At 50.3% G+C, this 230,686-nt stretch carries 217 protein-coding genes, 1 tRNA gene and 1 pseudogene (2 of these 219 cut by a window edge); 37 read left to right on the top strand and 182 right to left on the bottom strand.

Annotated features, from left to right (window positions below):
* Nucleotides 1-908 carry the 5' portion of a spore germination protein gene (locus HQN87_RS13200; RefSeq protein ID WP_173133532.1) on the bottom strand. 601 nt of this gene lie to the left of the window's left edge, so the window shows 908 of its 1,509 coding nt (coding positions 1-908); the start codon lies at nt 906-908; its stop codon lies off the left edge, out of view.
* A gap of 179 nt (nt 909-1,087) precedes the next feature.
* Between HQN87_RS13200 and HQN87_RS13195 the strand changes: the two genes are divergently transcribed.
* On the top strand, nt 1,088-2,188 hold the full coding sequence (locus HQN87_RS13195) for a GerAB/ArcD/ProY family transporter (RefSeq protein WP_173133529.1): 1,101 nt from the start codon (nt 1,088-1,090) through the stop codon (nt 2,186-2,188).
* 9 nt (nt 2,189-2,197) lie between these two features.
* Here the strand turns inward: HQN87_RS13195 and HQN87_RS13190 are convergent, their stop codons facing one another.
* The gene (locus HQN87_RS13190) at nt 2,198-3,805 is read right to left on the bottom strand and encodes a glycoside hydrolase family 43 protein (RefSeq protein WP_173133525.1); all 1,608 of its coding nucleotides are present in this window, start codon (nt 3,803-3,805) and stop codon (nt 2,198-2,200) included.
* Nucleotides 3,806-3,967: 162 nt separating this feature from the next.
* On the opposite strand from HQN87_RS13190, the gene HQN87_RS13185 reads away from it, so the two are divergent.
* Both HQN87_RS13185 and HQN87_RS13180 read left to right on the top strand, forming a co-directional pair.
* Nucleotides 3,968-4,828: an AraC family transcriptional regulator gene (locus HQN87_RS13185; RefSeq protein ID WP_173133522.1), complete on the top strand. Its 861-nt coding sequence runs from the start codon at nt 3,968-3,970 to the stop codon at nt 4,826-4,828.
* A 102-nt stretch (nt 4,829-4,930) separates the two neighbouring features.
* The gene (locus HQN87_RS13180; RefSeq protein WP_173133519.1) at nt 4,931-6,037 is read left to right on the top strand and encodes a glycoside hydrolase family 88 protein; all 1,107 of its coding nucleotides are present in this window, start codon (nt 4,931-4,933) and stop codon (nt 6,035-6,037) included.
* A 284-nt stretch (nt 6,038-6,321) separates the two neighbouring features.
* Here the strand turns inward: HQN87_RS13180 and HQN87_RS13175 are convergent, their stop codons facing one another.
* Nucleotides 6,322-8,439: a glycoside hydrolase family 52 protein gene (locus HQN87_RS13175; RefSeq protein WP_173133516.1), complete on the bottom strand. Its 2,118-nt coding sequence runs from the start codon at nt 8,437-8,439 to the stop codon at nt 6,322-6,324.
* 176 nt (nt 8,440-8,615) lie between these two features.
* On the opposite strand from HQN87_RS13175, the gene HQN87_RS13170 reads away from it, so the two are divergent.
* Complete coding sequence (locus HQN87_RS13170) at nt 8,616-9,563, top strand: AraC family transcriptional regulator (RefSeq protein ID WP_173133513.1); 948 nt, start codon at nt 8,616-8,618, stop codon at nt 9,561-9,563.
* 65 nt (nt 9,564-9,628) lie between these two features.
* Here the strand turns inward: HQN87_RS13170 and HQN87_RS13165 are convergent, their stop codons facing one another.
* The 6 genes from HQN87_RS13165 to HQN87_RS13140 all read right to left on the bottom strand — a co-directional run bounded on the left by HQN87_RS13165 (nt 9,629) and on the right by HQN87_RS13140 (nt 17,859).
* Nucleotides 9,629-10,459 (bottom strand): carbohydrate ABC transporter permease, encoded by an 831-nt coding sequence (locus tag HQN87_RS13165; protein ID WP_425355134.1) that lies wholly within the window; start codon nt 10,457-10,459, stop codon nt 9,629-9,631.
* Nucleotides 10,460-10,466: 7 nt separating this feature from the next.
* A complete protein-coding gene (locus tag HQN87_RS13160) occupies nt 10,467-11,405 on the bottom strand; it encodes a carbohydrate ABC transporter permease (RefSeq protein ID WP_173133506.1) in 939 nt (312 codons plus the stop codon).
* 84 nt (nt 11,406-11,489) lie between these two features.
* Complete coding sequence (locus HQN87_RS13155) at nt 11,490-12,842, bottom strand: ABC transporter substrate-binding protein (protein ID WP_173133715.1); 1,353 nt, start codon at nt 12,840-12,842, stop codon at nt 11,490-11,492.
* Nucleotides 12,843-13,100: 258 nt separating this feature from the next.
* Complete coding sequence (locus HQN87_RS13150) at nt 13,101-14,447, bottom strand: ABC transporter substrate-binding protein (RefSeq protein ID WP_173133504.1); 1,347 nt, start codon at nt 14,445-14,447, stop codon at nt 13,101-13,103.
* Between the two features lie 20 nt (nt 14,448-14,467).
* Nucleotides 14,468-16,237: a cache domain-containing sensor histidine kinase gene (locus HQN87_RS13145; protein WP_173133501.1), complete on the bottom strand. Its 1,770-nt coding sequence runs from the start codon at nt 16,235-16,237 to the stop codon at nt 14,468-14,470.
* A 23-nt stretch (nt 16,238-16,260) separates the two neighbouring features.
* Nucleotides 16,261-17,859, bottom strand: a complete 1,599-nt coding sequence (locus tag HQN87_RS13140; RefSeq protein ID WP_173133498.1) for a response regulator — start codon at nt 17,857-17,859, stop codon at nt 16,261-16,263.
* A 233-nt stretch (nt 17,860-18,092) separates the two neighbouring features.
* On the opposite strand from HQN87_RS13140, the gene HQN87_RS13135 reads away from it, so the two are divergent.
* A complete protein-coding gene (locus HQN87_RS13135; RefSeq protein ID WP_173133495.1) occupies nt 18,093-18,845 on the top strand; it encodes a YdcF family protein in 753 nt (250 codons plus the stop codon).
* 394 nt (nt 18,846-19,239) lie between these two features.
* Nucleotides 19,240-20,046 carry a phosphotransferase gene (locus HQN87_RS13130; protein ID WP_173133492.1) on the top strand — a complete coding sequence of 269 codons (807 nt, stop codon included), beginning with the start codon at nt 19,240-19,242 and terminating at the stop codon, nt 20,044-20,046.
* A gap of 64 nt (nt 20,047-20,110) precedes the next feature.
* Here HQN87_RS13130 and ybaK read toward each other — a convergent pair whose 3' ends face one another.
* The 4 genes from ybaK to HQN87_RS13110 all read right to left on the bottom strand — a co-directional run bounded on the left by ybaK (nt 20,111) and on the right by HQN87_RS13110 (nt 24,287).
* The gene (gene ybaK / locus HQN87_RS13125) at nt 20,111-20,590 is read right to left on the bottom strand and encodes a Cys-tRNA(Pro) deacylase (protein ID WP_173133488.1); all 480 of its coding nucleotides are present in this window, start codon (nt 20,588-20,590) and stop codon (nt 20,111-20,113) included.
* A 72-nt stretch (nt 20,591-20,662) separates the two neighbouring features.
* The gene (locus tag HQN87_RS13120) at nt 20,663-20,935 is read right to left on the bottom strand and encodes a YolD-like family protein (protein WP_216857271.1); all 273 of its coding nucleotides are present in this window, start codon (nt 20,933-20,935) and stop codon (nt 20,663-20,665) included.
* Nucleotides 20,936-20,984: 49 nt separating this feature from the next.
* A complete protein-coding gene (gene aspA, locus HQN87_RS13115; protein WP_173133469.1) occupies nt 20,985-22,406 on the bottom strand; it encodes an aspartate ammonia-lyase in 1,422 nt (473 codons plus the stop codon).
* Nucleotides 22,407-22,607: 201 nt separating this feature from the next.
* Nucleotides 22,608-24,287 carry a hypothetical protein gene (locus HQN87_RS13110; RefSeq protein WP_173133466.1) on the bottom strand — a complete coding sequence of 560 codons (1,680 nt, stop codon included), beginning with the start codon at nt 24,285-24,287 and terminating at the stop codon, nt 22,608-22,610.
* Between the two features lie 225 nt (nt 24,288-24,512).
* Between HQN87_RS13110 and kduI the strand changes: the two genes are divergently transcribed.
* Genes kduI through kduD form a run of 3 tightly spaced genes read left to right on the top strand, consistent with a single transcriptional unit; the run spans nt 24,513 to nt 26,924 of the window.
* Nucleotides 24,513-25,346, top strand: coding sequence for a 5-dehydro-4-deoxy-D-glucuronate isomerase (gene kduI / locus HQN87_RS13105; RefSeq protein WP_173133463.1), 834 nt, complete (start codon nt 24,513-24,515; stop codon nt 25,344-25,346).
* A 34-nt stretch (nt 25,347-25,380) separates the two neighbouring features.
* On the top strand, nt 25,381-26,136 hold the full coding sequence (locus HQN87_RS13100; RefSeq protein WP_173133460.1) for a DeoR/GlpR family DNA-binding transcription regulator: 756 nt from the start codon (nt 25,381-25,383) through the stop codon (nt 26,134-26,136).
* Nucleotides 26,137-26,168: 32 nt separating this feature from the next.
* Nucleotides 26,169-26,924 (top strand): 2-dehydro-3-deoxy-D-gluconate 5-dehydrogenase KduD, encoded by a 756-nt coding sequence (kduD, locus tag HQN87_RS13095; protein WP_173133457.1) that lies wholly within the window; start codon nt 26,169-26,171, stop codon nt 26,922-26,924.
* A gap of 159 nt (nt 26,925-27,083) precedes the next feature.
* Here kduD and HQN87_RS13090 read toward each other — a convergent pair whose 3' ends face one another.
* Nucleotides 27,084-27,614, bottom strand: a complete 531-nt coding sequence (locus HQN87_RS13090) for a DMP19 family protein (protein ID WP_173133454.1) — start codon at nt 27,612-27,614, stop codon at nt 27,084-27,086.
* 333 nt (nt 27,615-27,947) lie between these two features.
* Here HQN87_RS13090 and HQN87_RS13085 point away from each other — a divergent pair, with 333 nt between their 5' ends.
* Nucleotides 27,948-28,571: an NUDIX hydrolase gene (locus tag HQN87_RS13085; RefSeq protein ID WP_173133451.1), complete on the top strand. Its 624-nt coding sequence runs from the start codon at nt 27,948-27,950 to the stop codon at nt 28,569-28,571.
* 978 nt (nt 28,572-29,549) lie between these two features.
* Here HQN87_RS13085 and HQN87_RS13080 read toward each other — a convergent pair.
* Nucleotides 29,550-31,628, bottom strand: a complete 2,079-nt coding sequence (locus tag HQN87_RS13080) for a beta-galactosidase (RefSeq protein WP_173133448.1) — start codon at nt 31,626-31,628, stop codon at nt 29,550-29,552.
* Between the two features lie 207 nt (nt 31,629-31,835).
* On the opposite strand from HQN87_RS13080, the gene HQN87_RS13075 reads away from it, so the two are divergent.
* On the top strand, nt 31,836-32,681 hold the full coding sequence (locus HQN87_RS13075; protein WP_254075475.1) for an AraC family transcriptional regulator: 846 nt from the start codon (nt 31,836-31,838) through the stop codon (nt 32,679-32,681).
* Nucleotides 32,682-33,397: 716 nt separating this feature from the next.
* Here the strand turns inward: HQN87_RS13075 and HQN87_RS13070 are convergent.
* Together HQN87_RS13070 and HQN87_RS13065 are read right to left on the bottom strand one after the other, a co-directional pair.
* Nucleotides 33,398-35,137: an ABC transporter ATP-binding protein gene (locus HQN87_RS13070; RefSeq protein ID WP_173133443.1), complete on the bottom strand. Its 1,740-nt coding sequence runs from the start codon at nt 35,135-35,137 to the stop codon at nt 33,398-33,400.
* Nucleotides 35,134-36,873 carry an ABC transporter ATP-binding protein gene (locus HQN87_RS13065; RefSeq protein ID WP_173133440.1) on the bottom strand — a complete coding sequence of 580 codons (1,740 nt, stop codon included), beginning with the start codon at nt 36,871-36,873 and terminating at the stop codon, nt 35,134-35,136. The genes HQN87_RS13070 and HQN87_RS13065 overlap by 4 nt, the downstream gene beginning before the upstream one ends.
* 161 nt (nt 36,874-37,034) lie before the next feature.
* Here HQN87_RS13065 and HQN87_RS13060 point away from each other — a divergent pair, with 161 nt between their 5' ends.
* Nucleotides 37,035-37,904 (top strand): LysR family transcriptional regulator, encoded by an 870-nt coding sequence (locus HQN87_RS13060; protein WP_173133437.1) that lies wholly within the window; start codon nt 37,035-37,037, stop codon nt 37,902-37,904.
* A gap of 165 nt (nt 37,905-38,069) precedes the next feature.
* On the opposite strand, the gene htpG is transcribed toward HQN87_RS13060, so the two are convergent.
* The 3 genes from htpG to HQN87_RS13045 form a co-directional block, all read right to left on the bottom strand.
* Nucleotides 38,070-39,953 carry a molecular chaperone HtpG gene (gene htpG, locus HQN87_RS13055; RefSeq protein WP_173133434.1) on the bottom strand — a complete coding sequence of 628 codons (1,884 nt, stop codon included), beginning with the start codon at nt 39,951-39,953 and terminating at the stop codon, nt 38,070-38,072.
* A 179-nt stretch (nt 39,954-40,132) separates the two neighbouring features.
* The gene (locus HQN87_RS13050; RefSeq protein WP_173133431.1) at nt 40,133-40,840 is read right to left on the bottom strand and encodes an MBL fold metallo-hydrolase; all 708 of its coding nucleotides are present in this window, start codon (nt 40,838-40,840) and stop codon (nt 40,133-40,135) included.
* Nucleotides 40,827-41,735 (bottom strand): LysR family transcriptional regulator, encoded by a 909-nt coding sequence (locus HQN87_RS13045; protein ID WP_173133428.1) that lies wholly within the window; start codon nt 41,733-41,735, stop codon nt 40,827-40,829. Before HQN87_RS13045 ends, HQN87_RS13050 begins: the two co-directional genes overlap by 14 nt.
* A gap of 119 nt (nt 41,736-41,854) precedes the next feature.
* Between HQN87_RS13045 and dapA (HQN87_RS13040) the strand changes: the two genes are divergently transcribed.
* A complete protein-coding gene (gene dapA / locus HQN87_RS13040) occupies nt 41,855-42,730 on the top strand; it encodes a 4-hydroxy-tetrahydrodipicolinate synthase (RefSeq protein WP_173133425.1) in 876 nt (291 codons plus the stop codon).
* A gap of 679 nt (nt 42,731-43,409) precedes the next feature.
* On the opposite strand, the gene HQN87_RS13035 is transcribed toward dapA (HQN87_RS13040), so the two are convergent.
* From HQN87_RS13035 to sleB, 19 genes are all read right to left on the bottom strand, one after another.
* Nucleotides 43,410-45,020, bottom strand: coding sequence for a DEAD/DEAH box helicase (locus HQN87_RS13035; protein ID WP_173133422.1), 1,611 nt, complete (start codon nt 45,018-45,020; stop codon nt 43,410-43,412).
* Between the two features lie 220 nt (nt 45,021-45,240).
* Nucleotides 45,241-45,813, bottom strand: coding sequence for a phosphate propanoyltransferase (gene pduL / locus HQN87_RS13030; protein WP_173133419.1), 573 nt, complete (start codon nt 45,811-45,813; stop codon nt 45,241-45,243).
* A gap of 116 nt (nt 45,814-45,929) precedes the next feature.
* Entirely contained in the window at nt 45,930-46,910 is a 981-nt protein-coding gene (locus HQN87_RS13025; RefSeq protein WP_173133415.1) for a dipeptidase, read from the bottom strand.
* 155 nt (nt 46,911-47,065) lie between these two features.
* Complete coding sequence (locus HQN87_RS13020; protein WP_019910496.1) at nt 47,066-47,326, bottom strand: stage V sporulation protein S; 261 nt, start codon at nt 47,324-47,326, stop codon at nt 47,066-47,068.
* A 203-nt stretch (nt 47,327-47,529) separates the two neighbouring features.
* The gene (locus HQN87_RS13015; RefSeq protein ID WP_173133712.1) at nt 47,530-48,324 is read right to left on the bottom strand and encodes a TIGR00282 family metallophosphoesterase; all 795 of its coding nucleotides are present in this window, start codon (nt 48,322-48,324) and stop codon (nt 47,530-47,532) included.
* A gap of 213 nt (nt 48,325-48,537) precedes the next feature.
* The gene (gene rny / locus HQN87_RS13010) at nt 48,538-50,079 is read right to left on the bottom strand and encodes a ribonuclease Y (RefSeq protein ID WP_173133412.1); all 1,542 of its coding nucleotides are present in this window, start codon (nt 50,077-50,079) and stop codon (nt 48,538-48,540) included.
* A gap of 309 nt (nt 50,080-50,388) precedes the next feature.
* Nucleotides 50,389-51,123: a regulatory protein RecX gene (locus HQN87_RS13005; RefSeq protein WP_173133409.1), complete on the bottom strand. Its 735-nt coding sequence runs from the start codon at nt 51,121-51,123 to the stop codon at nt 50,389-50,391.
* Nucleotides 51,124-51,243: 120 nt separating this feature from the next.
* Nucleotides 51,244-52,308, bottom strand: coding sequence for a recombinase RecA (gene recA, locus HQN87_RS13000; RefSeq protein WP_173133406.1), 1,065 nt, complete (start codon nt 52,306-52,308; stop codon nt 51,244-51,246).
* Between the two features lie 229 nt (nt 52,309-52,537).
* On the bottom strand, nt 52,538-53,827 hold the full coding sequence (locus tag HQN87_RS12995) for a competence/damage-inducible protein A (RefSeq protein WP_173133403.1): 1,290 nt from the start codon (nt 53,825-53,827) through the stop codon (nt 52,538-52,540).
* 59 nt (nt 53,828-53,886) lie between these two features.
* On the bottom strand, nt 53,887-54,474 hold the full coding sequence (gene pgsA, locus HQN87_RS12990; RefSeq protein ID WP_173133400.1) for a CDP-diacylglycerol--glycerol-3-phosphate 3-phosphatidyltransferase: 588 nt from the start codon (nt 54,472-54,474) through the stop codon (nt 53,887-53,889).
* A gap of 149 nt (nt 54,475-54,623) precedes the next feature.
* On the bottom strand, nt 54,624-55,115 hold the full coding sequence (locus HQN87_RS12985) for a YajQ family cyclic di-GMP-binding protein (protein WP_036724757.1): 492 nt from the start codon (nt 55,113-55,115) through the stop codon (nt 54,624-54,626).
* 192 nt (nt 55,116-55,307) lie between these two features.
* Nucleotides 55,308-55,469, bottom strand: coding sequence for a hypothetical protein (locus tag HQN87_RS12980; RefSeq protein WP_173133397.1), 162 nt, complete (start codon nt 55,467-55,469; stop codon nt 55,308-55,310).
* Nucleotides 55,470-55,552: 83 nt separating this feature from the next.
* Nucleotides 55,553-56,521 (bottom strand): RodZ domain-containing protein, encoded by a 969-nt coding sequence (locus HQN87_RS12975; protein ID WP_173133394.1) that lies wholly within the window; start codon nt 56,519-56,521, stop codon nt 55,553-55,555.
* A gap of 86 nt (nt 56,522-56,607) precedes the next feature.
* A complete protein-coding gene (locus HQN87_RS12970; protein WP_173133391.1) occupies nt 56,608-57,375 on the bottom strand; it encodes a DUF3388 domain-containing protein in 768 nt (255 codons plus the stop codon).
* 148 nt (nt 57,376-57,523) lie between these two features.
* Nucleotides 57,524-57,784 (bottom strand): DUF3243 domain-containing protein, encoded by a 261-nt coding sequence (locus HQN87_RS12965; RefSeq protein WP_036692667.1) that lies wholly within the window; start codon nt 57,782-57,784, stop codon nt 57,524-57,526.
* A gap of 126 nt (nt 57,785-57,910) precedes the next feature.
* Nucleotides 57,911-58,678, bottom strand: coding sequence for an elongation factor P 5-aminopentanone reductase (ymfI, locus tag HQN87_RS12960; RefSeq protein WP_173133388.1), 768 nt, complete (start codon nt 58,676-58,678; stop codon nt 57,911-57,913).
* Entirely contained in the window at nt 58,678-59,958 is a 1,281-nt protein-coding gene (gene yfmH, locus HQN87_RS12955; protein ID WP_173133385.1) for an EF-P 5-aminopentanol modification-associated protein YfmH, read from the bottom strand. The genes ymfI and yfmH overlap by 1 nt, the downstream gene beginning before the upstream one ends.
* A 2-nt stretch (nt 59,959-59,960) precedes the next feature.
* Complete coding sequence (yfmF, locus tag HQN87_RS12950; RefSeq protein WP_173133382.1) at nt 59,961-61,241, bottom strand: EF-P 5-aminopentanol modification-associated protein YfmF; 1,281 nt, start codon at nt 61,239-61,241, stop codon at nt 59,961-59,963.
* Between the two features lie 138 nt (nt 61,242-61,379).
* Complete coding sequence (gene sleB / locus HQN87_RS12945) at nt 61,380-62,228, bottom strand: spore cortex-lytic enzyme (protein WP_173133379.1); 849 nt, start codon at nt 62,226-62,228, stop codon at nt 61,380-61,382.
* A 172-nt stretch (nt 62,229-62,400) separates the two neighbouring features.
* On the opposite strand from sleB, the gene HQN87_RS12940 reads away from it, so the two are divergent.
* Nucleotides 62,401-64,377: an AraC family transcriptional regulator gene (locus HQN87_RS12940; protein WP_254075473.1), complete on the top strand. Its 1,977-nt coding sequence runs from the start codon at nt 62,401-62,403 to the stop codon at nt 64,375-64,377.
* 61 nt (nt 64,378-64,438) lie between these two features.
* On the opposite strand, the gene HQN87_RS12935 is transcribed toward HQN87_RS12940, so the two are convergent.
* The 79 genes from HQN87_RS12935 to HQN87_RS12545 all read right to left on the bottom strand — a co-directional run bounded on the left by HQN87_RS12935 (nt 64,439) and on the right by HQN87_RS12545 (nt 145,609).
* Nucleotides 64,439-67,111 carry an FtsK/SpoIIIE family DNA translocase gene (locus HQN87_RS12935; RefSeq protein WP_173133376.1) on the bottom strand — a complete coding sequence of 891 codons (2,673 nt, stop codon included), beginning with the start codon at nt 67,109-67,111 and terminating at the stop codon, nt 64,439-64,441.
* A 97-nt stretch (nt 67,112-67,208) separates the two neighbouring features.
* Complete coding sequence (locus tag HQN87_RS12930; protein WP_173133362.1) at nt 67,209-67,424, bottom strand: YlzJ-like family protein; 216 nt, start codon at nt 67,422-67,424, stop codon at nt 67,209-67,211.
* Entirely contained in the window at nt 67,421-68,215 is a 795-nt protein-coding gene (locus HQN87_RS12925) for a ClpP family protease (RefSeq protein WP_281424902.1), read from the bottom strand. The genes HQN87_RS12930 and HQN87_RS12925 overlap by 4 nt, the downstream gene beginning before the upstream one ends.
* A 149-nt stretch (nt 68,216-68,364) precedes the next feature.
* Nucleotides 68,365-69,384, bottom strand: a complete 1,020-nt coding sequence (locus tag HQN87_RS12920) for an anti sigma factor C-terminal domain-containing protein (protein ID WP_173133359.1) — start codon at nt 69,382-69,384, stop codon at nt 68,365-68,367.
* Nucleotides 69,381-69,881: an RNA polymerase sigma factor gene (locus HQN87_RS12915; RefSeq protein ID WP_173133358.1), complete on the bottom strand. Its 501-nt coding sequence runs from the start codon at nt 69,879-69,881 to the stop codon at nt 69,381-69,383. Before HQN87_RS12915 ends, HQN87_RS12920 begins: the two co-directional genes overlap by 4 nt.
* Before the next feature lie 156 nt (nt 69,882-70,037).
* Entirely contained in the window at nt 70,038-71,717 is a 1,680-nt protein-coding gene (locus tag HQN87_RS12910) for a ribonuclease J (protein ID WP_173133356.1), read from the bottom strand.
* A 572-nt stretch (nt 71,718-72,289) separates the two neighbouring features.
* Nucleotides 72,290-73,165 (bottom strand): 4-hydroxy-tetrahydrodipicolinate synthase, encoded by an 876-nt coding sequence (gene dapA / locus HQN87_RS12905; protein ID WP_173133354.1) that lies wholly within the window; start codon nt 73,163-73,165, stop codon nt 72,290-72,292.
* A gap of 16 nt (nt 73,166-73,181) precedes the next feature.
* Nucleotides 73,182-74,402 (bottom strand): aspartate kinase, encoded by a 1,221-nt coding sequence (gene dapG, locus HQN87_RS12900; protein WP_173133352.1) that lies wholly within the window; start codon nt 74,400-74,402, stop codon nt 73,182-73,184.
* A 180-nt stretch (nt 74,403-74,582) separates the two neighbouring features.
* Complete coding sequence (locus HQN87_RS12895; protein WP_173133350.1) at nt 74,583-75,179, bottom strand: dipicolinate synthase subunit B; 597 nt, start codon at nt 75,177-75,179, stop codon at nt 74,583-74,585.
* On the bottom strand, nt 75,180-76,076 hold the full coding sequence (gene dpsA / locus HQN87_RS12890) for a dipicolinate synthase subunit DpsA (RefSeq protein ID WP_173133348.1): 897 nt from the start codon (nt 76,074-76,076) through the stop codon (nt 75,180-75,182). It abuts the gene before it with no gap.
* Nucleotides 76,077-76,295: 219 nt separating this feature from the next.
* Nucleotides 76,296-76,742, bottom strand: a complete 447-nt coding sequence (gene dut, locus HQN87_RS12885) for a dUTP diphosphatase (protein ID WP_173133345.1) — start codon at nt 76,740-76,742, stop codon at nt 76,296-76,298.
* Complete coding sequence (locus HQN87_RS12880) at nt 76,720-77,985, bottom strand: M16 family metallopeptidase (RefSeq protein WP_173133342.1); 1,266 nt, start codon at nt 77,983-77,985, stop codon at nt 76,720-76,722. Before HQN87_RS12880 ends, dut begins: the two co-directional genes overlap by 23 nt.
* Nucleotides 77,986-78,063: 78 nt before the next feature.
* Nucleotides 78,064-79,050 carry a polysaccharide deacetylase family protein gene (locus HQN87_RS12875; protein WP_173133339.1) on the bottom strand — a complete coding sequence of 329 codons (987 nt, stop codon included), beginning with the start codon at nt 79,048-79,050 and terminating at the stop codon, nt 78,064-78,066.
* A gap of 243 nt (nt 79,051-79,293) precedes the next feature.
* Entirely contained in the window at nt 79,294-81,396 is a 2,103-nt protein-coding gene (gene pnp / locus HQN87_RS12870; protein ID WP_173133336.1) for a polyribonucleotide nucleotidyltransferase, read from the bottom strand.
* 223 nt (nt 81,397-81,619) lie between these two features.
* Complete coding sequence (gene rpsO / locus HQN87_RS12865; protein ID WP_019910460.1) at nt 81,620-81,889, bottom strand: 30S ribosomal protein S15; 270 nt, start codon at nt 81,887-81,889, stop codon at nt 81,620-81,622.
* Between the two features lie 150 nt (nt 81,890-82,039).
* Nucleotides 82,040-82,987 (bottom strand): bifunctional riboflavin kinase/FAD synthetase, encoded by a 948-nt coding sequence (locus HQN87_RS12860; RefSeq protein WP_173133333.1) that lies wholly within the window; start codon nt 82,985-82,987, stop codon nt 82,040-82,042.
* Between the two features lie 36 nt (nt 82,988-83,023).
* Nucleotides 83,024-83,938 (bottom strand): tRNA pseudouridine(55) synthase TruB, encoded by a 915-nt coding sequence (gene truB, locus HQN87_RS12855; protein ID WP_173133330.1) that lies wholly within the window; start codon nt 83,936-83,938, stop codon nt 83,024-83,026.
* Entirely contained in the window at nt 83,935-84,912 is a 978-nt protein-coding gene (locus tag HQN87_RS12850; protein ID WP_173133327.1) for a DHH family phosphoesterase, read from the bottom strand. Before HQN87_RS12850 ends, truB begins: the two co-directional genes overlap by 4 nt.
* A gap of 26 nt (nt 84,913-84,938) precedes the next feature.
* Nucleotides 84,939-85,286, bottom strand: coding sequence for a 30S ribosome-binding factor RbfA (gene rbfA / locus HQN87_RS12845; protein ID WP_173133324.1), 348 nt, complete (start codon nt 85,284-85,286; stop codon nt 84,939-84,941).
* An 18-nt stretch (nt 85,287-85,304) separates the two neighbouring features.
* Nucleotides 85,305-87,977 (bottom strand): translation initiation factor IF-2, encoded by a 2,673-nt coding sequence (gene infB / locus HQN87_RS12840; RefSeq protein WP_173133291.1) that lies wholly within the window; start codon nt 87,975-87,977, stop codon nt 85,305-85,307.
* Complete coding sequence (locus tag HQN87_RS12835; protein WP_036724725.1) at nt 87,970-88,293, bottom strand: YlxQ family RNA-binding protein; 324 nt, start codon at nt 88,291-88,293, stop codon at nt 87,970-87,972. Before HQN87_RS12835 ends, infB begins: the two co-directional genes overlap by 8 nt.
* Complete coding sequence (gene rnpM, locus HQN87_RS12830; protein WP_036692616.1) at nt 88,286-88,594, bottom strand: RNase P modulator RnpM; 309 nt, start codon at nt 88,592-88,594, stop codon at nt 88,286-88,288. The genes HQN87_RS12835 and rnpM overlap by 8 nt, the downstream gene beginning before the upstream one ends.
* Before the next feature lie 29 nt (nt 88,595-88,623).
* Nucleotides 88,624-89,721 (bottom strand): transcription termination factor NusA, encoded by a 1,098-nt coding sequence (gene nusA / locus HQN87_RS12825; RefSeq protein WP_173133288.1) that lies wholly within the window; start codon nt 89,719-89,721, stop codon nt 88,624-88,626.
* Nucleotides 89,722-89,747: 26 nt separating this feature from the next.
* On the bottom strand, nt 89,748-90,215 hold the full coding sequence (rimP, locus tag HQN87_RS12820) for a ribosome maturation factor RimP (protein WP_173133286.1): 468 nt from the start codon (nt 90,213-90,215) through the stop codon (nt 89,748-89,750).
* A gap of 171 nt (nt 90,216-90,386) precedes the next feature.
* Nucleotides 90,387-94,718 (bottom strand): PolC-type DNA polymerase III, encoded by a 4,332-nt coding sequence (locus tag HQN87_RS12815; protein ID WP_173133283.1) that lies wholly within the window; start codon nt 94,716-94,718, stop codon nt 90,387-90,389.
* A gap of 133 nt (nt 94,719-94,851) precedes the next feature.
* On the bottom strand, nt 94,852-96,300 hold the full coding sequence (proS, locus tag HQN87_RS12810; RefSeq protein WP_173133280.1) for a proline--tRNA ligase: 1,449 nt from the start codon (nt 96,298-96,300) through the stop codon (nt 94,852-94,854).
* 65 nt (nt 96,301-96,365) lie between these two features.
* Nucleotides 96,366-97,640: an RIP metalloprotease RseP gene (gene rseP / locus HQN87_RS12805; RefSeq protein WP_173133276.1), complete on the bottom strand. Its 1,275-nt coding sequence runs from the start codon at nt 97,638-97,640 to the stop codon at nt 96,366-96,368.
* Nucleotides 97,641-97,786: 146 nt separating this feature from the next.
* On the bottom strand, nt 97,787-98,926 hold the full coding sequence (locus HQN87_RS12800; RefSeq protein WP_173133273.1) for a 1-deoxy-D-xylulose-5-phosphate reductoisomerase: 1,140 nt from the start codon (nt 98,924-98,926) through the stop codon (nt 97,787-97,789).
* Nucleotides 98,927-98,949: 23 nt separating this feature from the next.
* A complete protein-coding gene (locus HQN87_RS12795) occupies nt 98,950-99,753 on the bottom strand; it encodes a phosphatidate cytidylyltransferase (RefSeq protein ID WP_173133270.1) in 804 nt (267 codons plus the stop codon).
* Between the two features lie 20 nt (nt 99,754-99,773).
* A complete protein-coding gene (uppS, locus tag HQN87_RS12790; RefSeq protein ID WP_173133267.1) occupies nt 99,774-100,541 on the bottom strand; it encodes an undecaprenyl pyrophosphate synthase in 768 nt (255 codons plus the stop codon).
* Nucleotides 100,542-100,619: 78 nt separating this feature from the next.
* Nucleotides 100,620-101,174, bottom strand: coding sequence for a ribosome recycling factor (frr, locus tag HQN87_RS12785; RefSeq protein WP_173133264.1), 555 nt, complete (start codon nt 101,172-101,174; stop codon nt 100,620-100,622).
* Nucleotides 101,174-101,902, bottom strand: coding sequence for a UMP kinase (pyrH, locus tag HQN87_RS12780; protein ID WP_173133261.1), 729 nt, complete (start codon nt 101,900-101,902; stop codon nt 101,174-101,176). The genes frr and pyrH overlap by 1 nt, the downstream gene beginning before the upstream one ends.
* A gap of 103 nt (nt 101,903-102,005) precedes the next feature.
* Complete coding sequence (tsf, locus tag HQN87_RS12775) at nt 102,006-102,656, bottom strand: translation elongation factor Ts (protein ID WP_173133258.1); 651 nt, start codon at nt 102,654-102,656, stop codon at nt 102,006-102,008.
* A gap of 147 nt (nt 102,657-102,803) precedes the next feature.
* Nucleotides 102,804-103,505 (bottom strand): 30S ribosomal protein S2, encoded by a 702-nt coding sequence (gene rpsB, locus HQN87_RS12770; protein WP_173133254.1) that lies wholly within the window; start codon nt 103,503-103,505, stop codon nt 102,804-102,806.
* Between the two features lie 199 nt (nt 103,506-103,704).
* On the bottom strand, nt 103,705-104,331 hold the full coding sequence (locus tag HQN87_RS12765; RefSeq protein WP_173133251.1) for a hypothetical protein: 627 nt from the start codon (nt 104,329-104,331) through the stop codon (nt 103,705-103,707).
* Nucleotides 104,328-104,882, bottom strand: coding sequence for a hypothetical protein (locus tag HQN87_RS12760; protein WP_173133248.1), 555 nt, complete (start codon nt 104,880-104,882; stop codon nt 104,328-104,330). Before HQN87_RS12760 ends, HQN87_RS12765 begins: the two co-directional genes overlap by 4 nt.
* Before the next feature lie 52 nt (nt 104,883-104,934).
* A complete protein-coding gene (locus tag HQN87_RS12755; RefSeq protein ID WP_173133245.1) occupies nt 104,935-105,243 on the bottom strand; it encodes a hypothetical protein in 309 nt (102 codons plus the stop codon).
* Nucleotides 105,244-105,312: 69 nt separating this feature from the next.
* Nucleotides 105,313-106,716, bottom strand: coding sequence for a flagellar assembly protein A (locus tag HQN87_RS12750; protein WP_173133242.1), 1,404 nt, complete (start codon nt 106,714-106,716; stop codon nt 105,313-105,315).
* Nucleotides 106,717-106,746: 30 nt separating this feature from the next.
* Nucleotides 106,747-107,535 (bottom strand): FliA/WhiG family RNA polymerase sigma factor, encoded by a 789-nt coding sequence (locus tag HQN87_RS12745; protein ID WP_173133240.1) that lies wholly within the window; start codon nt 107,533-107,535, stop codon nt 106,747-106,749.
* Between the two features lie 76 nt (nt 107,536-107,611).
* The gene (locus tag HQN87_RS12740) at nt 107,612-108,028 is read right to left on the bottom strand and encodes a hypothetical protein (protein ID WP_173133238.1); all 417 of its coding nucleotides are present in this window, start codon (nt 108,026-108,028) and stop codon (nt 107,612-107,614) included.
* Between the two features lie 2 nt (nt 108,029-108,030).
* Complete coding sequence (locus HQN87_RS12735) at nt 108,031-108,528, bottom strand: chemotaxis protein CheD (protein ID WP_173133236.1); 498 nt, start codon at nt 108,526-108,528, stop codon at nt 108,031-108,033.
* Nucleotides 108,521-109,147, bottom strand: coding sequence for a chemotaxis protein CheC (locus HQN87_RS12730; protein WP_173133234.1), 627 nt, complete (start codon nt 109,145-109,147; stop codon nt 108,521-108,523). Before HQN87_RS12730 ends, HQN87_RS12735 begins: the two co-directional genes overlap by 8 nt.
* 3 nt (nt 109,148-109,150) lie before the next feature.
* The gene (locus HQN87_RS12725; RefSeq protein WP_173133232.1) at nt 109,151-109,612 is read right to left on the bottom strand and encodes a chemotaxis protein CheW; all 462 of its coding nucleotides are present in this window, start codon (nt 109,610-109,612) and stop codon (nt 109,151-109,153) included.
* A 27-nt stretch (nt 109,613-109,639) separates the two neighbouring features.
* Nucleotides 109,640-111,727, bottom strand: a complete 2,088-nt coding sequence (locus tag HQN87_RS12720; protein ID WP_173133229.1) for a chemotaxis protein CheA — start codon at nt 111,725-111,727, stop codon at nt 109,640-109,642.
* Between the two features lie 34 nt (nt 111,728-111,761).
* The gene (locus tag HQN87_RS12715) at nt 111,762-113,159 is read right to left on the bottom strand and encodes a protein-glutamate methylesterase/protein-glutamine glutaminase (RefSeq protein WP_173133226.1); all 1,398 of its coding nucleotides are present in this window, start codon (nt 113,157-113,159) and stop codon (nt 111,762-111,764) included.
* Between the two features lie 35 nt (nt 113,160-113,194).
* Entirely contained in the window at nt 113,195-114,076 is an 882-nt protein-coding gene (locus tag HQN87_RS12710) for a MinD/ParA family protein (RefSeq protein WP_173133222.1), read from the bottom strand.
* The gene (flhF, locus tag HQN87_RS12705; RefSeq protein WP_173133219.1) at nt 114,073-115,491 is read right to left on the bottom strand and encodes a flagellar biosynthesis GTPase FlhF; all 1,419 of its coding nucleotides are present in this window, start codon (nt 115,489-115,491) and stop codon (nt 114,073-114,075) included. Before flhF ends, HQN87_RS12710 begins: the two co-directional genes overlap by 4 nt.
* Nucleotides 115,488-117,521 (bottom strand): flagellar biosynthesis protein FlhA, encoded by a 2,034-nt coding sequence (gene flhA / locus HQN87_RS12700; RefSeq protein WP_173133216.1) that lies wholly within the window; start codon nt 117,519-117,521, stop codon nt 115,488-115,490. The genes flhF and flhA overlap by 4 nt, the downstream gene beginning before the upstream one ends.
* 20 nt (nt 117,522-117,541) lie before the next feature.
* Complete coding sequence (gene flhB, locus HQN87_RS12695) at nt 117,542-118,636, bottom strand: flagellar biosynthesis protein FlhB (protein ID WP_173133213.1); 1,095 nt, start codon at nt 118,634-118,636, stop codon at nt 117,542-117,544.
* Nucleotides 118,637-118,658: 22 nt separating this feature from the next.
* Nucleotides 118,659-119,450, bottom strand: a complete 792-nt coding sequence (fliR, locus tag HQN87_RS12690) for a flagellar biosynthetic protein FliR (protein ID WP_173133210.1) — start codon at nt 119,448-119,450, stop codon at nt 118,659-118,661.
* 4 nt (nt 119,451-119,454) lie between these two features.
* Complete coding sequence (gene fliQ / locus HQN87_RS12685) at nt 119,455-119,724, bottom strand: flagellar biosynthesis protein FliQ (RefSeq protein ID WP_173133207.1); 270 nt, start codon at nt 119,722-119,724, stop codon at nt 119,455-119,457.
* A gap of 22 nt (nt 119,725-119,746) precedes the next feature.
* Entirely contained in the window at nt 119,747-120,511 is a 765-nt protein-coding gene (gene fliP, locus HQN87_RS12680; protein WP_173133204.1) for a flagellar type III secretion system pore protein FliP, read from the bottom strand.
* A complete protein-coding gene (locus HQN87_RS12675) occupies nt 120,508-120,984 on the bottom strand; it encodes a flagellar biosynthetic protein FliO (RefSeq protein WP_246552765.1) in 477 nt (158 codons plus the stop codon). Before HQN87_RS12675 ends, fliP begins: the two co-directional genes overlap by 4 nt.
* Nucleotides 120,985-121,047: 63 nt before the next feature.
* On the bottom strand, nt 121,048-121,413 hold the full coding sequence (locus tag HQN87_RS12670) for a response regulator (RefSeq protein ID WP_036692515.1): 366 nt from the start codon (nt 121,411-121,413) through the stop codon (nt 121,048-121,050).
* A 26-nt stretch (nt 121,414-121,439) separates the two neighbouring features.
* Entirely contained in the window at nt 121,440-122,762 is a 1,323-nt protein-coding gene (gene fliY / locus HQN87_RS12665) for a flagellar motor switch phosphatase FliY (protein WP_173133199.1), read from the bottom strand.
* Nucleotides 122,752-123,750, bottom strand: a complete 999-nt coding sequence (fliM, locus tag HQN87_RS12660) for a flagellar motor switch protein FliM (RefSeq protein ID WP_173133196.1) — start codon at nt 123,748-123,750, stop codon at nt 122,752-122,754. The genes fliY and fliM overlap by 11 nt, the downstream gene beginning before the upstream one ends.
* 43 nt (nt 123,751-123,793) lie before the next feature.
* Complete coding sequence (locus HQN87_RS12655) at nt 123,794-124,261, bottom strand: flagellar basal body-associated FliL family protein (protein ID WP_173133193.1); 468 nt, start codon at nt 124,259-124,261, stop codon at nt 123,794-123,796.
* Nucleotides 124,258-124,482 (bottom strand): flagellar FlbD family protein, encoded by a 225-nt coding sequence (locus HQN87_RS12650; protein WP_173133190.1) that lies wholly within the window; start codon nt 124,480-124,482, stop codon nt 124,258-124,260. Before HQN87_RS12650 ends, HQN87_RS12655 begins: the two co-directional genes overlap by 4 nt.
* Nucleotides 124,483-124,598: 116 nt before the next feature.
* A complete protein-coding gene (flgG, locus tag HQN87_RS12645; protein WP_173133185.1) occupies nt 124,599-125,417 on the bottom strand; it encodes a flagellar basal body rod protein FlgG in 819 nt (272 codons plus the stop codon).
* Between the two features lie 123 nt (nt 125,418-125,540).
* Entirely contained in the window at nt 125,541-125,924 is a 384-nt protein-coding gene (locus tag HQN87_RS12640; protein WP_173133182.1) for a TIGR02530 family flagellar biosynthesis protein, read from the bottom strand.
* Nucleotides 125,921-126,421 carry a flagellar hook capping FlgD N-terminal domain-containing protein gene (locus tag HQN87_RS12635; RefSeq protein ID WP_173133179.1) on the bottom strand — a complete coding sequence of 167 codons (501 nt, stop codon included), beginning with the start codon at nt 126,419-126,421 and terminating at the stop codon, nt 125,921-125,923. The genes HQN87_RS12640 and HQN87_RS12635 overlap by 4 nt, the downstream gene beginning before the upstream one ends.
* A gap of 27 nt (nt 126,422-126,448) precedes the next feature.
* Entirely contained in the window at nt 126,449-127,924 is a 1,476-nt protein-coding gene (locus HQN87_RS12630; protein WP_173133176.1) for a flagellar hook-length control protein FliK, read from the bottom strand.
* 22 nt (nt 127,925-127,946) lie between these two features.
* Nucleotides 127,947-128,894 carry a MotE family protein gene (locus HQN87_RS12625; RefSeq protein WP_367272713.1) on the bottom strand — a complete coding sequence of 316 codons (948 nt, stop codon included), beginning with the start codon at nt 128,892-128,894 and terminating at the stop codon, nt 127,947-127,949.
* Between the two features lie 18 nt (nt 128,895-128,912).
* The gene (fliJ, locus tag HQN87_RS12620; protein ID WP_173133173.1) at nt 128,913-129,356 is read right to left on the bottom strand and encodes a flagellar export protein FliJ; all 444 of its coding nucleotides are present in this window, start codon (nt 129,354-129,356) and stop codon (nt 128,913-128,915) included.
* 6 nt (nt 129,357-129,362) lie between these two features.
* Nucleotides 129,363-130,676: a flagellar protein export ATPase FliI gene (gene fliI / locus HQN87_RS12615; RefSeq protein ID WP_173133697.1), complete on the bottom strand. Its 1,314-nt coding sequence runs from the start codon at nt 130,674-130,676 to the stop codon at nt 129,363-129,365.
* Nucleotides 130,669-131,517 (bottom strand): FliH/SctL family protein, encoded by an 849-nt coding sequence (locus HQN87_RS12610; RefSeq protein ID WP_173133700.1) that lies wholly within the window; start codon nt 131,515-131,517, stop codon nt 130,669-130,671. Before HQN87_RS12610 ends, fliI begins: the two co-directional genes overlap by 8 nt.
* Nucleotides 131,510-132,526, bottom strand: coding sequence for a flagellar motor switch protein FliG (fliG, locus tag HQN87_RS12605; protein WP_173133170.1), 1,017 nt, complete (start codon nt 132,524-132,526; stop codon nt 131,510-131,512). Before fliG ends, HQN87_RS12610 begins: the two co-directional genes overlap by 8 nt.
* 4 nt (nt 132,527-132,530) lie before the next feature.
* Nucleotides 132,531-134,120, bottom strand: a complete 1,590-nt coding sequence (gene fliF, locus HQN87_RS12600) for a flagellar basal-body MS-ring/collar protein FliF (protein ID WP_173133167.1) — start codon at nt 134,118-134,120, stop codon at nt 132,531-132,533.
* Between the two features lie 34 nt (nt 134,121-134,154).
* On the bottom strand, nt 134,155-134,463 hold the full coding sequence (gene fliE, locus HQN87_RS12595; RefSeq protein ID WP_173133164.1) for a flagellar hook-basal body complex protein FliE: 309 nt from the start codon (nt 134,461-134,463) through the stop codon (nt 134,155-134,157).
* A 29-nt stretch (nt 134,464-134,492) separates the two neighbouring features.
* Nucleotides 134,493-134,939 carry a flagellar basal body rod protein FlgC gene (gene flgC, locus HQN87_RS12590; RefSeq protein WP_173133161.1) on the bottom strand — a complete coding sequence of 149 codons (447 nt, stop codon included), beginning with the start codon at nt 134,937-134,939 and terminating at the stop codon, nt 134,493-134,495.
* A 6-nt stretch (nt 134,940-134,945) separates the two neighbouring features.
* A complete protein-coding gene (gene flgB / locus HQN87_RS12585) occupies nt 134,946-135,353 on the bottom strand; it encodes a flagellar basal body rod protein FlgB (protein WP_173133158.1) in 408 nt (135 codons plus the stop codon).
* A gap of 377 nt (nt 135,354-135,730) precedes the next feature.
* On the bottom strand, nt 135,731-137,131 hold the full coding sequence (gene hslU / locus HQN87_RS12580; RefSeq protein WP_173133155.1) for an ATP-dependent protease ATPase subunit HslU: 1,401 nt from the start codon (nt 137,129-137,131) through the stop codon (nt 135,731-135,733).
* A gap of 33 nt (nt 137,132-137,164) precedes the next feature.
* Nucleotides 137,165-137,707 (bottom strand): ATP-dependent protease subunit HslV, encoded by a 543-nt coding sequence (gene hslV, locus HQN87_RS12575; RefSeq protein ID WP_173133152.1) that lies wholly within the window; start codon nt 137,705-137,707, stop codon nt 137,165-137,167.
* Nucleotides 137,708-137,747: 40 nt separating this feature from the next.
* Nucleotides 137,748-139,127 (bottom strand): FADH(2)-oxidizing methylenetetrahydrofolate--tRNA-(uracil(54)-C(5))-methyltransferase TrmFO, encoded by a 1,380-nt coding sequence (gene trmFO, locus HQN87_RS12570; RefSeq protein ID WP_173133149.1) that lies wholly within the window; start codon nt 139,125-139,127, stop codon nt 137,748-137,750.
* A 23-nt stretch (nt 139,128-139,150) separates the two neighbouring features.
* The gene (gene topA, locus HQN87_RS12565) at nt 139,151-141,247 is read right to left on the bottom strand and encodes a type I DNA topoisomerase (protein WP_173133146.1); all 2,097 of its coding nucleotides are present in this window, start codon (nt 141,245-141,247) and stop codon (nt 139,151-139,153) included.
* 100 nt (nt 141,248-141,347) lie between these two features.
* Nucleotides 141,348-142,466 carry a DNA-processing protein DprA gene (gene dprA, locus HQN87_RS12560; RefSeq protein WP_173133143.1) on the bottom strand — a complete coding sequence of 373 codons (1,119 nt, stop codon included), beginning with the start codon at nt 142,464-142,466 and terminating at the stop codon, nt 141,348-141,350.
* A gap of 194 nt (nt 142,467-142,660) precedes the next feature.
* The gene (gene sucD, locus HQN87_RS12555) at nt 142,661-143,590 is read right to left on the bottom strand and encodes a succinate--CoA ligase subunit alpha (RefSeq protein ID WP_173133140.1); all 930 of its coding nucleotides are present in this window, start codon (nt 143,588-143,590) and stop codon (nt 142,661-142,663) included.
* A 35-nt stretch (nt 143,591-143,625) separates the two neighbouring features.
* Nucleotides 143,626-144,783 carry an ADP-forming succinate--CoA ligase subunit beta gene (gene sucC, locus HQN87_RS12550; protein ID WP_173133137.1) on the bottom strand — a complete coding sequence of 386 codons (1,158 nt, stop codon included), beginning with the start codon at nt 144,781-144,783 and terminating at the stop codon, nt 143,626-143,628.
* 358 nt (nt 144,784-145,141) lie between these two features.
* Nucleotides 145,142-145,609, bottom strand: a complete 468-nt coding sequence (locus HQN87_RS12545; RefSeq protein ID WP_173133134.1) for a MarR family winged helix-turn-helix transcriptional regulator — start codon at nt 145,607-145,609, stop codon at nt 145,142-145,144.
* Nucleotides 145,610-145,756: 147 nt separating this feature from the next.
* On the opposite strand from HQN87_RS12545, the gene HQN87_RS12540 reads away from it, so the two are divergent.
* Nucleotides 145,757-146,185, top strand: a complete 429-nt coding sequence (locus tag HQN87_RS12540; protein ID WP_173133131.1) for an organic hydroperoxide resistance protein — start codon at nt 145,757-145,759, stop codon at nt 146,183-146,185.
* 90 nt (nt 146,186-146,275) lie between these two features.
* Here HQN87_RS12540 and HQN87_RS12535 read toward each other — a convergent pair whose 3' ends face one another.
* The 11 genes from HQN87_RS12535 to HQN87_RS12485 all read right to left on the bottom strand — a co-directional run bounded on the left by HQN87_RS12535 (nt 146,276) and on the right by HQN87_RS12485 (nt 155,953).
* Nucleotides 146,276-147,964 carry a YifB family Mg chelatase-like AAA ATPase gene (locus tag HQN87_RS12535; protein ID WP_173133128.1) on the bottom strand — a complete coding sequence of 563 codons (1,689 nt, stop codon included), beginning with the start codon at nt 147,962-147,964 and terminating at the stop codon, nt 146,276-146,278.
* 212 nt (nt 147,965-148,176) lie between these two features.
* Nucleotides 148,177-148,713 carry a phosphoesterase gene (locus tag HQN87_RS12530; protein ID WP_254075472.1) on the bottom strand — a complete coding sequence of 179 codons (537 nt, stop codon included), beginning with the start codon at nt 148,711-148,713 and terminating at the stop codon, nt 148,177-148,179.
* A gap of 7 nt (nt 148,714-148,720) precedes the next feature.
* The gene (locus tag HQN87_RS12525; RefSeq protein ID WP_173133125.1) at nt 148,721-149,002 is read right to left on the bottom strand and encodes a hypothetical protein; all 282 of its coding nucleotides are present in this window, start codon (nt 149,000-149,002) and stop codon (nt 148,721-148,723) included.
* Between the two features lie 308 nt (nt 149,003-149,310).
* On the bottom strand, nt 149,311-149,697 hold the full coding sequence (locus tag HQN87_RS12520; RefSeq protein ID WP_173133122.1) for a YraN family protein: 387 nt from the start codon (nt 149,695-149,697) through the stop codon (nt 149,311-149,313).
* Entirely contained in the window at nt 149,694-149,996 is a 303-nt protein-coding gene (locus HQN87_RS12515) for an EscU/YscU/HrcU family type III secretion system export apparatus switch protein (RefSeq protein WP_173133119.1), read from the bottom strand. Before HQN87_RS12515 ends, HQN87_RS12520 begins: the two co-directional genes overlap by 4 nt.
* Nucleotides 149,993-152,305 (bottom strand): TP0910 N-terminal domain-containing protein, encoded by a 2,313-nt coding sequence (locus HQN87_RS12510; protein WP_173133116.1) that lies wholly within the window; start codon nt 152,303-152,305, stop codon nt 149,993-149,995. The genes HQN87_RS12515 and HQN87_RS12510 overlap by 4 nt, the downstream gene beginning before the upstream one ends.
* A gap of 72 nt (nt 152,306-152,377) precedes the next feature.
* Nucleotides 152,378-152,995, bottom strand: a complete 618-nt coding sequence (gene rnhB, locus HQN87_RS12505) for a ribonuclease HII (RefSeq protein WP_173133691.1) — start codon at nt 152,993-152,995, stop codon at nt 152,378-152,380.
* 451 nt (nt 152,996-153,446) lie between these two features.
* Nucleotides 153,447-154,307 carry a ribosome biogenesis GTPase YlqF gene (gene ylqF, locus HQN87_RS12500; RefSeq protein WP_173133113.1) on the bottom strand — a complete coding sequence of 287 codons (861 nt, stop codon included), beginning with the start codon at nt 154,305-154,307 and terminating at the stop codon, nt 153,447-153,449.
* A 29-nt stretch (nt 154,308-154,336) separates the two neighbouring features.
* Entirely contained in the window at nt 154,337-154,957 is a 621-nt protein-coding gene (gene lepB, locus HQN87_RS12495; RefSeq protein ID WP_173133110.1) for a signal peptidase I, read from the bottom strand.
* Nucleotides 154,958-155,164: 207 nt separating this feature from the next.
* The gene (gene rplS / locus HQN87_RS12490) at nt 155,165-155,509 is read right to left on the bottom strand and encodes a 50S ribosomal protein L19 (protein ID WP_173133107.1); all 345 of its coding nucleotides are present in this window, start codon (nt 155,507-155,509) and stop codon (nt 155,165-155,167) included.
* Nucleotides 155,510-155,659: 150 nt separating this feature from the next.
* Nucleotides 155,660-155,953: a hypothetical protein gene (locus HQN87_RS12485; RefSeq protein ID WP_173133104.1), complete on the bottom strand. Its 294-nt coding sequence runs from the start codon at nt 155,951-155,953 to the stop codon at nt 155,660-155,662.
* Between the two features lie 273 nt (nt 155,954-156,226).
* On the opposite strand from HQN87_RS12485, the gene HQN87_RS12480 reads away from it, so the two are divergent.
* Nucleotides 156,227-157,180, top strand: coding sequence for a hypothetical protein (locus HQN87_RS12480; protein WP_173133101.1), 954 nt, complete (start codon nt 156,227-156,229; stop codon nt 157,178-157,180).
* Between the two features lie 76 nt (nt 157,181-157,256).
* On the opposite strand, the gene HQN87_RS12475 is transcribed toward HQN87_RS12480, so the two are convergent.
* Entirely contained in the window at nt 157,257-157,514 is a 258-nt protein-coding gene (locus HQN87_RS12475; protein WP_173133098.1) for an LSm family protein, read from the bottom strand.
* A gap of 229 nt (nt 157,515-157,743) precedes the next feature.
* Here HQN87_RS12475 and HQN87_RS12470 point away from each other — a divergent pair, with 229 nt between their 5' ends.
* Together HQN87_RS12470 and HQN87_RS32990 are read left to right on the top strand one after the other, a co-directional pair.
* Nucleotides 157,744-157,938, top strand: coding sequence for a hypothetical protein (locus HQN87_RS12470; RefSeq protein ID WP_173133094.1), 195 nt, complete (start codon nt 157,744-157,746; stop codon nt 157,936-157,938).
* Nucleotides 157,939-158,191: 253 nt separating this feature from the next.
* On the top strand, nt 158,192-158,275 hold the full coding sequence (locus tag HQN87_RS32990; protein WP_353953970.1) for a putative holin-like toxin: 84 nt from the start codon (nt 158,192-158,194) through the stop codon (nt 158,273-158,275).
* A 172-nt stretch (nt 158,276-158,447) separates the two neighbouring features.
* Here the strand turns inward: HQN87_RS32990 and HQN87_RS12465 are convergent.
* The 9 genes from HQN87_RS12465 to HQN87_RS12425 all read right to left on the bottom strand — a co-directional run bounded on the left by HQN87_RS12465 (nt 158,448) and on the right by HQN87_RS12425 (nt 165,855).
* Nucleotides 158,448-158,521, bottom strand: a tRNA-Pro gene (locus tag HQN87_RS12465).
* A 900-nt stretch (nt 158,522-159,421) separates the two neighbouring features.
* Nucleotides 159,422-160,210 carry a tRNA (guanosine(37)-N1)-methyltransferase TrmD gene (trmD, locus tag HQN87_RS12460; protein ID WP_173133688.1) on the bottom strand — a complete coding sequence of 263 codons (789 nt, stop codon included), beginning with the start codon at nt 160,208-160,210 and terminating at the stop codon, nt 159,422-159,424.
* Entirely contained in the window at nt 160,210-160,734 is a 525-nt protein-coding gene (gene rimM / locus HQN87_RS12455; RefSeq protein WP_173133091.1) for a ribosome maturation factor RimM, read from the bottom strand. The genes trmD and rimM overlap by 1 nt, the downstream gene beginning before the upstream one ends.
* A gap of 84 nt (nt 160,735-160,818) precedes the next feature.
* Nucleotides 160,819-161,049, bottom strand: a complete 231-nt coding sequence (locus HQN87_RS12450) for a KH domain-containing protein (RefSeq protein WP_020432321.1) — start codon at nt 161,047-161,049, stop codon at nt 160,819-160,821.
* Between the two features lie 22 nt (nt 161,050-161,071).
* Nucleotides 161,072-161,344, bottom strand: a complete 273-nt coding sequence (rpsP, locus tag HQN87_RS12445) for a 30S ribosomal protein S16 (RefSeq protein WP_173133088.1) — start codon at nt 161,342-161,344, stop codon at nt 161,072-161,074.
* A gap of 364 nt (nt 161,345-161,708) precedes the next feature.
* Nucleotides 161,709-163,100: a signal recognition particle protein gene (gene ffh / locus HQN87_RS12440; RefSeq protein ID WP_173133085.1), complete on the bottom strand. Its 1,392-nt coding sequence runs from the start codon at nt 163,098-163,100 to the stop codon at nt 161,709-161,711.
* Between the two features lie 21 nt (nt 163,101-163,121).
* Complete coding sequence (locus HQN87_RS12435) at nt 163,122-163,475, bottom strand: putative DNA-binding protein (RefSeq protein ID WP_173133082.1); 354 nt, start codon at nt 163,473-163,475, stop codon at nt 163,122-163,124.
* Between the two features lie 148 nt (nt 163,476-163,623).
* A complete protein-coding gene (gene trhA, locus HQN87_RS12430; RefSeq protein WP_173133079.1) occupies nt 163,624-164,271 on the bottom strand; it encodes a PAQR family membrane homeostasis protein TrhA in 648 nt (215 codons plus the stop codon).
* A gap of 66 nt (nt 164,272-164,337) precedes the next feature.
* On the bottom strand, nt 164,338-165,855 hold the full coding sequence (locus HQN87_RS12425; protein WP_173133061.1) for a carboxypeptidase M32: 1,518 nt from the start codon (nt 165,853-165,855) through the stop codon (nt 164,338-164,340).
* A gap of 232 nt (nt 165,856-166,087) precedes the next feature.
* Here HQN87_RS12425 and HQN87_RS12420 point away from each other — a divergent pair, with 232 nt between their 5' ends.
* The 3 genes from HQN87_RS12420 (at nt 166,088) to HQN87_RS12410 (ending at nt 167,571) form a co-directional block, all read left to right on the top strand.
* The gene (locus tag HQN87_RS12420) at nt 166,088-166,666 is read left to right on the top strand and encodes a beta-class carbonic anhydrase (RefSeq protein WP_173133058.1); all 579 of its coding nucleotides are present in this window, start codon (nt 166,088-166,090) and stop codon (nt 166,664-166,666) included.
* A 180-nt stretch (nt 166,667-166,846) separates the two neighbouring features.
* A complete protein-coding gene (locus tag HQN87_RS12415) occupies nt 166,847-167,281 on the top strand; it encodes a hypothetical protein (protein ID WP_367272712.1) in 435 nt (144 codons plus the stop codon).
* A complete protein-coding gene (locus HQN87_RS12410; RefSeq protein ID WP_173133055.1) occupies nt 167,281-167,571 on the top strand; it encodes a YxcD family protein in 291 nt (96 codons plus the stop codon). The genes HQN87_RS12415 and HQN87_RS12410 overlap by 1 nt, the downstream gene beginning before the upstream one ends.
* Nucleotides 167,572-167,730: 159 nt before the next feature.
* Here HQN87_RS12410 and HQN87_RS12405 read toward each other — a convergent pair whose 3' ends face one another.
* Entirely contained in the window at nt 167,731-168,111 is a 381-nt protein-coding gene (locus tag HQN87_RS12405; RefSeq protein WP_173133052.1) for an LSm family protein, read from the bottom strand.
* Nucleotides 168,112-168,317: 206 nt separating this feature from the next.
* Entirely contained in the window at nt 168,318-169,157 is an 840-nt protein-coding gene (locus HQN87_RS12400) for a DegV family protein (protein WP_173133049.1), read from the bottom strand.
* A 150-nt stretch (nt 169,158-169,307) separates the two neighbouring features.
* Between HQN87_RS12400 and HQN87_RS12395 the strand changes: the two genes are divergently transcribed.
* Nucleotides 169,308-169,532, top strand: a complete 225-nt coding sequence (locus HQN87_RS12395; RefSeq protein WP_173133046.1) for a hypothetical protein — start codon at nt 169,308-169,310, stop codon at nt 169,530-169,532.
* Between the two features lie 137 nt (nt 169,533-169,669).
* Here the strand turns inward: HQN87_RS12395 and HQN87_RS12390 are convergent, their stop codons facing one another.
* Both HQN87_RS12390 and HQN87_RS12385 read right to left on the bottom strand, forming a co-directional pair.
* Complete coding sequence (locus HQN87_RS12390; protein ID WP_173133042.1) at nt 169,670-170,539, bottom strand: phosphotransferase family protein; 870 nt, start codon at nt 170,537-170,539, stop codon at nt 169,670-169,672.
* A 160-nt stretch (nt 170,540-170,699) separates the two neighbouring features.
* Complete coding sequence (locus tag HQN87_RS12385) at nt 170,700-171,386, bottom strand: metal-dependent hydrolase (RefSeq protein WP_173133039.1); 687 nt, start codon at nt 171,384-171,386, stop codon at nt 170,700-170,702.
* A 226-nt stretch (nt 171,387-171,612) separates the two neighbouring features.
* On the opposite strand from HQN87_RS12385, the gene HQN87_RS12380 reads away from it, so the two are divergent.
* A complete protein-coding gene (locus tag HQN87_RS12380; RefSeq protein WP_173133036.1) occupies nt 171,613-172,380 on the top strand; it encodes a PaaX family transcriptional regulator C-terminal domain-containing protein in 768 nt (255 codons plus the stop codon).
* 57 nt (nt 172,381-172,437) lie between these two features.
* Here the strand turns inward: HQN87_RS12380 and HQN87_RS12375 are convergent, their stop codons facing one another.
* The 5 genes and pseudogenes from HQN87_RS12375 to HQN87_RS12355 all read right to left on the bottom strand — a co-directional run bounded on the left by HQN87_RS12375 (nt 172,438) and on the right by HQN87_RS12355 (nt 178,417).
* On the bottom strand, nt 172,438-174,543 hold the full coding sequence (locus HQN87_RS12375; protein WP_436836466.1) for a thioredoxin domain-containing protein: 2,106 nt from the start codon (nt 174,541-174,543) through the stop codon (nt 172,438-172,440).
* 187 nt (nt 174,544-174,730) lie between these two features.
* Nucleotides 174,731-175,180, bottom strand: a complete 450-nt coding sequence (locus HQN87_RS12370; protein WP_173133030.1) for a DUF1569 domain-containing protein — start codon at nt 175,178-175,180, stop codon at nt 174,731-174,733.
* Nucleotides 175,181-175,349: 169 nt separating this feature from the next.
* A pseudogene (locus HQN87_RS12365) lies at nt 175,350-175,528 on the bottom strand (DUF255 domain-containing protein); the annotation flags it as partial.
* Nucleotides 175,529-175,667: 139 nt separating this feature from the next.
* Nucleotides 175,668-176,477, bottom strand: coding sequence for a hypothetical protein (locus HQN87_RS12360; RefSeq protein ID WP_173133027.1), 810 nt, complete (start codon nt 176,475-176,477; stop codon nt 175,668-175,670).
* Nucleotides 176,478-176,635: 158 nt separating this feature from the next.
* Nucleotides 176,636-178,417, bottom strand: coding sequence for an ATP-dependent nuclease (locus tag HQN87_RS12355; RefSeq protein WP_173133024.1), 1,782 nt, complete (start codon nt 178,415-178,417; stop codon nt 176,636-176,638).
* A 591-nt stretch (nt 178,418-179,008) separates the two neighbouring features.
* Here HQN87_RS12355 and HQN87_RS32985 point away from each other — a divergent pair.
* Together HQN87_RS32985 and HQN87_RS12345 are read left to right on the top strand one after the other, a co-directional pair.
* Entirely contained in the window at nt 179,009-179,275 is a 267-nt protein-coding gene (locus HQN87_RS32985) for a transposase (RefSeq protein WP_173133682.1), read from the top strand.
* A gap of 59 nt (nt 179,276-179,334) precedes the next feature.
* The gene (locus tag HQN87_RS12345) at nt 179,335-179,574 is read left to right on the top strand and encodes a hypothetical protein (RefSeq protein WP_173133021.1); all 240 of its coding nucleotides are present in this window, start codon (nt 179,335-179,337) and stop codon (nt 179,572-179,574) included.
* Between the two features lie 29 nt (nt 179,575-179,603).
* On the opposite strand, the gene HQN87_RS12340 is transcribed toward HQN87_RS12345, so the two are convergent.
* Both HQN87_RS12340 and HQN87_RS12335 read right to left on the bottom strand, forming a co-directional pair.
* Nucleotides 179,604-179,804, bottom strand: a complete 201-nt coding sequence (locus tag HQN87_RS12340) for a hypothetical protein (RefSeq protein ID WP_173133019.1) — start codon at nt 179,802-179,804, stop codon at nt 179,604-179,606.
* A 22-nt stretch (nt 179,805-179,826) separates the two neighbouring features.
* A complete protein-coding gene (locus tag HQN87_RS12335; protein WP_216857267.1) occupies nt 179,827-180,159 on the bottom strand; it encodes a DUF6809 family protein in 333 nt (110 codons plus the stop codon).
* Nucleotides 180,160-180,264: 105 nt separating this feature from the next.
* On the opposite strand from HQN87_RS12335, the gene HQN87_RS12330 reads away from it, so the two are divergent.
* Nucleotides 180,265-180,483, top strand: a complete 219-nt coding sequence (locus HQN87_RS12330) for a helix-turn-helix domain-containing protein (protein WP_173133017.1) — start codon at nt 180,265-180,267, stop codon at nt 180,481-180,483.
* 165 nt (nt 180,484-180,648) lie between these two features.
* On the opposite strand, the gene HQN87_RS12325 is transcribed toward HQN87_RS12330, so the two are convergent.
* Nucleotides 180,649-181,737 carry a DUF1648 domain-containing protein gene (locus tag HQN87_RS12325; RefSeq protein ID WP_173133015.1) on the bottom strand — a complete coding sequence of 363 codons (1,089 nt, stop codon included), beginning with the start codon at nt 181,735-181,737 and terminating at the stop codon, nt 180,649-180,651.
* Nucleotides 181,738-181,882: 145 nt separating this feature from the next.
* Here HQN87_RS12325 and HQN87_RS12320 point away from each other — a divergent pair, with 145 nt between their 5' ends.
* Nucleotides 181,883-182,929, top strand: coding sequence for a leucine-rich repeat domain-containing protein (locus HQN87_RS12320; RefSeq protein WP_254075471.1), 1,047 nt, complete (start codon nt 181,883-181,885; stop codon nt 182,927-182,929).
* Here the strand turns inward: HQN87_RS12320 and HQN87_RS12315 are convergent.
* The 4 genes from HQN87_RS12315 to HQN87_RS12300 form a co-directional block, all read right to left on the bottom strand.
* Nucleotides 182,921-183,445: a putative immunity protein gene (locus HQN87_RS12315; RefSeq protein ID WP_211720084.1), complete on the bottom strand. Its 525-nt coding sequence runs from the start codon at nt 183,443-183,445 to the stop codon at nt 182,921-182,923. The genes HQN87_RS12320 and HQN87_RS12315 overlap by 9 nt on opposite strands.
* A gap of 111 nt (nt 183,446-183,556) precedes the next feature.
* The gene (locus HQN87_RS12310) at nt 183,557-183,859 is read right to left on the bottom strand and encodes a hypothetical protein (RefSeq protein WP_246552774.1); all 303 of its coding nucleotides are present in this window, start codon (nt 183,857-183,859) and stop codon (nt 183,557-183,559) included.
* A 92-nt stretch (nt 183,860-183,951) separates the two neighbouring features.
* Complete coding sequence (locus HQN87_RS12305) at nt 183,952-184,878, bottom strand: YxiH-YxzG fusion protein (protein ID WP_173133011.1); 927 nt, start codon at nt 184,876-184,878, stop codon at nt 183,952-183,954.
* 177 nt (nt 184,879-185,055) lie between these two features.
* Nucleotides 185,056-185,349, bottom strand: coding sequence for a DUF6809 family protein (locus HQN87_RS12300; RefSeq protein ID WP_216857266.1), 294 nt, complete (start codon nt 185,347-185,349; stop codon nt 185,056-185,058).
* 112 nt (nt 185,350-185,461) lie between these two features.
* Here HQN87_RS12300 and HQN87_RS12295 point away from each other — a divergent pair, with 112 nt between their 5' ends.
* Entirely contained in the window at nt 185,462-185,686 is a 225-nt protein-coding gene (locus tag HQN87_RS12295) for a helix-turn-helix domain-containing protein (protein ID WP_173133009.1), read from the top strand.
* A gap of 370 nt (nt 185,687-186,056) precedes the next feature.
* Here HQN87_RS12295 and HQN87_RS12290 read toward each other — a convergent pair whose 3' ends face one another.
* Together HQN87_RS12290 and HQN87_RS12285 are read right to left on the bottom strand one after the other, a co-directional pair.
* Nucleotides 186,057-186,443, bottom strand: coding sequence for a hypothetical protein (locus tag HQN87_RS12290; RefSeq protein WP_211720085.1), 387 nt, complete (start codon nt 186,441-186,443; stop codon nt 186,057-186,059).
* A 27-nt stretch (nt 186,444-186,470) separates the two neighbouring features.
* A complete protein-coding gene (locus HQN87_RS12285) occupies nt 186,471-187,865 on the bottom strand; it encodes an ADP-ribosylglycohydrolase family protein (RefSeq protein WP_173133007.1) in 1,395 nt (464 codons plus the stop codon).
* A 124-nt stretch (nt 187,866-187,989) separates the two neighbouring features.
* Between HQN87_RS12285 and HQN87_RS12280 the strand changes: the two genes are divergently transcribed.
* Nucleotides 187,990-188,889, top strand: a complete 900-nt coding sequence (locus HQN87_RS12280; RefSeq protein WP_173133005.1) for a S1 family peptidase — start codon at nt 187,990-187,992, stop codon at nt 188,887-188,889.
* Between the two features lie 73 nt (nt 188,890-188,962).
* On the opposite strand, the gene HQN87_RS12275 is transcribed toward HQN87_RS12280, so the two are convergent.
* Together HQN87_RS12275 and HQN87_RS12270 are read right to left on the bottom strand one after the other, a co-directional pair.
* Nucleotides 188,963-189,628: a hypothetical protein gene (locus HQN87_RS12275; RefSeq protein ID WP_216857265.1), complete on the bottom strand. Its 666-nt coding sequence runs from the start codon at nt 189,626-189,628 to the stop codon at nt 188,963-188,965.
* 166 nt (nt 189,629-189,794) lie between these two features.
* Nucleotides 189,795-191,012, bottom strand: a complete 1,218-nt coding sequence (locus HQN87_RS12270; RefSeq protein ID WP_173133001.1) for a glycoside hydrolase family 5 protein — start codon at nt 191,010-191,012, stop codon at nt 189,795-189,797.
* 290 nt (nt 191,013-191,302) lie between these two features.
* On the opposite strand from HQN87_RS12270, the gene HQN87_RS12265 reads away from it, so the two are divergent.
* Complete coding sequence (locus HQN87_RS12265) at nt 191,303-191,635, top strand: ArsR/SmtB family transcription factor (protein WP_173132999.1); 333 nt, start codon at nt 191,303-191,305, stop codon at nt 191,633-191,635.
* Here HQN87_RS12265 and HQN87_RS12260 read toward each other — a convergent pair.
* From HQN87_RS12260 to HQN87_RS12215, 10 genes are all read right to left on the bottom strand, one after another.
* Complete coding sequence (locus tag HQN87_RS12260; protein ID WP_173132997.1) at nt 191,622-192,101, bottom strand: hypothetical protein; 480 nt, start codon at nt 192,099-192,101, stop codon at nt 191,622-191,624. The genes HQN87_RS12265 and HQN87_RS12260 overlap by 14 nt on opposite strands.
* Before the next feature lie 32 nt (nt 192,102-192,133).
* On the bottom strand, nt 192,134-192,679 hold the full coding sequence (locus HQN87_RS12255) for a CPBP family intramembrane glutamic endopeptidase (protein WP_254075470.1): 546 nt from the start codon (nt 192,677-192,679) through the stop codon (nt 192,134-192,136).
* Between the two features lie 237 nt (nt 192,680-192,916).
* On the bottom strand, nt 192,917-194,593 hold the full coding sequence (locus tag HQN87_RS12250) for an AMP-binding protein (protein ID WP_173132992.1): 1,677 nt from the start codon (nt 194,591-194,593) through the stop codon (nt 192,917-192,919).
* On the bottom strand, nt 194,590-195,369 hold the full coding sequence (locus HQN87_RS12245) for a thioesterase II family protein (protein ID WP_216857264.1): 780 nt from the start codon (nt 195,367-195,369) through the stop codon (nt 194,590-194,592). Before HQN87_RS12245 ends, HQN87_RS12250 begins: the two co-directional genes overlap by 4 nt.
* Nucleotides 195,347-196,636, bottom strand: a complete 1,290-nt coding sequence (locus HQN87_RS12240) for a condensation domain-containing protein (protein ID WP_173132988.1) — start codon at nt 196,634-196,636, stop codon at nt 195,347-195,349. Before HQN87_RS12240 ends, HQN87_RS12245 begins: the two co-directional genes overlap by 23 nt.
* Entirely contained in the window at nt 196,627-198,798 is a 2,172-nt protein-coding gene (locus HQN87_RS12235; RefSeq protein WP_173132986.1) for a beta-ketoacyl synthase N-terminal-like domain-containing protein, read from the bottom strand. The genes HQN87_RS12240 and HQN87_RS12235 overlap by 10 nt, the downstream gene beginning before the upstream one ends.
* The gene (locus HQN87_RS12230; RefSeq protein WP_173132984.1) at nt 198,795-199,760 is read right to left on the bottom strand and encodes an ACP S-malonyltransferase; all 966 of its coding nucleotides are present in this window, start codon (nt 199,758-199,760) and stop codon (nt 198,795-198,797) included. The genes HQN87_RS12235 and HQN87_RS12230 overlap by 4 nt, the downstream gene beginning before the upstream one ends.
* 15 nt (nt 199,761-199,775) lie before the next feature.
* Complete coding sequence (locus HQN87_RS12225) at nt 199,776-203,684, bottom strand: non-ribosomal peptide synthetase (protein ID WP_173132982.1); 3,909 nt, start codon at nt 203,682-203,684, stop codon at nt 199,776-199,778.
* 26 nt (nt 203,685-203,710) lie between these two features.
* Complete coding sequence (locus tag HQN87_RS12220) at nt 203,711-204,730, bottom strand: SagB/ThcOx family dehydrogenase (protein ID WP_173132980.1); 1,020 nt, start codon at nt 204,728-204,730, stop codon at nt 203,711-203,713.
* 114 nt (nt 204,731-204,844) lie between these two features.
* A complete protein-coding gene (locus HQN87_RS12215; protein ID WP_173132977.1) occupies nt 204,845-207,070 on the bottom strand; it encodes an MFS transporter in 2,226 nt (741 codons plus the stop codon).
* 196 nt (nt 207,071-207,266) lie between these two features.
* Here HQN87_RS12215 and HQN87_RS12210 point away from each other — a divergent pair, with 196 nt between their 5' ends.
* Nucleotides 207,267-207,887: a TetR/AcrR family transcriptional regulator gene (locus HQN87_RS12210; protein ID WP_173132974.1), complete on the top strand. Its 621-nt coding sequence runs from the start codon at nt 207,267-207,269 to the stop codon at nt 207,885-207,887.
* Between the two features lie 84 nt (nt 207,888-207,971).
* Here HQN87_RS12210 and HQN87_RS12205 read toward each other — a convergent pair whose 3' ends face one another.
* The 4 genes from HQN87_RS12205 to HQN87_RS12190 all read right to left on the bottom strand — a co-directional run bounded on the left by HQN87_RS12205 (nt 207,972) and on the right by HQN87_RS12190 (nt 216,423).
* On the bottom strand, nt 207,972-211,538 hold the full coding sequence (locus HQN87_RS12205) for a non-ribosomal peptide synthetase (RefSeq protein WP_173132971.1): 3,567 nt from the start codon (nt 211,536-211,538) through the stop codon (nt 207,972-207,974).
* Nucleotides 211,539-211,740: 202 nt separating this feature from the next.
* The gene (locus HQN87_RS12200) at nt 211,741-214,041 is read right to left on the bottom strand and encodes a glycosyl hydrolase (protein WP_173132968.1); all 2,301 of its coding nucleotides are present in this window, start codon (nt 214,039-214,041) and stop codon (nt 211,741-211,743) included.
* 465 nt (nt 214,042-214,506) lie between these two features.
* Nucleotides 214,507-215,085, bottom strand: coding sequence for a hypothetical protein (locus HQN87_RS12195; protein WP_254075469.1), 579 nt, complete (start codon nt 215,083-215,085; stop codon nt 214,507-214,509).
* A 162-nt stretch (nt 215,086-215,247) separates the two neighbouring features.
* Complete coding sequence (locus tag HQN87_RS12190; protein ID WP_173132965.1) at nt 215,248-216,423, bottom strand: MFS transporter; 1,176 nt, start codon at nt 216,421-216,423, stop codon at nt 215,248-215,250.
* A 130-nt stretch (nt 216,424-216,553) separates the two neighbouring features.
* On the opposite strand from HQN87_RS12190, the gene HQN87_RS12185 reads away from it, so the two are divergent.
* On the top strand, nt 216,554-217,465 hold the full coding sequence (locus HQN87_RS12185; protein ID WP_173132962.1) for a LysR family transcriptional regulator: 912 nt from the start codon (nt 216,554-216,556) through the stop codon (nt 217,463-217,465).
* 37 nt (nt 217,466-217,502) lie between these two features.
* The gene (locus HQN87_RS12180) at nt 217,503-218,330 is read left to right on the top strand and encodes an Rpn family recombination-promoting nuclease/putative transposase (RefSeq protein ID WP_173132959.1); all 828 of its coding nucleotides are present in this window, start codon (nt 217,503-217,505) and stop codon (nt 218,328-218,330) included.
* 72 nt (nt 218,331-218,402) lie between these two features.
* Here the strand turns inward: HQN87_RS12180 and HQN87_RS12175 are convergent, their stop codons facing one another.
* The 5 genes from HQN87_RS12175 to HQN87_RS12155 form a co-directional block, all read right to left on the bottom strand.
* A complete protein-coding gene (locus HQN87_RS12175; RefSeq protein ID WP_173132956.1) occupies nt 218,403-219,254 on the bottom strand; it encodes a MurR/RpiR family transcriptional regulator in 852 nt (283 codons plus the stop codon).
* A 61-nt stretch (nt 219,255-219,315) separates the two neighbouring features.
* Nucleotides 219,316-220,368 (bottom strand): DUF871 domain-containing protein, encoded by a 1,053-nt coding sequence (locus tag HQN87_RS32980; protein ID WP_173132953.1) that lies wholly within the window; start codon nt 220,366-220,368, stop codon nt 219,316-219,318.
* Between the two features lie 28 nt (nt 220,369-220,396).
* Entirely contained in the window at nt 220,397-221,815 is a 1,419-nt protein-coding gene (locus HQN87_RS12165) for a PTS transporter subunit EIIC (protein ID WP_173132950.1), read from the bottom strand.
* 27 nt (nt 221,816-221,842) lie between these two features.
* A complete protein-coding gene (murQ, locus tag HQN87_RS12160) occupies nt 221,843-222,730 on the bottom strand; it encodes an N-acetylmuramic acid 6-phosphate etherase (protein WP_173132947.1) in 888 nt (295 codons plus the stop codon).
* A 385-nt stretch (nt 222,731-223,115) separates the two neighbouring features.
* Entirely contained in the window at nt 223,116-223,637 is a 522-nt protein-coding gene (locus HQN87_RS12155; RefSeq protein ID WP_173132944.1) for a copper amine oxidase N-terminal domain-containing protein, read from the bottom strand.
* A 145-nt stretch (nt 223,638-223,782) separates the two neighbouring features.
* Here HQN87_RS12155 and HQN87_RS12150 point away from each other — a divergent pair, with 145 nt between their 5' ends.
* Complete coding sequence (locus HQN87_RS12150; protein WP_173132941.1) at nt 223,783-224,754, top strand: helix-turn-helix transcriptional regulator; 972 nt, start codon at nt 223,783-223,785, stop codon at nt 224,752-224,754.
* Between the two features lie 93 nt (nt 224,755-224,847).
* A complete protein-coding gene (locus HQN87_RS12145; protein ID WP_173132938.1) occupies nt 224,848-225,366 on the top strand; it encodes a DinB family protein in 519 nt (172 codons plus the stop codon).
* Nucleotides 225,367-225,392: 26 nt separating this feature from the next.
* Here HQN87_RS12145 and HQN87_RS12140 read toward each other — a convergent pair whose 3' ends face one another.
* The gene (locus HQN87_RS12140; RefSeq protein WP_173132935.1) at nt 225,393-226,496 is read right to left on the bottom strand and encodes a Gfo/Idh/MocA family protein; all 1,104 of its coding nucleotides are present in this window, start codon (nt 226,494-226,496) and stop codon (nt 225,393-225,395) included.
* Nucleotides 226,497-226,621: 125 nt separating this feature from the next.
* Here HQN87_RS12140 and HQN87_RS12135 point away from each other — a divergent pair, with 125 nt between their 5' ends.
* A complete protein-coding gene (locus tag HQN87_RS12135) occupies nt 226,622-226,972 on the top strand; it encodes a winged helix-turn-helix transcriptional regulator (protein ID WP_173132932.1) in 351 nt (116 codons plus the stop codon).
* Here HQN87_RS12135 and HQN87_RS12130 read toward each other — a convergent pair.
* Together HQN87_RS12130 and HQN87_RS12125 are read right to left on the bottom strand one after the other, a co-directional pair.
* The gene (locus HQN87_RS12130; RefSeq protein WP_173132929.1) at nt 226,969-227,301 is read right to left on the bottom strand and encodes a hypothetical protein; all 333 of its coding nucleotides are present in this window, start codon (nt 227,299-227,301) and stop codon (nt 226,969-226,971) included. The genes HQN87_RS12135 and HQN87_RS12130 overlap by 4 nt on opposite strands.
* 238 nt (nt 227,302-227,539) lie before the next feature.
* On the bottom strand, nt 227,540-228,454 hold the full coding sequence (locus tag HQN87_RS12125) for a hypothetical protein (protein WP_173132926.1): 915 nt from the start codon (nt 228,452-228,454) through the stop codon (nt 227,540-227,542).
* A gap of 506 nt (nt 228,455-228,960) precedes the next feature.
* Here HQN87_RS12125 and HQN87_RS12120 point away from each other — a divergent pair.
* Entirely contained in the window at nt 228,961-229,473 is a 513-nt protein-coding gene (locus tag HQN87_RS12120; protein ID WP_173132923.1) for a GNAT family N-acetyltransferase, read from the top strand.
* 13 nt (nt 229,474-229,486) lie between these two features.
* On the opposite strand, the gene HQN87_RS12115 is transcribed toward HQN87_RS12120, so the two are convergent.
* Nucleotides 229,487-230,686, bottom strand: partial view of a PucR family transcriptional regulator gene (locus HQN87_RS12115; RefSeq protein WP_173132921.1) — the 3' portion only. Its footprint extends 315 nt past the window's final position; 1,200 of the gene's 1,515 nt are visible here — the last part of the coding sequence; its start codon lies beyond the right edge, outside the window; the stop codon is at nt 229,487-229,489.

Genomic DNA, 230,686 nt, shown 5'->3' with positions numbered 1-230,686 from the left:
ATAAAAAAAGCCAGAAACCGGATGAACCGCAGCAGGGTAGAGATATCCGCCCGCTGGTAATAATCCTCCGCCGACTGAAAGAAGGAGACAAATACAGTTGGGGCCAGCAGCACAAAGGGGGTGCCATCGACTAAGATAGCCACCTTCCCTTCCAAAATCCCCGCCGCGATGGTATCCGGCCGGTCACTGTTATAGATCGTGGGAAAGGGTGTCGCCACCTTATCCTGAATAAATTCCTCGATATAGCCGCTCTCCAGAATGCTGTCCGTATCAATGCTGTTCAGGCGCCGCTTCACCTCCTGCACCAGCTCTTTATTCGCAATGTGGCTGAGATACATAATCGAGACACTGGTCTGGGTGACGCGGCCGATCTGCATCGTTTCCAGCCACAATTGACTGTCTTTGATTTTGCGCCGGATTAACGCAGTGTTGGTCCGCAGATTCTCGCTGAACCCCTCCATCGGTCCGCGGACCACCGACTGCGAGCTGGGCTCGCTTACCCCGCGGTCCTCCCAGCCGGGAAGACCGATCCGCAGCGCTGAGTCCGTCCCTTCCACCATCAGCATCACGTTGCCGGATAACAGGTCGTGTACGAACTGGGCGTAATCCTGAACCACGGTAAGATCGCCGGCCATCAGCACACGGCTGGTCAAGATTTCTATTTTCTTATCCGGGTCCTGTTCTTCCAGAAGAGCCGAGGTCCGTCCCTCCTGAAGCGAATACAGAATCGAATTATGCAGCAGCTGATTATCTATCAGGCCATCAATATAAAAAATAGCCAGCTCCGTATGCTCTCCCAGCTTCAGCTGTTTTCTCACCAGGTCAGTACTCTCGCCCAGCAGCTTGTACAGCTGTTCATGATTGACCTCCAGCCGGCTGGATAACTTCCCCTCCACCGTACTCTTCATCCGGGCCACCTCTCCTTCCCGTGAACATTCTATTCCGGTTAGTTTGGTAGCATTGCTTGATAATTATTCCTCAAATTCAGACCCGTACTGGATTCACATAATTATGGAAGGGGATGCCATACTAAGAGGAGTTTCGGTTTTCATAGGTCCTGGAGGTCACATGTAAAGGGGGGATAGAGATGAGTATTGAAAAAGAGCGGATCAGCACAGCACAGTTGGTAATCCTCGGTCTTTTCACTTTTATCGGGGATATGGCCCTGGTCTATCCTGCAGCCATGACTTCTGAAGCCCATCAGGATGCCTGGATCGCCGCCTTGTTCAGCATTCCGCCGGGGATTGCACTAGTCTTCCTGTTTGTTGTAGTAGCGAATATCAGTCCGGACCAAAATATTATTGAGATCAGCCGGCAGGTGCTGGGGAAATGGCTAGGCAGCGCGGTAGGCGGGTACTATCTGTTCTTCTTCATCATCGCGGCCTCTACGTATGTCCGGGAGATTGAGGATTTCATGTGTACCCAGATCTACGAGGGAACTCCCGGCGGAGTGATCCGGTTCATGAGCATTGTTCTGCTGGTGTACGGTCTGCGTCTGGGGCTTGAGACGGTCGGCCGGGCAGCGCAGGTGTTTTTTCCGTTGTTTGCTCTATTCTTGGTGGCCCTGATGGTGCTCTTATTTCCGCAGGTCCGGCTGGACCGTGTCTATCCCATGATGACTACACCCTTGCCGGATATGCTGCATACGATCATGATCGGCGTATTTTATCCCTTCGGAGAGATCTGCGTATTCTTCATGATCTATCCTTACACCCGCAAGAACAGTAAGATTAACCGTGATATCTTCATTGCGCTCTGCCTGGGTTCAGCAGGTTTGAACCTGATCCTCTTTCTCTCGCTGACCGTGCTCGGCGTCTATTTCTCCGAGCATAATTTCTATGCCGCCTATATCCTGGCCCAAAAAATCAATATCGCCAACTTTCTGCAGCGGCTCGAAGCACTTATGGCTACCGCCTGGATTATCACGACCTATTTCAAAACAGCACTCTACTTCTATGCCTTCGTACTCGGAACCGCGCAAATCTTCAAGCTGAAAAGCCACCGCCCTCTAATCTTCCCTGTCGCGTTCCTGATCTACGGACTGTCTCAGCTCATCTCCAAGGACATCATCTTCTATGTCAAAGAAATCCCCCCGTTCTGGGTGGACTGGAATCTAAGTCTGTCGCTCGGACTTCCCCTGCTTATTCTCATAGTATACAAAGTGAGGCAGCGGGCCGCTGCCTCCTAAGCTGTAGAGCTACACGCTGTGCCCGCCTGATAAGTCCACGCCTGTATATTCGAAGTAGTCAAAATACGCCGCCTTCGCCTGCTGGTCCAGGTCCTGTGCGCAGATCCCGGCATAAGATCCGGTGAAGCCCAGCTTGCCGCCATGCTCATCCGAGAGGGTGCCGAAATCAAGCGGCGTGCACATCGCTGTCCAGACCTCCCCGTCCCGCGAAGCGTAGAACATAATCTCTCTGCCGTTAATCTCTGCCTTCAAATAGTAACGCTCCCAGTCCTTCACCGATATCTGCATGGAGGAAATTTCCCCATATTTGCCGGCCTGACACATTACGACTCCCAGAGCCACCCCTCTGAGCTCATCCGCTGTTACGCGAAGATAATAGTAATCCTTGTCATCATAGTAGAGCACCAGCCCGGCCATCTGCAGGAAGCTGTCCGGCTTGAATTCCAGGCAGGTAGTCACGGTGCAGGAGAAATGCTGAATCGGCCTCCCGATCAGACTCTGGTCAAACAGCGATGCCAGGGATTCCCGGCCGCGGAGCCGTAAGAAGCCGGGACGCTCCTGCAAGCTCACCCATGATTCATCGAACGGTACGCGCAGACTCTGGTAAGGATAACCCAGCACACTGCCGTCAAAATCATCCCGCTCCGGCAAGGCATCGAACGGGTGCGGGGAAAGCTCCGGTGCTTCGCTCCGCAGGGCCGGCAGCTTCCCGCCGTGCGCCAGGCGCAGCCAGCCGTCCTCCGTCCATACGCAGCGCTGGATAGCCGTCTCCCGGCCCAGCGGATTGAGCTTGCCCGTTCCCGGAATCGGGCGGGTACACAGATGAGCCATGTACCATTCCCCGGACTGTGTCTCCACCAGTGAGCCGTGCCCTGCCTGCTGGAAAGCATAGGCCAGATCATGAGCCGTCGTCATAATAGGGTAATCCGGATCGGTCTCATAAGGTCCCGTCAGGCTGCGGCTGCGGGCCATCGTGACCATATGATTCACTCCGGTACCCCCTTCGGCAACCAGCAGATAGTAGTAATCCCCGCGCTTGTACAATTGCGGTCCTTCCGTTACTCCTGCAGGAGTCCCCTGGTATATTTCATGAATAGGACCGGTCAGCCTGCCGCTCTCAGGGTCATACTCCTGCATGACGATGCCGGAGAAATTGCTGTGATTCTGCCGGAAGTCCCAGCGCATATTCAGCAGCCATTTGCGTCCGTCTCTGTCATGAAACAGGAACGGATCGAACCCGCTGCCGTTCAGCCTTACCGGCGGGCTCCAGGGTCCTTCAAGACTGGCAGCCGTAATCAGATAGTTATGCAGATCCTTATAGACACTTGAGCGGGACTTCACATCCGTATACAGCAGGTAATACAAGCCGTTGTCATAGGATAGTGCCGGCGCCCAGATGGAGCCGGAGCTTCCGTTGCCGCGCAGGTCGACCTGTGAGGTCTCGGTCAGCGCACGGGTAAGCGTATGCCAGTGTACCAGATCACGGGAATGATGAATCTCCACACCGGGGAACCATTCGAAGGTGGAGGTTGCGATATAATAATCATCCCCTACCCTAAGGAAAGACGGATCGGGATGAAAACCGGTCAGCACCGGATTAACAATGATTGGAGCCATAAATGTTACCCCCTGATTAATGTAAGTTACAGAATGAATTGTATCTCTTGGATTCTATTGAAGAATCCCCGTTTTTATTGTAGCCGCTGAGAGAGCAGAAAGTTATAATGGGTTATAATAAAATGTTTGTATTTTGTCTTGTTGGAGGCGTTAGAGAGTGTTATGAAACAGCTATTCGAACCTGTTCTGTTTGCGAACCGGCAGTCTCTCATCTGGGACTACCGCATCTATACGGATGACCATTACAAAGGATATTACCACTGGCATCAGTGCTGTGAAATCATGCTCGTACACGGCGGGCAGGGCAGCATTGTTGTGAATCAGCAGATGTATGATATCCGGCCGGGCATGCTTTTCTTTTTCCAGCCGTATCAGCTGCACCGGATCTATTCAGAAGTGTCACCAGCCCGCCCATTCGTACGCACGATCTTCTATCTCGATCCCCATATTGCCGAGAATCTGCTGCAGGGCTTCAGCAAGCGTAAGGCATTATTCTCTGCTCTCTGGCAGGGGGACAACCCGTATTGCGGCTTTGATCTCGGGGACCGCTTCGAGACTATGGAATGGGTCTACGAGAACTACAACCAGTGCCGGAACCAATCCTTAGAGGAGGATACTGAGGATATCACGATGTTGCTCCTGCAGTTGCTCAGCTGCCTGGGAACAGGCGGGCAGTCGCTGATCCATACAGGGGAACGGAGGAATCTCCGGTATTCGGAGCAGATCATGAACTGGATAGAGGCGCATTATCAGGAAGAGGTGAATCTGGATCAGCTTGCGGAGGAGACTCATCTCTCGAAATCCTATGTCTCGCGGATCTTTCATCAGGAAACGGGCGGCCGTCTGGTCGACTATCTCACCGCCCGGCGGCTCAAGCAGGCCTGCCGGCTGCTCGGAACTACCGATATGGCTGTGGAGCAGATCGGCATCGCCGTCGGCTTCCCGAACGCCTCCTATTTCAATCAGCTGTTCAAGCGGGTCCTCGGGACCACTCCGCTGAAGTACCGGAAAGGGAACATGTAGTCATATGACAATATAACAATATTTCTTCATATCAAAGTGCAACTTTCTATAAGCATAGGACGCTATACTGAGGCCATATTCTAATTAATGGAGGCATCAGTGATGAGCACAGCATATTGGCAGGAAGTGTTGAACCGGCTGGATACGAAGGTTACGCGGATGATCGAGCAGATCGGGGGGAAATGTCCGCATTTTGCCGGAGAAGATGGTAAGTTCGATGATATCGCCTCCGACTGGTGGACAACCGGCTTCTGGCCGGGGATGCTCTGGATTATGCATGATATGACCGGTAAGGACCACTATAAGGATGCGGCCTGGCCCTGGGATGAGACGCTGGAACAATGGTTCGTTAAGCCGACCGTTGAGCTGCATCATGATGTTGGTTTCCAGTTCCTGGCCACAGCCGTAATCAAGAACGTTCTGACCGGGGATGAGGATGGCCTGCGCCGGGGCCTAGAGGCCGCAAACTTCCTGGCCGCACGCTACAATCCGGTTGGCAGGTTCATCCGCGCCTGGAATGAGGACAAACACGGCTGGGTGATTATCGACTGCATGCTGAACATCTCCCTGCTGTTCTGGGCAAGCAAGGTGACTGGCGATCCGCGCTATAGACATATTGCGGTCAGCCATGCGGAGACTGCGATGCAGTATGGGGTGCGTGAGGACGGATCGACCAAGCATATCCTCTCCTTCGATGCCGAGACTGGCGCATATATCGAGAACTTCGGCGGTCAGGGCTATTCCGCTGAATCCTGCTGGAGCCGGGGGGCTGCCTGGGGACTGTATGGCTTCATTAACACTTACCGTCACACCGGGGATGAACGTTTCCTGAATACTTCGAAGCGGATTGCCCATTACTTCATCTCTGCTCTTCCGGAGGATCATGTGCCTTACTGGGACTTCCGGCTGGCAGACGACAAGCGGATGTTCAAAGACAGCTCCGCTGCAGCAATCGCGGCATCCGGCTTACTGGAGCTGGCTGACATCGTGCCGCTTGGCGAGAAAAGCCTCTACGCCAATGCCGCAGAGCGGATTCTGCGTTCACTGACCGAGAACTATGCCACCTGGGACCAGCCGGAGCATGAAGCGATTCTGCTCCATGGTGCAGGCAGCGGCGACTCCTTCGTTGATGTATCGCTGATCTACGGTGACTATTACTATGTCGAGGCTGTCGCCAAGCTGAACGGCTGGAAGCATCGCATTTTCTAGTCTGGGTATGGCATAACATAAACAGCGGGTCTTCGTATCCTTGGGGACTCGCGCATCATACAAACAGCGAATCCCCCATGGGAGATTCGCTGTTTGTTTTTTAAAGTTATGCTTCATGAAAGCTCACCCTATAATCCTGCGTATCCACATCTGAGCTTCAAAATCCTGCAAAGAATGCAACACTTATAATGTTAACACATTCCCTCACTTATGCAGCGTTCGAATGCTTATCCCTAGTTACGCAGCGTTCGATTCTTCCCTTCGCTTAAACGGCCTACGAATCCTTACCCCCGCTGCTCCTCCAGCCACAAGACCGCCGTCACTCCGCGCGGATAATATTTGCTGCCGGTGATCTCACCCGAGATAATCTGGTCGCTCCAGCTCCAGACCGAGAGCTGCGGATGCGTAAGCCAGCTTACATGTGCCGAATCGGCTGCATGGCCTTTGTCCCCCCACTCCAGACCCAGAATTTGTCTGGCGATGAACTGGCACAGATAAATCTTGCTCAGCCAGCTGTTGTTGCTGGTGGAGGAGATTTTCCAGCCGCCGTCTTCGAACAGGCACACCCCTTCCACAAGCACGGCCTGCAGATGCGCGTCTAGCGCCGCAATGTATTCGCCGAACCGCCCGCCGCGCTCCAGAGCTTCCTTGCAGCCGGTGAAGTAAGGGAACACGAGGCCTTCAATCGCCGGAATAATCTTCGAGTCATTGCCTTCTCCGATTACAGCCGGGATATAGCCGCCCTCGGTAACACTGCCCACAATGGTTGCTGCGCAGAGCTCTGCCTGTCTGCCGGCAGTCTGTGACAGCTCCGTATTACCGTTATCGCGGAAGATCTTCTCCATCGCCAAATACGCTGCCCAGCATTTACCTGCCAGGTAGATATTGTTGCGTGCCTGGCCCAGTGACACATCCAGGCTGTCGTACGTAGTAATCTCCGCACCGCCCATTGTCCGCGAGCTGTCGAGAGCCATCACACCGTTACGTTTCGCCGGGTCCGGATGATCCCGGTTCAGCATACTCTGCAGGCAGCTCTCCAGTACTGTAAGGTTGCGTTCCATCCAGCTGAGATCACCCGTATGCTCCAGATAGACCCCCGCAGTAAGAATCCAGTTCACCAGCTGCTCATGGGTCATATGCGAGAAGCAGCCGTCAATGCCGTACAGCTCATAGGAGGAGTACCCTGGACGTGAGACAGCATTAGCCACCCCCATATCATGAGTGAAGCTGAGCCCGCCCGGATATTCGGTCGTATCTCCCGGGAAACGGACCGTATCCACATAGCTGTACCGGTCCACGAACATATCCAGCTCATTGCGAACGGTCCACGGATTCATCTTCAGCTCATAGAATAACTGGTCCACCGTAAGATCGAAGGTGTTCATCATCCGGTATTCGCCTTCGTTCACGACCCAGAACGGCCGGGCTTTGTACTCCAGCAGCTCGGTTGAGCCATAATAACTGCGGATGGCATGAGCCAGCATGAAGGTCTGATCTTCGCTGAGCCCTGTTCCTTCCAGCATGGAATTAGCCTGTATTGCCTGCTGCTTCAGCTGATCGAAACGGGACAGCGCATATTCCGCTACCGCCTCTACATTGCTGTAATAACGGTTATAGTAATAACTGGCATCCATCCCCGAGGTCACATAGCCGGACCGGTGGAAGCAGACTGCGAAGCGGTAGACCTTCCGTTCACCCGCAGGCACATCCATGATAAGTGCACCCACTTGACCCAGCCCGAAGGTCCAGTTCTCCTCCAGCTCCGCAGTGAGTATATCCTCCATGGTGAAGTGCATGGCGGACTTGACGCTTCCCTGTTCAGCGGCGATCGCCAGGAACCGGCCCTGGCCGACACCGGTCAGCTCTGCCTGGCTGCTCTCGAAGCGTCTCAAAGCGTTATACGGATCGTTCCCCTGGAAGCCGAAGAAGGCGCGGCGGACCGAATCGCCTGAAGTATTATCGACTTCAAGCTCGACCAGTACCGCAGGCAGCAGCACTTCCTTGAGCTCCGCTTCTGTTGCCGTCTCCGGGTCGGGAACCGGCCGGACCGGGGAGAGAATGCGGAAGGTCAGATCCCCCGCCTGCCAGCTGTCCGTACCCAGCCGGAAATCACGGGTGATCTCTTCGTCCGCATAATGATACAGAACCTGCGGCTTATCCGGGTTCGGATCAGGATTCTCGATGTCATAGCGCTTACTCTCATCGTCACTGCCCTGCTCATGGAAAGGCAAGGTATCGAAGCCGCGGCCATCCTTGCGTTCCAGGCCAATATATACATTCTGTCTCGGCGGCTTACCCGCTTCCAGGTCAAAACCGCCGGACGATCCCTTAAACCCCAGAGTAAAGCTGGAAAAAGAACCAATCGGTGAATGATGGGCATTAAAAAACTGATTTGTCGGCATAACGTAAATGCACTCCCTCCAGGCTGTGTCCCGGCAGTTCCGGGATCATAGCTCTATGTTAGCTCCGGCCCGGCTTATGCAACAGGCGTAAAGCCGCCAATTATTTGGACAAATCAATCGGACGCGGCGGCCTATGTTATAATAGAGCCAACTTTTAGTGAAAAAGAGGCCTGAGTATGAACGCATTAGATCCCGGAACACAGCATTCCATGGACGGCCGTATGTCCCCGGATATACAGGCCGCCTTCCATATATTCGCTGCCCACTGGCGCAAGGTGAACAAGGAGTGGCAATATCCGGTGCACACCCATCCGATGTTCGAGATCAATATCGTCCTGCAGGGTTCGCAGCAAATGACCGTAGGCGGGCAGTCTTACATCCAGCACAGCGGCGACATTCTGTTCATCCGCCCAAGTGTCCTGCATTCCAGCCTGGGTACGGTTTCAGAGGATGAAATGACCTATTATTGCCTGCATTTCGACATTGATGATCTGGTCCTGCGCCGCTCCCTGATGACAATGGACACCGTCAGCCTAAGCGGCGACACTCCGGAGCTGCAGGCGATCCGTTCTTCGCTCGATGCAATTATCAGCTCGACGATCCTCCCGGATGCCAGCGATACGCAGCGGAGCCGGCTGGTGACGCTCAATGCTTCGCTGCAGCTGTTCACCGCACTCAGCAGCTTGGTGCTGGCTGCATTGCCCTCTCCTGCCCGGAGCACCCTGCCGGGTGTTACGGAGAAAACCTTGGCCCTGGCGAATGCCATTGAAGGGCTGCTGCAGGAATCCGTATTCACCGCTGCGGCAACCGGCAGCCGGGCCGGAAGCATCGAAGACATCGCCGCAAAGCTCGGCTACAGTCCGAGTCACTGTAACCGCGCCTTCCGGCAAATCTACGGACTGCCGCCGAGGCAGTATCTCTCTGACCTGATTATCCGCCACGCTAAGCTGCTACTGCTGGATAACAGCCTGTCAGTGGAGAGTATCGCCTACAGGCTCGGCTACCGTGATGTCTCCCATTTCAGCAAGCAGTTCAAGCGCTGGACCGGCCTGCCTCCCATGGGCTACCGCCAGCTTACGGAGGAACCGGGGAAGACAGACGGCAATCGTATCAGCGAGAAATAAAAACTCCGCAAGCCATTATATATTGGCCCGCGGAGTTTTTATTGCCCCCAGATGACACACACCCCTTATCCCTTGGTGGCCCCTGACGCAATTCCCTTAACGAAATACTTCTGCAGGAAGATAAATACGATCAGCACAGGCACCACCGACATGGCGGTTCCGGCAAAAATCATATCCCAGCGCGAGGAGAATTCCCCGATATACCGGTAGATTTCAACAACCATCGTCTTGGCCTGGCCGGAAGGCAGCACCAGCATCGGCATCAGGAAGTCATTCCAGATCCCCAGACCGTTCAGTACCACCATACTTGCCGTAACCGGTCCGAGCAGCGGGAAGACGATTCTCCAGAAAATCCCGTAGCGGGAGCATCCGTCAATCTCTGCCGCCTCTTCAATCTCCCGTGGAATCCCTTTGACGAAGCTGGTATAGAGCAGGCATCCGAAGCCTACGGCACCGGCGACATAGATCATGATCGGTCCCGCCAGACTGCCGTACAGGCCGAGTATTCTCAGCTCTTTGAACAGCGGAATCATATACGCCTGGAACGGAATCATCATGCCGGCCAGGAAATAGATGAAGACCAGCCGCGTCCAGCGGGCATTTCTGCGCTCAATCGCATAACCTGCCATCGGAATAATCAGCACCTGGGCGACAATCGCCACAACGGTCAGAATCAGGCTGTTGAGGATCGCGCGCGGAAACTCCGTCTCCGTGAGCAGATACTTGAAGCTGTCTAAATATAGTGTCTTCGGAAGAGCAACCGCATCGCGCATAATCTCGGCATTGCTTTTGAACGCGGACATCAGGTTAAAGAAAATCGGGAAGAAAAAGATAACCGCTACCAGGAGCGTAATGACAAACAGGACAATTTCAGTGATTCTCCGCTTGGTCTGCATCGTCATCTTAGAGCTGCACCTCCCGTTTCTGCAGGAATTTAACCTGGATGACCGTAATGATCAGAATAATCAGGAACAGGACCATGGCCAGCGCCGTGCCGAACCCTTGTCTGAGCTCCCCGAAGCCTACTTTGTAGATAATATAAGTTAATGTCTCCGTCTCAAAGCCCGGGCCGCCGTCGGTCATTACGGCAATCTGGTCAAATATCTTCAGCGCACTGATCATAGAGAGCACCATGCACACCGTCATCGAACCCGCAAGCAGCGGGAACGTAATATGCCGGAATTGCTGCCAGCCCCCTGCGCCGTCAATGCTGGCCGCTTCATTAAGCTCCTGCGGAATGCCCTGCAGTCCGGCCAGATAGATGATCATATAATAACCCGCGCCTTTCCAGACCGTTGACAGAATAATCGACAGCATAGCGTATTTCGGATTGCCCAGCCAGTCCACGATATAGTCGCCTAAACCGACGGAGGTCAGGATCTGGTTAAACACGCCGAAGTTGTAATTCAGAATCATTGCCCAGACAAAGCCCATGACAATCCCGCTGAGCAGGGTCGGGAAATAGAAGATACTTCTGAATAAATTGCGGAACCAGCGTACCTTGTCGACCATTAAGGCCATCGCGATTGCGGCAATGTTCTCAAGCAGTACTAGCGTAATTGTCATAACCAAAGTATTCTTCAGGGCGTTCTGCACCCTCGGACTCTGGAAGATCTCGACGAAATTGGCGAATCCGATATAACGGATATCGCTGCTGATCCCGTCCCATGAGGTGAAGCTTAAGTAGACGCTGCCTGCTGTAGGGACAATGACAAACAGTGTGTATAACAGGAATGACGGCAGGATGAACAACAACGCGTAGGACTGCCATTTTTTCTTTCTCTTGCCTGGCTTCTCTGCGGCTATCAATGACTTGTCTGTATTCACGACGGATGTAGCCATGATTCCTCTCCCCTCCCTGTGACGCGCTTGTCTAGATAAGGGAACCGCCTGCCGGAGCAGAGATTCCCTTCCTGCGCTTTGTATTTACAGTGAATTGGCTTTGACCTGATTGTCATATTCGGCATCGGCCTTCTTCATATATTCGGTTACGTCGGCATCGTTCACCACCATATCCTGAAGCAGCTTATAGTACCAGTTGCGGAATTGCGGAGGAATCAGATTATCGCCCCACCAGTTGTTGATGGCCAGAGACTTGGTGACACCTGTATCGGCAATAAGATCCAGTGCAACCTGCATTTGCTCGCTGGTCTCATAGGTAACTTTCTCTTTGGTGGAAGGAATGGCATTGATCGAAGCCAGATAGACCGAGTATTGCTCCGGTGCAAAGAAGAAGCGGATGAAGTCCTTGATCGCTGCCGTCTTATCGGCATCCTTAGCGGCATCCGCAGATAACGACCAGCCGGCCGGTGACGGCAGACCGATGACATTCACTTTACCTTCGCGGTCCGGGATCGCGTAGAAGCCAAATTCGAAGCCCGGATCAGCTTCAGCAATCTGGGTAAACATCCAGGTGCCGGAATACAGCTGTGCGGCTTTGCCGGATACCAGAATCGATGCGGTCTGATTATCTGCGGTGCTCAGCCAGCCTTTGTCCACATAGTTCTTGAACAGCTCTTTGAAATCTGTCATGCCCTGGACTACATCAGGATCTGCGAAGCTGACGGTCTTGGCCGTACGCTTGGAGTTCCAGTCCGGGTCTTTGCTGTAGACATCGTCAATCAGGAATTTATTGACCCAGAAGCCCATATGGAAGATATCCTTACCGCCTACTACCAGCGGGGAGATACCTGTAGCTTTCAATTTTTCCTGGATGGCAATGAACTCGTCATAGGTTTTGGGTAGCTCGGTGATCCCGGCGTCAGCATAAGCTTTTTTGCTGTAAATGATCCCTTGCGGTGCGTTGACCTGCATGGGAGCGTTCCATACTTTGCCGTCCACCTGCGGTGGCGATTCGAACAGATCCAGCAGATCGGCCGGAAGCTCGACAATTTTGCCGGCATCTGCGAATACCTGGGTGTCGCGCATTTCCACCAGATCCGGGAATTCTCCAACCGCATCCTTCGTCTTCAGCCAGTCCAGATAAGCCGCCGATGAGGTCTCGCTCAAGTCTTTAATGGTGACGTTAGGATTCGCTTCCATGAATTTCTTAACGGTATCGGCAATGGCTTTCTTGGTCGCCGGGTCACCTGACGCATAGCCGATAGTGAAGCTGACGTCCTTCTTCGCAGCATCAGTAGCTGGGGCATTCCCTGCCGGAGCTTCAGTCGCGGCTGTATTGCCGCCGCTGGCCGTGTTATTGTTATTTCCGCCGCATGCGGTGAGTACAGTGGTTGCTGCGAGCAGCATGACGGATAATTTCGTAATGGTGTTCTTCATATCCTGAGTAACCTCCCCTTGGGTATACAGCCCGGAAACTGCCGGCCCGATGTGCGCATCATCGCCCGTAAGCGTTTCCTTATGCTCCAAGAATAGCATTCCGCCCTCAGGGTTAGAATGAACTAATTTAAGAGGGATGTGCGGTAAATTTAAGAAGATGCACGTAATCCCCCGCCAAGGAGCACGTTTGCTTCGACGCTGACTCAAAAAAAACGAAGGTCCCGGAGACCTCCGTTCTTGCGCAGCTATCGTGTAATGTCACCGCCAGTATTCCTGTACCTGCCTGTCGTATTCATTATCGGCCCGCTTCATATATTCCAGTACATCCCCGTCCTTAACCACCATTTCCTGCAGCAGCTTATAGAACCAGTTACGGAACTGCGGCGGAATCAGGTTCTCGCCCCACCAGTTGTTGATCATCAGGGATTTGGTAACGGCCGGATCGGCCATCAGATCAAGCACCACCTGCATCTGTTCACCGGCTTCCCGCCTGAATTCCTGCCTGGTCGAAGGAACCGAATCGATCCGGCTCAGGAATGCGGCATAAGGCTCCGGTGAGAAAAAGAACCGGATGAAGTCTTCGATCGCCTGCTTTTTGAGCGGCTCCTTAACAGCCTGGGCAGACAGCGACCAGCCGGAGGGAGACTGCAGGCCGACCACATTCAGCTTCCCTTGACGGTCCGGCACAGCATAGAAGCCGAATTCGAAGCTGGGATCGGCTTCCTGGATCTGAGAGAACATCCAGGAGCCGGAGAACAGCTGGGCTGCCTTGCCCGAGACCAGAAGGGACGCCGTCTGGTTATCCCCTGTGCCCAGCCAGCCTGTATCCACATCATTCCTGAACAGCTGTTTGAAATCAGTCATGGCCTGGACTACATTGTCATCGGTGAAGCTAACCTCACCGGCCGTCCGCTTCGCGTTCCAGCCGGGATCGGCGGCATACACCTCATCAATCAGAAATTTATTAACCCAGAACCCCATATGAAAAATATCCTTCCCGCCAACAACGAGCGGGGTGATTCCGCTTGCCCGCAGTCTGTTCTGGATCTCCAGAAACTCCTCGTAGGTTGCCGGAAGCGTCTTAATGCCTGCCTCGGCATAAGCCTTCTTACTATAAATAATACCCTGCGGGGCAGAGACAAACAGCGGGGCATTCCATACCTTGCCGCCGATCCGCGGCGGCTGATCGAACAATTCCGCCAGCTCATCGGGGAGCGGAATGATTCTTTCCGCATCGGCGAAGGCCTCGGTATCCCTCATCTCTACCAGATCGGGGAACTCGCCCACGGCATCCTTAATCTTCAGCCAATCCAAATAAGCTGAGGAGCTTGTCTCACTGACATCCTGGACGATTATATCCGGATTGGCCTGCATGAAGGCCTTAATAGTATCCTCGATAGCCTGCTTTGTCGCCGGATCACCGGAGGCATACCCTATAGTAAAGCTTATTTTACCGCTCCCGGATGCTGTATCCGGGCGGCTCGCCTGATCCGCAGCATGGCTCTCTCCGATTTCCGTTGATCCGGCTTTACCTCCACAGCCGGACAGGATCAGCGCGGCGGCAAGCGGCACTAATGTTATTGTGATACCTGATCTTCTCCGCATTTGTACCCCCTGTGACCTTCTCATTCTTCGATAACCGGGAATGTCAGCGTAATGGAGGTCCCGATATGCTCTCTGCTGTTCACAGACAGGCCATACCCCTCCCCGAAGCTGGAGCGGATGCGCTCATGCACATTTTTCATGCCGACATTCTTGCTTGGTGCCTCCGGGTCTTCCAGAATCTTGTTCATGCGGGACAACGTCTCCCTGCTCATCCCCACTCCATCGTCATATATCGTAATCGCCAGCACCTGCTCTCTCCGTTCGACTGTAATGCCGACGGTTCCCTTTCCCTGCCCCCGCAGCCCATGCTGAACCGCATTCTCCACCATCGGCTGTAGAGACAGCTTCAGGATGGGCCAGTCCAGATTAACATCTTGGGCAATATCCAGATCCAGCTCGAAGCGGTTCTCATACCGCACAGAAATGATATAGAAGTAATTCTGCAGATGGGCGAGCTCGCTGGCAAGGCTTACACGGTCTTCCCCGTAATCAATGACATACTTCAGCTCATTGGATAACGCCAGAATCATATCCGCCACCTCGCCCGCTTCCTTATCCACCGCGTTCATCCGGATCACCTCAAGGGTGTTGTACAGGTAGTGGGGACGGATCTGGCTCTTCAGTGCGTTCAGCTCGGTCTGCTTCTGCTTGATCTGGGCCACGTAGGCCTCATCAATGTAGATCTGCAGCCGTTCTACCATCCGGTTGAACCCGTGGGCCAGCCTGCCCATCTCATCATTGCTGTTCACCGAGAGCTGGATATCCAGCTTGCCCGACTCCACCACGGCCATCTGCCGGATCAGCTCCCGGATGGGAGCGGCGAGACGTCTGGAGAACCAGGCCCCCATTACAATCATCACAAAGGCACAGATGCCGATAGCGATATATACCGTTGCCCGCGCCGACAGCAGCTGTTCGAACAGGTTGCCGCGGTGGATTTTGGCGATAACCTGGCCATTCAAAAAAGGGATCGGCTCACTGAGCACAATCTTCTCATGGTTCGTTGGATCAGCAGCTCCAGCCCCCGCCGCCCCGGCAGGCTGGTTGCTGAAATACGTCCGCCCCTCTCCGTCGAGCAGGTACAGCTCATCCTTCTCCCCGAGACTCAGCTCGCGGAAGAACTGCTGGAATAACGAGGTGTCGATATCGAGGAACAGCGTTCCGACTACCTTGGGCTCTTTGGTCACACGGCCGGAGGTATCAATCAGGCTGCGCCCGATCGTGAACACCCGGCGGTCCGAGCCATAGAAATAACTGTCCTGATGGGAAGGGAAGATAGCCACCTTCGCAGGATCACCCGCCATGGCGGACAGCCACTCCGCACTCGGAACCGTCTCCATATTCAGCGACCGGTTGCCGCGCTCCTGAACATACGTCTTACCGTCAGACTGGCGGATAAACTGGACACTGGAAATATAAGAATCACTGAACAGAACGGTCTTCAGGAAGGATTCTATCGGAATGGTGTTGATTCTCTCCAGCTCATTCACATTCTGTGTCTGATTCTGCGAATAGCTCTCAATGAACCCTTCATAACGGCCGGTATACATTAATTTGGATACTTCATTATACTGATTGAATGCCGAATTCAGATTATAGCTCATATAGAGTACCATTTGCTGCAGATTGCTGGTGGTATACCGCTCCACATAACCGGAGAAGGTCTGTACGGAGAAGAAGCTCAGCGCAAAGAGCGGAATCAGCCCGACCAGCAGGAAGGATGCAGAAAACTTTACGAAAATACTCTTCGGTCCCCGTCCCCAGACCGGTACGGGCCATCGTCTTTTCACTCTATGATCCCCCTCCCATCTGCTTAGTTCCTGACCGATTGCTTGTATTCCTGCGGCAGCTTGCCGAATTGCTTCTTGAACATGTCGCTGAAATGCCGTGCATTGTTGTAGCCGACCCGGTCGGCAATCTCGTAGACCATCAGATCACTCTGCAGCAGCAGCCGCTGCGCATGACCCATCCGCACTTCAGTAACATAATTCTTGAAGTTCTGGCCGGTATGCTTCTTGAAGAAGCTGCTGAAATAATAGGGATTCATATACACCATGGCGGCTATGGACTCCAGCGTAATATTCTCGGCATAATGCTCCTCCACATAGGTTTTTACCTGCGCAAGCTGCGGCATCTCCTTGCCGGAGATCCGGCAGCCCAGCTGCTCGGACATTTTGGACAGAACCGCTTCGAATTCCTGCTGCAGTACGCCGAAGGTCGGAGCATCCGCCAGCTTTTCCAGCAGCGGCTTCTCTCCCTGATTCAACAGCCCCGCATCTGCACCGAAGTCAGCCATATCCTGTTCGAGCTGGATCACGGCATTGTACACATAGGACACCGCCTGGTTCCGGCTATCTCCAGAGAGCAGACGCACGGTCTCCATCAGCTCACAGGTTAACACCATTAGCCGCTCCTTGTCGAGTGATTTGAGCGCTTCCGGTAGACTGCTCTGAATGGCAGCAAGTGCAGATACAGGTACAGCAGCCTCCATTGGTTCGGCGGGATAGGGAATCACCCGGTTCAATCCGGCAAAATATCTGAATCTTAGCGCTTTCAATGCAGACTGGTAGGAATCCGCCGCCTCTTCAATACCGCTGACCGGGCGGCCGATGCCTATTGAGACCTGCAGCTTCAGAAAGCTGTTGATTTTGTGATGCAGATCCTCCATTACTTGCTGCGGTTCATTCAGATGCTCATGCTGGAGCAGCACCCCGAAACGTTCTCCTTTGCGGAACACATACCCGTTGCCCCTGCTGTCCACCGTCTCCTTGATGATGTTCAGCAAAGCGAACTCCACCAGCTTGCGTTCCCGTTCCTCCCAGCGTGAAGGCTGGCCGCCGTATTCATCCGTCTCGATGACACATACGCTGGCATAGCGGGTAATCGCCGTGTTGCCCATCCGGGCAAGCGTAGCTGCCGCAGCCTTATTGCCGTCGGTCAGCTGCTCCAGCTGCTCCTCCACCGTAACAGACAGGTTCTTCCGCTCATAGGATTTGAGCATTTCCTTGTTGCGCTCTTCCTCGGATTCCTGGCGGATCACCGTAGCTGCGCGGATCACTACCTGCTCCAGCTGTCCCGTATTCACCGGCTTGACCAGATAATCCAGCGCCCCGTATTGTACCGCTTGCCGGGCATAACTGAATTCCTGATAGGCGCTGATAAAGACCACCTTGATCGGACGCCCGGAATGATGAATTTCACGGATAATATCAATACCGGAATACCCCGGCATGCTGATGTCACTGATAATCAGATCGGGATGGCAGCTCTCGATCATCGCCTTCAGCTCTATCCCGTCACATGCTTCCCCTACTATATTAAGCCCGAGGCTCTCCCAGGCTATGAGCTTCTTCAGCCCGCGCAGAATAACCGGCTCGTCATCCGCAAGCAGCACCCGTATCGTTCTGTTCATTGCTGCACCTCCGCATGGTTGTCATATATATTATTACAGGATAGCAGCTGTTTCAGTCTGTAATTCATCGCTCAAGAGATTCATCCAATTATACTGTATCATGATACCCCCGGCAGCCGGATGAAGATTTTTAAGAGGAAAGCGCAGTTTTTTAAGACAATTATGAAGCTGGGAACTCCCGCCGGACTCGTGGTACAATATCTGATATTATCCTCGGAAAAGTTGGTGAACGCTTGATCTATCTCATTAAATTCGTATACAGCTTCGTTCTGCCTCCCGGAATCTTCGTCCTGCTGCTGCTGGGAATGGTGGTCTGGCTGTGGAGAAGCAGCCGCCGTCCCGCGCTCGTGCTGCTGGGGGTTACTCTCCTGCTCTACCTGTCGATGACCTCTCTGGTCAGCGACACTCTGATCGGCAGCCTGGAGCGCAAGTACGCACAGCCTACCGCTGTGGAGGGGGATGTTATTGTCATCCTGGGCGGCGGGGCCACCTCCGGCACTCCGGATCTGGACGGACAAGGCAATATGTCCGGTCCGGCAGCGAACCGGCTGCTGGCTGCCGTCCGGCTGTACCGGCAGACGGGGCTGCCGGTTATTTTCTCCGGCGGACAGGTATTCGCCGACAGCGGGAACGAGGCGGATATCGCCCGGCGGCAGCTTATTGGCCTTGGCATCCCGGCAGAAGATATTCTGCCGGAGAACCGCTCGCTCAACACGGAGCAGAATGCGGTCAACACCGCTAAGCTCATGCAGGAGCATGGCTTCAGCCGTCCTGTGCTGGTCACCTCCGGCTTCCATATGCCGCGCAGCATGGTGCAGTTCAAGCACGCCGGGCTAACCCCGCAGCCATTCCCCGTGGATTACCAGGCCAGCCGCCCCATGTCCATCTACTTCAACAAGTTCACTCCGTCCGCCGGGGCCGTCTCCACTACCGGGCTGGCGCTGAAGGAGTATCTGGGGTTAATAGCCGCGAAGCTGCTGCCATAGCAGATTACCGGCAAATTTGCCAGTAGATCGTCAGATTTAAAAATAGTAAAACCACGTTGGGCTATAACTTACTTAGGGTTAGCCGTGAACCGGTGATAGGAGTTGCGATAGCCTTAATTGCAGTTTGTACAACTAAACCATCTGATGTAGAAGCAATTACCCGTTTAGTTGTATATCGTACACTTAAAGAGCTAGGTGCGCCTGATTCTGGCCTCTTTGGGCAGATTTAGTTGTACAGACTACAGTTATACTAGAAAAGTCTGCCTCTTGGCGGTTTTTAAGTGTACGTTCTACAACTATCCCAGTATCTTCACATGGAACTGAATACATCAATGGCTACATTGGATCATGAGTTCAGTACTATAACTCTGAAGAAAGTGAGGGACCCCTAACTGTGAAACCAGAAGATGAAGAAATCCTAACCGGCGGGAATGTGAATAGTATTATCCGCAAGGCAGACACCGTGCGCCGCCCTACAGGGTACTGGAGTTCTGCAATTCATGAATTGCTGCAACATTTGGAGCAACGGAATTTCGGGGGAGCGCCGCGGTTTCTCGGAATTGATGACTCCGGGCGCGAGATACTGACCTATATCGGCGGAGAGGTTCCGGGCAACGATTATCCTGAACTTCAGCCCTATATGTGGTCCGATGAGACATTGTCAGGTGTAGCACGTTTGTTACGCCGCTATCATGATGCCACTGAGGGATTTATGCCAAGTACACATGCAAAGTGGCAGCTCACCTATACCGGTACCGGAGCATATGAAGTCATCTGTCATAATGACGCTGCCTTGTACAATGTGGTTTTTCTGAATAACGCTCCAGTGGCGCTGATTGATTTCGACATGGCCGGACCCGGACCGCGAATGTGGGACATTGCCTACTCCCTATACACTTCAGTTCCACTCGCCAGCTTCGCACCTGATTATGCTTCAGAGTCTACGGCCCCCTACCGGTCAGAATGCCATGCGGCAGACCGCCGCCGGAGGATTCATTTGTTTTTTGAAGCTTATGGTATGCCTGCTCCGGGCGATCTGCACAGCTGGGTAACCGAGCGTTTGACAGCCATGTGCGTTACGCTGAAGAAGGGTGCCAAGGAAGGCAAACCTGCTTTTATAACAATGGTTAACGAAGGCCACCTGGCACACTATGAGCGTGAACTCCAATTTATAGCTGCCCACCACAGAGAATGGACTTAGCCTGGTGCTATCATAACGACAAAAAGCCGGAACCCTACACACCAGGTCCCGGCTTTTTGCTCGATTACTGCTCTTTGATGAGGTCCGTAAACACAGCAGACACCACGCCTGCCAGCAGCTTAGGCTCAAGCTCCATTTGTACGCCGATCCGGCCTGCGCTGACAGCAATGGTCTGTAATTCCTCCGCGCTGCTGTGAATGAACGTAGGATACAGCTTTTTCATGCCAACGGGCGAACAGCCCCCGCGCACATAACCTGTCCACTTCAGCAGCTCCTTCAACGGGAGCATCTCGATCTTCTTCGCTCCGGCGGCTTTGGCTGCCTTCTTCAGATCAAGCTCTTCCGCCACCGGAATGACAAAGACATAGGGCTGCGGCCCGCTATGCGAGACCAGCGTCTTAAAAACAACCTCAGCCGGAAGGCCGACTCTCTCAGCAACAGCACTTCCGTGAATCTGACCGTCCTCATGATCATAGGTATGAATGACATATCCGGCCTTAAGGGCATCAAGCATGCGCATGGCATTGGTCTTGTTCACTTGCATATCCTGCTACCTCCAAGCAAATCTCCGGCGCACCGAAGCTCTTCACTCCCCGGCATGACCTGCCGTCAGCGGCTAGTCGCGGGGATAATTCACCTGCATAATATCCATGAATGGAACCTTCACAATCTCTTCGTTCGTTCTGAGGTGTACCTTGCCGGTCCGTGAGTCCATCTCTACAATCACTCCGCGTACCTCTTCTTCCTTCCCCCAGACCGTCAGCAGAATCTCGGAATCCTCCTGTTTCGCCTCCACCAGCTGATTGCCCAGCTCTTCAAGCACGAATTCGTCGCGGGTTGGACGTTTTGCCACTTTTGCCTTCGCCACACTTTGCCTCCAGTAAGCCATTACAAATTTATGATACTTCCGGGTGTAAATGCTCCCGTATATTATACCATTAGTTGTTCAAAAGCGCTGCCCCCGCTATGCCGGGATGGGTCATTTCATACGGGTCCAGGATCAGATTCAGCTCTTCCTCGCTGAGGACATTGTACTTCAGGCACAACGCCCGCACGGATTCACCGGTCAGAATCGCTTCTCTGGCAATCCGCGACACCACCTCATATCCCAGATGCGGGTTCACGGCGGTAATAATGCCGACACTCTGCTCCACCTCACGCTGCAGCTTCTCCTGATTGGCCACGATGCCGGCCAGACAATAATCCGTGAAGACCTTGAAGGAATTATTCATGATGCTGATCGACTGGATCAGGTTGAACACCAGCACCGGCTCCATTACATTCAGCTCCAATTGACCGGCCTGGGAAGCCAGGCAGATCGTATGGTCATTGCCGATGACCTGAAAAGCGACCTGATTGATCACCTCAGCCATAACCGGATTCACCTTGCCGGGCATGATGGAAGAACCGGGCTGGCGGGCCGGAAGCGTAATCTCATTGAAGCCGGAGCGCGGGCCGGAGGCCATCAGCCGCAGATCGTTGGCGATTTTGGACATATTCATCATGCAGACCTTCAGCGCTGCCGACACCTCGGTGTAGGCATCCGTATTCTGCGTTGCGTCCACCAGATGCTCAGCACTCACCAGCGGCAGTCCGCTAATCTCGGCAAGCACCTCCACCACCCGCTCGATATAACGCGGATCAGCATTCAGTCCGGTACCGACCGCTGTCGCCCCCATGTTCACCTGATAGAGATGATACCGGGTATGCTCGATCCGCTGAATATCACGCTCCAGCACGCGGCTGTACGCCTCGAATTCCTGGCCCAGACGGATCGGCACCGCATCCTGAAGATGGGTCCGGCCCATTTTGATCACAGGATCGAATTCAGCGGCTTTCTGCAAAAACATACCGTGCATATTCCGCATAGTCACCAGCAGCTGCTCCAGCAGAGAGAGCGTGGCGATATGGATCGCCGTCGGAAAAGCATCGTTCGTCGACTGCGCCATATTGACATGCGTGTTCGGACTGAGCTGCAGATAATCACCTTTGTCGCGGCCCAGCAGCTCCAGCGCGCGGTTCGCAATCACTTCGTTGGCATTCATATTCAGCGAAGTGCCTGCGCCGCCTTGAATCGGGTCCACGATGAACTGGTCGTTCCACTGTCCGGAAATCACCTCATCCGCCGCCGTCACAATTACGTCACCCAGACCTTTGTAGAGCCGTCCGATTTCCATATTGGCGAGCGCTGCTGATTTTTTGACGATGCCCATGGCCTTGATCAGCTCATCATGCACCCGGTAGCCGGTAATCGGGAAATTCTCTACCGCGCGAAGCGTTTGTATCCCGTAATAGGCGTGTTTCTCCACCTGTTTGCTGCCCAAAAAATCCTTTTCCAGACGATATTCCATCTCCGTCATTACTGCTCCCCCCATGTCTTTAGCAGATTGCCTGCTGCATAGTAGTCCTTCTATTCTTACCTCGCAGCCATAAAGATATGAACTTTGTCGCTGCACAATGCGCCGTAAGGCTCCAGCCTCTGTGGATAGCGCAAAGAACCCGGCAGCATCACTTAACCCCCGGGCTCTTTACATTGTAGCTTAAATTTGAGATTGTTCCAATCAGATGTTGAACGTATAATGCCCGAACGATACCGTTGCGCCATTTATCAGTGCCTGAGCCGGCGTACTTCCATCGGTGCTGAGCTGTAAAAGCGTACTGCCGGTCCATGAGGTATACTCTGCAGACAGCACTTCTCCCGCTGCAAAAACAGGTGCCCGATGGACCGCAGCCGCAGCAAATTCCTCTAATCCGCTTATTCCCAGCCCGGCGGCCTGGTCCAGACTGAGCGCCTCAACAACGACTCCGCCAGGCATGTCTGCGCTGGTCACTTCCAGGTAAGTCTGCCGTTCCAGCAGCTTATATTCATGCGATAAATAGACGGCAAAATATACATTACCTGCATAACCGAACAGTGCCCGGGGCTGTCTGATCCATTCGCCTAAGGGCAGCACGCCTACAACCGCTGTATCCTCTCCCTCTGGAACCGGGAACAGCGACATGATGGTGTTCTTATGATACAGCACTTCCATATAGGGACTCTGGTGCCGGGGATCGCCGGGCTGATATCCTTGCCCCGGATGGAAGAAGTATAGCCGGTTCACGCCTTCCGCTGCGCCGACCGGCAGCGAGAATGCCCAGCGCAGCTGCTCATTGTCAAATTCCTCTACCCGCTCCCACATTCCGCCTGCCGCGTAATCCCGGGTGATATAAGCATAAGAATGAAGCGTGGGCTGCACTTCCTGATTTCCGGCAACCGCTTTTTCGGTTTGCTTGAACACCTCTACGGCGCTCTTGCGGTTCAGCGCGGCAGACAAGGCCTGCTCCGGTGCCTCGTAGAAGAGGAAGCCGGCATATTCGGTACGCGGCATCTCGCCGCCGGGCAGCTCGAAATCCCCGAACTGTACATAATCATGCAGCACGTTGCCATCTGCCGGAACATCATGCGGCCACCCCCGGGAATGGGCACCTGCCCAGGCGCCCTTCAGGTACCACTGGCTCCGTTCGGTCCAGAGGAAGTCCAGCATTTCCCCAAGTGTAGCCTTCAGGCTGCTGTCCTCTTCAAGCTCCCAGGCGCAGGTGAACGCCTGCACCCAGTGCCAGAACCACGGCAGGCTGCCGTATTCCGGCATTCCCTTCGCACGGATATGCGCCAGTGTCATCTCCAGGCTGTGCCGGCCGTCTTCCCGCAGCTCATGATCCTCAAACAGCTTGCCGAAGATTAGCTTGGCTGCCGTATATTTCGCTTCATGATGGCCGAAGGTCAGCACCGGCTTGCGGAAGAAGCCGCTGCGGTAGATATGCCCGATGGCCGTATGGAACGCCACACGCAGTCCTGCACTGAACTGTGCGGAATATTGCTTGCAGAACCAGACCATCAGACTGCCCATGATCTCAACCGGCAGCTCATGCGGTGCAGCTTCCCGGGGAACCGGGCTCAGACCCAGCGGCCAGTGTCCATACAGCTTCGTCCCCGGCTGGCGGTTCTGCAGCAGAACCGTCTCCAGCAATACAGCCTCCGCCTTGCGCTTGGCATCCTCCCGGCCGAACGGCAGCTCCATAGTATGATCCGCCGCAGCGGCAAATAAATAAGAAGCATAATAGAAGTTGTTCCGCACATCATCCTGGAACCAGAGTCCGCTATCCAGCAGCGGACGGCGCTGCGCCTCCACAGCGATTGAATACACAATCTGCCGCTGGCGTATTGTAGAAGAAGTCTCATTCTGAAGCCTGTCTGCCATGTCTCTCACCCTCCGTAGTGATATATCTATATGCTGAATCCCCAGCACATCCCTTGCTTTCCAGCTCTATTCTGCACGCTTTCTGTTCATATGGCAATCTCTCTGGCCTATAAATAAACTAAAATAAACGTACTAAAAAAGATTATCCCTTGCTAAATGAACGTAAATGGATTAAATTGTACCTATACGAACGAAAATATGTTTTCTAAGGAGACTGAATATTCGATGGAAAGACGTTTTGCATCACATCCGAATGAAGTTAAGCAGTTTGACACTGAGCGCCTGCGCAAGGAGTTCCACATTCCGGTTATTTTTGCTCCAGATGAGCTGAAGCTTGTGCTCACCCATGAAGACCGCATGATCGTCGGCGGTGCGAATCCGGTGAACGGGGATGTGGTCCTGACTACAGACCTCAAAGAGCTTGGAGTAACTTATTTCCTGGAACGCCGCGAGCTGGGTATCATCAATGTCGGCGGCAAGGGTTCGGTTGTTGTTGACGGGACTGAATATGAAGTTGATTTCAAGGAATGCCTGTATGTGGGCCAAGGTGCACAGGATGTTATTTTCAAAAGCGCGGACAGCGCCAAACCGGCGAAGTTCTACCTGAATTCCGCTCCGGCGCATCAATCCTACCCGACTACGAAGACCACGCTGGCTGAATCCGAATCCGGTGCCATGGGCGGCCTTGAGAATTCCAATGAGCGTACGATTCACCGCTTCATCCACACGAACGGAGTGCAGAGCGCGCAGCTAGTGATGGGAATGACCCAGCTTAAGCCGGGCAGCATGTGGAATACGATGCCATCCCATACTCACCCGCGCCGGATGGAAGCCTACTTCTATTTCGATCTGCCGGATGACTCGATTGTGTTCCATCTGATGGGCGAACCTACAGAAACCCGCCACATCGTTATGCATAATGAACAGGCAGTGATCTCCCCAAGCTGGTCTATTCACAGTGGTGTGGGCACTCATAACTATACTTTCATCTGGAGCATGGCCGGTGATAATAAGCGTTACGATGATATGAACCCCGTAGGTATGAAGGAATTACAATAGTATCAAATCAACTACGGAAAGATGAGGCAGGCGGATGAACCCGATACGGCGGCACGAGATGATTATGGAAGTTATGCTGAACCAGAAGGATGTAACAGTGAACGAACTGAGCGACAAGCTCCAGGTCACCGGCAAAACGATCCGCGAGGACTTAAGCAAGCTGGAGGAGCAAGGGCTGATCATGCGTGTACACGGCGGTGCTGTGCTGGCACAGAGCGATCAGTTCGGAATTCTGCCAATGCGTAACCCGCTGGATAAATATTCCGAGGAGAAAACGGAGATTGCACTCCGCGCGCTGGCACATATCGCTCCGGATGACATCATTGCACTGGACGGCGGCAGCACCACGCTTGAGATTGCCCGGCGGCTGGACAATATGCCCCTTACGGTGATTACCAATGATGTATATATCATCAGCGAGCTGGTTCCCAAAGACAACATACGTCTGGTCGTTCCCGGCGGTTACCGTGTCCGCAATATGCTGGCCGGTCCCGAAGCTGTCTCCTATGTGCAGAAGCTTAATATTCAAAAAGCTTTTCTCTCGGCCACAGCCGTTCATATCGAGCATGGACTCTCCATCTATACCGGAGATTTAATTGATTTCAAACAGGCGCTGGTATCCACCGCCCGTCAGGTGTTCGCCGCCTGCGATCATCACAAATTCGGACAGACTGCACTCCGTACCTTCGCTTCCCTGCAGGAAGTGGACGTGCTGCTGACGGACAGCGGGCTTGCCCGGGAGACCGCAGAGCTGTTCCGCCAGGCCGGCGTCACCATCGAGTGCGGCTAATTACAAAGCAGCTCAAAGGAGAGAATAATTATATGTCATCTTTATTCAGCTTGGCAGGTAAAACAGCAATCGTAACAGGTGCGGCCCAGGGTCTTGGACAAGGCATTGCCATCGCCTTTGCAGAGGCTGGCGCTGATGTCGTTTGCGTCTCGCTTAATGCAAGTGATGAGACCGTAGCAGCCGCTGAAGCTTTTGGCGTCAAAGCGCTTAGCATCGCCACTGACCTGAGCGAACATTCCGGGCTTCAGGCCATGTTCGATGAAGCCGTTGCCTTCACTGGCAAAGTAGATATTCTGGTGAACTGCGCGGGCATGATCCGCCGGACTCCAGCCAAGGACCACAGCGAAAAAGACTGGTTCGACGTCATCAATCTCAACCAGAATACCGTATTCCTGCTGTCCCAGATCGCAGGCCGCCACTTCCTCGCAAGAGGCAACGGCAAAATCATCAACATCTGCTCCATGCTCTCTTACCAGGGCGGCATCAACGTACCAGGCTACACTGCAAGTAAACATGCCGTAGCCGGTCTGACCAAAGCCTTCGCGAATGAATGGGCAGGTTCCGGCCTGAACATCAATGCTATTGCCCCGGGATACATGGCTACGGAGAATACCGCGCCGATCCGTGCCGATCAGAGCCGTTCCGACTCCATCCTTGACCGTATACCAGCCGGACGCTGGGGAACTGCCGAAGATGTGAAGGGCCCTGCTGTGTTCCTGGCCTCTGCTGCTTCCGACTATCTGAACGGCCATATTCTGAACGTGGACGGCGGCTGGTTGGCCAGATAACCAATAATTCGGCTTGTTCCACCTAAAGTGGTAGTAAGCGCCATATATATAAACCGGGCGCATACAGATATAAGTTCACATCCTTAGGTGCGGCTGTTCAGAGCAGCCGCCAGACACAGCAACCCCCGGATGCTTCGGCATCCGGGGGTTGCTGTATGCTCAGGCCTGACCGTCACTGAACACGATGAATTCATTGGGATTCGAACGGATGTACCCGGCTATGATCTGAAGACTATGCGTAGTAAGCTCCTTATACTGTGAATAGAGCCTGTTAACCGCCTCAAGCAGCTCTGCATCCTTTTCCAAATCTGTTATCGCTGCCTCGCCCCAGTCCGCGCCTGTCCGCTGATTCCTCGCCTCAAAGAGCTCTTTCGACTCCTCAAGCAGATTAACCAGCTTATCATCTCCAAAAAACTGTAGTCCCTCCAGCACACTGCTCCAATACCCCGGCTGATCCAGCAGATAGCAGATCCAGGCGTAGTATTCTTCTGCCGACTTGGAACTGTGGCCATATAGAATCCGGAACATGCAGAGAGCCCTTTGCCCTCTCCCCAGCTGTGCGATGGCTTCATTCTTCACCGCCGGTGATTTCGCGCGGATCTTCATGAACGTTGGTTCCATGCAGGCCCAGCCCAGCCTTTCATCAACTAGCGAATTGAATATTTCACGTTCCATTGTTACAGGTATCATTAATTCCTCTCCTTGTCCGACAACCGGAGTCGGCTGATTCTCGCTCAACCTCCCCGTACTCCCATACGGTGAACCGGCTGATCCTCAGCGCATTTTCTAGCAGCTCAAAAGCCGTAAAGGCCGGCAGAGCAAAGATAATTCCGGTCAATTTAGCATAAGCAAATATTTCTTCGTTTGCCTCTCCCGGAGCCAGAATACCGGTCTGCTATCCGATCTGCCTTCCTTCTGGATATTACTGTAATTCATTGTTTATGGTAAACTTTTTAAAATATAACGTCAATCTCTATAGTATGCCGTAGTTAAACAATCCAACGGGAACAAAGGAGCTTCTATATGATTGAAGAAATAGTAACTACTTTTGATGAGCAAGGCAATATCACGGGGACTGCATCACGCGATGAGGTGCACCGCCGCGGCCTCTGGCACGAGACCTTTCACTGCTGGTTTGTCGGCAGGCAGCAGGGGGAGCTGAGCATTTATCTGCAGCTGCGAAGCCAGCAGAAAAGAGATTACGCCGGCCTGCTTGACATTACGGCTGCCGGGCATCTGATGGCTCATGAGACTGTGGAGGACGGGGTCCGTGAGGTGCAGGAGGAGCTGGGAATACCGCTTGCTTTTGCCGAATTGAAGCCGCTTGGGATCATCCCCTACCAGATGGACAGCGCCGGATTTATCGACCGGGAAAGGGCACATGTATTTGTCTATGAGAACAGGTACGGCTTCAGCGATTTCATACTGCAACAGGAAGAGGTAGCCGGGATCGTGCAGGCCCGCTTCGCTGACTTCCGCAGCTTCATTACCGGAGCCAGCCGCAGCCTTCATGTGAACGGCTTCCGGGTCACCGGGAGCGGCGAACAGGTCGAGCTAGACGAGCAAGTCGACTTCTCACAGCTCGTACCGCATGAGCGGGATTACTTCGTGCGGGTAATTGAGGGCATTGAAGCTATTTATGGCTGAATTCGGCCGGAACCTGTAGCTTTTAAGGCGACCTCACCATTCTCCATTCGCCTACTTCTGACGGCATCCAGCTTAATGAGGTGCACTTCTGCTCTTCATTGGCTCATTTAGCTCGCGTCTGGCGTAATGAGGTGCACTTTTGCTCTTCTTTGGCTCATTTAGCTCGCGTCCGGCGTAATGAGGTGCACTTTTGCTCTTCTTTGGCTCATTTGGCTCGCGTCCGGCGTGATGAGGTGCACTTCTGCTCCTCATTGGCTCATTTGGCTTGGGTCCAGTGTAATGAGGTGCACTTTTGCTCTTTTTTGGCTCATTTGGCTCGCGTCCGGCGTAATGAGGTGCACTTCTGCTCTTCATTTGCACCTTCAGTCCCCATCCAGTGAACATTTACGGGTCACTACTGAAACAGAAGGATTTGTCCCTTTCATTTCTTCGTGCCGCCTACTTCTGGCGGAATCAGAGGGATTTTTCCCTTTCATTTCCCCATACCGCCCACTTCTGGCGGAATCAGAGGGATTTGTCCCTTTCATTTTCTTGTGCCGCCTACTTCTGGCGGAACCAGAGGGATTTATCCCTTTCATTTTCCCGTGCCGCCCACTTCTGGCGGAACCAGAGGGATTTATCCCTTTCATTTTCCCGTGCCGCCCACTTCCGGCGGAATCAGAGGGATTTATCCCTTTCATTTCCTCGTGCAGCCTACTTCTGGCGGAACCAGTGGGATTTTTCCCTTTCATTTCCTCGTACCGCCTACTTCCGGCGGAATCAGAGGGGTTCATCCCTTTCATTTCTTCGTGCCGCCCACCTTCGGCGGAATCAGAGGGATTTATCCCTTTCATTTCCCCGTCATTTTCCCATGCCGCTCACTTCCGGCGGAACCAGTGGGATTCTTGCGATATCATAATTCGCTGTACAATGCGAAAAAGGCAGAATCCCACTCAGCGGGTTCTGCCTTTTCAACTTACTATTTACTTCAAGTCCAATTTAGACCTTCGCGCTCGCGCGCTTCAGGATAGCAAGTCCGTTCACTGCCAGCTTCAGCTCAGCTGGAGCCGCAGCGCCGGATTCCACATCCGTATAGGCCTGTCCATCCAGCGTTACGACTTGCTCGTTGCCGCTGAAATTCTGCACGAATACATAATCATGCTCGCCGTCACTGCGCAGCTGAGCCGTTACTCCTGTAGGAAGCTCAGTGTTCAATGTGCGGCTGATCCGCTCTTTTCCGGTAATCGCAGCGTACAGATCCACATAGAACTGCGGGTCCTTCACACGTGTCGCCAGATGATAGGCTTTGCCTGCTCCCAGCTTGTTCACTGTCAATGCCGGACGGCCGGCGTAGAAGTCACTGCGGTAATGCCCAAGCGCTTCAGCGCCTTCCAGATGGATCAGCTCGGCGATCTCATGCGCATCGTATTCACCGGCCAGCTTCAAGTTGTTGCCAGGGTCCATTACAAGGCCATTCAGATCACGGCTGTGCAGCCCCTCTGTCTCTTCGGCCCAAATACCCAGTGTTCTGCGCAGCGGTCCAGGGAAGCCGCCCAGGTGACACAGATCGGTCTCGCCCACGACTCCCGACCAATACGTAGCGAGGAAGGTGCCGCCCTGCTCCACGTATTTCTCGATCCGCTTCCCGTTCTCTTCGCTGATCAGGTACAGCATTGGAGCAATCACCAGCTTGTAGCCGGACAGATCATCGCCTGAACCCACCACATCTACCGGAATCCCCAGCTCCCACAGTCCCCGGTAATGCTGAAGCACGGTTTCTTCATATTTGAGGCCCGAGTTGCGGATGCCCTGCGCATCCTTGACCGCCCAGCGGTTGTCCCAGTCGAACAGGATCGCCGTCTCGGCAGGTGTCGTTGTGCCCACTACATCCTCCAGCCCGGCCAGTGTGCGGCCAACCTCCGCCACATCTCTGAATACACGGGTCTCCGAATGTCCGCTGTGGTCGACTACGGCGCCGTGGAATTTCTCGCTGGAACCGCGGCTTTTACGCCACTGGAAGTACTGCACAGAGTCAGATCCATGTGCTACTGCCTGAAGCGAAGACAGCTTGTGCATCCCCGGGCGCTTCAGCTTGCTGACAATCTGCCAGTTCGTGAGAGACGGTGTGCTTTCCATCAGCAGGAACGGTTTGTTTTTGAAGCTGCGGTACATATCGTGGTGCATCGCTGTCCATGCGGCCAGACGGGAATCATCATCGTCCTCGGTGTAACCCCAGTCCGGGTAAGCATCCCAGGAGACTACATCCAGAATCTTGGCCATATTGCGGTAGTCCACACCGTCGATCATATGCATGTTGGTCGTCACCGGCAGTTCAGGATTGAAGCTGCGCACGGCGTCGATCTCATGCTGGCAGAAGTTGATGGTCTGATCACTTACGAACCGGCGCCAGTCCAGATTGAGACCATGAACCTGTGTCTCTCCGTGCGGAGCAGGGGATTCAATCTGTTCCCACGAGGTATACGTATGGCTCCAGAAGGTGGCCCACCAGGCGTGGTTCAGCTCATCCAGACTTCCCTTATACTTCACCTTGAGCCAATCTCTGAAAGCATTCTGACAGTAATCACAGTGGCATTCGCCGCCGAATTCATTGGAAATGTGCCAGCCGATAACCGCCGGGTGATGCGCATAACGCTCAGCCAGCTTGGAGTTGATCAGCGCTGTTTTGTCACGGTAGACCGGAGAAGTGAAGCAGTGATTATGACGGACGCCGTGCAGATTGCGCACCCGGTTCCGTTCAACCCGCAGCACTTCAGGGTACTTCTCGGACATCCATGCCGGACGTGATCCGCTTGGCGTAGCCAGGAAAGCGTAAATTCCGTTGTCGGCAAAACGGGCCAGCAGCTGGTCCATCCATTCAAAGGTAAATACCCCTTCTTCAGGCTCCAGCGAAACCCAGGAGAAGATCCCCACTGACATTACATTGCAGCCTGCCAGCTTCATCAGGCGGATATCCTCCTGCAGCACCTCAGGATATTTCAACCATTGCTCGGGATTATAGTCGGCACCGTGAAGCATCACAGGAGCCTTGCTGCTGATTGCAGGAACTTTGCTGCTCATCTAATTACATCCTCTCGTCTGTACGTTATGTTAGAATGGGACTTTTAACGGATACAATTTCTCCGCTTGCTCTGTCCCTTGGACTTACAACCGTTTATACTATTTATAATATAGGATAATCTGAGATCAATGGTAGGATAATAATAGCGTTTGCATAGCACAAAATGAATATGAGGTGTTCACATGCTCCCCTTCTCCCTAATAGAAATGCCGCGCAACCTGAGCGCTTACCCCCTATATCCTTATTCCGTCGGCCGTCATATCCAGTATCACCACGTGCGGCCTGCCGGATTCCCGGTGCATCAGATATTTCTGATCCGCAGCGGAAGCGGACGGTTCCGTGACCTGGAGGACGGCACCGAGACGGTATTGCAGCCGGGCATGGCTTATACCTTTCCGCCTGACCGCGGACATGAATATCATCCGTTGTCCCATGAGCCGTGGCATGTAGGGTTCATCGGATTCCATGGCAGCCAGGCCGCCGGTGTCCTGGAAGGACTCGGCCTGCTGCCCTCCGCCCTGTTCCATCCTGAACGGTTCGAGGAGTGCTGGGATATGCTCGGCGGGATCTGGCATTCGGTGAACGGCAGCAGCACAGGACGCCAGGAGGATCAATCGGTGCAGCAGGATCTGTCGGTCACTCTATACCGGCTGCTTCTGATGCTGCGCAGAAGTGAGACCTCCGCTGGTGCGGCAACCCGGCTGGAGAACCAAAATGTACGCAACGATGCGCTGAATAAAGCGGTCAGCCTGATCAACGAGCATTTCACCGAGCCGCTGCTGATCACCAATCTTGCCGCTGCTGTGGGCTATTCCGTCCAGCATTTCCAGCGCCTGTTCCTGCAGGAATACGGGATGACTCCCCATAAGTATCTGCAGAATCTGCGGCTCCAGCGTGCCATGCAGATGCTGACCGAGGACCCCGAGCGTCCTGTGCAGGATATCGCCCTGAACCTCGGAATGGAGACCAATTACTTCATCCGGGTCTTCCGGAAGGCTCACGGGGTAACACCCGGAGTGATGAGAAGCCGGCTGCACAGGAGCACAGAATGACAGTCCGGAAGCCATCATAGCTCTGCAAGCCATTTATATCCCCCCTGTGCCGCTATCCTTTCCCGCTGCCTAACCAAACTAGCAGGAGGCTTCGCACGCATTTCGCGACGGCTCCCCTGTCCGTTCAATATTGTTGTTCTAATTGCAACCTTGACCCCTGAATATCAGGGTGTTCAAGAGGATTGTTGCCCGAAATGCAGGAATATTACTTCATCCGGGTCTTCCGGAAGGCTCACGGGGTAACACCCGGAGTGATGAGAAGCCGGCTGCACAGGAGCACAGAATGACAGTCCGGAAGCCATCATAGCTCTGCAAGCCATTTATATCCCCCCTGTGCCGCTATCCTTTCCCGCTGCCTAACCAAACTAGCAGGAGGCTTCGCACGCATTTCGCGACGGCTCCCCTGTCCGTTCAATATTGTTGTTCTAATTGCAACCTTGACCCCTGAATATCAGGGTGTTCAAGAGGATTGTTGCCCGAAATGCAGGAATTGTACTGCTCAGCCGCCTGAAGGCCGGGATATTCTGCTTTTCGTGCAACATTTTCTATTTGGTTCGAACGAGTGAGGAGATGTTGCCATATAGGCAGGAATCCCACAAAGTCACCGCTAATTCTTATGCAAAACTCCTAAGCACTGCTGGTATGGCGCAAAAAAACAGCTGAGGCAGACTTCCCAAGAAGTCCTGACCGCAGCTGTTTTTCTGCATTCCCCCTGCCTATACCGCCGCAAACTGGCTATTATACAGCCGGGCGTAGTAGCCTCCGCTCTCCAGCAGCCCGTCATGTGTTCCGCTCTCCACGATATCTCCATCCTTCATGAACAGAATGAGGTCCGCCTCACGGATCGTTGACAGCCGGTGGGCAATGACGAAGCTGGTCCGCCCGGTGATCATCGCCAGAAAAGACTTCTGTATCCGCGCTTCAGTCAGCGTATCAATACTGCTGGTGGCCTCATCCAGAATGAGCATCGGCGGATCGACCAGCATGACGCGGGCAATGGTGAGCAGCTGCTTTTGCCCTTGGGAGAGATTGTCTCCCGAGGTGCTGATTCTGGTGTTATACCCCTCGGGCAGCCGTTTGATGAAGCTGTGCGCATTCGCAGCCTTGGCCGCAGCAATAACCTCAGCTTCTGTTGCATCCGGCTTACCGTAGGCAATATTCTCACGGATGGTGGCTCCGTACAGCCAGGTTTCCTGCAGCACCATCCCGAAATTACGCCGCAGACTGTCCCGGGTGATGGAAGTGATATCTACTCCGTCAATCCGGATCGTTCCGCTATCTACCTCATAGAAGCGCATCAGAAGGTTAACCAGCGTGGTCTTGCCCGCCCCGGTCTGGCCGACGATCGCCACGCGTGTACCCGGCTTCACCTCCAGGCTGAAATTCTTGATCAGCGGGCGCTCCGGTGTATAGGCGAAGCTTACCTTGTCGAAGGTGATTGTTCCCCGGCTGTTCTCCATCACATAGGCATCCGGCTGGTCCGGGGCCTCCTGCGGGAGATCCAGAATACTGAAGATACGCTGCGCTGAAGCTGTTGCGGACTGCAGCTGCGTGATCACCCCGGTGATCTCATTGAACGGCTTCGCGAACAGACTGGAATAGATCAGGAAGCTGGACAGATCCCCTACAGAGAACAGGTCTCCGATAACAAGCACACTCCCGATCATCGCAATCAGTGAGAAGGTGATATTGTTAACAAGGCGGGTCGTCGGGTTAGAGAGCGAGCCATAGAACTGTGATTTCGTCCCTGTCTCGTACAGCTCATTATTGCGCTCTGCAAAACCCGCAAAGGAGCGCTCCTCGTAATGATAGGCCTGCACCACCTTCTGCCCGCCGATAATTTCCTCCACATAACCGTTCAGGCCGCCGAGAATTTTGGCCTGCTCCCGGAAGAGCTGCTGGGAGCGCATCGTAATGAAGCGGGCGACGAAAAAGGTCGCCGGTGCAGAGAGCAGCACCACCAGCGTCATTACCGGACTGATATAGAGCATCAGGCCGATGGCTCCGGCAATAGTGACGATCCCGGTCAGCAGCGTGGAAAAGCCCTGCAGCAGCCCGTCAGAGACGGCATCCATGTCGTTCACGAACCGGCTGATGCTATCGCCCTGAGGATGATTGTCATGGAATTTCAGCGGCAGCGCGTCCAGCTTGTCGAACAGCTCCCGGCGCAGATCATATACCGTCCGGAAAGCCAGTTTGTTCGTGTAGTAAGTGAGCAGCCAGCCGAAGAAGCTGCCTATCAGATAGACCGCACCCAGGATCAGCAGCAGACGCAGAATCTCCGGGAAGTTCACCTGATCAGGCCCGATCATATGGTCAATCGCGCGGCCTATTAACAGCGGTCCGATCAGGCTGGCAACCACACTCAGAATGGCGCAGATGATCGCTCCGAAGGTTATTTTTCTATATTGGCGGGTATAGTCAAACAGGCGTTTCCAGGTCATAGTAGTGTTCATTGTACAGCCTCCTCACTTGAGAGCTGGGACATGCAGATTTCCTGATAGACCCCGCAGCTCTCCAGCAATTCCCTATGACTGCCGATTCCGGCAATCCGCCCTTCATCAAATACAATAATCTGATCCGCCTGCTTGACCGTGCTCACCCGCTGGGACACAAGCAGAACGGTCATCTCCCCGCTGTTCTCGTTCAGCGCACGGCGCAGGGCTGCATCCGTGGCGAAATCCAGGGCACTTGAGGAATCATCCAGAATCAGGATCGGCGGACGGCCTACCACGGCGCGGGCAATGGTCAGCCGCTGCTTTTGTCCACCGGACAGATTATGTCCTCCTCGGGCGACAAGCGTATCCAGCCCCTCCGGCAATCTGGTGATGAACTCTTCAGCCTGGGCCACCGCCGCTGCGCTCATCATCTCGTCCCGGGTAGCGGATGCTTTCCCCCAGCGGATATTATCGGCAATCGTGCCGGTGAACAGCACTGCCTTCTGCGGTACAATGCCGATTCTGCTGCGCAGCTGCTCCAGCCGGTAATCCCGTACATTTACACCTTCGACCCTGATTTCCCCTTCCACGGCATCATAGAAGCGCGGAATCAGATTCACGAAGGTCGTCTTACCTGAGCCGGTGCTGCCGATCAACCCAACCGTCTGCCCCCGCTGGATATCCACGGAGATGTTCTCCAGTGCCCGTTCACCGGTGGTGTTATAACCGAAAGAGACATTACGGAAGGAAATGACCGGTGCCGCGTCATCCCGCTTAACAGCAGGTGCATCAGCAGGCACTTCAGCAACCGATGCTGTCATGGCCAGCACCTCATTGATGCGGTTCGCAGACGACGAGGCTTTGGTGAACAGGATCACCAGATTGGACACCACTATCAGTGCCAGCAGGATCTGGGTAACATAGTTAATGAATGCAATAATCTCACCCTGCGATAGTCCCCCGGCTTCAATATGAATGCCGCCCACCCATAGAATAGCAATGATCGCCGTATTTACTACCAGTGTAGTCATCGGTCCCAGCCAGGCGGATATCCGCCCGACTCGAATGGCTGTCTGCGTCAGATCCTCAGAGGCTTCATTGAAGCGCTGCTTCTCGCGGCGGCTCTCGGCGAAGGCCCGGATGACCCGGATTCCCGACAGATTCTCGCTGAGCACCAGTGCCAGCCGGTCCAGCTTCCCCTGATATTTGCGGTACATCGGGGAGCTGCGCGTAATGATGAAGTACAGAATGACTCCGAATACCGGAGTAGCTGCAATCAGGATAAGCGACAGCCGGAAATCGAGAATCATCGCCATAATGATGGCACCGATGCAGATGAACGGCGCACGGATCACCAGCCGGATCAGCATGGCTACTGCCACCTGCAATTGGTTAACATCATTTGTAATCCGGTTAATCAGCGAAGGGGTACCGATAATATCCAGCTCGGCATACGACAGTGAAGAGATATGCTTGAACATTGTATTGCGCAGTGAAGTCCCGAAGCCCTGCGAGGCCCGCGCCGCATAATATTGGCATACCATTGAGCAGCCGAAGCCCAGGATAGCCATCAGCACCATCAGCGACCCCATCCGGTAGACATAAGCGCTGTCCTGCTTGCCAATTCCGTTATTGATAATCAAGGCCACAATCGTGGGCAGCAGCAGTTCGAGAATGGCCTCCAGCAGCTTGAAGATCGGTCCGATTGTCACTTCTTTTTTGTACGGTTTCAAGAAAACAGCTATTTTGTGCACAATAATCCTCACCTAACTTAGCGTAGTATGTAATCCCGCTTGAAAATAACACAAGACCCGTTATGATTATGTCATACCTGCTTACATATTAATAATATTGGTTTCGTATCTATCCCATACGTATAACCTATGTCACAACTCTAAGAACCGGAGGCTGCAAAATGGATATCCGCCAATTGAAATATTTCCTGGCGATTGCCGAGGAAGGACAAATTACATCCGCCGCCAGGAAGCTGCAAATGGCCCAGCCTCCCCTCAGCCAGCAGCTTAAGCTGCTGGAGGAAGAGTTGGGAGTCAAGCTGGTGGAGCGCGGGCCGCGCAGCATACAGCTGACGGATGCCGGAATTATTCTGCGTAACCGGGCCCAGCAGATTCTGGAATTAACAGACTCCACCGCCAGGGAGATCAGTGATTATGCCAAAGGGCTTAAGGGGAGCCTGACCATCGGCACAGTCTCGTCCTCGGGCGCCACCCTGCTGCATGACCCGCTCACGGAGTTCCACAAGAGCTATTCGGGTGTGACCTTTGAGATCCATGAAGGCAATACGTTTATGATTATTGATCTGCTGAACAAAGGTATTGTCGAGATCGGCATTATCCGCACCCCGTTCAACTCCAGCAATCTGGAGTGCCTGTATTTCCATTCAGAGCCGATGATCGCGGTGATGACCGCTGATTATGACTGGGCCCGGGGCCAGAGTGCTGCCCAGCTTGGCGAGCTGCAGGACAAACCGCTGATTTTCTACCGCCGCTTCGAGCAGCTTATCCGTGAGACCTGTCTGGAGCACGGGTTTGAGCCACAGATCTTCTGTATGAATGATGATGCGCGGACCACGCTGCTCTGGGCTAATGCGGGACTCGGGATCGGCATTGTACCCAAGTCGGCGTTTGAGCTGGCCAATCACAGCAACCTGATCTATAAAGAGATCCTGTGCGAGACCCTGCGCACCCGCGTGGCAGCCGTATGGATGAAGGATAAATATCTGTCCTCTATGGCTACCAAGTTCATCGAGACCTTCAAGTCACTGTAATGGCCTGCTTATCTTCTGGAGGATGTCCAATTTCGACTCCCTTCATCCTGAGGATGAACGGCCCGCAGCTTGGCTTCATCCGCACGCCAAAACCCCCGCACCGGTCAAGCGCCAGCGCGGGGGTTCTTCTGAATTACGGGTCTTAAGGCCGGCGGTAGCGCTGGTTTAGACCATGATTTTGCAAATATCGTTCGTGAACTGCACCGGATCATTAACCTGCAATCCTTCGATCAGGAGCGCCTGGTTGTATAGGAGGTTCGTGTACAGGCCCAGCTTCTCCTTGTCGCCTTCGGCAGCAGCCTTAAGCGATTTGAAGACATCATGATGAATGTTGATTTCCAGCACCTTGTCCGCTTGCACATCCTGGCCGCCGTTCGGCATAGCCTTGAGGATTTTCTCCATTTCGATCGTCAGTTCGCCTTCGGTGGACAGGCAAACCGGATGGGATTTCAGCCGCTTGGACGCTTTGACTGCCTTCACTTTGCCGGACAGGATGCCCTGCATCGCTTCGAACAATCCCTTGTTCTCATTCTCTTCTGCTTCGGACGGCTTATCCTCGGCACTCTCTTCGATGCCCAAGTCACCGCTGGATACGTTCTTGAATTCCTTCTCTTTGTAGGACATGATCATCTTGATCGCGAATTCGTCAATATCGTCGGTGAAGTAGAGGATTTCGTACCCCTTGTCGAGCACCATTTCCGTCTGTGGCAGCTTCTCGATGCGTTCTACCGATTCACCGGACGCATAGTAGATATACTTCTGGTCTTCCGGCATTCTCTCCACATATTCAGCCAGCGTAACCAGCTTCTTCTCCTTGGAGGAGTGGAACATCAGGAGGTCCTGGAGCGTCTCCTTTTCCATTCCATAGTCGTTATAGACCCCAAACTTCAGCTGTCTGCCAAAAGAGGTATAGAACTTCTCATATTGCTCACGCTCATCCTTCAGCAGGCTCAGGAGCTGGCTCTTAATCTTGCTCTTGATGTTCTTCGCAATCAGCGTCAGCTGGCGGTCATGCTGCAGCATCTCACGGGAGATGTTCAGCGACAGATCCTCGGAATCCACCATCCCTTTGACGAAGCTGAAGTAATCCGGCAGCAGATCTCCGCATTTGTTCATAATCAGCACACCGTTGGAGTAGAGTTCAAGACCCTTTTCATATTCCTTGGTGTAGTAGTCGAACGGAGTATTCTCCGGAATGAACAGGATGGCGTTGTAGACCACCGCGCCGTCGGCACTGATGTGGATATGCTTCAGCGGCTTGTCGAAGCCGTAGCGCTTCTCGGCATAGAAGTTGTTGTAATCTTCTTCCGTCAGCTCGTTTTTGTTCTTGCGCCAGATTGGCACCATGCTGTTCACGGTCTGCTCTTCAATGACATCGACGAATTCATTCTCGGCGTCCTCTTTCGGCTGTCTGCCGGTAATGTCCATCTTGATCGGGAAACGGATGAAGTCCGAATACTTCTTGATGATCGACTTCAGACGGTACTCTTCCAGGAACTCATCGTAGTTATCGTCTTCCGTATTCTCTTTGATCTTCAGCGTAATTTCGGTTCCGACCGCATCCTTCACGCAAGGCTCAATCGTGTAACCGTCCGCGCCCTGGGATTCCCATTTGAACGCCTGGTCGCTGCCCAGCGCCTTACTGATTACGGTAACGTCGTCAGCCACCATGAATGCGGAATAGAACCCTACCCCGAATTGTCCGATGATGTTGTGTCCGTCCTTGGCTTCATTATCCTTCTTAAAAGCAAACGACCCGCTGTTCGCAATAATCCCCAGATTGTTCTCCAGCTCTTCCTGCGTCATCCCGATTCCGGTATCGGAAATGGTTAAGGTGCGGCTTGCCTTATCTGCGGTTACTTTAATGTAATAATCCTCTTTATTGAACACCAGGCCTTCATCGGCCAATGCCTTGTAATAGATTTTATCAATGGCATCGCTTGCATTGGAGATCAGTTCCCGCAGAAAAATCTCACGCTGCGTGTAGATGGAGTTAATCATCATTTCCAGCAGTCTTTTGGATTCAGCTTTAAACTCTTTTTTAGCCATGAATAAATAAATCTCCTTTCAAAAATAACCTTCGGATTGCGGATCAGGGTTTAGCACTCCACTCGACCGAGTGCTAACACTACCTTTTATATAACATATACTCGTTTTTGATGTCAATATCTTGCTGCATATAACAGGCCACAAAAAAAGAAACTTAAGGAAAACAGACCAACTACAGCTTACTTCTGCTGCGCACGGAGGCCGATCTCTAGTTTGCCGCCATGGTAGCAGTAATAGGACTGGGCTTGCAGTGCTTTTAACCGGTTCAGCGACTGCTCTGCACTCGCAAGGTCTATACAATATTGCGGGTTCGCTACAACCAACTCATTCTGCTCTTTTACCGCCGCATCCCCTGTGATGACACTGCCCAGCTCTGGAAAATACAGCGAAATATGACCTGACGTATGTCCCGGGGTGGCGAGAATCTGGCACTTGGAGTTCAGAATCCACTCGCCATCCCGGACAGTTACGTCCACCGGCACATGCTGCAGCTTCTTCAAAAGATCTACGAACGTTTCCCCGGACGGCTGCTCTTCTTCAGACATGTGTTCGAGGAGCGCTTCGGCTTGAACCAGCCGCTCGGATTTGGCCATACCAGAGATAGTGGGCGCCTCGGCTTCACTTGCAATGATCACAACCGAAGGATATTTAGCCCGGAAGTCAGCCAAAGCACCGATATGGTCATCGTCATAATGAGTGATGATAATCGTCTTCAGGTTCGCGGGATCATGACCCTGCTTCAGAATTTCCTTCTCTATTAAAGGCATGAACAGGGGGTAACCGGCATCGACCAGGGTCAGCTCCTTCCCGGATACAATGAGACTCGGATAAATAGAATAGGAATGTCCTTCATACTCGAACTCAATGGGCAGTTCAATGATGTTCATGTGTTATTCCTCCCTTCGCCTTGGCATCCGCCAGCAGCATTTGGATCAAGGACTCCAGCGGCAGGGACTTCCACTTCTTGGGGTGAAGCAGAAGCTGCAGATCGAAATGAATCTCCGGATGGGTAAAAGACAGCTCCGACAGGTTCCCCCGCTCGATCTCCTCTTCAGCCACAATTCTCGGCAGCAGCGCTATGCCCAGGCCGTTACGCACACAACGCTTGATCGCCTCCAGGTTCGACAGCTCAAAACCAATCCGGAACACAATCCCGTGGTCCCGGAGCAGGTTCTCGAACAGGCTGCGGTAGATGCAGCTCTCCTCGGAGACAATCAGCTCACAGTTGTTAAGATCCTGCAGCGTCACCCGTTCCAGCTGTGCCAGCGGAGACTGGGTAGGCGCTACCAGAACAAGCGGCTCATCGCGGATGATCATTCTCGTCAGCAGATTATCCGCCATGCTGCGGTCCAGCATGAGGCCGATATCCACTTCCCCGTCCCTGATCTTGGAGACCAGATTGGCCTCCTGCTCTGTCTGCAGATGAATGTTCAGACCGGGGAACATTGTCCGCAGCTGCTGCAGGAACGGCGGCAGATAAAAGGCAGCAAGTGAATCAATCGTCCCAATCGTCAATGTGCCGCCGATCTGCTGGGCTATCGTTTCTTTCGAGCGGTCGTACAGATCAAGAATCTCCACGAACAGCTTCAATAGCTCCTCCCCCGGCGGGGTGAGGCGCAAGGCCCGGCCATGCCGTTCAATGAGCGGTACTCCGTATTCCTTCTCAATCTTCTGAATCTGCATCGTTACACTGGACTGTGCATAGCCCAGCTCTTCAGCCGCACGGGTGAAGCTCTGCCGCTTCGCAACTTCGCGGAAGGTCCGCATATAAGTTAAGTCCATGATCTCACCCTAACATCAATATTATTGATAACCTACATCATTTATTATAGCTAACAACGATGCAATAATCCATGGTACAGTAGAACAAACGGATTTTACAATTTTGGAGGACGATATTCATGTTAACAGAAGAACAGATTTATGGAATTTATGTTCCCGTGGTCACCCCGTTCCAAGCGGCTGGCGAGATTGATCTGGAGTCCTACCAGCGTTATGTGAACAACATCATCAAGAACAATATTCATGGTCTGGTCGTTAATGGAACCACTGGAGAATCGCCGACAGTCAACATACAGGAATTACAGACACTCGTGGATGCCTCACGGGAGCTCTTGAAGTCCAGCCCCATCCCGCTGGTGGTGGGTACAGGCACGAACGATACCGCCTCTACCGTCATCCGCACGGAGCTGGCTGCGAACTCAGGTGCCGATGCCGCACTGGTGGTTGTTCCTTATTATAGCCGTCCGTCACAGGAAGGCATCATCGCTCATTTCCGCAAGGCAGCCGAAGTTGGCCTGCCGATTATTGCTTATGATATTCCCGGCCGCGCCGGTGTCGGCATGTCCGTAGATACTGCGCGCACGATCCTGGAGATGAATAATGTCGTGGGGTTAAAAGACTGCTCCGGCTCTCCCCTGCTGGTCTCCGAGCTCTCCCGCAGCGGCTGCAAGCCCGTGCTCTGCGGCGACGATCTGCATTTCTTCGATATGCTGGGCCACGGAGCCGCCGGAGGGATGCTGGCCTCGGCCAACGTACATACCGCCCGCTTCCTCAGCATCTACGAGCAGTATAGAGCCGGCCAGGTAGAGGCCGCCCAGGCCGCCTACAATCAGCTGGTACCGCTGATGGAGCTGCTGTTCAAGGAATCCAACCCGGCGCCGATCAAATGGCTGCTCAGCGCGCGCGGAGAGATCGCCTCGGACACGCTCCGCCTGCCGATGACCTCAATCAGCTCTACGCTGCGCGAAGAGCTGGGCGCCTACCTCGCCGGGTAACTTTTGGCGCAGGCCCCGTCCCGCCTTATAGTACAACAAGAATAACCGCCGTTTGCAGTCAGTGACTGGCAAGCGGCGGTTTTTTGTTATTAGTATTGGAACGCGTGAGAATCCGCTGCCGCAATACCTGGTGCGCTAATAACCGGTACACTTGCTCGAAACCTACGCCTATAACTCCCCGAGGTAGACTCCTCTGCCTGTTTCGGGGTAGCGACCCCGGGCGGATTCAGAGGGACTTATCCCTTTCATTTCCTCCTATCGCCTACTTCTGGCTGATTCAAAGGGATTTATCCCTTTCATTTCCTCCCATCGCCCACTTCTGGCGGATTCAGAGGGATTTATCCCTCTCCTTTCCTCCTATCGCCTACTTCTGGCTGATTCAAAGGGATTTATCCCTTTCATTTCCTCCCATCGCCCACTTCTGGCGGATTCAGAGGGACTTATCCCTCTCTTTTCCTCCCATCGCCCACTTCTGGCGGATTCAGAGGGATTTATCCCTTTCATTTCCTCCTATCTCCCACTTCTGGCGGATTCAGAGGGACTTATCCCTTTCATTTCCTCCCATCGCCTACTTCTGGCGGATTCAGAGGGATTTATCCCCAACCAACTTAAATAAAACAGCCTCCCCGAAGGAAGGCTGCCTTTCAATTCAAATAGGATATGCTAGGCCCCGCAGCGCTTATTGCGATCTGCTTGCATTAGCCGCGGGACGGCTGCCAGAGCGTCCGCTTTGGCTTCCGCCCGGTCTGCTGCCGGACTGGCTGGACCGGCCGTATTGGCCGCCAGACGGTTTATTACCTGCTCCGCCACCTGGACGGGCTGCAGATCGTTCGCCTGGACGGCTGCCGGAGCCTGCTCCGTTGCCGGAGCCGCCAGCAGGACGGCTGCTGCCAGTTCCGCCGCCTGCATAGCTGCTGCCCGAGGCACTCTTGGCTCTGCCGCCTGCGTCACTACCGCCTGATGCACTTTTCACTCCGCCACCTGTATAGGTGCTACCCGAGGTGCTTCTAGCTCCGCCGCTTGTATAACCGCCGCCCTGCTTGCCTTGCGCGAACCATTCCGACTTCGGCTTACGGGCCGGATTGGTTTTAGCTTTTTGCGACGGCTTCACTGGTGCTTTGCCCGGACGGTCTGCAAGCAATGCCAGATTGCTCTTGGACATCGGATAAGCATGGTCCTTCACTTCCGGAATCGTCTTGCCGATCAGCTTCTGAATATCCTTCAGGTACGGGATTTCCTCCGCTTCGCACAGTGAGATGGCGATTCCGCTCATTCCCGCACGGCCGGTCCGGCCAATACGGTGAACATAAGTTTCGGGAATATTCGGCAGGTTGAAGTTGATGACATGGGACAGTTCATCAATATCAATTCCGCGGGCCGCGATGTCTGTAGCTACCAGCACCCGTGTCGCACCGCTCTTGAAGTTTCTTAATGCGTTCTGGCGGTCATTCTGCGATTTGTTGCCGTGAATGGCCTGTGCAGTAATATTAATTCTGGTCAAATCCCGGGTTACCCGGTCAGCGCCGCGTTTGGTGCGTGTGAACACCAGTGCTGATACAATCGAAGGGTCCTGCAGCAGACGGTTCAGCTGATTCTGCTTGTTCCCGTTCTCCAGCAGGTAGATCGACTGCTCGATTCTGTCCACAGTAGAAGATACCGGGGTAATTTCAATTTTCACCGGATTCACCAGCAGAGTCTTCACCAGCTGAGAAATTTCGGTCGGCATGGTAGCCGAGAAGAACAAAGTCTGCTTCTTGTCAGGCATCTTGGCAATAATCCGCTTCACATCATGAATGAAGCCCATGTCCAGCATACGGTCTGCTTCATCCAGAACAAGAATCTGCACATGCTGCAGATCTACGCGTTTTTGGCTCATCAGGTCGATCAGTCTGCCCGGTGTGGCAATCAGAATATCAGCACCGATGGCAAGCGCCCGTTCCTGGGCCTTCTGCGATACCCCACCGACAATCGCTGTCGAACGGATCGTTGTGAACTTGCTGTAGGCTTGAATGTTCTCGGATATTTGCAGAGCAAGCTCCCGCGTCGGTGTCAGAATCAGGGAACGGATACGCTTCGTTCCGCCAGTTCTGGCCTGCTGGCTGAGCAGTTGAATAATCGGCAATGAGAAGGCCGCGGTTTTTCCGGTACCGGTCTGTGCACAGCCCAGGATATCTCTGCCAGCCAAGGCCGCAGGAATGGACTCTTCTTGAATTGGGGTTGGGGATGTATAGTTTTCCAGGCTCAGTGCCTTAAGAATCGGCGGAATCAAATTCAAATCGTTAAATGTCATTTTATCTCCTTAATTTTGAATACATATATTATCGGACCATTAATCCCTTGTATATCTCTTTTGCGGCGTCTCCACATAGCGCTCAGCAAAGTCATAACACATAATGATAACACAGAAAAGCGAATATGAAAACTTCCATTTCATTATTTTCAGAAAATTTATTTCACAACAAAAAAAGCAGAGGATTTCTCCCCTGCCTTATGCCAAATATTATAAGAACCTAATCAACGATTTCAGCAGTATCGCCATTATTGGCACCAGCAGCATTCGCTTCATCGGTGTCGATATGCATATCAAGCTTGAAGTTGTCGGATACGCGTGCAATCACGTTCTCCAGTACCAGGCCGCGTTCGCCGCCAAGGCGTACTTTGAGGAGCTGCTTATCAGCAATGCCCCAAGCTTCTGCTTCGGAAGTGTGCATGTGAATATGGCGTGCTGCCACAATCACACCTGTCTCCAGTTCAACTTCACCGGCAGGTCCTTTAATCGTAATGCCTGGTGTTCCTTCGATATTACCGGATTCACGTACAGGTGCTTTCACGCCGAGGCTGAATGCGTCTGTGCGGGATACTTCCAGCTGCGAGGCCGGACGGGCAGGTCCGAGGATTCTCACTTTGTCGAACTTCCCTTTAGTACCGATTACAGCTACTTGTTCGTTGGCTGCGAATTGTCCGGGTTGGGATAGCGGTTTGAACTCAGTCAGTTGATAACCTGCGCCAAACAATGCTTCTACATGCTCCTGCGTAAGGTGAATATGCCGGGCCGACACACCTACGGATACAGTCTTGCTCATTCTTAAGTCACTCCTTGTATTTTCTCTAGTATCTGTACAAGCCACTGAACATTATACATCTTATTACCCGAAAATAAAAAGATCCGCCTCACAATCAGCGGATTTTTTTCGACATTTTACGATTCTGTGAATGGAAGCAGAGGATTCATTCCTGCCGAAGAAGGCAGTTGCTCCCGCAAGAATCCCCAGGCATTCCGGTACAGCCAGCCCCGTACCTCATCCTCCGGATAGTACTTCAGCAGAAGATCGGCAAACTCCACATATTTTCCCGGATGCTCCAGTCCTCCGACCCAGGCTTCAATTCCGTCAAAATCCGAGCCGAACATCAGCTGTCCGCTTCCCCCCAGCCCGCAGACATGCTCAATATGCCTCCGCATATCCTCACGGCCTGCCTCTCCTCCCTCCCGCACAAACCAGGGAACAAAGGTAAGCCCGATCCGTCCATCCCTTGCAATCAGCGCCTTAATCTGGTCATCACTCAAATTGCGGGGATGAGCACAGATAGCGGCGCTATTGGAGTGTGAAGCAATGAACGGGCGTACGCTCCGCTCCATCAGCTCCCAGAACCCTGCCGGGGCCAAATGCGACACATCGAGCAGCATGCCGCTCCCGTTGCACCATTCAATCAGCTTCCGCCCTTGCTCTGTGAAACCGCCGTTGCGCCGCTCCAGCACACCGTCCGCTGCCCAGTTCGCATAGTTCCAGGTAACGCCCAGACAACGCACGCCGAGCTCGAAGCATAACTGGGCATAGAACAGATTGCCCTCCAGACCGTCCACGCCTTCCAGAGAGAGCATTCCAAAGGCCGGGGCAGTTAAGCCACCCTCCACGGTCTCTTCCTTCCAGCGCAGCCACTGCAGGCCTCCCGTGCCGACAACCTTCTGGCGGAAGCATTCAATTTGACCCAGGACATCCTCGAATTTCGCCCTTCCGCGCACCGCAGACAAATATATCGCAAAAACCTGCAGTTCGACATTCCCCTCCGCCAGTCGCTCTGAGGTCACATCCAGGCGGGGATCATTCCTGAAATCCATCCCGGGATTCGCCTGCAGCTTGCTCAGGGCATCGCAATGAAAATCCGCCACTTTCAGCTTCATCTTCCCCATAGTAGACCAGCTCTCCTTCTTCTGACTCTCCGATTTTAACGGATCAACCGTCTATTTCATATGTATGCCGCAGGCTGAAGCATCAGTCAGGACAGCAAAAAGCCTGTTTACCAAGTAAACAGGCTCAATCTAAATGATTCATTTCATTATCTAGGCTCAACAATAAGTTTGATCGCTGTCCGGTCTTCCCCATCAATCACTATATCCGTAAAAGCCGGAATACAGATCAAGTCGACTCCGCTAGGTGCGACAAATCCCCGGGCGATGGCAACGGCTTTGACGGCCTGGTTCAGTGCTCCTGCTCCAATAGCTTGTAGCTCGGCCGATCCACGTTCGCGAAGAACACCTGCTAATGCGCCAGCAACGGAATTTGGATTGGATTTAGCTGATACTTTTAATACATCCATAGTAAGTACCTCCCCTGGGAAAATGATGGTGTTCTTCTTCCACTACAGTAGATGTTATTCGCGGGAGAAGAATTAATTCCTTCTTTTTACGGACCTTTCCGGAGAAAATAGTTCAAAAGATACTCTTTTTCGATATGATAAATATCACACTTTACCCAAAACAAACGAGTTTTACCGAATTACCTATTTGTTCGTAAACCCTTCTAGCTCATCACCCATTCATCTTCACGCAGCCGGATCTTCTCCAGTCGTGTCGCTTTACCCGTAGCTTCATCAAGTTCTGCGAATATACCATGCAGCTGCCATTTGCCTTCGTCGACTACAAAACGGGAGGGAAGCTGTGTTGTAAATTTATAGATGATCGCATCCTTTTCCATACCCAGAATTCCTTCTCTTGAACCAACCATACCAGCATCTGTAAGATACGCCGTACCTCCAGGCAGAATCACATCGTCATTGCTCTGCACATGAGTGTGCGTGCCGACAACGATCGAAGCCAGACCATCCATGAAATAGCCCATCGCTATTTTCTCGGAGGTCGCTTCCGCATGGAAATCCACCAGAATGCATTTATGCTCTCTGCGCAGCTCTTCCACAATCTCCTCGCCAATCCGGAACGGATCATCAATCGCCGGAAGGAAGGTACGCCCCTGGAGATTCACAATCGCCAGCTGTTTGCCGTTCCCCTTAACGACGGTATACCCTCTGCCCGGTGTCCCCGGCGGGAAGTTAGCCGGACGGATAATCCGCGGCTCATCGTCGATAAATTCAAAGATATCCTTATTGTCCCACGTGTGGTTGCCCATTGTAATTCCATGGATACCCCAGTTGAAAAACTCATTGGCTATCGCGGCGGTGATTCCTCTGCCGGCTGCTGCATTCTCACCATTGGCAATAATGATATGCGGCTGATATTTGCTTTTCAGGGAAGGCAGCATTTCACGCAGCGCTTTTCTGCCTGTATTGCCTACAATGTCTCCGATAAATAAAACTTTAATGATTCTCTCCTCCTACAAAGTATTGATTTTCTCCATACAAAAATCGCTGCATAAGTATAATTTCACCTATTCCGCTCTATTCCAAACTCCATTACGCCAGCGGTACTGCGCAGCAAGGTGTACCGCTCAGCAGGACTGGAGTATAGCAGGTAATAAGCAACTGCTCACATGCAGGCAAGAAAAAAGGCCCCGCACGGGGGCCGATTTCCTTGCTTATTTTGCGTATTCTACAGCGCGTGTCTCGCGGATTACGGTAACCTTGATATGACCCGGATAATCCAGCTCACTCTCAATCATCTTCGTAATGTCACGGGCCAGACGGAAAGCTTCCGCATCATCAATCTTCTCAGGCTGTACCATTACGCGAACCTCGCGGCCCGCCTGAATAGCGTAAGATTTCTCGACGCCCTCGAAGGACTCCGAAATTTCCTCCAGCTTCTCCAGACGTTTGATGTACGTTTCCAGGGTTTCACGGCGTGCACCGGGACGGGCAGCCGACAATGCATCAGCAGCTCCAACCAGCATGGCAATAACCGAGGTAGCCTCGCAATCTCCATGGTGGGAAGCGATACTGTTGATAACCACCGGATGTTCCTTGTACTTCTTCGCCAGTTCGACGCCGATTTCCACATGCGAACCTTCCACTTCATGATCAAGCGCTTTGCCGATATCATGCAGCAGTCCGGCACGTTTTGCAAGCACGATGTCTTCCCCAAGCTCACCGGCCATAAGTCCAGTCAAATAAGCAACCTCCATGGAGTGCTTAAGTACGTTTTGACCGTAGCTCGTACGGAATTTCAGGCGGCCCAGAATTTTGATCAGATCCGGATGTAGACCGTGAACGCCAACCTCGAAGGTAGCTTGTTCACCGTATTCACGAATCCGCTCATCCACTTCTTTACGGGATTTCTCCACCATTTCTTCAATCCGTGCAGGATGGATACGTCCATCTGCCACCAGCTTCTCAAGTGCCGTACGGGCCACTTCGCGGCGGATCGGATCAAATCCTGACAGAATAACCGCTTCCGGCGTATCATCAATAATAAGATCAATCCCCGTAAGAGTCTCCAGGGCACGGATGTTACGGCCTTCACGACCAATAATCCGGCCTTTCATCTCTTCATTCGGCAATGTCACAACAGATACCGTAGTTTCTGCCACATGATCGGCTGCACAGCGCTGGATGGCCAAGGTAATAATCTCACGGGCTTTCTTGTCCGCTTCCTCTTTGGCCTGCTGTTCAATTTCCTTGATCATCTGAGCAGTTTCATGGCGAACTTCCTGTTCTACATTACTAAGAATGATACTTCTGGCATCATCGATGCTTAGATTGGAGATACGCTCCAGTTCAGTAACCTGATTCTTGTAAATGACATCAATTTGCTGTTGGGTTTCATCAATTCGTTTCTCTTTGTTAGCTACTTGTTCTTCTTTTCGTTCAAGCGATTCCATTTTTTTATCCAGCGATTCTTCCTTTTGCAGCAAACGTCTCTCTTGCCGTTGGATTTCATTCCGACGTTCACGAGTTTCTTTCTCAGCTTCGGTACGGATTCTATGAACTTCGTCCTTAGCTTCCAATACCGTTTCCTTCTTCAGCGCCTCCGCCTCTTTCTTCGCGTTCTCCACGATGACTACGGCTTCTTTCTCTGCGCTGGAAATTTTAGCTTCTGCAAGGGATTTACGAATAAAATAACCGAATCCAAAGAATGATGCAGCTACAACGAGAACGATAATGACCCAGATCCATGATTCCATCTGTTCACCTCCTCGTTTACATCCTCCAAGGTTCTTCCCTTGGGTATGTGTGCAGTTGTTAAACTATCCGTTCATCACCATACAAAAAACCGGTAATACACCGATTGCCATACTGCACATGCTGCACATGCACACTGCCCGCCTTATCCGGCGATTACATTTCATATGAGTTGTACGCGAACCGGAACATAAGAGTCTGCTTTTTGGGAAGGAAAAAGGATTCTTAGTTTATGCCGATTCATGTTATATTTTATTATTTATAAAAAGACCTTGTCAAGAGAGTCGATAACCGCATTAAAGTCAAGAGAATCAATCCGGGAAGTAAATCTCCTCTTCTTCCCCCTCAGAATCCTCCTCTTCCCGGAGAATTCCCAGCACCTGACGCACCATTTCACCTGTAAATCCCCGCCGCATCAGAAAGGCTCCTGTCTTCCGGCGTTTGTCATTTACCTCTCCCCGGATCGTATTCCATTTCTTCCTTCCGGTCAGCAGTGCGCTCTCCAGCTCCTGCTCGGGGGTAATCTGATCCAGCGCCTCAGTAATCAGCGATTTATCAATGCCTTTCTCCCGCAGCTCCTGCCTGATCCACATCTTGCCCTTACGCTGGCTGGTGATCCGCTGCTCCGCCCACTGCTTGGCGTACAGGGGATCATCAAGCAGACGTTCCTGCTCCAGCCGGAGCAGAACTTCAGCAATAACAGTCTCCCCTATTTCCTTCTCCCTTAAACGGCGGGCCATCTCCTGTGCGGTCCGGGGTTTGCGCTCCAGATATCTCAGCCCCTCCACATAGGCCCGCTGGCGTTCATCTGCTGCAACGATATCCTCCAGATCAGCTTTTACAAAAGTGCTTCCGGTAATCATCCGGTATTTAATCATGACATCTTCATGAACAGTCATGTTGTATGCTCCGAAATGAATCAGATAACGGTAATTCGACTTCTTCAAACGTTCTACACGAGTAATTACCAGTTCCTCATCGGCCGGAAAATCTGCCAGCACCTGCTCATCCTGCTCTTCCGGTTCAGAATCCAATTGTATTACCATCCTGTATTTCACCTCATCAGCTATGGAAATAATGATTAATTTACGAAAAGGCACCCTGTCAATCCTCACAGGGCGCCTACCGATCTTGTCTTCATTATTTAATTATTATTATGAATTAGATTACTCAATCTCAAGCAACAGCTTCTCTTCTTCCTCTTGCTCTGCAACCACATCAGCTTCGGATGGCGCAGCTACCAGAGTGGATAAGTTGCTTGCTTCACGGATCTTGTTCTCGATCAGCAGGGCAATATCCTGATGTTCCTTAAGGAATTGCTTGGAATTCTCCCGGCCTTGGCCCAGGCGTTCGCCTTCATAAGAATACCAGGCACCGCTCTTGTTGACGATATCCATTTCAGTACCGATATCCACAAGGCTTCCTTCTCTGGAGATTCCTTCGCCGTACATGATATCCACATCGGCTTGCTTGAACGGAGGCGCAACCTTGTTCTTCACGACTTTGATCTTTGTGCGGTTACCCACCACATCGTTACCCATCTTGATACTCTCTACCCGGCGTACATCCAAACGGACAGAAGAGTAGAATTTCAGAGCGCGTCCACCCGGAGTAGTCTCAGGGTTACCGAACATCACACCGATTTTCTCACGAAGCTGGTTAATGAAGATTGCAATCGTATTGGATTTGTTGATGGCACCTGACAGCTTACGCAAGGCCTGGGACATCAGACGGGCCTGCAAACCTACGTGAGAGTCACCCATATCGCCTTCGATTTCTGCCTTCGGTACCAGAGCTGCTACAGAGTCAACTACAATGATGTCTACGGCTCCGCTGCGTACAAGGGCTTCAGCAATTTCCAAGGCCTGCTCACCTGTATCTGGCTGGGACAACAGCAGTTCATCAATGTTCACGCCAAGCGCATTCGCATACTTGGGATCAAGCGCATGCTCCGCATCAATGAAGGCAGCTTGTCCGCCTTGCTTCTGTACTTCTGCGATCGCATGAAGGGCTACCGTCGTCTTACCGGAAGATTCCGGTCCATATACTTCAATGATACGTCCTTTGGGAAGTCCGCCTATACCTAGTGCAATATCAAGTGCCAAAGATCCGCTAGGTACAACTTCCACTTTCATGTGCGTGGATTCTCCCAGTTTCATGATCGAACCTTTACCGAATTGTTTTTCTATTTGACGAAGCGCCATATCAAGCGCTGCACGACGATCTGACAATCAGATCACTTCCTTCACTGTTTATAGTATTATAATAACGTGTTTTGGAGGTCTTGCCAAGCTTTTTTTAGAACATACATTCGTTTTTTTTACTCCCAGGGATAATACTCCCTTTTATTGTAAGGCAAACGGACCCTTTCATGGATTTACATATACAACAAAGAACCGCAGCAAGATTGCTCTAGCCACGGTTCTTCCGCATACCTAAATTATATACCGCCCAGGGCAGTTATTGCAAGGCCGAGCCTTCCAGCGGAGTGGCTACCTTGCGTTCTTCCAGCCGGCGCCAGAGGCGGTACAGCAGGGCCTTGACTGTGCGCAGGCGGATGTTCTCACGGGTTCCCTTGAGATTCAGCTCATATACTTCTGTCTTACACCCGCGCTCGGCCAGTCCTACGAACACAAGCCCCACCGGCTTGCGCTCGGAATATCCCGGTCCGGCTACACCGGTAACAGATAAACCGAAGTCCGTATCGGCAATCATGCGCACCTGGTCCGCCAGCACTTCGGCAACCTCGCGGCTTACCGCTCCGGGAGCATCCGGGCCTTCAAGCATTGCGGAAGGCACATTCAGCAGTTTTTTCTTGATATCATTGGAATAACACACGATCCCCCCGGCGAACATGGATGCGCTGCCCGGGATATTCGTAATGCTCTCCATGAGAAGACCGCCCGTGCAGCTCTCGGCAGCGCTTAGAGTCAGGCCCGCATCCGCCATCCAGTCCACAATCAGCTGCTCCAGCGGCACATCAATGTTGGCATACAGATGCTCCGGCAGAATCTCAGCAATCTGCTTCTCGAGCACATCAAGCTTAAGCATAGCCTCACGCTCGGACGGCGCCTTGGTGGAGATACGTACGGTCACTTCGCCTTCCTTGGCATACGGTGCTATCGTAGGATCGCTCTGGCTGCGGATCAGATCAATCAGCTTGTCCTCCAGGAGCGATTCACCAATCCCCGCAAACTTAAGCATCTTCGAGTAGAGCGGCATTTCGTTCGTCAATGCATGCTGCTGCAGCCAAGGCTTCGCCTTATCCGTGAACATCGGCTTCATCTCCCGGGGCGGACCCGGCAGCACGATATAATACTTGTCCTGTTCCGCAAAAGCAATCCCTACCGCCAGGCCGATATCGTTGGACAACGGGGTTGTCCCTTCAATGACCAGCGCCTGCTTACGGTTATTCTCAGTCATTACGATCTTGCGGTCATCGAAGAAGCGCTGCACATGATCCATAGCAAGCTGGTCAATGTGAAGCGTACGGCCAAGCGCCGCAGCCAGCGCATCTTTGGTCAGATCATCCTCTGTCGGGCCGATCCCGCCGGTAAACAATATAACGTCGGCGCGGCTCTGCGCAATCCGGATCGCTTCCTGCAGACGGCTTTTATTGTCCCCGACGACCGTCTGAAAGTATACGTCAATTCCTAACGCAGCCAGCTCTATCGAAAGAAACTGCGCATTGCTGTTCACGATTTGTCCAAGTAGAAGTTCTGTTCCAACGGCAATAATTTCTGCTTTCATAGCTGACGTTCTCCTCCTGATTGTAGAATTAGAGCAAGATTCAAGCTGCGCTGCGCGCCTCAGGCTTTATCAAATTCAAGCAGATCCTTGTTCTTCACGAAATAATCAACACCTGAATATATGGTGATAAGGGCTGCTGCCCAGATCGCAATATCATCCACAGGAATGCTGACGAACTGGAACGGGAAGTTGTTAAGGAGCAGGAGCGAAATAGCGACGATCTGAATGACTGTCTTTATCTTGCCCCATTTGCTTGCAGCCACAACCTTCCCTTCAAGCAGCGCCACCTGGCGCAGGCCGGTCACGGCGAACTCGCGGCTGATGATGACAATAGCAATCCATGAATCGCAGCGGCCCAGCTCCACAAGCGAGATCAGCACTGCCGAGACCAGCAATTTGTCCGCCAGCGGATCAAGCAGCTTACCCAGATTGGTGACCATGTTATACTTTCTGGCTATGTAACCGTCAATTCCATCTGTACTGGCTGCAAGCAGAAAGATAACTGCCGCGACCAAATGATTAATGGAAAGCTGAAAGGAGCCCCAATGTATCGGTTCCGGATAGAAGCTGAAGTCCACCAGCAGAAAAAACATCATGATTGGGATAAGGCAAATACGTGCTAATGTGATACGGTTGGGTAAATTCACTGAAGTTTCCTCCCCTAGTCTAGACGAATCCGATATTCCAGCATTTTCTTCAAAACTGCTTAGCTAGTATATTATAGCCCTAAATAAGTGTCAAAAAAACATAAAGCACCCCGCAAGTAAGTTACGTATACACTGCGGGGTACATAGTCTTACTTTAAATTGTTAAACTGCAAATCCAGCGGCAAATCAGCTTTGCGCAAGAGCTGGATAATTTGCTGGAGATCATCACGGCTTTTGCCGGTAACACGGATCTGATCGCCCTGGATCGTGCTCTTGACCTTCAGCTTGGAGTCGCGGATCAGGATGTTGATCTTCTTCGCATTCTCCTGGTCAATCCCTTGCCGCAGACCCAGCCGCTGGCGTACAGTACCGAGTGAAGCGGGCTCAACTTTGCCGAAATCCATATTCTTCAGCGTAATTCCCCGCTTAACCATCTTTGTCTGGAGAATATCAATCACGGCATTCAGCTTGTATTCATCCTCTGAGGCGATTACAAGCGCATCCTTCTCCAGCTTCAGGCTGCTTTTGCTGTTCTTGAAATCAAACCGGTTGTCAATTTCCTTCTCGGTCTGATGAACCGCATTGGTCAATTCCTGCATATCCATCTTGGATACAATGTCAAATGAACTTTCGGAACTCATGATTCCACATCCTTTACTACAATTAGTCTGTTCCTATTATATGAGATAGGGGCTCTTAAGTCTAATAATGGAAAAGAGCCCCCGGATACACAAGTAGAAACGGATGCCATCCTTTTGAAGGACGCACCCGTTTCAGCGAGAAAGATTACACGCCTCCCGGAATTACCGCCGGGAGACGCTCACATCTGAATATTATCTGCTGCGTGCAGGAGCCCGGAACATATCCAGAATTCCCAGCAGAACATGTGCCAGTCCAAAGCCCAGAATACCATATCCCCAGGCGCTCGGTGTCAAATAATACCCCAAGAGACTGACAATAATGCCAAGCCCTGTAACAATCCAGCTGACGGTCATGAGAGAATACACCTCACTTTGGCGTTAGAACTGTTAAACACTTCTAGGTTCTCCAATCCGCCAAAGACTATACATCGGATTTACTATTCTGCTGAAGTACTTCCGTCCGTGGCACCGTTCGCAGCACCATCCCCGCTGCTATCCAGTTCAAGAAGCAGACGTGATGAGGTTTTGCCGTCGGTAACGGCCTGTCCGTTCACTGTAATCGTTGTAGCCGGTGAATAACCGGATTTGATATACATGCCTTGATTGCCCAGTGTAAAACTCAAATTATCCCCGGCCTTAGTGTTCCCGAAGCTGAGCTTCTCCCCCTTGGAGTTCTCGCCCTGGTAGACTTCAAGCCAGCTGACTCCGGTTGAGGCAATCTCAACCTTAACCTCGGTTCCGGCAGGTGCCGAGACCTTATAGATAGTCGTTTTGCCCGATTTACGGTCCTGGGTAACGGTGACGGACCCCGGGGAAGACGACGGTGACGGCGATGGCTCTGGAGAAGCCGTAGGTGCCACAGTTGCCGATGCTTCCGGATTGGCAGTGGCTGCCGCATCAGCTGTTGGTGTTGGCACTGCCCCGCCGCCCCCAGCAGCGGTGGCCGAAGGCTTCACTTTGGCCGGATCTTGTGTTGCGGTAGTCATACTTCCTGAATCCGCTTGTTCCGGCTCTGAATCATTCAGCGTTGAAGATGCATACAGATAGATGACCACCAGGATAAGAACCGGGAAGGTCCACATGAGCAAGGTTGGCAGCCACTTGGCATTGCGTTCCGTTTCGGGCTTGCGGCTCCGCTTCTGGATTACGGTCTCCATAGTAGTATCGACAGGAGCTGCCGGGACATTGCCGTGCTCCTCCATTAATTCATCCGGGTTAACCCCGACCGCCTCTGCATAGGTTTTGATAAAGGCCCGGACATAAAAGCTGCCCGGAAGCACTTTATAATCACCTGCTTCGATGGCTTCCAAATATTTTTTGCGGATCTTTGTTACTTCCTGGACATCATCAAGACTCATCCCTTTTTGCAGACGAGCTTCCTTCAAATGCCGGCCCAGTTCCGACATACCATCACCTCCTAAAAGTTATGTTAGCGCTGCTTCTCTGAATGAGCTTCGTACAAAACTCGCTCCGGAAGCATACGCCCATTATGTTAAAGATCTTCACTGTAGCTTGTCGTAAACGACTCGTACAATATCTCTTCGTTCGGTGTATTGCGCAGCTCAATAATGATATCAAAGTCATCGAAGGTGTACTCCGACTCCCGCACGAAAATATCAGGATGCTCAATCACCTTGGTGCTCGGCATAGCCATGACATTCTGCAGCAGGTTATAGTGCTTCTCATTGGAGCGGATGGTGCTGACAATGCCGTCAATGATAAATACATTATGCGGGTTCAGCTCATCTTCAGCCAGCTGGCTGCGGACCGTCTGCCGCAGAAGCGTAGAGGAAACAAACGTCCAGCGCTTCATGGCACAGACGCTTCCGGCAATAATAGATTCCGTCTTCCCTACCCGGGGCATACCACGTAGTCCTATAACCTGATTGCCCTCCCTTTTAAACAGCTCGCCCAGGAAATCCACCAGCAGTCCGAGCTCATCCCGGGTGAAGCGGAAGGTCTTGCGGTCATCTGAATCACGGTCAATATATCGTCCATGCCGGACGGCAAGCCTATCCACAAGCCGTGGAGTACGCAGTGCCGTAACCGTTATATTATCAACTTTTTTGAGCATTTCGCCCATCAGCATGATCTTCTCATCATCGCTTGTTTCCAGCAGCATTCCGCGTGTCTTGCCTTCTACGCCATTAATCGTCAGAATGTTGACTTCCAGCATCCCCAGCATAGAAGCGATGTCGCCTAACAGACCGGGTCTGTTCTTATGTATCTTGTACTCCATATACCACTGTTTATATTCCACTTTTGCGCACCTCATAGATTCCTTTTCCCTAATATGCCGTCTCCGGCACCCGGGTCATGTTAATGATATATAAAAAAATTTTGAAAGGCAAGGACACGATTGTAATAATTGCAGAAAAGCTCCCGCAAGGGGAGCTTCATCCGCGTACCTATGCGTTTTTCTTCGCCAGTTTGACCATGAGTCCGGCAATGGTATGCTTCTCATCATCGGTTCCGACATCCCACAGCTCTTTGATGGCCCGGTTGGAGTAGTTGCCCGGATCGACCTTCTTGTCGAGGAATTCCCCGATTTCAAAAGCCAGCTTGGTGATGGTCTCGTCGCTCATCCCCATTTTTTCGGCCTGAATGACCCGGTCTCCCAGAAAGCTTTTCCAGGTATCAAAGTTCTTCACTACGGAATCTGTTGACATCTTAAATCCTCCTCAGGTTTGTAATGATATTGAGATTTAAAAGCAACAGTTATAATATGTCTCAAGCCGGAATTTCTTATGCTGGAGCATTTCTCCAGAACCTCATGGTTGGCATTGATAAGTGAGTTAAGTGATCCAGCCGCCGTTCGGACTGATGATCTGACCGGTGATATAACCCGATTCAGGCAGAGCCAGAAAATAAACAAGTGATGAAATGTCCTCAGGAGAAGCCAGTCTCCCCGCAGGAATCTCATCCTCCAGCATCTTCACCTCATCCGCCTGCAGATTAGCCAGCATAGCCGTCTGGACCGCTCCGGGCGCCACAGCGTTCACCGTAACCTTGGAGGGTGCCAGTTCCTTGGCAAGCGCCTTGGTAAAAGCATTCACCCCGCCCTTACTCGCCGAATACGCCACTTCACAGGAAGCGCCGGAGATCCCCCACACCGAAGACACGTTAATAATCCGCCCGTAACGCTGCGTAACCATATAAGGCATGAAGATCTGGCTGCACATAAAGGTGCCCTTCAGGTTCACCGCCATAATATCGTCCCACTCTTCTTCGGTCAGATCGGCTAACATCCCATAGTGTGCTTTCCCCGCATTGTTGACCAGAATATCCGGCATCATGCCGCTCGCGGCAAGCCTCTCGGCCATACGTACAAGCTGGCTGCGGTCTTTCATGTCCGCAGCCACTGTCATAACCTTCGCACCCAGCGCCATACAGCGCCGCGCCACATCATTTGCCGCTTCATGCGAGTTCATATAATGAATCACGATGTTCATTCCCACCGAAGCAAAACGCTCGGCGATCGCTCCGCCGATTCCCCCGCTGCCCCCGGTAATGAGCACTGTCATTTCGCCAATCGGTTTGCTGTCCTCTCCCGGTAATGACATTAAGGACTCACCACAAGCGACACAGCCAGCTGCTCCCAATCGACATGGTCATGGAGCCGGGCATTCACTTCATCCAGAGTGATCGATTCATACAGGGGAAGCACTTCAAACAGATCTCCTCCGCGGAACTGGTAACGCGTGAACTCATGGGCAATGCTCTCCGGCGAATTCAGCATCCGCAGGAAGCCGCCGATTTTCTTTTTGCGGGCACGCTCGAAATCCTTGGCGGCGAAGCCCTTCTCCAGAATAAGTCCGACTTCTTCCTTGATCCGCTCCAGCAGCAGACCCGGATCTTTGGTGTCACCGCCGATCGCCGAGAACGCATACTGCGGGGAGCTGTTGAATTCATGACCGAAGCTGTCTGAGATCAATTCCTCATCATAGAGCTTCTGATACAGCGCTGTACTGCTGCCGAAGAGCAGATCCAGCATCAGCTTGGTTGTCAGGTCACGGCGCACTGCCGCTTCACCGGTAAGCCCATCCACCTTCTCCTTGAACCCGAACATCATTTTGGGAATCGAGACCGCCAGCCTGCTCTCCACATGCTTCGAGGCCACCTCTTCCGGCTCCGGATCGAAGATGCGGGTAATTTCGCCCTGCTTCTCATAGCTCTTGCCCTTCTGATTATTGCGGATCAGTTCAAATACCTTCTCAGGATCAACGCCGCCGACAATGAACAGCAGCATATTGCTGGGATGGTAGAAGGAATTGTAGCAGGTATACAGCGTTTCTTTGGTAATAGTTGAGATTGACTCGATGGTTCCGGCAATATCAATGTGCACCGGATGGGTGGCGTACATGGCTTCAATCAGACCGAAATATACGCGCCAGTCGGGATTGTCGGCATACATATTGATTTCCTGGCCTATGATTCCCTTTTCCTTCTCCACATTCTCATCCGTGAAGTAAGGACGCTGTACAAAATCGACAAGGGTGCTGAGATTCTGCTCAATGTTCTCCGTCGCAGAGAACAGGTATACCGTCTGGTCAAAGCTGGTGAAGGCGTTCGCGGACGCACCATTGGAAGCAAAGGTGGCAAAAATATCACCTTCCGGCTCCTCAAACATTTTATGCTCCAGGAAGTGGGCAATTCCGTCAGGTACTGTGGTCTCTTCACCGCCCGCAACCTTAAAGTGATTGTCTACCGAACCGTATTGTGTCGCAAAGGTGGCATAGGTTTTGAGAAAAGCCGGCTTCGGCAGCACATACACCTGCAGACCGTTATCCATAACCTCGTGATAGAGTGTTTCTTGAAGTCTTTCGTAATGGAGCTTCTCCACCCTTATTCCTCCTTCCCTGTCAGGAAATAAATCGTATCCAGCTCGAAAGTATCCGCTGCTGCCTTCACTTCTGCCGCTCCAAGGCTATCCACCTGGTCCATCAGCTCTTGTGCAGTACGGTCTTTGCCGGACAGCTGGCGGTTGAAGTCGAAGGAGATCATCTCGAACGCGGAATCCTGAATTTCGGACAAAAGGTTGCGGATCATCGCTTTGGTCTGGCTAAGCTCAAGCTCACTGATATTGCCGGCCTTCAGCTCATCCAGCTGCTTGCGGATAATATCAACGGCTTTGCCGTAATTCTGGCTCTCGATCCCCGATTGAATCGTTCCGATGCCCTTATGGCCGTCATAACGGGAAGAGGCATAATAGGCCAGGCTCTCTTTCTCACGCACGTTAACGAACAGCTTGGAATGCGGGTAACCGCCGAGAATGCCGTTGTACATCAGCGCAGCAGCGTAACTGTCATCCTTGTAAGTGATTGAAGTCCGCAGCCCCATATTCAGCTTGCCTTGATTAACATCAAGCCTCTCTTCTACCGTCCGTACTTCCGTAACCGTTACCGGAGTGAAATTGGAGACATAAGGTACAGATTCGGAATGCCGGGCACGGCCGAAGTGGGCCACAACCAGCTTCTCAACTTCCTCGGGAGTAGTATCACCAACCACATACAGATCAAGTGTAGCTCCGTTCAACCAGGAGTTGTAGCTCTGATACAGCGATTCAGGTGTGATGCCATCGAGATCGGCCCGCTGGCCGAGGGGATGCAGACGGTACGGCTCCTTGCGGCACATTTCCTCAATGCAGCGTTCGGCTGCGTAACGGATTTTGTCATTTACAATGGATTCCAGCTTCTTGCGGATGGTCTCGCGTTCAGTGGCTACATAAGAAGCCCGGAAGCTTCCATCCTCAAGCAGAGGACGGGTTAACACCTCTCCCAGAAAAGCAAAGGATTCCCCAAGCAGACTCTCCTTGCTCTGCACAAAGGAATCATTGATCGTATCCATCCGGAACTGGACAATCTGATAATCTCCGCGTTTGTAAATATCGAAGCCGAACCCTGCACCATACAACTCCTCCAGACGCTCGCGAAACTCAGTGGTCTCCGGGTATGAAGCAGTACCCCGGCGGAGTACAAAAGGAACCAGCGCTGTAGATGTAACTGTACTCTCCTCAAGCGGAACGCCGGCATAAAGTGAAATGGCGAACGTCTTGAACGCCTTCGTAGGCAGAACGTGTATACGGATGCCTGCGGCGCTGCCATGTTGAAATCCATTATTTGTCAAGTCCAAAACTCCTTTACGGCGTGGATAGAAGCGTTATAACAAGTTTATGAAGTATTATCCATTCTAAACCATTCCAAAGTAAGGAAGCAACCGGAGGACAGCGTACCGGTTGCTCTCAGGAATATTTTATACAGGCTGCTACATGCAGAAAATATGCTCGCCGATGGTCTTCACCTGCGGACGGGACCAGATCCACTTGGAGGTCGCGGTCTTGGGATTGAAGTAATAGATACAGCCGCCCGACGGGTCCCAGCCGCTTAGTGCCTGCTGCACGGCTTTGCGTGCCTGTTCATTAGGCTCCAGATAGATCTGCCCGTCGGCTACAGCCGTGAACGCTCCAGGCTGGAATATGACCCCCGAAGGCGTGTTCGGGAAGCTGGGCGACTTCACGCGGTTGAGAATGACTGCGGCTACTGCCACCTGTCCTTCAAAGGGCTCACCGCGTGCTTCGCCATAAACAGCGTTGGCCATAATCTTCAGATCATTCTCGGACAGGCCCATCGAGTTGCCGGAAGACAGCTCGGCAGTATTGGATTTGGCCGTGTTCTTGGGTGCGGCTTTCTTTTGGGCGGTAGACGTCCCAGGCGCTGTCGGCTTCCAGGCAGTCGTTGCATTGTATAGCTTAAGCTTCGTCTTGGCTCCGACAACCCCGTCGGATTTGAGGCCGAATTTCCACTGGAACCAGGTAACGGCACTTTTGGTTTTGGTTCCGAACTTGCTGTCAATCTTACCGTTGAAGTAGCCAAGATGCTTCAATCTTCCCTGCAGCTCATACACATCCTGTCCGCTGGAGCCAAGCTTAAGCGGGGTTGTGCCAAATGCGGGCAGTGCTTCTTCCCCTCCATCAACGGTACCGGTTGCTGCCTGAGGTGCGGCATACGGCTTGGCATAAACCAGGTCATGATCTTCAAAGATTACACCGGCAAACGGTGCAGCTGCGAGTGCCAGGGTAAATGCGGCAATCATCCACTGTTTCTGTTTTGTCATGAGGTTCGCTCTACCTTTCTCTTGTAAGTTCTGCATGAATGGCTAAAGTTATTATGACGACTGGCAGGACTTCCTATACATTAACGCAAAGCGGCGGAGCGTAAATTCATTGCAACTGAGAACGATTATCAACTATAATCGGGATATGAAACAACAGGAGTTGAGAAGAATCATGAATTTGAAGGACCATATCGTCCTGTGGAACCATGCACTAATAGAAGTGATTGATGTCCGTAAGGCCTCGTTCGCTGCTGGACAGCCTCCGCTGCAATACCGCCTTCCGGCTAATACATATATGTACATTGTGCGCGGTAGTGCAAGTGTGCTTATAGAGGATATACCTTATGAAATCAGCGGTTTCAGCGTTATTCATGGGGGTAAAGGTACAATGGTCCAAGTGCTGAAGACACAGGATGTTCTGGATTATTACTTAATTTTGTACCGGTCTACGCTAACCCTTCCCGCACGGCAGCATGTAGCAGCACTTATGGAAGGCAATGGGCTAGTGGCAGAGCCATCTCTGTTCATTCCTGCTCATCCGCTGCCGCTGTACGAGATTCTAAACCGGATGTACGGCGAATGGGTAACCGGCGGCTTCCTGGAGCATCTCCATGCCAAGACCCTGTTCTATCAATGGGTCCATGAGCTGCTTCATCAGATGCAGGGGCAGGAGCTGCAGCCACTCAGAGCGGATGTACTGGACCAGGCTGTACGCTACATGCATGATTCTTACAGCCAACCGTTAACACTCGATACACTCGCAGGCACTCTGGGCACCAGTCCAAGGACCTTGTCAAGGTTATTCCGGATGCGGCTTCAGACCAGCCCTGCCCAATATCTGGTTCAGATCCGCATGGACAAGGCCCGGGAGCTGCTGCTCGGCACAGAGGCCACACTGCATGATATTGCTGTTGCTGTGGGCTACCCGGATGCATATTCTTTCGGCAAAATGTTCAAGAAGCACTACGGAACCTCTCCGGTGAGGTATAAGAATTCTTTGCATTCTGCTTCCCCATGGCCGGATATGCCATCTGCCCTGTCCGTATATGACATTGCCCGTGAAGACACTCTTCGTTATATTGATGATGATAATCATTATCAATTTCATCTAAAAGGAGCGTCATCCATGTTCAGAACGGCTAAACCATCCCTAATGTTCACCTTGTTGTTATGCTTCACCATAGTGTTAAGTGCATGTTCCTCAGGGAATGCCACTACGACCACAGCGGGCAGCGGCAGCAACACGCCTACCTCTTCGCCTGCTGCGACGGCAACTGCTACAACGTCCCCTGATAACACGGCTGCCGGGGCACAGACCCGGACAATCTCTACGGTAAAAGGAGATGTCGTGGTGCCTGCCGATCCTCAGCGTGTCGTGGTGCTGTATCTGCTGGGCGATGTGCTGGCTCTGGGCATTAAGCCCGTAGGTGTCTCTAGTGTAAATGAAGGTGCTGCCTTCGAGAACGAATTGAAAGATGTACAGAAGTTAGGAAGTTGGTTCGAGGCCAGCCCGGAAGCTGTCTTATCGCTTGATCCAGATCTGATTATCGTTCCTTCTGAGGAAACCTATGCAGCACTGCATGACATCGCACCGACAGTGCTGGTCCCTTATGAGAAGATGACGACCGATGAGCGGGTAGGTTTCATTGGACATATTTTCGGCAAGGAAGAACAGGCTACCACCCTGTTGAACAGCTTCAAGGCCAAAGTAGAGGACAGTAAGCAGAAGCTGCAGGAAGCGGGAATCCTCGGTTCCACGGTCTCCATCATGGAAGGCGGCTCAGACCGCAGCATGGTAGTGGTCATGAGCAAACAGTACGGCCGGGGTTCACAGGTCATTTATGAATATCTTGGAATGAAAGCACCTGAGATCCTTCAGCAAAAAATTGATTCCAAGAGCGATATGGGCGGTGATTCCGTATCCTTCGAAGTGCTGGCCGACTACAGCGGGGATTATATCTTCCGCTCCTCCTATGAGGGTATGGCTGATCTGACCAAGGACCCGTTATGGAACAGCATCCCCGCAGTCAAAGAAGGCCGCTTGATGAATATTGACTTCGGATTATCCTATTACAGCGATATTTACTCCCTGAACGCACAGCTTGATTTCATTGTGGACGCCCTGCTTGCCGCCCCACGGGTGAAGTAGTACAGTTCATGGTTGTACAAAAAAAGAGATGACCCGTAACTTGGGTCATCTCTTTTGCAGTTTAGGAGCTCAGTCTGCTGTGCTGGTACTGCTCTAGCGACATCAGCACCTCACGCGGCTTGCTGCCCTCGTAAGGGCCGATAACACCTCTGGCCTCCATAGAGTCGATTAGGCGCGCAGCGCGCGTGTAGCCCACCCGCATACGCCGCTGAAGCAGCGATACCGAGGCTTGCTTGGCTTCGAGTACAATCTGAACCGCTTGTTCATACAGCTCATCCTGCGGCTCCTGATCTTCCGTTAAGGTATCGTCTACCTCAGGGACAAGGGATTCATCGTAATTCGCTTCCCCCTGGCTGCTGACATACTGAACAATGGTCTCCACTTCCTGATCGCTCATGAATGCGCCCTGGACACGGATCGGCTTGGAAGCACCCATCGGCAGGAACAGCATATCCCCGCGTCCGAGCAGCTTCTCAGCCCCCGGCATATCCAGAATGGTCCGGGAATCGACATTCGACGAGACGCCAAAGGCAATACGTGAAGGAATATTCGCCTTGATGAGTCCGGTAATAACATCCACAGAAGGACGCTGTGTGGCGATAATCAGGTGGATTCCTGCCGCCCGCGCCATCTGGGCCAGCCGGCAGATCGCATCCTCCACATCATTCGCAGCGACCATCATCAGATCGGCAAGCTCGTCCACAATGACAACAATATAGGGCAGCACTGCCGCCGGGTTGTCTTTCATTAAGGTGTTATAGCCTTCCATATTACGTGTGCCTGATTTGGAGAATAGCTCATAGCGTTTCTCCATCTCTACCACAATTTTCTTCAGGGCAAGACTGGCACGCTTGGGGTCCGTAACTACCGGAGCCAGCAGATGCGGAATGCCGTTATATACATTCAGTTCGACCATCTTAGGGTCAACCATGAGGAATTTCACTTCATTCGGCTTAGCCTTATACAGGATACTTGTAATAATCCCGTTGATGCAGACCGACTTACCGGAACCGGTAGCTCCCGCTACCAGCAAATGGGGCATCTTGGCCAGATTGCCGATAATCGTCTGCCCGGAGATATCCCGTCCGAAGGCAATGGACAGCCGTGACTCCGCATCCTGAAAAATCTGTGTCTCCATCACTTCACGCATGGTGACGACCGAGACCTCCGCATTCGGCACTTCAATGCCGATCGCAGATTTGCCGGGAATCGGCGCTTCCATGCGGATATCCTTGGCTGCCAGTGCAAGCGCAATGTCATCGGTAAGATTGACAATCCGGCTGACCTTCACGCCGATATCCGGCTGAATCTCATAACGGGTCACTGCCGGTCCGCGGACCACTTCCAGCACCTTAGCCCGTACTCCGAAGCTCTCCAGTGTGGCCTCCAGCTTGCGGGCCGTCTGCATGTAGTCGTTCTGATCCCCCGCCTTGGCCCCGTTATTGGGCTTGGCAAGCAAACGGAAGGACGGCAGCTTGTACGGCTTGGGAGGCGGCGGCGGGGGAACTATCGGTGCCAGCTCGCTATGCTCTGCCGTCTCCAGTAGTCCGTCCAGCTCTAGAGGAAGTGCTTCTTCACCGGAATCCCCCAAGGATGCCGGGTCTCCTGCCGGAGTCCGCTGCTCCGCTGCTCCGGGCCCTGTCACAGCGCCGCCGCGCGCAGCCGGTGAGAACTCGCTCCATTCTTCCCTGTCCTCGGCATTCAGCCCTTCAGCCCGGATATGCTCGAAGAAATCACGAATAATCGGAGTAACAGGCTCCAGCTCGTCGTCCGGGAAGTCCTCCTCGCCATCATCCTCAAGAGGAATGCCTCTGCCTGCGGCGAGTCCAGAGATGACCGGGCCGTTCCGCGGATCTGTAATGATGATATCCGGCAGTGCCTCCTCCGGATCTTCCATGTCTGCAGGCTGTTCATTGCGCGCAGATCCGCCGAACCAGCCGGCCACTCTGTCCAGCAGCTTCGACTGTCCGCGTCTGGGCAACTGCTGGTCAGAGCCGTCATCGTCTTCATAATAGTCCTCATCATCTGCCGGCTCCGGGGCTGTGACTCTGCTGGATCGGGCAGGTCTGCTGTTCACCACCGGAACGGCTGCGGGGCGGTTCGCTGATCTGAGCTTAATTCCCTCAATCAGCTTGACCGTTCTAACCCGGAGCAGAGTAAACAGCTCCACATAAGACAGGTTGGTGATCAGCATGAAACTGATTGCCAGCAGCACAATCATCAGCAGCTTGGCCCCCAGATTGCCGAACAGCCACAGCAGCGCAGCATATTCAAGGGCTCCGATGTAACCTCCGCTGATGTCCTTGCCCAGCATGTACACACTGCTGTCGCCAGCGCCCGGTGAGAGGGCGCCGGATAGATCATTATGTATTTGTGACAGTACGTTGCCCGGATGCAGCATACCAAGCGGGCCGAGCTTTTGCTGCATCGCCGAAATGGTACTCATCAGGCACATGGACAGCAGCAGGAGCAGGCCCCCGGTATAGCGGCTGTTCCAGCCAGAAGGCCATTTCCGGTGAATCATCACCATCAGCCCGTAAAAAGTTCCCGCCAGCGGCAGCACAAAATAGAATCTGCCGAGTAAGTATCCCGCCATGCTTGACAGTGAGCGTCCAACAGCCGCTTCGCCCGACAAGGCAATGACCGAAATCGTAATAAGCAGAATTCCGTAGATTTCATATTTTAAAACACTGCCCAGCAGCGCTTTTTTCTTCTTCTTTCTCCGTTTAGCCACGCCAGCCACCCCCGAGACAACATTATACCATATAATGGCGTGGCGTACCTATGTTCTCTTTTGTCAGAATATGCATCTTTAGGCTGCTTGTTCGTACTTATTTGTCTAACTGTAGGATGGCACCGGGGGAGAAAGAAGCATCGAGATATTTATCCAGCGGACACTGCAGCAGCCGGACCACCCTCGCCTGACCTCCATCCAGCAGCTCGACCTGCATCAGAACACCTTGAATAGTCATCTCCTGCACGGACTGGGCATAATTGAACGCCCCCTCGAAGACTTGCTCCATCGGCAGAATCGTATAAAAGGTCATTGGGTCAGCCCTCCTTGCGGAAGAGTATCGTTCATCAGCGGGGGCGCAGCGGCAATCATCCGGTTCAGATGGGCCAGCGCGGCCCCAATACCGCCCACCTCATCCATAAGACCAAATCTGACGGCATCCTGTCCGCCTACAGCGGTGCCGATATCCCGGTTGAGTTCTCCGGTTTTGAACATCAGATCCTTGAATTGGGATTCTGTAATGCGGGAATGTGAGGTTACAAATTTAACCATCCGCTCCTGCATCCGCTCCATATACTCGAAGGTCTGCGGCACTCCGATAACCAGGCCGTTCATCCGGATGGGATGAATGGTCATGGTCGCACTTTCGGCAATAATCGAATACGTGGAGGATACCGCGATCGGTACGCCAATGCTGTGACCTCCGCCGATTACCACCGTTACCGTCGGCTTGGACAAGGAAGCGATCATCTCGGCAATAGCCAGTCCCGCCTCTACATCTCCTCCAACCGTATTCAGGATTATCAGCAGCCCTTTGATCGTCTTATTCTGTTCGGCTGCAACAAGCTGGGGAATGATATGTTCATATTTCGTTGTTTTGTTATGGGGCGGCAATACGAAATGCCCTTCAATCTGCCCGATAATCGTCATACAAAAAATATCCGGCTCTCCTGCCGGAACTGCCGTTTGCCCAAGCTCCTTCAGCACCCCCACCGGTCCAGGTATCATTGCCGGAGCCGGCTCATTCACAACTGGTTTAACCTCGCCGGGCAAAGTCTCTTCGTTGCTCTCTCCGCCGGCATTATTTGCTTCTGTAAATTCCATCGTGCGCAGCTCTCCCCTTCTGACTGCAGTACTCCTGTGCGGCAGCCATTCTGATTTCTGTTAGTATGACATTCCGGGGGACTCCCTTATGCACTATATAGCTGCAGATATATTAAAAAGCGGCCGCTTCATAAACGGCCGCCCTGTATTTAATACTTATCCACCACCGCACCCAGCGCTGCTCCGCGCACGTAGCTCTGGCCCTTAAGACTCTTTAATTCTTCGGCGGTGCCGGTCACGACCACGCCCAGAATACGGATATCACCGGCCTCCGGTGCAGCCTTGTCTTTTTTCAAATAATTGAAGATCCGCTGATATTCACTGTGATAATTGTCTTTCTTGTCCACTCCAGCCTGCACTGTGCCGATGAAATCCTCGGGCTTCGCCTGATCCCAATCCGGCCGGTTCCCGAAGCCGTAGACTCCGAATCCTGGACCCATCGGCGTGGGGTAATTCAGTTTATTCGCGTCATTCTCGTTCGGATAGGGCTTGAAGTTGAATCCTTCCCGGTCATCATACGTGTCCACCCAGTACCAGACCTGGTTTATGCCTGTGGGCAGCAGGCTTTTCGCCTCTTCAAATGAATAGTCCTTATCGAAGGATACGGACAGCTCCACCCGCTTGTCTCCGTTCATCCGGTCCAGCTCGGGAAGATCATTGATGATCTTTCCGTTGTAATCGACTCCCGGGATATAGAAGGCCATCTCTCGTTGTCCATTGTCTGAATTATAATTCCGGTAGTACTCGTACCCCTCCTGCTTCATACGCGGATCTTCAACAGTCAGGTTTGACTCGCCGCCGTACGCACCCGTTGTGAAGGGGAACCACCAGGGATTGTAATTGAGCCATCTGGTTTTCCAGGGGATAGGTACGTCATCGACAATCTTGTAGGTATTCATTTCCAGGACGCCTGACAAAAAGCCGCGGTTATCCTTGTAGCCGGAATCGAATTCATTGGGGCTGCTGATCATTCTGTATTTCTGTTCGCTATAGTGGGCATTCATGGACAGATGACCTACAAGCTGTGCTGCTCCATAGAAGACGATCAACAGCGTAAGCAAACTGACTCCGAGTGAAATCAAGATGCTGCGGATCATACTCTTCCGTTTGGTTTTCTTCAGGGTCTGCATAATATTCTGGTCTTCTGCTTCATCCCATGGGGCTGTCATTCGCCCTCACCTCCATATAATTGTTGAAATTGCTGTCTGGCCCGGTAGAGCGTAGCCTTCACGGTTGCTTCTGAAATGCCAAGCAGGGAGGAAATTTCCTTGTAGGAAAGGTCCATTTCATATTTCATCAAAATCAGCTGCTTGTTGACCGGATTCAAGCGGGCCAGCACGCCCTCAATCTCCTCTTTCCGCTCCCTGCGCAGCAGAACCGCCTCCGGCAGCTCCTGCTCCTGGGCCGGATGTTCTTCCACCTCTTCACCGCTATACAGATACCTCTTCTGTTTGCGGCAATAGTCAAAATACCGGTTGATCGCAACCTTATATAACCAGGCGCTGAATTTGTGCTCATCAATTGACTCCAGATACAGCAGCGCCTTATACACGGTGTCCTGCACAATATCTTCAGCATCCGAGGCTTCGGCACCGAGCCGGATCAAATAACGGCGAATCTCCGCCAGTTTGGGTTGGAGCACCCTCTCCATGTCTTTAGGCTCCATTCTGCACCTCCTTGCCTGTATAACGGTCAGCTTGCCCAAATGTTATTCCCGGCAGATAAAAAAAACACAAAAAGCCCCTCCTCCCCAGGAAACCGTCCAATATTTCCGGGAAGAAGGGGCTATTGCCCTGCATATATTCTTAAGAAAAGCTCTTAATTACACTTCCATGATGATCGGAAGGATCATCGGTCTGCGGCGGGTCTGCTCATAAAGGAACCGGCCGAGCGAGTCTTTGACACTGGTCTTCAGGGAAGCCCATTCATTGACTTTCTCACTCATCAGACGCTGCAGCGTTCCGGAGACAATCCGGTTCGCTTCGTCTAAAAGACCTTCTGATTCCCGTACGTATACGAATCCGCGTGAGATAATGTCCGGACCGGAGACAATGGCTCCGTTCTGCTTGCTGAGGGTTACCACAACTACCAGAATACCGTCCTGGGACAACAGCTTACGGTCACGCAAGACAATATTGCCGACATCGCCGACACCAAGTCCGTCAATCAGCACGTTGCCTGCAGTAACCTTACCGGCTCTGCGTGCTGCACCTCCGGAAATTTCAATCACTTCACCAAGCTCGGTGATGAAGATGTTGCCCGGTTCTACGCCGACGGATTCAGCCAGAAGCGCATGTTTGCGCTGCATGCGGAATTCACCGTGAATAGGCATGAAATACTTCGGCTTCATCAGGTTGAGCATCAGCTTCAGCTCTTCCTGGCTGCCGTGACCGGATACGTGAACGCCGGAGTTGGAGCCGCTGTAGATCACGTTGGCACCCAGACGGAACAATTCATCAATGGTACGGCCTACATATTTCTCATTACCCGGTACCGGTGTAGCCGCAATAATAACGGTATCCCCCGGCAGGATATCCACCTTGCGGTGGCTGGAACGCGCCATACGGGTCAGTGCCGACATTGGCTCGCCTTGGCTGCCTGTGCACAGTACAACTACACGGTTGCCGGCCATTCTGTTCATCTCTTCAGGCTCAATCAGCATACCGTCAGGAATGTGCAGATACCCGAGCTCGGAAGCAATAGATACTACGTTAACCATGCTTCGGCCAATGACTGTAATCTTACGGCCCGTGGCTTCAGAAGCATTCACTACCTGCTGGATACGGTGCACGTTGGAAGCAAAGGTTGCTACAACTACACGCTGTTCAGCTTTGCGGAAAATATCCTCCAGCACGATGCCGACATTCTTCTCAGAAGGCGTGAAGCCAGGCTTCTCGGCATTGGTGCTGTCTGACAGCAAGGCCAGAACACCCTTCGATCCAATCTCTGCCATACGGTGCAGATTGGCAAATTGGCCGTTGACTGGCGTGTGGTCAAATTTGAAGTCACCTGTGTGGACTACATTACCTTCCGGTGTCTCGACGCATACTCCAACAGAATCCGGAATACTATGATTGGTTCTGAAGAAGGTTGCCTTAAGGGAAGTACCCAGCTCCACTTCCGAATTCTCGTCAATCAGAATCCGCTTGGTTTCGCCAAGCAGGTTAGCTTCCTTGAGCTTGTTCTCGACAAGGCCCAGGGTAAGTCTTGTTCCGTATACCGGAACATTCAGGTTCTTAAGCACATAAGACAATCCGCCAATGTGATCCTCATGTCCGTGGGTAAGGACAATCCCTCTTACCTTGTCACGGTTCTCAGTGAGGTAGGAGATATCCGGTATTACAATATCAATACCAAGCATATCTTCTTCCGGGAATTTCAGACCGGCATCAATGACTACAATGTCGTTGCCGTACTGAACTACGTACATGTTCTTCCCAATTTCGCCGACTCCGCCCAGTGCGAATATCGTCAGTTTATCGTTGTTGTTTTTTTTGGACAAATGAATCTAACCCTCCTATGATGTTGGACGTCATACTTTTTATTTGTTAACAATGAGCTTCAATATTTCAGCGGCGCTGTAATATACATCAAAATGCTGTTAACTCCTTATTTCGACAAGGAATTTCCGATAAGCCTGTATAATTGCGCAAGTCTAAACTCCCGAATCGGGCAGTAAATATCGTCTTGAAGCGGGCAAACGCCGTCAAAATTCCACCACCGCGCCCCTCGCGCGTAAATCCGGCATATTTAGCACAGACTTATTCAAGGACCTATCCTGTCTCACAATGCAAATTCACATTGCCGGAAGATTACCGCATATTTTATTTTAACCGCACCAAGTCACTTAAGTTCATTATACATGATTTTTTTGGCAAAAGACAAGTCACCTTGTGCCTGGTCCTATTCTTTCCTTAACAAACAGCCATTATTTGAGGAAAAGACAAGCAAAAAAGCGCTTTAGAGCTTGCTTTTTTTACATAGTCTTTATACGGAGCAGACAAATAAAAAAACCGGCGCTCCAAAGAGCGGCCGGTTAACGGTATGAATCTGCTTATGAATATAATACGATTCCTATTTAAGCAAAGCGGCGATAAAGGCCGCCTCTTCTTCCGTCGGGGGAACCAGCGGCAGGCGGACCGAGCCTACATCGACCCCGCGCAGACCCAGCGCATACTTGACGGCTGAAGGATTAGGCAGCGGCTGGGGACATTCGAATAGTCCCTTGAAGACTGGAAACAGCTTCCGGTGTAGCTCACCTGCACGGCTGACATTACCGGATGTGAAGGCTTCAACCATCTCCAGCATCTCTGCTCCGACGACATGGCTCGCCACACTGATAATTCCGTGACCGCCTACGGCAAGCGTGGCGAGACCGGCAGAATCATCCCCGGAGTAGACATGGAAGTCATCCGGGCAGGCAGAGGCAATCCAGGTAATCTGATCGACTGACGCGCATTCCTTCGTAGCCACAATATTCGGAATCTCCGCCAGCCGCAGTGTCGTAGCTACACTCATACTCACCGTAGTCCGGCCGGGTACATTGTACAGGATGCAAGGCAGCGAAGTCGCAGCAGCGATCGCAGAGAAATGCTGGTAGAGCCCTTCCTGATTGGGTTTATTATAATAAGGGACGACCAGAAGGACACCGTCTACGCCGATTTTCTCAGCTTCCTTAGTGAGTTCAATAGAATGTCTGGTGCTGTTGCTGCCGGTACCGGCAATGATTTTACAGCGACCGCCCGCTTGCTTTTTGACAAAAGAAAACAGCTGCAGCTTCTCCTCATCACTTAAGGTCGGCGATTCGCCGGTTGTTCCGCAGACTACCAGTGCAGCGGACTTTTGCTCTTCGATCAGATAGTCAACCAGCCTTGAAGTTGCTTCCCAGTTGATTTCTCCCTCCCCGTCGAACGGGGTTACCATTGCGGTTATTAGTCTTCCGAAATCCACTTTGAATTCCTCCTTGTCAGCGGTGCAATTCAAATTTGGTATGCAGCGCGCGAACCGACTGCACCATATCTTCCTTCTTCACCAAAACCCAGATCGTTGTATTGGAATCTGCCGATTGCAGAATTTGGATATTTTGCGAGCTGAGCGCCTCAACAATCCGCGCCATGATTCCCGGAACACCGTTGATGCCTCCGCCGATTACCGAGACCTTGGCACAGCCGGACAAGCTCTTGGGACGCAGCCCCAGCTCCTGCAGCACAGCGATCGCCTGCTCTGACTTATCATCATTCACCGTATACAGCGCTTCACTTGGAGTTACGTTGATGAAGTCAACACTGATCTCGTTGTCGGCCATGCTCTTGAAGATCTGCAGCTGCACGCCCGTTCCGTTGCCCTCCGGGCATTCCACGGAGATCTGCGTGATATTGCTGACATAGGCGATACCCGTGACAAACCGGTCCACCACTCCATGCGAAACGTCGCTGAAGCCTTCCGGATGGGTCACCAGCGTCCCCTCCGCTTCCGAGAAGGTCGAGCGTACACGTACCGGAATCTGCGCCTGCATGGCAATCTCTACAGCCCGGGGATGAATAACCTTCGCCCCCTGATAAGCCATGTTGCAAATTTCCGTATAGCTGACATAAGTAAGCTGCTTCGCATCTTCGACAATCCGCGGATCAGCAGTGAGGATTCCGTCCACATCTGTATAGATATCAACCATATCCGCACGCAGCGCAGCTCCGAGAGCTGTTGCCGAGGTATCGCTGCCCCCGCGGCCGAGGGTGGTGAAGTCACCTGCTTCAGTCTGACCCTGGAAGCCGGTGACTATAACTACTTTATGCTCACGCAATTCGCGTAGAATACGTTCCGTCCGCACATCCAGAATTCTCGCATTGCCATAGCTGTTATCTGTCAGAAATCCGGCTTGCGCCCCTGTCAGCACCGTCGAACGAATACCTTCCTGCTCCAGCAGTCCGCACAGATTGGCCGCCGAGATAATCTCCCCGCAGCACATCAGCATATCCCGCTCCCGGTCCGGCAGGGAGTTCCCGCTCTGAACTGCCAGATCCAGCAGTGTATCCGTCGCGTACGGTTCCCCTTTGCGGCCCATGGCCGAGACTACTACCACCAGGCTGAATCCGCTGGCCAGCTCACGCTTGACATGACGGATTACGTGTTCTCTGGCCAACGGTGTGGAGAGTGAGGTTCCGCCGAATTTTTGCACTAAAATACCCATGTATAATTCCTCCATTACTTCTCTCAGCAAACCTACAGAACCCTACGTGAAATAAATCACCCCATGAAGCAGATGTGTTCGTAGTTGCGATACTTAAATGTAACTCCAGCATAAAATTGTACGTGCCGCCCCCGGGATGAGGACGGCAGAAATGAGGCATATCCGTTATGATTCCGTGATCTATGCTGAAGGAAACCGTCCGACCAGCATGGGCTGGAGCTGATGGCCCTGCAGGGCGGCGTAGCAGGCCTCGGGAATGAGATCCATACGCGCCACCAGCGAATTCGGCTTACCCTCGGGATTATCCTGCCCGAAGGGGACGAAATAGATATGTTTGGCTACCAGAAGCTTCGCAATATTCGCGGCATTGAGCCCCAGACCATCATTCGTCGAGATCGCCAGCACCAGCGGACGCTGGTTGCGCATCTGCGATTTGGCAGCCATCAGCACCGGACTGTCCGTCATGGCGTTCGCTAATTTGCTCGTTGTGTTCCCTGTGCAGGGAGCGATCGTCAGCACATCCAGGAGCTTGGAAGGACCCAGCGGCTCCGCTTCAACAATTGTAGAAATGATATCATTCCCTGTTATATCTTTCAACTGTTTTAACCAATTTTCCGAGGTTCCAAAGCGGGTGTCCGTATTCAGCACCGAAGCAGAAATAATCGGCACCACATTCGCGCCGCCGTCCATGAACCGCTGAATCTGCGGCATCACCTCCGCGAAGGTACAGTGTGAGCCGGTAATTGCATAACCTACTGTTTTTCCGTGCCAATCCATTCATTCATCCCCCCTGATTAAAGTCTCGTCCGATATCGACTGTACCAGTGCACCTGCCATAATAATTCCGGCGCTCTTGGGGGCAACAATGCCGGGAAGTCCCGGTGCCAGCATGGCCTTGATCCCGCGCTTCTCGGCATAACGGAAATCACATCCGCCCGGCGCGGAAGCCAAATCAATGATCACGCAATGCTTTTGAAGCCGTGAAAGAACCTGTGCGTTGATAATCATGCTTGGTATGGTATTGAAGATCAGATCCGCTTCAGGCGCATGCAGCAGCAAATCCTCCGTCATAAAAGGCTTCCAGCCCATTTCCGCTGCCCTTGCATAATGCTCCTGCTTTCTGACGCCTACCTTTACCGTTGCTCCCATTCCCTGGAGGGTCCTGGCCATCGTGAAGCCGGTCCTGCCCATCCCCAGCACCATCGAGGTGGAGCCGTGTATTGTAAAATCCGTGTTCTGGATAGCCATAACCAGCGCTCCCTCCGCCGTCGGAATGGAGTTGTAAATGGCTACATCGTCTCTGTTCAGCAGTTCCACCAGCTTCAGCGAATGTCCGGCACAAAGGCCGCGCAAATAGGTTTTGGCCATGCCGGTATACACAGTCGCATGAGCCGGCAAGGCAGTGATATGTTCCTCCCGCAATTGCAGGCGTTCCGAAGAGAACAGCGCATTAATGTAACCCTCATCATCGCAGCCGACCGCCGGCAGCACCAGCACATCTGCACGGCCGAGCAGTTCTGCCGACAGTGGTTCCAGGTTTACCCCCGGGCTTGGGGCATCCCATTTATCGAACCCGGCAGCGCTTACCGCCCCATCCATTTCCACACATTTCCGAATCACTTCAAGCTGTCTCGCGTCCCCGCCCAGGAACACGATCCTGATGCCAGTAAGCATAGGGATGACGCTCCTTTCCACATACACATTCGACTATAGAGCATCATATGCCGGATTCAGCCAATGGGTGAAGAGCGGAGAAGAATTCCTGCCGCACGGATATAAATCACTGAGTTTGCCCTGAAATCAAGGCAAATAACGCATAAAAGCTTGCGGACACGCACCCGAAGGTGCTGATTCCGCAAGCTTTTATATGATCGCTATAGAATTAAGCCCTGCTTACTTACCGGTATGACCGAAACCGCCGGCACCGCGCTCCGTTTCAGAGAGCACAGCGACCTCCTCCAGCGTTACAGACGGCACAACCTGGAATACCATCTGGGCAATCCGCTCATTGCGGGCAATCGCAAACGGTTCCTGTCCCAGGTTAATCAGCAGCACCTTAATCTCACCCCGGTAATCCGCATCAATGGTCCCCGGTGTGTTCAGGCATGTGATGCCGTGCTTCAGCGCCAGCCCGCTGCGCGGGCGGATCTGGGCCTCCAGCCCGTCCGGCATCGCCAGTGATATTCCTGTGGGGATCAGCTTCCGCTCGCCCGGAGCAAGCACCACAGCCTCTCCTACAGCGGCATACAGATCATATCCCGAGGCCTGCTCGGACATTTTACGGGGCAGCAGTACATCCTCATTGCCCGGCAGCTTGTTAATTTGCACGTAATGCGACAAGATCATCTCTCCTAACATTGGCTATCGCTTTATCTGTTGTGCCTACCATCGCCAGAGACAACGGCTGCGCAAACATAAAGTCCAGCAGCGTGTCCACATCCTCCATGGTCACGCCCTCAATTTTGGCTATCATCTCATCCAGCGTATCCTGCCTTCCGAGCATCAGTTCATTTTTGCCCATCCGGTTCATCCGGCTGCCTGTGCTCTCCAGACTGAGAATCAGGCTGCCTTTGAGCTGCTCCTTGCCTTTACGCAGTTCATCTTCGCTAAGGCCGTTAACAGCAAGATCATGCAGCATCTCTTTGATCAGCTCTGTAACTTCCTTGGTCTGCTTCGGCGCTGTACCGGCATACACCGTGAACAAACCGCTATCCGCCTGGGCGCTATGGTAGGAGAATACGGAATACGCCAACCCGCGTTTCTCGCGGATCTCCTGGAACAGCCGTGAACTCATGCCGCCGCCGAACGCATTATTTAGTAGCGCCATAGGATACTGCAGCGGACCGCCGCTTTGGACCCCCGGCAAGGAGATGCAGATATGATTCTGCTCTGTTTTCTTCTTGTGGAAGACCAGCTCCCCCTGATAATCCGGTTCGGTCAGCGAAGGCGATTCCCCGTGATTCTTAAAGGAACCGAAATGCTGCTCGAGCAGTTGGATCAGCCCGTCATTGATATTACCGGCTACGCTGATTACTGTGTTCTCAATGGTGTACTGCTCCTTCATATACGCACGCAGGTCGTCAGGCGTCATCTCCAGCAGACGTTCCTTGAGTCCCAGAATGGTGTAGGCCAGCGGGTGTTCGCCGTAAGCGGCGGCACACATCAGCTCATGGACCAGATCATCCGGCGTATCCTCGCACATGGCGATTTCCTCTAAAATGACATTTTTCTCCTTGGCCAGCTCTTCGGCATCCATCCGTGAACGGAAGAACATATCCGCCAGCACATCCACGGCAATCGGCAGATGCTCATCCAGCACTTTGGCATAGAAACATGTATATTCCTTCGAGGTAAACGCATTGACGTTGCCGCCAATCGCATCAAACTGTTCGGCAATATCCTTCGCACTGTACCGGTCAGTCCCCTTGAAGAGCATATGCTCAATGAAATGGGAAATCCCGTTGTTCAGCGGATTCTCATTGCGGGAGCCCGTCTTGACCCAGATTCCGAAAGATACGGACCGGCCGGTCGGGATCTTCTCGGTAACCACGCGGAGTCCGTTCGATAATAATATTTTGTCCAATGTAAAATCCTCCTGGTACAGCCCTGTATCTGTCTGTATTTATTATTCGCGCCTCTTATCCTATCAGAAATAGTCCGTTCACTCAACTTCGGGAGCAGCGATACGCTCCGGGGAGAGCGTCTGACTGACAGTTCCGAGCTGCAGCCCCTTGGCTCTGATGCCCCGGATCATCCCTCTCAGCGCTTTGGAGGAGGACGCAGTAGGATGCATTAGCACCAAGGTACCCGGCTCCGCTTTGCTGCTGATCTTGGCAATAATGGATTCCGGGGACGGATGCCGCCAATCCACCGTATCCAGTGTCCAGAGCACCGTCTTCAGTCCCAGCGAAGCGGCAATCTCCACCGTCTGCTGATTAAAGTCCCCTGATGGCGGAGCGAACCAGATATTCGTCACTCCCAGGCTCTCTTTCAGCAGCTTCTGCGTCTTCTCGATTTCGGCAGTGGCACGCGCGCGGCTGAGTGCACTCATCTTAGGATGGGTATACGCATGATTCTCCACCTCATGCCCGCGCTTCAGCATTTCGGCGGCAAGCTCCTTGTTATGGCTGAGCCAGCTTCCGTCCAGAAAAAAAGTCACCTTGACCTTCTCCGCATCGAGAATATCCAGCATGGGCCCGATATACTCATTCCCCCAAGCCACATTAATCATCAGCGACACCATGGGCTTCGCCGGATTCCCTCGGTAGATCGGCTGTGCTCCCAGATCATTCAGCGATATCTTAGGCTTGATCTGACGGTACATCAGCTTGAGGTTCTCTGTGGGCCCCCGCAAAAGCGCGTTCCGGTAGGTGGCCTCCACATCCACTTCAAGACCGTTATAGCCGGGTATGGCTTTCCATACCCGGTCCACCACAGCATCTACCGGCGCTGCATTCAGCTCCTTGGCCCGGCGGGTAATCTGCGCACGCAGTTCATCTTCACTCTGCGCTGTAGCATAACTCATCACGGCAACATCCGCCGGCGGCTTAAGCCCGGCAATCATCTCTTTCACGGGTCCGTTCGTACTGCCAATTCCGATAACTACTGCGATGCAAGCCAGCACTAACGCCGCCTTGTCCGTCTTCATAACGTCTTACCTCCCCGGCAGAAACGGTCTGATCCGTCCCGCACAAGGGTTAAAGAGTGCCGGGACGCTTTGTCCCAGCCTATGCATGAATCAAGCAAATTATGCATAATGCATCAATGGCTGCTTAGCTCCATGGGCTGAATCCATCACTCCCGGTTGCCAAAAAAAAGAGCCAGAACGGTACTGCTTCTGTCTCTTCTTCATACATTCAGTTGAATACCGGTGAAGCTGTGAAAGTATTGCTTACGCCTTCGCTCCGCTTTCCGAAGTCAGAACCGCTTTGCGCGACAGGTTGACGCGGCCCTGCTGGTCGATCTCCGTTACCTTGACGGTAATGGTATCACCGATAGCCACGACATCCTCCACCTTAGCCACACGATCGGTGGACAGCTGGGAGATATGCACAAGGCCGTCTTTACCAGGAATCAGTTCAACAAACGCGCCGAACTTCTCAATACGTCTAACCGTACCCACATATATTTCGCCGACCTGCACTTCACGCACAATGCCTTCGATAATGCCGCGGGCCTTCTGAATCATCTCTTCGTTGGAGGAACCGATAAATACGCGTCCATCTTGTTCGATGTCGATCTTTACGCCGGTTTCTTCAATGATTTTGTTGATGATCTTACCGCCTGCACCGATAACATCACGGATTTTGTCCGGATTGATGTTAATGATGATGATTTTTGGAGCATATTTGGACAGGCTTGGTCTTGGTGCAGCAATGGCTTCATTCATTTTGCCCAGGATGAACATACGTCCTTCTTTGGCCTGCTGAAGTGCCTCATGCAGAATCTTGCGGTCGATGCCGTCGATCTTGATATCCATCTGAATCGCCGTAACGCCTTCTGCTGTGCCCGCTACCTTGAAGTCCATATCACCGAGGTGATCTTCCATGCCTTGAATATCGGTCAGGATGGAGACATGCTCTCCGTCTTTGATCAGACCCATCGCTACACCGGCAACAGGCGCCTTAATAGGTACCCCTGCATCCATCATGGCCAGGATACTGGCACAGATGCTAGCCTGGGAAGTGGAACCATTGGATTCAATGGCTTCGGATACCAGACGGATAGTGTACGGGAATTCAGTTTCGCTTGGAATGACCTTGGACAATGCGCGTTCTCCCAGTGCTCCGTGGCCGATCTCGCGGCGTCCCGGTGCTCTCAGCGGACGGGCTTCCCCTACGCTGAACGGAGGGAAGTTGTAGTGATGCATGAAGCGTTTGGTTTCTGCCGGATCAATGCCGTCCAGAATCTGCACATCTCCAAGTGCGCCCAGTGTACATACGCTTAGAATCTGTGTCTGACCGCGTGTGAACAGACCGGAACCGTGTGTGCGCGGCAGCAGCGCTGTATCGCATTCAATCGGACGGATCTCATCCAGCTTACGGCCGTCAGGACGAACCTTGTCATGGGTGATCAGACGTCTAACTTCATCCTTCACGATATCATGCAGGACTTCCTTAACATCCTTAAGCAGTTCTGGTGACTCTATGTATTTCTCCGCGAAATACTCCACCGTTTCGTTGTTGATCAGATCGATAGCATCCTGACGGGCATGCTTCTCGGCAATTCTGACCGCTTCGACCAGACGGCTCTCTGCAAAAGCACGAACCTCTGTATTTACATCAGCATTCACTGCATGAAGCTTCACGGCCATTTTTTCTTTGCCGGCAACAGCTACGAGCTGCTCAATCACAGCTACAATCTTGCGGACTTCGTCATGACCGAACATGATCGCTTCCAGCATAACATCTTCGGTTACTTCATTGGCTTCCGCTTCTACCATCATGATGGCATCCTTAGTACCGGCTACAACCACATAGATATCGCTTACTGCCTGCTGGGCCACATCCGGATTGATCACGAATTCACCGTTAACCCGGCCTACTGCAACGCCGCCGATTGGACCGTTGAACGGCACATCAGAAATACTCAGCGCAGCGGAAGTACCGATCATAGCGGCGATATCAGGCGCACAGTCCTGATCCACACTCATGACCAGATTCAATACCTGAACGTCATTGCGGAACCCCTCAGGGAACAACGGACGAATCGGACGGTCGGTCAGACGGCTGGACAGAATTGCTTTTTCGCTCGGACGTCCTTCACGTTTGATGAATCCGCCGGGGATTTTGCCTACTGCATATAATCTTTCTTCATAGTTCACCGTAAGAGGGAAGAAATCCAGATCTTTAGGTTCACTGGATGCTGTAACCGTACACAATACTGAAGTATCCCCGTAACGCACCATAACGGCTGCATTCGCTTGTTTGGCCAGACGGCCTGTTTCCAGCACAAGGCGTCTTCCGCCCAGCTGCATTTCCACACGTTGTTCCATAAAACCCCTCCTTGAATGGTAATAATACGTTCTGTATGTTCTACAAGCAAAAACGGCTTGTCCTCCGCAGAGGTGATATAGCCGTTTTTGCGAATACTATGGACTTGTCAACTGTAAAAGTTTACCCTAAATTTTCAAAAAGCAACCCGGCTGTCCCGCTGTCGCTCGTAAGAAGGACATACGGTATACAACCAGGCTGCTTTAGGGTTCAGCTTATGGAAAATTAACGACGCAATCCCAGTTTTTCGATCAGGGCGCTGTAACGTCTGATGTCTTTGTTCTTCAAATACGCCAGCAGTTTACGACGTTGTCCAACCATCTTCAGCAGTCCGCGGCGGGAATGATGATCCTTCTTGTGCGTACGCAAGTGGTCAGTCAAATTAACGATGTTCTCCGTAAGGATAGCAACTTGCACCTCAGGGGATCCAGTATCGGATTCGTGAGTTTTGTGCTCGTCGATCAATTGGTGTTTACGTTCTTGAGTCAATGCCATCCTGTTCACCTCCTTCATTATAATCGCCAGTAGCCTCGTCACCGTCGGTGAGAACAAGCAACCAAGCTAAGGTTCTGATGCTGTCAATCCAGCAACGTTAATCAGTATAGCACCTTCAATGGCAAAAGTAAACGGCATGTCCGGGAAAGATTAGGAGTGATATCCCAGAAGACCTTTGGCTGTCTCGGCATCTGCACCGATCTGGGCAATCAAGGCACCAATAGACCCGAACTTGCGCTCAGCGCGGATGTAGGACACCAGTTCTACCTTAAGCTCATGCCCATAGATATCCGCGGCAAAATCAAACAGATGGACTTCAAAGCTGGGCTTGGTTACCCCTTCATGAAACGTAGGCTTCACACCGACATTCATAACCCCGTACAGCACTTCGTCCCTGTAAAAGACCTTCACTGCGTATACGCCTGTGGCCGGAATGACATAGCGGTCTTCGAGCTGCAGGTTCGCCGTCGGAAAGCCGATGGTCCGGCCCCGCTTCTCTCCATGACCCACGATTCCGCGCAGGTGATAACAACGTCCAAACCAGGCATTGGCCTTATCCAGTTCCCCGCTCAGGAGGCTCTTGCGGATGCCGGAGCTGCTGACCTTCTCTCCTTCGAGCAGGAACGGGGAGACCGTCTCCACCTTCATAGCGCCCTGTCCCAGCTCCCGGAGCGTGTTCACATCCCCTTCGCCCTTGTAGCCGAAGCGGAAGTCGAACCCGACAACAGCAGTTACAATCTGCAGCGGCAGCAGCATTACAGAGACAAAGTCCGCCGGGCTCACCCGGGAGAGTTCTTCATTAAAGTCAATTATATATAAAAGCTCGACACCCATCGCGGCAAGCAGTTCCTGCTTATCCCTTGACGGTGTCAAATATCCCTCGTAGTCCCCTTTCCCCATAACATCCTTGGGATGGGGGTAGAAAGTCATCACCGCTGCGGGTACACCTGCCTGGCGGGCAAGAGCTACAGCAGATGTGATGACACTGGCATGTCCGAGGTGCAGTCCATCGAACTGTCCCAGGGCAACTACTTGAGGCTGCGCAACCTGCGCTGCCGTCTCCGGCAGCATCGGATAGCTTAAAGTTAAGGTTCTCACGCTGTTTCTCACCTACATTCGCAAATAAATTAAAGTTCAGGCCTGGGCAAACACCTTGACAGGCGCGATTGCCCCTGTAGCTTCCAGAGCGTAGATACCCAGGAACTCTCCTTGGAGATCATAGAGCCGGAAGTCTCCGCTCTTCTTCACTTCAGGTGCCACAAAACGGATCGACAGACGCTGCCCTTGCAGAGCGGCCTTCTTCTTCTCCTCGGCAACGGTATGCCTGGGCAAATGTGAAATGGCTTCGTCGGCGGCAATCAAATGCTCTTCCAGCGTACCGGCTTCCTTATGTTCAGCAATTTGCTCCAGGGTCAGACAATGAGTGGCCGGGATTCCGGCCGACATGGTCCGCTCCAGCTTCACCATCACGCCGGGAACTCCAAGTTTGCGTCCGATATCCACGCAGAGCGTGCGGATATAAGTACCTTTGGAGCAGAGTACCCGGTATGTGATATCCGGATAATTGCCATTCCAGACCATAGTCTGCATGTCGATCTCATAAATCTCCACTTCACGGCTCTTGCGTTCCACGGTCTTGCCTTCTCGGGCCAGCTCGTATAGACGTTTGCCGTCCACCTTCACTGCGGAATACATCGGAGGAACCTGAGAGATCACACCCTGGAAGGATTCCAGAACTGCCAGTACTTCGGCCTCTGTAACCTGAACCTCCTCGACGGATTCCGTGATCGTTCCGGTCAAATCCTCGGTATCGCTAGCCAGCCCCAGCCGCAGTGTGGCAACATATTCCTTGGGCAGCTCCTGGATGTACTCCACTACCCGAGTAGCCCGGCCCAGACAGAGCGGAAGCACTCCGGTCACCTGTGGATCAAGTGTCCCGGTATGTCCAATCCGCTTCATACCCAGAATCCGCCGCGCTTTGGCCACTACATCATGTGAAGTGAACCCTGCCGGCTTATATACGGCCAGAACTCCTGTAAGTTCACTCATAAATGACGTTTGACCTCCTCAAGCACCTGTGCAACAGCTTCTTCCAGGCTTCCGTTAATCCGGGCACCCGCTGCACGGGTATGACCTCCGCCGCCGAAGGCTTGCGCCAGCGCCGCTACGTCAACTTTACCTGCTGAACGCAGGCTGGCCTTCACCGCATGCTCATCTATAACCTTGAACAGAATGCCTACCTCTACCCCCCGGATATTACGGGGATAATTGACGATCCCTTCAAGATCCTCATTGGCTGCTCCAGAGTCCAGCATATCCTGAGGCGTCACATACACCCAGGCAATATCCCCTTCAGGACTGAGCTGAAGCGTACCAAGTGCCCGGTTCAGCACCTTCACCTGGGGAAGGGTCATCTCTTCAAGCAGGGTCTCTGCCAGATCAGGCCCATTCACACCAAGTGCCAGCAGCTCGGATACCGCTGCCATCACTTTCGGGGAAGTGTTGCTGTAACGGAAACCGCCGGTATCCGTTAACAGCCCGGTATAAATGGCAGTAGCAATATCATTATCCCACTCCACATCAAAGGTCTTCAGCAGATCGAACAGAATCTCCGCTGTCGCTGCTGCATCCGGCTTGATCAGGTTCACCGCGCCGTAACCGTTATTGGTGGGATGATGGTCTATGTTCAAGATCAGTGCATCACTTGTGAAATGCTGCTGCGTTAGCCCCACACGCTGGAAATCCGCGCAGTCCACACAAATTACATGGCTGTACTGGCGGGGCAATTCACCTGCAGACAGATTCACAATTTGATCGGCATGCCATAAATATTCCATCCTCTGCGGAATTTGACCCTCATTCAGCATCAAATATTTCTTGCCCAGACATGAGAGAAGCCAGCCCACCGCAAGGGTGGAGCTGACTGCATCTCCGTCCGGCTGAACATGCGACACTACAAGATAATCGTCGTGTTCCAGCAGAAACTTACGCGTCTGCTGGAGACTTTGTTCATAGCTCTGCATTCGCCGTCTCCTTTATGTTCCGTAGCCTATTCGTTTTTGCCGATTTCGCCGAGCAGCTTCTCAATATGACTTCCGTAAGCAACGGATTCATCAATCTTGAAGATCAGCTCAGGCGTATGGCGCAGGCGGATCGCTTTGCCAAGCTCCGAGCGGAGAAAGCCATTGGCTTTCTCTATCGCTTTGAGCGAGTCAGACTTCTGCTCCTCGTCCCCGAATACACTCAGGTATACCTTGGCCTGTGACAAATCATTCGTCACATCTACGCCAGTTACAGTTACGAACCCGACACGCGGGTCCTTCAGTCCGCTTTGGATGAGCTGGCTCAGTTCTTTCTTAATCTGTTCGCCAACCCGTCCGGCTCTGATTTTAGACATTTAATTTCACCTCTTCGCTTAGCGCTCTACCGTCTCCATGATGAATGCTTCGATAATGTCGCCTTCAACGACATCATTATAGCGTTCCAAAGTTATGCCACATTCATAACCCTGTGCCACTTCTTTAGCATCATCTTTGAAACGTTTCAAGGTGTCGATTTTGCCTGTGAAGACAACAATCCCGCTGCGGATCAGGCGCATTTCAGCATTACGGGCAATTTTGCCGGAAGTTACCATACAACCTGCAATGGTGCCCACTTTGCTGATTTTGAATACATTACGAACTTCGGCATGGCCGATAACGTTCTCTTTATAGATCGGATCAAGCATGCCCTTCATGGCACTTTCAATCTCTTCAATTACATTGTAGATGATGTTGTGCAGACGTACATCCACCTTCTCTTGCTCAGCCGCCGCCTTCGTCTGGGTATCCGGACGAACGTTGAAGCCGATCACGATAGCATTGGATGCTGCAGCCAAGGTAATGTCGGATTCCGTAATCGCCCCGGCACCGCTGTGAAGAATCTTCACGCGTACGCCTTCGACTTCGATCTTGGCCAGGGAGCCTTTCAGCGCCTCTACCGAACCTTGAACGTCAGCCTTGATAATCACGTTGAGATCCTTGATCTCGCCGTCTTTGATGTGCTTGAACAGATCATCCAGCGTAACGCGGGTGTTCGTGTTCAGCTCGGACTGGCGCTGTGTTATAGAACGTCTGTCAGCGATGGACCGTGCTTTGCGCTCATCTTCAAAGGCCATGAACGGATCGCCCGCCTGCGGCACTTCGGTCAAACCGGTAATTTCCACTGGAGTGGAAGGTCCGGCTTCCTTGATTTTGCGTCCCTTGTCATTAACCATGGCACGTACGCGGCCGAAGCAGTTACCCGCTACAAATGCGTCTCCGACCTTCAGCGTACCGTTCTGCACGAGGATACGGGCAACCGGTCCACGGTTCTTGTCAAGCTCAGCTTCTATAACAGTACCGCGTGCCCGTTTGTCCGGGTTCGCCTTGTACTCATTCACTTCAGCAACGAGCAGAATCATTTCCAGCAGCTCTTCCAGATTAATGCGCTGTTTGGCTGACAGGTTGACGAAGATCGTATCGCCGCCCCACTCTTCCGGAACCAGCTCATAGCTTGTAAGCTCCTGCTTCACCTTGTCAGGATCTGCGCCCGGCTTGTCGATCTTGTTAACCGCAACAATGATCGGAAGTCCGGCTGCCTTGGCATGGTTGATCGCTTCTACCGTCTGAGGCATAACGCCGTCATCGGCAGCAACGACGATAATCGTCATATCTGTTACCTGGGCGCCGCGGGCACGCATAGCGGTGAACGCTTCATGGCCCGGTGTATCCAGGAACGTAATTTTCTTGTGGTTGATTTCGACTTGGTACGCACCGATGTGCTGCGTAATTCCGCCGGCTTCGCCGCCGCTCACATTCGTTGAACGGATGGCATCGAGCAAGGTTGTTTTACCATGGTCAACGTGCCCCATGATCGTAACAACCGGTGGACGGGTCATCAATTCCTCTTCAGAATCGTTTTCTTCCACCGTCTCGAAGCTGTCTTCATCTACCGGAATCTTCACTTCTACTTCAACACCGAACTCACCGGCCAGCAGCAGGATGGTGTCGATGTCAAGCTCCTGATTGATGGTCGCCATAACTCCCATCGAGATCAGCTTCTTGATCACTTCGGAAGCATCCTTGTGAAGCAGCTTCGCTGTCTCACCGACAGTCATGCTGCCACGGACGATGATCTTCTTAGGTGTGTTGTCAATCTTCTCCCGGTACACGGTCGGCTGGTTTCTGCGGTTATTCTTGCCTCCACGGCCGCGGTAGTTACCGCCCTTGCCGTCATCAAAACGCTTCTGGCCGCCGCCACTGCCCGGTCTGCCGCCAGTGGTATTCTTCTTCGGGCCTCTGTCGTCGCCGCGGGAGAATCCTCCGCCTGCATTGCCTTGACCCTGCGGACGGTCACCCGTACGCGGTGCGCCGCCTTGTCCTTGCGGACGGCTGCTGCTAGGAGTGCTGCTCTGCGGACGGCTGCCGCCTGTGGAGCTGCCTTGTGGACGGCTGCCGCCTGTGGAGCTGCCCTGCGGACGGCTGCCGCCTGTGGAGCTGCCTTGTGGACGGCTGCCACCTGTGGAGCTGCCTTGTGGACGGCTGCCGCCTGTGGAGTTGCCTTGCGGACGGCTGCCGCCTGTGGAGCTGCCTTGTGGACGGCTGCCGCCAGTGGAGCTGCCCTGCGGACGGCTACTGCTAGTGGAGCTGCCCTGCGGGCGTGAATTCTGAGTGGTGCCTGATGTTTGTGCTCTGCGGGAATCTTGTCCGCTTTGGGGCCTTGGGGACGTCGTCGATTGGTTGTTGTTTTGGTTACTGTTCATACCTACCTGCTTTTCCGAATGAATTTTGTTGGTGTTCTGAGCACTCTGGGATTCGGCACTTACCGCACCGGCAGTAACTGCCGGACGGCTGCTGGAGCCGGTGTCCCGTTTGGCTGCAGCGTTTGACTTGATATCCTTGAAGAATTGTTCAACTTTGTGCACAGAGCCATTCTCCATGACACTCATATGATTATTCACAGGGACATTCAAACGCTTCAGAATCGTAATAATTTCTTTACTGCTCATGTTCAGCGACTTCGCATATTCATATACGCGCAGTTTTTCCTTATTGTCTTCTTTAGTCAATAACTCCACCTCCGACAGTATCTCCCAGCGTTCTGGAGATCATTTCCGCGAATCCTTTATCCGTAACGGCCAGCACCACGCGCTGGTCTTTACCAATACTTGCACCGAGTTCATCCCGGTGAAATGCGATTACTAGTGGAATATCGTAGGTCCCGCATTTATCACGGAACTTCTTTTGGGTATTATCTGAAGCGTCACCTGCCAGGACGACCAGCTTCGCCTCTGAAGACCGCACTGCCTTAAGCACGGCCTCATCGCCGGTGACAATCTTGCCTGCTCTCATCGCAAGCCCTAAATAAGAAAGTGTCTTACTCATTGTCCTCACTATCCTTCGCTGCCAAAAACTGCTCCTCCACGGATGCAAAATCCCGGGCAAGCTGGGCATAGATTTCAGGACTCACCTGACATTTCAATGCGCGGTCAAGTGCTTTGGTCTTTTGTGCTAACTTAAAGTATTCCAGTTTGCCGCAGATATAAGCGCCACGGCCCGACTTCTTGCCTGTCAGGTCGATCAGCACCTCGCCTTCAGGCGTTCTCACCACGCGAATCAGCTCTTTCTTGGGCATCATCTCTTGGCTGGCAACGCATTTACGCAGCGGCACCTTTCTTTGCTTCATAAGTAGCGCCTCCCGTCAGTCAGCATTCATTAATCGATGGAGACGGAATCCTGATGCATTTCATCATTGGACGTTCTGGGTCTGCCGTATTCCTGCTCCGCCTGAGTCTCGCTCTTGATATCGATCTTCCAGCCGGTCAGCTTGGCGGCAAGACGGGCGTTCTGTCCCTTGATGCCGATCGCGAGCGACAGCTGATAATCAGGAACGATCACGCGGGCCATTTTCTCCGCTTCAAAGACTTGAACCTCAAGTACCTTGGACGGGCTGAGCGCGTTAGCCACATACTCCTGGACCAGCTCGGAATATCTTACGATATCAATCTTCTCGCCGCGAAGCTCGGTTACGATGGTCTGTACTCGTGTGCCTCTTGGGCCTACGCATGAGCCCACCGGGTCCACTTCGGGATTACGCGAGAATACGGCGATCTTGGAACGGAAGCCGGCTTCGCGGGCAACGGAACGAATCTCCACTACCCCGTCAAAAATCTCCGGAACTTCCAGCTCGAACAGACGCTTCAAGAGACCCGGATGACTGCGGGACAGCATAATCTGCGGCCCTTTAGTCGTATTCTCCACCTTGGTGATATAAGCCTTGATACGCTCGCTCTGCTTGAACTTCTCTCCAGGCATAAGCTCGCTTAGCGGAAGAACCGCCTCGATCTTGCCAAGATCCACATAGATGTTACGCATATCCTGGCGCTGTACAAGGCCGGTAACAATATCATCTTCCTTGTCGATAAAAGCGTTGTAGATCAGGCCGCGTTCCGCTTCGCGGATACGCTGGGTGACCACCTGCTTCGCAGTCTGGGCGGCAATACGGCCGAAATCACGCGGCGTGACCTCTTGCTCGGCGATATCCTCCAGCTGGAAATGCGGGTTGATCTCCCGGGCAGCCAGGAGTGAGATCTCTGTCCGTGCGTCCAGTACCTCCTCCACAATCAGCTTGCGGGCAAATACCTTGATCACGCCTGTGTTGCGGTTCATGTCCACACGCACATTCTGCGCCGCATTGAAATTGCGTTTATAGCTGGAGATCAGCGCCGCTTCGATGGCTTCGAACAGCACATCCTTGCTGATGCCTTTCTCCCTTTCCAGTTCATTCATAGCTTCAATAAACTCCATACTCATGAAATTCCGGTCCCCCTTTCAAGACGTTAAAAAATAATGGCCAATCTCGCACTGGCGACCTTGGCGTACGGTACAGCATGTTGTTTTTTGCCCGCGGAGATGAGCAGTTCCTCGTTCTCGAACGAGAGCAAACGACCTTCGAATTCTTTGAGTCCTTGAATCGGTTCATATACGGTTACATATACGTCCTTGCCTACCGCCTTGGCCACATCCGCAGCTTTCTTGAGCGGACGCTCCGCTCCCGGCGAGGAGACTTCAAGGAAATAAGCTTCGGCGAACGGATCGTTCTCATCCAGCTTCTGGCTGATATATTCGCTGATGGTTCCGCAGTCATCAATATCAATGCCGCCCTCTTTATCTACGAATACGCGCAGAAACCAGTTGGAGCCTTCCTTCACGTATTCAACGTCCACCAGTTCGAAACCATTGTCCTCCAGATAGGACCCGAGCAGCTGCTCTACCGTTTGTTTAATTTTGGATTTAGGTGTGCTCAAAAGAAGATTACCTCCACGAACTTGTCTTTTGCTATATACCAAAGATAAAGAGTGGGTTTCCCCACTCTTTACACAACGGACTTATCTCATTATTACCAAAAAAATTATACCATAGTGAGCCTGCACTGACAAGTACCAGCCCTTGACTCCCTTATTTCGGAGGGTGTCAGGTTAGAACAATGAAAGCTGATTGCTCTCCGGAAGTCCGCGGAAACAGCCCATTCCGTTAAGCAGCTCAATCACCGTTTTACTGGCCTTGGATTTCTGCTGGAAATCCTCAATGGAGAGGAATTCCCCCGCGTCCTTGGCAGCGGCGATATGAATGGCGGCATTGTCCCCGATTCCGGCGAGTGAGGAGAACGGCGGAATCAGGCTGGTGCCGTCCACCGTAAATTTGGTGGCATCCGAACGGTACAAATCAATGTTCTTGAAGGTGAAGCCGCGTGCTGTCATCTCCAGGGCCATCTCCAGTACCGGAAGCATCGCTTTTTCCTTCGGCAAGGCCTGGAAGCCCTTTTGCTCGATCTCTACGATCTGGCGTGCGATGGCTTCATAGCCCTTGCAGCACAGCTCGATATCGAAATCTGCGGCACGGACCGAGAAATAAGTCGCATAATATTCTATCGGATGATACAGCTTGAAGAAGGCTGTGCGCACCGCTGAAATGACATAGGCTGCGGCATGGGCCTTCGGGAACATGTACTGGATTTTGAGACAGGAATCAATATACCACTGCGGCACCTTGCAGTTCTTCATCTCTTCAATCCATTCCGGCGGCAGCCCCTTCCCTTTACGCACACTTTCCGTAATTTTGAAGGCCAGACTGGCATCCATCCCCGCCTTATAGATCAGGTAGAGCATGATATCATCACGACAGCCGATCACCGTCTTGATGTTGCAGGTATTGTTCTTGATCAGCTCCTGGGCGTTCCCCAGCCACACGCCAGTACCGTGGGAGAGGCCGGAAATCTGCAGCAGGTCGGCGAAGCTGGAAGGCTTCGCTTCCACAAGCATCTGGCGCACAAACTTCGTTCCCATTTCCGGCACTCCATAAGTTGCTACGGGTGTACGGATCTGATCCGGCCTTACCCCAAGCGCATCCGTAGAGTTGAACATGCTCATCACTTTGGGATCATTCATCGGAATGGTCGTCGGGTCCACACCGGTCAGATCCTGCAGCATCCGCATCATGGTCGGATCATCGTGCCCGAGAATATCAAGCTTAAGCAGGTTGGCATCGAAGGCGTGATAGTCAAAATGGGTCGTTTTCCATTCCGCTGTAACATCATCCGCCGGGAACTGCACCGGAGTAATATCTTCAATCTCCATATAATCGGGCAAGACGACGATACCGCCGGGATGCTGGCCGGTACTGCGCTTCACGCCGGTGCATCCGGCAGCCAGACGCCCAACCTCGGCTCCACGCCAGCGCTTCTGGTGATGCTCCTCATATTTCTTCGTGAACCCAAAGGCGGTCTTCTCCGCTACCGTACCGATCGTTCCGGCACGGAATACGTTGTCCGGCCCGAACATGGTTTTGGTAAAGTTGTGGGCGTTCGGCTGATACTCCCCGGAGAAGTTAAGATCGATATCGGGAACCTTGTCCCCTTTGAAGCCCAGGAAGGTCTCAAACGGAATATCCTGGCCTTCTCCCTTAAGCCGTCCGCCGCAGTCCGGGCAGTCCTTATCCGGCAGGTCGAAGCCGCTCGGCACACTGCCGTCGAGGAACCATTCACTGTGCCGGCATTCCGAATTGGTACAAATATAGTGAGCTGGAAGCGGATTAACCTCCGAGATCCCGAGGAACGTAGCAACCACCGACGAGCCTACCGATCCACGCGAGCCTACCAGATACCCGTCCTGGTTCGACTTTTTAACAAGCCGTTCCGAGATCAGATAGTTGGCAGAGAACCCGTATTTAATAATCGGGGCCAGCTCCTTCTCCAGACGGGCAACCACAACCTCCGGCAATTCCTCACCATAGATTGATTTGGCTGTATCATAGCAGGTATTGCGGATCTCATCATCCGCCCCTTCAATAATCGGGGTGAACAGGTCGCTGGGAAACAGATCATATTCCTCGAATCGTTCTGCCAGCTCCACGGTATTCGTTACAACGACCTCCATGGCCTTCTCCGCACCCAGGAATTCGAATTCGGCCAGCATCTCATCGGTCGTACGGAAGTGGGCATCCGGCTTATTCTGGTCCTTCAGCGGGCTGAAGCCGGTAATTCCGTGAATCGTAATATCGCGGAACAGCTTGTCGCGCGGCTCCAGATAATGCACATTGCCGGTAGCTATAACCGGTTTGTTCATCTGTTCGCCGATTTCACAAATCTTGCGGACCACACCGCGCAGATCTTCGGGGCTGGCTACGAATCCTTTGTCCACCAGGTGCATGTACATAGTCAACGGCTGGATTTCCAATACATCATAGAACTGGGCAACCTCAATCGCCTCTTCCACGGTTTTGTTCAGCACAGCTTCAAAGAACTCGCCGCGCTCACAGCCGGAAATCACGATCAGGCCGTCCCGGTGCTCTTCAAGCTTCGATTTGGGGATGCAGGGCACCCGCTTGTAGTACTCCGTATGGGATAATGAGATCAGCTTGTAGAGATTTTTTTTGCCGACCGGGTTCAGCGCATAGATGCCGCAGTGAAACGGCCGCACATTCGACAGGTCATTGCCTACATAGTCATTCAGCCGGTCAAGACGGGTCATGCCCTTCATCTTCTCCGCATCTGCCAACAATCCGTTCAGAATCCCGCCCAGCGCAATCGTATCATCAATCGCCCGGTGATGGCTCTCCAGCAGCACCTTATATTTGTCAGCCAGCGTATTGAGCCGGTGGTTCTTCATGGTCGGGAAGAGCAGGCGCGCCAGCTCCAGCGTATCCAGTGACGGATTCGGCAGCTCCGGCTGGCCCAGCTTCTTCAGGGAAGCCTGAATGAAGCCCATATCGAACCGTGCATTGTGCGCTACCAGAATGCTGTCACCCACGAACTCTACAAACCCCTTCAGCACAGGCTCAAGATCCGGCGCATCCTTGACCATTTCATCCGTAATATTGGTCAGCTGCTGGATGTGATATGGAATTTTCTCATGCGGATTCACGAAGGTCGAGTAGCGGTCCAGCTCTTTGCCTTCGCACATTTTGATCGCTGCAAGCTCGGTGATGTTATTGCGTGTGATCGACAGCCCCGTGGTCTCGATGTCAAAGACAACATAGGTAGCTGTCTTAAGATCCAGCGGCTGCGCATTCTCCACGATGTTAACCGCGTCATTTACAACGTTGGCCTCCACACCGTAGAGCATTTTGAGCTTATGCTTATGGGCGGCATGGTTCGCATCCGGGTAGCTCTGCACATTCCCGTGATCGGTCACGGCAAGCGCCGGATGGCCCCATTTCGCTGCGGTTTTGACATAGGTATCTATAGGCGTTACCGCATCCATCGTACTCATTGTTGTATGGAGGTGGAATTCCACCCGCTTCTGCTTCGCATTGTCCTTACGGGCAGGCGGTGCAGACACTTCGGTCAGATCGGAAGGAATCATGACCAGCTCAGGAATCTGCATGAACCGGTCGTATTCCACTTTACCGCGGGCCCGCACCCATTTGCCGTTAGCCAGCTGGCCCATAATTTTCAAATCTTCCTTGGTCTTAGCGAACATCTTCAGCTGCAGTGAATCCGTAAAGTCGGTAATGCAGAAGGTGAACAGCGTATTTCCGTTGCGCAGCTCCTTGCTGTCCAGCCCGAAGATGGTCCCTTGGATCGTGATCTTCTTCTCCTCATCCTGAATCTCCAGAATAGGTACAGCCTGTTCCTTAATGTCATTCCCGATCTGAAGCTTAATCACCTCATTCGGATCCCCCGCCTCTTCAGGCTCGTCCGGCTCGCTGGCCATCATCATCATTTCTACCAGCTCACGCTGCTCCTGCTGAAGCTTCTGCTGGAATTCCTCATAGGCGTCTGCCTTGCTCTTGCTCTCATCCTCGGTAAGCTGCAGCTTCACCTTCAGGGTGAGACCGAAATATTTATCATAATATTTAATAATGGCGGCTTCGATCCCTTTTTTGCGGGCCAGCTCGAGCGACATTGAATCGTTCAGGCTAAGGATAAGCGTACCTTCCTGCAGATCCTGACTGGAGCGCGTCAGCCACCCGTTAACCGATGGAATCTCACGCTGGACCCACTCCAGGAACATTCCCCAGTACTCCTGTACAATATCTGCTCTGTTGATGGTGTCACCATATAGGAATAAGAAGCTGACCTTGGCGATATGCTGCAGCTTCTCACGCATTCTAAGCACGAAGGCCCGGTAGGTCTGGGCCGGAATCAGGCTGTCTTTCGCAATCACAATATGCCAGTCACGGTTGCCGCGGCTGATCTCCACACGTTCAATCTGTCCGTCCAAAAAATAGGGATCGATCATGGCAGGCGGAATCTCCCCCTGCTTCATCAACAGCTCAAACCTCTTTCTTCTCTCCATGTTCTGCTCCATGCTCTCCCCACCTAACTCAGCAATAATTGGGTTATATCTTTAGAAAAAGCCTCCGGCTCAAAAAGCATTGGGTACTTGCGGCCCGCCGACTCCTCTCGCCAGAAGCTATGTTTAAGAATTATTAGGCTGCTGATTAATACGCTTTGGCAAAAACAACCGTATGGCGGGCCGGCTTACCACAGCAGATACAGGTTTCTTTCGTTTCGGAAGGGTTGAACGGAATGTTGCGGCTGCCTGCGCCGGTTTCTTCCTTAACCTTGGTCTCACATTCCTCAGAGCCGCACCAGCCAGCTAGCGCAAAGCCGCGTTTCTCCTCCATGGAATCTTTCATCTGCTCCAAGGTATCTACCGAATAGAAATGATCCTCACGGAACTTCAGCGCCCGCTCGAACATCTCCTGATGTACCTGCTCCAGCATAGCTTGCACTTCTTCAACCAGGTTCTCCTGCTGGATCACCTTCTTCTCTCCGCTGATCCGGGAGACCAGCACACAGACTCCGTTCTCCATATCCCGTGGTCCAAGCTCCAGACGGACAGGAACACCACGCATCTCATATTCATTGAACTTCCAGCCCGGGGTTACATCCGCACGGTCATCTACACGGACGCGGATTCCGGCATTCTTAAGTTCGCTGAACAGTTCATCGGTGCGTCCGATAACCGCTTCGCGGGTCTTAGGCGGTCCGATGGGAATCATAATGACCTGAGTAGGCGCTACCTTCGGCGGCAGAGCCAGTCCGCGGTCATCACCATGCACCATGATCAGTGATCCGATCAGGCGTGTTGTAGAGCCCCATGAGGTCGTGTGCGCATATTCGAGCACATTATCACGGCTTAAGTATTGGATGTCAAAAGCAACGGCGAACTTGGTGCCCAGATAATGCGAGGTAGCGGCCTGCACAGCCCGTCCATCCTTCATCATCGCTTCAATGGAATACGTATCCACCGCCCCGGCGAACCGCTCAGATGGCGTCTTCTGTCCGGTTACTACCGGAATCGCCAGATAGGTCTCTACGAAATCACGGTAGTTGTCGAGCATCTTCATTGTTTCTTCGCGTGCTTCCGCCTCATTCTCATGCGCGGTATGGCCTTCCTGCCAGAGGAATTCCGTAGTGCGGATGAACGGTAACGTACGCTTCTCCCAGCGGACAACGTTAGCCCATTGGTTGATCAGCACCGGAAGATCGCGGTAAGACTGAATCCATTTGGAATACATATGCCCGAACATGGTCTCGGAAGTAGGACGGATCGCCAGACGTTCCTCCAGCACATCGCCTCCGGCCTCGGTCACCCAAGGCAGCTCCGGGTTGAAGCCCTCCACATGCTCTTTCTCTTTCTGGAAAAAGCTCTCGGGAATGAACAGCGGGAAGTAGGCATTGCGGTGACCGGTTGCCTTCAGACGGCGGTTCATTTCCTCCTGGATATGCTCCCAGATCTCGTAGCCGTCCGGTTTGAACACGATACAGCCGCGGACCGGCGAATAGTCCATCAGGTCCGCTTTTTTGATTACATCAATATACCAGCGTGAGAAATCCTCGCCCTGCGGCGTGATCTCCGTAACGAATTGCTTGTCTTTGGCCATGTAAAGAAATCCTCCTATATTCGCCCCGCACATCCATCACGGGATAAACAATGATATGACATCAATCAGCCGCTTATGAGGCGTAAAATATCATTATAAGTAACAGCAATCATCACCAGGAACAGCAGGGCAAATCCTACAAAATGGACCATGCCTTCCCTGCTCGGGTCCACCGGCTTACCGCGTAACGCCTCAACCCCGAGAAATACGAGCCGGCTGCCATCCAGGGCAGGAATCGGCAGGAGATTGAAGATCCCCAGATACAGGCTGAGAATAGCCGCCCAATAGGTCAGGTATTGAATCCCCTGCTGGGCAATCTGCCCTGTCAACTGGAAGGTACCGACCGGTCCGGAGATATCATCCATATTAAATTTGTTGATCAGCTGCTTGAAGCCGATGAAGATCAGCTTGGTCGTGTCCACCATAGCCGTACCAGACTTGGTAATCGTCTCCCCTGGACCGGCCTTACGGGTAGGTAGATCAGGTGTGATTCCGACTTTGCCGCCCTCCTCCCCTTCCATTCCGCGGGGAATCATGGCCACATTAAGGGTCTCACTGCCACGCTGCAGCGTCCAGTTCATCTCTTTGCCTTTGGAGGCAGAGGTGAGCTTGATCATCTTCTGATAATCGCCGCCGATCGCTTGACCGTTCACTGAGACGACGATGTCCCCTTTCTGCAGACCGGCTTCCTGAGCAGGCATTCCTTCACTGACTTCACCGATCTTCACATAAGTCGGATTCTCGACCGGAATACCGGCCATCTGCAAATGCAGTGCGAACAGCACGAACGCAAGAATGAAGTTCATCACTGGACCAGCCAGGATCGCTATAGCGCGCTGACCTACGGTTTTGCTGCCGAATTGCCGGTCCTTAGGTGCAATTTGCGTCTGCTGGGTGCCTTTGATCATCATCGCCTGTGGGTTCACATCATACGTGGTGACTTCGCCGTCCACATCAAGACGGATCTTCAGCTCATTCTCAAGATCGGTGAACTGCGCTTCCCCGCGTATCACATTTCTGCGCGTATCCAGAGAATCGAGGTAAATATTCTTCACCTTGTTATCCTGACCCAGCCGGACGGCAATCGTCTGCCCGGGGCCAATCTCAACCATCTCCGGGTCCTCGCCGGCCATCCGGGCATATCCCCCAAAAGGCAGCAGGCGAAGCGTGAACTGGGTTTCACCGCGTTTATAAGAGAACAGTTTCGGACCGAAACCGATAGCAAATTCCCGTACAAGGATTCCGGCGCGTTTGGCAAAATAATAATGTCCCCATTCATGGACAGTCACCAGAACAAAGAACATAAACACCGTCAAAAAAACAACTCTTACCATCTCCATAGCGCAACATTCCCCCTTTAGGTGTAAGACCGAAGTATGTCCTCTTAATTTATCATTATTCCAAGGCAGGGCACAAGAGAATCAACAGTCCACTCCTATTTTCAGGGCACGGCCATTATGTCGTTCAGAAAGCGAAGCTGCTCCCGTTACAGGGTAGCTGCAAGTTCCCGGGAAGCCAGGTCGCACAAGCGAATCTGTTCCAGATTGGGATTAGCCGCATTGTCATGGCGCTGAAGCACTTCATCAATAATCTCTTCAATCCGCAAAAAGGGAATTTCACCGCGCAGGAACCGGGCAACGGCAATCTCATTGGCCGCATTGAAGGCCGTTGTAGCTGTCCCTCCCGCGATCCCGCAGTCGATGGCCATCCTCAGAGCCGGGTAGCGCTCATAATCCATCTCACGGAAGGTGAGGCTGGCTACCTGGGCCAGGGACAAGCGGCTGGCAGGAGACTGCCAGCGGTCGGGATAGGTAAGCGCATATTGAATAGGAACACGCATATCCGGAGTCCCGAGCTGGGCAATGATGCTGCTATCACGGAATTCCACATACGAATGAATAATGCTCTCTGGATGCAGCAGCACGTTAATCTGCTCATACGGCAGCGCGAACAGATGGTGGGCTTCAATAACCTCCAGCCCCTTGTTCACCATGGTTGCCGAATCAATGGTGATTTTGGCTCCCATACTCCAGTTAGGATGGCGCAGTGCATCCTCTACAGTGACGTCCTTAAGCTGTTCCCGTCCATAATCACGGAAGGAGCCGCCTGATGCAGTGATCGTAATCGAAGCTACATCTTCGCGGTTCTCACCGTTGAGGCATTGGAAAATCGCTGAATGCTCACTGTCTACTGGCAGCAGCTTCACACCCTTGCGTCCGGCCAGCTCAGTAACCAGATGTCCGGCGGTAACCAGTGTTTCCTTATTAGCTAGTCCAATATGCCGGCCGGCTTCAATCGCCGCAAGTGTAGACTGCAGCCCTACGCTTCCTACGAGTGCAGTCACCACAGTGTCTGCGTTACCTCCGGCTGCAATCTCGACCAGACCTTCACTGCCGCTATACAGCTCTACACCGGCGGGCAGACTGGATCTGATCTCGTCTGCCCGCTCCTTCGTGGATACGGACACGCGGCGCGGCTTGAACCGGCGGACCTGCTCCAGCAGCAGCGCGGTATTATTTCCCGCTGCCAGTCCATCCACTTCAAATTCCTCCGGATGCATGGCTACAACATCCAGCGTCTGGGTACCGATGGAACCGGTGGAGCCCAGAATACTAATTCTTTTCACAGTTGCTTTCCTTCTCCCTGTCGTTAATAGTAAGGCATCAGCATTACGATATGTACGAAAGGAAATACGATAATCCAGCTGTCGCAGCGGTCCAGGATGCCTCCGTGACCAGGCAGCAATGAGCCTGAATCCTTAATACCGTACACCCGTTTATAGGCAGATTGTACAAGATCTCCAAGCTGACCCAGCACGGCGCAGGAAATTCCGATGAGCAGCGCGCGTCCGATCGTCAGCAGATCAGGAACCCAAAAGGCAAAAATGACGGAAATCACAGCAGAAATCAACACTCCGCCGAGGGCGCCTTCAATCGTCTTGTTAGGACTGATTGCAGGCCATAGCTTGTTCTTGCCAAAGCTTCTGCCGACAAAATAGGCTCCGGCATCACTCCCCCAAATGCAGCACAGCAGCAGGAAAGTCCAGAAGAGGCCATGATCATCCCCTGCACCGCGGGCGATTGCCATATAGGAGAAACCCATCCCTATGTATACAATCCCGGTGAACATCAATGCGGTGATTTTGATATCCAGCTTATTCTTGCTGAATACTGTTACCAGCAGGAACAGCAGCATTAACAGCCATATTCCCTGTTCCCATGAGAATAGCGCGACAGTCCCCAGCAGATCCCAGGGAATCATAAAGCATAATACAGATGCATAACCAAATACAGCAGTAAGGCCAAAGGTTGCTGTACCCGTCATTTTCACAAATTCATAATAACCGATGAGGGCCATGGCAGTAAGCAAAAGCTGATACGGCCAGCCTCCCAAATAACATAACCCTAAAAACAAGGCCCCGGCAACAATTCCGGTAATCAATCGCTGCTTCACAGAATCCCTCTCCCATCAGGCTACTTCAATCCACCGTAACGGCGTGTGCGGCGCTGATATTCAGCTACAGCCTGCATCAGATGCGCCTTGTCGAACTCCGGCCAGTACGCATCAGTAAACCACAATTCACTGTAGGCAATCTGCCACAGCATGAAATTACTAAGCCGCATTTCGCCGCTGGTACGAATCAGCAGATCGGGATCGGGTAATCCGCCGGACAAAAGCCTGCTGTCAATCAGCTCTGAAGTGATCTCTTCAGGTGACAGGACTCCTGCCTGGATATCCTTGCCCAAGCCGCGCATACAATCTTCTATTTCTTTGCGGCCGCCGTAGTTCAGTGCAAAATTCAGAATAAGTCCGGTATTGCTCTCTGTACGGACAATCGCTTCCTCCATCGCCCTGCGGGTATGGGAAGGCAAAGCCTCCGTATCACCCATAACACGTACCTGCACATTCTTCTCAATCAATTCGTCCAGTTCAATAGCCAGAAATTCTACGGGGAGACGCATAAGGAAATCAACCTCGTCCTTCGGCCGCTTCCAGTTCTCCGTAGAGAAAGCGTACATGGTCAAGAACTCTACTCCCAGGTCATTCGCCGCAATCGTCGCACGCTTGACCGCCTTCATCCCGTTCTGATGGCCCACAATACGGGGCAGACCGCGCCGTTTCGCCCAGCGGCCGTTGCCATCCATAATTATCGCTACATGCCGGGGAATATTATCCGGTGAAATCTCGACTGGCACCTGCCTGTCTTTACGGCTCAGCCATTCTTGAATCCGTTTGATCATTTCCGTTTCCTCCAAGCTCTTATCAGAAAGAGACAAACCCCACCATAAACGGAGGGGCCTGAAGTCTCTTGGATTTCATTATACTTCCATAATCTCTTTTTCTTTGGACAAGAGCACTTTATCGACTTCAGCTATGAACTTATCCGTAGATTTCTGGATATCTTCCTGATGTCCATGTGATTCGTCTTCTGAAATGCCGTTCTTCTCCATCTTCTTGATATCATCGTTAGCATCGCGGCGGATGTTGCGGATAGCTACCTTTGCTTCTTCTCCGAACTTCTTGGTGAACTTCACAAGCTCACTGCGGCGTTCTTCGGTAAGCGGGGGAATCGACAGACGGATGATTGTACCGTCATTGGCTGGAGTAATCCCAATGTCGGATTTCATAATCGCCTTTTCGATGTCTGACATCGAGGTTTTGTCCCATGGCTGGATCAGCAGCGTCCGGGAATCCGGTGTGCTGATGTTGGCCAGCTGGTTGATAGGAGTTGGTGCACCGTAATATTCAACTTGAATGCGATCCAGCAGCGACGTCGAAGCGCGTCCTGCCCGCAGCGTTGCCAAGTCGCGTTTCAGCGAGAGAATTGCTTTTTCCATACGCTCTTCGGCATTTTTCTTAACCGATTGTGGCATTAATTTACACTCCCTTTAACGATTGTTCCGATTTTCTCACCGAGAACGACACGTTTAATATTGCCTTGCTCTGTAATAGCAAACACAATGAGCGGTATATTATTATCCATGCAGAGAGAGGAAGCGGTGGAGTCCATCACACCCAGGTTTTTGTTCAGAATATCCATGTAAGTAAGCTGCTCGTACTTCACGGCAGTGCTATCCTTGAACGGATCTGCAGAGTAGACGCCGTCTACTTTGTTCTTGGCCATCAGGATGACCTCGGCTTCAATTTCGGCGGCTCTGAGCGCTGCCGTTGTATCTGTCGAGAAGAACGGATTCCCTGTACCGGCAGCAAAAATAACTACGCGGCCTTTCTCCAAATGACGGATGGCCCGGCGGCGGATATAAGGCTCAGCAATCTGCTGCATGGCAATAGAGGTCTGAACCCGGGTAGGGACGTCGATCTGCTCCAGAGCATCCTGCAAGGCCAGTGAGTTCATCACCGTTGCCAGCATCCCCATATAATCCGCTGTCGCGCGGTCAATACCGTTCTCGCTTCCGGCGATCCCGCGCCAGATGTTGCCCCCGCCGCATACAATCGCAACCTGAACTCCAAGCTCAACGACTTCCTTGACCTGCTCCGCAATAGAGATGATCGTTTCGGCATCGATGCCATAGCCATTCTGTCCGGCGAGCGATTCACCGCTTACCTTAAGGACCACTCTCTTAAATACCGGCTGTTCCAATTGTATACCCTCACTTTCTTACAAAAGACGGAACACTGCTTATCTGTGTTCCGCTCTTTTGATGCTTGCCTTTATTCAGTTCTTATTCAATGCCTTGCTGCTATTATTGTTTAACCTGCGCCATTACTTCTTCAACGAAGTTGTCGACTTTCTTCTCAAGACCTTCACCCAGTTCGAAACGAACGAAGCGGCGGATCGTGATGTTTTCGCCGATGGTGCTGATTTTTTCATTCAATAGCTGGGAAATCGTCTTATCCGGGTCTTTAACGAAGGATTGCTCCATCAGGCAATATTCTTCATAGAACTTGCTGATGCGGCCTTCAACCATTTTTTCAACGATTTTCTCAGGCTTGCCTTCGTTCAGCGCTTGCGCCTTGAGGATTTCTTTTTCTTTCTCTACATCTGCAGCCGGTACTTCTTCACGGCGAACATACAGCGGGTTCGCTGCTGCGATTTGCATTGCGATATCGCGGGCGAAGTCTTTGAAGGAATCTGTTTTGCCTACGAAGTCAGTTTCGCAGTTGATTTCTACCAGAACGCCAATACGGCCGCCAGCGTGGATATAAGATTCTACAGTACCTTCTGTAGCGATACGTCCCGCTTTGTTGGCTGCTGCGGACAAACCTTTTTCACGAAGCAATTCAGCCGCTTTGGTGATATCATTGTTTGCTTCTTCAAGCGCTTTTTTACAATCGAGCATTCCTGCTCCTGTTCTTTCACGAAGTTCCTTCACTGCTTTTGCATCTACTGCCATTGTTATTCCCTCCAGAGTCATAGTCGTTGTCATTGCGGGCGCAAAGATATACTTACTTGCTTACATTTTAAAAAAAGGGCAGTGAGAGGTTATCCACCTGCCAACCACCCTTTTCATTTAAGTTCTTATTTATGCTCCGGTTACTACTTAAGCAGAAGTTGTGTCTTCGCCCTGATGAGCTTCAACAACAGCGTCAGCCATTTTACCAGTCAAGAGCTTCACGGCGCGGATTGCGTCGTCATTGCCTGGAATTACGTAGTCGATTTCGTCCGGATCGCAGTTAGTATCAACGATAGCTACGATTGGAATACCCAATTTGCGAGCTTCTGCTACTGCAATGCGCTCTTTACGCGGGTCAATGATGAACAGCGCGCTTGGAAGACCTTTCATGTTCTTGATACCGCCCAGGAATTTCTCAAGACGATCTTTCTCTTTGCGGAGAAGGATAACTTCTTTTTTAGGCAATACTGCGAAGGTACCGTCTTCTTCCCAAGCTTCCAATTTCTTCAGGCGGTCAATACGCTTCTGAATCGTCTGGAAGTTAGTCAGGGTACCACCCAGCCAACGTTGGTTAATGAAGAACATACCCGAACGTTCAGCTTCTTCTTTTACGGAATCCTGTGCTTGTTTCTTTGTTCCTACGAATAGGATTGTGCCGTTGTCGCCAGCGACGCTCTTTACAAAGTTGTAAGCTTCCTCTACCTTCTTGACCGTTTTTTGCAGGTCAATAATGTAAATTCCGTTTCTTTCAGTGAAGATATAACGATCCATCTTTGGGTTCCAACGACGAGTCTGGTGACCGAAGTGTACCCCAGCTTCGAGAAGCTGCTTCATGGAGATTACTGCCATCTTCACACACCTCCTAAGTTTGGTTTATTTGTGTGTCTCCTCCGCCGCGTGTCATCTTTCTACAAGACTTTCTTCAGAAGAAAGCACCCCTTGTCGAAATCAACCGGCGTGTGTTTTAACACCGTCCATTACTATACCATATTAAACCTGCCTATGCAACGATCAGTGCAAATTTATATTTTCTCTTTTGGATAATCTATTATTTTTTCACCGTAATCAGCTTATCAATAATAGAGTTGATGCTTTCTCCTTTGGTAAAGCTATAGCTGCCGTATTGGATAATTGTGTTCACCTTCCGGCTGTCTGCCACCTGAAGGAACTTAACTTTATCCTGAATCACCCCGGCTTCAGCGAGTAAATCCGCAGTTTGGGCGAGCGTAATTCCCGTAGGAATCCTTAACGAAATATTCCCGTCCGTTAGCGCAGGCGAATCAGGGGTCGCCGGGGGCTTCGCGGCTGTCTCTGCCGTGCTCTTAGGCTGTGCAGGGGCTGAAGGCTGGCCTGGAGTCACTGCGGCGCTTGGCGTTACTGCCGCTTTGGGCGTGGCTGGAGGAGTAGCAGCCGGCGAGGCTGCTGCAGTTGGCTTAGCTTCAGCTCCAGCCGTCTCTTGGGGAGCCCCGGCCTGCCCGCCTTCTTGCGGTGATGGGGTTCCTTCGGCAGAAGCCCCGGCCTGGTCTACTACGGCCAGATTCAGACGGGCGGCTTCCTGTATTAACTCTTCTTTGGTTAGCGGTGTCGCCCTGCCAGCTATCATGATCTGCAGCAGTAGCGCGCCCGCAATCAGTCCGACACCTAATCCCAGCATGAAAAACCGGTTCCTGATCATACCGATTCCTCCTGCTGCGCCAATTGCAGAATCAACTGGACTTCTCCCCGCTGCAGGCCGGCGGTCTTGGCGATAGAATCTATGGATTTCCCCTGTTCATGCAGCTCGAATAAACGCGGATACCGCAGCTTAATGGAGCTGACCGGCTTCGGCTTAACGGGAGCTTCTGCCGGGGGCTTCTCAGTCTGTGCAGATGAGCCTTCCCTCGTGAAGGCTGCAGCGAGTTGTAGCCGTTCCTTCTCTTCAGCAGTCAGCCGGGCATCCATAAGCAGCAGGCTCTTGTGCAGTTCCCCTACCTGCTCCCGCAATACACCGATCTCTTCCTGGAGGTCAGTCTTATTCGTCTGTGACTGCGTCTTGATACTGCCGACCAGTTGAAGCAGCTTGGAGTTCTCCTGCTCGATGTCAGCCATATAGAGCTCCAGAGCCGCCTCCGTTTCCTTCAGGCTCTTCTTCTCTTCCGAGTCTTCCCGGCCTGCCCTGGCCGGCAGACGCAGGGCATAGACAATAGCGACTGCACCTACCAGCACGATGTATACCCATGGTTCCAAATGTGTAATCTCCTTCTGCGTTTAATTCATATTAATCTTCCATATTCAACTATCAAAGGCTGAAATCAATGCGATGCCCTTTGAAGGGATGTTCGGCATCATGAGTCTTCTCCTGCTGGTCCTGTCTGCGCGGATAACTCTGGCTCCCCGGACCACTTCCCTTGCCGCCGTCCCGCAGCGCAGATTCGGCAGACTCATCTACCTCCGTGCTGCGCAGGGAGATTTCCTGACTGTGCTTCACATTCTGGCCTGCCAGCTGCTGCTGGTCAAGGGCAGGACGCTGCTGCAGGTTATTCTGAACTTTGCCCGCATCATGGGTACGGGGCAGCGCAATTTGCAGTTCCACCGGTTTCAGACTCATAAGATCCCTCTTCTCCCGTAACTGGTTTCAGAATCAAGGAATGGCAGGCCGCCCTGGCTGCCCGCCTGATTAGATGTAAGGCGTTATGGAGATATCCCCTTCACTGTAGACGAAGGATACCCGCTCTGTCGGGTCCTTGACGAACCTGGTGTATCTGCCGATAACGATCTTGGAACCCCCATAGATCGTCTTGACGACATCAACCCTTGCTCTGCCGGTATCCTCCAGCATGCGTTCGATCTCCAGCACGCGCTCTTTGATTTTCTTTTCGTCACGCATATGGGACTGCTTCGTTGCATTAAGCTTCACACGAAGTGCAATCTTATCGGGCGAGAGCTGACCATTATTCGCCAACTGATTGAGCAGGTACAGCGCCTTATTCGTCTTGTCCTCATTCTCGAGAAGCTGACGCAGTTCCTGGCGCAGTTCATTGATCTCATTTCTCAGCTCGGGAACAACGCCCACCTCTATCGCCGTAGCCGTGGACATCGTGTTGCCGATGGTCCGGGCAATCACCCGCTCGCCTGCCTGCACAATACCGCCCACAATTAAGCCCTTGGCCCCGTTACACAGCACATCATGGCCTGCACGGATATTAGAATGCATGATACTCTGTGAAACGATCACATCTTCTCCGGCAACGACGTTGCCGTCCTGAATGAAGGAGACTTTGACATTCTTGCCCGCGCTGATGAGACCTTTGTTATATCCGATGATTCCGCCGGTAATCTCGATGGAACCGCCTGATATCAGTTCAGCCCCTTCCACCCCGCCGACCACCCGGATATCCCCGGCAGACTTGACGGTGAAGCCGGTAAGCACATTGCCGCGGATGACAACAGTACCTACAAAGTCGATATTCCCCGTACTGTAATCCACATCCCCGTTAACTTCATACACAGGAAATACATTAATCTTGCCTTTGTCTGTCAGCGTAACCAGTCCGTCAATCGCCGAGTACATCGAAGTTTCTTCCTGATCCACCACCACATTCTTGCCTACCTTGAAATGAGCCTCCTTCCCCGCCCTGCAAGGAAGCTCCTCTCCGGTCACCATCTTGCCGTTCACACCGCTCTCTGCCGGAATAACCCTGGCTATAAGCTGGCCTTTTCTGACATTGTGCAGCCGGACGAGCTCTTTGTAGTCAACCCTGCCGTCCTCTTTCTCCAGGGGCTTGCGGTCTTCTTCCATATCAACGGTGAGCACCACACGGCCATCCTTACCGTTGACAGCAGGCTGCCCGATTGCGATGGGCACCCTGTTCCAGAAGTATTCCTCCGGATTGCTGCTGATCCGCTGAACTATATCACGCTGGATGCCGAAACGAATATTGTGACTGTACAGGAAGCTGTCAAGGTCTTCAATCGAACAGGAGAAATTCTCATCCTTCTTGGTGAACTGAAGGTAAGCAATCCCCTTATCATCCGAGAATGTAATACTCAGGTATTGGCTCAAAACATATTGACCGATCAAATTCTGCTCCCCCTTGTCACCGTCGCCCGGTTAATCATTTTGCATTAGAAGGTCCCGGTTCTTCTCAAGTGTTCCTCTTAGCCGCAAAATAGCCTTGGAATGAAGCTGTGAGATCCGCGAAGGCGATAGTGACATCACTTCGGCAATCTCGCTTAAAGATAAATCCTCATAATATAAAAGGGACACAACGGTCCGTTCTTTCACTGTTAATTTCTCGATCCCCTTGGTTAACGTATCCCGCAGATAGAACTCATTCACTTTACGGTCCGGATTCTTGGCCTTGTCATCTACCAAAATAGACATCCGTGTCTCTGATTCTTCTTCACGTATAGGATCTTCCAATGAGCAGAGCGACATGACTGCAACATCCTGCAGCATAGTCTGAAACTCCGTTTCTGAAATATTCAGATACTTGCTCATTTCATCGTCACTTACGGATCTCAAATACTTCTGCTCCAGCTGCTGGTAGGCATCCTCGATTTTTTTCGCTTTTTCGCGTACAGATCTGGGGACCCAGTCACTTTGCCGGAGAGAATCGAGGATTGCTCCCCTTACCCGCCAGGATGCATAGGTCTGGAATTGAAGCCCCCGCTTGTAGTCGAATTTCTCGATGGCATCAATGAGTCCCATCACACCGTTGCTGGCCAAATCATCCTTGGAGACATTTTTGGGCAGCCCTACTGCCAGACGGCTGGACACGTAATCAACAATATGGAGATAGCTCTCAATCAGCTTTTTTTTGGCTTCAGGATTACCGTGCTCTTTCCACTGTTCCCAAAGCTGGTCTGTTTCCGACTGAGCTGCTTTACGCTCGTTCAACGGCTTTCACCCTTCCCAAAGTTTAGTCAGCGGTATCATGCGGCGCAAGAATACGGACTTTCGCCGCAGCACTCGCTTATTCTTCTTTCAGGTGACGAACGGCCTTGGCCAATTCTTCAGGATCTTTCATAGAGACTAGCTTCGGAGGCTGCAAAGGGGTGAACCCTCCCGCCTCTTCGCTTGCCGCCTCCCGCTTAGGGGTAAGCAGGCCTTTCAATTCCTGATCCTCTTCAGGTGTACTAATATCAAGTTTGGCGCCAAGTGATTCACCATTATCGTACAGACCGGTTTCAGGGTCCGAGGATTCAGCGGGCTTACCGGCAATAAACCCCAATACCCATCTCAGGAGAAAAGCAAGCACAAACCAGATAATAAATCCGTAGATGCCCCGAATCAGGCTGGTTCCAAGCAGGTTCTGTCCCTGGTTTGCAAGAAATGTAAAAACAAATCCGATCAGCCCGGCCACAGCATTCAGCAATAGTTTCCTGCTCATGGCTATATTTCCTTCGGGTCTTTTTGAACGCTGCGGATAAAAATCACTCCGGTGTTGCAGGAGATTTCTATCGTACGCCCATAATTGCCACCCGTATCCTCCGCGATGAGCGGAATATGAAGATTATCAAGAGCAAGCTTGCATGATTCTACATTCCGAGGCCCGATCCTCATGGTGTCACTCCCTCCGGCAAAAGCAAACATCTGTGAGCCTCCGGCCATCTTGGCCACAATCCGGCTTCTAACTGCCCCCAGCCCCAACAGGCGGGCCAACAGCTCAGGGACTGCGGTATCTGCGAACTTGGCAATGTTCAGCTGTCCTTCCCGCGCAATCTCTGACGAAGGCAGCATGACATGCGCCATGCCAGCCAGCTTTTTACCGGGATCAAACAGAGTCAGACCTACGCAGGAGCCAAGACCCGTCGTACGGATAAGACTATCCTGACTGCCTACATTCAGATCCGCCATACCTACTTTAATAATGCTCTGTTCTTCAATCATTATCGAACGGTACTCCTAAGGCTTTGAATATTTTGGGGAACGATTCCGGATCGGGAATAAGGAAGAATTGTCCTTCAATTTCATTTTGGCCTTCTAGAAAAGTAGTATCAATCAGCAGCGCATCATCACCCATTTGACCGAATTGCAGCAGTCCGTAGCCCAGAATGGCTCCGGCCATATCCATCGCAAGCGCCGGTACTGTCGGGTACATGGACAGCGAGGTGAAGTCCGCCAGTGAAGAGAGGTAGGAGCCGGCCAGGATATTGCCGATCTCGCTTAGGGCGGATAACTCCATCTCACTCAGCTCATCGCCGCCGGAGATCTCAATTCCGGCAATCCGGCTGAGCAGGTTACTTGCCGCTTCCGGGCTAAGAATAAAGAACAGATTACCCGGGGCTTCCCCTTCAACGCGCAGGAATACCGCATACACCAGTTCTTCCGCTCCGCCTACCTTATCGGTGATCTCCTCGAAGCTGAGCAGCTGTACCTTCGGAACAGCCATATCAATCGGCTTATTGAGCAGCTGCGACAATGCGGTGGCAGCGTTGCCGGCTCCAATATTCCCGACTTCCTTGAGCACATCCATTTTGAAATCCTTGAAGTTCTTGAATAGCTCCATAGGCTAGCCCTCCAGGCTTTCGAGCTGTACAATTTCGCCCTTGTTGAGTACTTCAGACAGGTTGAGCATAATCAGCAGACGATCATCTCCTATTTTGGCCACCCCGTCCAGATACTTCGCCCGGATTCCCCCCACAACATCCGGCGGTACGTCAATGATATCACGGTTCAGGTCGATGACATCATTGGCTGAATCCACGATGAAGCCCACTTCCATATCATTGACATTTACAATAATAATCCGGGTCTGGTCCGTATGCTCTGCTTCCTCGATCCCGAAGCGTCCGCGGAGATCAATAACCGGAATAACGACACCGCGCAGGTTGATTACTCCTTTGATAAACGAATAGGTCTTCGGTACGCGGGTAATTGGCATCATGCGTTCAATCGTCTGGACCTTCTCTACCTCAATGCCGTATTCCTCAGTGCCAAGCTTGAATACAATGACTTTGATATCTTCAGCCATGGAATGACCCTCCCTGTTCTAACCTGATTATTTGATAAAAGCATTCGGATCGATAATGAGTGCAACCTGTCCGTCTCCAAGAATTGTAGCTCCCGAAATCCCTTGTACCTCAGGCAGATACTTGCCGAGATTCTTGATAACAATTTCGTTCTGGCCGATGAAGTCCTGCACAGCAAGAGCAACCAGCCGCTCTCCCTTACGCACGACCACGATCTCTGTCTCCTCTTCTGTGCTTTCATCATAGTCCGGAATGGAGAAGATCTTGCTCAGGGAGACCAGCGGAATGTGACTGCCCCGGAACTCCAGCATTTTGTTGCCGTGAATGGTCCGTACCTGGGATTGCTTCACAATTCCTGTTTCTACTATAGAAGACAGCGGAATGGCGTATTTCTCTGAGCCCAGGCGCACCAGCATTGCGGCAATGATCGACAGCGTGAGCGGAAGCTGAACAGAGAAGTTCGTACCTTTGCCCGGTGTGGAGTAGATAGTGACGTTGCCGCCCAGTGCTGTGATCTTCGCTTTGACCACATCCAGCCCGACCCCCCGGCCCGATACGTCCGAGATGACCTCAGCCGTACTGAAGCCTGGGGCAAATAACAGCTGGTAAGCTTCGTCATCCGACATCGTACCCGCCTGCTCCTGGGTAATTGCACCTTTTTTGACCGCAGACGCCAGTACATTCTTCGGATAGATCCCTTTGCCATCCTCTTCAATCTCAATGAAAACGTGATTGCCGCTATGGAATGCGCGAAGCTGAACGGTGCCTGTCTCCGGCTTGCCGGCAGCGATCCGGTCTGCAATGGATTCAATCCCGTGGTCAACCGCATTACGCAGCAGATGCACCAGCGGGTCGCCAATCTCATCAATCACGGTACGGTCAAGCTCCGTATCGGCCCCTGTGATGATTAAATCCACTTTCTTGTCCAGCGATTTGGCAAGGTCGCGGATCATCCGCGGGAACCGGTTAAATACGGTATCCACCGGAACCATGCGCAACTTCATGACAATATTCTGCAAATCTCCGCTGACCCGGCCCATATGCTCGACCGTTTCCGTAAGATCCCCGTTCTGGACTTCGGAAGCCAGCTGCTCCAGCCGGACGCGGTCAATCAGCAGCTCACTGAACAGATTCATCAGCACATCCAGACGCTCGATATCCACCCGGATGGTCCGGGAAGGAGACGGTGTTCCTCCTGCTCTCGCCGGAGCGGCTTTGCCGTTCTCTTCCTTGGCGTGCACGGAAGCCGCAGGAGAAGCATTATGGACAGCCTCGGGGGCAGCCTCCTGCACCGGAGCCGGGGCCACAGCTTCAGCCGTAGCCGCACTCTCTTGTCCCATCTGGCGCAGCGACTCCTGATCCAGCGCCACAGCCGTAACGGCATCAATCTCTGACAAATTCAGAATCATCTTCTGAATTTCACTTGCATCCTTTTGGGTTATGTAGTAGAGCGAGAATCCGTAGTCGAATTTCTCCTGCTCTATGTCCTGAACCGAAGGGAAGGATTTGACAACTTCTCCGGAACGCTCCAGGAGGTCGAACACCATGTATGCACGTACGGCCTTGAGCTGACAATCCTTGCGGATAGCCACATCCACATACAGCACCTGATGGCCTTCCTGCAGAGACTGCTCCAGCACAGAATACTGGAATTCATCCAGAAACACCTGGGCTGCAGAGGCATTACCGGACGCGGCTGCCGTTACTTCAGCAGCAGCTCCGCTGGCAGAAGGTACTTCTCCGCGGACGATCGCCTGCAGAGAAGAGACAATCGACGAGACATCGGCTTTACCGGCTCCCCCGCCGGTAATGTCCTCCACCATGGATTCCAGAGCGTCAATACTTTTGAATAGGGTATCAAAGATGAAATCCTGCATCCGCAGCTTGTTGTTGCGCACCAGATCGAGCACATTCTCCATCTGGTGCGTAAGCGAAGCCAAATCTTCAAAACCCATTGTAGCCGCCATACCTTTCAAGGTATGGGCAGAGCGGAAAATCACCTGGACAATGCTCAGATCCTCAGGATTTGCTTCCAGCCCCATCATGCTTTCGTTCAAGGACTGCAGATGATCATTTGACTCATCAATAAACATGGATAAGTATTGGTTCATGTCCATGAGCGGGTACCTCCCCTTCGAGTTCGCTTTTCGGTTATTTAACGGCTTGTACCAGCCTTGGAGCAATTTCTTGCAAAGGCAGGATGTATCTTACACACTTCAGCTCTACTGCAGACCGCGGCATCCCGTAAACCACACAGGTTTCTTCACTCTCGGCAAAGGTTGATGTCACCCCCGAATCGTAGAGTGCTTTCATCATACGGGCCCCATCGCTGCCCATCCCCGTCATAATGACCGCGTGACGTTCAAGCGAGGTAAGCTGCAATACCGATTCAAACAATGTATCTACAGACGGACGATGTCCATTACGGACCTCTTCCTTCGTAAGCTCTATCACATATTGTCCGCCGGCTCCAGCAACCACTCTCAAGTGGTATCCTCCGGGAGCAATGTAGGCCGCGCCCTGCCGGAGCACCATCCCGTGCTCCGCTTCAGCAACCTCCAGGCTGCTGAAGGTATTCAGCCGCTGGGCCAGCGACTTGGTGAAGTTAGGCGGCATATGCTGGACAATAACAATCGGCGCCGGGAAATCACCGGGTATATTCTCCAGGAACGCCTTCAGCGCTCTCGGGCCGCCGGTTGAACATCCCACAGCAACCAGCTTGCGTACTCCACGGGTTCCGCTTGCCTGGCTTCCTGAGGCTGCCGGAGGTTCGATGAACGAGCCTGCCGCAGTTTCAGCAGCTGCCCGCTGCCCAGGTATTCCAGCCCCCCGTTCCTCCCGGGGCCGGCTTTTGAACCGGTCGGTAGCCGGTTTGGCCACCTCAGGCAGCGGCTTAGCCACACGCCTCGTAACCGCCGGATCAGTGCCTTGCCCCGGCTTCCGTGTATCTGCCGGAGGTTCAAGCGTCGTTCTGCCCTTCGGCTTGTCTGCCCCTGGCAGCGGTGCCCGTAGTGTACCCGCTTCTTTGCTGAGCGGCTCCGGCTTCCGCTTGGCCGGCTCGATCACGGTTCGCGGAGCAGGCGGCTCTGCTGCCGGAAGCGGCGGCTCCGGCGCCTTGACGGCAGAAGCCCGGGCTTCCCGCTGCTCACGCGCCAGCATGGCCTCCTTCATCTGCTCGCGGAGGGATTCTCCGACAGCGATGATATCCTGGGAGTTTGAAATGGACGGCTTTCGGATGAAATCGAAAGCCCCCCACTCCAAGGCCAGTATGGTCTCCTTCATCCCCTGTTCATTGATGCCTGACAGCATAATGACGGGAAGCGGACGCTGGGCCATGATTATTTTCAGCGCCTCCAGGCCATTCATCTCAGGCATCTCCACATCCATGGTTACCAGATCCGGACGAAGCTCATTAACTTTCTCTATCGCCTCACGGCCGTTGGCAGCCGTTGCTGTTACTTGAAAGTCGGCATCGTTTTCGATTAAATCGGAAATGATCTTGCGCATAAATGCAGAATCATCCACAACCAGAACTTTATAGGGCCTCATAGCATTTCCACCTCTGTCCCTCGAATTCAGAACAATTATTTGTTTCGCTTCAACCACTTGCTGATAAATCCCTTGATGCCTTGAACTTTAGCGGTTTCTACTGAATCAGCAGCCAGATAGCTCAGCGCAAGCCTGTGCACATCCTTTGCTGCAATACTGTTCGGAAAAGCCACTGAGAATGGAATTTGTTTCTTCACTGCCTGGACTACATGCGGATCGCTGCTGATATAACCGAGGTACGGGAGTTCGAGCTGCAGGAACCGGCTGGCGGCCATGCGGATTTTGTCGCTGGTCACCCTGGCTTCCCGTTCATCCCCTGCCTGATTGACGATCAGCCTGAACGATACCTCCGGATGCGAGTTATGAACTACCTTCATAAGAGCATAAGCATCTGTAATGGCCGTAGGCTCGGGAGTGGTCACAACCAGGCAGTCGTCGGCAGAGGTGATAAATTTCATCGTCTCCTTAGATAGTCCCGCTCCTGTATCAAACAATATAAAATCCATCGTATCGGCAATGAGTGCAATCTGGGTGGTAAAGTAATTCAGATCCGCCTCTGAGAGCGCAAACAGCTCATCCATCCCGGAACCGCCTGCAATAAAAGGCAGGGATTGCGGTCCGAGCTGAATGATCTGTCCGATATCAGCTTCCCGTTTGAGCAGGTGGTACAGGTTGAACTTCGTGGACACACCCATAAGAACGTCGATATTAGCCATTCCGATATCTGCATCGAACAGCAGGACCTTACGCCCCATGGCCTTCAGTGCAAGCGCAAAGTTAAGGGTGAAATTCGACTTCCCGACTCCCCCCTTCCCGCTGCATACCGTAATGATGCGGGCGGACGCTCCGCTTCCGGAGGGTTGTCTGGAATCCTGGCTGGAAACCAGCCGTCTTAACGACTGCGCCTGGTCCATCATTCGCCCCCTGTTCCCAGCAGCATTCCGCTAATCTGTTCCAAGGTTGCCATAATGAGATCATCAGGAACATTCTGTCCATTGGTCATGTAGGACAACTTCAGCGGAAAATCATTCAGCACATTGAACAGCGGTCCGTAGCTCCCCGTTTCATCCAGCTTCGTAAAAACCACCTTATCCAGCTGGTATCTGCCGAAGTGCTCGGCGATTTTTTTCATATCACGGCTTTTGGAGGTTAAGCTGAGCACCAGTAAGGTCTCACTTTTGAGTTCCCTGGCCAGCAGACTCTGGAGTTCAGCCACCAGCATCTCGTTGCGGTAGTTCCGCCCAGCCGTATCCATAAGAATCAGATCGCAGCCTTCCAGCCGGAACATAGCCCGCTGCAGATCCCCCGGCGACTGGACAACCTCCAGCGGCATATTGAGAATGGATGCGTAGGTTCTAAGCTGCTCAACGGCGGATATGCGGTAAGTATCCGAGGTAATCAGACCCACCTTGCGGCCCTGCTTGAACAGCTGCTCCGCGGCCAGCTTGGCAATCGTTGTCGTCTTACCGACACCTGTCGGCCCGGCAATGTATACGATCCGGGTATCCGGTGCGATTCCGCCGGCAATACGGCCAGCCAGGAAACCGTCAATCTGCTCTCTAAGTACTTCTTCAAAATGCCCTGGAGCCCAAATGCTTCCCTCTTCACGATAACGCTCCAGAACTGTTCCAATCCATTCCTCTACAAGTACAGCGTCAGTCTCCTGATCTATCAGCCGGCTTTTCAAAGCCTCCAGCTCATCAGGCAGTTCTGCAGCCCCCGAGGAGTAACGGGCAATCCGTTCCATCCAGTGTTTCATATCCCGGATTTCCTTCAGCACATCACTCTCAGAGGAAGCGGCAACCGCCGGTTCAGGCTGTTCCGCCGCCAGCGATTCATAGATTGCTGCAAGCGCCTTCCGGCTCTCCTCGGGGTTCGGAACAGGGGGTTGCTCCCGGACGCTGTCCTCTGTGAGGATGTCCGGCGTTTCAGTTTTGGACAACCGGGGCATCACAGCGACACCTCCCCCCTGTTCGAGAGGATCAGCCAATGCAGCGGCAATCTCGGCAAAGCTCTTTCCAGCTGCCGCATCCTTCACCGTTACAGGCGGCGGGGCAGGGGCACCCGAAGCTGTGGCAGCCTTCTGATAGGCCTGCGGCACTGCACTCCGCGGTACATTCATCGGCTGTGCAGGAGCCTTCTCCTGCGCAGCCGCCTTTTGCCCGTCCTCCACCGCAGCTACCACTTCAATCTTCTTCTTCGTGAACATGCCCATGAATCCGCCAACTTTAATTTCTTTGGTGCTTAATATAACGGCATCGCTTCCAAGCTCGCTGCGGATAGAATGCATGGCGTCAGGCATCGTATCGACCACATAACGCTTCACTCTCATAAGTTCACCACCCCGACGCTTTGAATTTCAATATTGGGCTCAAGCTCGCTGTAAGACAACACCGGTATATCCTGCATGGTCCGTTCAATCACCTGCCGCAGGTACATACGAATCGTTGGAGATGTCAGTACAATCGGCTGCTGGCCGGATTGCAGGAGACGGTTAATCTGCTCGGTAAGCCGTTGATAGACGGTTTGAGTAGAGACCGGATCGAGCGCCAGATAACTGCCTTGCTCGGTCTGCTGCACACTTTCGGATATCTTTTTCTCAAGGCCGGGACCCACTGTAATTACGCGCAGGGTCTCCCCCGACTGCGAGAACTGCTGAGTGATCTGTCTGGAGAGCGATTGCCGCACATATTCAGTCAGAATATCAGGGTCCTTGGTATACGTACCGTAGTCGGCAAGAGTCTCGAAGATGGTAACAAGATCGCGGATCGAAATTTTCTCGCGCAGCAGCTTGCCCAGTACCTTCTGAATATCACCAACTGCAAGAATAGAAGGGATAAGCTCGTCCACCAGCACAGGATAATTCTCCCTGAGATTATCAACCAGCTGCTTCGTCTCCTGGCGGCCAAGCAATTCATGTCCATGCCTTTTGATCAGCTCTGTCAGATGTGTAGCTACAACAGAAGGAGGGTCAACGACGGTATAGCCTGATAATTCGGCCCGCTCCTTCACGGATTCATCAATCCATAAGGCCGGTAGCCCGAAGGATGGTTCAATAGTCTCAATCCCGCTAATCGACTCGTCATCATAACCAGGGCTCATGGCAAGATAGTGATTAAGTAATAATTCACCGCCGCCAACGTTATTTCCTTTAATTTTGATGACATATTCATTCGGTTTTAGTTGAATATTGTCGCGAATACGAATAACCGGCACCACCAGGCCCATCTCAAGTGCACATTGCCGTCGAATCATGATGATACGGTCGAGCAGATCGCCGCCTTGTCCCGTATCCGCCAGTGGAATCAGACCATAACCAAATTCGAATTCGATCGGGTCCACTGTAAGCAGATTAATGACACTTTCGGGACTTCGCACCTCTTCGATCTGCTTCTCCTCTACCAGCTGTTCATCAGCCATCTGCTGCCTGCTGGCCTTCTTCCCCATACTGTAAGCCGCATAACCCATCAGTCCCGCCAAAGGCAGTGTGGACATCACCGTGATCGGTGTGAAGAAGCCGAGAAATGCAATCGTCACCGCTACTATGTAAAGCAGCTTCGGGTAAGACAGCAATTGACCGGTCAAATCCTCGGCCAGATTGCCCTCCGATGCTGCCCGGGTTACGATCAGACCGGAAGCGGTGGAGATAAGCAATGCCGGAATCTGGCTGACCAGACCATCCCCGATCGTCAGTATGGAATAGGTCGAAAGCGCATCCTGGAAGGACATTCCGTGAATCGTCATCCCGATAATAAAGCCGCCGATCAGATTGATCAGCAGGATGATAATACTGGCAATGGCGTCCCCTTTAACGAATTTGCTCGCACCATCCATGGCTCCGAAGAAATCCGCCTCGCGTTCAACATTACGCCGGCGTTCGCGCGCCTGCTGCTCATTGATCATCCCTGCATTCAGATCCGCATCAATACTCATCTGCTTGCCGGGCATCGCATCCAGTGTAAAGCGTGCTCCCACCTCGGCAACGCGCTCTGAGCCTTTAGTGATAACAATAAACTGCACAACCACCAGAATCAGAAAGACGATGAAGCCTATAGCGATTTGTCCTCCTGCAATCCAGCTTCCGAATGTAGCAACCACCTCACCGGCATGACCATCACCAAGAATCAGTTTGGTAGTGGATATATTCAGCGCCAGCCGGAACAGCGTTGTGATCAGGAGCAGTGAAGGGAAAATCGAAAACTGGAGCGGGTCCTTGGTATTCATGGCGACCAATATAATGGTCAGGGCTATTGAAATGTTGACAATTAACAGTACATCCAAAAGCCAGACAGGGATGGGCAGAATCATCATAAGCACAATACCGATAACGCCCAGTAGAACTGTTAGATCTTTAGCTTTCAATGTCCTTAACCTCCCCCGGCTTATCTCCTCTTGCCTTTAAGCTTGTATACATAGGCCAGCACTTCGGCAACCGCCTGGAACAGATCGGCCGGAACTACATCACCGATCTCCGCTCTCTGAAATAACGCCCGTGCCAGCGGCTTATTCTCCATCGTTACAACACCATGCTCCTTGGCCAGCTCCCTGATGCGGAGCGCCACATAATCCTGGCCTTTGGCTATAATCTGCGGAGCCTCCATTTTGGAACCGTCATACTTCAGGGCGACCGCAAAGTGGGTCGGGTTCGTGATGATGACATCGGCCTTGGGGACCTCCTGCATCATCCGCTGCATCGCCATTCTGCGTTGACGCTCTCTGATCTTGCCTTTGATGATGGGGTCACCCTCCATCTTTTTGTACTCATCCTTAATGTCCTGCTTGGACATCTTCAGACTTTTCTCATGCTCGTACTTCTGATAGATATAGTCCAGTACAGCCATGATAAAAAGAGCTGCTGCAATCTTGATGCCCAGGCTCATCGTCAGCTTTGCAACGAAGCCGTACACACCTTCCGCATTGACATGCGCGAGGGAAGCAAAACTCTCCTTCTCCCCCCAAAGCGTACTGTAGACCAGATAGGCAATCAGAATGAGCTTGAAGACCGATTTGAGGAACTCCACAAACGAACGCATAGAGAAAATGTTCTTGAAGCCTTTGATGGGGTTGATCTTGCTGAACTTAGGCGTAAGCCCTTCGCCGGAAGCCATGAAGCCTACCTGTGCGAAGTTGACCACAAGCGCCAGAAGGAAAGTGATGCCCAGCAGCGGGGCGAGCAGAATCAGAATCTGCAGCCCGTACTGGTTGAACAGCGCGGAGATATTCTCCGGCGTCACTTCCATCATCATACGGTTCTGGAACACATCGGTGTACAGATTAATGAACCGTTCTTTCATGAAGCCGCCAAATACGCTCAGCGACAGCAGCGCCGAGAAAAGCACCACTGCACCGGATATTTCAGCGCTTTTTGCAACCTGCCCCTTCTTGCGGGCATCCTGCCGTTTCTTCGGGGTTGCTTTCTCTGTCTTATCTCCCCCGAACAGCTGAAGATCCAGCTTATATCTTTGCGGCTTTGCCATGACACTCTCTCCTTACCGTAGCCTAAGGACTCTTCCCGATGAGGCCAAGCAGATTGTGCATGGACTCAAACATAATCTCGAAGAGATTCTGGAACAACGCAGCCAGCCCCGGCATCAGGATAAGCAGCAACGCCAGACCTATAATGATTTTGAGCGGAACACCGATAACGAACACATTATATTGCGGCGCGGTTCTCGCCAGGAAGGCAAGACCCACATCCGTCAGGAAAAGTGCCGCAACCAGCGGAGCCGACATTTGAAAGGCCAGCATAAAGGATTGGGCAAAGGTGCGGACCAGAAACTCCGACAAGCTTCCACCCACCATTCTAAGGAACAGATCATTATCAATCGGCACCCATTTGTAACTGTACACAATGGCATCCAGCAGGTAGTGATGACCGTTCATACTCAGGAACAGCAGCAGCGCAATCATATACTTAAAGTTACCGATGATAGGCGCCGAAGCCCCGGTCATCGGGTCGATGACGTTAGCGATCCCGAACCCGATCTGAATATCAATGAAGGAGCCCGCAGTCTGAATCGTCATAAACATCAGGTAGGCGACAAACCCGAGCAACAGCCCGATTAGAGCCTCCCTGACAATCAGGAGGATGAAACTCAGATCCTGCGGAACGGTGACGTTCATGCTGCCTGAGCTGAAGATAACCATGGACACAAAAAAAGACAAACCAATTTTGAAGGTTGTCGGCACGCTTTGCGACGAAAAGACGGGAACGACAACAAAAAAGGCTGAAATTCGACAAAAAATCAACAGAAAGACAGGAAAACTTTGCATCAGTGTCTCTATATTCATAGTCTCAACCGATATACATATGGAGGCTGCCCAGAATTTGACTGGTGAAATCCACCAGCTTCGTTATGATCCACGGACCGAACAGCAGTAAAGCCAGCAGTACGGCAACGATTTTGGGAACAAACGCGAGGGTCTGCTCCTGAATCTGGGTTGTGGCTTGAAATATACTGACTATCAGTCCTACCACCAGACCAAGAATCAGCATGGGGGCGCTGGTCTCCAGCACCAAATATACGGCTTGGCCGGCCAGACCGATGACAAACTCCGCATTCATCCCTTATGCCTCCTCTTACATGTCAGGTGTTAAAACTTAGCAGCAGCGATTTGATTACAAGGTACCAGCCGTCCACCAGCACAAAGAGCATGATTTTGAAGGGTAAAGATATCATGACCGGCGGCAGCATCATCATCCCCATGGCCATGAGGGTACTGGACACCACGATATCAATAATGAGAAAAGGGATGAAAATCATAAATCCCATAGTAAACGCCTTTTTCATCTCACCAATCGCAAAAGCCGGCACAATAACGGTTAAAGGAATATCCTTATAGCTGGCCGGTTTGACCGTAGCGTTGTTGCCGGTATAGTTCATGAACAGCAGCAGGTCCTTCGTATTGGTCTGCTTGAACATGAATTCCTTAATCGGCTCCTGCGCTTTGTTCAGTGCTTCACTCTGGGTCAGCGTGCCCTTCATATAGGGCTGTAACGCCGTCTCGTTCACTGTTGCCAGAGTAGGAGACATAATAAACAGAGTCAAGAATAGAGCCAGTCCCACAAGCACCTGGTTCGGAGGCATCTGCTGGGTGCCGAGTGAAGTTCTTACAAATCCCAGTACGATCACTATCCGTGTGAAGCTGGTCATCAGCACCAGAAATGAAGGCGCTATGCTCAGAACCGTGACCAGAAGCAGGATAGATATGGAGCTTGTCCCCCCGCTCGAAGCGTCATTGTCCCCAACCTGTATGCTGATATTAGGAATCGGCTCGGCATGAACCGGATGCAGCAGCAGGATACTGAATATACCAAGCAGCAGTGCAGAAAGAATCAGCTTTTTTTTCATACATCCCCCGACTCTTTCTTAAGATCATCATCCCTAAGCAGTTCTTCCAGCTTCTCTTTACGCTCGGGCGCAAGGGCAAGCTTGGATTGCAGAGTCTCATAGAACGACGAAGTCTCGCTAAGCTCAATTTCCTGGGAAGGGATCTCACCGCGCAGCTTGGATTTGATTTTGGCGATTAGCGGTGTAATGATATTGCCCGTTCCTGCGTTCTGATCTTCAAAAGCGGAAATAATCAGCGCCACTTCAGCAGGATCGGTGATCTTATCCATCATGGATATGTTATCACCCACTCCAATCAGGTAGAGGCTGCCGCCAAGCTCTATGATCTGAATCGACTTATTCGGACCAAGTCCAAGCGCGCCCAGCGTACGAATGGAACGGCCGCTCATCAGGGTCTGATTGCGGCGTCCCAAAAAACGGATCAAAAGCACGATAAGAATAATAATTACGGCAAGAAAGAAGACAACTCTCAATAAATTCAGCAGGCCATTACCACTGTCTCCGAGCGTTCCGGAATTGGCTAACATACCTTGTTCCTATATACCCAGCGTTTTATTGATGGCTTCAATTACACGGTCTGCCTGGAAAGGCTTCACAATAAAGTCCTTGGCACCGGCTTGAATTGCATCAATGACCATAGCCTGCTGACCCATGGCTGAACACATGATGACTTTGGCATTGGCATCTACTTTTTTGATTTCTTTGAGGGCGGCGATTCCGTCCATTTCAGGCATGGTGATATCCATCGTGATCAGGTCCGGACGCAGTTCCTTAAATTTCTCTATAGCCTGTGAACCATCCTGGGCTTCACCCACTACCTCAAATCCGTTCTTCGACAAAATGTCCCGGATCATCATTCTCATAAATGCTGCATCGTCCACGATTAGAATTCGGTTAGCCATTTTTACAAAATCCTCCCTAAGTATGCTTATTGTAATTTTTGTATACGGTCCCACTGGCTGACGATATCCGTAACGCGGACACCGAAGTTTTCGTCGATAACTACGACTTCCCCCTTGGCAATGAGCTTGTTGTTGACCAGAATGTCAACAGGCTCGCCTGCCAGCTTGTCCAGTTCAATAATTGAACCTTGCGACATTTCCAGAATATCTTTGATCTGCTTCTGGGTCCTTCCTAATTCTACGGTTACCTTCAGTGGTATGTCCATCAATAAATTTAAATTGTTCTCGTCGATATTGCCGAAAGCGCCTGCACTCAGATTAGCAAATTGCACAGGCTGCACGTTCACATTGCGGCCCTGTGCCGGATTCTGAGGCGGAGCCTGCTGATATGGCATTCCTTGCGGCGGTGCTCCGTAAGGCGGCATCCCCGGCATCCCGTAGGCGGGCATTCCTGCCGGCGGATAATAATATCCCCCTTCCGGCATACCCGGATAAGGCGGCATCCCCTGACCCTGCGGCGGGTATCCCCCGGCCTCAGGCGCAGGCGTCTGCTGCTGAGCAGCAGGCTGTGCGGGTGCAGGCTCCGGTGCTGCAGCTGCCTGTGGCGGTGCCGCCGGCTTCGATGGGGCTTCAGCGGAGGACACAGCCGCCTCCTGGTCAGCCTGGCTGACATCGCCAAGCAGCATGGTTACCATATCCTTGGCGAATTGAACCGGCAGCAGCTGCATGATCGTGGAATCAATCAGGTCGCCGATTTTTAACCGGAACGAAATCTGGATCAGGGTTTCATCATCCGGAAGACTTCCTACCCCTTCTCCGCTGGACATGTTAAGAATATCTATGCCCGGCGGAGAAATATTGACGAATCTGTTAAAGATCGTCGACATGGAGGTAGCGGACGAGCCCATCATCTGATTCATGGCTTCCTGCACGGCGCTGATATGAATTTCATTCAGTTCCTCATCCTTCGGTTCACCTTCACCGCCAAGCATGAGATCGGCAATGACCTGGGCATCCCTGATTTTGATGACCAGGGAATTGATTCCCTGGAAGCCGTCCACATACTGAACGTGAACTGCCACATGGGGTTTGGGAAAGGCCTCTTCGAACTCTCCGCGGGTAATAATGGATACCTTGGGCGTTGTAATATCTACCTTCTTGCCCAGCAGCGTAGAGAGCGCAGTTGCCGCACTACCGAAGGTAATATTGCCGATCTCTCCCAGTGCATCCTGTTCAAATGGTGTTAAGTAATCATCCACTGTCTTTGGTGAAGGAGCCAAATTGCCTTCCGCAGACTGTCTGAGAAGAGCATCTATCTCTTCCTGGGACAAATAATCTTTACTCGTCAAACTCTTCAACCCCTTCGCTGACAATCTCGTCTATTTGCACAGCCACACGTTCTTTGATCATCCCAGGACTTCCGATGAATTTCAGCTTGTCCCCTACTTTGATCGACAGACCGGAATCCACAGTCTTGTTAAGAGAAATCACGTCGCCGATGCTGAGCCCGAGAAATTCAGCTATAGATAACCTCGATTCACCCAGCTCAGCCACGATCGGAAGCTGAGCGCGGTGAACCCGTGCCCGGATGGCTTCAAGCTCAACCTCATCCCGCACCTTCTTCTCGGAGACAAACCACTGGTGTACTGACAGCCTCGACATAATAGGCTCCAGAACAACGTGAGGGATACAAAGATTGATCATTCCCGTGGTATCCCCTATTTTGGTGCTGAGGGAGATCAGGGCAATCGTCTCATTCGGCGATACAATTTGCATGAACTGCGGATTCGTCTCTAGTGCTTCCATCCGGGGATGGATATCTAGCACGGTCTTCCAGGCTTCCTGCAGACTCTCAAAGCATCTGCTGAAAATCCTCTCCATTATCGTCGTCTCGATTTCAGTCAAAGCATTGATCTTGGAGGGCGCGGTTCCGAAGCCGCCGAGCAGCCGGTCTAGCATGGCAAACGCGATATTCGGATGGACCTCCATAACCATGCGTCCCTCTAACGGCTCGGCTTCAAAAATATTCAATATCGTCATTTTGGGAATGGAGCGGATAAACTCATCATAAGGGAGCTGCTCTACTTGAACGACATTGATCTGCACGAAGGTGCGCAATTGAGCCGAAAAGTACGTCGTAAGATAGCGGGCAAAGTTATCATGAATCCGGGTAAGACTGCGGATATGATCTTTAGAGAATCGTACGGCCCGTTTGAAATCATAAGAGCGGATTTTTTTCTGGGTTTCTTCTTTTTTAAGTTCGTCGGCATCCATTTCACCGGATGATAGTGCAGCGAGCAGAGCATCAATTTCGTTTTGTGATAGTACATCAACCAATTCAATCACCCCCCCATCAAAGAATTGACCCGCCGGCAGCCAGCTACATTGGCGCTAGAATGAATTTAGAGAATCCGATCTGGGTTATTGAACCCTCCGTCAGGTTCTTATTGATTAAATTCACCAGCTTGCTGCTGAATTGATCCTTGCCGCTGGCCCCGTTCAATTCCTCGGGCTTGGCATCGGCAATCGCCTTGATAATGATCGGCGTGATCTTTATGGCTTTTATTTTTTCGAATTCTTCCTTGGACTTCGCGGAATCCAGTTGCAGCGCGATGTCAATTGAAAGGATGTAATCGGGATCAGCAAGATTAGTTTTGATGTCTTTGATTTCGGCCGTCAACGCGACGATTTCATCGGCGCTCTGCTTCTTGGCCTCCACATTCTGGACAGCTTGGTTCACATCATTCGCATCACTCGGGAAAAACCTGTCCATTAGTAAGAATGCGGCTACTACGATCAGTGTAACGGCCAGCAATATCGTAATGAGCCACGGCAGCATCTTTTTCATGAAAGCTCCTCCATTGACTGGACTTTAATGGTGGCAGCATGTGTGCCTATGTCCCTGTTATATTCCTTGATCTTGCTAATGACCTCATCGGCCTTTTCAAGCACAATCAGCCTTTTGCCGGTTACCAGCGTAATATACGTATCCGGTGATTCCTCAACCATTTCAACCAGCAGGGCATTCAGCCACATTGCTGTCCCGTTCAATCTTGTTACCGAAATCATAACAGGCCCCCTAACAAAAATAGGGGGAGGAGTTCCTCCCCCACGACTGGTAATAACATTTCCGCCCTAGGCAAAACGTTATTATTATACAGCAAGTATATTATTATGGTACAAGCTTAACGCTTCAGGTTAACTACTTCCTGTAATACTTCATCAGAAGTGGTAATAATCCGCGAATTCGCCTGGAAACCGCGCTGGGTCACAATCATCTCCGTAAACTCACCGGTCAGATCCACATTGGACATTTCCAGCTGCCCGGCAACGATAGTACCTGTTCCCACTTCTGCATCATTGGCAGTCGTTGGCTCCAGTGCGCCTTCAGCATTTGCATTTAAGGACATCCGGTACAAGTTACCGCCGATTTTCTCAAGCCCCTGCGGGTTACTGACTTTGCCGATGCCGATCTGAACGCCTGCTGCAGTTGTACCATCAGCCATAGTCTGGACAATCGTACCGTCACTGGAGATAGAGAATGCAGTAACATCGTCAGCAAGCTGAATGGCTTCGCCGCCGGAATCCACGACATGCAAGCCATCGGATGTGATCAGGTTGCGGCTGGCATCCATATGGAAATCTCCGGCACGGGTCAGGAACGGAACATCCTGATCACCCGAGAGCTTCACCAGAAAGAATCCATCACCATCAATCCGCAGATCAGTAGGGTTATTGGTAGTCATCGCACTGCCGGCAGTATGCATCGTATCCACAGAGCCGATAGATACCCCAAGACCGATCTGTTTGGCATTGACCCCGCCTTGGCCCTCCTCCCCAGGTGCGGTAACCCCTGAGACGGTCTGGCTCATGATATCCTTGAACATTACGCGGCCGGATTTGAAACCGATAGTATTGACATTCGCAATATTGTTACCAATGACATCAAGCTTAGTCTGGAACCCGCGCATACCTGAAACTCCTGAGTACATGGATCTTAACATTATTTATCGTCCTCCCGGATATAGAGTCTTCTGACTCTTATGAATTTGAATGATGCTTCTGAAGCGATGGCCGCGTCAGTCGGTCGGCGGCCACTTTCGGCTCTCCAGTCAGGACCAGCCGGTTCAAGATATAATAACTGCACTGTCAATCTGCGTGAATACATTGTCTTTCATGGAATTGCCATCCATAGCCGTAACTACTGTCCTGTTCGCAACACTTACAATCAACGCCATGTCTTTCATAAGAATCAGCGATTCTTTGCTGCCTTTGGCGGCTGCTTTATCTACCGCAGATGAGATTTGGTCCAACTGGCGGCTGCCAAGCTCGATTCCCCGCTGTTCCAGACGTTTCGTTGCATGGTTGCTGAACTTCAGCATATTCTTCTGGAGCACACTCTCGAACGACGCCTCGGGACTTGATGAACCCTTAACAGATTGCTGACGCTGCAGAGCCGAAGGATGTACAGAGGATGGATATAACTGTCCGATAGTTATTCTGTCGCTCATGTGGCTTCCCCGCTCTCCCCGGCGCCTGTTGCAGGATCATTGGCTGCTGGGGGTTCATTGACCGCTTCCGGTTCTTTGCCGGCATTCTGGATTTGCATAATATCGGTTAGAGCAATCCGCTCTTTGCCTACCACCGCGTACTGCACACCGCTGCTGACAACTATGGATTCCACATTGCCTGATTTCGGCAATTTGGTCTCGGCATCTGTCCAGGTGATATCTTTGCCGATCAGGCCGGATACAGAACCAAGAGACTGATTCAGCGCCGTAAGCTGGGTTGAGATGTTCATAAGCTGCTCCACGGAGGAGAACTGGGCCATCTGAGCGATGAATTCCTTATCTTCCATCGGCTGCATCGGGTCCTGATTCTGCAGCTGGGTAATCAGTATTTTCAAGAACTGATCCTTGCCCAGTGTAGAGGTACCGGTTGTTTTGGGCGTCTTTGTATCCGATACATAATTCCACTGATTGCTGTTTGAGACTGGAGTTGTTGCCATATTAATTCACCTCGCTTGTCCTGTTCATTAAACCTTCGCTGAGAATCCGCCGCTCTGGCTATTCTCCTGCTGAGCCGCCGAAACCCAATCTTTCCATTCTCCGCTAAGCTCTGCTGCCAGCACTGCATCTGCGGATTCTTCCTGGCGTTCCCGCGGGCGTCTGCCTTGCTGTTGTCCGCCCGTCCCCGCCTGTTGACCCTGCTGTCCAGCCCACTCTGACTGAGGGGAGTTGTTATTCTGCGTGACTTCCAGCCGTTCTACCTGAAGTCCCTGGGACTGCAAAGCCAATCGAAGCTGGCTCATCTGCTGCTCAAGCATATCCTTGGTCCCGGCGTGCTGGGTCAGGAACTGTGCAATCAGATTTCCGTTTTGCATGGTAATCTTCACATCCACTTGTCCAAGGTTCTCCGGAAATAACGTAATGGTAGCTTCAGCTACTCCGCCTTTTTGGACAATCTCAAGCTTGCCGCTGATGAACGTATTCATCTGCTGGGCGAATTGCTGAACCGGCACCGGTGCTGCTTCCGCCTTCAAAGGCGCCGTAATTCCGCCGCGCAGAGACAACTGTCCAGCCGTTACAACTTCCGGCTCCTGGGTTACCGCTTCGCCTGCGGGCAGAGTCTCTTCAGCAGCCCCCGCCTCCTTCAATACAGCAGCTATCCCTGTGATAACAGGAGCAGATACTTCATCTGCAGCTACAGCTTCGGCGGTGCCGGCCACTGCCGCTGCATTCAACATGGAACCAGTGCTCGCTGAAGCCCCCAATAGCTTGCGGACATCCGCTGCCAAATCGGCTTTGTTATACATTTGCACTTCAGGCTCGGTCCCTATTGTCTGCTTAGGCATCGCTGCCGGAGCCTCAACAATTGCCGTAGGCTTGGCAGTCTTGGCCTTGTTATCGGCAGGAACACTCTCCGCCAGAATAGCCGAGAATTGACTCAGAAGCACAGCCCCTTTGGCTGCTGTATCTTGATCGCCGCTTACTGCCGCATCCTGAACCAGCTGAACCAGGCTGTTCAGTTCGTCTTGAACCGCAAACCGCAAGGTTTCAGGATTCCGGGCAAGCGGTGATAAGCTGCCGGGAGCATCTGCGTTACTCTCAGTTCCACCCTCTTGAACTGCAGGAGTACTGCCGGATACAAGGGCAGATACTTGAAGCAGCCAGCCCTGAAGCGCTGCAAGCAGTGCCGGATCAGCCTCCAGACTGGCGTCCAGGTTCTCCATGTCTTGTTCAAGACCTTCCAGAAGGCTTGCTTTCTTAACCTCTGCACTCCCAGTCTCTTCTCCCTGAGCTTGTACAGCATTCAGGAGTCCCTGCAGCAATGAAGCCAAATTACCGGTTACAGGGGTCTCAGAGCCTGTAGTCGCGGCAGCTCCCATCATGCTCTGAACCAGAGTCTGGGCAAAAGCTGTTGCCGGGCTCGCCGTCCCGGTTGTCCCCGGTGTTGTCCCTCCGGCAGCAGCCAGATTACCTGCGGTTAACGTTTGTACAATTAAACTCATCTTTTTCACCTCCCTTCAATCATTATTTTCCGCCCATCAGACGGTTTACAATTTTGGCAGTCTGCTTGCTGTCTTTCTTGGTCATCTCCCCCAGAATAGAGGAACGGACGGTGTCACTGACGGAATTCAGAACAGTAATGACCTTATCCGGGCTGAGGCTGTACATGGAACCAAGCAGCACTGCTGCATCCGCAGCCGGCATGCTGGTGAACGTCTGGCTGAGCTTCTCCTGATCCAGATTGGCTGAAGGTTTAGCAGGGGTTGTACCTGCCTCCTGCTTCAATCTGGATTGAAGGGCTGCAATAGCCATATCGGTTGAATTTGTGGTTTCTTTTAGCTTTATGGATACATCGGCAGCTTTTTTGGCATCCATTTTCTCCAAGATGGCTGACTTGCTGGCATTACTCATCACACTGAAGATCTGAACCATCTCATCTGTAGTCAGATTCTCCATAATCGGGGCTGCCTTGGAAGCCTTCATTCCGGCGTACAGCTTGGCAAGATCCTTCACTTTCTTCAGATACGGATCTTCTTCCTCCTCGGTAGCTGCCGCTGTTGCCGCTGCGATCTTCAAGCCGTCAATCTGCTTCTGAAGGGCTTCTGCCTTGGTGATCTCCGCTGCTTTGTCTTCTTCAGCCTTCTTCAGCTTCTCCCCTTGCTCGGTTAGCTGTGCTTTGAGCTCTTTGATCGTGCTCTCGGAGCTGGCAGCCTGCTCTTTACTCTCTGCTGGCGGATTCTCCGCTGCTCCACCCGGTGCAGCTGGGTCCGGCGGCGGATCAGGCACCCACTTCTCAACGATAGGAATTTTGTTGGCAATCGCCAGTACATTCTGGCGGATGTCCATATTAAATAGGGTTAACAGTACGCCAAGCAATACAAGCGTAAAGATGATCGGAATCATCAAAAACAAGAAACGCTCCAGCTTGCCTGCCGACCCTTCATCTTCAAGTTCCATTTGATTATTTGCCACTAGCGGAAACCTCCCGGGTTAGAGGGATTTCATCGCGAAGCGGACGGTAGCCATCTCATCCAGTTCGTTTTGTTCCCGTAAACTCATATTCTGCATAAATGCGGTCTGTGCCTTGTCTTTGGCTTTGAGCCATACCTTCTCATCAAGAACCTTCGTACTCAGGTTGTCCTGCTTACTCTGAACCTCGATATGCGCCCGGCTGATATCAGAAAGCTTCCGGGCGATGCATTTGTCGAGATAATCCATGTAATCCTGCATTTCACGAAGCTTGGCCATCGGTGTCTTCTGCTGTGCCGCACTTTGCAAAGACGACATCAGCGAGTTGCGCTGGTCGATTAATTCATCCAGACTTTTTTCCTGTGCCTGCAGTTCTCCGAGCGCGCTTGAGAGCATCCACTCTGCCTGTGTTTTTTCGTTACCCTTCAAGTCCACCACTTTTTGAAAAGTATAATGGAATCTCATGATCAATCAACTCCTCGAGAACTGTGAAATTAAAGACTGCTGCACTTCACTAAGGGTTACTTTCTCATTCACCTTTTGCTTGGTGAAATCCCAGATGCTGTCGATGTAATGCATCGACTCATCAATTTGCGCGTTCGAGCCTCTTTGGTAAGCACCGATGTTGATCAGATCCTCGGAATCCTTGTACACCGCCATCAGGCGCTTCACATTCTCGGCCGCTGCAATCTGCTCCTCCGGTGCGATATCCTTCATCACCCGGCTGATGCTGGAGAGAACATCTATCGCCGGGAAATGCCCCTTATTGGCGATATTACGATTCAGAACAATATGCCCGTCCAGAATTCCGCGCACAGCGTCAGCGATAGGCTCGTTCATATCGTCACCGTCAACCAGCACGGTGTAGAATGCGGTAATTGACCCTGTCGGGCCGGTCCCGGCCCGTTCCAGCAGCTTAGGGAGACTGGCGAACACAGACGGGGTATATCCTCTCATAGCCGGAGGCTCTCCTACAGCCAGCCCCACCTCACGCTGTGCCATGGCATAACGCGTAACCGAGTCCATCATCAGCATGACATTCAGTCCGCGGTCACGGAAGTACTCGGCGATCGTAGTGGCAATCAGAGCCCCTTTGATCCGGATTAGCGCCGGCTGATCCGAAGTGGCAACAATGACTACCGAACGCTGAAGGCCCTCCGGCCCCAGGTCACGTTCAATGAAATCAAGCACCTCTCTGCCCCGCTCGCCGATCAGGGCGATGACATTCACATCCGCGGAGGTGTTGCGGGCAATCATCCCCATCAGAGTACTCTTGCCGACACCTGAACCTGCAAAAATCCCTACACGCTGACCTTTGCCGATGGTCAGAAGTCCGTCAATAGCCCTTACTCCGATGCTGATCGGTTCCGCGACCCGCGGGCGGTTAAGCGGATTGGACGGGATGTTGAAGGTTGAGCTATGCGGCATCCTGGCCGGTATGAGTGAACCGTCCAACGGTTGTCCCAGACCGTCAAGGACCTTGCCCAGCAGTTCAGAGCCTACTTGAACACTCAGCGGCTTGCCGGTGCCCACCACATCACAGCCCGGACCAATCGCCTGAAGTTCTCCAAGCGGCATAAGCAGCACCTTGTTGTCACGAAAGCCCACAACCTCTGCCTGGAGCGGCTTGGTTCCCTTGGCAGGATAGATATAACAGACATCGCCTATGCTGGCGTCAGGCCCTTCCGACTCCACCATCAGCCCGATAACCTGGGTCACCTTGCCGTTAATCCGTACCGGGTCGAAGTTACGCAGCTGTTCCTTGTATCTTCCGCTGTCAAGCATCGTCGTCCCCATTTCCGTGTTCATCCGAGTCCAGCGCGATTCTGAGCAACTCTTTTTTGATTTCGGACAGTTGGGTATCGACACGCGCGTCGATGCTGCCGAAGGAGGACCGGATCACACACCCCTGGTCTCTGACTGTGGAATCCGGCAGAATCTGCAGCTCAGCCTGCGAGTCTACAGCAAGCGAGAGCTCTTCCCTCGCCGCATTGACAAAGGCAAACTGCGCCGGGGAGACACATAAAGAGATCAGCCCCTGCTCGCGCTTGCGGGCCAGATTCTTACGAATCAGGTCCATCGCAAACTGCGGTTCAACCGTGAGCTGCCTGTCCACGATTTTCTCGGCAATACTGCAGCTAAGCTCCACCAGAAATGGTTCAGCCTCCTGAATAATCACATCTTTTGCCCGGTACGCTTCCTGAAGCACAGTGCGTGCTTCTTCCATCATCTCGGCAAGGCGCCGGGACATCTCCTGTTCAGCCTGCGCCAGGCCTTCCTGGTAGCCTTGCTGATATCCTTCGGATTTGACAGCCTCTATCAGCAGCTCATCCTGCTCCCTGCGCTGCCGCCACCACTCTTCAGCTTCCGTCCGTGCTGATTCCACAATATTCTCAGCTTCCTGGGAGGCGTTCCGGACTTGGCCTTCGGCGAACTCCTGGGCATCCTTCAGCATTTGCTTGCGGGACTGCTCCGCCGCCTCTCTGGCGGGGTCCTGATAGTGAACCTCACCCGGAGCCTCCTCATGAGCAGGCTCTTCGGTAAGTCCTGCATGATGTCTGGCCTGCTCCAGCCGCTTCAGCACATCTACCGGAATATATTGAGAATGTTTGATCAGCTTAGACAATAATGTCATCTCCTCCGCCACGGGCGATGATAATTTCACCAGACTCCTCGAGTCTGCGGATCGTGCCTACGATGCGTGTCTGTGCTTCTTCCACATCACGCAGCCGCACGGGCCCCATGTACTCCATTTCCTCGCGGAAGGTCTCGGCCATACGCTTGGACATGTTGCGGAAAATAACATCCCGCACTTCCTCGCTGGCCACCTTGAGCGCAAGCTGCAAATCCGCATTGTCGATATCCTTGATGATCCGCTGGATGGAACGGTTGTCCACATTGACGATATCCTCGAAGACGAACATCCGCTTCTTGATTTCTTCAGCCAGCTCAGGGTCCTGAATTTCCAGGGAATCGAGAATCGTACGCTCTGTCCCGCGGTCAACACCGTTCAGAATCTGCACGATGGATTCGATACCGCCGGCATTCGTATAATCCTGGGTAACTGTAGCAGACAGCTTCTGCTCCAGTACCCGTTCGATCTGGGTGACCACCTCTGGAGAGGTGCTGTCCATAATGGCAATTCTCCGGGCTACCTCAGCCTGCTTCTCCTGCGGCAGGGAAGACAGGATAGACGCCGCCTGTTCAAATTGCAGATAAGAGAGTACAAGGGCAATGGTCTGTACATTTTCATTCTGGATAAAGTTGAGAATCTGGTTCGGGTCCGCTTTGCGGGCGAAGTCGAAAGGTCTTACCTGAAGCGTGGCTGTCAGGCGGTTGATCACTTCGAGCGCCTTGGCGGAGCCGAGTGCTTTCTCCAGGATCTCCTTGGCATAATTAATACCGCCTTGCGAGATATACTCCTGGGCGAGACAGATTTGATGGAATTCAGACATGATCGACTCTTTTTCGCCGCTGTCCACTTTGCGGACATTGGCAATCTCCAGAGTCAGCTGTTCAATCTCCTCATCCCGCAAATGCTTGAATATTTGTGCCGATACTTCAGGCCCTAGTGTGATAAGCAGGATAGCCGCCTTTTGGCGGCCGCTAAGTCCCTGCTGGCCAGCTTTTGCCATTCCTTCACCTCTGTTCTTCAGCGAGCCATGTACGTAGCAGATTTACGAATTCATCCGGCTTCTTCTTCGCCAGACTTTCCAGCTGCTTGCGGACCTGACTTTCATTCGTCACGCTATCCATGTTAATAGATGGAAACTCGGTAGGAACCTGCAGCGGAATATCTTCCTCCACTTCTTCCTCCTGCTTGCTCTTGCGGCTGCGGTAGATCAGGTAACCACCGCCTGCACCGACCAGTAAGGCGGCTGCACCAATGGCCCAGATCATCCAGGTTGCAAGTCCGCCGGATGTGTCATCCGCAGTAGTACTTCCAAATTGTTGCGAGTATACCGAAACTTTTTTGGTTAGATCGGCGTCTGTATAAGTGATACCCGAATCTGCTAATGAGGCACGGACAATATTAACCAGAATGTTCTGGATTGCTCCTGAAGTAGCTTCGTCCAAAGATGTTTGTCCTGCAGGTGGTTCAACCGCAACATTTATGGTTAAATCTTTTACAGTATATGGACTTGCAATAATATCTTTCGTAATTCTGGTCACTTCAAAATTCCTTGTCTCCGACGATTCCTCAGAAGAAGAAGCACCTGTGTCAGCCCCCGCAGGATAACCTGCAACATCTTCAGACCCTGTACCTGCAACTCCTCCGGATGCGTTACCTTGACCCGAATACGTCTTGCTGATAATTTGCGAGCTGATCTCAATCCCTTTCATATTCTCAGCATCTACCGGTACTACGATATCTTCCTTTCTGTTCTCCTTATCGAAGTTAAGCTTGGAGAACACCAGGACATCTACCTTATCCGGACCTGTGAGGGTACTCAGGAATTGCTTGACATCCTTTTTGACGTCGTCTTCAAATTTCTTCTTCAGTGCGAAGTTCTCTTCAACCTGGCTTGCGACACCTGCCTGGCCGCCCTTGGCCGTAGGTCTCAGCTCTACCTCGTTGTTGGTGATGGTAATATTATCAATCGGCAGATTCGGAACAGCAGTCTTTACGAGATTGAAGTACCCGTCGATATTCTCCTGTGAAGGCCGGAAGCCCGGATCGAAGCTCATAACAACGGAAGCCAGCGCCTTCTCCTGATCTTCCTGTGCAGCGAACACCGTTTCCTTCGGAAGAGTAATGAGAACCTTGACGTCTTTGATCCCCTGCATTCTTCTCATCAATTGTTCAACTTCACCATTAAGCGCATTGTTGTATTTAACATTGAATTCACTGTCTGTAGTTCCGATCATGGAAGATGATTCATTGAACACCTTGTACCCGATAGAACCCTGCTGCACAATCCCCTGAGAACCAACAGCTATCTTGATGCGCGCAGCGTCAGTACTGGGTACTGAGATGCTTTTGCCATCCGGGCTAAGACGGTAAGAAATCCCTGATGTATCCAAATAACTCATAACCCCTGCTGAATCGGTACTGTTCAGATCCTGAAAAGCAACTTCGTATTCTACCTTCGATAACTGCGTAGTCGTTACTACGATTACTATTATGATGATAAACAGAGTAGAGAAAAATAAGATCTTCTGTTTACCGCTGAATCTGTTCCAATACAGGGTTATCTTCTCCCGGTACTGGGCCAATCTTTCATTCACAGTGTCACCCCATCCGAAACGTAGCTAGGATTATTTAGATTTGAGTTCTCATAATTTCCTGATAGGCTTCAATTACTTTGTTCCGGACTTGTGTAGTCAACTGCAAACTCAGCAATGCCTGTTGGGACGAAATCATAGCCTCATCAATATTGACCTCTCCCAGTACAAATTTGTTACTCATGTCTTTCGCGTGCTGTTCCTGATCTGCCACCTGGTTAAGCGCATTCTCCAGGTATGAACCAAAGCTCTGTCCTGACTCTTGAACGGCTGAGGATTCTGCAGCTACGGATTTCATAGCCAGCGGCTGTACAGCTTGGGTCCCGATCAATAAATTCTGTATCAATTCTTCTCCTCCTAGACAGTCAATTCATTTTACCGGCCGATTTCAAGCGCCTTGGCCACCATAGATTTGGATGCGTTCAGCATTGTAACATTCGCTTCATACGAACGCGAGGCAGACAGCATGTCCACCATTTCCTTGGTCAGATCCACATTCGGCATGTATACATACCCGTCAGCGTCCGCATCCGGATGGCTGGGATTGTACACCGGCTTCAGCGGAGAAGAATCCTCGATAATTGATTTCACCTTGACCCCTTCACTGCCGCTGCCCATTTTGGAATTCAGTATATTTGAGAAGCTGTCAGGCTGGGCTGTTTCCATAACGACAAGCTTACGGCGGTAAGGTACGGCTTTGCCGTCCACCATTGAAGCCCTTGTTGTCTCGGCGTTGGCGATATTGGAAGAGATCACATCCATACGCAGGCGCTGGGCGGTTAAAGCCGAGGCACTAATACCAAAGCTGCTGCCAAAGTTCACTATTCATTACCCTCCCTGTACAACTGTACGCATCATTGTAATCTGACTGTTCAGCTGTTCTACGTAAGAGTTGTACCTCAGCTGGTTCTCGGCGCTAAGCGCCTGTTCACGATCCATATCCACATTATTGCCATTGTTATTCATAGAAGTGGTCTCATCTGTACTGACCACAGCAGCCGGCATGCCGGTCACTGACCCGAAGCGGAAATGGCGAGAGTCTGAGACTTTCGCACCCAGCGTAGGCTTCACACCGCTCTCCTGTTGTCTCAGGAAACTTTCAAAGCTAACATCTGAGCGTTTAAAATTCGGCGTATCCACATTTGCTACGTTATTCGCCAGAACACTTTGTCGTTTAGTGGCGGCATCGAGGCCTCCTTGTAATCTTTGAAAACTGACACTGTTCAGCAAATCCATAGTAATCCCCCTTCCAAACCTATCATAATGAAAAGAATTCCACAACATCGTCCAAATTCCTGCTCATTTTCGACAAATTAAGTCATTTTTTTCATTGCATTGTCGGCCATAAGTCGAACCATGTCGATGAATGATTCTTATGTCAATCTCACATACATTGATTCTCTTAGAATTTGTATATTATTACAATAAGAAATAAGCCCTATCTTTTCTGAAAAGAGAGGGCTTAAAGCATGTTTTTACAATATTTTTCCTTTTATATTACATTTTATTCATTATAAAAGGATTTTTTAACTTTTTATGCATGATTATAGAATCAAATTTGCATAGCCATAATTCTAATTACCTACGTTGACGATTTTCTTACCCTGCCCGGCTTAAAGGATATATTGGCTTAAGTCGCGATCCTGCGCGATTCCTGCCAGTTTTTCGCGAACATACTCCGGAGTGATGACCATGGTGTCGAGTGTCAGCTCAGGGGCTTCAAAAGAAAGATCCTCCAGCAGCTTCTCCAGGATCGTATGAAGACGCCGCGCCCCGATGTTCTCCATATTCTGGTTTACAGAGGCCGCAATTTTGGCAATTTCCTGAATCGCTTCCTTCTGGAACTGTATTTCTATGTTCTCCGTCTGCAGCAAATGCACATATTGTTTCGTAAGTGCGTTCTCAGGCTCAGTAAGAATAGATACAAAGTCCTCAAGTGTAAGACTGCTCAGCTCTACACGGATCGGGAAACGCCCCTGAAGCTCGGGGATCAGATCGGAAGGCTTGGCAATATGAAAAGCTCCGGCCGCTATGAACAGCACATAGTCCGTCTTCACAGGTCCGTATTTGGTCATGACGGTCGATCCTTCTACGATGGGCAGAATATCGCGCTGCACGCCTTCGCGGGACACATCGGGACCGGAGCCCTTGCCTTGGCTGGCCACCTTGTCGATCTCATCAATGAATATAATCCCGGATTGCTCTGCACGGGCGACGGACTCCTGAATCATATCGTCGGTGTCAATCAGCTTGGCCGCTTCATCCTGAATCAGCACCTTGCGTGCTTCACGGATCGGCAGCTTGCGCTTCTTCGTACGCTTCGGCAGCAGATTGCCGAACATCTCCTGCATGTTCATGCCCATCTGGTCATTGCCTTGGCCGGCGAACATATCCATCATGGAAGGGGTCGTGTCTTCCACATCAATCTCGATGATATCATCCTCGAGCTGACCGGCAAGCAGCTTGAACTTAATCCCTCTGCGGCGTTCGCTCAGACTTCCGTCCTCCGGCTCTTCCTTGGACTCCTCCGCACCGCCGTTGTTCCCGCCAAATATCATCTCGAACGGATTGCGCTGCGATTTGCCCTTGGATGAGGAAGGGACGAGAATCGCCACAATGCGGTCATTGGCCAGCTCTTCTGCCCGGTCCTTCACCTTTTCGGTGCGTTCAAGCTTCACCATACGGATAGAGGTCTCCACCAGATCACGGACCATCGACTCCACATCGCGTCCCACATAACCGACTTCCGTGAATTTGGTCGCTTCCACTTTGATGAACGGTGCATTAACGAGCTTGGCCAGACGCCGGGCAATCTCCGTTTTACCGACACCGGTAGGTCCGATCATAAGAATGTTTTTGGGCACAACCTCATCCCGGAGCTCTTCGGACAAAAGACTGCGCCGATACCGGTTGCGGAGCGCAACGGCCACTGATTTCTTGGCCTGCTTCTGACCTACGATATACTTGTCAAGCTCTGTTACGATCTGGCGGGGCGTAAGCGATTGATTCACCATTGTGACTTCCTCCCTTTATATATGGCAGCTTGCCTATAATTGTTCGACAATGATATTGGAATTGGTATATACACAGATCTCGGAAGCAATCTGCAGCGCTTCTCTGGCGATCTCACCGGCACCCAGATGTGAGGCATGGCGTTTGAGCGCCCGCCCGGAAGCCAGTGCAAAGTTACCGCCGGAGCCGATCGCCAGCACATCGTCATCCGGCTCGATGATTTCACCGTTGCCGGAGATCAGCAGCATGCCTTCCTTATCCATTACGATCATGAGGGCTTCCAGCTTGCGCAGAATGCGGTCCTGGCGCCAATCCTTAGCCAGCTCTACCGCTGCCCGCTGGAGATTGCCGTGATGCTCCTCCAGCTTGCCCTCGAACTTCTCGAACAAAGTAATCGCATCGGCAACAGAGCCCGCAAATCCGGCAATCACCTGTCCCCTGTACAAGCGGCGGACCTTCTTGGCCGTCGTCTTCATAATGACGCTCTCTCCGAATGTAACCTGGCCGTCACCGGCAATCGCCGCATGGCCGTTATGTCTTACCGCACAAATCGTAGTCGCATGAAAGCTGGGTAACATAATGGGCACCCTCCTCAAATGTTGTGATACAGGCTTGATATTATTGGACCGGAAGATCCGCCTCTGCCAGCTCAGCTTCCGCAATCTCCGGCTCTTTATAAGTCAACTGGTTAGCCGCAGCATAGGCAGCCAGGCTGTCCAGCGCCCGGTAAGCCAGTCGTTCGTTTTTCTCTTTTTTGCTGCGGAATCTGGTGTCAAGCTTCGGCAGCAGGCCAAAGTTGGCATTCATCGGCTGGAAGTGCTCCGGATCTGCCGAAGTAATGTAAGCAGGCATACTGCCCAGTACAGTGTCTTCGGGGAATATCAGACTCTCCTCGCCAAGCGCAGCTCTCGCCGCATTCATACCGGCAATCATACCGGAAGCCGCAGACTCCACATACCCTTCAACCCCGGTCATCTGGCCGGCAAAAAACAGCCTTTCGCGGCCCTTCATCTGATAAGTGGGATGCAGCAGCTTGGGAGAATTGATAAATGTATTGCGGTGCATGACACCATAACGCACATATTCGGCATTCTCAAGGCCCGGAATGAGTGAGAATACCCGTTTTTGCTCGCCCCACTTCAGATGGGTCTGGAACCCGACCAGATTATACAGCGTTCCCGCGGCATTGTCCTGGCGCAGTTGCACAACCGCGTAAGGCAGCTTGCCCGTATGAGGATTCATCAGTCCTACAGGCTTCATAGGTCCGAAAAGTGCCGTCTGCTTGCCGCGTTTCATCATAATCTCGATCGGCATACAGCCTTCAAAGTAAATCTCTTTCTCAAAGTCTTTGAGCGCGGCCGTCTCTGCCGAGATCAGCGCATCATAAAAAACATCGAATTCCTCTTCCGTCATCGGACAGTTCAGGTAGGCGGCTTCGCCTTTATCATAGCGGGAAGCCAAATATACCTTCCCCATATCAATACTGTCTTTCTCCACAATCGGAGCGGCAGCATCATAGAAGTAAAAGTATTCCTCCCCAAGCAGGCTCTTAATCTCCGAAGACAGGGACGGGGAAGTCAGCGGACCCGTTGCAATCACAACGATCCCTTCCTCCGGTATATGCGGAAGTTCTTCGTTTATGACTTCAACCAGGGGATGATTATGCAGCATGGAAGTAATTTCACCAGAGAAGCCATCCCGGTCCACGGCGAGTGCGCCTCCTGCCGGAACCGCATGCCTGTCGGCTGCACCCAGCACCAGGGAGTCCAGGCGCCGCATTTCCTCCTTAAGTACACCCACTGCATTCCCGAGGCCGTTGGCCCGCAGTGAGTTGCTGCAGACCAGCTCCGCGAACTGATCCGTATGATGCGCAGGCGTCTTCACTACCGGGCGCATCTCATACAATCTAACCGGAACTCCCCGCGAAGCGATCTGCCAGGCGGCTTCACTCCCGGCGAGACCGGCTCCAATTACGGTTACTTTTGCTGTTTGTGTCAATTTCCGTTCCTCCTGTGACCCTATTATTCTGCTAATTCATCATTGTCGAGTACTGCCTCTGTATGATCACACGAGGTGCACTGCAGCTTGGTTCCCTGCTTGTTGCGCTTCTCTATCATCCACGAACCGCAGGCTGGACATGGCTTCACTGACGGTCTGTCCCAGGATACAAAGTCACAGCCCGGGTACTGGTCACAGCCGTAGAAGACACGCCCCTTCTTGCTGCGCCGCTCTACAACCTTGCCTTCATGACATTTCGGGCAGTTTACACCGATATCCTTAATAATCGGCTTCGTATTGCGGCATTCCGGGAATCCGGAGCAGGCCAGGAATTTGCCGAACCGGCCTAGCTTATAGACCATCGGCTTACCGCATTTCTCGCACAGCTCATCGGAAACCTCATCTTCAATTTCAATTTCCTTCATTTCCTCTTCAGCATACGTAAGTCTCTTCTCAAAGGATTCATAGAACTGGGCCAGAACCTTCACCCAATCCTCCGCACCTTCCTCCACATGGTCAAGATCCCCTTCCATGTGAGCGGTGAATTCCACATCCAGAATTTCCGGGAAGAACTCTTCCATCTGCTCTATGATCAGCTCTCCAAGCTCCGTTGGCATGAATTTCTTCTCTTCAATCGCCACGTACCCGCGCTTCTGGATCGTTTCCAGAGTTGGAGCATACGTACTTGGACGGCCTATGCCCAGTTCCTCAAGAGTTTTGACCAGCCGGGCTTCCGTATATCTTGGCGGGGGCTGAGTGAAATGCTGCTTCGGCTCGATCTCACGCTTAATCAGATCATCGCCTGCCTTAAGCTGCGGCAAGAATTTCTCTTCATCCGTCGTGCCGTCATCATTGCCTTCCACATATACCTTCATGAAGCCCGGGAAAGAAACCTTGGACCCTACCGCTCTGAAGATTGCCGTACCGGCTGTAATATCTACCGACAAGGTATCCAGCAGTGCGGAAGACATCTGACTCGAGACAAAACGCTCCCATACCAGCTTATACAAACGGAATTGGTCACGGCTCATGAATTCTTTGACCATATCAGGCTCACGCAGCGCGGAGGTCGGACGAATCGCTTCATGCGCATCCTGGGACCCGGCTGCCTTCTTGGAGTATTGACGCGGAGACTCGGGAATGAACTTCTCGCCGTATTTGGACTGGATCAGCTCCTTAGCTTCCTCCTGCGCCGTAACGGAGATACGGGTGGAATCCGTACGCATATAGGTAATCAAACCGACAGTGCCTTCCTTGCCCAGCTCAACCCCCTCATAGAGCTGCTGAGCGACAGACATCGTCTTGGACGCGCGGAAGCCCAGCTTACGGGCAGCTTCCTGCTGGAGTGAGCTTGTCGTAAACGGAGCGGAAGGATGCCGTTGTCTCTCCTTCTCCTTCACTTCTTTGACCTGGAAGGCGGCGTTCTTGATCGCTTCCAGCACTTCCTGCACATCGCTCTCCTGGCCCAGCTCTTTCTTCTCGCCGTTCAGCCGGTGGAACTTAGCCTCGAACTCTGACTCACGAATCCCCAGCTTTGCCGTAATGCTCCAGTATTCTGTAGGAACGAATTCGGAAATTTCATTCTCCCGGTCCATGACGATCTTCACCGCTACCGATTGTACGCGTCCAGCAGAGAGGCCTTTTTTGACTTTCTTCCATAATAAAGGGCTAATCTTGTAACCGACAAGCCGGTCAAGTATACGCCGCGCCTGCTGCGCGTTCACCAGATCCATATTAATCTTGCGCGGCGTCTTGAAGGCATCCTTCACAGCCTGCTTTGTAATTTCGTTAAAGACCACGCGGCATTCCTGTGTGTTGTCCAGATTTAGTGCATTTGCCAAATGCCAGGCAATCGCTTCACCTTCGCGGTCCGGGTCAGCTGCGAGATAGACTTTTTTCACTTTTTTGCTGGCATCCTTAAGTTCCTTCAATATAGAACCCTTGCCGCGGATCGTTATATATTTGGGATTAAAATCATTCTCCACATCTACGCCGATCTGGCTTTTTGGCAAATCTATGATATGCCCCATAGATGCCTTCACAATATATTTACTGCCTAGATATTTCCCAATCGTTTTTGCTTTTGATGGTGATTCTACAATAACCAACGCATCTGCCATAGGTTTTCCTCCCAAAAGTTTGTAAGCAGACAGCCTCCCCAGTCCGTCTTCGGACCCGGCCGGAGCCAGGGAGTGTATGCTTACCACAGTTACTTCTATATTAAATTACCTTATAAATTGCACCCGGTAATTGTGTTACCGCTTTTTTTATGATTAAAGATAACAGAACTGAATGCAAATGTCCAAAATCCCACTTTGTAGACGCCAGCAGCTCATCAAGTGTAAACGGGCCTTGTTGCAGTATATGGTAAAGGTGTTGCTCCTCACTTGTCAATTTCTTTTCAAGCAGGTCTGCCAGACTCCCTTGCCCCGTAGCTGCCCCGGCAACCGCTTCCTGACCCCGTGCAGGCAGATAAGATATGTATTCTTCCACGATGTCTGAAGCGGCGGTAACCAGCTTCGCGCCCTGCTTAATCAACTCCAGCGCCCCTCTGCTCTTGGGCGAGGTCAGCGGACCCGGCACAGCAAATACATCCCTGCCCGCTTCAAGCGCAGCATCGGCGGTAATCAGTGAACCGCTGCGGCTGTCCGCTTCCACCACCAGTGTTCCCAGCGTCAGGCCGGCGATTATCCGGTTACGCTGGGGGAATAATCCGGGGTGGCTTGGCGTTCCGAGCGGATATTCGCTTAGAACCAGACCTTCACGCGAAATCTGCCGTTCAAGCTCCCGGTTCTCCGGCGGGTAGACCTTATCCAGCCCGGTTGCCACCACAGCAATGGTCCCTCCGGCGCCGGTAAGCGCGGCTTCATGACTGACACTATCAATCCCTCTCGCCAGACCGCTGACAACCGTGAGACCCGCTGCGCTTAGCTCCCCGGCCAGCATCCCGCCCACCTTGCGCCCATAGGCAGTGGGCACCCGCGTTCCCACCATAGCGACTGAAGGGCGGGAAGCCAGCTCCAGACGGCCGCGGTAATACAAAACCCAAGGCGGCTGCGGGGTTTCCTTCAATTGAACAGGGTAGCCTTCATCCAGAATCGTCACCATGGCTACACCGCTTTCCTTCATTAAAGTGTGGCGCTTCACAACCCATGCTTCATTAAATTCTGCTGCAAGCCGGACTGACATAGTACTGCTGATTCCAGCACGCTCCCAATCCTTAGCAGAACACGAGAAGACAGCATTCGTCAATAGCCCTACCCGGCGTATTTTGTCGATACTTTTCCAGCCAATCCCTTCCATTTCATTCAGACCGAATAGCAGTTCCCGAATTTCCATATGTATTCTCTCCTAAGCGGAAGGGCCAGCCTTCCTTATTTTGTAATATAGGCCTCAGAAATGCAAGCCCCGCCAACACAAAAAGCAACCTTTCATCCGCGTTACCGGGACAAAAGGTTGCTTACCTTTAAGAATATTATACTTGCTTCAGCAGTAAAAGCTGTGACTAATGTGCAAAATCTACAAGCAGTGTTCTAGTGGGTTGTGAAGGCATTCAGAATGCCGCGTTCCTCAAGCACACTGACGAGGGTAGAGCCCATCTCGGCAGGCGTTGGCGCCACCTTGATGCCGCAAGACTCCAGCACTGCGATCTTCTCACTGGCCGTACCTTTACCGCCTGAAATAATTGCCCCCGCATGGCCCATCCGCTTGCCCGGAGGCGCAGTGACACCACCAATGAAGCCGACTACAGGCTTGGTCATATTCTCTTTGATCCACAGCGCAGCTTCTTCCTCTGCCGTACCGCCGATCTCTCCGATCATAATGACAGCCTTGGTGCCGGGGTCTTCGTTAAAGAGCTTCAGAATGTCGATGAACTCCGAACCCTTCACCGGATCGCCGCCGATGCCTACCGCCGAGGATTGTCCGATTCCGCGCTCTGTCAGCTGGTGAACAGCCTCATAGGTCAAGGTGCCGCTCCGCGAGACTACACCCACATACCCCGGTTTATGAATATAACCCGGCATAATGCCGATTTTACATTCTCCAGGCGTAATGACCCCAGGACAGTTAGGACCGATTAACACCGTGGAGCGGCCCTCCATGTATCTTGAGACTTTGACCATATCCAGCACCGGAATGCCTTCTGTGATACAAATGACGAGCTCCAGCCCGGCATCCACCGCTTCCATAATGGAATCAGCAGCAAATGCAGGCGGTACATAAATCACACTTGCGGTTGCACCCGTGGCTGCTTTGGCGGCAACTACCGTGTCGAACACCGGAAGACTGGCCTCTGTACCATTCTCAAGCGTAATCTGAACGAAGGTGCCTCCTTTGCCGGGGGTTACACCGCCGACCATCTGAGTACCGTAATCCAGCGCACCTTTCGTATGAAATAAACCCGTAGCGCCGGTAATTCCCTGGGTGATGACTTTTGTATTTTTATCTACAAGAATGCTCATGCCTTAGGTCACATCCTCACTTTTATTGTCGAATATTACACCAGAGCAACAATTTTGCGGGCACCGTCGGCCATTGAATCGGCAGCAACAATATTCAGTCCCGAACCGGCGAGGATCTCTTTGCCCAGCGCCACATTAGTACCCTCAAGACGGACGACCAGCGGCTTGGTTAAGCCAAGCTGTCTTGCTGCTTCGACTACCCCTGTAGCGATCACATCACAACGCATAATTCCGCCGAAAATATTTACAAAAATTCCGTTCACCTTGTCATCCGACAGGATGATTTTGAAAGCTTCCGTAACCTTCTCGGTCGTCGCACCGCCCCCTACATCGAGGAAGTTGGCCGGTTCGCCGCCATAATATTTGATGATATCCATAGTGGCCATCGCCAGGCCTGCACCATTCACCATACAGCCGATGTTGCCGTCCAGGGCAATATAGCTGAGATCGAACTTCGAGGCTTCAATTTCTTTGACGTCTTCTTCATCCAGATCGCGCAGCTCCAGTATATCCTTGTGGCGGAACAGGCTGTTGGAATCAAAGTTAAGCTTGGCATCAAGCGCCATCACATTCCCGTCTGCGGTAACCACCAGCGGATTAATCTCCGCAATTGAGCAATCTTTATCCACAAAAGCCAGATACAGCGCTTGCATGAACTTGACCGCTTTGTTGACCAGCTCAGAAGGTATGGCGATGCTGTAAGCTAATTTGCGTGCCTGGAAGGTCTGCAAGCCCACAGCCGGATCAATGATCTCCTTGAAAATCTTCTCGGGATGTGTAGCAGCCACCTCTTCGATCTCCGTGCCGCCTTCCTCGGATGCCATCATGACTACCCGTCCGGAAGCGCGGTCCACCACCAGTCCGATATAGTATTCTTTAACAATCTGACAGCCTTCTTCAATCAGCAGCCGCTTCACTACCTTGCCTTCGGGTCCCGTCTGATGGGTAACCAGTGTCTTGCCGAGGATCTCCGCCGCATAGGCACGAACCTCATCACTGTTCTTCGCCACCTTGACGCCGCCGGCTTTGCCGCGTCCGCCTGCATGAATCTGAGCTTTGACTACAACAACCGGGGTACCCAGCGCTGCGGCAGCTTCCACTGCTTCCTCCACTGTATAAGCTACTTTTCCGTTCGGTACGGCTACGCCATACTTCTTAAGTACTTCTTTTCCCTGATACTCGTGGATATTCATTCCGGAAGCCTCCTAAAGTATTGCGGTGACCTGTGCAGGCAGCCTGCGGCCATTCCGCATTCCGTTTTGATTGTCCAAAGCCGGGCCCAGACCGGTGTAAACCGGCAATATCCCGGTACAAGCAGAGAACCTGCGCCTGATATACACAACTTTCAAACGGTACTGTTCTCTGCAAGTAGCATATAGAACCTATCACAATAGTGATATCTATAATAACCTATATGCCAGAATGTGAAACCCAGAATATTGTAACATGTTTTATAAGCGCTTTCCTTAAAAACTTTCACTATTTATACATACATTTTCGCTCGGTTTCATGCCGGAATGCGAACGATTGCATTGACAATGGATTGATAGACTACTTGGAATTGCTAATATTCGCCTCATGAACCCGGTTTAGCAGGCCCTTGAATTGTCCTAGCAGACCGATGAACTCCTCGGGGGAGAGCATCGTGCCTTCAACCATTTTGCCGGGAATACACATCGCTTCCTGTTGCAGGGCCAAGCCTTGATCCGTCAAAGAAATCAGGACCTTCCGCTCGTCCTGCAGGGACCGCTCACGCAAGATCAGACCTGCTGCCTGCAGCCGCTTCAGCAGCGGGGTCAGTGTGCCCGAATCCAGGAACAACGCTTCACCCAGCTCCTTGACCGTACATTGCCGTCTCTCCCAGAGAACCAGCATCACCAGATACTGCGAATACGTTAATCCGATCTTATCCAGATGGGGCTGGTATAACTTCGTGAACTCACGCGAACAGGCATAAATCGTAAAGCAGAGCTGGTTCTCCAGCATAAGCTCAGGGGTTGTGGTAGTTTCATTTTGCATTTCTTCTTCACCTGCCTTTGTGACATTAGTTTATCACAATTCATACATAATATCATGTTAATAGCGGAAAATAGATTGACTTTTATTTTAATTGTGTTAAATTAAATTGTGTGCAATACAATTTAACGCGAACGGGAGCGATTTATAATGATGACAATTCAACAGAAAATGTATGAAACTACAGTAAAAGCGGTGGGCGGCAGACAGGGATATATCGAATCGGAAAGTCCTAAGCTGAACCTTACCATCAGCACTCCGCGAGAAATGGGCGGCGCCGGCGGCGAAGGCACGAATCCTGAACAGCTGTTCGCAGCAGGATACTCCGCTTGTTTTGACAGCGCCCTGAACATGGTTGCCCGCATGGGCAAGGTGAAGATCGAAGGCAGCGAAGTAACAGCTACTGTAAGCTTCGGCAAAGTTGAAGACGGCGGCTTCGGCATTGCTGTGAAGATGGATGTGCTGGTCAAAGGCGTGGACCACGAGACTGCGAAGCAGCTCGTTGAAGCAGCCCACGGCGCATGTCCTTACTCCCGCGCTACCCGCGGTAATATTGAAGTGGAATTGAACGTTCTGTAATAGCCATTTCAGCGAGTCCATACCCTGACCGGCGGCCCCGGGCAGGGTATTTGGCATTGGCTTATCCGCCCCTGTTCGCTCCGGACAGTCTCAGTATTCCTCTTCCTCTGCCGTCACCTGCCGGTCCAGATTGCGGTATTGGACCGCCTCGGCAAGATGCGCCGCGCCGATATCAGCCGCTCCTTCCAGATCGGCAATCGTACGGGCCAGCTTGATGATCCGGTCATGCGCCCGCATGCTCAGCCCCAGGCTCTCCAGGATACTATTCAGGAGCAGCTCTTCTTCAGCATGCAGCGCCGCATACCTTCGCAATGCCGCCCCTGACAGCTCGCTGTTCCAGGAGATCGGCAGATGGCTGTAACGTTCCGCTTGAACAGCTTGAGCCCGCAGAACCTCTTCCCGCATCTGTGCAGTTGACACCGGAAGCGCGCCTCTGTCCCATTCCCTGGGGCGCGGAACATCAACCTGCATGTCCATCCGGTCCAGCAGCGGGCCTGAGATTTTGGCCCGGTACTGGGCGATTTTGGCCTGACTGCAGGTGCACCGCTGCTGTGTACTGCCATTGCCGAGGAACCCGCACATGCAGGGATTCATAGAACAAGCCAGCAGAAACTGGGCGGGGAAGGTGAAGGTGGCCCTGGCCCGGCTGATCGTCACTACCCCGTCCTCCAGCGGCTGGCGGAGCACTTCAAGCACGGTGCGGGAGAATTCAGGAAGCTCATCCAGAAAAAGAATGCCGCGGTGCGCAAGACTAACCTCCCCGGGCTTCGGGATTCCCCCGCCGCCGATCAATCCGGCTGCCGAGATTGTGTGATGGGGCGAACGAAACGGGCGGCTGCGCAATAAATCTCCACCGGCATCCCTTAGCTTCCCCGCAGCACTGAATATCTTCATCACCTCAAGCGACTCCGTATCGCTAAGGTCAGGAAGGATGCCGGGTAACCGCTTAATTAGCATTGTTTTACCCGTGCCCGGCGGTCCAATCAGAATAATATTGTGCATCCCGGCCGCAGCAATCGTAAGCGCCCGCTTCACATGATTCTGTCCGATTACATCGCTGTAATCTTCCATCATTAGATGATCTGGCCGAGGTCGCTGCAATTGACCGGATACTCTTACCGGCTTGTATCTCAAATGGTCCAGTTCCAGGACAAGGACCGGTGGACGCTTCCTGGAGGAGGCGTCGATGCTCACAGCTACCGGAAACGGCAAGCTGGCCTGCTGTTGGCTGGAAGCGGACTCTTCGGATGGCTCTGCCGGAATCGGCGGCAGAAGCTGGCCCGGCTGCGGCAGATGCTGCAAATGTCCGGCCGTATACACAATCATCCCCGATACTAAGGAAGCCTCAGCAGCATTGCCTGGCGGAACTAGTACCGCATCTATTCCGGCCTTGCGCGCAGCCTCAACCATAGATAATACTCCATTTACCGGACGCAGACTGCCGTCCAGCGCCAATTCTCCGATAAGCAGCATTTTCCCGGCATCCGGCATAATAAGCTGGCCGCTTGTTGTCAGAATCCCCAGGGCGATGGCGAGATCGAATGCCGATCCCTCCTTTCGCAGATCTGCAGGTGCCAGATTAATCGTAACCCGCTGCTGGGGATAGCTGTATCCGCAATTCTTCACGGCTGCCCGTACTCTCTCCACGGCTTCCCTGACGGCCGAATCCGGCAAGCCTATGATATGGGTCTGCGGCAAGCCGTTCGACAGATCAATCTCTACTCCAATCATTACACCCTCAATACCATACAAACATGCGCTATGCATTTTTCCGTACACCAAAAAACACCTCTTCTCCAGAAATACGCCCGCACGAGGCGTTCATTTTCCAGGAAAAAAGGTGCTTCCTCTTTTTCCGACAGCTCTATTCACTTCAGTATACTCAGAACCTTACACACTATGCAAGGATTATTGCGCATAACCCGCTGCACAAAACAGCAACTTCATTAGTCTTGCATAATTGTGCATCTGTGACCAAAGTATCATTTAATTCAGCCCTCTTCGCTGGCAGTAACGGCATCTCTTATCTGTTCAAAGGACAACGGAGTGTAATTCCAGTGCTCCACACAAATGTTAAAATGATGATTGCCTTCATACCTCTGCCCATGAATATGTCCATGCACATTCACGTAAGGCATATGCTTGTTCATATACATAGGCTCATGAGAGAGCAGAAAAAACTCCTTATAGATCAGCGGGTATTCACTGACCTCGTCAAACCCGGCCGCAAGCCACCAGGCCCGTCCGCGCCCGCGGTCGTGATTGCCGAGAATCAGTATTTTATAACCGTTCAGGGCAGATACGATATTTCGGGTATCCGCCTGATTCAAAAAGGAGAAGTCGCCCAGATGAAATACCTTGTCCTCTTTGCCGACCACAGCATTCCAGCTTGCAATCATCGCCTGGTCCATCTCTTCGGCATCCGCAAAAGGCCGTGATTCAAAATCTATGATCAGCTTGTGGCCAAAATGATGATCTGAGGTAAAATACACTCTGGACAATACATCTTCCCCTTTCGCCAGCGCCATTTAGGCCTTATTCACGCCAATTCCGCTTGCCCGCTCGCCGGTTCACATCCATTTGTATTAATTCTGCCACCGGCGGGGCTTCTTCATGCTCGATCAGCCATTGGCGCATTTCCTTAATCGCCTCTACTTGTCCATTGCCCTTATCCCGCCAGGTCAGCAGCTCGATCACATTGATGACCAGCGACAAGAGGCTGCTATTACTGTCTTGGGTTTTCTCGGCACGCATCTTGTGGAATAATGCTTCATTCTCCCAGTCAATCAATATCTCTTCCGCTATTGCAGGACGCATAACGGTAAATGTCTTGTTGCAATTACTGCAGTGTACAACTGATAAGGGCTCTGCGCCAAGTTCCGCTACTACATTATGCTCGCAATATTGGCAAGTGAAGCTTACCTGTATATTCATTGGTTGATTCCTCATTCCGGCAGCCCTCCTCATGGTGGCATTAAAAGTCACACTAATGTTTACCCATTTCTTTTGAGAAATGACCCATGAAGTCCAGCTTATGTCAAGGATTATCGTACGTTTCAGCGAGAAATAGAAGGCATATTTCAAGCGGAAACGACTACACCGTCCTGTAAAGGACAGCCAAAAAGCTAAAATGCCTCCCGGATATGCCGGAGCGAGGCAATGCTCAAATCCGCATTAAGCTGCACAGCGATCACATCAAAGGAGATCACTGCCTGATGCATATTCTGCATATGTAGATATACCTGAGCTGTATTTCTCACCTGACGGATTTTGCGTTCATCGACCGACTCTTCTGCGGTACCCTGCGCGGCTGATCCGCTCCGGCTACGCACCTCAATGAAGATCAGTCCCCCTTCATATTCTGCAATGATATCCAGCTCTCCGCTGCGGCAGCGCCAGTTACATTCTTTGATCAGATACCCCCTTGAAGTCAAGTACAATCTTGCCGCCTGCTCGGCAGCGGCGCCTTTCTCTTTGCGGGTGTAGCTTCCGCCGTCCGCCCGGGCGTTCACTTCTGTCTCCGTTCCCCGGCGGTCCGGTCACTCTGGTACACATAGCTAAGAATCTCCGCTACCAGCTGATACAGCTGAGGAGGAATTTGCTGATCGAGATCAAGCTTCGACAGAACCTCTACCAGCGCCGCATCCTCCTGCACAGCCACTCCGTTTTCCTTTGCTTTTTGCAGAATGAGATCGGCTACCGGTCCCTGTCCCTTAGCGACAACTACCGGAGCCTCGCTTTGACCCGGAATATATTTGAGGGCCACCGCCTTCTTGAGGTTCTGCGGAACCTTTTGCTCAGACTCACTCATATGCGGTAATCTACTCCTTTGTACTCATTCGGAGCATAATCGGACGGCTTGGCCGCCGCTGCCGCCACACTTAGCTCCGGTAACGGGTCGGTGCGCAGGCTGGACAGCTGATAACCAATGGATTCCACCGCCGCCTTGATCTCCTCGCGGCGCCCTTCCAGCAGCTCCAGCACCCAAGGCTGATCGTTATGCAGCCTCAGGCTGACAATCCGGTCCACCACCTGCACATCCACCATCGTCTGGCCCAGCTGCTTCATGTCCAGGTCAAACCACAGGCGGCAATTCGCCGCATCCAGCTCCCCTTTGCGGCCGCGCCGTGACTGGATGTGGACGGAGGCCGTCTCCCGGCCGTCCGGCCCCTGCAGCGGCAGGAACATCGTCACCTGCGCGAACGGCGCGGTGCGGTCCGTATTCAGCAGCAGCTGCTGACCCGTCAGCTGCTGTACCAGCTGGCCCGCGGCTTCCTTGACCGCGGGCGGGATCTCACTGCTGCCGAGCACCTGCAGCAGCACGCCCTTGAGCGTCCCGGCGGCATCTTCTGCGCCGCCGGACGCCACCGGCGCGGCTCCCGCTCCGCCGCCGCGCAAGACCTGCTGCTCGTGCTCCGCACCGAGCAGCTTCAAGATCCGCCCCACCCAGGGGTCTGTCCCCTGGGTGGCGGCAGTGTCCCCGCGCGGTGCAGCGGGGACCGGGTCTTGCCCCGCCGGTGCTGGCGGGGCTGTGTTCCCCAGCGGCGGCGCAGCCGCTGGGGAGGGGCTGCCGCCCGCCGCGCCGGAGGCGGGGGGCACGGCAGCGAGCTGCGGCAGGCTGCCGCGCAGCTCGGAGAGCACGCCCTGCAGCTTCGCGAGCAGGGCTGGTCCCGCAGCTTCACGCGCTCCCACTGTGGCTCCCGCACCGTCTCGCATTCCAGCTGCGTTCCCCGTGACTTCCCTCACTCCCATTGCATTCTCCGCGCCTTCGCGAATTCCAGCAGCAACACCCGTACCGTCTCGCGCTCCAGGGGCATTCCCCATACCGTCACGTATCCCTGCTGCGTTGCCTATACCTTCTCGCGCTCCCGATACATTCCCTGCACCGTCTCGCATTCCAGCGGCATTTCCCACACCGTCACGCACTCCAGCAACATTCCCCGAGCCGTCACGCATTCCAGAAGCATTCCCTGCGCCTTCTCGCGCTCCAGCGGCAGTTCCCGTAGCCTCACGCACTCCAGCAGCATTCCCCGTGCCGTCACGCATTCCAGCGGCAGCTCCCGCTCCCACTCCGTCTCGCGCTCCAGTAGCAGCTCCCACTCCGTCTCGCGCTCCAGTAGCAGTTCCCGCTCCGTTGCGCACTCCAGCAACATTCCCAGCTCCGTCTCGCGCTCCAGCAACTCCAGCAGCATTCCCCGCACCTGCTACATTCCCTGCACCGTCACGCACTCCCGTTGCGGCTCCCGCGCCATCTGCATCCCCAGGCTGCGCCAGCACAGCCTGTCCAATAGCGCCCGAAGTCTGCACCGTACTACCATTATTACCGATGCTGCCAGCAGGGCCAGAAGCAGCGGTTCCCGCACCGCCTGTTTTTACCGCCTGAGCATTCAAATCTGCCGTCGCTCCCGGGAGAGCACTGGCTAACGTGTTGCCAGTTATGGCCGCATTCGCCCCGCCTGTCAGCAATCCAGCCGCAGGTCTGCTCAGCCCGTCAGTGTCACCTGCGCCTTCACCATCAGCACTTTGCTGCGCCCATACGTTCAGCTCCGCTTCCAGATTCGCCAGCAGTTGATGCAGCTTCGGTCCGAATACGGCCTGCTGCAATCCTCTCACTGTCTCAGCCGTCACGGGCAACCCGCGCTTCACTGAGATCACCGCCGCCTCCAGCCACTCTGAGACAGGTACGCCCGGAGGTTTGGCATTCATGACCGCATCCAGCTTCGCTGCAGTCTCTTTGGTGAAGGCCAGGCCTCCGGCTTGCATCGCCTGGACAATCTCCCGTCCAGCCTTGGAATTGGCAAGTCCAAGCGATTCGATGGCCTCTCCCATACTCTGCGCCGAGACGAGGGCCGCCTCCCCTAGTGAGACCGGCTTAAGCACCGGCAAACCGCCTTCTCCGGGCGCACCCACCTGCAGGTTCAGCGTCTGTCCTGCTGCCAGTGGTGTTTCCAGTTCCGCCCGCACCGGCGTTCCCTGAATCTGCACCACAGCTTCTTTTCCTGAATCCGATACGCTCAGCACAACCCCGCGAACAACCTGACCTTGCTTAAGCTCGACAGATTTAGCTTCTCCCGCCTTGCTGTCACCGAGCAAACTACGAACCAGTGATCCGATATTCATGTTGTCCGCCTCCCTTCCCTTTCTACTTATATCGGTAGATTGCGTTCGTTTGTGATTATCTGCGTAACTTCATTAGAATAAAGATAACTGCTCCTGCTCAGCCAGAATATTGCCGATGAAGCTGCGCCGGTGCATCGGCGTTACGCCCAGCGTCTTAATTTGTTCGCGGTGCAGCTTGGTTGCGTATCCTTTATGTACTTTGATCCCGTAATCCGGGTATAATTCCTCCCACACACCTTCACAGAGCCGGTCACGTGTAACCTTGGCTACAATCGAAGCGGCAGCAATCGACTGACTGTTGGCATCCCCTTTAATAATGGAACGCTGTGGCAAGGGCAAGTCTACCTTCTCCGCATCAATAAGCATATAGTCCGGCTGCTGGCTTAATCCTTCTACTGCCTTGCGCATCGCCAGTCGTGCAGCCTGCTTAATATTTATTTCATCAATAACTGCGGACTCAACATGCCCTACACTTACAGCGAGCGCCTGTTCCATGATGATCTCATACAAGGCGTCACGCTTTTTGGCTGTCAGCTTCTTGGAGTCGTCCACTCCCTCAATGATCAGCCCCGCCGGGAGAATGACCGCTGCCGCCACCACATCCCCGAACAAGCAGCCTCTGCCCACTTCATCCACACCCGCGATATGGCGGAAGGATTGCTCCCAGCCTTCTTTTTCATAAAAAAGCATATCAATCTCACTCACCGTCTCTCCACCTGCCCATTAAAATTAAACTAAGCTACATCTATGATCATCCTACGAATATATAACAACTACGAATCTCAAAGGAACTTATAATTCCCATAATTCCTATCTAACCCCAATATCCGAACTAAATATTCTGCACCAAATGCAACTTTCCCTTCATTAATACTGCGCAATTCCAAAAAAGTTGTATAAAAAACAGCAATTCTTGTCCTTCAAGCAGCTTAACGGGACATATCCTGCAATTCCTGCAACAATCCAGCAGAACACACAGGCAGCTATCCATCCATGTTGCATTCATTACAACACTTTGCAATCACCTATTCCAATAACCAAACACGTTGTAGAATTCCATTCCCTGCCTCATTGTCCACGCAAAAAAGAGCCAGTCCACTTACACGGATGGCTCTTCCATTCCACACAACACTCTCTGCTATTAAGGCGTCTCCAGCGTGAACCGTCCGAGCTTACCGGCACGAAGTTCATGCAGAAGTGCGCGTGAAGCCTTCTCCAGATCTACACGGCCGCCGCTCATCAGACACCCGCGCTTACGTCCGACTGCTTCCATAACAGCCACGATTTCGTCCGGGTTCTCCAGATCCTCAGGCAGCTTGTCGATACCGAAGCGTTCCTGGAACCGGCTTCCGTAATCCTTCACCAGATATTTCACCGCATAAAAGGCGATATCCTCAATATTCAGAATCTCTTCCTTAATAGCTCCGGTTACTGCCAGCTTATAGCCTACCGTCTGATCCTCGAACTTCGGCCAGAGGATACCGGGGGTATCCAGAAGCTCCAGATTACCGCCCGTTTTGATCCACTGCTGTCCCTTGGTAACCCCTGGGCGGTCACCGGTGATCGCAATACTTCTTCCTGCCATCCGGTTAATGAGAGTCGATTTGCCTACGTTGGGGATTCCTACGATCAATGCCCGCATTGCGCGCGGATTAATGCCTCTGGAAATTTGCCGGTCGATCTTGTCCTTCAGCAGCAGCTTGACCTGCTCTGGAATTTCCTTGATCCCGCTCCCGGTAGAAGCATCTACCGGATAGGCAACATGACCCTGCGCCTTGAAGTAAGCCAGCCACTTGCGTGTAGCTTCCGGATCGGCCAGATCCGCTTTATTCAGAATAATCAGCCTTGGCTTGTCCCGCAAAATATCGTCAATCATCGGATTGCGGCTGGAAAGCGGCAGACGGGAGTCAAGCAGTTCTATTGCAACATCAATCAGCTTCAGCTTATCCTCGATTTGCCGTCTAGCCTTCGTCATATGACCAGGAAACCATTGAATGGCCATTGCCGTCACCTCCTTTGACTTCTGTCAGCTTAATGATTAATGAATGAGATATCCTTCACCGGCCAGAAAATAAGGTCTGCACGGCCGACAATATCACCCAGCGGCACATAACCGATCATCCGGCTGTCCGTACTGTCTGAGCGGTTATCCCCCATCACAAACACATGTCCTTCCGGCACAGTGTCGTCTGTAAACTTTTCATTCGGGAAGTTCTTATCATTGTACAAAATGTTATTATTATGCGCTTCATCAATCGCGCCCTGGATATACGTTTCGTTCACAGGCTCCCCGTTCACCGTAACGACATCCCCTTCAACCTTAACCTTATCGCCCGCGACACCAATGACACGTTTGATGAAGTCTCTGCCTTCAGAGGGCACATGGAACACAATAACTTCGCCACGCTGCGGCTTGCGGATATCATAGAGAATTTCGTTTACAATAACACGTTCGCCGGTATGGAAGTTAGGCTTCATAGAAGGCCCGTCTACGATAAACGGTTTGAACAAAAGCCAGCGTATTAGAATAACCAGAACCAATGCAATTGCTATCGCTTTAATCCATTCCAGGACTTCATTCTTAGGCTTCTGGGGGCTCTGGCCGTTAGATTCTATCACTTCGCCTTGCCCTGGCTGCAAATCCTGCTGCATAGTTCACCGTCCTCTCCATATCTTGTTATCTCCACTATACAATACAAAAAAGCTCCTGCCAAAAACTCCCCCGCGATTACTCCTTCAGGAGGCCTTTTCGGAGAAGCTGTTCCTAAGGCACATATGTGTAAGTTCAATGTTAGTCGTAGATTTCAAAGAAATAAACGAAAGGGGCTTGAATTCAAGCCCCTTTCCCCTGTCACTATTCTAGCGACGAATTTCTTTAATTCTTGCAGCTTTACCGCGCAGGTCACGAAGATAGTACAGCTTCGCACGACGCACTTTACCACGGCGAGCCACTTCGATTTTCTCGAGTTTAGGGGAGTTGACTGGGAATGTTCTTTCCACACCAACACCATAAGAGATTTTACGAACCGTAAAAGTCTCACCGATTCCGCCGCCGCGACGTTTGATTACAACGCCTTCGAACAACTGGATACGCTCACGAGTTCCTTCGATAACTTTTACATGCACCTTCAAAGTGTCACCCGGGCGAAAACTCGGGATATCAGTACGAAGTTGCTCTTGTGTAATTGCTTGTAGGATATTCATTAAGGACTTCCTCCTTCCGTACAGGTGTTCTTGCCTCTTCCGGAGAACCATTGCTCTCCCTCATTATCCGCAGAGGACCACCGTATTCCACACAACAGAAATAATAATATCATAAAACATAGGCTTGTGCAATAGTAATATTTAGTTTAATCAAAGCGGCAGCATATCCCGTTTCTTCGCTTTGGCCTTGCAATCCTTGCAGAGCCCGACCACACTTCCATCATCCTGGGCATAAAAAATCAGCTTCCCGTTCTTCTTCTTACAGGAAGAGCACAGCTGATCCGCAGCGTTCTGCTTGGCCCTGCGGTGACCTTCCATAGAGATCACATTGCTGGCCTTACCCGGCTCCGGCGCATGAGACTGCTCTTGGCTCATCCGGTTGCGGTACACGACATAGACAACTGCACCAACCAACAAAATAATCAAGACTCCCGCATATTGCATTGGCTCATCCGCTCCTCTGACTTCATCAGTCAAAATAGTAAACAGACCTTGTGCCGGCCTGCTTCCGTGCCGGTCTGTTCCAGCCGCCAGGCTTCATTCTTCCGGTCCTTAGATCTAACGCCAGTGTATCATATTGTAACGTTGAAGTCACAGCCATACTGGACTATGGTCCAGTACGACAACCCGCCGCCAGCCTGTTATTCAATGTTTTCCCATAATATATAATACTTGAGTATACATAAGCAACCATTAACCTTTAGGAGGGTATATATATTGAAGAAACAACATAGCACAGCAATAATTGCAGCCATGGCCGTATTCTCTATTGCATTACTGGCCGGCTGCAGAGAGCTTCCCGGCAAAGAGGCTGCAGATAACCAGCTTGAACAGAGCATATCCGGCACCTTCAAGCAGGACGCAGCTGAAGCCGTTAAGCAGGGTCTCAGCAATGCTACTGTCGCTGTAGGCGACGTTGTCCAGCATACAACGGACATGGTTCAAGACACAATTAACGAGAACGGGATCAGCCGGGAATTCTCCACCTCCCTGCCCGCAGATTCGGCTTCTTTACTTAAGCTTGATAACGCGCTGGGAGAGGTTGTAGTAATGCCTGCTTCCGGTGACGAGATCGCTGTCAAGGCCACTGTTATTGTTCATGAACAGCCGGGCCACAAGCTGGTATCTGGCGTGCTGGATCATGCAGAAGTATCTATTGAGCATAAGGGCGACGCGCTAATCGTCTCTACTCATAGTACAGACAACACGAAGAAGAGTCTCTGGGACTGGGCACAGAAGAAATACGGAGACTCCAATTTCAGTATTAATTATGTAATTGAGCTTCCGGATACTGTCGGCAAATTTGAGATTGATAATAATGTAGGTACCGTTCAAATTCGCGGTCTAGAGGGGACTTTTGACATCAACAGCAATGTCGGCAGCATCATCCTTCAAGATTCGGTCATTACCGGCAAATCCAGTGTCGAGTCGAATACGGGAAGTATCGAGCTTGCAATTTCCGGAATGGACAAAGGCAGTAGCCTTAAGGCCAAGAGCAATATAGGTACAATCACTGCCGATCTGGCAGATTTAATGAAGTGTACTGTGAAAGCCCGCAGTGAACTCGGCGATATATCCGGCGTTGTGAGCGGCGAAGAGAATGACTTCAACGGCGGCGGTCCGCTGGTTTCCTTAAGCACAGAGATTGGTGCCATTTCCGTAAATCCATAACCTCAGACGTTTCCATCACGCACAAAGTGGGCATTCCTGACCTTCAGGAGCCCACTTTTTTGCGTGTATGCGGCAATCAGATCAGAGCAATGGCCAGAAGGGTGAACAAGCTTAGGGTAAGGATCTCGCTGCCATAGCCATAATAGCCGCCATAATAACTCCCCGCACCGCCCGGATAGAATGCCGAGGTTTTCATTCTGCCATTGCCTTTTGTCTTCAAGTACACATTATTCTGGTCCACATCTACGATGATTCCTTCGTGACGTTTACCGTCCTTTGTCATGATACGTACCCGCTTATCCTTGCAATGGAGACAATTATAATAAGCTTCCATCTGCTCTTTCCTCCTCAATCGTGTTTCTGTATCTTATGAGGGGAGGGATAAGCCGGTAACGGCTATAGTCATGAGGCAACTGTCTATAACTAAAACAGCTGTGAAATCAAGTACTTGTGAACATTGTGTATCAATTTTGTGTAAAAAGGGGTACTATTAAAGTACAAATACGAAATTAACCGCTTACGATTGTGAACAATATTCTACAATCCATAAGGAGGCAGGAATCATGAGTACAGCTGGCAGACGTTTTATCAATGAAGGAGTACTGCGGATCGCCTGGTTTATCATTTTCGCTTCACTCACCTACACCGTACGCAATTATACTTGGGCTATTGTATTGCTTATGGTTGTTGCCTTATATTCACTCGTTACCGGGGTAATCATGCTTACCCGCCGGGATGAGGATAGGGGCAGGATATAGCCTACCGGTAAATTAATAGTCTATTATAAAAACACTTCCGCCAAGGCACGAAACCTTGACAGAAGTGTTTTTTGCGCTGATCGGAGTAACAGGATTCGAACCTGCGACCTCACCCACCCCAAGGAAACTGATCATAATAAATAAATAGCAATACATGCCACTTCTGCTAGAAAACATGATATAATCGTTCCAGTAATAGAATAGGCTTGCAAGGGCGGTCGGCTACCTCTCCACAGAAGGGAGGGATGCCTATATGACAGTTAAAGACACATTGACGCTAATGATTTCATTCGCGACATTAGTTGTTCTTATACTTTCATTCCACAACAAAAAGTAGACCGCCCTCGGCAAAGGTGAATGGTCTACTTTTTGTTCAATATTCCACTTTTTAAGCCTACCGCCCTTAAAAGCGGCTATTACTCGGGGAGTCGTGTCGTATGTGCGACTCCTTTGATATCTGTTAGTATACAGTATATTGTTCATAATTCAAAATCATTTATATAATCTGATCGGAGTAACAGGATTCGAACCTGCGACCTCACCCACCCCAAGGGTGCGCGCTACCTGGCTGCGCTATACCCCGACATTGCAATCTCAACCGAATACCCATGAATAAGATACGTTCGCCGCTGGCCTAATATGCCACTATGCGGTTACTTTCTGCTTCTATTTTTAATATACCGCACCCGTCCTCCGGTTTCAAATAGGAGTTTTATATTTTTTTAGATTATTATTAAAATTCAATGGATTTTCCGTAAAAGCTATGCTATACTCTTGGCACAAGGAAAGGAGGTGCGTTCACATCAAGCATGACATGCTGAACGTATCCCTTACCCGGACCAACGGCTGAACCTTTTAAGCCTTGGTGGCGCGGGATACGGATCAAAGTTTCAAACTAGCGCCTCGGGTAGAGAGACCGTCTTCGGACGGTCTTTTTTTGTTGGCCCGCACTCTTCGCGCTCCGGCAAACAAATAACCGCCAAAGCCGGCGAACCTCGGGTTCGTCTGTCTTCAGCGGTTATTTGTGGAATTTGCTGTATTACTGAGCCTATTGAACCTGCTTCCAGGGTCTAATTCATTTCTTGGATTACTTGGATTATAAGATTACGATTTGCGATTCTTATAAAAATCAATAATATCGCTTACCGTGCGGAGCGGCTCCGCTTCCTTGTGGACAGTGTCCACGGCTGGCTTGAATGGTTCATGCGTATTCGTAGTCACTTCAGTCATTCCTTTCGATAATTAAGCTAGCTGCGTCTATAGCTGCATGTCTACTTGCGGCACCTCTATTCATTACCCTAGAAAAAGGGTATTGACGCACATCTGCTCGTATTTATTTCGCTGGCAAAACTTCTTCTATGCCTATCCGTTCTAGTTGGTAATTCCCGTTCCCGGTTCTCAGAACACAGCAAAAAACGCCTCCCTAACGTAATATACGTTAAAAAGACGCCAGCTATGACTCTATTTAAGCCCAAATTTATCATTATTTCTGCTGCAGGCTTGCCTGCTCCTGCAGCCGCTTCAGCGTCTGCTTGTCCTTCGTTGTCAGCTCCGCGGTCTCAAGCAGATCCGGCCTGCGTTCGAGGGTACGCTGCAATGCCTGCTCACGCCGCCATTCCACGATATTGGCATGATGTCCACTGAGCAGCATATCCGGCACCTTCCAGCCCCGGAACTCAGCCGGACGGGTATAATGGGGATATTCCAGCAGACCGGTACTGAAAGAGTCCGTTACCGCAGAGGTCTCGTTGCCCAGCGCCCCTGGCTGCAGCCGCACCACAGAATCAATGACGGTCAAGGCAGGAAGCTCCCCGCCGGTTAGCACATAATCGCCAATCGACAGCTCGTCTGTCACCAGATGCTCACGGATTCGCTCATCGTAGCCTTCATAGTGGCCACAGATGAAGATAAGATGCTGCTCTTGGGCCAGCTCCTCAGCAATCTGCTGATTATACGTCCGGCCCTGCGGGCACATTAGAATAATCCGCGGCTTCACTGCGGCTATCTCCTCAGTTCCCGCCTGTTCCTCGTCAGCCCCAGTCTGCGTAAGTACATGCTCCACCGCTGCGAAGATAGGGTCAGGCTTCAGTACCATGCCTCCCCCTCCCCCATACGGCGTATCGTCCACGCTGTTATGCTTGTTGCCTGAGAAGTCGCGGAAGTTAACCGCGTTCAGCGTAACGATGCCTTTATCGCGAGCCTTTCCCAGAATACTGGTGCCGAATACACCTTCACACATTTCCGGGAAAAGCGTCAGCACATCAATACGGATCATGGAAGCAGCCCTTCCATAATATGCACGGTGATTCTTTTAGCCGCAATATCTACATCCAGCACAACATCGTTAATGACCGGAATCAGAATATCCTGGCCCTTCGCAGGCTTCACCACCCAGACATCATTGGCACCGGGCTGCAGAATCTCCGTAATTGTTCCCAGCGGCTGGTTAGCGTCTTCCTCGGTGTAGACTTCACAACCCACAATATCGTGGAAGTAATATTCGTTCTCCGGCAGCTCCACCCGGTCATCACTCGGTACCTTGAGCATGCTGCCTTTGTATTTTTCAACTTCATTAATATTCGTATACCCTTTGAGCTTGGCAATATACATTCCTTTATGCTCTTTGGCCGATTCTACCGTAACCTCGAATTTCGGACTGCCGTCTGCAGGAATCAGCAGCAGCTTTTTGCCGGGTGCAAACCGCACTTCAGGAAAGTCGGTATGCGAGAGGATTTTGACCTCCCCGCGGATTCCGTGTGTATTTACCAGTCTGCCTACTGTTAACTCTTCGGTCATATGTTCCTCTCCTTCACATATTCTTATATTTTCAACAAAAAGGAGCCGGGATATACTATCCCTAGCCCCTCATTGTGCGCATCCTTAAGATAAAATATCCACAGTAACGCGTTTATCGCTCTTGACTGCTGCAGATGTGACTACGGTACGAAGCGCTTTGGCGATCCGCCCCTGCTTGCCGATGACCTTACCGACATCATCAGGATGCACGGAAAGTTCATAGACAATCAGGTGATCCTTCTCCACGGTCCGCACAGCCACATCCTCTGGATGATCCACTAAAGCCTTAGCAATAACACCAACTAATTCTTCCATAGAGGACCCTCGCAATCAGTCATTATTTCTGTAGCTTCTGCTCATGGAACTTCTTCATCACGCCAGCTTTGGAAAGCAGGTTGCGGACGGTATCAGATGCTTGTGCACCTGTTTGAAGCCATTTAAGAGCTTTCTCTTCATCAATCTTAACGACTGCCGGTACTTCAATCGGATTATAATAACCGATTTCCTCGATAAAACGACCGTCACGAGGGGACCGGGAATCGGAAACCACTACACGGTAGAAAGGCGCTTTATGTGCACCCATTCTTTTCAAACGAATACGTACTGCCACGAAATTCACCTCCTTATAAGAATATCGGAATATAGGGGATTGTTTAAGATAAACCCTTTTTCGATCCCTCCCAAACCCTCCCTTCCCCAAGGGAGGGCCCCAAGGGCTCTGCCCTCTGGACACCCGCTAAGTGCAACTGGCGTAGGCGTTCAGACTGGCGGGACTAGGAATGAGTTTGCGGGAAGACCGCTTTTCCTCCCTGCGGGATACGCTTGACTAGCGGCGTTCCCTGGTAACGAAGGGAAAGATTTAAACATTAAGATCAAAGATCAAGATCAAAAGATTAAAGTCAAAAGACTGTTCGATCTTCTGATGTTGTACTATATCAGATCTATGGGTAAACCTTAAATCTTAGAGATTAAGATCAACGGAACGGGAACTTCATTCCGCCCTTGCCGGCAAGACCCTTAAGCTGCTTCATAGCGTTCTTCTTGCCGCCCTTGCCACCACCGCCGCCCATCATGCCGGAGAACTGCTTCATCATCTTGCGCATTTCATCGAACTGCTTGATGAGCCGGTTCACCTCGGCGACGTTGGTTCCGCTGCCAGCAGCGATACGCTTGCGGCGGTTGTGGTTGATGATCTCAGGCTGGGCCTTCTCGGCTCTGGTCATGGAATGCACAATGGCTTCAACACGGCCCATCTGCTTATCATCAACCTTCAGATCCTTCATGCCCTTGGCTTTGTTCATGCCGGGCAGCATATCAAGAATCTGGTCGATCGGGCCAAGCTTCTTGACCTGATCCATCTGCTCCAGGAAATCATCGAACGTAAACTCTGCATTACGCATCTTACGTTCCATTTCCTTCGCTTTCTCGGTATCGATATTGGCCTGAGCCTTCTCGATCAGCGACAACATGTCTCCCATGCCGAGAATCCGTGAAGCCATCCGCTCCGGATGGAACGGCTCGAGCGCGTCGATCTTCTCACCGAGAGCGGCGAACTTGATCGGGCAGCCGGTTACAGCCTTGACGGATAATGCGGCACCACCACGGGTGTCACCATCAAGCTTCGTCAGCACTACACCGGTAAGCTCCAGTTGCTTGTTGAAGCTGTCAGCCACATTCACGGCATCCTGACCGGTCATGGCATCGACGACAAGCAATACCTCGTCTGGAGTTACGATGTTATGTATCTGCTTCAGCTCTTCCATCAGCTCTTCATCAATATGCAGGCGGCCCGCAGTATCAATGATTACATAATCAAGGTTGTTATCCTTCGCGTGCTGAACACCTTGTCTGGCAATCTCAACCGGACTCGTCTGATCACCCAGCGAGAAGACCGGAACCTTGATCTGTTCTCCCAGCACCTCGAGCTGCTTGATCGCAGCAGGACGGTAGATATCAGCCGCTACGAGCAGCGGACGGTGATTGCCCTTCTGCAGCAGCTTCGCCAGCTTGCCTGAAGTGGTGGTCTTACCCGCTCCCTGCAGACCCGTCATCATGATGACGGTCGGCGGCTTGTTCGACTTAGCCAGCTTCGCCTGGCTTCCGCCCATCAGCTCGGTCAGTTCCTTGTTAACGATGTCGATGATCACCATGCCTGGTGTGAAGCTGTCCATGACTTCCGTGCCAACGGACTTCTCTTTCACCTTGGACACGAAGTCCTTGACGACCTTGAAGTTAACATCGGCTTCCAGAAGAGCCAGCCGCACTTCACGCATGGCTTCGTTTACGTCATCTTCGGATACTTTCCCTTTACCGCGCAGTTTGCTGAACACATTCTGCAATCTTCCGGTTAAACCTTCAAATGCCATAGGCGGCTCGCTCCCTTCATGCTAATCTAACCCCTGCAGCCGGTCCATGATCTCCATGAACTGCTGTTTGTATTGCTCAGACATCCCGGTATCAGGCAGTCTGCGCAGTTCTTCCAGATATCTGTTCCGGTCTTCATGTTTGGACAACAGTCCAAGCTTCTCTTCATAATTCTCAAGCACCTGCTCCGCCCGCTTAATATGCTCATACACAGCTTGACGGCTAATTTCAAATTCCGCTGCAATCTCCCCCAGGGAGAAATCATCATGGAAATAATATTTGAGAAACGTCTGTTGCTTGTCAGTTAGCAGCCGTTCATAGAATGCAAATAACAGGTTGATCCGGTTGGTTTTCTCGAGCCTATTCTCCTGACTCATTAAGGGCACTCCCTTCGTCAAGGAAAAACACTTTACAGCTTCACAACGTCCCTTATGATACCGAAAACAAAGAAAGATGTCAAGCCTTTTTGCTTGTCATCTTATTCTTTGTCCAAAACTGGCTGTAAGGCGGTAAATTCCTGCCCTATTAATGAATAGGAAGGATGTATAACAATACAACGAAGAAGTGAAGAATGGTACCGGCAAGCACGAACAAATGCCAGATGGCATGATGATAAGGGAAGCCCCTCCAGACGTAAAACACGGTGCCCAGAGTGTACAGCAGTCCGCCGATCATCAGCAGAGTCATCCCGCCGCTAGCCACCACCTCTGACAGCGGATTCCAGGCGATCACGATCATCCAGCCCATAGCGATATAGAATATCGTTGACATGAACAGGAATTTTTTGACGAAAAAAGCTTTGAAAAAGATGCCGAATACGGCTACTCCCCAGGCGATGCCAAATAAGGTCCACCCCAGCGGGCCACGGATCGCCACCAGCATAAACGGTGTATACGTTCCGGCAATGAATAAGTAAATCGAAGAGTGGTCAAGGAATTCAAAGAAGTCCTTCGCCTTGCCGTCCCTGAGACTATGCACCATTGTTGAATTAAAATACAGGATCAGCATCGTCGCCCCATAAATGGAGAAACTGACGATATGCCAGGCTGTGCCGTTCTGGGCCGCATACACGACCAGCAGAACCAGCGCAGCAATGCTGAGCAGAGCGCCGATCCCGTGTGTAACCGCATTTGCAACTTCTTCCTTGCGGCTGTAAGTGTGAGTATTTGCCATACCATATTCCTTCCGTCGTGCGGTTTCCTTCTATTATAGCCCTTTCCTCGAAGTCCTTCCAGCTTACTAAAGCTGATACAGCTCGGTATACTTCGCTTCCAGATAATCTGCCAGATAATCAGGATTCAGCGGCTCACCTGTGACCTGCTCAATAATCTGCGAAGGGGTCAGGCTCTGGCCGTATCGGTACACCTTGTCCGTGAGCCATTCTTTGATCGGCAGCAGGTTGCCGGCGGCAATCAGCTCATCGAACTCCGGCAGCTCCTTGCGCAGGGTATGAAGCATTTGGGCCGCATACATGTTGCCAAGTGAATAGGAGGCGAAATAACCGAAGTCTCCACCGGACCAGTGAACATCCTGAAGTACGCCCAGCGCATCTGTCGGCGGTGTAATTCCCAAGTACTCCTGATATTTCGCGTTCCAGGTCTTAGGCAGATCCTTCACTTCAAGTCCTTCGTTGAAAATAAGCTTCTCGATCTCGTAGCGAACAATAATATGCAGGTTGTACGTCAGCTCATCGGCTTCGATCCGGATGAAGGAATTGCCTACACTGTTGATGGCCCGGTAGAAGTCCTCCATCTCCACATCTGCAAGCTGCTCAGGGAAATGCTGCTGCAGATCGCCGTAGTAACGCTGCCAGAAGGCCCGGCTGCGGCCGATCATATTCTCCCATAGTCTGGACTGGGATTCGTGAATCCCCATGGATGCGCCTTGCGCCAGCGGTGTGCCGATCAGCTCCTCGCCGAAATTCTGTTCATACAGGGCGTGTCCGCCCTCATGCAGGGAGCTGAAGATCGAACTGGTCACATTATCGAGCAGATAGTTCGTGGTAATGCGCACATCGCCGGGATTCAGGCCTGTCGCGAACGGATGCACGCTCTCATCCAGACGCCCCGCTTCAAAGTCATAGCCCATCTGTTCCAATAAGAAGAGACCGAACTTCTCCTGCTGCTCTTTGGGGAAGATCTGGCTCAGGAATTCCGTATCCGGCTTGTTCGGCGATGCATTAATCGCTTCGGCCAGCGGAACTAGGCGGCTGCGCAGGCGGGTGAAGATCGCATCCACTTTGTCAACGGTCAGATCCGGTTCATACATATCAAGCAGGGTGTCGTAACGTGAGCCTTGCACGCCCCAATAATCAATGAATTCCTGTTTGAATCCGACAATCTTGCTCAGGTAAGGCTCGAAGGAGGCGAAATCATTGGTATCCTTGGCCTCTTCCCAGATCGTCTGCGCATGGGCGGTCAGGACGGAATACTCCTCGAAGGTTTTGGAGGGAATGCTCTTGCTGCGCTGGTACTCTTTGCGGGTGTCTTTAACAATCTTACTCTGGTTGCTGTTCAACTGGCTCAGCACTTCCGGCTGGCTGAAGTACTCTGTATACGCCCCGATCTCCTCCGATACCTGGAGCTTGAACGCCTCTGCACTCAGCATACCCAGCGTGGCTGAACGCGTCTCAACACCTTTACGCGGCGCACCCGTGCGCAGATCCCAGCCCAGTAACCCGATCGCTTCATAATAGCCTCTGATTTTGAATAATAGCTCACTGAATTTATCCCATTCTTCTTGGATCTGCTTCTCCATGTTTTGAGCACCTGCCTTGTTTTTTTATCTACTCCTATTGATGATACTTTTTTAAATAGTTATAATCAAATTCAGGCTATAGCTCTTCAAATTTGAAGTAGTTAGCGGCTCATAGGATGCGGAAGCAAAAGCCGCTGAAACTTGGCAGTATTAGAATGCAGGAAGACCTTTATATTCGCCGCAAGACGCAGTACAATGAATTACAGTTTAATCTTAAGGAGGCACATGGCTTATGAGTCAGGTTACAGACATTTTGGAGTTCAACAAGCATTTTGTAGAGGAAAAAGCATATGAGAGCTATCTGACCAGCCGCTTCCCGGATAAAAAAATGCTGATCATCACCTGTATGGACACACGGCTTGTTGAGCTTCTGCCCAAAGCAATGAACTTCAAGAACGGTGATGTCAAAATCATCAAAAATGCCGGAGCCATAATCTCCCAGCCGTTCGGAAGCGTCATGCGCAGCGTTATGGTTGCGCTATACGAACTGGACGCGGACGAAGTGATTGTCGTCGGCCACTATGAATGCGGCATGGCTTCCCTGAATGCTGACCATATGATTAACTCCATCAAGGAGCGCGGCGTGTCCGAGGAAGTACTCAGTACTCTGGAGAATTCGGGGATTAAGCTGACGAAATGGCTGCGCGGGTTTGACAACGTAGAGGAAGGGGTAATTCAGACTGTGGAGCTGATTAAGCGCCATCCCTTACTCCCCCCTAACGTACCCATTCACGGCATGATCATCGACCCGGCTACCGGAGCGCTTGAGCTTGTGTCGGACGGATACGCGGAGCCTAAGGCAACTCTCTAAAAACTGCTGTTTGCGCGGGTCCCGGACCCGCGCATTTTTTGTGTACCCAGGCATGTGTACGCTATCAATTAATTGGTTTTGTGATTATTAAAAATTGAAACCTTGGCCCCCGCTCTGCGTATTACCGGACAACACCCCGCAAACGGGTGTTACCATACTTCTAGGAGGTTCTTGTACTAAATGAAACCAATGAAACGTGTACTGATGATCGTCATGGCCTTCACTCTGTTCTTTGCCGTCACAGTTCCTGACTTCGCAGATGCCCGCCGCGGCGGAGGCTTCAAATCGGGAAGTCGGGGATTCACGACCACCCCGAAGAAATCAACAACCAACAATGTGAAACAAAGCGATAGCACCAAAGGTAGTGCAGCAGGCACAGCAGCGAATACCAAACGCGGATTCTTCAGCGGCGGCGGACTGATGAAAGGCCTGATGATCGGCGGTATCGCCGGACTCCTGTTCGGCGGAATGTTCGCCGGAATGGGCGCTTTTGGAAATATCATCGGATTCTTCATTAACATGCTGGCGATCTACTTCGTAATTATGCTGATCATGTCGTTCTTCAAGCGCAGACAGGAACGGCGCAGACTGCAGGAAAGAGACGGACGTTGCTAATGGGTGTTACCGTACTCAGTATGGACGAGATTATCAACGCGATCTGCCTGCATATGGCGGAACGCAAAGCGGTACGGGTGGAGGAAGTACGGGTCGAGCTAAGCTGGGACGAAGATACCGGGTACACCGCAGAGGTCTGGATTCAGGGCCGCAGCCAGTTCCTGGTCGAATCCAATATGATTGAGGCCATTCTGCGCTACCTGCACAGCGAATACGGCATCCGGGCCTACCGTGAAGAGGTGCGGCTGGAGCTGGACGAAGAGATCACAGCGGTGGTTACCACCGCGTAAGGGTTCTGTGGACAAGCTGTACTCAACCACATTCAAATTACTACACATAAAGGGATGACCCGGCTGACGGGTCATCCCTTTATTGTTGGTACATTGGACCTGCTATTGCTGATCCGGTTATTGTTAGCTTGCGTGTAATCAGGGCATGGTGACGATCAGTTAGAGTAACGAGATCGCCAGCAGCTCGAACAATACCAGCGGCATAATGACGTTGCTGTTCACCGTACCCGGGTACGGGTAGCCTTGACCCGGATATCCTTGACCCGGGTAACCCACACCTGGATAGGGCTTATAGTATGGATTGTAATATCCGCGGCTCGGATCAGTGGCTATCGTCACGGTCAGGTACAGATGCTTGCTGTCCATACCGGCAAGGGTGCCTTCATGCATCTGACCGTCAACGGTCTGCACCTGCACCTGATGATTCAGATAAGGCTTACAGGACTGGTGAAGCGAATCGCGGACACCGTTCAAATGCTGAACTACCGCAGGGTCTGCCTGATAGATAACCGCCGTTTGCTGGCCGGATTGAGTTGTCATAGGGGTTAGACCTCCGTATAAATGGATTTGCTCCATTCTATGCACCTGCCCAGTCATAGGTGCCTAGCCGTCTGCTGCCGTCCCTTCGCCCCCCGTCCTGGCAACACTCTTCCCCCATCCCACTCCAGACTAAAAAGCCGTATACCAGGAATTCTCTGTATACGGCTTAGCTATTCAGTTATTCCATTGAGGCCTGCTTCAGCAACCTAAAAAGCAACTCCAATTCCGCCCTGACCGGCATAAGTTCCCATTACAGGTCCCATGGTGGACAGCAGAATCTCCTTGAAGGGATGCTTCTCCAGAATACGCTGCTTGATCTCCAGCGCCAGCGTCTCGCAATTGCTGTGGACAATGGCGATGACCGCCTGTTCATAATCATGCTGCTTCTGATCCAGCTTCGCCAGCAGATGAGTCAGCGCCTTTGGCAGCCCACGGGTCTTCTCGACCACTTCCACGACTCCCTCGTCGCTGATCCTCAGCAGCAGCTTAATGTTCAGCACGGAGGCCACAGCACCGGAGATCCGGCTCAGCCGTCCGCCTTTGATTACATTCTCGAGTGTATCCAGTGTGAAGTACGCCGTCGTCTCTTCGACCTTGTCCATCACTTTAGCCTTCAGTTCGGCCAGACTGGCTGCCGTCAGCGACCATTTGGCCGCCATAGCCACAATGAGTGTCAATCCGCCTGAAAAAAGCTTGGAATCTATAATTTCAATCGCATTGGGATGTCCTTCTTCCTCATACATCTCCTTGGCAATCAATGCGGTCTGATAAGTACTGCTAATATTGGAGGACATGCAGATGACCAGAATGTCAGTGCCTGCTTCCACTTGTTTGAAGCTGTCCAGGAAGGTCTGCGGACTTGGGCTTGCTGTCGTCGGCAATTCCTTCGATTCATGCATTCTCGAATAGAAATCCTTAGCGTCCATATCATCGGGCATTAGCTCATGGCCGAAATGAACCGGCAAATGGACAATGGAAATATCATACTGCTTGGTGTAGTCGGGGGGTAGATCGGAACCGCTATCCGTAATAATCTTGATGGGCATCAGAGTGCTCTCCTTTCAATTCTATACCATTATAGTTACCCTTCAAGGAAATCAATAGTACAATTTATAACTTGTTAAAAACAGATTTTTGTGCTTAGTGTTACTTATGATATGGTTTAAGCATAAGCGAACAGAAATGGAGTGTACCCGATGAGCAAGAATAAAGTATGGAACAGAGGCAAGCATAACGGTGCCGGACTGTCCAAAAAAGCCCCGGCTGCCTTAGAAACGGACAGCACCGAGACGGCATCGGCAGAGAACATCAGCGCCGAAGTGACGAATGAGCGGATTGATACCGTGAAGCCTATGAACCGCAGCAACTGGGTGACCCGGCCCACCCGGGTGAAGCCGCAGAATCCTGAGCGTAAGAAGTAGCTTAACCCCTAACATGCTTCATATTCATTGGATCAAGCAGCAACGGCTACGCCGTCCTTAAGGGATGGCGTAGCCGTTGCTGTGAGGAATGGAAGGATAATAGATACTTATGGCAGGGGATTTCCTGTAAGTATCAGCTACAGCGATTCGGACAGACTATCCGGCACATACCTGTTCTGCCGCAGAAGCGTCCGTACAACCGGCAGCGTGTTCAGCTGAAGCGGTACACCTGTTGTTCGATGGAGCTGAAGCCAGCGCAGAGCAGCCAGCGCCTCGAATAGCTCCAGCTCTGCCGGACTATAACTGCTGCTCGCGGCAAAAGCCGACCTGTAAGCCGTGGCGTTCCGTTCCCCTGCATACACTCCAAAAAGAAAAATAGACCAAGCTATATCATATCTGGGATCACCAAGCTGGGCATTGGTCCAATCAATGATGGTGAATGCTCCAGAGGCCTCCAGAATATTGCCCAGATGATAGTCTCCATGAATCAGATGGTGAGCGGTTATCCCTGCCTGACCGGCCAATTCCAGAGCCAGCGTCCTTAACTCTGGCTGCTCCGCCCACGCAGGGAAGAAGTACTCTGCGAAATCATAGGCCGGAACATGCAGGCCGGTGGATGAGTCGAGCTGCAGCTTATGTATATCCCGCAGATTTTGCGCTATGACCTTTAGACTGGAGGCATTCACTTTCTTAACGGGCTCTCCGTCGAAGCTGGTCAACAGAACCTGATTCTGCTCAGGGTCCAGGCCCCAGGCATACGGCTGTGATACTGCGCAGTCCTGCCGGTACAGCTGCTGCAGCACTTTATACTGGATGGAGATATCCGGCCGGGATTCCCGGTTCCAGATTTTCAGCACAAGCTCCGTCTCCGGCAGTGTAATTCTATGCACCTCCGCTTCCAGCCCTCCCTTCATCGGGGTGATAACCGCCTCACCCGCCTGTGCCAGAAGCCCTTCACCCTCAGTACTTTGCTCTTGCCAGCGGATACTGCTTAGAACATTATTCATCGTTATAATTCCCCTCTCCCCAGGAACACTCTGCCGCTCATTGAGCTGCTTAGCATCCAACATACCATATTTTAGACATTTCCCCTATTCCCATGAAGATAAAAAAACAGCCGTTTGTTTGCAGAAGCAAAAAACGGCTGTTCGTTATGTCCAGCTTGCTCTATAGCTCCAGCGTCTCTCCATAGCCAAGCGCCGAACCTCTGATCCCCGCTTCCTCCAGCGCCTGGACGAAAGCCCCCGCATCCTGACGGATCGGAGGGAAGGTATTGTAGTGTACCGGAAGTACCTGTCTTGCCCCCAGCCACTTGGCAGCGATGAGCGCATGTTCAGGTCCCATGGTGAAGTGTCCGCCGATCGGCAGAATGGCCAGATCAATCTCGTAGAGCTCACCGAACATTTTCAAATCTCCAAATAGCCCTGTGTCGCCTGCATGGAGAATCGTCCGGCCCTCTGCCTCAATAATGAAGCCCGCCGGTGTGCCGCCATAGATACTCTGTCCATCTTCGAGGGTAATGCTTGAGGTATGGAAGGCATGGATCATCGTCGCCTTGGCGAACCCAAGATCTACCGTCCCCCCGATGTTCATCCCAATCGTCTGGACGCCTGTGGATTCGAGGTAACCGGCCAGCTCCACAATAGCTACAACCGGAGCATTATTGCTCTTGGCAATCGGCGCGGCATCCAGTATATGATCCATATGGGCATGAGTCAGCAGCACGGCATCGGTCTTAATCTCCTCAACCTTCGTTACTGCCGCCGCATTGCCGCTAATGAAAGGATCAATAATCAGCGATTTGCCGTTCACCTCAATTTGAACACAGGAATGGCCGTGGTAGGTAATTTTCATGGATATCCTCTCCTCTTCATGATTAGATTACAATGGGCACTAAGGAATGAATCGTGCAAAAACCCAAAGTTTACGATACAATGACACCAAGTTGCTCTGAATCCAACTACAGCAGTGCGATCGACTAATATAACATAAATTAATACGTTCGTTCTTTTTTATGATATATCTATTCCTGCCAGCTGTCAAGAGAGGTGTGAAGAAGTTGCTGTCCGTTGAGAAAACAATGCTGTTTCTGTTATCCAAGGTGAAGCAGATGGGCGCCCAGCAGTTCGTCGAGATCTATGAGCACAGGGGGTACACCTCCACCTATATCCGCAATGCCCTATCCCGCTTGAAAAAAGAGGGCTATATCGCTTCCCCGGCACGCTCCTGGTATAACGTCACTGCCGAGGGCCTCGCCTACATTAGAGCGATTAACAGCAAGCCTGCCCGTTATCAGGAGCAGTGGGATCATACCTGGGATGTGGTTATGCTGGAGGTTCCCGAATCCGAACGCAAGAAGCGCGACCTGTTCCGCACTGCGCTCGGGCAGCTTGGTTACGGGCTATTATATAACAGTGTGTATGTCTCACCGTGGAACTACCAGAACGAAGTCGTTGCCCAGATCCAGAAGCTGGAGCTGGAAGGCAAAGTGTCCATCCTGCAAGGCCAATTTCTGGAAGGCTCCGTTACACCGCTCAGAGCGCGGGCCATCTGGCATTTGGACGACATAGAAGCCTTATACCTGAAGAAATCAGTCTGGCTGAAGGAGGAATTCGCTCCGCTAATGTCAAAGACGCTTCAGTCGGGGCAGCCGTTACAGCTATTCCTGCTCTATTTGCAGATGGGAGAGGAGTTAAGCGGACTGTTCATGGCCGACCCTTATCTCCCGGATGAGCTGTTGCCGGACCATTGGCCCGGTAAATTGATCATCGCAGAAATGACCGAATATATGATTAGCGCCGCGCAGGCGATACCTGAGGATTCCTCCTATGCCCCCTTCGTCAGATAGCCCTTGATGGATGCGCAAAGAGCAGCCCCTAATCCGGGCTGCTCTTTGTGATATGCACTACACCTCCAGGCTGCCGGAAGCGAGTAGCTCTTTAACCGCCTCTATATTCGTAAGCGGCGCACGGCAGGCGAAATTCCGGCAGACATAGGCCGTCGCTTCGCCTCGGATCGCCGGTTTGTCCTCCAGATGCGGAAGCAGACGAAGAATCCCTTCACTGTCCCCCTCCCAGTTGACGATCAGCGCAGCGTCAGGCAGATAAGCCTGTTGAGCCTGGGCCAGCATTCCGTGCAGCGCGGGGTCCTCTTTTTTGCCGGAGAGTACCCATTCCCTGCCGCCTGTGACCATAGTCAGATGCGCCTGTAAATACATCGCATAACCCGGCGGATACTCTGCCGCTGCTGAAGACAATACCGCTGCGGTACGCTCGGCAATACCCTTCAGCTCAATATTCTGGGTGATCACCGACAGCTTCCAGAGCAGCTTCGCCGCAACCGAATTCCCGGATGGAATCGCTCCGTCATACAATTCCTTCGGGCGGACCGGCAGCTCCTCCCCGTCATGACCTGTGAAGAAGAAGCCTCCTCCGTCCGGATCATGGAACAGCTCCAGCAGCCCGTCCTTAAGGATCAGCGCCCGTTCCAGGTGGACCGCTTGTCCCGTGGCTTCATATAACTCACTGAAGCCCCAGAGCAGGAAGGCATAATCATCCACATAAGCAGGAATCGCCGACTCCCCGTCCCGGTAGCGGGCCAGCAATCGGCCATCCTCCCGCCGCAGCTTCTCCCAGATGAAATTCGCAGCCGCTTCTGCGGCCTTGGCGTATTCCGGCTTTTGCAGCGCTTTGGCACCTTTGGCAAGCGCGGCGATCATCAGCCCGTTCCACGAGGTCAGCACCTTGTCATCCTTGAGCGGATGAATGCGCTGCTCCCGGTATTCGAACAGCTTCCCGCGCCATTCCTCCATCCGGGTCCGCAGACCGAGGGGATTCATGCCCATACGCTCCGCCATCTCTTCCGGCAGCCCTTGCAGCAGATTCGGAATATTGGCACCTTCGAAGTTACCTTCCGGCGTAATCCCGTACACATGGCAATATGAATGCATGTCTTCCAGCCCCAAGGCTTCCTCAATCTCCTGGCGGGAGAAGACGTAGAACTTCCCTTCCACACCTTCCGAATCCGCATCCTCCGCAGAGAAAAATGCACCTTCAGGTGAAGTCATATCGCGCAGCACATACGTGAAGATCTGCTCGGCAATCTCGGCATACAGCGGCTTCCCGGTAAGCTGGAACGCTTCCAGATAGACATTCGCCAGCAGCGCGTTATCGTAGAGCATTTTCTCAAAATGCGGCACCAGCCATTCCCGGTCCGTAGAATACCGCGAGAAGCCAAATCCCACATGGTCGTACATGCCGCCCTTGTACATCGACTCCAGCGTCTTCTCCACCATACGCAGCGCGTCCGGCTGGTTGTGCAGCTGGCTGTAGGCCAGCAAGAACGACAAATTATGCGGCGAAGGGAACTTCGGCGCATTGCCGAACCCGCCATACTCCTCGTCGAACTGGCGCCGGTACAGCTCATACGCCTCATGCAGCAGCTCGTCCCCGGGAATGCCACCGTCTGCGGCTTCGGGGGAATAGGCGTTTTTGCGATCAAGCGACTTCAGCTCGGCCAGCAGGTCATCGCCCAGCTGATCCAGCGCCTCGCCGTCCTGCTCCCACTTCGTATGGATCTGCTCCAGCACATCCATCAGCCCGATCCGCCCGAACATCTGCCGCTTCGGGAAATACGTCCCGGCATAGAACGGCTTCTTCTCCGGCGTCAGCAGCACCGTCAGCGGCCATCCCCCACTCCCCGTCAGCGCCTGACACACCGACATATACAGCGCATCAATATCCGGCCGCTCCTCGCGGTCCACTTTGATCGCTACATAGTGATTGTTGAGGAGCTGCGCGACTTCTGAATCCTCGAAGGATTCGCGTTCCATTACGTGGCACCAATGACAGGTCGAATAGCCGACAGATAAGAAAATCGGCTTATTCTCGGCCTGGGCCTTGGCAAAGGCCTCTTCTCCCCATGGATACCAATCCACGGGGTTGTGGGCATGTTGTAACAGGTAGGGCGATTTTTCGTTGGCTAATCTATTGGGTGACTGGTGAGTTGTCACGGGGCGTCCCCTCATTTCGGATGAATTGGGTAAAGTGTTGTCTAGGGATAGTTTACCCAAAAAAGTGGGGGAGGGCGCAGTTAATAAAAATGTCTTAGTGTTATCCTGCCCGTAAGCTGAAAATGCAGCCGATCTCTCGGCTGCATATTGTCATGGTATTATCGTTTCCCTTTAGTTTGGACTTAATCTAAACGCCAAATTGCTTTAAATGATGGTCCAAATGCTTGTAAATCCCTTTCCCCCACTCCTCGGAAGTGAGTACTCCGAAAAAAGGATGTGTACGATTGGCACAATTCTTAGGACCATCACTTTGTAATATTAGTATACTTTGTTTTAGCTTTTCTTTTTCTACTTCAAATTCTCTCTTATCCACAATCATTATGGTTTGAATAGTAGACATATTGCGAGGAAGTGGTTTGTCGTTATAAAAAATGGGTTTTGCAAATTTACCTACCAGCATTCCTAACCAACTTCTTGGGGAATGGGACTTCCCCATTGCTATATCATGAAAAGAGGAGCAATGCGCTAGCATTTGAGCAACATTCATTTGACCCCATTGCGGTTGAGCGCTTTGCATTAATTGATCAATGCGCACTAAAATTTCTTTTGAATGTGATAGATCAAATATATTATTCACTAGGACAACGACCTCCTGGCATCACAAAAAATATTTGATTAATTATTAAATATTACCATATTATTCGGAATAAATGAATGTCTGCACCAAACTATCCTGACCGTTATTAATAAAGGAAAGTAATTTGGCATGGGCTGAAAAACTAAAATTAGTAATAGTGGAATTCACCGACGTGACACCAATGGCAAGTGCTATATCCGACAGATAAGAAAATCGGCTTGTTCTCCGCCTGAGCCTTGGCAAAGCCTCTTCTCCCCATGGATACCAGTCCACGGGGTTGTGGGCATGTTGTAGTAGATAGGGAGATTTTTCGTTGGCTAATCTATTGGGTGACTGGTGAGTTGTCACGGGGCGTTCCCTTATTTCAGATAAATTGGGTAAAGTGTTGCTTAGGAATAGTTTACCCAAAATTGTGGGAAGGGGCTCATAAGCATTTAGTTACACATCATCATGATATGATACTAAGAATTACTTAGCATTTTTTGAGTTACAATTTAGTTTCAAAAGCCATTAGGTTAATATCATTTAATCGGATATAAGGTTTATCATTCTTATTATAAAGTAACGTTCCAATGAAAATACAATAAATACCTTTTCCCCATGGTATCTTTTTCAATTTCGAATAATTAGAAACACTATCACTTAATAAAATAGAAAATTCATATCCTTTCCCATCCCAAACACCACAATTTAAAAATTGTTTATTAGATGAGATCGAGTTAACTTCACCCCAAAATATTTTTTTCTTTCCCCTAAGTGAATGATCTGCATTTCTGAAATGCACAATTAAGTCAAAAGGATCTTTGTAAATTTCACCTTCAAAAATAATTGGGATATCGATATCATCCAATAGATTATTAATCGCATATCTTAATAGTTTTTTCATTGTGATTTTGCAGGATTTATTACTTGAAGGGTCAATTATATATAATCGAGAATTCCTTGTTTGCTCAACTTCAGTTAATATCAAACCATTATTTCTTTTTTCATGTAGCTCACCATTTTGCTCTAGACTTAGTATCATTTCATTATATGTGACATTAATTTTGTTAACTTCTTCTTTAGTAGTATTATCGATATTGCTACTATTACTCATTCCCTGGCCACAACTACCTATGTGTCTAGCAAAGAAGCATGATTGCTTACCATCTCTAGTTTTTCTTCTATAAAATGCTTGAACTCCACACTCCACACATTTTAAATTACTTTTCGCAATCTCCTTTTCTATATTAGAGAGACTTTCAAATTTTAAAATAGATAATTTTTCTTTGCTAATTGAATTTATTACGAATTCCATCTTATATCACCTTGGCCTTTTGTAATACTTTCCTCTAACGTTCTTGTATTCACGACATCCAACGAAGTCAAAGGTGTCCGGCAGTTTCTACTTTTCATGAAATTCTTCTGCCGGAACAAGGGGATATGCCCGATGCGTGAATATTATGTTAGACGATGTTATCGTTGTCTTTGGATATTATTCAATTCAAGGAATTCCTTAAGATTTTCAGGGAAGATAGCCTCTCCAAATTCAGATGTTTCTTTAATTACTCTCCAGATCTTCGCGCTATTTTTATCATTTGAGTCATACCCTAAGACAGATTCTAACTTAGGAATGTTAAAATGTATCTTCTCAAAAGAGGCTTCTTTAATCAGGTTCCAATTTGTAGTTATCATCCCCTTTTTAGTTCTTTCACTCAATGGTTCACCTTTTGAATTAAAAACTTTAATATTTTCTAGTTCAGTATTATAGATATCACTTTCTTTAAGTTCTCCGACTGTTTCAAAAGAGAGCTTTGCCACAAAATCTTCTTCGAAGTCAAAATCATTGATAGCAAAATAATTTATGCCTAAGTGCTTACATAATTTAATTAAAATTAAAGCAGTAATTTTTCCATGGTGAGGAACTATAGCGATGTTATTAAAATTCAAATAGGTTTCTGAGTATTTATTATCCTCAGTGAGTTCTAGTACTTTTCTTCTAATAATTTCTTTGTAAGTCATCAGATCATTAGGACCTTCTACAAGTAAAACTTTTTTGCTGAATAATATTTTATTTAGGTTTGGCTCAATTAGCTTGATGTAATTATTATAATCATCAATTTCAGAAAGCAACTCATCAAAAATTTCTTCGGTCTCTTCGACTTCGAGAAACTCACTATTATGTTTGTTGTATTTAAGTACTGTTTGCTTAGTTTTTTCATCAAATTCAAAACGAATCAGTCCTCTAGTATCAAAGACATCCAACATTTTGTCAGAATGAGTAGTATAAATTACTTGGTGTCCTTTCTCAGCTAAGCCACAAAGAACAGTTTTGTAGAAGTATTCTTGATGGTTCTCATGTAAAAAGCTTTCGGGTTCTTCGAATAAGAAAAGACACTTATCTGTCTCATTGCTCTCTGCAATCGCTTGAATAATAGCCATGACAAACATAGAAATATAACCATCACCAAAATGGCTGATCGGTACAAGGTTTTCCATATCACCATTAAGACCAACTTTGAACATCATCTCTAAGAATATATCCTCATAATCAGGCAATCCAAATTCAATATGACACTTATTTTGTCGCAGGTTAGTAGAATAATTAATTTGTATCCTATTTAAAAAATCATTCAAACTGGAGTCAGCCATTACCTTATCAGTAGAGGACTTTACCTCTGCTTTGAATTGATCTTTTTTATCTGCCATAATACCATCTCTATCAACTATACTTTTGATATGTTTTGCTAAAAATGAAGATAAATTCCCCCAACTTGTTTTCTTTGTTGATATTTCTTTTTTAATTTCATGAAAATTTATGTAGAATATTTTAAAGTATTTAGCTGCACCAAATGAGGTGTAGAGTTGTCTCTCTCGCTTACCATCTTCGTAAGAGTTGATTCTGGCACTTTCTATTTCAATTCCATCGAGTCCGATATCCAAATAATGATATCCAGTAAGGTTTGCTATCTTACCTTCCACTTTATGTTCACTACTACTATTCATTTTTGTTGCAATTAGAGGTATATTATCATAGCTACGATTATGAAAATCATTAATTGTAAAGCTATCTTTAGTAACATACTTTTCTGTTATTCCATATAAAATTGAATTCAAAAAATTTGTCTTTCCTGCGTTGTTGTACCCCACTATAGCTACTGGTTTTTTATAATCTTCTTTAGGAAAGTGAACTATAACTTTATCTCCAAAAGATCTATAATTTTTAATCATTATATCTTCTATACGAATATAGCTCATATGACTACGCTCCTATTTTTAATATTCTCAATAATTTTTTGTACAAAATACTTTATTCGACATAGTTTTACTTTTCCCTTTCCAATAAAGATAAAATTCACCATATCAAAGCCTCCAGACTTTTTCTGGAGGCTTATTCTTACCTATACCAAACCGTCAACTCCACCTGTTTCTTTCCCGATTTTACACAATCCGCTCCACCAATTTACCCTATTATTTATCAAACTGCTGAAAAAGGCTTTTCGGTAGCTTCGGAAGGATTTACTGCTCCGTTTACTGAAGTACGAACAGTACCAACGACAGCTTGGGGACCGAAGCAGTTTTAGCAAAAGCGATCCGGATTCAACCTTCATGCTAATGAAAGAAGACAACATGTGTAATGGATAATTTAAACAAGATTAAAATATAAATTGGAACTTAAAACCATTTAATTTTAGCTTACAATCTACACCTGAGACCGACGGATGCCCGTTGTTTACAAGCACATCTGGAAAGGGCGAGGCAGATCCTGGGGCAACTTCCCCAGACAGCCATTGCGGATTCAGGCTACGGAAGTGAAGATTCGGGCAATCGTAAAATACGGCAGTTACCATAAAGGAGAAAAGCAAAGCTTGGAAAGCGAATGAGAGTAAAATCGAGAATTGGACGTACAATACGTCCGAGGATATCACTGGACGTGCCCAGCCGGATAAACGCCAGAGTTTCACAGAGAAAAAAAGGGAAAGAGTAGCGAGTGGTTATGAAATTCGGAAACGTCATTACCGGAGCAGGAGTTGCGAAGGGTGTCCACTGAACGGCCAGTGTACGAAAGCTGCGGGGAATCGGGAAATTCCAGTGAGTTTAGAAAGACTGCAATAGCAAAGTCAGGCGCGAGAACTTCTTTGAAGTGAAGAAGGGCATGCCTTGGCGGTACGCCGATGACGAAACCTGAAAATGTATTTGGACAACTGAAGAATAAACGGGGCTTCCAGCTATCTGCTTCACGGCATGGAAATAGTGACGCTTCAGGTCGGTTGACTTTCGCTTGCCCACAATCTATTCAAGCAAGCGGAAAAGGACCAAAAACAAAGAACACCCATTTTCATGTGACAGGAGAATGGGTTGCTCTTTTCACTATTTGCGGTTTAAACATGGGAAGGATGTGTTTCTACTCGTAGAAAGACTACTTTTGGAACAGCCCATTCTTTTACCTCAGACTATTCCGAATAATTTCCCGCTCCGCTTTTTTCAAATGCTTTAATGAATTTTCAAAAGAATATGGAAACTTGGCCCTAAGTTTAAGCAGCTTTTCAACCTCTCCCACGGCAATAGCTTCCTTAATTGCAGGAACCCACTTCTCTTGAACAATGCCCCAAATTTCTGCCTGAAGCAGCTCGTCTATCAACATATGCTGTTTGGAATTAAAAGTATCATAACTCTCTCCTATCCAACTTTATTTGTTCAAGGACTAACTTCTCCTTAGTCTGTATAAGTTCTTCCTTATCTTCAAATACTTCTATTAGCATCGCAGCTCCCATCCTAAATCCTAGCGTATAGTCAGAAGCGGATGAGATAGAGATCTGGATGTCGGTTAAGTCCAGGGCTTCTTCGATCAGAGTGAAGTCTTCTGGAGATAGTTTTGCTTTTAGGATGTCCATTTGTTCAGAGATTACTTTAGAGTTCCGTGCATACTCAGGATCGCTACCATACATTCGTTCACTTGGGCAGAATTTTCCGTAATATAAATCCTCCAAAAGGCTCACCTGTCATCCCTCCCCAATCCTCTTTTTAATTATCTTAGCGAATTTATCGCTAAAAATCAATAGCGAATAATTCGCTAAGATATGCTTGCGTTGGAGGTGTTTCAGATGTATCAACGTATCCGCGATTTACGTGAAGATAAAGATTTGACGCAAACTCAAATGGCTGAGTATTTGCAATGCAGTCAGCGGATTTATAGTAATTATGAACGCGGTGATGTCGACATTCCCACGACGATTCTGATTAAGCTGGCAGATTATCATATGACGAGCACTGACTATTTACTTAACCGAACAAACCAAAAGAAACCCTACTCCAAAGGTTAAATTAGAATACTGATCAATGCATACAAAAATCCGCAGTTTATACGAAGTCAAAGTTCTTACGCAGCACAAAAACAAGCTCAGTGACGAACCACATGAGCTTGTTTTACGTTAGAGCCATCCCTTCAATCTGATGCTTTGATTCCTCCCTATTCCAATAAAACCTTCTTACCGCACCACAACCAACAATACAATAATCCCGACACAAATCAGCCAGACAACAGGATGACCGAAATTCAATCCCCAGCCGACTCCGAACCTTTTCTTGACGATTAGGTTTGGATCTTTGTGATTGAAATAAATCATACCTAATTTCCATTGATCTTCACCATGGACAGGTCTGGTATTGGCGCTATCGGCAGATCGCTCTAAACGTCTCTCGACCTGACCCGCCCAGAACGTTAAGGCGAAGGCGTATAGGATGATAAAGGCTATTATGATTAGGATAACGGGGATAGCGAAATGGATGGTAAGCAGAGATATCATGTTTAGTTGCACGACCGAGAACAGGATAACTAATAAGAAGCTTGCTGTAATCATAAAATAGGACCAGGCACGGCGGTAGGTTACGTCTTGTCTGATGGAACGGTTAGGATCAGCGGGTTGAACCTGTTGCTTCACTCTGCGAATACTCCAATTCTCAAATAGGAACAAAAGTGTTATGAGCACTTGGATTATCGCAGGCATAAACACAAAACTAAAAGATTTAGCTGCATAGCGGTCTACGTCCCAACTGCTGTTGAAATGGATCGGAATCTGATCAGGAATCAGATCGTAGTGGCGTAGCACAGTTACAATACTAACAACAATAACTAGAGCATGAATGAGGAACCAAATACTAGACAAGCCAATGTTTCTTTTCTGAACTCCAGTGTCCACTGCCGTGATCGTTCCTTCCTGAGCAATAGGCAGTATAGGTAGTAAGCTTTTCATTTTGAAATGATAGCTCATGTTAATGACTAGGGAGATTACGAGCATGGCGAGTGAATATGTGACAATGATCCAACTTTGTTGCTTGGAATGTTCATCACTGTATATTAGGAAGATTATACAAACAATGAATAGGATGGTATGTAACGCAGCACTAACCCTGGCATATGACTTCCGCATCTGGTGCAGAGGCTCACTGTGGAATTGTGCAGCACTGACGGTGACCCCAAAACTAATCGTCTCTCTTGTTAAATAAGGCATGCTTACCATGAGTACAATGGAAGGTACAAATACTAAGATCATCACTATAGCAGGCAATATCGTCATCTCCTTCGCCTCCTCCTACATATAATATTATTTCACATAATCCTCAAAAGAATCTTATACTCAGAATAAGCGTGTAAAATATTGCAAATCAGGTGCGACTTGCTTTACCATTAGAAGGAAGTTAAGCTGCACAGAAGGAATCGGAATGGGGGAATCAGGTATGGGTGGTGTTTGGACAAGCTCGATGAATGGTGCACCTTGGACCCTAAGCAAGATGAATGAAGCAACTACGCAATTGCGCAAACGGGCGCTTATTTCGTATGTCATTGATATAGACAAGCTTGAAGATCTGGAAGCGTTAGATCAACATGTATTTGCTAAACGTCCGGATCTGGTATTGTCGATTAGTCAAGTAGATATGAAGGGGAGTTACCCCCAGGAATTGTTACAGATATTAGCGGAACTCAAGCACATCACAGCCTTACAGTTAAATCTTCGCCAAAGCACGGATCTGAGTCTGCTGGGCAAGTTAGAGCGGTTGCAGTTCTTATCCATAACCTGTCAGAAGCCGGTAAGCTTAAGCTTCATTTCTAATTTCAACGAGCTTCAATATCTCGCGGTGAATGGAAAATTCACAGACTTATCCCCCATCGGCGATCTTGCCGGACTAGATACATTATTGTTGAGCACGACGATTCATAACCTTGATTTTGTCCGTCAGATGCCCCGTCTTAGGTGCCTGTTTATTCATGATTGTACCTTGAAAGGCTCACTGGCTGCCCTTGCGGACTCCAGCGTTACCATGCTTAGCTTAGCTGCCATCCGTAATTTAACGAAGCTGGATGAGATCGAATCCATGGACGAGCTGATCTGCCTGCAATTATCCTTGCCAAAGGTGGAAGCGTTATGTAATTTCTCTATGATGAAACATCTCAGACAGCTTGAACTGGATAACATGAAGGCATTGAAGCATATTGATCTGTTATGGACGGCAGAGCAGCTTGAATTGCTGAGATTATGTGAGATTTCCACCGTGGTGAAAGCGAGGGATTTAGAGCCCATGATCGGAATGGAGCATTTACAACAGGTGGATTTTCAATTTATTGACTTCAATAAAGGCCGGATTACCGCATTACGTGAATGGTTCGCACAAGCAGAGAAGGAGCATCTTCTGTATGAGAACATTGCTGAAGACCAGCGTATCAAGCCCCTGTCGCTACTGCATTTGCAGAAGCATTTGGGGTTAGATTAATTCATGTAATATATTTAATTGTCTTTCCCTCTCCTTTGTTGAAGAATCTGTGGAGTTATCCGTTAATACATTTATTGCTTTTATTGCGTAATCACTGCTCACTAAAGCATGTCCTCTCATATGTCCTGTTGCAATGGCTTGGGCGAATGAACGGGCAGAATACTTGCTAATGTCTGATTTGGATTCTTTCGCCAATTCATTTACTACAAATCCAACCTTCCGTAAATCGGAAGCTCTAATACTTCCGTCTATTCGTTTTTGTAAAGTGTCTATCCCTAAATTTATTCGTGAGTCATCTTTTAGATGGTCATCTAAGTAAGCCAAGTAAGGAGTTGCTACTTTTAAAGTCCATTGAGCAAGTAACTTCTGCGGCATTTTTTCAAGAGCCTCTTCAATTTTATTGCGCAATTCGGTGTTATCTATAATTTTTATTTTAGGGTTACTAGGCTTGAATTCTGTTTGTTCTTCTTTTAATTTTTGCTCATGTTTATTCCATGCGTAATCTTCTAATTTCACTGAATTCACTCCCTTTAATTGTACCATATGCTGGAATTAAGTGACAGGCTGTAGAGGTGCAACACACAAACAAGCTCAGTGACGAACCACCGGAGCTTGTTTTAAAGGACCCTATTCCATCAGAACATAAGCGTTCTCTATTCCCATCATATCCTTCAGCGTTTTACCTAATGCGTATTGGCTTGGTTTGTCCTTTTGGATTACACAGATAATATTCCCTGCTTCACCCTTGGACAGGTTGGTAAGTTGCAGGTAGTCGTCATTTGCATAGATGTATGACACCAGATAATCATAGTAGTCAGTTTCCTTATCCTTAACCATCAATCCAGCATCGAAAAGCCTTACCCTTGTTCCGGCCCATATTTTAGAATCATCTTCAATGTTTGCTACAGGAATCCACTTCGATGCTTCCACTAAACATCCCGCCTTTACAGAATCCTTATCTTGTCGTCATACTCTCATATTCCAGTCTGAATTTAACTTCGTTGACACAGTCCACCGCCCAATCAGAGCAATTCTTTAATCGACACCTGATACAACAAATTATTTTCACAGAACAGCACAAGATCTTCTCTAAAATCTTGTGTCACTGGTACAAGGGGCTCTGATTTTTCATTCAAAAATTGCACCTTATGCCCTTTGGTCAAGCTTGATTTTTCAATTTTCTTGAAATAATACTCTCCGTGTTTTCCGTAACCGCCATCGAACAAGAAGTGACAACCATCCGTGCAGAATCCAGACGAACCGGAAATCTCAGGATTCATAAACGTGACCTTGGGCTGACTGGGTCCGCCTGAGATGCAGCCGAGCAAAAAGTCCGTATAATAATAAAACCACACCTCTTCTTCGCGGACAACATTCAAAGCGTAACAATCGGCAATATCCGAAACATGATCTTCGTATAATTTGTTGCCATGCTCATCCCAGGCCACAAGGCCGTGTTCACCGACAGGTTGATCCCACCCGTTATTCCCGAATACCCCTTCGTCAAAATAACTGGTCCAGATGGTACCTTTCTCCGTCACTTGAAGATTCTGAATCCCGTCTCCAAGCAGGAACTCACGAACGGTACGTCCTTTATAATCGCACACTTTGGCGTTCAGATCATATTTACCTGCACCATAATACGAGCAGCGCGCTCCAACCAATAGCAGATGTCTACGAAGCGGCTGAACATAATGATAATTGAAATACTGGTCCTCAATCCATATTTCATCGACGATATATTGATCCTCTATCATCAAAACCTTGTAGGTATACGGTTGCTTCAAAGCCGATGGAACGAACATTCCACGTTCACGTTCCGGGATCTGCTTAATCAGCAGGACATATACGCAGTTATCGCCGCCGAATTGAGCCGAGACGATCTCGAAGCCCTCGGTATGCACCGAAATATCAACAAAAGGCTGCAACGTCACCGTTTTATGAAACATGCCAATTCCTCCTTAAGGGATAATTTAACACCATCCTCTGTTCTGTTACCGTATTATGGCAGAGTGTCTGGAACCTGAACATGGCGGAAGTATGGCGAAGCTAATCAGGCTGATCGCACTAAGTCAATCCAAGCAAAAAACCGAAGCATAGGTACGCCCCGGTTCCTTATCTACTAATTACATACCTTCGCTGATGGAGTCTTTCTCCCCGCTAAACACATCAATCATCATTAATGCTCCTATTTTGTAGCCTTGGATAAAGGATAATGCTGAATGCAAAGAGTTGGAGTCACTCTGTAAATCAAATAGCTTTTCGACTTGGTCAAAATCTTTTGCGGATAGTCTTTCTTTAAGCATCTGCAATGAATCAATGATTTTTTGATCAATCTTCTGTAATTCAGGATTGCTTGGCTTAGTAAGTTCATTCGGACGCAGTTTCCCATAATAAAAATCCTCCAAAATGATGATCATCAGGCCTCCTTTTGTGGACTATCCTACGGTCATGAATAAATTTTATGCGAAAATCGCATAAATAACAATATGCAATTTTCGCATAAAGTAAACTTGGCTTGGGTGATGAGCATTGTATACAAGAATCCGCAACTTACGCGAAGACAAGGATTTAACACAGCAACAAATGGCTGAACTTTTACACATTACACAAGCTACTTATTCCCGCTACGAGAATGGGAATCTGGATGTTCCGAGTGCTGTCTTGATTACGCTGGCTAAATTCCATAACGTAAGCATCGACTATATTTTAGGACAGACCGATAATGCTAAGCGCTATCCTGTTAGAAAAGAATAGTCCCCAGCACAAAAACAAGCTCAGTGACAAATTACATGAGCTTGTTTTTAGATTAGTGCGATCATTTCAATCTAAAGCGAGATAAATGAAAAATATCAGAGAGCGTTTGATTCGAAAACAAAATAGTCAAAGAATACTGACTGTCGCAATATCCTTTCCTGCCCAAAGATTAAAGCTGTAACCTGTTTCAAGCAGGTGCCACGGTGCTGCGTCAACTATAAAAGCTACATCTGCATATGTATGCCATGTACCATTGATATGTCTTGTGATCCTAACTAATACTGTCCATGTATCCCCATGAAATGTATTATCCTTAATCTCACCATAGTCGACAACAAGATCCCGTAACCATTCGTTTGCTGGAAATTTGCTAGGGTCTTTTTTCCAGGATATTAGAGCTTTGATCGACCTTATATTGTCCACGGTAATCACCTTTTCTACTGGAGTAATTCTTAAATATAGTTTCAAAATCACCTATTCGTATCAAATGTTCGACCACTTCCTCAATGCGTTTACGGCTGCATTCATCCACCAGTACCATATCACTACCCCAAAAATACTTACCCTGCAAATACTCACCCGTTTGTTGATTTTTTGCAACCAGCTTCTGGATGTTCTTGTATGTAAAAAATGAAGCACCCCATCTTGAGCCATCTTCAAAGGTAATTATTGCATCAGTGTTATCATCATATATGCTCCATTCTCCTTCAGCCCATTGTTCGGCTTCAATCCAAATAGAATACTTCATTCCATGCATCCAATCCCCTCCCAATGTTTATATCGTTCAGTTATCGGTGTTCTCATCCACATAGAGCTCGCTGGGTTGAATTCGATGCTCGCCGGTGTGCAGCAGCTCTGGCAAACGTCCCATGCGCTCAGCCAAACGGGATAGCTGTTGCTCATGGAAATTAGATAACCCCGTATGAATCCGGTCCTGGAAAGGCTTAAGCCACCTTGCCTCCAAGCTGTCCGGCCCGAAATAAACTCCGAGCAGAGAGCCGGCTGTTGCTCCAAAGCTGTCCGTATCGTTGCCTTGCATCACCTGCTTGCATATCCCGTCGCCAACATGCTCTGCAAATCGAAGTGTATTAATGAGGGTTCCTATCTCCTGATAAACCCGACAGTGGCCATAGTTCGCATACTTATGGTTAATCCTCTGATAAGCTTCCAGCCAGTTATCTGCATTCGCGACCATCTGCAGGCAATCCTCAGTCATCTCATAGAATCGGCTCCTTCCAGGTACGAATTGCAGTGCAGTACTGATTATTGCAATCGGATCGCGCAGCACGTGTGCGGCAGCAATCGCAGCGGCAATGAACATCGTGGCGTAGATACCGGTCCGGCGGTGTGTGAAGCTTGCATCCCGCCAAGCCAGCTCAGCGGCAAGAGCAGGTTGACCCGGGCAGGCATAGCCATAAGCATCTGCACGAATCGCCGCCCCGCATAGTTCTGTATCCTGCACCAGGAAGTCGGGCCAAGCCTCTATTTCAGCATGATTGAATCGTTCCCTGTCATGCTCCAGATAGCTAATCCCCGATCGGACCAAGATGGCCCTCTCCGGACCCCAGGTTGTACTTAGCGGAAGATGATTTAACCACAAATCTCTTAAATTTCTTTTGGTAAAACTATCACCGAATTGTTCTAACGCCATCATTCCCATTAATGTGTAATTGATATCATCATCAGGTGCCACATAACGAATTCGCCCGCGTGTCGTCTCGTACCAGGACCAATGACGACGATCCAGAGCATGGAGAGCTTCTTCAGAAATGTAATCATTCAGCGGCCATTCCCCCACAGAAGTTAACGCTTGACGTAATTCCGATAAGCTGGGATTGACCTCAACCGGTTTGCCCAGCATAGAACCACAGACAGAAGCGAGGAAGCCTGCCTCTACACGCTTGGAGCTATCCGTCAGATTCAAGACTCCGATCTGGCCCAGAGGCCGATCCGGATCGCATTCCCGCCATATCTCCTCCAAATCGTCCGGCTCATAGTAAGACCAATTGTCTCTCATTGGAAGATCAGCTAAGCTACGGCCGAATTCCACATAGGCATCATAGCTTGCGGGAAGCTGCTCCAATCGGGCTAAATAACCGGAGGTTTGGTGCCCCTGTACAAATTTATTGCGTAGAATTCCCTCTAATTGATGTTTCAGAAATGCAAGTGACGGCAGCATATTGTATCTCCTTTGTCCTGATATTAATCTACATTTATTGTAGTGTTGGCCCTTATATTTCCGCATACTGACCGTCACAACATCTCTCACTCTTCAATAGTATAAAACTAAAGGAGGAGTGTATATGACTCGACGGATGAGCAGAATCCTCTCCACTCTACTGGCTGTTAGTGTTCTGACGTTTGGCCTCTATACCGCCGCAGCTTCTGCCAGCAGCAAAGTGTCCATTAAGTCCATGACTGTCACCAAATCCGGCATTGAGGTTCGGCCTTACACCAGTAACCCGGCATTATCCAAAGAAAAGCAAGACAAAGCCTATCGTGATTATAAAAATCTTACACGTGTCGTTATGATAGAAAAGTATGTACTATCTGCTGAAGGAACCAAGAAAAAGATAGGTATTGGTGCAGGATTTATGTTGCCTGGCGGATACATCGTCACTAATAATCATGTGGCCCCGGCAAACTATAATGGAAAGAAATTACGGTTCCAAATCACCTTTTATGCCCAAAAATCGGACGGGTATCTGCTTGGCACACTCGTGGCTACAGATGTTAAAGAAGATCTCTCCCTGCTGAAGATGGACGCTAACAAGATCCCCAAGCCCTATCAAGACAGCTATTTCAAGGATTTCAATCTTCAGCCCGCAGCCCATGAACAGGTGACGGTCATCGGCCACCCTAATAAGCCAACAGGTAATCAAGCAACTACCAAGAGGTACACCTGGACACCACTGTATGGAACGTTCACTGCCGACAATGTGGCAATTCTGCGGAAATCGAAAAATGGATCAATCCCCGATATTTACACGAATTCAATGGAGTTCAAGGTTCAGACCTGGCCTGGGAATAGCGGCAGCCCCGTCATAGATTCCAGCGATCAAATAGTTGGGGTGATCTCTTCCACTGTACTCGGTGAACCCCGATCCTTCGCCACTAGCTCGAAGCTTATATTACTTTTTATAGAAAACAACAAATTGTCTGAAGCGATTTTTGGACACGCCGCTGAAGGGGGCTCTTCCTGAATAAGTTCAAAAAAAGCTCTTGTGACCATCACCATCACAGGAGCTTTTCTCAGATCATTATAATATACCATTGCTACAGATTTCCTTGAATGGCAATCGTATCGACACATGATAGCGCGGATCGTGTCCACTGACTGACGTACTGAATCATTTCGGCGCTGGATGGATTGCTGTCGGCCAGTTCTGTCCAGTGTTGGAGTATCGCGTTCCACTCCGGCTGGCCGATGAGATTCAGTCCGGTAGGATCGAAATCCTCGAACCCTTTCAATGGCAGCGGATAGACTCTTCGGATACCTTCGTAGAACAGACCGAAATGATACATCCATAACCCCACACTCAGCTGGTCACGCCATCGTCCCTGCTCGTCCTCTGCATAGGGATAGAAGCCGTAACCGATTTTCCCGTCGCTGCGCTGATGAACCTGTTGCACAAGAATGAACCCGTCTTTCGGAGTGATCCGGAAGGGTGCCGGAGGATGCGACAGATGCTGATGGATCGACGCAACGATGCGCTCGAACTGCCGCTGCCTGCTGTCCTCTGCTAGCCCGTTAAGAAGGCTGACCTTGAGTGCAAAGGTCCCGTTACGCTCCTCGCTCCATTCCAACAGAAACAGTTCTTTGGCCGATCGGGCCGGTTTGCCTTCCTGTAGCCAGGTGAAATATACTTCTTCTTCCCGGGCAGCGATGATGGATAAACCGGTCTCGGCCCGAAAAATATGCGCTGTTCCAAAGTAATCCATTAAAAAAGACCGTATCCGTCTGCGTTGCTCGTACAATGTCAAATAACCTGCGCAACTGATCTCCGTAGTATATTGCAAGACCAAGACTCCTTTGCTATCGCTCTGATTCGTTCCTGTTCGTAGTATAGCACCCGGCGGGACGAGGAGTCGATGGAGCATCTACAGGTTATTGCATCCCTTGCATAATGGCATTGATAATGCCTTGCTGGGTTACGGTGTTGTTCGTACGGTTGAACAGAGCGAAGCCATGCTGGCCATTATAGCCATTATCCCAATAGACCGGTACGGCTTTGTATTTCTTGGACGCTGCTGTTACTGCTTTGGCATAGGCTGCACGGTACACGTTATTGCTGGAATCATAGGACGTTTTGTCGATGGAACCGAATTCTCCGATCACTACAGGGTAACCTTGGGTGACGAACTTATTGTACATGGACTGGAGCTGGGAATTCAGGTAATCCTCTTGTCCCCAGGTCGATTTTTTGGAAGGATTCGTGGCTGAAGCCCCCCACTGCGTAATCGCCCCTGATTCCTCGCCCGCAAAATCCCACGGTGAATAGTAGTGTGCGGAGATCATGATTCTTTTCTCGGAAGCAGGAATGGTCGAGGATCTGTAGGTATCGGTAGGAAGTACGAAGCCGTAATTGCCCGCCGTGTAGTCGATATTCGTATTCCAGCCCGGAACCAGCAGCCATCTTGCGCTATTGTTGCCGCTGGTCTGTCTGACCGTATCCACGAAGATTTGATTGTACGCATTAAGGTTGGCGTAATAAGCCGCATTCGGATTCCCATAGGTGCCGTCAAAAATCTCATTCATCGACTCAAAGATCAGCCGCTCATCATAGCCAGCGAACTTGTTCGCAATCTGCTGCCATACCTGCTGATATTTCTGCTTGATCGCAGTCTGGTTGCCGCTATTCACCAGAAGCCAACTGCCCGGAATCGAGTTGAAGCCATCTCCATGAATATTAATGACGACATACAGGCCTTCATTGTAGGCATAGTCAACGACTGTTTTCACCCGGTCCAGCCATGCAGCATTCACTGTGTATCCGGGAGCGCTTCCAATGTAATTCAGATAGGATACCGGGATACGGATCGTTTTGAATCCTGCGGCTTTCACCTTTTTGATCAGTTCCGGAGTAATTGTGGGGTTGCCCCACGCTGTCTCATTCGGCGTACCATTGACCGTAGCTTCAAGCTGATTGCCGAGATTCCATCCGGCGCCCATCTCGCTAACGACCTGCGAAGCCTGCAAGGATCTGAAGTCCGAGGTAACCGGGGTTGCCGCAGATGCCCGCGCACTCCACCCGCCAAACACAACGGAAGCGAGTAATACCAGAGCTAGACTGTGAACTCCGCATTTTTTCATTTTGGCTAACATATCAAAACCTCCGTTTATATAGTAGTCATTGCGCAATACGAAAGCGGTTACAATAATAGTCTCTGCTGACCTCCCTCCGACAATTAATAGCCACTATAAAAAGGGGAATAACCATATTATGTTATTATTCTACCATATATATGGAATAATAAGTATATTTTTCGTAGAATAGCGGACTATTTAGGGATCGGTCTCGATTTTCTTTCCCAATGTGGCTGCTAAGCCGTAGCTATGCTATCCTTAAATCGTTGAACCATTTAAACCATTGGACGAAAGGAGCAGTGAATTTGATGAATTCCACTAATGAGGACCGTTTACTGAGTGAGTTTAAGAAGAACCAGCAGGTGTTATCTGCTATAGGCGATGAGACCCGTCAGGCGATCTTAGTCACTTTAATACGAGGATCGCAAATGTTAGGCATGAGAGTTGGAGACATTACAGAGCAAACCCATTTATCCCGCCCCGCAGTATCCCATCATCTAAGAATACTAAAAGAGGCTCAAATCATTGATGTCCGTAAAGAAGGAACGAAGAATTTCTATTATTTGAGTGTCAGCAGCAAGCTTAGGCAGCTTAAGGATCTAATACTAGAACTTGACGAGCTCCTTGCTAGGTGTCAATAGACTGGATTCTAACGATAAGGCAAGACACAAGTATTGCCAAAGAAATTCCGAAACCCAAGATGTAACCATTATAAAATAGAGTGTTTGTATATTGGTTAATCCAACCAAACCGAAAAACTACCGAATCCTTATCATTTGTGAAACCTTTTAAGTTTTGTTCTAATACATTCATTTTGTTCAGCTCACCAAATATCATGAACACTATAGTGACCATTGAAAGAGAGGGAATAACTATCATTGTGAATTTTCGGGGTAGCTTTCTTAGATAGTCAATAGATATGAAGACCAAGAGTATAAACAAAATTGCAAGCAAAGCCAGACTAATTATCAAAGCTATAATTCCAGGGTTTCCGTTACCCGATATCCCTCTTCCTATTCTGTACTTAAAAGTAGTAATATCCACGGCAAAAACACCAAGTACATTCAATACCAACAATATTAATGTTGACCCATACCTCCTGTTCACAATAACCCTCCCGCAAAACACAATTTTCAAATCTACCTTTTCAAGCGGATCACATTATATTTAAATAACAGCGTAATGCCAAAATTCATTAGAAAATGCACAAGGAACGGGACAAGCAGATTGTTCGTTTGGGAATAAATCCAGCCAAAGGTCAGGCTTGGAATGGTGATATTCAGTAACATCAGCGGCTTCTTATAGTATTGGACATGCATCCCCACGAATAACACCGTTGTAATTACAATCGCGAGCCATGAATGAGATACATACACGTTAAGTATATTCTGAATAATCCCCCTGAACAGTATCTCCTCAAATAAGGCCCCGGCAAAAGTGAAGGCAAAAATGACGGTCACCGAGTGCTTCTGATAGCTTTTGTTGGTATCGTCAATGTAGCTTGCAGGAGTACTGAGCGCTACAATAACACCGAACAGTACAAGGCCGATCGAGGAGATCGCAATGCTCCAGGCCATGGTTATCGGATGTTCAAAGGACAACAGGTCCTGAATACTCAAGACATCGTAAACCACAAGCGCAAAGATGATGGCTGCACTAATCAATGCGAATGAGGAGAATACCATAACGGCATCTTTGGGGTTGAAATCTTTCTTTGCTTGTTGTGGTTTATTATTTATAGGGGTCATGAATTCCCTTCTTTCCAGATAATTCTTTGATGTCAAACCTTCAACTGCTAAGATAACATAACAGACATAATTCCAACAAGCACGAGCGTACTTCGCACAAGTGTTATCTTCCTAGATACACCTCAGCAAAAAGAAGCTCTTGTGATTTCCACAGAGCTTCTGCATTTAAGGTTATTATAATGTTGGCTGAGCGATCAAATATTCTTCATACAGCTTAAGCATCTCATGTCTTTGTATTTTCCCATTAGCTGTTTTTTCAATTTTCGAAACCGGAAGGACTCGTTTTATCTCCAGGCCTAAATTCCGGTTGACGATAGACTTCACCTCCTTGCTTATAGCTTCGAATTCGGTTCCCTTACCAGAATCATTCCATTCAATCATGGTAATGATTTCTTCTGTTCCCTCATTGGTGTTAGAATGGCTTAGACATACAACCGAACCCTTCTCCACCCTTTGAAGGGACTCAATCACCCGCTCCACATCATTTAGAAAATAGTTTTTTCCATTGATAATAATCATATCTTTCATTCTTCCAGTAACGTATAGTTCTCCCTTATATAAAAAACCACAGTCCTTCGTATTAAACCATCCGTTTTCACTTTTAAGTGAAAACATCCCGCGTTCACTATAATATCTATCAGCAACACTATTGCCGCAAATCTGTATGTAACCAATTGTTCCTTCCGGAAGCTCGCGCCCCTCTTCATCGCTTATTAATACTTCACTGCAAGCATAGAACTTCCCTTGACTAATCAAGAATATATTATTCTTCGATTCGGATTCCGATAGTCGTATGGATTGACCCAATTGATACTGTTCTCTGTCAATACATAATTCCCTCAACTCTTCATCGATTTCCGACATGGTTACTACGGAGGCCTCCGTTAGTCCATACCCCGCACATATACTCTTCTTTTTTAAACCGTACTTTACGAATTTTGAGATGAATTGATTAATGATTACAGTCGAAATAGGCTCTGCACCCGTTATAAGCATTCTTAAGGAACCTAAGTTAAGCTGCTTCATGGCTGCTTCGTCTGTATCTGCATTGTCAACACACAGCTTATATCCGAAATTTGGAGAAAAGCTGATTGTAATCTGATATTTACTGATTAATTCCAGCCAGAGTAACGGCCGCTGAACAAAGCTTGTCGAAGGCATCAGATATTGATTCACTTGTGAGAAAATTGCCAGGAAATGAAAGATGAGACCCAGAACATGGTGTAATGGCGTCCAGCTCAGCTCACGGTCGTCTCTCCTAAACTTCAATGATTCTGTAACAGCTATTATATTCTCAATTAAATTGCAATTATTAAAAGCAATGCCTTTCGGTTGTCCGGTCGTTCCTGAAGAGAACAAAATTAAGGTCTCATCAAACTTCCCATTCACTTCCACACTTCCGGCACTCTCTTCCTCTAAAAAAGACAGGTCATCCAAGATTATTATATTTCTCCACAGTAAATCAAAGGAAATGTCGTTCCGTTTGCTGAATTTACGCAAGAATGAATCATGTTTATGGCTAATGACAAGGAAGGGATGATCTAAGGAAATACTTATACTTTGCAGCAATTCCAAATGCTTCTCATTATAGCCACATGCACACGGGACAGGAACAATTCCACCCAACAGGCAAGCCCATATAACGATGATAACAGTTTCAGTATCTTCAATCTGAAATAACAAATGCGAACCCTTACCCATATTCTGACCCTGCAAGAAATTCAGCATCCTGAGCGCTTTGCTGTACGTCTCGCTATAGGAAACATATGTTTCTTTACTATTTGTTATAAAAGTAATTCCCTTATCTTCTACTGTAGAGACATTCGTGAGTAATGTAGAGAGGTTCATCATTGGACGATCCTCATTTCCATTGCAATACTACTGTTTAGAACCTCTGTAATATAACTAACAACCCTATCACTATCTTCTTTAATAAAAAAATGTCCGCCATCAAAATCTTGGAAAACAATCTGGTCAGAGAAATACTCCTGCCATCCCAATTTATTCCTCAGAGTGACTGAAGCATCTAACCTCCCATTCATAACGGATATTTTCGTGTTATCGAAATAGTATTCTTTCGTATGATTATATTTATCAATCAGTCTGTAATCATTCTGAATGATTGAAGTATATTGAGCTAGAAACTCAGGGTAGTTGGATAATTCTTTCGGAATCCCTCCCATATTCTTGATCTTATTAATGAATATTTCATGGGGCAACTCACTCATATTGTCTAAAGCCGTATATTTCGGAGCACCTTGCCCGGAAAGGAATACATGAACGGGCCATGGTATTTGTCTGCGGCAATGTATTTGATGTAATACTTCAAGAATTAGGATTGCCCCCATGCTGTGGCCCAAAATTGCATATGGACAGTCCTCCGAAACATCCCCATGTATAATAGCATAGATGTCTCTTGAGGCTTCCTCGATCGAGTGGTATATTGGCTCATCCGCCCTACTGCCTTTGCCGGATAGTTCTATCGGACACACTTCTATGTTTGAACACTCTTTCATCTTCAATTTCCACTCATTGAAATAACAGGCCAGTCCTCCTGCATGAGGTATACAAAATAATTTTAGTCTATTCAAAGTGATTCCCCCTTTAGAAATCAAAATATATTTCATCCGTATCGAGCGCTGCTGCTCCTTCGGTCTCTCCGAAACTTAGAAAAACATTGACCGGTTGTTTCTGTTTGGCTGTATCGTGAAGAACATCTATAACCTCATGTATCCGCTGAACCGCTTCTACAACCTCCTCTTGGGAATAGCAGCTATTCTTGTAAATCAATCTTAATTGCAGCGAATTCTTGACAGGTGTTGCTTCAAAAGATAAATCATAGTTGGACTGGTGATGAAAATACACCTGGTAATCTTCTAAAGGATAGGTTACTGAATCGCTGGCAGCCGTCATATTTTGATATATAAAAAGGGAACGAATATAACTTTCCTGGTAACCATTCTGCTGATTTAGAAATTGAATCAATTCATCAAATGGATAGTCCTGGTTCTTGAAGGCTTCCAGCGAATTCTGCTTGACCTGCCCGAGTATTTCTGCAAACGAGTGGTTTGGATGTATTTGATTTCTAAGAGCGAGCGTATTAATAAAAGGACCTACTACCCCTTCTGAAGGCGAGCGTTCTCTGCCGCTAACCGGAACGCCTACTGTCACATCCTGATTATGATTTATTTTGGATAGTACTATCATAAATACAGTTAGCAATACATTAAATATGCTGGCCTTATATGCTACTGAGATCTCTTTTAGAATGAAGTATTCTTCTTCTGTAATCCGGTCATTGTACAGCGTTGCCTTGACATTATTTCCTCCGGCATTCCCGTTTTTCCGATGGAGCTTCGGTAGAGGCTGCTCGAATTGCTTCATCCAATACATTTTTTGATCCTGTACCACTTGATTCTCTTTGAACTCCTGTTGCCATTTAACATAATCAATATAGTCCTTATCCAGAGCGGTTAGGGTTCCTTTCTGATATAGACACTGAATTTCTTTCATTAAGATTACATTGGATGTTCCATCCGTCACAATATGATGCAAATCAAAAATCACAGTAGATGTTCCGTCCCCTGCTTGAACAATAATCACTTTGTACAACGGAGGTATTGACAGATTATAAGGATGAATTAGCTCGCTGATGATAGTCCCCAAGGTTCGTCCATCCTGTTGTACCGTGAGTATATCGACGTTCAGGTTATTCAGCTTTTGATAAACCTCACCGTTCATCAAGAAGAAGGAGGCGTGTAAGATGGCATGACGTTTTATCGTACGCTTAATCGCACTACGAAGCTTTTGTAGATCCGGTTCTGAGCTTAGCTTCCAAATCATTGTAATATTATTCACAAGAGAATCCGCATTTTTAAGCTGCTCTATAAACATTCTTTTTTGGTCGATGAAACAGGGTAGTTTACATGATCGGCCTTCCGCAGCTGGGTATGCTTAGATTTCAATAATTCGGCAAACCGTCCAAAGCTGCTGTGGCTTAAGACCTCATTGACGTCCAAACTCAGCTCATATTCCGATCTTGCTAGACTCGCGACCTGAATAGCCAGAATTGAATCCCCTCCCAGCTCGAAATAATCATGGTGGATGGAGATCTCTTTACAATCCAAAGTCTTTCCCCATAGATATGCTGCCTCCCGTTCATACTCTGTATACTCAGCCTCTTTCTTCCCCATCAGATGGATAATGAAGCTTTCCTTGTTGTCTTCGGACGGTTTCCGGGCAGACTCACATGCCTTTCCATTGAACTCATGAACATAAGGCACTTTCAACCAGCAACGATTCTTCTCAAAGCTATACGTAGGGAGACTTACCTTATTGCAATCCAGAAACAACTGTGAGGATACCGAACCTTCCCTTACATATAACGAGCAAGCATTATTTTCATTGCTGAGGCCCTGATCCTTTAGAATATTCTCACTATAATAAAATCCATTATTCATGGGGTAGCCTTCTGCGTTATCCAGCAACGCATGCAGCTTCGTGATCAAATCTTCCCTACTACTTGTATAAAAGGATATCCGATAATCAAAAGCATCTTTAAGGGAGACTGAATAACAAATATCACCTAGTCTATGCTCAGGTTCTTCCAACATGAAGGTATAATACTTCAGAATCATCTCTTGCAAAGACTTCATAGTCTTGGCTGAGAGGAACACAGGATGCTCCTGAAGGTTGCTGCGGCCCGCGCGGGTCTGTTCATAGTTTTCCAAGACGATGTGGCAATTGGTTCCGCTGAAGCCAAAAGAACTGATCCCGCAAAGAATACTTTTGATATTGTTATCAATTTCTCTTTTGGAATCTACCACATATAATGGAGAATTCTCAAAATCAATTTGTGGGTTCGGATTCAGATAATTGATCATTGCCGGAATTTCTCTATATTTGTATATCGCCAGGACTTTAGCTAATGACACCAGGCCTGAAGTATCATAGGCATGACCGAGGTTTGTCTTTATTGAGCCAATGCCGCAAAAATGTCTGCGATCCGTATAATCCTGAAACGCCTGATTAATCGCATCAATCTCTATAGGATCACCAAGCTTGGTGCCCGTACCATGTGCCTCGATATAGGTGAGGTTCGGTGGATAGATCCCAGCATTCTTCCAAGCTTTTTGCAGGACCTCCTTTTGAGAAGCACCGTTAGGCGCAGTCAAGCCAATTGAATTGCCATCCTGATTCACTGCATAACCTTTTATAACCCCATAGATATGCTTTTTGTTGGCAATAGCTTCACTAAGCGGTGCCAAGACCATGGATATCACTGCTTCACATACACCTGTACCATCAGATTGAGCATCGAAGGTTCTGGTTCTGCCATCAGAGGACTCCATCCCTAACCGAATCCCGCTATCTACCGGAAACGGATAGACCCTCACTCCGCCTACTACTGCCAGATCACACTGCCCCTCTTTTATAGATTGGCAAGCCTGCACGATAGCAACCATAGAGGATGAACATGCAGTGTCCAGGACCATACTCGGCCCTTTTAAATCCAATATATACGAGAGTCTGCTTGGCAGAAGCGCCGGCAGGTTACCTGTTACAGCATTGAGAACGGTGGAAGGAGAAACTTTCTCATACATCTCACTATACTTATACTCACCCAGGTTGCTGTTTCCCACGAATACTCCAGTATTGCTGCCTTTGATCTCCTTGCTGTTATAACCGGCATCCTCAACAGCGTTCCATGCGCTCTGCAAAAAAAGACGCTGTTTAGGGTCCATAGCACAGGCTTCAGCATATGAAATTTTGAAGAAGCTGTAATCAAAGCTGTCAATTTCGTTCAAATACCCGTATTTATGTATTTTAGGGTCCGTATCATTTAAAAACCTTTGATATCTTACAATATCGTTTCTTCTATTCTCGGGAATTTCATCTATCACTTCAATTTCGTTCATTAATAATTGCCATAGCTCATGTAAGCTCTCAGCCTGAGGGAGCTTGACAGACAGTCCAATGATTGCGATCTCGTTGGATTGTATTGATTTTTCCTCTATATTTAGAGGTTCAAGCTCATCTAATTCTAAAATATTCATACGCTTACCTCCTCACTTTGAGCAGCTTGGTCCGCTCCCCGTATTGATAAATCCAATATCCTCCTTCTATCCTCCGGGTTATCATAGGCCCAGACCTGCATACTCCCCTTTTCACTATGCAGCATTTTTTTCAATATTTCTTTAGGGCCCAGCTCAAAAATGTGAGTAACACCGTGTTGCTGAAAATACTGAATGGTCGCTCCCCAACGGACAGGTTGTGTGATCTGCTCTGCCAGAATTGCCCCAGTTCGGTAAGGAAGATACGGTCTTGCATATACATTTGATATTACTTCTGTATGCATCTCTTTATATGGATATTGCACTAGCTCTTTATAGAGCATATGGGCAGCATTACTCATCAAAGAGTTGTGAAACGCTCCGCTTACCTTAAGTTTTGTTGCGACAATATTTTCTGACTTTAGTAGTTGAATGAAATCATTGATTTCAGAGCTTTCTCCCGAGATCGTTGCTTGATGTTCCGAGTTATAACAGGCAATCGTAACCGTATTGTTTGTTTGATGAATCCAATTCTCCAATTGAATAACAGGGAAATGATTCACACTCCACATCTCCCCGGGAATTCTCCTGCTGCAAACATCCATAAAGTGAGCCCGTTGGGTAATGATCGCCAGAGCATCCTCGAAGGGGATGGCCCCGCTGCAACATAAGGCAGCATATTCACCCAGACTATGTCCAGCCATGTAAGCAGGACATAAGCCTGTTTCATGTCTAAAAGCTTTATAGAAGGAAATATTCGTTATAAACACTGCTACTTGTGTATATAGAGTATTATTTAAATCATATTCTCCTTCCTCCATGCAAATATCTTTAATTGGGATACCCAGAATATCTTCAGCATTCTCAAACAGCTCTTTAACAAATCCATACTGATGATAGAGCTCCTTGCCCATTCCTATATATTGGGAAGATTGCCCCGGGAAAATTACTGAACACTTATCCATTTATTTCTCTCCCCTTTATTTAGTGCTCGACAATAAGATCTTATACATTTGTCCGGCAAATTTCTTCCCAACATCCTCATTCCATGTTCTGCTCAATTGAACGCTGCATGTCAGCTCCTTGCCTTCTTTCACACTATATCCAAGCGCCATCCCGAAGTTCTCTATATCCTTAGGATTGATAGAACGATCATCCAGGTTATAGACAACGGGTAGGATGGCATCTCTGGAACAAGGTTGTACTCGGTCTGCCGAATAGCTTATACCCCCAGTAGTTTGAAGTTGGCCGCCAACATTGTTCAGCAATGACGGATAGTCTTTGATTCTGTCAAAATCAATAGTCACTTCTGCATAGCCTTTGCTTGCTGCGTCATGATAATAAACACAGGGTACAGAAGGTGTAAATTCGTTATAGATAAAATATATAAAAGCTGAAACGATAAGACATTCAAGTGATAAGTCCGAAGTGGAAATAAATTTATTCAAGCCTGTATACAGATCTCCAGTAACGGAAAACTCATACATTTTATTCACATGAACCGCATTCGTCAGATAGCTGGCAGGGATGGGAACTGCCTTCATTTTTGGAGAAGCTTGTCCCTTCACGTTTATGAAACAGGCCAGTTTATGAATTGTCGTATATTTGAAAATATCAACGACCTTCAAATGGTTCGGGTATATATTCTCCAGCCTGTTGAACAGCTCCATAACTAATACAGAATTCCCTCCAATATCAAAAAAGTTATCATCGACACTGATAGGGTCAATTCCCAGCAGTTCCTTCCAGACTTCAGCTAATGTATTTTCGGTATCATTGGAGGGAGCTTTATACCTCTCATCATTCACTGAATGTTGGGTATATGCTTTAGCCAGGTCTAAAAGCTTCTTCCGGTCTCGTTTACCATTTCCGGTAATAGGGATTTCATCTATTTGTATAATTTTGTTAGGGACCATATAGTCAGGCAATCTGCCTTCAAGAGCATCTACAATTGATGTAACCGCCAGCTTGGAGTTGCTGATGAAATATCCGTATAATGTTTCCATCCCCCTGCTATCCTGCGCGCAAATGACGACTGCGCTCGTAATGCCCGGTATGGCCAACAATCCTTTCTCAATCTCCTCCAGTTCAACCCGATACCCCCTGATTTTGATCTGAAAATCATTTCTCCCTTGAAATTCTATATAGCCTGCAGCGGTCATAGTTCCCAAATCACCTGTTTTATACAATCTTCCATATTTCTCGTGATGAATGAAGGCTTCTTTCGTCTTCGCCGGATTAAACATATATTCCTTGGCAAGACCTGTTCCTCCGATGTACAGATCACCCTTTACGCCAATCGGGCATAGCTCTTCGTTATAATTGAGCACATAGTAGGATTGGTTGCTTAAAGGGTAACCATAAGGAATACTGTTCCACTTGCTATCCACCTCTTCAACGGGATAATAAATGGACCATATGGCTGCCTCGGTTGCTCCACCCAGACTAATTACACTACAGTCATAGAATATCGACCTGATTCGTTCCGGTAAATTAAGCGGTATCCAATCCCCACTTAAGAGTACAAGCCTCAAATCGGGTAAACAATCAAAATCCATGATGTCATTGAGTATGCCCTCCGAATACTTCACGAGCATCTCCATGATCATTGGCACCGAATTCCAGATGGTAATATGCTTATCCAGAATCACTTCCCGGATTGTCTTTGCGTCTCTCTGATCATCAATCAGCACTAATGAAGCGCCTGCAGATAATGTGCCGAAGATATCATATACTGATAAATCAAACGATAAATTGGATAGACCAATTACAACATCATTCTCGTTCACCTGAAACCTTCTATTGATATCCAGGATTGTATTCACAACCGCCTGATGCGAAATAACAACCCCCTTGGGTCTGCCGGTGCTCCCGGATGTATAAATAACATATGCAGTATCATCAGCACTAACCCCAGTATCCCAGTTCTCAGAATGCATATGTTGAATCGAATCCCTGATCATCTCACTTGTTATAAGAAGCTTGTATTGTGATTCTTCAAGAATCCAGGCCCTTCGTTGTTCAGGGATATCCGGAGAAAGGGGGATGTATGCCGCGCCTGCCTTAAGAACTCCGAGGATTCCGATGATAACTTCAATCGTTCGTTCCCCTTGTACCGCCACATAATCCCCAGCCTGAATGCCTTCACTTCTCAAATACTGTGCAAATTTCCCTGCCTGGGCCTCTAATTCCCTGTATGTTAGTTTCTCATTCCCTTTCTCTACAGCTACGCGATCAGGCCGAAGGGCTACCTGTTGAGTAAATAAAGAAATTAAAGTCTCATTCCCGAATCCTTGCGATGTGTTATTATACCTTTCAATTGCTGACTCCAAATTGTAATCTTGAATCATTTGATTGGAAACAGCAGAATATATCAAGGAGGTATAGTCCTCGAACATCGAACAAATCAGTTTCTTGTCAAATAATTCTGCCGCATAATCCCAATTCAGCATTATTCCTTCGTCCACCTCAAGAACTTGGTGATCAAGCGTAACCTGAGGAGTCTGAGAGGTGTAATATTCAATTTCCCCCAACATCCCCAAGCTGCTTATGTCCTTATCGAATAACATGCTGGTAAAAACTACCGGAGCAAAAATATCATTTCGGTTAATGATGTTTTTTCTGGTAAGCTCCCCAACAATATCTAAGCCGTCAAATTTGCTATGTTTCAAAGCCTGCAGACATTGAGCTTGAAATTCGGCTGCTTTGTCCCAGAAAGAATATTGTTTACGATTTTGGAAGGATACCAGCAGGAGAGAAGTAAAGTCACCAATAATGGTATCAACATTCTCTTTAGCAATATCTCTACTGAAAAACGTAGTATTGATAGTAAGTTTATCCTGGTTACTCCATTTAGAGAGTGTTATGGCATAACAGGTCATTAGAAATATAGTAGGTCTAATTCGATGAGCACTGCATGCTTTTAAGATATCCTTCCACTGACTCGCAGTAAGAACTTTATGTATGTTGTTAAACGTAGGAACTTCGACATTCTGAATTTTCGTCAGATAGGGTAATTGCGGTGCCGGGGGGAAGCAGTCTAGCTTATCAAGCCAATAGCTTCGATCCATCTCTTTCTCTATGGAATAATCTCTGTTTGCAATTTCTGTGTAAGTGACGGGAAGCTCGGGTAATTGTCGTCCTGAATACAGCTGCATTATTTCTTCAAACATAATTTGAATACTTAATCCATCAGCGATCAGAGCATCAATATCAAACAAAATATACGTTTCTTCACAATTTATCTTCAGCGCCTCAAAAGCAAACAGGGGCCACTCAGAAGGATTAAAGTTCCTGTGCTCCCGGCCGGCTCTCTTTTGGAGAATGAAGTGCTGCTGTTCTTCATTCTCCAGGTCAGATATATCAAGAACATGTATTTCATACTTCAAATTGGAAGAAGGAAGGATCTCTGCCGTTCCATTATCCCAAAAAATACAGCGCAGCATTTCCTGCCGTTCAATTTCTTGTTGAATTGCCAAGCTTAGCTGGTTCATATCAAGTCTGGAAGTAAACTCTATATAAACATGTGTTGAAATCCCTCCTAGATCAAACTCTTTATTTCTGCCCGTAAGATAAGCCAATTGGACATTGGTTAAACGGGGGAAACGGGAGGCATCGTGAATCCCCATTTCCTTGCGAATCACCAATGATTCATGCAGAGAATCTGCATTTGCCAAGAAAATTGCAATATCCTCAACACTCTCACATTCTATGAAATCGGTAATGTCCATTTTTTTATTATACCGTCTCTCAATTTCTCCTACTATTTGCAATATTTTCAGAGAGGAAATATTTAATTCAAACAAACTGGTTTCCTTGGAGAGAGATATTTCCTCCGTGATATGCTTTTGTATAATCTCACATAACTTATGAATAACTTCATCTTTCATTGGTAGGGGTCATTCCTTTCATCTGCTTATGGAATCATCAATTTCATGCCAAGCTCAATAGACTGCATATAGACCTCATTCGTGTTCAATTCAAAATAAGATTCGATCTTGCCAAATTCCATATCGCCGATGACGCAGCTTCCCAGTCCCAGATATTCTGCATAATAGCTTATCAAACCCAATAAAATACCGGTCTCCAAGATACCATAAAAGTAACCTTGTCCTTTATACTTTTGCATATTCACTTCGCCATCATATGTAAAATAAATCGTAAATGCAGATTCCTTAGCTATTTCTTTATTCGTAAAATATTGCGCATCAGTATTGATATCTGCATCTAATTGATGAGGAATGAGTGCATGGTTTGCCGGATTTAATTTGTATAAACCTCCAGAAACCCCCTTTACTCTCCCTTCCTTAACAAATACATACATGTTGAGCGGATAAAGTCCGCCTGCACTTGGGTAATAATACGTTATACTCTCTCCATGTTGTTTCTGACACAGACTGATCAACAGATCGTTGAATACTTGCATATCCACCTTTTTTGTTACATCGAATCTTCTTGTACTCGTACGCCTATGGAGTACTTCAGGAAGGTCGTTAGTATTCACCAGTACGATTGAGGACGATCTCTGCCTTGAATCGAACCTGTGTTTCTTCGCTTCTACATACCGATCCACATTGTCCTTAACGAGAAAAAAGTGCTCTGGATAGTCATCGCCAATAAACTGATATTGGGATTGAAAGAGCTCCAGCGGTGAAGCTATAGCTGAAACCAGAAAACCATTTGCCATCAGATCCTGGACAAAGAGCTTGATGATACGCGCTGCCCTACTCTCATACTGTGAAAAATACCCTTCCAGCTCTCTTTCAGATTTCCCCTTAAGAAAATCATAATAAAGCTGCGAAAAAACACCCACTGGATGTCCTTTGTACTTTCTGGCTTCGATATTCAGAACACCATCCTCTATAGTCCATGTTAAGCTATTTTTCCAATAATAGATTTTCTCCCTCTCTTCGCTCATTAAATTCTCATCCTCCATAAACATGCTTGAATGTGTGAATTTTTTCCTTAACCACTTAACTGAGTATAAGCTCACTTTATTGTGTTGTCAATAAAAGTGAGCTTATACTTACTTAATGTGTCTTTGATCAGATCATACTCGGTTTATACCCGGATGATCGCTTTGCGTGGAGATAACCCCGCTTCTCTTCTTACGATCAGTGAATAAACCAGCAAAAGCAGAAAGCAGAATAATAAATGCCGCCACCAAAAATGTTTTCGTAAATGCCGCTACGATTTCATTATTTTTGATGTTCGCAATTTGTGTGACAACCTCTTTTACTTCACTTATTTGTCCTGCCTGCCCAATACCTTTTTCCAGGTTTACTGCTCCGGCCTTGAAATCACCGTTGTCAGCAAATTGTGCATCAATCTCCTTAGCTGTAGCAGCTAGTTGGCCCGCTCCTTCTATGAGCCTGCTACTTGCTGCGGTAATCGTATTCGAAGAAGGATCGCTGTTCCCGATTTCCGCCACCGCTCTCTGAAATTGTTCTCCAGTTGTAATGTCAGGATCTGTTCCAACTGAATAGATCGAAATCAAATAAGTGAGAAAATTCATCTTATCTTTCATTTGATTCTTTTGTCCTTGAGCAGCTGTTTTATAGGTTTGCTGGGTGCTTTCCAGTTCCTTTATATATTCTCCCAGCAGCTCTGGGGCGTATGGATTGCTTTGAATGATTTGATACAAACTTTCATTAACCAGGTTCACATAACCTTTAATACCGGAAGCAAGACTTCGACTCCCTTCATTAATACCGCTGATTCCATCAAATATGGTGCCCCCTGTAGTCCCATTCCCCTTTTCAAACTGGAGTGTCATTTTTGCCGATCCCTCAAAGAGCTTTTGAAGAACCTCATTATTTGCCGGTTTCGGATAATCCTCTAACCCCTTCATCGCTTTTTCCATATCCTTCTCAATGATTTTTTGCAACTCATTACCGTCCTTACTCGTAGAACTACTATTTTTCTGCAGATCGTTTATTAAAACCGTCTTAAGCGACGCAACCATACTGGAACTATTCACCTCCTTTACAGCCTTTTGCTCAATATTGGTCTTAGCTACATCCACTTGATGTGTTGTCAGACCTACAAGAAGCGCGATTCCGAGGCAAGTGCCCAATTGTCTGGCCGCATTGACAATACCTGACCCGATTCCGGCTTTGGTCTGCGGAATATATTGAACAGCAGAGACAATAGATAAGCAGGAGAATCCGAATCCGAATCCAAGGAGCATCATCTCGCCGATCATGAGTAGCCGGGTTGTATCCATACTTAAGCGGGTCAGCAGGAGCAGGCTGGCACTCATTAATAATATCCCAGTAAAAATGATGGACCTGAATCCTATTTTCTCCGCCAGTTTGCTGCCTAATGGCATGGAAATCATAACAGTCAACGACATAAACATGATGATATACGCAGCATTCAAAGCAGTATAGCCACGAACATTTTGCAGGAAAAAGTTAAAAATCAAAGAGGAGCACACTACCGCAAAACCGCAAATAAAGTAAACCACGGTTGAAGAGGAGAATGTAATTTCTTTGAATAACGCAAACTCCATTAAAGGCTCCGGAACCTTCAGCTCAACAATAAAAAATATAATCAAAGAAATGATTGCACCCGCGATCAACAACAGAATGTTAGTTGACATCCACCCCATATCGTAGCCCCTTACCAGAACAAAAGTAAGCTGAAATAATCCTAGTGATAAGAACAGCATCCCAAGCCAATCTATTTTTTTCGATATCGTCAGATCAAATGATTCAATAAAGCAGATTGTTATTAGGGCGAATGTAATGATTACAACCGGCACATTCACATAGAAAATAGTCTGCCAGTTGAAATATCTGATTAGAAATCCTCCAATCGGAGGTCCTGCCGCCGCTGCTACCGCTGTCACCGCACCTATGATCCCCACAGCACGCCCAGCCTTCTCTTTACCGAAATTCTCCACAGATAGCGGAATCATCACAGGAGTTACTATTGCACCACCCAGCCCTTGAATAACCCGCATTGCAATTAATAGTACCAGGTTGCCGGAAAGTGCACATAGAGCTGAGCCCACACCAAATAAGGAGAGGCCTATCAGCATTACTCTTTTGCGTCCGAACTGGTCAGCTAATTTCGAAGCAGGAATGATAAATACGGACATAACCAATACATAAACCGTACTAATCCAGTTGCTGTCCGTTAAATTCGCCCCATAATAATCCGTAATCGTGGGCAAGGCGATATTCGTGATTGTGGAATCAAGTGTCACCATAAACATTACTAATGAAAGTGCAACTAAACCTAATGTCTTCTTTAAATTCTCATTTTTCATTGGAGCAACCCTCATTCCATATGGTATTTGTGAAGACTATTTGCTTTCGATATTATGAGCTAATGCTCATCTTTTAATATGAGTATATACTCACTTTATAAAACAGTCAATAAAAATGAGCAAAAGCTTCATTTCCGTTGACTTCGTCCTCTGTTAGTTATAAAATGTTTTAATCAAGAAGGCGGGAAGTGAATACATGAAGGCAGAAAAGAAACTCCGGCAACCCAAGCAAAAAAGAGGAGTCATTAAGAAGCAGGAAATTCTGGAAACCTCCAAAAAGTTATTTTGTGAAAAAGGGTTTTACAATGTTACAACTAATGAAATAGCTAAAACTGCGGGTATATCCATAGGAAGTCTCTATTCATATTTTATTGACAAAGATGCCATTCTGATGGAACTGGTGATACAATATAATGCCCATTTCAGGAATGTATTCAAAACCGTCAGATCAGAAATTAATGAGGAATTGTATTCAAAAGACAAAAAGAAATGGCTGCGCTCCTTCGTAGAATACTTAATTGAGCTCCATGAACCTGAGAAGGAGTTCGCTAAAGAGCTTGATTCCCTTTACTACACTAAGCCGGAAGTAGCCAAGATACTTGATGAAGATCAGGATCGGATTAGCTTAATGACCTATGAAGCTTTTTTGATCCACAGTGAGGATTTGGTTTCCAATGATATCAAAGCGGTCTCCCTTATTTTTTATGACTACATCACTGCACTTGTCGACAGGATTGTATTCAAGAATCACCCCATTGAAAAAGAACGTATTCTTCAGGTCGGCGTAGATTGTCTATACAAAATGCTAGTTGAATAGGACAAAGCATGTAAAAAAAGCTGGAGGCGAATGCGTTAACGCATTCACCTCCAGCTTTTTTGCAGAGTTAAATTCCATTTATAATTAGATCGTGAAATTATCCTTGTCTAACGTTTCCCATTTGAAATTCAGATGGTCCAATAGTATGCTGGTAAACAGGTTTTCTCGGTCAGTAAAAAATTTACTGACATGAAAGAAAGCGAGCAAGTCTGTAATACTTGATATCTTCTCTTTTTTTAAATACCTTTGATGGATTTCATCAAAAAAATCCTGAATTCCTAACATCTCTATCTTCGTTTGTTGCGCTCTAATAATTCCTCCCAGGTCCGGCATTAGAACAGGTACACTTGAACTCAAATGCAGGGTTTGATTCTTTAAGTCCCTAATGTTGTACAGCTTCAGAAAGGCATCCACAACATGATTGACAAAAGAAAAGTCCTGTACGGGGACAGGTAAATCAGGTATCATCTCCAGGCTTTTGAATGCATTCAGTACTTTATACGCTGCTAAGCTTTTATAGTTATGAGGAATTACTTTTGTTCCAGAGTTAGTAAACAGTGTACCTAATCTGAAGATCATATAAGGACTACCAGCTTCTCTTACGAGGTTCTCCGCCTCCGCTTTGGTCTGCAGGTAGTAATTATCAGCTTCAACCTCGGCAATGACATCGAACTCCGTGAAAATTTCTCTTTGAAGAGGGGATTTAAGTTTCGTTCCCATTCCTTGAGTAGAAATATAACAAATGAATTTCTGCTTGCCTTGCTGAGCGAACTTGACCATATTAGAGGTCCCTTGGACATTATTCATAAAAAAGTTGTTATATGACCCATAATGACTCACCAATGCGGCTGCATGAATAACACAATCGATTGATTGGGTGAATCCGCTGTAAGTTTGTTCATCCATTCCCAAATCATCCAGGGTTATATCCCCTGATACAATATGAACATTGGCAAAGCTGCTGACAGGAGGCTCGTCTTGAAAATAGTATGCATATTTCTGATCCAAGCGCTCCTGATTAGTCATCCCGTCCCGTGGCCTGATCAGTACATAGATTTCCTGAGCGTCTTCTTGTATCAACCGGTTCAACAGATGCAGCCCAAAATAGCCAGTTGAGCCTGTTAAGAGAATGTTTTTATATTTAATGCTTGTATTCAGGCTGTGCGTTTGCTTAAAAACAGATATTTTTTCTTTATACTCTTGCATCTGCGCCGAATATAAAGGTTGCTCAGAGGTCCAGCTTGTTAACAACTGATGAGCGTATTCTCTCTGAGTAAACAGATAATCCGTTAAGTTCTCCTTCCTATATTTAACTTGCGCCGCCAATTGGCGTATCGTTGGGTATTCAAAGAGCAGGTTTCCGCTAATCTCAAAATTGGAGAAAAGATTAGTCGTGAGCTGAATAGCTTTTAGTGATGTGCCCCCGATCGCAAAGAAGTTATCATCAAGTCCAATAGATTCAGTCCCTAACTCTTCTTTCCAGGCATCCAATAACAAAGATTCTATCTCATTTTTAGGTTCATCTACCGGATCTGAGTACAATAATTGTTTCTGAATATCTCCTTTTAATGCCTTCCTGTCAATTTTCAGGTTAGGTGTTAAGGGCACCGACTCTATCTGGTAATAGCTGCTGGGAATCATATATTTCGGAAGAATACGCGATATATATGCAATCACTTCGTTCGCCCTTAACTGGGTGCTACCTACAAGATAGGCTTTCAAATAGATTTCTCCGCTAGTCATATCTGAAGTGGTCACTACTGCATCCATGATCTCTTCATATGTACGCAAAGCCTCTTCGATCTCCTCAAGCTCGATCCGGTAACCACGGACCTTCACTTGATTATCCATTCTCCCGAAACATTCGATTTCCCCGTCTATTCCCCACCGCCCCATATCACCAGTTCTATAGAAATCATCCTCAAAATGATTATTCTTCAGATGTACAATCTTGGAATCCGACAAAGCTTCATTATAAAGATATCCATTAAAAAGTCCTGAACCACTGATACAAATCTCACCCTCTGCACCAATAGGAACCACTTTGTTGTAGGAGTCAAGGATCATCACCTTTGTGTTGGCAATCGGTTTCCCAATATTGACCTTTGTCCGGTTATCCACCTTCTTCATTGTCGACCAGACTGTAGTTTCTGTGGGTCCGTACATGTTGAATATTTGGGCAGCCGTATAGTACTGTACATCATTTATTAATTGCGCGCTTACAGGCTCTCCTCCAATCAAAACATAGTCAAGTTTTCGGATAATATCGGTAAAATTCGAATCATTGATCAGAGACTTCATCCTGGTTGGTGTGGTTTGAATTAAATGCACTTTATACTTATCTATCAGACTGCAAATCCTGGAAGGGTCTCTTCCATCCTCACTCGCTGCCAATACCAATGTCATTCCTGATAACAGCGGCAGGAGACTCTCCAACACAAAAATATCGAATGAAACGGTAGTCAGCGATAAAATATTCATATTCTCCTTAAGGTGCATATCCGAAACTATAGCATGAATAAAGTTGCTAACAGCCTTATTGGAAATACAAACTCCTTTGGGGTTACCTGTCGACCCTGACGTATAAATAACATACGCTAAATTCCCAGCGGAAACTGGCGGGAATGATTTTGCTTCAAACGCTTGTATTCCAAAATCAAATCTAATCACGGACATCTCCTTAATGTGATCAGACTCAAAGTCAGAAACAATGTGCTTGGCTCTGCTGTTTCTGAGTATATATGTGATTCTTTCTTCCGGGAAATCCACATCAAGAGGCAAATAGGCACAACCCAGCTTCAAAACAGCTAACATAGAAATAATAAATTTCTCACTTCTGGGGAGAAGAATGGGGATTATCTCTCCACACTGTACACCTCTATCACTCAGATAACTGGCAAAGCGATCTGCTGCTTCGTTTAATTCCTTATAGCTATATTTAACGTCTTCAAATATTAGTGCCGTTTCCTGTGGTTTCCATTGAACAATATCAACAAATTGTTCAATCAGTAACTTTTTTTCCTCAACAGCTTCTGTCCGGTTAAATATACTTAGCATAGTCATCTGTTCTTCCCAGACTGTATTAAGTTCGTTTAGCATCACTTTTGGATTATCGCAAATGACTGTAAATATAGCCTCAAAGCTTTCAAGAATAAAGCCAATAATTTCGGGTCGATACAATATGGTTGCATAGTTTATATGTATGAACAAATCGTCATCTATCTCTTCAAAACATAGATTTAGATTTGGACACCTTATGTTATTCAAAGCAATGTCATTGTATCCGGCCAGGTAGATAATCGGAATCCCATCACATTTCTCTAATTCCTTCAAATAGTGTTGTTCAAAACCATCTTTAACGCGAAAAAGAAGTTCCGCAAAGGGTATGTCCAATTGTTCGGGCATTTTTAGTTCTAGTAAACTGTCATACAGTTTATCGCTTGTATTCGTAACCGGCTGGCATATCCCCTCATCGGTGAGCAAGTCATATTTATCAAGAACAACCATGCTTACTGTAGTCAGGAACACATTCCTTGAGGACTTATTCTTACAAATCCCGCGAAACTTCTGCACTGACTGCGTCGGCAGCAATCTCGCCGCTGATTCAACTCCATTATTGGTAAGTAAGCTATCATGTTTGGTAATACTCATCGCTTATATTCTCCCTTCATCTATTTTTGTGAGTTTTAACTCACATTAATGGATTCAGTATAAACCTCTTAATAAGGAGGTGTCAATTTTTCATGAGCATTTACTTAGTTTTTGAAAAGACCACAGAATATATGGGCAGGTCGACTTAAAAAGGGCTGGATCTGGGCATCACCCTCAATCCAGCCCTTTTGACTACCCTGTGTTAAGGCTCCATTCCCCACACCAGCTGACCACTGACATACCCGGTAACCTGCTCATGGTTTGCGAACTGGCTGCCCGAGGCCTTGAACGAGTAATCGTCCGCCTGATTGTAGTTGGACCAGTCTGCTTTGGAGAAGCGGATCTGGATTTCTGCGCTCTGGCCGGGATTCAGTGTTCCAGCGGAACTGGTGAAGCCTATCTCCAGTGCATAATCGGCACCGGCCACCGGGGTGTCCAGCTTCACGAATGTGCCGGTTACGTTCGCACTTCCAACGCTGGACCAGTCGATCCAGAAGCTCTGATCCTTCTCGCCGTCAATCGTGTAGTAATACCGGAGCTTCACATCACTGAGTGAAATCGCTGAATCCCCGGTATTGACGACTTTGAATTTGGGCGAAACCCCGCTGGTCGAAGCGCCCGTACTGCCGTTATAGGCTTGGACCGTCAGATCTCCTGCGGGTGCAGGAATATGGGTGTCTGCCACATTCACTGTAAGAATAGCGTTATTGCCTCCGCTGAAGTGAAAGGTGATCGCATTCTGTCCGAGCGGCAGCGTGGAGAGATACGCTTTTCTCAGAACCACAGCCGTACTAGTTGCCGTATAATCCTGGCCGGGTACAAGCGTATAATTCCCGCTCTTCAGGCTTGCCAGCTGATGTCCGTGTAAGGTCAGCGCTACGGAAATATCCTGCTGCAAGATGGCCGCTTTATCAAAGGCTGCGTTCCCGGGCGTTATAGATGCACTGGGATTGGGATGATTCACCTTCAGATCGGGCAGCTCATCTAACGTAATGACATAATTACTCTGGTACAGAGTGGTCAGGGTAGCCGGATAATTGAACGCCGTGCTCATCAGATGCTCTCCGTACCATGGGAGGAAGTAGAGCCAGCCCGCTTTTTCATCGGTCAGATTCTGCACGCTGGGAACGGTGTCGTTCTCGGTCATGGCTACCATCTTTTTACCACCAGTTAAGTCAACCAGCTGATAAAAGGTCGAGCTAATCGCGTCCTCATTCGGCACGCCGGACAGTCCGTCATAGCGGTTGTAGATGGTATTGTATTTATCGTAGCCGACAATATCCACCTGGTCATCCCCTGGATACCATGCGGGAGAAGTGCTGTACACATAGCTGTTATAGGTCCAGATCAGGTTGTGTAGTCCGTAAGTCTCCGTAAGCTCGGTGTAGAGCTGATCCCAGAGCTGCTTGTACACCTCCGCACCTGCCGAAGCCCACCAGAACCACGCCCCCTCCCCGTTCAGCCCGCCGTTGCCCTCTGCCTCATGGTAAGGACGGAAGATCACGGGCACGTTGTTCTCCTGCAGAATCTGCAGCTGCTCCGCCAGATCCTGAATGGCCAGTTGCAGGTATTGGTATTCTTTCGTTCCCGGAATCACAGCATTTGCGGTATTGAAGTTAGTTTCGGTAGGCTTATAGGTAGCCTTCTTCCAATCCACAAATTCCCCTAACTGGTAGGCGGTGAAGTCACGGGGAACGGTAAGATGCCAGCTATTGGTCGCAATCCCGCCCTTGGTATTCACCCAGTCGATCATGCGGGCGGTAGTGCCGTCCTCCCAGCCATACAGCGGATTATAGTTCATAAGGTCAAACCCGCGGACTGCCGGAAGCTTGCCTGTCAGGTTGTGAATCCAGTCGAACTCCAGCTCGGAGTTGCCGTCATTCCCTCCGCCGTAGATCTCCTGCTGGCCCGAGAGCATATGCTTCCCGTACACCTCCGTCAAATAATTCATCAGGAGCTGCGTTTCGGGCGTGGCCTGAGCATCAGAGAGAACGGGCTGCACAACCAGGGGGTCCAGGTTCGCATGATCCACCGTGAAGGTGTCGAAATAAGCGAATCCCCAGCCTGCTTTTACCTGAATGGTATTGCTGCCTTCATTCAGCTTGTGGTAGCCGAAATTGAAATCCTTCCACGTAGTCGTGTAGGGCAGCATATACGAACCCTTGGCAGCACCGTTAACGATTAATGCCTGCTGTCTGCCATCCGGGCTCAGCTCCTGCATATAACGGGTCGAGATCGTATACATGCCGGTTTCCGGGACAGTTACGGTGTAGGTTAGTGTGCCGGAGTTCTGCATCCAGACAAAACCGCTTCCCGAATAGCCGGGCTTCGGTGTTCCGTAAATCTGGGTCGTCACTTGCAGATCCGGGGTGAGCTGGGCATTCTCGCTTTCGATGGTGATCAATGCAGGGTCAGCGTGGGCCACAGGCGGGGCGTTCATCCCTCCAAGCAGCAGCGTACAGGCCAGCAGCAATGTTCCTGTTCTTTTGAGCCATTTCTTCATTTTCTTCTTTCCTCCCCATGATAAAAATGGTAAAACCTTGGTTAACCTATCAGATCATGGTTGCGCTTTCATAGCAAAGATAACATGCATTCCATAATTTGTAAATACAAATTAGCACGTGTGCTCATCAGTATGAATTGCAGGAGGGATGGAAGGTTAGGTTCATCATGCGTTGATAGAATGGGGAAGGAATCTAGTGGAGAAAGTACAACTATTCGAGCTCTAACGGGGTACTTGTGGGTAGCAGTTGGATTAACAACACTTAATTTGTGCAAATCCAGCCGATTTCATAGAATCGGCTGAAAGAAGTGCCTTTTTCCAACTGCTTAATTGGGGCGTGATTCGGCGGGAACAAGTGCCTTTTTTTCAACTAAGTTTCCTTGTTGATTGGCTTCTATGCCTCCTGTTCCGCAAGCCGCTGTAATTCTATCAAAAGCTTGTTCCTATCAGGCTAATTCCCCCTGCTCATGGTGCAAAAACCTCCGGGTTATCGCTCCGCCAAGCGCCGATGCAGCCGATTAGGCAGGCGGTATAGGTTCGTAGCACTCTACCCTCCCCGCTATACTCGTATTCTAAGGCGATGTTTATGCCCTCGCCCCGCCAGGCGATAATGCGGCCGGAAAATCCGGGCCATTCACATTCTTCATCCAGCTGCGCAGGACCATAGGCAGCGATCGATTCCTCAGGCGAAGAGTTCATTGTAATGCCCTCAGGTAAAATAACGGGATAAGGCACTTCGATCCGGTCGCCCGAACCAGGGGGAAGAAAGTGGATGGCGCTGATGATCCATTCATCGGGATTCGTATACTGTAGTCCGGTCAGCTCATTGATTTTGGGTATACGGTAGAGATCCATCCTTAGAGATGCTTTTGCGCACGAGATCATGGTATCGTTGAAATAGCTCTTCGCCGCCGGCATGCGCTTAACGTCATAGGGCTTGAGCAAGGCTTGGACGCTCTTGGGATGGTACGGCTGGCCCAGCATGGCAATAAGCTGAACGGCCGGCTCTTTCATATCCGTATTCATATTCAAATTCATATCCATATTCTTGTCCTCCCCTTCACCTGAATTGTACTTTGGTCACCTGCTCCCATTATAACAAAAACGCACTCCCGGCAGATCTCAAGGAGCGCGTTACTATTTCTTTTACACATCCGCAGCCAGTCAAGGGTTACTTGGCATTCTTGAACTTCAAGCCGTCGGCATTCAGCTCGAAGCCGTACTCTTCCTTAGAGCGTTGCCCTCGCGGGAGCTCCGTCCAATCATCACCTGCACCACAATCATCAGTACAGTGACTACGGCCATGCCGATCAGCGCGGGCTGGAATGAACCCGAGGCATCGTAGATACGGCCAATCGCGAGTGGTCCCAAAGCTCCGAGAAAATACCCGCCTCCCTGGTTAAGCGACGACCAGGAGCTGGCCTCTTCCGCCCGCTCCGTCATTAAGAGCGGCAGCATTAGAGCCAGGGGGAATAATCCGCCAGCGCCAATACCAAGCATTACTGCGCTGAGCAGCGGTGAGGCTGAGCCCAGAAGGAGCAGCAGTCCGCTTAGCTCGAACAGACTACATAGCACAAGCCATAACGTGCGCCGCTGGAATCTGGCCACAAGGATGGGCACGAGGATGCTTACCGGAATCTGTATCAAGGTGAAAAGTGTAAGCAGATTGCCCGCTTCATGCTTGCTATACCCCATGGATGCGGCCATCGGGGCCAGCCAGGCGGTCAGTGAATAGAAGATACTGGCCATAAGACCGAAGAACACGGTTAGCAGCCAAGCCTTGCCGTTGTTCAAGGGCAGCCTGGAAGGTGCAGCCTGATCCTTCAGCGGCTTGGACCGCGCGGCTATTCTCCACCAGACCGGAAGCGCGGCGAGCGACAAGACTGCCCATACCGCCAGGGACAGCTGCCAGGAATTGTCCAGCCAGGTATAGACCGGAACAGCTATCCCGGCTGCGAGCGAAGCACCCACCACCATTGAGGCGGAATACACGCTAACCATCGCTGAACGGCCGGGAAAATGACGCTTAATGAAGCCTGACAGCAGCGGTCCGGCAATCCCGATCCCTACGCCTGCTGCCAGCGCCGTCAGAATGAGACCGGAGGATGAGGACAGGAACCCGCGTGCGGCTGTCGCCGCCCCGATCAGCACCATGGCCCCGAAGATCGTGCGCTCCAGACCGAATCGGCGGCTGATGCTCGCAGCAAGGGGTGCGAATATCCCCATACACAGGACTGGCAGTGTTGTCATCAGGCTGGCCTGCAGGCTGTTCATCCCCAGATCACTCTGAATGTTACCCAGCAGCGGTGAGACCGAAGTAATTACCGGACGCATATTTAATGAGGCTGCCAGCAAGGCAACGAATAATAGTAAGAAAGGCATTTCCATCACTCCATATCTGTATTTTGTATATAACCTGAGTATACGGAGATGTCATGTATTGATCAATACTATTGTTTATATTATTATAATAGTAATTGACTATGATCTTATCCTGAAAGGAGTGAATTCCATGGAAACCCGCCACCTGCACTATTTCATGGCCGTCTGCGAAGAACTGCATTTCACACGCGCCGCAGAGAGGCTGGGCATCAGCCAACCGACACTAAGCCAGCAGATTAAGGTGCTGGAAGGTGAAATGGGCATGCCCCTGTTCGACCGGATCGGCAAAAAGATCGCTCTTACTGAAGCGGGAGCCCTTCTGAAGGACTACGCAGCCCGGATGATCCAGAATGAGCAGAATGCCAAGGCAGCGATTAATGAGCTGCGCTCCGACAACCGCGGCATAATCCGGCTTGGGGTGCTGCCCTCTGACCTGGACTACCGCCTAACGCCGATGCTGGTTAAATTCCATGCCGATTTCCCGAATATACGGCTCCAGGTCTTCGCTTCAACGCTTATTCAGCAGGAGGTGCTGGAGAACAAGCTGGACATCGGCATCTGCCTTCCCGGTCCGCGGGATTCCATGCTGACTCAAGTGGACCTGGGCTGGGAGCCTTATCATCTGATTGTCCGCGAGGATCATCCGTATGCCGCGATGAGCCATATTGAGCTGTCTTTGCTTCAGCAGATCCAGCTTGTGATGTATCCGCGCACCTACATCGGCAGAGAGCTGGTGGAGAATACCTGCCTGGAGGCCGGCTTCGGGCTGGAACCAATCATGGAGACCGGATCAGCCACCTCACTGCTTCAGCTGGTCAAAGCCGGGATTGGCGGCACCGTTCAGCCGCGCGGACTGCTTGAAGGCATGGAGAACAGCGGACTTTGCTCCATTCCGATCCTGAATACCGCCCCCTGCCGCAACCTCAGACTGATCTACCGGGCAGACCGCTTTATCAGCCATGCCACCCATACCTTCATCAGCAGCCTGCGCCGGTTCCTGATCGACAATCTCCGGCTTGAGGACGGGGCTCAGAACCCTTGAAAAATGATATAATAATAATGAATGGAGTTGATGGCCGATGGAATTACTGGACCCGCGTGTGGATTTTGTATTCAAACGGATTTTTGGCAGCGAGAACAACAAGGATGTACTGTTGGCATTTCTTAACCGCATTTTCACCGAAGCTGGCGAGCCGCCGTTGACTGAGATTATTTTAATGAATCCATATACGGATAAAGACGATCCCCTGGACAAACAATCCATCTTTGATGTTTATGCCAGGACCTCAGAAGGTAAACTGATTGATATAGAGATGCAACTGTTTAATAAGTACGACATAGAGAAAAGAACGCTTTTTTATTGGAGCAAACGTTATGCAAGTCAACTGAGTGAGGGCGAGAAGTATCCAGAGTTGAAGAAATGCGTAACGATCAACATTTTGAATTATTCGTTCTTGAAGAATGAACAATATCATAACGTATTTCATCTGCGGGAAGACCGGACAGGGATATCCTTAATTGACGACATCGAGGTTCATTTCTTGGAATTACCGAAGCTAGATGAACGTAGTGTTCCATCTGAAGGCGGACTGATCAATTGGCTATTGTTCCTGAAAGGTGCCGATACATCACACTGGGAGGTGCTGAAGATGAATGAACCGGGACTGGAGAAGGCGATGGATACCCTGCAATATCTGAGTCAGGATTCAGAGGCCAGACGATTGTATGAAGCGAGACAGAAGTATTTGCATGATGAGGCCTCTATGCTGGGAAGTGCTAAATTGGCAGGTATGAAGGAAGGCATAAAGGAAGTAGCGAAGAATATGCTTGACTTGAATCTGGACATAATGACCATTGTTAAGGCCACTGGATTGACAGAACAGGAGATCAATGCTTTGAGAAAATAAAATGTGGGAGCAACCTATGGCGGGTGCTCCCTTTCTATTGCTATTTCATAGAGGTATTCATCTGGTTCAACATCAGTCATTCAAAACTTCAATCATCTGCCTAGTCTTCGCCAGCTGCTCCACAGTCAAATCATGCTGGGCAGAAGCATATACGCTAAAGACAATATCAAGCACGAATAATTGGGCAAATCTTGAGCTGGTTGCCGCACTGCGAAGTGTGGCTTCCGGGGCTCGTGATGTAAATAAAGAAACATCCGCCAGCTGGGAAAGCTTGTTATTTCCAGGACGGGTCAGGCTGATGGTTTTGATCCCATGCTCCTTGGCCCGTTTGGTTAACTGAATGACCTCGCCCGTCTCCCCGCTATACGAGATCCCCCAGAAGACAGCGTTCTCTGATTTCGTAGCCATAGCTGCCGCCAATAAATGACGGTCAGAAATAGCATATACATTTTTGCCGAGCCGCAGCCATTTCTGTGCCGCATCCTCTGCAATAATGAAAGACGCCCCTATCCCATACACATAAATAACCTCTGCCTGCTGTAACAGGCTCACCGCCTGCTCAATTGAATGCGCGTCCAGTTGACTGGCCGTATTCTGAAAGGTCAATATGGTATTCGACAACATTTTATCAATGATCGAATGGACCGTTTCATTGGATTCAACATCAAAGTAGCCCACATAACTTGTGTTCTCTACTTCAGCGGATAAACGGATCTTCAGCGCGGGGAAGCCCTCGATGCCCAGTGACCGGCAAAAACGGACAACCGCCGCACTGCTCGCCTCCGCTTTAGCCGCTAACTCATGTATAGACATATGCATCACTTCTTTAGCATTGGCGAGAATGTACTCGGCTACCTTTTTTTCTGACTCAGGCAGTTCATTTAAGACCAGTTCAATCTGAGAAATCATACTTCCTGCTGCCAAGTTCTAAACTCCTCTCCTCAGTCTATTCTTCTTATTGTAACAAAATAGAGGGGAGTTATCATCAAGTAGCAAGTGTGAAGCAGAAGCGCCTTCCGCCTTGTCTGACGTAGTCCAATAGCGGAAGGTCCTCTTCTATCACATGACCAATCACATTAACCGCTTCATGTGCCGGCAGATCTCTTAATGTGATCTGTAGCTCATGTTCATACCGGCCATACAAATTATTATCGACGGTAATTGTCCCTCTGGGCCGCTTGTTCGTATGCATAGGCGTAATACTTCGGGTCATTCCAAAGCGGTCCTGATCTGTCCGTGCACTCTCAGAGCGAATCACATCACGAGCTGCGTCAATGCGGTTCTGGTGAACCTTATCCCATAAGGCATAAGGCAATGCCTGGGTTACCCGCAAGGGAATAATCCCTTCCTCATACTGCTGAAATTGAATCTGAGACTCTTCTGAAAGGGTTAAATCGCCAACGAAAATTTTGTCCACTGCACAATCCTGCTCTAATTCCAGGTAGGCCAGAAAAGAAGATTGATTCCGGTGCTTCTCTAAGGTAGGCAGACTTTGAAATAACGGTTTTCTCTTCAGCCCGTCTCCCGGAATAAAGGCCATTGTCGTAATGCCTTCCGCTTGCAGCCATCTGTTCTTCGCTGTAAATGCTTCCTTATCCAGACCTGTCTCCGGGCGGGGATAATAATTATGCCAGGCTTCAATGTTCTCAAGACAAATCGAATGCTCTTTCAATGCTGCTAAGAATTCCGGGGTTAAGGTGCTGGCATTTAAGGCAATTGTCATCCTGTTAGAGTAGGCGGCAATGTCACGGGCCTCGAAGCCGAAATCCATCCGCAAACCTGTAACACCAGCCTCCAACAGAAAGGGTAACGAAAAGTTCTCCAGTGCCTTCCCGGAAATATCCGCCATCAGGTTCATTCCTAACCGCCGGGTAGCCTTTGCAATCTCCAGCAGCTTCTCCTTCAATACTTCGAGCTCATCCTCCGGCATATGAAGAGAGGTGAATATTTCGCTACAGCCTGCAGCCTTCATGTGTTCCATATACTTCACATTGTCTTCTAATGTGCGGTCCGCTACAAAAATTGAAATTCCGAGCACTGGAATCACCTCAATATCTCAGAGTCGCTTACTCCTGTTCGGCCATAGCCTCTTTGGGTGTACCGAAGAGATAAGTGGCAATGAATCCGCCAGCGTATGCTGCGATTAAGCCTATTACATATTTCAGCCATAATCCATTCGCAATCAAGGGAATTAACGCAACCCCGGAAGGACCAATCGCAATGGCTCCAACGTTGCCGAATAAACCGATAACCGCACCACCAATCCCGCCGCCAATACAAGCTGTAACAAACGGACGGCCCAGCGGTAAAGTAACCCCGTAAATCAAGGGCTCGCCGATTCCCAGAATACCGACCGGAAGAGCGCCTTTAATCATGTTCGTCAATGATTTATTCTTCTTGCAGCGAATCCATAAGGCGATGGAAGCCCCAACCTGGCCTGCCCCGGCCATAGCCAGCATCGGAAGCAGCAGCGTCATCCCTGAATCATTGATCATCTCAATGTGAATCGGTGTCAATACCTGATGCAGCCCTAACATCACAAGCGGCAGGAACGCTGTTCCTAATACAAAGCCTGAGAAGGCTCCGCCCACTTCTAACGTCCAGTTAATCGCTCCGATTAAATTACTGGAGATGAATCCGGCGAACGGCATGATGAAAAAGATAGTAATCAGCCCTACGGCCAGCAAGGCGATTGTAGGGGTAACGATAATATCAACGGCATCAGGAATCACTTTGCGCAAATATCTCTCAACGATGGACAGAATCCATACAGCAATGAGAACGCCGATCACCCCGCCTTGACCCGGTGTCAGAGGTGTACCCGTAAATATATTAGTTATGGTCAGGTCTGCTGTAACCCCTGTTAACAGCGTTACCCCGCCGATTACTCCCCCGAGAGCAGGCGTAGCTCCGAATTCTTTGGCGGCATTAATACCGACATAAATCACCAGGTAACTAAAAATAGCATTTTTGATGACATTTAAGATCGTCACATATTGCTGCCAGGTTGCTGTGTCCAAATTACCCGCTGTCATATTGTTCGTCAGAATCGAGCCAATACCGGCAATTAATCCGGCTCCAACGAATGCAGGGATAAGCGGGATGAATATATTTCCGATCTTCCGCAAAAAGTTTTTGAACGGAGTATCGTTCTTCTTTTTTAGCTGCGCTTTCATTTGTGCGCCTTTGGCCTGTAATTGTTCAGCCGAAGTGGAAGGATCGCCCTCAGGACCGCTTGCTTCCAACACTTTACCGAATTCTTCAGCTACTTTGGTTACAACTCCTGGTCCGAGAATGACTTGATAGGTTTCATCATCCACTACTCCCAGAACCCCTTCGATTTGCTTCAAGTCTGCTTCAGCGATCCGGCTGCGGTCCACAACGGTTACACGAAGACGAGTCATGCAATGGGTGTACTCGGTTACATTTGCACGGCCGCCGATAGCCCCTAATATGTTGACCGCTAAATCATGATATTTACTCATGTTGTTTGCCCCCTTCTTCTGATCGTATTATTGAATCGCCTGACGGACGAAGCCTTGTGATTCTTCCAGCCGCTGCACAGCTTCTTCTTTCGTTAGCCCCGCAAGGATCATTACAATAGCAATCTTAGGCTTCTGATCTGCCTGCTTCAGAACACGCTCTGCCGTTTCAGCATCACACTCTGTTGCATCCATGACAATCCGTTTGGCACGTTCTACAAGCTTTTCATTGGTTAACTGTACATCCACCATTAGATTTCCATATACTTTGCCCGTACGAATCATTGAAGCTGTGGATAACATATTGCAGATTAATTTCTGCGAACTTCCGGCCTTCAAACGTGTTGACCCGGTTAACACCTCCGGTCCATTCACGACTTCAATCGCAATCCCGGCAATTCTGCCAATCGCGGAATCTTTGTTGCAGCTCACGGCTACAGTGGGTGTTCCAATAGACTTGGCATATTCTAATCCGCCGATCACATAGGGTGTGCGTCCGCTGGCGGCAATGCCGACGACAACATCTGAGGCTGTCAGCTTAATATCCTGTAAATCCTGCACCCCTAATTGTTCATTGTCCTCTGCACCTTCGACTGCTTTGATGAACGCCCTCTCTCCCCCGGCAATTAGCCCAATGACCTCCTCAGGTGCTGTTCCAAAGGTTGGCGGACATTCAACAGCATCCAGCAGGCCGATACGTCCGCTTGTTCCAGCCCCCATGTAAATTAAACGCCCGCCTTGTCTGATCGCCATGGTAATCACTTCTACGGCTTCGGCAATCTGCGGAATGACTTGTTTCACAGCTTGTGCGACCTTGTGGTCTTCTTCATTCATCACTTCCAGAAGCTCAAGCGGTGTTAACTCATCCAGGTTCATGGTGTTCTTATTGCGGGTCTCCGTTGTCAAATGCTCTAACATGATTTCCATCATCCTTTTCCGTTTATGAAATCGCTCTCTAAATGCAGAATACCATTACTGAAATATTATTTCAACATAATTATTATTTTATTAAAATTAAATATCATAACCAAGATTGAACATATAAAAAACAAACCCCTGCGATTCACACAGGAGCTTGTTCATGTATCCTTCTTCTATAGTTAGCGCCATCATTCATGTTATCAACGCCTCGTTTTGTAATCGCATCTACGCTCCAAATCCCATAACCCTTCTTGGCCCGTGTAGCCTCTCTCGCTGCAACCACTGTAGAGTTTGGACAAAGCACGACTAAGTAAAATGGGCGGTTCTTAATAAACGGGATGAAATCAGTAAGTAATGGTCCGATGAACGATTATAGTTATATTCATTTATTATTCAAGAAATAAGTATCCTTGTCATTCCTACCGTCTCCGACAAAATGAGGATAGCTGATGAACGCTTCACGTTTCTTGGCATTCCAGTCCAGTGAGCCGCCAATGGCATCATTAACGAACCGCAATGGTATGTATAGCTGCTTATTCACCTGCTGGAAGGCTGCGGAATAGGTAATCTGCTTCCCGTTCACAGAGGCCATCCGGCTGCCGATCTTCATGCTGCCTGTCGTAAGGATGTTGTTAATGGTGATCATCCTAGTATGTTCATCATAACTAACTGTAGCCCCGCTGACATATAACTTGTCCAGTGAGAGCATCACGGTATCATTAATCAGTGTGGCTCCCCCTGCGGAGGTGGTGATCGGCGAGTTATTCAGATAGATTTGAATCGCGGGTAATGTGGCGGATGGGGCGGAACCGGAAGCTGCTGTAGCCGGAGCCGAAGAATGAGACACACCCGTGACCAGAACGCTAAGACCGATAATCCGCATGATTTTTTTAAAAGTGATCATAATGCGCCCCCCCTCTCTCAGAAAATACCATATTTCACATCATAGCATAAAGCGGATGGAACAGCAGAATATTAAATGGTAGACTGAGAAAAAAATGCCCGCATTCATCGGTTAGATGAAAAGCGGACCTGGGAGAGAGCTTCAAATGGCAAAATGGGATAATATGCTGGCTATGCTATGGATGCTGCGGTCCGGCAAAAAACTCACGGCCGCACAGATTGCGGACAGTCTGGAGATCAGCGTCCGTACCGTGTACCGGTATATCGACGCGCTTGGTGCCAGCGGCGTGCCGGTGGTTGCGGAATCCGGGCATGACGGCGGAGTGTATATTCTGGACAGCTTCAGCGAGACGCCTCTGTTCTTCAACACGTTAGAGCTGAAGGCACTGGTGGATGCCTATAAATTCGCGGTCGGCGCAGGTTATCCTTATGCGAAGGAGCTGGAGAGCGCCCTCAAGAAGGTGGAGAACGGACTGCATGAAGAACAGCGCCATGACTTGTCGCTTCACACCAGCGGCCTCGATGTCATTGCCCCGTCCCGGGCGCCGTCTGTGGTTCCCTTGTTGCGGGAGCTGGAGCAGGCTGTGAAGGACGGGCGGACCGTACACCTCACCTACCGGAAGTTGAATTCTGCGCAGGCCGATGAACGGGATGCCGATCCCTATGGACTGGCTTATGACCGCAGCGAATGGTATGTGGTCGCGTTCTGCCACCAGTCAAGGGCAATGCGGACCTTCCGTGTGGACCGCATTGCCGCGCTTAAGCTGACGGATACCTGCTTCGAGCGGCCGGAGCAATTCTCGGTGTCTGACTATTTCCGCAGCCAAGCGGAAGAGGAGCGGGAAGAAGACGGCCCTCTTACGGTTATCCGCATCGAAGGAGAGCCGGATACGCTGAACAAGCTGTGCAGTAATTGGCATCTGCGTCACTACTTGACGGAACGGACCGACCGGGAAGCGCGGTTCCTGCTCGATGTTCCGTCCATGAACAAGTACCTGCCCAAGTATCTGCTGTCGTTCGGTACAGCGATCCGTATCCGGGAGCCGCTTGCACTGAAGCTTCTGCTTCAGGACAGAGCCCGCGAGATCAGCAGGCATTACATGGACGATGCCGATTGAACTTCACTGACAAGGTTTGTCAGTGAACCTGTTATACACTAGGAACAAGACAAGGCAGCCATATTGCCAGAATAACGAGAGGAGAATGGAGCCATGCTTCAACAACCGTACGCGTTATATGATTACCATGTATGGGCGAATCAGCGGATATTCAACCATCTGGAGCAGTTACCGGAGGAGGTATTTCATGCGGAGGTGACGAGTGTGTTCCCGTCCGTGGCGCGAACCTTCGGACATCTGTACCGCTTTGAGCGGCTCTATCATTCCGTGCTTGCGGAGGTGCCTACCGAAGAGATTTTTCCGAAGATTCCCGTCTGGACCGCAGAAGCGGAGGGGGTCTCCGTGGACGGGATGCGCAGACTGTTCGCCGGCACCGCTGAACAATTCCACGATCTGATGGAGCGTACCCCCGACCCGGACCAGGCCATGACGATTGTGCATCCGTCCTATGGCAGTCTCCACACCTGCTTCTCCGACATCCTGCGGCATGTGGTCAATCATGGCACCTACCACCGGGGCAATGTCACCGCCATGCTGCGCCAGCAGGGATATTCCGGCGTTCCGACGGATTATTTATTTTATTTGGTGGAATGCCAGGAAAGCGGACAGTAAGCGGGATGACAAGAAGCGGGATATCGTTATCCCACTTCTTGACGAACTCCCGAAGCACTCGCTGCACGGATCGCATCCAACAGACGATGCAGCCGAACCGCTTGGCTGAAATCGGGTAATTCGGCCTCTTCCCCCGCAAGCCGCTGGGCAAAAAGAGCATACAGATGAGCAACATTGTATCCGGGACCGGGAAACAGGTTACGTACCTGTGAAGCATAGGCCGCCGGCGTTTCCAGTAGCTCTGTCTCCCCGAAAGCACGGACCAGCTGAAGCGTCAACCGGTCCATCTGAAACATCAGCCCATCCCGGGGGGTGATGAGAAGCTCCCCTACGGTTCCAATGATCCGTAGTGTAAACCCGGGGGCACCGGCATTCACGAATTGGGCCGAGACAATGGCGTTCTGGGCCAGTCTCCCGTGAACGAGCACGTGATCCGGCGCGTCCGCCGTTACCCTTTGCCCAGTCTCAAGGATATTCACCTCGGGGTACTGCGTGTCTAACCTGCCGGATACCTCCACAAACGGAGCTACCATATATTCAATCGCATCAAGTACATGGGCCGCACCGATGGTCAGTTGATCTGCCCCATTCGCCTCATCCAGCAGATAGACATGTGCAAGATCTACTATTCCGTTCGAAGTCGGAAATACCGGCAGCGTAACGACAGCATTCACAGCCAGCACATGGCCAACCGCTCCTTCAGTGACCAGGTCCCTGATATAGCGGACCGCCGGATTGCCACGTGCCTGGAGTCCCGCCACATGCTTCACTCCCCGTTCTTCCGCAAGTTCAAGCAGCGCTTGCGCTTCTGCCGTATTCCGGGCCAGCGGCCATTCGCTGTACACATGCTTGCCGGCCTCCAGGGCTTCCCGGAGCAGCCGGTCATGCTCAGGTACTTTTACCGTTACCGCTACAACATCAATTTCGGGCTGCTCTGCCATCTCAGATGTACTTGTATAGTAAGAGGCTATACCGTATTGTTCGGCTGCCGCCTGTGCGCTTTCGACCCGCGTACCGGTTACCGCCTTCACTTCATAAGCCTCAATTGCCGCCAGTGCGGGAATATGAGCCTGTCCACCCCATCCGCCTGCTCCGACAATCCCTGCTCCCCATACCTTTTTGGTGTTCATCCAAAGTGCCTCCTTCGTTAGTGTATGCTGACACCATTGAATATAAAGGATATAATCGAAACAAAAAAGTACGCACTTTTGAGTAATATAGTTACCAATCGGGTACGTTGAAGGAGACATCTGAGATGACATTTGAGACTAACGAGGGGAATGACGCTACAGTACCAGGCCATAAAAAGCATAACAATCCTACCGAGGTTACGCTGGAGGTAATCGGCGGCAAGTGGAAGACTGCGATTCTCTGCCTGCTGGCCGAGCAAGGGGCGCTCCGTAACGGGGAGATGCTGCGTCAGCTTACACCCATTACCCAGAAGATGCTCACCCAGCAGTTAAAAGAACTGGAAGCCGATGCGCTTATTCTTCGTACAGCCTACTTGGAAGTGCCGCCTAAAGTGGTCTACGAGCTAACCGACCGCGGAAGAACACTGCGCATGGTGCTCGATCCGCTCTGCGAATGGGGCAAGCGATTTGTTTAGACCTTAAACAATATAATGATCTCGGTGAGCAGGACCAGACCGGCAGCGGACACCCCCAGCGAATTAATAATCGTCAGCGCATCCGGGTAGCTCTCTTTCCGGAACTGGGAGCACAAGGAGACCGTCCATAATACGCTGAAAAACAGTCCGGCAGACCCGCAGCCGTGCTCGTTCAGAACCTGTCTTCTCCGCCGGAAGAATCTGCCGAGCCCGGCAAAGGTGAATGCCATATAAATAATAAGCTCAGCCGATGAAATGGCGATGACCTCGCCTGCCGAAAAAAGATGCATCAATGCATACTGAATGCTAAAACCCATAATCACAAGCATGTTAAAGGAAACCTTGTTCACTCTCAAGACCTCTTCCCCCTTCTGCGTAAACATGTAACACAGGCATAGATAACGCTTACATTATAATTGTAATCGTTTTCCTTTTCTGTGATTAATGACGCTTCGGGCCTATAGGAAGATATGCTTTACGGGTCTTTGCGCCCGGGTTATGCACACCAAGAAACCGGGCTGCTTCGGCAACAGCCCGGTTTCTGCTACAAGATGCAAGTGGTCTTGACTACATCGCTTCCAGATAATCCATTACAGCCTGAGTTTTCTTATCACCATTCTGCTCTACAAGCAGCAGGAAATCATCCAGCCCGGTCAGCAGCCTACTGTTCTCAATCTGCTCAGGCCCTGCCTCGGAAAGGGTATTCTCATAGGCGATTGCCGCTTTTAGAAGAATGACCTGGGTTTTCTTGTCGAACAGCGGGGTGTTGGGGCTTCCGTTGAACACAAGTCTCTTCGCGGCTTCAAAGGCTTGTTGCATGGCTGCATTACGGTTAGAATTCTTGTATGTCTGCACGAAGGCTTCATATTGCACCGCCCGTTCCACAACCTCATACCAGTCCACCTGTAACGTTCTGTTGACTACAGCCGGTTGCTCCGACTCTGCGGCCATCAGGTCGATGTATACCTGCAGATCTTTGCTGAGGTACGGCTTGAATACCTTGAAGCTCTTGTATTGAATGACCGGAACAAAACCGCCGTCCCTTCCCAGCTTATAATCCATCGCCGCCAAGTCTTGCAGTACAATCCGTGATTCGGTCCGCTTCACCTTGGAGCGTGCCAATGCCATGGTCATGCCGGGGGTATCTATATTTTTGATATCCAACTGAATGACAGGCTGACTCATACGTTTGGTAGCTGTAGGCAGATAGGCCTTCAAAGCATTCTCCAGATGCAGAACCGCCAGGTTAGCCTCGGACGGCGTCATCTGACTGATGCGGTTAACCAGGGTTCCTTGGGCCAGACTGAGTGAAGAAGGTTTCTTCACCCTCAGTTCAAATAAGCTGAAGGCTGGTGTAGGCTTCACCGCCGCTGCCGCTGCATTCTGCGGAACAGCGCCAAGGACGGTAATCCCGGCACTCGTCACCAGGAGCAGTGAGCCGAGAGCGGCTGCTATGCTTTTGGTAAGTCTGGTTGGTCTCATATGCACACACCTTTCAGGGTTCATCGGAAGTTTTTATTATTTTACCATACATTAACAAAGGGTTCATAATCCTGAGCGCACACTCTGCTGTGATGAACAGCAAGTTATCGTCACCCTTTGGCATAATGAGGTGCACTAATACCCCTCATTGACTCATTTAGCCCCCGTCCAGCGAATTCAGGTGCATTAATACCCTTCATTGACTCATTTAGCCCCCGTTCAGCGAATTCAGGTGCATTAATACCCTTCATTGGCTCGTTTAGCCCCCACCCGATAAATTCAGGTGCATTAATACCCTTCATTGGCCCATTTAGCCCCCTTCCGGCATAATGAGATGCACTAATCCCCTTCATTGGTTCGTCTAGCACACATCCGGTGAATTCAGGTGCAGCTCACTTGGCAGATGAAGCACTACCCAAAAAATTATCACAGAGAATATCAATCCGATACAGGATAATGATTGTATGAAGTCAGAATCAGGTATTTTACGGACAGGAGCGAACTGAATGAACTTATCCGAAGCTTGTACGACTAACCGAATGTACTTCCGCCTGCTGAAATCAGAAGATACCGATGTGGTATACAGACAATTCTCAGACCCTGATATGTGCAGATACTTCAGCGAACCGCCATGTAGTTATGAAGAAGCCCAAGACATCATTCAACATTACAGCGCCCCCGAGGGCAAAGGCCACCACCGTTACGGGATGTTCGATCGAGAGACGGATGCCTTCATCGGTACCTGCGGCTATCATTACTGGGACCTGGAGCTGAAGCAAGTCGAGATCGGTTATGACATCTGGAAAGAGTACTGGAGACAGGGCTATATGTCGGAAGCCTTACCGGTGCTCATCAACATCTGCTTAGAGCATCTAGGCGCAGATTGTATCTATATCCTGACCCATCCACAGAACGCTGCTTCGATGGCAAGTGTGCGCAGGTTTGGTTTTGAAGAGTGTGAGCCTTGCAGAAATGTTGATGAGCAGCCGCAGGTATGTATGAAATTGATTCGGAGTTAATTTCACTTCACAATCACGAATCAGCATTGCATATTGCTCCCGCAGCCCTCAGCTTATCCAGATAATCCGTCATTTGATAGGACATATACAGCCTCAGCATATTGTCGATTTGGCTCAAATCAATCTGAATCAGTTCGTCGATCTGGCGTAACCGGTAACGCAGGGTGTTGCGGTGGACGAATAGTTCGTCGGCGGTCTTTTGCAGCTGCTGGTTGTTCTTCAAATAATAATAAAGGGTGTGGTACAAGTCAGCATGATGCTTCTTATCATATTCACGCAGAACCGTAAGTGCCGGATGGCTGACATCCCGGGGATCATGCTGCGCATGTGGGGACAACAGATCATACAGCTGTACATCAGCGTACAACACCCGCGGTTCTGAAGGCCAGACCACTCGTCCTATCTCCAGCGCTTTGAGCGCTTGCAGATAATATTTGCGGCATTCCGCCAAGTCCGTGAATTCCCTGCTGATCCCCAGGCGGATCTGGTGGGTGACGAGAAATTCCCGCATTTTAGAATCGTTGTCTCTTGGTTTAGCCGTTACAGAGTCACGCTCGCTGACCCCCACCATATATTCATGGTAAAAGATCAGGTGCTCCTCCCCGAAATACAGGTGCAGCTGATCCCTCAAATAACCGTTGTATTTGCCGGAAGCCTCATACCTCCCAAGATCCAGCACCATCACGGACAGTCTGCCCGTGCGCAGACGTTTGCCGCTCCGCAGGCTCTCCTGGACTAACCGCTGCCCGTTCTCCTCATTCTCTAACAGCCCGTAGAGCAGTTCTTCATATTCAGCCTGGCTGGAATTGCGGTAAAAGCTGTTCTTCGCCAGCTCCGCCGCTACCAGCTCAGCCGTGAAACCAGCCAATTCATGATCCTTCTGGAGAATCGGTCGTGTGCTGCCCAGCACAATAATATTGCCGACAGGCTTGCTGCCGATCCTGACCTTAGCGACCAGCTTGGTCACTTGGCTCCCGCTGCATTCCACTTCGTAAGCCTCTATCGACTTCATGCCGTTCTGCACGCTTGTCATCTGATGAACGGCAGCGATGAAATCATAAGAGCAGTAGCCCTTGTGCAGATTGTCGCTCCAGATGGGATCGCTAACCCCGCTGATGTCTGAAGAAGCCAGAACCTTATAGCTAACATCCAACATAATCACCGGATTGCCCATCAGCTCCGCTGCAGCCGAGACGATAGCATCCAGACCTTT

This window comes from Paenibacillus tritici, assembly GCF_013204885.1.
In the GTDB taxonomy this organism is placed as follows: Bacteria; Bacillota; Bacilli; order Paenibacillales; family Paenibacillaceae; genus Paenibacillus_AQ; species Paenibacillus_AQ tritici.
The sequence above is the reverse complement of the archived record's forward strand: the minus strand, read 5'-3'. Positions and strand labels throughout refer to the sequence as shown.

What these genes read in the sequence shown, in the direction of transcription:
- HQN87_RS13195 (WP_173133529.1), top strand. Translation starts at nt 1,088, where the DNA reads ATGAGTATTGAAAAAGAGCGGATCAGCACAGCACAGTTGGTAATCCTC.
- HQN87_RS13190 (WP_173133525.1), bottom strand. Translation starts at nt 3,805, where the DNA reads ATGGCTCCAATCATTGTTAATCCGGTGCTGACCGGTTTTCATCCCGAT.
- HQN87_RS13185 (WP_173133522.1), top strand. Translation starts at nt 3,968, where the DNA reads ATGAAACAGCTATTCGAACCTGTTCTGTTTGCGAACCGGCAGTCTCTC.
- HQN87_RS13180 (WP_173133519.1), top strand. Translation starts at nt 4,931, where the DNA reads ATGAGCACAGCATATTGGCAGGAAGTGTTGAACCGGCTGGATACGAAG.
- HQN87_RS13175 (WP_173133516.1), bottom strand. Translation starts at nt 8,439, where the DNA reads ATGCCGACAAATCAGTTTTTTAATGCCCATCATTCACCGATTGGTTCT.
- HQN87_RS13170 (WP_173133513.1), top strand. Translation starts at nt 8,616, where the DNA reads ATGAACGCATTAGATCCCGGAACACAGCATTCCATGGACGGCCGTATG.
- HQN87_RS13165 (WP_425355134.1), bottom strand. Translation starts at nt 10,459, where the DNA reads ATGCAGACCAAGCGGAGAATCACTGAAATTGTCCTGTTTGTCATTACG.
- HQN87_RS13160 (WP_173133506.1), bottom strand. Translation starts at nt 11,405, where the DNA reads ATGGCTACATCCGTCGTGAATACAGACAAGTCATTGATAGCCGCAGAG.
- HQN87_RS13155 (WP_173133715.1), bottom strand. Translation starts at nt 12,842, where the DNA reads ATGAAGAACACCATTACGAAATTATCCGTCATGCTGCTCGCAGCAACC.
- HQN87_RS13150 (WP_173133504.1), bottom strand. Translation starts at nt 14,447, where the DNA reads ATGCGGAGAAGATCAGGTATCACAATAACATTAGTGCCGCTTGCCGCC.
- HQN87_RS13140 (WP_173133498.1), bottom strand. Translation starts at nt 17,859, where the DNA reads ATGAACAGAACGATACGGGTGCTGCTTGCGGATGACGAGCCGGTTATT.
- ybaK (WP_173133488.1), bottom strand. Translation starts at nt 20,590, where the DNA reads ATGCAAGTGAACAAGACCAATGCCATGCGCATGCTTGATGCCCTTAAG.
- HQN87_RS13120 (WP_216857271.1), bottom strand. Translation starts at nt 20,935, where the DNA reads ATGGCTTACTGGAGGCAAAGTGTGGCGAAGGCAAAAGTGGCAAAACGT.
- aspA (WP_173133469.1), bottom strand. Translation starts at nt 22,406, where the DNA reads ATGACGGAGATGGAATATCGTCTGGAAAAGGATTTTTTGGGCAGCAAA.
- HQN87_RS13110 (WP_173133466.1), bottom strand. Translation starts at nt 24,287, where the DNA reads ATGGCAGACAGGCTTCAGAATGAGACTTCTTCTACAATACGCCAGCGG.
- kduI (WP_173133463.1), top strand. Translation starts at nt 24,513, where the DNA reads ATGGAAAGACGTTTTGCATCACATCCGAATGAAGTTAAGCAGTTTGAC.
- HQN87_RS13100 (WP_173133460.1), top strand. Translation starts at nt 25,381, where the DNA reads ATGAACCCGATACGGCGGCACGAGATGATTATGGAAGTTATGCTGAAC.
- kduD (WP_173133457.1), top strand. Translation starts at nt 26,169, where the DNA reads ATGTCATCTTTATTCAGCTTGGCAGGTAAAACAGCAATCGTAACAGGT.
- HQN87_RS13090 (WP_173133454.1), bottom strand. Translation starts at nt 27,614, where the DNA reads ATGATACCTGTAACAATGGAACGTGAAATATTCAATTCGCTAGTTGAT.
- HQN87_RS13085 (WP_173133451.1), top strand. Translation starts at nt 27,948, where the DNA reads ATGATTGAAGAAATAGTAACTACTTTTGATGAGCAAGGCAATATCACG.
- HQN87_RS13080 (WP_173133448.1), bottom strand. Translation starts at nt 31,628, where the DNA reads ATGAGCAGCAAAGTTCCTGCAATCAGCAGCAAGGCTCCTGTGATGCTT.
- HQN87_RS13075 (WP_254075475.1), top strand. Translation starts at nt 31,836, where the DNA reads ATGCCGCGCAACCTGAGCGCTTACCCCCTATATCCTTATTCCGTCGGC.
- HQN87_RS13070 (WP_173133443.1), bottom strand. Translation starts at nt 35,137, where the DNA reads ATGAACACTACTATGACCTGGAAACGCCTGTTTGACTATACCCGCCAA.
- HQN87_RS13060 (WP_173133437.1), top strand. Translation starts at nt 37,035, where the DNA reads ATGGATATCCGCCAATTGAAATATTTCCTGGCGATTGCCGAGGAAGGA.
- htpG (WP_173133434.1), bottom strand. Translation starts at nt 39,953, where the DNA reads ATGGCTAAAAAAGAGTTTAAAGCTGAATCCAAAAGACTGCTGGAAATG.
- HQN87_RS13050 (WP_173133431.1), bottom strand. Translation starts at nt 40,840, where the DNA reads ATGAACATCATTGAACTGCCCATTGAGTTCGAGTATGAAGGACATTCC.
- HQN87_RS13045 (WP_173133428.1), bottom strand. Translation starts at nt 41,735, where the DNA reads ATGGACTTAACTTATATGCGGACCTTCCGCGAAGTTGCGAAGCGGCAG.
- dapA (WP_173133425.1), top strand. Translation starts at nt 41,855, where the DNA reads ATGTTAACAGAAGAACAGATTTATGGAATTTATGTTCCCGTGGTCACC.
- HQN87_RS13035 (WP_173133422.1), bottom strand. Translation starts at nt 45,020, where the DNA reads ATGACATTTAACGATTTGAATTTGATTCCGCCGATTCTTAAGGCACTG.
- pduL (WP_173133419.1), bottom strand. Translation starts at nt 45,813, where the DNA reads ATGAGCAAGACTGTATCCGTAGGTGTGTCGGCCCGGCATATTCACCTT.
- HQN87_RS13025 (WP_173133415.1), bottom strand. Translation starts at nt 46,910, where the DNA reads ATGAAGCTGAAAGTGGCGGATTTTCATTGCGATGCCCTGAGCAAGCTG.
- HQN87_RS13020 (WP_019910496.1), bottom strand. Translation starts at nt 47,326, where the DNA reads ATGGATGTATTAAAAGTATCAGCTAAATCCAATCCAAATTCCGTTGCT.
- rny (WP_173133412.1), bottom strand. Translation starts at nt 50,079, where the DNA reads ATGGAATCATGGATCTGGGTCATTATCGTTCTCGTTGTAGCTGCATCA.
- HQN87_RS13005 (WP_173133409.1), bottom strand. Translation starts at nt 51,123, where the DNA reads ATGGTAATACAATTGGATTCTGAACCGGAAGAGCAGGATGAGCAGGTG.
- HQN87_RS12995 (WP_173133403.1), bottom strand. Translation starts at nt 53,827, where the DNA reads ATGAAAGCAGAAATTATTGCCGTTGGAACAGAACTTCTACTTGGACAA.
- HQN87_RS12985 (WP_036724757.1), bottom strand. Translation starts at nt 55,115, where the DNA reads ATGAGTTCCGAAAGTTCATTTGACATTGTATCCAAGATGGATATGCAG.
- HQN87_RS12980 (WP_173133397.1), bottom strand. Translation starts at nt 55,469, where the DNA reads ATGACCGTCAGCTGGATTGTTACAGGGCTTGGCATTATTGTCAGTCTC.
- HQN87_RS12975 (WP_173133394.1), bottom strand. Translation starts at nt 56,521, where the DNA reads ATGTCGGAACTGGGCCGGCATTTGAAGGAAGCTCGTCTGCAAAAAGGG.
- HQN87_RS12965 (WP_036692667.1), bottom strand. Translation starts at nt 57,784, where the DNA reads ATGTCAACAGATTCCGTAGTGAAGAACTTTGATACCTGGAAAAGCTTT.
- ymfI (WP_173133388.1), bottom strand. Translation starts at nt 58,678, where the DNA reads ATGTCATTACCGGGAGAGGACAGCAAACCGATTGGCGAAATGACAGTG.
- sleB (WP_173133379.1), bottom strand. Translation starts at nt 62,228, where the DNA reads ATGACAAAACAGAAACAGTGGATGATTGCCGCATTTACCCTGGCACTC.
- HQN87_RS12940 (WP_254075473.1), top strand. Translation starts at nt 62,401, where the DNA reads ATGAATTTGAAGGACCATATCGTCCTGTGGAACCATGCACTAATAGAA.
- HQN87_RS12930 (WP_173133362.1), bottom strand. Translation starts at nt 67,424, where the DNA reads ATGACCTTTTATACGATTCTGCCGATGGAGCAAGTCTTCGAGGGGGCG.
- HQN87_RS12925 (WP_281424902.1), bottom strand. Translation starts at nt 68,215, where the DNA reads ATGGAATTTACAGAAGCAAATAATGCCGGCGGAGAGAGCAACGAAGAG.
- HQN87_RS12920 (WP_173133359.1), bottom strand. Translation starts at nt 69,384, where the DNA reads ATGACAGCCCCATGGGATGAAGCAGAAGACCAGAATATTATGCAGACC.
- HQN87_RS12915 (WP_173133358.1), bottom strand. Translation starts at nt 69,881, where the DNA reads ATGGAGCCTAAAGACATGGAGAGGGTGCTCCAACCCAAACTGGCGGAG.
- dapG (WP_173133352.1), bottom strand. Translation starts at nt 74,402, where the DNA reads ATGGGTATTTTAGTGCAAAAATTCGGCGGAACCTCACTCTCCACACCG.
- HQN87_RS12895 (WP_173133350.1), bottom strand. Translation starts at nt 75,179, where the DNA reads ATGGATTGGCACGGAAAAACAGTAGGTTATGCAATTACCGGCTCACAC.
- dpsA (WP_173133348.1), bottom strand. Translation starts at nt 76,076, where the DNA reads ATGCTTACTGGCATCAGGATCGTGTTCCTGGGCGGGGACGCGAGACAG.
- HQN87_RS12875 (WP_173133339.1), bottom strand. Translation starts at nt 79,050, where the DNA reads ATGAAGACGGACAAGGCGGCGTTAGTGCTGGCTTGCATCGCAGTAGTT.
- pnp (WP_173133336.1), bottom strand. Translation starts at nt 81,396, where the DNA reads ATGGAACAACGTGTGGAAATGCAGCTGGGCGGAAGACGCCTTGTGCTG.
- rpsO (WP_019910460.1), bottom strand. Translation starts at nt 81,889, where the DNA reads ATGGCATTGACTCAAGAACGTAAACACCAATTGATCGACGAGCACAAA.
- truB (WP_173133330.1), bottom strand. Translation starts at nt 83,938, where the DNA reads ATGAGTGAACTTACAGGAGTTCTGGCCGTATATAAGCCGGCAGGGTTC.
- HQN87_RS12850 (WP_173133327.1), bottom strand. Translation starts at nt 84,912, where the DNA reads ATGCAGAGCTATGAACAAAGTCTCCAGCAGACGCGTAAGTTTCTGCTG.
- rbfA (WP_173133324.1), bottom strand. Translation starts at nt 85,286, where the DNA reads ATGTCTAAAATCAGAGCCGGACGGGTTGGCGAACAGATTAAGAAAGAA.
- HQN87_RS12835 (WP_036724725.1), bottom strand. Translation starts at nt 88,293, where the DNA reads ATGAGTAAGACACTTTCTTATTTAGGGCTTGCGATGAGAGCAGGCAAG.
- rnpM (WP_036692616.1), bottom strand. Translation starts at nt 88,594, where the DNA reads ATGAAGCAAAGAAAGGTGCCGCTGCGTAAATGCGTTGCCAGCCAAGAG.
- nusA (WP_173133288.1), bottom strand. Translation starts at nt 89,721, where the DNA reads ATGAGTATGGAGTTTATTGAAGCTATGAATGAACTGGAAAGGGAGAAA.
- HQN87_RS12815 (WP_173133283.1), bottom strand. Translation starts at nt 94,718, where the DNA reads ATGGAGCAGAACATGGAGAGAAGAAAGAGGTTTGAGCTGTTGATGAAG.
- proS (WP_173133280.1), bottom strand. Translation starts at nt 96,300, where the DNA reads ATGGCCAAAGACAAGCAATTCGTTACGGAGATCACGCCGCAGGGCGAG.
- rseP (WP_173133276.1), bottom strand. Translation starts at nt 97,640, where the DNA reads ATGGAGATGGTAAGAGTTGTTTTTTTGACGGTGTTTATGTTCTTTGTT.
- uppS (WP_173133267.1), bottom strand. Translation starts at nt 100,541, where the DNA reads ATGATCAAACGGATTCAAGAATGGCTGAGCCGTAAAGACAGGCAGGTG.
- frr (WP_173133264.1), bottom strand. Translation starts at nt 101,174, where the DNA reads ATGCCACAATCGGTTAAGAAAAATGCCGAAGAGCGTATGGAAAAAGCA.
- tsf (WP_173133258.1), bottom strand. Translation starts at nt 102,656, where the DNA reads ATGGCAGTAGATGCAAAAGCAGTGAAGGAACTTCGTGAAAGAACAGGA.
- rpsB (WP_173133254.1), bottom strand. Translation starts at nt 103,505, where the DNA reads ATGGCAGTAATCTCCATGAAGCAGCTTCTCGAAGCTGGGGTACACTTC.
- HQN87_RS12765 (WP_173133251.1), bottom strand. Translation starts at nt 104,331, where the DNA reads ATGATCAGGAACCGGTTTTTCATGCTGGGATTAGGTGTCGGACTGATT.
- HQN87_RS12755 (WP_173133245.1), bottom strand. Translation starts at nt 105,243, where the DNA reads ATGAGTCTGAAACCGGTGGAACTGCAAATTGCGCTGCCCCGTACCCAT.
- HQN87_RS12740 (WP_173133238.1), bottom strand. Translation starts at nt 108,028, where the DNA reads ATGAGCAGGAAACTATTGCTGAATGCTGTGGCCGGGCTGATCGGATTT.
- HQN87_RS12735 (WP_173133236.1), bottom strand. Translation starts at nt 108,528, where the DNA reads ATGATTGAAGAACAGAGCATTATTAAAGTAGGTATGGCGGATCTGAAT.
- HQN87_RS12730 (WP_173133234.1), bottom strand. Translation starts at nt 109,147, where the DNA reads ATGGAGCTATTCAAGAACTTCAAGGATTTCAAAATGGATGTGCTCAAG.
- HQN87_RS12725 (WP_173133232.1), bottom strand. Translation starts at nt 109,612, where the DNA reads ATGGCTGAAGATATCAAAGTCATTGTATTCAAGCTTGGCACTGAGGAA.
- HQN87_RS12720 (WP_173133229.1), bottom strand. Translation starts at nt 111,727, where the DNA reads ATGGACATGAACCAATACTTATCCATGTTTATTGATGAGTCAAATGAT.
- HQN87_RS12715 (WP_173133226.1), bottom strand. Translation starts at nt 113,159, where the DNA reads ATGAGGCCCTATAAAGTTCTGGTTGTGGATGATTCTGCATTTATGCGC.
- HQN87_RS12710 (WP_173133222.1), bottom strand. Translation starts at nt 114,076, where the DNA reads ATGATGGACCAGGCGCAGTCGTTAAGACGGCTGGTTTCCAGCCAGGAT.
- flhF (WP_173133219.1), bottom strand. Translation starts at nt 115,491, where the DNA reads ATGAGAGTGAAGCGTTATGTGGTCGATACGATGCCTGACGCCATGCAT.
- flhB (WP_173133213.1), bottom strand. Translation starts at nt 118,636, where the DNA reads ATGGCAAAGCCGCAAAGATATAAGCTGGATCTTCAGCTGTTCGGGGGA.
- fliR (WP_173133210.1), bottom strand. Translation starts at nt 119,450, where the DNA reads ATGAATATAGAGACACTGATGCAAAGTTTTCCTGTCTTTCTGTTGATT.
- fliQ (WP_173133207.1), bottom strand. Translation starts at nt 119,724, where the DNA reads ATGAATGCGGAGTTTGTCATCGGTCTGGCCGGCCAAGCCGTATATTTG.
- fliP (WP_173133204.1), bottom strand. Translation starts at nt 120,511, where the DNA reads ATGAAAAAAAAGCTGATTCTTTCTGCACTGCTGCTTGGTATATTCAGT.
- HQN87_RS12670 (WP_036692515.1), bottom strand. Translation starts at nt 121,413, where the DNA reads ATGGCTAACCGAATTCTAATCGTGGACGATGCAGCATTTATGAGAATG.
- HQN87_RS12655 (WP_173133193.1), bottom strand. Translation starts at nt 124,261, where the DNA reads ATGAAAAAGATGCTGCCGTGGCTCATTACGATATTGCTGGCCGTTACA.
- HQN87_RS12650 (WP_173133190.1), bottom strand. Translation starts at nt 124,482, where the DNA reads ATGATTTCGGTAACAAGATTGAACGGGACAGCAATGTGGCTGAATGCC.
- flgG (WP_173133185.1), bottom strand. Translation starts at nt 125,417, where the DNA reads ATGTTAAGATCCATGTACTCAGGAGTTTCAGGTATGCGCGGGTTCCAG.
- HQN87_RS12640 (WP_173133182.1), bottom strand. Translation starts at nt 125,924, where the DNA reads ATGAGCGACAGAATAACTATCGGACAGTTATATCCATCCTCTGTACAT.
- HQN87_RS12635 (WP_173133179.1), bottom strand. Translation starts at nt 126,421, where the DNA reads ATGGCAACAACTCCAGTCTCAAACAGCAATCAGTGGAATTATGTATCG.
- HQN87_RS12630 (WP_173133176.1), bottom strand. Translation starts at nt 127,924, where the DNA reads ATGAGTTTAATTGTACAAACGTTAACCGCAGGTAATCTGGCTGCTGCC.
- fliJ (WP_173133173.1), bottom strand. Translation starts at nt 129,356, where the DNA reads ATGAGATTCCATTATACTTTTCAAAAAGTGGTGGACTTGAAGGGTAAC.
- fliI (WP_173133697.1), bottom strand. Translation starts at nt 130,676, where the DNA reads ATGCTTGACAGCGGAAGATACAAGGAACAGCTGCGTAACTTCGACCCG.
- fliG (WP_173133170.1), bottom strand. Translation starts at nt 132,526, where the DNA reads ATGGCAAAAGCTGGCCAGCAGGGACTTAGCGGCCGCCAAAAGGCGGCT.
- flgB (WP_173133158.1), bottom strand. Translation starts at nt 135,353, where the DNA reads ATGGATTTGCTGAACAGTGTCAGTTTTCAAAGATTACAAGGAGGCCTC.
- hslU (WP_173133155.1), bottom strand. Translation starts at nt 137,131, where the DNA reads ATGGTGAATCAATCGCTTACGCCCCGCCAGATCGTAACAGAGCTTGAC.
- hslV (WP_173133152.1), bottom strand. Translation starts at nt 137,707, where the DNA reads ATGTTACCCAGCTTTCATGCGACTACGATTTGTGCGGTAAGACATAAC.
- topA (WP_173133146.1), bottom strand. Translation starts at nt 141,247, where the DNA reads ATGGCAGATGCGTTGGTTATTGTAGAATCACCATCAAAAGCAAAAACG.
- dprA (WP_173133143.1), bottom strand. Translation starts at nt 142,466, where the DNA reads ATGGAAATTCGGGAACTGCTATTCGGTCTGAATGAAATGGAAGGGATT.
- sucD (WP_173133140.1), bottom strand. Translation starts at nt 143,590, where the DNA reads ATGAGCATTCTTGTAGATAAAAATACAAAAGTCATCACCCAGGGAATT.
- sucC (WP_173133137.1), bottom strand. Translation starts at nt 144,783, where the DNA reads ATGAATATCCACGAGTATCAGGGAAAAGAAGTACTTAAGAAGTATGGC.
- HQN87_RS12545 (WP_173133134.1), bottom strand. Translation starts at nt 145,609, where the DNA reads ATGCAAAATGAAACTACCACAACCCCTGAGCTTATGCTGGAGAACCAG.
- HQN87_RS12540 (WP_173133131.1), top strand. Translation starts at nt 145,757, where the DNA reads ATGATGACAATTCAACAGAAAATGTATGAAACTACAGTAAAAGCGGTG.
- HQN87_RS12530 (WP_254075472.1), bottom strand. Translation starts at nt 148,713, where the DNA reads ATGGCGCTGGCGAAAGGGGAAGATGTATTGTCCAGAGTGTATTTTACC.
- HQN87_RS12525 (WP_173133125.1), bottom strand. Translation starts at nt 149,002, where the DNA reads ATGCGTCCTGCAATAGCGGAAGAGATATTGATTGACTGGGAGAATGAA.
- HQN87_RS12515 (WP_173133119.1), bottom strand. Translation starts at nt 149,996, where the DNA reads ATGAGTGAGTCTGAGCAAAAGGTTCCGCAGAACCTCAAGAAGGCGGTG.
- HQN87_RS12510 (WP_173133116.1), bottom strand. Translation starts at nt 152,305, where the DNA reads ATGAATATCGGATCACTGGTTCGTAGTTTGCTCGGTGACAGCAAGGCG.
- rnhB (WP_173133691.1), bottom strand. Translation starts at nt 152,995, where the DNA reads ATGCTTTTTTATGAAAAAGAAGGCTGGGAGCAATCCTTCCGCCATATC.
- ylqF (WP_173133113.1), bottom strand. Translation starts at nt 154,307, where the DNA reads ATGGCCATTCAATGGTTTCCTGGTCATATGACGAAGGCTAGACGGCAA.
- lepB (WP_173133110.1), bottom strand. Translation starts at nt 154,957, where the DNA reads ATGCAGCAGGATTTGCAGCCAGGGCAAGGCGAAGTGATAGAATCTAAC.
- rplS (WP_173133107.1), bottom strand. Translation starts at nt 155,509, where the DNA reads ATGAATATCCTACAAGCAATTACACAAGAGCAACTTCGTACTGATATC.
- HQN87_RS12485 (WP_173133104.1), bottom strand. Translation starts at nt 155,953, where the DNA reads ATGCAATATGCGGGAGTCTTGATTATTTTGTTGGTTGGTGCAGTTGTC.
- HQN87_RS12475 (WP_173133098.1), bottom strand. Translation starts at nt 157,514, where the DNA reads ATGGAAGCTTATTATAATTGTCTCCATTGCAAGGATAAGCGGGTACGT.
- HQN87_RS12470 (WP_173133094.1), top strand. Translation starts at nt 157,744, where the DNA reads ATGAGTACAGCTGGCAGACGTTTTATCAATGAAGGAGTACTGCGGATC.
- HQN87_RS32990 (WP_353953970.1), top strand. Translation starts at nt 158,192, where the DNA reads ATGACAGTTAAAGACACATTGACGCTAATGATTTCATTCGCGACATTA.
- rimM (WP_173133091.1), bottom strand. Translation starts at nt 160,734, where the DNA reads ATGACCGAAGAGTTAACAGTAGGCAGACTGGTAAATACACACGGAATC.
- HQN87_RS12450 (WP_020432321.1), bottom strand. Translation starts at nt 161,049, where the DNA reads ATGGAAGAATTAGTTGGTGTTATTGCTAAGGCTTTAGTGGATCATCCA.
- ffh (WP_173133085.1), bottom strand. Translation starts at nt 163,100, where the DNA reads ATGGCATTTGAAGGTTTAACCGGAAGATTGCAGAATGTGTTCAGCAAA.
- HQN87_RS12435 (WP_173133082.1), bottom strand. Translation starts at nt 163,475, where the DNA reads ATGAGTCAGGAGAATAGGCTCGAGAAAACCAACCGGATCAACCTGTTA.
- trhA (WP_173133079.1), bottom strand. Translation starts at nt 164,271, where the DNA reads ATGGCAAATACTCACACTTACAGCCGCAAGGAAGAAGTTGCAAATGCG.
- HQN87_RS12425 (WP_173133061.1), bottom strand. Translation starts at nt 165,855, where the DNA reads ATGGAGAAGCAGATCCAAGAAGAATGGGATAAATTCAGTGAGCTATTA.
- HQN87_RS12420 (WP_173133058.1), top strand. Translation starts at nt 166,088, where the DNA reads ATGAGTCAGGTTACAGACATTTTGGAGTTCAACAAGCATTTTGTAGAG.
- HQN87_RS12415 (WP_367272712.1), top strand. Translation starts at nt 166,847, where the DNA reads ATGAAACCAATGAAACGTGTACTGATGATCGTCATGGCCTTCACTCTG.
- HQN87_RS12410 (WP_173133055.1), top strand. Translation starts at nt 167,281, where the DNA reads ATGGGTGTTACCGTACTCAGTATGGACGAGATTATCAACGCGATCTGC.
- HQN87_RS12405 (WP_173133052.1), bottom strand. Translation starts at nt 168,111, where the DNA reads ATGACAACTCAATCCGGCCAGCAAACGGCGGTTATCTATCAGGCAGAC.
- HQN87_RS12400 (WP_173133049.1), bottom strand. Translation starts at nt 169,157, where the DNA reads ATGCCCATCAAGATTATTACGGATAGCGGTTCCGATCTACCCCCCGAC.
- HQN87_RS12395 (WP_173133046.1), top strand. Translation starts at nt 169,308, where the DNA reads ATGAGCAAGAATAAAGTATGGAACAGAGGCAAGCATAACGGTGCCGGA.
- HQN87_RS12390 (WP_173133042.1), bottom strand. Translation starts at nt 170,539, where the DNA reads ATGAATAATGTTCTAAGCAGTATCCGCTGGCAAGAGCAAAGTACTGAG.
- HQN87_RS12385 (WP_173133039.1), bottom strand. Translation starts at nt 171,386, where the DNA reads ATGAAAATTACCTACCACGGCCATTCCTGTGTTCAAATTGAGGTGAAC.
- HQN87_RS12380 (WP_173133036.1), top strand. Translation starts at nt 171,613, where the DNA reads ATGCTGTTTCTGTTATCCAAGGTGAAGCAGATGGGCGCCCAGCAGTTC.
- HQN87_RS12360 (WP_173133027.1), bottom strand. Translation starts at nt 176,477, where the DNA reads ATGGAATTCGTAATAAATTCAATTAGCAAAGAAAAATTATCTATTTTA.
- HQN87_RS12355 (WP_173133024.1), bottom strand. Translation starts at nt 178,417, where the DNA reads ATGAGCTATATTCGTATAGAAGATATAATGATTAAAAATTATAGATCT.
- HQN87_RS12345 (WP_173133021.1), top strand. Translation starts at nt 179,335, where the DNA reads ATGACGAAACCTGAAAATGTATTTGGACAACTGAAGAATAAACGGGGC.
- HQN87_RS12340 (WP_173133019.1), bottom strand. Translation starts at nt 179,804, where the DNA reads ATGTTGATAGACGAGCTGCTTCAGGCAGAAATTTGGGGCATTGTTCAA.
- HQN87_RS12330 (WP_173133017.1), top strand. Translation starts at nt 180,265, where the DNA reads ATGTATCAACGTATCCGCGATTTACGTGAAGATAAAGATTTGACGCAA.
- HQN87_RS12325 (WP_173133015.1), bottom strand. Translation starts at nt 181,737, where the DNA reads ATGACGATATTGCCTGCTATAGTGATGATCTTAGTATTTGTACCTTCC.
- HQN87_RS12320 (WP_254075471.1), top strand. Translation starts at nt 181,883, where the DNA reads ATGGGGGAATCAGGTATGGGTGGTGTTTGGACAAGCTCGATGAATGGT.
- HQN87_RS12305 (WP_173133011.1), bottom strand. Translation starts at nt 184,878, where the DNA reads ATGTTTCATAAAACGGTGACGTTGCAGCCTTTTGTTGATATTTCGGTG.
- HQN87_RS12300 (WP_216857266.1), bottom strand. Translation starts at nt 185,349, where the DNA reads ATGATCATCATTTTGGAGGATTTTTATTATGGGAAACTGCGTCCGAAT.
- HQN87_RS12290 (WP_211720085.1), bottom strand. Translation starts at nt 186,443, where the DNA reads ATGCATGGAATGAAGTATTCTATTTGGATTGAAGCCGAACAATGGGCT.
- HQN87_RS12285 (WP_173133007.1), bottom strand. Translation starts at nt 187,865, where the DNA reads ATGCTGCCGTCACTTGCATTTCTGAAACATCAATTAGAGGGAATTCTA.
- HQN87_RS12280 (WP_173133005.1), top strand. Translation starts at nt 187,990, where the DNA reads ATGACTCGACGGATGAGCAGAATCCTCTCCACTCTACTGGCTGTTAGT.
- HQN87_RS12275 (WP_216857265.1), bottom strand. Translation starts at nt 189,628, where the DNA reads ATGGATTACTTTGGAACAGCGCATATTTTTCGGGCCGAGACCGGTTTA.
- HQN87_RS12270 (WP_173133001.1), bottom strand. Translation starts at nt 191,012, where the DNA reads ATGTTAGCCAAAATGAAAAAATGCGGAGTTCACAGTCTAGCTCTGGTA.
- HQN87_RS12265 (WP_173132999.1), top strand. Translation starts at nt 191,303, where the DNA reads ATGAATTCCACTAATGAGGACCGTTTACTGAGTGAGTTTAAGAAGAAC.
- HQN87_RS12255 (WP_254075470.1), bottom strand. Translation starts at nt 192,679, where the DNA reads ATGGTATTCTCCTCATTCGCATTGATTAGTGCAGCCATCATCTTTGCG.
- HQN87_RS12250 (WP_173132992.1), bottom strand. Translation starts at nt 194,593, where the DNA reads ATGATGAACCTCTCTACATTACTCACGAATGTCTCTACAGTAGAAGAT.
- HQN87_RS12245 (WP_216857264.1), bottom strand. Translation starts at nt 195,369, where the DNA reads ATGAAATATATTTTGATTTCTAAAGGGGGAATCACTTTGAATAGACTA.
- HQN87_RS12240 (WP_173132988.1), bottom strand. Translation starts at nt 196,636, where the DNA reads ATGTTTATAGAGCAGCTTAAAAATGCGGATTCTCTTGTGAATAATATT.
- HQN87_RS12235 (WP_173132986.1), bottom strand. Translation starts at nt 198,798, where the DNA reads ATGAATATTTTAGAATTAGATGAGCTTGAACCTCTAAATATAGAGGAA.
- HQN87_RS12230 (WP_173132984.1), bottom strand. Translation starts at nt 199,760, where the DNA reads ATGGATAAGTGTTCAGTAATTTTCCCGGGGCAATCTTCCCAATATATA.
- HQN87_RS12225 (WP_173132982.1), bottom strand. Translation starts at nt 203,684, where the DNA reads ATGAAAGATGAAGTTATTCATAAGTTATGTGAGATTATACAAAAGCAT.
- HQN87_RS12220 (WP_173132980.1), bottom strand. Translation starts at nt 204,730, where the DNA reads ATGGAGGATGAGAATTTAATGAGCGAAGAGAGGGAGAAAATCTATTAT.
- HQN87_RS12215 (WP_173132977.1), bottom strand. Translation starts at nt 207,070, where the DNA reads ATGAAAAATGAGAATTTAAAGAAGACATTAGGTTTAGTTGCACTTTCA.
- HQN87_RS12210 (WP_173132974.1), top strand. Translation starts at nt 207,267, where the DNA reads ATGAAGGCAGAAAAGAAACTCCGGCAACCCAAGCAAAAAAGAGGAGTC.
- HQN87_RS12205 (WP_173132971.1), bottom strand. Translation starts at nt 211,538, where the DNA reads ATGAGTATTACCAAACATGATAGCTTACTTACCAATAATGGAGTTGAA.
- HQN87_RS12200 (WP_173132968.1), bottom strand. Translation starts at nt 214,041, where the DNA reads ATGAAGAAATGGCTCAAAAGAACAGGAACATTGCTGCTGGCCTGTACG.
- HQN87_RS12195 (WP_254075469.1), bottom strand. Translation starts at nt 215,085, where the DNA reads ATGGATATGAATTTGAATATGAATACGGATATGAAAGAGCCGGCCGTT.
- HQN87_RS12190 (WP_173132965.1), bottom strand. Translation starts at nt 216,423, where the DNA reads ATGCCTTTCTTACTATTATTCGTTGCCTTGCTGGCAGCCTCATTAAAT.
- HQN87_RS12185 (WP_173132962.1), top strand. Translation starts at nt 216,554, where the DNA reads ATGGAAACCCGCCACCTGCACTATTTCATGGCCGTCTGCGAAGAACTG.
- HQN87_RS12180 (WP_173132959.1), top strand. Translation starts at nt 217,503, where the DNA reads ATGGAATTACTGGACCCGCGTGTGGATTTTGTATTCAAACGGATTTTT.
- HQN87_RS12165 (WP_173132950.1), bottom strand. Translation starts at nt 221,815, where the DNA reads ATGAGTAAATATCATGATTTAGCGGTCAACATATTAGGGGCTATCGGC.
- murQ (WP_173132947.1), bottom strand. Translation starts at nt 222,730, where the DNA reads ATGTTAGAGCATTTGACAACGGAGACCCGCAATAAGAACACCATGAAC.
- HQN87_RS12155 (WP_173132944.1), bottom strand. Translation starts at nt 223,637, where the DNA reads ATGATCACTTTTAAAAAAATCATGCGGATTATCGGTCTTAGCGTTCTG.
- HQN87_RS12150 (WP_173132941.1), top strand. Translation starts at nt 223,783, where the DNA reads ATGGCAAAATGGGATAATATGCTGGCTATGCTATGGATGCTGCGGTCC.
- HQN87_RS12145 (WP_173132938.1), top strand. Translation starts at nt 224,848, where the DNA reads ATGCTTCAACAACCGTACGCGTTATATGATTACCATGTATGGGCGAAT.
- HQN87_RS12140 (WP_173132935.1), bottom strand. Translation starts at nt 226,496, where the DNA reads ATGAACACCAAAAAGGTATGGGGAGCAGGGATTGTCGGAGCAGGCGGA.
- HQN87_RS12135 (WP_173132932.1), top strand. Translation starts at nt 226,622, where the DNA reads ATGACATTTGAGACTAACGAGGGGAATGACGCTACAGTACCAGGCCAT.
- HQN87_RS12130 (WP_173132929.1), bottom strand. Translation starts at nt 227,301, where the DNA reads ATGCTTGTGATTATGGGTTTTAGCATTCAGTATGCATTGATGCATCTT.
- HQN87_RS12125 (WP_173132926.1), bottom strand. Translation starts at nt 228,454, where the DNA reads ATGAGACCAACCAGACTTACCAAAAGCATAGCAGCCGCTCTCGGCTCA.
- HQN87_RS12120 (WP_173132923.1), top strand. Translation starts at nt 228,961, where the DNA reads ATGAACTTATCCGAAGCTTGTACGACTAACCGAATGTACTTCCGCCTG.